This is a genomic window from Chitinophaga sancti (assembly GCF_034087045.1).
GTDB lineage: Bacteria > Bacteroidota > Bacteroidia > Chitinophagales > Chitinophagaceae > Chitinophaga > Chitinophaga sancti_B.
Genome location: NZ_CP139247.1, coordinates 6103199 through 6333884, shown reverse-complemented (window position 1 = coordinate 6333884; position 230686 = coordinate 6103199). Strand labels below are relative to the sequence as shown.

At 43.4% G+C, this 230686-nt stretch carries 174 protein-coding genes, 2 tRNA genes and 2 pseudogenes (2 of these 178 cut by a window edge); 98 read left to right on the top strand and 80 right to left on the bottom strand.

Features of this window, described 5'->3' with window-relative positions; translation table 11 throughout:
- Positions 1–457 carry the 3' portion of a hypothetical protein gene (locus tag SIO70_RS25580; RefSeq protein WP_320575570.1) on the top strand. It extends 11 nt beyond the left edge of the window, so only the last 457 of its 468 coding nucleotides appear in the window; its start codon lies off the left edge, out of view; it ends in the stop codon at positions 455–457.
- On the opposite strand, the gene SIO70_RS25575 is transcribed toward SIO70_RS25580, so the two are convergent.
- The 10 genes from SIO70_RS25575 to SIO70_RS25530 form a co-directional block, all read right to left on the bottom strand.
- Positions 454–2814, bottom strand: coding sequence for an ABC transporter permease (locus SIO70_RS25575; RefSeq protein WP_320575568.1), 2361 nt, complete (start codon positions 2812–2814; stop codon positions 454–456). The two genes, SIO70_RS25580 and SIO70_RS25575, sit on opposite strands and share 4 nt — an antisense overlap.
- 10 nt (positions 2815–2824) lie before the next feature.
- Positions 2825–2956, bottom strand: coding sequence for a hypothetical protein (locus tag SIO70_RS25570; protein ID WP_320575566.1), 132 nt, complete (start codon positions 2954–2956; stop codon positions 2825–2827).
- Between the two features lie 293 nt (positions 2957–3249).
- A complete protein-coding gene (locus SIO70_RS25565) occupies positions 3250–5316 on the bottom strand; it encodes a cellulase family glycosylhydrolase (RefSeq protein ID WP_320575564.1) in 2067 nt (688 codons plus the stop codon).
- A 306-nt stretch (positions 5317–5622) separates the two neighbouring features.
- A complete protein-coding gene (locus SIO70_RS25560; protein ID WP_320575563.1) occupies positions 5623–6210 on the bottom strand; it encodes an RNA polymerase sigma-70 factor in 588 nt (195 codons plus the stop codon).
- Between the two features lie 119 nt (positions 6211–6329).
- Complete coding sequence (locus SIO70_RS25555) at positions 6330–7439, bottom strand: TlpA disulfide reductase family protein (RefSeq protein ID WP_320575561.1); 1110 nt, start codon at positions 7437–7439, stop codon at positions 6330–6332.
- 18 nt (positions 7440–7457) lie between these two features.
- Entirely contained in the window at positions 7458–8876 is a 1419-nt protein-coding gene (locus SIO70_RS25550; protein ID WP_320575559.1) for a PKD-like family lipoprotein, read from the bottom strand.
- 1 nt (position 8877) lies between these two features.
- Entirely contained in the window at positions 8878–9690 is an 813-nt protein-coding gene (locus SIO70_RS25545; RefSeq protein ID WP_320575558.1) for a DUF4843 domain-containing protein, read from the bottom strand.
- A 13-nt stretch (positions 9691–9703) separates the two neighbouring features.
- Positions 9704–11152 carry a RagB/SusD family nutrient uptake outer membrane protein gene (locus SIO70_RS25540; RefSeq protein WP_320575556.1) on the bottom strand — a complete coding sequence of 483 codons (1449 nt, stop codon included), beginning with the start codon at positions 11150–11152 and terminating at the stop codon, positions 9704–9706.
- A 5-nt stretch (positions 11153–11157) separates the two neighbouring features.
- Entirely contained in the window at positions 11158–14505 is a 3348-nt protein-coding gene (locus tag SIO70_RS25535) for a SusC/RagA family TonB-linked outer membrane protein (RefSeq protein ID WP_320575554.1), read from the bottom strand.
- A 194-nt stretch (positions 14506–14699) separates the two neighbouring features.
- Complete coding sequence (locus SIO70_RS25530) at positions 14700–15755, bottom strand: FecR family protein (protein ID WP_320575553.1); 1056 nt, start codon at positions 15753–15755, stop codon at positions 14700–14702.
- Positions 15756–15903: 148 nt separating this feature from the next.
- On the opposite strand from SIO70_RS25530, the gene SIO70_RS25525 reads away from it, so the two are divergent.
- The gene (locus tag SIO70_RS25525; RefSeq protein ID WP_320575551.1) at positions 15904–16608 is read left to right on the top strand and encodes a DUF4198 domain-containing protein; all 705 of its coding nucleotides are present in this window, start codon (positions 15904–15906) and stop codon (positions 16606–16608) included.
- A gap of 68 nt (positions 16609–16676) precedes the next feature.
- Here SIO70_RS25525 and SIO70_RS25520 read toward each other — a convergent pair whose 3' ends face one another.
- Both SIO70_RS25520 and SIO70_RS25515 read right to left on the bottom strand, forming a co-directional pair.
- On the bottom strand, positions 16677–18179 hold the full coding sequence (locus SIO70_RS25520; protein ID WP_320575549.1) for a CotH kinase family protein: 1503 nt from the start codon (positions 18177–18179) through the stop codon (positions 16677–16679).
- Positions 18180–18482: 303 nt separating this feature from the next.
- Positions 18483–19355, bottom strand: coding sequence for a hypothetical protein (locus tag SIO70_RS25515; RefSeq protein ID WP_320575547.1), 873 nt, complete (start codon positions 19353–19355; stop codon positions 18483–18485).
- Positions 19356–19524: 169 nt separating this feature from the next.
- On the opposite strand from SIO70_RS25515, the gene SIO70_RS25510 reads away from it, so the two are divergent.
- The gene (locus SIO70_RS25510; protein ID WP_320575546.1) at positions 19525–20607 is read left to right on the top strand and encodes a DUF695 domain-containing protein; all 1083 of its coding nucleotides are present in this window, start codon (positions 19525–19527) and stop codon (positions 20605–20607) included.
- A 238-nt stretch (positions 20608–20845) separates the two neighbouring features.
- Here SIO70_RS25510 and SIO70_RS25505 read toward each other — a convergent pair whose 3' ends face one another.
- Positions 20846–23341, bottom strand: a complete 2496-nt coding sequence (locus SIO70_RS25505; RefSeq protein ID WP_320575544.1) for a glycoside hydrolase family 2 protein — start codon at positions 23339–23341, stop codon at positions 20846–20848.
- A gap of 198 nt (positions 23342–23539) precedes the next feature.
- On the opposite strand from SIO70_RS25505, the gene SIO70_RS25500 reads away from it, so the two are divergent.
- The 17 genes from SIO70_RS25500 to SIO70_RS25420 all read left to right on the top strand — a co-directional run bounded on the left by SIO70_RS25500 (position 23540) and on the right by SIO70_RS25420 (position 50430).
- The gene (locus tag SIO70_RS25500) at positions 23540–25735 is read left to right on the top strand and encodes a glycoside hydrolase family 38 C-terminal domain-containing protein (protein ID WP_320575542.1); all 2196 of its coding nucleotides are present in this window, start codon (positions 23540–23542) and stop codon (positions 25733–25735) included.
- Positions 25732–27975, top strand: coding sequence for a GH92 family glycosyl hydrolase (locus SIO70_RS25495; RefSeq protein WP_320575541.1), 2244 nt, complete (start codon positions 25732–25734; stop codon positions 27973–27975). Before SIO70_RS25500 ends, SIO70_RS25495 begins: the two co-directional genes overlap by 4 nt.
- Before the next feature lie 11 nt (positions 27976–27986).
- Positions 27987–29375, top strand: coding sequence for an SGNH/GDSL hydrolase family protein (locus tag SIO70_RS25490; protein ID WP_320575539.1), 1389 nt, complete (start codon positions 27987–27989; stop codon positions 29373–29375).
- An 8-nt stretch (positions 29376–29383) separates the two neighbouring features.
- Positions 29384–30196, top strand: coding sequence for an alpha/beta hydrolase family protein (locus tag SIO70_RS25485; protein ID WP_320575537.1), 813 nt, complete (start codon positions 29384–29386; stop codon positions 30194–30196).
- A gap of 198 nt (positions 30197–30394) precedes the next feature.
- Positions 30395–32176 carry a RagB/SusD family nutrient uptake outer membrane protein gene (locus SIO70_RS25480; RefSeq protein WP_320575535.1) on the top strand — a complete coding sequence of 594 codons (1782 nt, stop codon included), beginning with the start codon at positions 30395–30397 and terminating at the stop codon, positions 32174–32176.
- A 19-nt stretch (positions 32177–32195) separates the two neighbouring features.
- Positions 32196–32618 (top strand): DUF5004 domain-containing protein, encoded by a 423-nt coding sequence (locus tag SIO70_RS25475; RefSeq protein ID WP_320575533.1) that lies wholly within the window; start codon positions 32196–32198, stop codon positions 32616–32618.
- Between the two features lie 7 nt (positions 32619–32625).
- Entirely contained in the window at positions 32626–33642 is a 1017-nt protein-coding gene (locus SIO70_RS25470) for a DUF4961 domain-containing protein (protein ID WP_320575531.1), read from the top strand.
- Positions 33633–36722: a SusC/RagA family TonB-linked outer membrane protein gene (locus SIO70_RS25465; protein ID WP_414017879.1), complete on the top strand. Its 3090-nt coding sequence runs from the start codon at positions 33633–33635 to the stop codon at positions 36720–36722. Before SIO70_RS25470 ends, SIO70_RS25465 begins: the two co-directional genes overlap by 10 nt.
- Positions 36723–36735: 13 nt before the next feature.
- A complete protein-coding gene (locus tag SIO70_RS25460; protein WP_320575527.1) occupies positions 36736–38490 on the top strand; it encodes a RagB/SusD family nutrient uptake outer membrane protein in 1755 nt (584 codons plus the stop codon).
- A gap of 35 nt (positions 38491–38525) precedes the next feature.
- On the top strand, positions 38526–41663 hold the full coding sequence (locus tag SIO70_RS25455) for a TonB-dependent receptor (protein ID WP_320575525.1): 3138 nt from the start codon (positions 38526–38528) through the stop codon (positions 41661–41663).
- A 4-nt stretch (positions 41664–41667) separates the two neighbouring features.
- The gene (locus SIO70_RS25450) at positions 41668–42771 is read left to right on the top strand and encodes a prolipoprotein diacylglyceryl transferase (protein ID WP_320575524.1); all 1104 of its coding nucleotides are present in this window, start codon (positions 41668–41670) and stop codon (positions 42769–42771) included.
- Between the two features lie 2 nt (positions 42772–42773).
- Positions 42774–43901 (top strand): DUF4185 domain-containing protein, encoded by a 1128-nt coding sequence (locus SIO70_RS25445; protein ID WP_320575523.1) that lies wholly within the window; start codon positions 42774–42776, stop codon positions 43899–43901.
- The gene (locus tag SIO70_RS25440) at positions 43901–47173 is read left to right on the top strand and encodes a GH92 family glycosyl hydrolase (protein ID WP_320575522.1); all 3273 of its coding nucleotides are present in this window, start codon (positions 43901–43903) and stop codon (positions 47171–47173) included. The genes SIO70_RS25445 and SIO70_RS25440 overlap by 1 nt, the downstream gene beginning before the upstream one ends.
- A gap of 2 nt (positions 47174–47175) precedes the next feature.
- Entirely contained in the window at positions 47176–48366 is a 1191-nt protein-coding gene (locus SIO70_RS25435; protein ID WP_320575520.1) for a sugar MFS transporter, read from the top strand.
- A gap of 27 nt (positions 48367–48393) precedes the next feature.
- A complete protein-coding gene (locus tag SIO70_RS25430; protein ID WP_320575518.1) occupies positions 48394–49437 on the top strand; it encodes a LacI family DNA-binding transcriptional regulator in 1044 nt (347 codons plus the stop codon).
- A gap of 42 nt (positions 49438–49479) precedes the next feature.
- Positions 49480–49552 (top strand) — tRNA-Lys (locus SIO70_RS25425).
- 329 nt (positions 49553–49881) lie between these two features.
- Positions 49882–50430, top strand: coding sequence for a hypothetical protein (locus tag SIO70_RS25420; RefSeq protein ID WP_320575516.1), 549 nt, complete (start codon positions 49882–49884; stop codon positions 50428–50430).
- A gap of 127 nt (positions 50431–50557) precedes the next feature.
- On the opposite strand, the gene SIO70_RS25415 is transcribed toward SIO70_RS25420, so the two are convergent.
- Positions 50558–50833 (bottom strand): hypothetical protein, encoded by a 276-nt coding sequence (locus tag SIO70_RS25415; RefSeq protein ID WP_320575514.1) that lies wholly within the window; start codon positions 50831–50833, stop codon positions 50558–50560.
- On the opposite strand from SIO70_RS25415, the pseudogene SIO70_RS33505 reads away from it, so the two are divergent.
- The 18 genes and pseudogenes from SIO70_RS33505 (at position 50781) to SIO70_RS25330 (ending at position 71618) form a co-directional block, all read left to right on the top strand.
- A pseudogene (locus tag SIO70_RS33505) lies at positions 50781–51031 on the top strand (winged helix-turn-helix transcriptional regulator). The gene SIO70_RS25415 and the pseudogene SIO70_RS33505 overlap by 53 nt on opposite strands.
- 298 nt (positions 51032–51329) lie before the next feature.
- Positions 51330–54584, top strand: a complete 3255-nt coding sequence (locus tag SIO70_RS25405; protein WP_320575510.1) for a hypothetical protein — start codon at positions 51330–51332, stop codon at positions 54582–54584.
- 11 nt (positions 54585–54595) lie between these two features.
- Positions 54596–58909: a DUF6443 domain-containing protein gene (locus SIO70_RS25400; protein WP_320575508.1), complete on the top strand. Its 4314-nt coding sequence runs from the start codon at positions 54596–54598 to the stop codon at positions 58907–58909.
- Between the two features lie 16 nt (positions 58910–58925).
- Positions 58926–59324, top strand: coding sequence for a hypothetical protein (locus tag SIO70_RS25395; protein WP_320575507.1), 399 nt, complete (start codon positions 58926–58928; stop codon positions 59322–59324).
- A 561-nt stretch (positions 59325–59885) separates the two neighbouring features.
- Positions 59886–60221 carry a hypothetical protein gene (locus tag SIO70_RS25390; protein ID WP_320575505.1) on the top strand — a complete coding sequence of 112 codons (336 nt, stop codon included), beginning with the start codon at positions 59886–59888 and terminating at the stop codon, positions 60219–60221.
- A 906-nt stretch (positions 60222–61127) separates the two neighbouring features.
- Positions 61128–61430: a CHC2 zinc finger domain-containing protein gene (locus SIO70_RS33500; protein ID WP_414017878.1), complete on the top strand. Its 303-nt coding sequence runs from the start codon at positions 61128–61130 to the stop codon at positions 61428–61430.
- Positions 61431–61544: 114 nt separating this feature from the next.
- Entirely contained in the window at positions 61545–62165 is a 621-nt protein-coding gene (locus SIO70_RS25385; protein WP_320575503.1) for a hypothetical protein, read from the top strand.
- Between the two features lie 24 nt (positions 62166–62189).
- On the top strand, positions 62190–62669 hold the full coding sequence (locus SIO70_RS25380; RefSeq protein WP_320575502.1) for a hypothetical protein: 480 nt from the start codon (positions 62190–62192) through the stop codon (positions 62667–62669).
- Positions 62659–63066 carry a hypothetical protein gene (locus tag SIO70_RS25375; RefSeq protein WP_320575501.1) on the top strand — a complete coding sequence of 136 codons (408 nt, stop codon included), beginning with the start codon at positions 62659–62661 and terminating at the stop codon, positions 63064–63066. The genes SIO70_RS25380 and SIO70_RS25375 overlap by 11 nt, the downstream gene beginning before the upstream one ends.
- 4 nt (positions 63067–63070) lie before the next feature.
- Complete coding sequence (locus tag SIO70_RS25370; protein WP_320575500.1) at positions 63071–63691, top strand: hypothetical protein; 621 nt, start codon at positions 63071–63073, stop codon at positions 63689–63691.
- Positions 63692–64085: 394 nt separating this feature from the next.
- Positions 64086–65918, top strand: a complete 1833-nt coding sequence (locus tag SIO70_RS25365) for a DUF4329 domain-containing protein (protein ID WP_320575499.1) — start codon at positions 64086–64088, stop codon at positions 65916–65918.
- A gap of 15 nt (positions 65919–65933) precedes the next feature.
- Complete coding sequence (locus SIO70_RS25360; RefSeq protein WP_320575498.1) at positions 65934–66254, top strand: YbbC/YhhH family protein; 321 nt, start codon at positions 65934–65936, stop codon at positions 66252–66254.
- Positions 66255–66992: 738 nt separating this feature from the next.
- A complete protein-coding gene (locus SIO70_RS25355) occupies positions 66993–67136 on the top strand; it encodes a hypothetical protein (RefSeq protein WP_320575496.1) in 144 nt (47 codons plus the stop codon).
- A 51-nt stretch (positions 67137–67187) separates the two neighbouring features.
- Entirely contained in the window at positions 67188–67418 is a 231-nt protein-coding gene (locus SIO70_RS25350) for a hypothetical protein (protein ID WP_320575495.1), read from the top strand.
- 5 nt (positions 67419–67423) lie between these two features.
- The gene (locus SIO70_RS25345) at positions 67424–68329 is read left to right on the top strand and encodes an RHS repeat-associated core domain-containing protein (RefSeq protein ID WP_320582072.1); all 906 of its coding nucleotides are present in this window, start codon (positions 67424–67426) and stop codon (positions 68327–68329) included.
- Entirely contained in the window at positions 68326–68652 is a 327-nt protein-coding gene (locus SIO70_RS25340) for a DUF3592 domain-containing protein (RefSeq protein WP_320575493.1), read from the top strand. Before SIO70_RS25345 ends, SIO70_RS25340 begins: the two co-directional genes overlap by 4 nt.
- A 347-nt stretch (positions 68653–68999) precedes the next feature.
- Positions 69000–70556, top strand: a complete 1557-nt coding sequence (locus SIO70_RS25335) for an IS5 family transposase (protein WP_320574022.1) — start codon at positions 69000–69002, stop codon at positions 70554–70556.
- Between the two features lie 156 nt (positions 70557–70712).
- On the top strand, positions 70713–71618 hold the full coding sequence (locus SIO70_RS25330) for an ankyrin repeat domain-containing protein (protein WP_320575491.1): 906 nt from the start codon (positions 70713–70715) through the stop codon (positions 71616–71618).
- A gap of 32 nt (positions 71619–71650) precedes the next feature.
- On the opposite strand, the gene SIO70_RS25325 is transcribed toward SIO70_RS25330, so the two are convergent.
- The gene (locus SIO70_RS25325) at positions 71651–71875 is read right to left on the bottom strand and encodes a hypothetical protein (RefSeq protein ID WP_320575490.1); all 225 of its coding nucleotides are present in this window, start codon (positions 71873–71875) and stop codon (positions 71651–71653) included.
- A gap of 49 nt (positions 71876–71924) precedes the next feature.
- On the opposite strand from SIO70_RS25325, the gene SIO70_RS25320 reads away from it, so the two are divergent.
- Together SIO70_RS25320 and SIO70_RS25315 are read left to right on the top strand one after the other, a co-directional pair.
- A complete protein-coding gene (locus SIO70_RS25320) occupies positions 71925–72161 on the top strand; it encodes a hypothetical protein (RefSeq protein ID WP_320575489.1) in 237 nt (78 codons plus the stop codon).
- Positions 72162–72395: 234 nt separating this feature from the next.
- A complete protein-coding gene (locus SIO70_RS25315; RefSeq protein WP_320575487.1) occupies positions 72396–72782 on the top strand; it encodes a hypothetical protein in 387 nt (128 codons plus the stop codon).
- Between the two features lie 1076 nt (positions 72783–73858).
- Here the strand turns inward: SIO70_RS25315 and SIO70_RS25310 are convergent.
- From SIO70_RS25310 to SIO70_RS25295, 4 genes and pseudogenes are all read right to left on the bottom strand, one after another.
- Positions 73859–75265, bottom strand: coding sequence for a hypothetical protein (locus SIO70_RS25310; RefSeq protein WP_320575486.1), 1407 nt, complete (start codon positions 75263–75265; stop codon positions 73859–73861).
- Between the two features lie 166 nt (positions 75266–75431).
- Positions 75432–75626 (bottom strand): annotated as a pseudogene (locus SIO70_RS25305) (GMC oxidoreductase); the annotation flags it as partial.
- Between the two features lie 172 nt (positions 75627–75798).
- Entirely contained in the window at positions 75799–76356 is a 558-nt protein-coding gene (locus tag SIO70_RS25300) for a hypothetical protein (protein ID WP_320575485.1), read from the bottom strand.
- A gap of 109 nt (positions 76357–76465) precedes the next feature.
- Positions 76466–78775 carry a glycoside hydrolase family 3 protein gene (locus SIO70_RS25295; protein ID WP_320575484.1) on the bottom strand — a complete coding sequence of 770 codons (2310 nt, stop codon included), beginning with the start codon at positions 78773–78775 and terminating at the stop codon, positions 76466–76468.
- A 369-nt stretch (positions 78776–79144) separates the two neighbouring features.
- On the opposite strand from SIO70_RS25295, the gene SIO70_RS25290 reads away from it, so the two are divergent.
- Positions 79145–80341 carry a M20 family metallopeptidase gene (locus SIO70_RS25290; RefSeq protein ID WP_320575482.1) on the top strand — a complete coding sequence of 399 codons (1197 nt, stop codon included), beginning with the start codon at positions 79145–79147 and terminating at the stop codon, positions 80339–80341.
- Positions 80342–80357: 16 nt separating this feature from the next.
- Here the strand turns inward: SIO70_RS25290 and SIO70_RS25285 are convergent, their stop codons facing one another.
- On the bottom strand, positions 80358–81131 hold the full coding sequence (locus SIO70_RS25285; RefSeq protein WP_320575480.1) for an alpha/beta hydrolase: 774 nt from the start codon (positions 81129–81131) through the stop codon (positions 80358–80360).
- A gap of 95 nt (positions 81132–81226) precedes the next feature.
- On the opposite strand from SIO70_RS25285, the gene SIO70_RS25280 reads away from it, so the two are divergent.
- From SIO70_RS25280 to SIO70_RS25265, 4 genes are all read left to right on the top strand, one after another.
- A tRNA-Lys gene (locus tag SIO70_RS25280) sits at positions 81227–81299 on the top strand.
- 173 nt (positions 81300–81472) lie between these two features.
- Complete coding sequence (locus SIO70_RS25275) at positions 81473–81850, top strand: BlaI/MecI/CopY family transcriptional regulator (RefSeq protein WP_320575478.1); 378 nt, start codon at positions 81473–81475, stop codon at positions 81848–81850.
- A gap of 21 nt (positions 81851–81871) precedes the next feature.
- On the top strand, positions 81872–83137 hold the full coding sequence (locus SIO70_RS25270) for a M56 family metallopeptidase (protein WP_320575476.1): 1266 nt from the start codon (positions 81872–81874) through the stop codon (positions 83135–83137).
- Between the two features lie 114 nt (positions 83138–83251).
- Positions 83252–85708, top strand: coding sequence for a TonB-dependent receptor (locus tag SIO70_RS25265; RefSeq protein ID WP_320575474.1), 2457 nt, complete (start codon positions 83252–83254; stop codon positions 85706–85708).
- A gap of 78 nt (positions 85709–85786) precedes the next feature.
- Here the strand turns inward: SIO70_RS25265 and SIO70_RS25260 are convergent, their stop codons facing one another.
- Both SIO70_RS25260 and SIO70_RS25255 read right to left on the bottom strand, forming a co-directional pair.
- Positions 85787–86515 carry a YoaK family protein gene (locus tag SIO70_RS25260; protein ID WP_320575473.1) on the bottom strand — a complete coding sequence of 243 codons (729 nt, stop codon included), beginning with the start codon at positions 86513–86515 and terminating at the stop codon, positions 85787–85789.
- Between the two features lies 1 nt (position 86516).
- Complete coding sequence (locus SIO70_RS25255; protein WP_320575471.1) at positions 86517–87119, bottom strand: class I SAM-dependent methyltransferase; 603 nt, start codon at positions 87117–87119, stop codon at positions 86517–86519.
- A gap of 115 nt (positions 87120–87234) precedes the next feature.
- On the opposite strand from SIO70_RS25255, the gene SIO70_RS25250 reads away from it, so the two are divergent.
- Positions 87235–87942: a Crp/Fnr family transcriptional regulator gene (locus SIO70_RS25250; RefSeq protein WP_320575469.1), complete on the top strand. Its 708-nt coding sequence runs from the start codon at positions 87235–87237 to the stop codon at positions 87940–87942.
- Between the two features lie 119 nt (positions 87943–88061).
- On the opposite strand, the gene SIO70_RS25245 is transcribed toward SIO70_RS25250, so the two are convergent.
- Positions 88062–88442, bottom strand: coding sequence for a helix-turn-helix domain-containing protein (locus SIO70_RS25245; protein ID WP_320575467.1), 381 nt, complete (start codon positions 88440–88442; stop codon positions 88062–88064).
- 79 nt (positions 88443–88521) lie between these two features.
- Between SIO70_RS25245 and SIO70_RS25240 the strand changes: the two genes are divergently transcribed.
- Together SIO70_RS25240 and SIO70_RS25235 are read left to right on the top strand one after the other, a co-directional pair.
- Positions 88522–88872: an EthD domain-containing protein gene (locus SIO70_RS25240; protein WP_320575465.1), complete on the top strand. Its 351-nt coding sequence runs from the start codon at positions 88522–88524 to the stop codon at positions 88870–88872.
- Between the two features lie 300 nt (positions 88873–89172).
- Positions 89173–89646 carry a TlpA disulfide reductase family protein gene (locus SIO70_RS25235; protein ID WP_320575463.1) on the top strand — a complete coding sequence of 158 codons (474 nt, stop codon included), beginning with the start codon at positions 89173–89175 and terminating at the stop codon, positions 89644–89646.
- A 12-nt stretch (positions 89647–89658) separates the two neighbouring features.
- Here SIO70_RS25235 and SIO70_RS25230 read toward each other — a convergent pair whose 3' ends face one another.
- Together SIO70_RS25230 and SIO70_RS25225 are read right to left on the bottom strand one after the other, a co-directional pair.
- Positions 89659–90807: an NAD(P)/FAD-dependent oxidoreductase gene (locus SIO70_RS25230; RefSeq protein WP_320575461.1), complete on the bottom strand. Its 1149-nt coding sequence runs from the start codon at positions 90805–90807 to the stop codon at positions 89659–89661.
- A gap of 59 nt (positions 90808–90866) precedes the next feature.
- The gene (locus SIO70_RS25225) at positions 90867–91718 is read right to left on the bottom strand and encodes a helix-turn-helix domain-containing protein (protein WP_320575459.1); all 852 of its coding nucleotides are present in this window, start codon (positions 91716–91718) and stop codon (positions 90867–90869) included.
- Between the two features lie 106 nt (positions 91719–91824).
- On the opposite strand from SIO70_RS25225, the gene SIO70_RS25220 reads away from it, so the two are divergent.
- Positions 91825–92235, top strand: coding sequence for a cupin domain-containing protein (locus SIO70_RS25220; protein ID WP_320575458.1), 411 nt, complete (start codon positions 91825–91827; stop codon positions 92233–92235).
- Positions 92236–92296: 61 nt separating this feature from the next.
- Here the strand turns inward: SIO70_RS25220 and SIO70_RS25215 are convergent, their stop codons facing one another.
- Together SIO70_RS25215 and SIO70_RS25210 are read right to left on the bottom strand one after the other, a co-directional pair.
- Positions 92297–92893: a hypothetical protein gene (locus SIO70_RS25215; protein ID WP_320575455.1), complete on the bottom strand. Its 597-nt coding sequence runs from the start codon at positions 92891–92893 to the stop codon at positions 92297–92299.
- Between the two features lie 55 nt (positions 92894–92948).
- Positions 92949–93980: a hypothetical protein gene (locus SIO70_RS25210; RefSeq protein ID WP_320575454.1), complete on the bottom strand. Its 1032-nt coding sequence runs from the start codon at positions 93978–93980 to the stop codon at positions 92949–92951.
- Positions 93981–94051: 71 nt separating this feature from the next.
- Here SIO70_RS25210 and SIO70_RS25205 point away from each other — a divergent pair, with 71 nt between their 5' ends.
- Positions 94052–96556 carry a family 43 glycosylhydrolase gene (locus tag SIO70_RS25205; protein ID WP_320575452.1) on the top strand — a complete coding sequence of 835 codons (2505 nt, stop codon included), beginning with the start codon at positions 94052–94054 and terminating at the stop codon, positions 96554–96556.
- Between the two features lie 232 nt (positions 96557–96788).
- Here SIO70_RS25205 and katG read toward each other — a convergent pair whose 3' ends face one another.
- From katG to SIO70_RS25175, 6 genes are all read right to left on the bottom strand, one after another.
- Positions 96789–99047 (bottom strand): catalase/peroxidase HPI, encoded by a 2259-nt coding sequence (gene katG / locus SIO70_RS25200; RefSeq protein WP_320575450.1) that lies wholly within the window; start codon positions 99045–99047, stop codon positions 96789–96791.
- A gap of 374 nt (positions 99048–99421) precedes the next feature.
- Complete coding sequence (locus tag SIO70_RS25195) at positions 99422–100618, bottom strand: vWA domain-containing protein (RefSeq protein ID WP_320575448.1); 1197 nt, start codon at positions 100616–100618, stop codon at positions 99422–99424.
- A gap of 57 nt (positions 100619–100675) precedes the next feature.
- Positions 100676–101707 (bottom strand): fatty acid desaturase family protein, encoded by a 1032-nt coding sequence (locus SIO70_RS25190; protein WP_320575446.1) that lies wholly within the window; start codon positions 101705–101707, stop codon positions 100676–100678.
- Positions 101708–101744: 37 nt separating this feature from the next.
- Entirely contained in the window at positions 101745–102641 is an 897-nt protein-coding gene (locus SIO70_RS25185; protein ID WP_320575444.1) for a lysophospholipid acyltransferase family protein, read from the bottom strand.
- A gap of 94 nt (positions 102642–102735) precedes the next feature.
- A complete protein-coding gene (locus tag SIO70_RS25180) occupies positions 102736–103275 on the bottom strand; it encodes a YdeI/OmpD-associated family protein (protein ID WP_320575442.1) in 540 nt (179 codons plus the stop codon).
- On the bottom strand, positions 103275–103688 hold the full coding sequence (locus SIO70_RS25175; RefSeq protein ID WP_320575439.1) for a DUF1761 domain-containing protein: 414 nt from the start codon (positions 103686–103688) through the stop codon (positions 103275–103277). Before SIO70_RS25175 ends, SIO70_RS25180 begins: the two co-directional genes overlap by 1 nt.
- A 184-nt stretch (positions 103689–103872) precedes the next feature.
- Between SIO70_RS25175 and SIO70_RS25170 the strand changes: the two genes are divergently transcribed.
- Both SIO70_RS25170 and SIO70_RS25165 read left to right on the top strand, forming a co-directional pair.
- The gene (locus SIO70_RS25170) at positions 103873–104136 is read left to right on the top strand and encodes an alcohol dehydrogenase catalytic domain-containing protein (RefSeq protein ID WP_320575438.1); all 264 of its coding nucleotides are present in this window, start codon (positions 103873–103875) and stop codon (positions 104134–104136) included.
- A gap of 296 nt (positions 104137–104432) precedes the next feature.
- On the top strand, positions 104433–105335 hold the full coding sequence (locus tag SIO70_RS25165) for an exopolyphosphatase (protein ID WP_320575436.1): 903 nt from the start codon (positions 104433–104435) through the stop codon (positions 105333–105335).
- Here the strand turns inward: SIO70_RS25165 and SIO70_RS25160 are convergent.
- From SIO70_RS25160 to SIO70_RS25100, 13 genes are all read right to left on the bottom strand, one after another.
- Positions 105292–105603, bottom strand: a complete 312-nt coding sequence (locus SIO70_RS25160; RefSeq protein WP_320575434.1) for a hypothetical protein — start codon at positions 105601–105603, stop codon at positions 105292–105294. The genes SIO70_RS25165 and SIO70_RS25160 overlap by 44 nt on opposite strands.
- Positions 105604–105871: 268 nt before the next feature.
- On the bottom strand, positions 105872–106882 hold the full coding sequence (locus tag SIO70_RS25155) for an RNA ligase (ATP) (protein WP_320575431.1): 1011 nt from the start codon (positions 106880–106882) through the stop codon (positions 105872–105874).
- A gap of 212 nt (positions 106883–107094) precedes the next feature.
- Complete coding sequence (locus tag SIO70_RS25150; RefSeq protein WP_320575430.1) at positions 107095–108372, bottom strand: hypothetical protein; 1278 nt, start codon at positions 108370–108372, stop codon at positions 107095–107097.
- 164 nt (positions 108373–108536) lie between these two features.
- On the bottom strand, positions 108537–108914 hold the full coding sequence (locus tag SIO70_RS25145) for a MauE/DoxX family redox-associated membrane protein (RefSeq protein WP_320575428.1): 378 nt from the start codon (positions 108912–108914) through the stop codon (positions 108537–108539).
- Positions 108911–109864 (bottom strand): SRPBCC domain-containing protein, encoded by a 954-nt coding sequence (locus tag SIO70_RS25140; RefSeq protein WP_320575426.1) that lies wholly within the window; start codon positions 109862–109864, stop codon positions 108911–108913. Before SIO70_RS25140 ends, SIO70_RS25145 begins: the two co-directional genes overlap by 4 nt.
- Positions 109861–110181, bottom strand: coding sequence for a metalloregulator ArsR/SmtB family transcription factor (locus SIO70_RS25135; RefSeq protein ID WP_320575424.1), 321 nt, complete (start codon positions 110179–110181; stop codon positions 109861–109863). The genes SIO70_RS25140 and SIO70_RS25135 overlap by 4 nt, the downstream gene beginning before the upstream one ends.
- A 122-nt stretch (positions 110182–110303) precedes the next feature.
- Complete coding sequence (locus SIO70_RS25130) at positions 110304–112067, bottom strand: RagB/SusD family nutrient uptake outer membrane protein (protein WP_320575423.1); 1764 nt, start codon at positions 112065–112067, stop codon at positions 110304–110306.
- Between the two features lie 5 nt (positions 112068–112072).
- On the bottom strand, positions 112073–115087 hold the full coding sequence (locus SIO70_RS25125; RefSeq protein ID WP_320575421.1) for a TonB-dependent receptor: 3015 nt from the start codon (positions 115085–115087) through the stop codon (positions 112073–112075).
- A gap of 285 nt (positions 115088–115372) precedes the next feature.
- Positions 115373–115633, bottom strand: coding sequence for a helix-turn-helix domain-containing protein (locus tag SIO70_RS25120; protein ID WP_320575419.1), 261 nt, complete (start codon positions 115631–115633; stop codon positions 115373–115375).
- A gap of 203 nt (positions 115634–115836) precedes the next feature.
- On the bottom strand, positions 115837–117327 hold the full coding sequence (locus SIO70_RS25115; RefSeq protein WP_320575417.1) for an RICIN domain-containing protein: 1491 nt from the start codon (positions 117325–117327) through the stop codon (positions 115837–115839).
- Positions 117328–117513: 186 nt separating this feature from the next.
- Entirely contained in the window at positions 117514–119208 is a 1695-nt protein-coding gene (locus SIO70_RS25110) for an RICIN domain-containing protein (RefSeq protein ID WP_320575416.1), read from the bottom strand.
- Between the two features lie 162 nt (positions 119209–119370).
- Entirely contained in the window at positions 119371–119949 is a 579-nt protein-coding gene (locus SIO70_RS25105) for a Crp/Fnr family transcriptional regulator (RefSeq protein ID WP_320575415.1), read from the bottom strand.
- Between the two features lie 8 nt (positions 119950–119957).
- Positions 119958–120968, bottom strand: coding sequence for an NAD-dependent epimerase/dehydratase family protein (locus tag SIO70_RS25100; RefSeq protein ID WP_320575414.1), 1011 nt, complete (start codon positions 120966–120968; stop codon positions 119958–119960).
- Positions 120969–121170: 202 nt separating this feature from the next.
- On the opposite strand from SIO70_RS25100, the gene SIO70_RS25095 reads away from it, so the two are divergent.
- The 3 genes from SIO70_RS25095 to SIO70_RS25085 all read left to right on the top strand — a co-directional run bounded on the left by SIO70_RS25095 (position 121171) and on the right by SIO70_RS25085 (position 129141).
- Positions 121171–125430 carry a hypothetical protein gene (locus tag SIO70_RS25095; protein WP_320575412.1) on the top strand — a complete coding sequence of 1420 codons (4260 nt, stop codon included), beginning with the start codon at positions 121171–121173 and terminating at the stop codon, positions 125428–125430.
- A gap of 6 nt (positions 125431–125436) precedes the next feature.
- Positions 125437–127404 (top strand): hypothetical protein, encoded by a 1968-nt coding sequence (locus tag SIO70_RS25090; RefSeq protein ID WP_320575409.1) that lies wholly within the window; start codon positions 125437–125439, stop codon positions 127402–127404.
- A gap of 207 nt (positions 127405–127611) precedes the next feature.
- Positions 127612–129141, top strand: coding sequence for a hypothetical protein (locus tag SIO70_RS25085; protein ID WP_320575407.1), 1530 nt, complete (start codon positions 127612–127614; stop codon positions 129139–129141).
- Positions 129142–129200: 59 nt separating this feature from the next.
- On the opposite strand, the gene SIO70_RS25080 is transcribed toward SIO70_RS25085, so the two are convergent.
- The gene (locus tag SIO70_RS25080) at positions 129201–130268 is read right to left on the bottom strand and encodes an acyltransferase (RefSeq protein WP_320575405.1); all 1068 of its coding nucleotides are present in this window, start codon (positions 130266–130268) and stop codon (positions 129201–129203) included.
- 95 nt (positions 130269–130363) lie between these two features.
- Between SIO70_RS25080 and SIO70_RS25075 the strand changes: the two genes are divergently transcribed.
- The 9 genes from SIO70_RS25075 to SIO70_RS25035 all read left to right on the top strand — a co-directional run bounded on the left by SIO70_RS25075 (position 130364) and on the right by SIO70_RS25035 (position 140031).
- The gene (locus tag SIO70_RS25075; RefSeq protein ID WP_320575404.1) at positions 130364–131482 is read left to right on the top strand and encodes an acyltransferase; all 1119 of its coding nucleotides are present in this window, start codon (positions 130364–130366) and stop codon (positions 131480–131482) included.
- The gene (locus tag SIO70_RS25070) at positions 131482–132321 is read left to right on the top strand and encodes a TIGR02452 family protein (protein ID WP_320575402.1); all 840 of its coding nucleotides are present in this window, start codon (positions 131482–131484) and stop codon (positions 132319–132321) included. The genes SIO70_RS25075 and SIO70_RS25070 overlap by 1 nt, the downstream gene beginning before the upstream one ends.
- 96 nt (positions 132322–132417) lie before the next feature.
- Positions 132418–135492, top strand: a complete 3075-nt coding sequence (locus SIO70_RS25065) for an AsmA-like C-terminal region-containing protein (protein ID WP_320575400.1) — start codon at positions 132418–132420, stop codon at positions 135490–135492.
- Between the two features lie 54 nt (positions 135493–135546).
- Entirely contained in the window at positions 135547–136119 is a 573-nt protein-coding gene (locus tag SIO70_RS25060; RefSeq protein ID WP_320575398.1) for a helix-turn-helix domain-containing protein, read from the top strand.
- 64 nt (positions 136120–136183) lie between these two features.
- Positions 136184–137401, top strand: coding sequence for an MFS transporter (locus SIO70_RS25055; protein WP_320575396.1), 1218 nt, complete (start codon positions 136184–136186; stop codon positions 137399–137401).
- Entirely contained in the window at positions 137398–137943 is a 546-nt protein-coding gene (locus SIO70_RS25050; RefSeq protein ID WP_320575395.1) for an isochorismatase family cysteine hydrolase, read from the top strand. Before SIO70_RS25055 ends, SIO70_RS25050 begins: the two co-directional genes overlap by 4 nt.
- 52 nt (positions 137944–137995) lie before the next feature.
- Complete coding sequence (locus SIO70_RS25045) at positions 137996–138718, top strand: AraC family transcriptional regulator (protein ID WP_320575393.1); 723 nt, start codon at positions 137996–137998, stop codon at positions 138716–138718.
- A 28-nt stretch (positions 138719–138746) separates the two neighbouring features.
- On the top strand, positions 138747–139679 hold the full coding sequence (locus SIO70_RS25040) for a nitrilase family protein (protein ID WP_320575389.1): 933 nt from the start codon (positions 138747–138749) through the stop codon (positions 139677–139679).
- A gap of 13 nt (positions 139680–139692) precedes the next feature.
- Positions 139693–140031, top strand: coding sequence for a TfoX/Sxy family protein (locus SIO70_RS25035; protein WP_320575388.1), 339 nt, complete (start codon positions 139693–139695; stop codon positions 140029–140031).
- Positions 140032–140141: 110 nt separating this feature from the next.
- Here SIO70_RS25035 and SIO70_RS25030 read toward each other — a convergent pair whose 3' ends face one another.
- Positions 140142–141158 (bottom strand): endo alpha-1,4 polygalactosaminidase, encoded by a 1017-nt coding sequence (locus SIO70_RS25030; protein ID WP_320575386.1) that lies wholly within the window; start codon positions 141156–141158, stop codon positions 140142–140144.
- Between the two features lie 308 nt (positions 141159–141466).
- Between SIO70_RS25030 and SIO70_RS25025 the strand changes: the two genes are divergently transcribed.
- The 3 genes from SIO70_RS25025 to SIO70_RS25015 all read left to right on the top strand — a co-directional run bounded on the left by SIO70_RS25025 (position 141467) and on the right by SIO70_RS25015 (position 151000).
- Positions 141467–141835: an STAS/SEC14 domain-containing protein gene (locus SIO70_RS25025; RefSeq protein WP_320575383.1), complete on the top strand. Its 369-nt coding sequence runs from the start codon at positions 141467–141469 to the stop codon at positions 141833–141835.
- A gap of 337 nt (positions 141836–142172) precedes the next feature.
- Complete coding sequence (locus SIO70_RS25020; RefSeq protein ID WP_320575382.1) at positions 142173–150011, top strand: tandem-95 repeat protein; 7839 nt, start codon at positions 142173–142175, stop codon at positions 150009–150011.
- A gap of 20 nt (positions 150012–150031) precedes the next feature.
- Positions 150032–151000, top strand: coding sequence for a type IX secretion system membrane protein PorP/SprF (locus SIO70_RS25015; RefSeq protein ID WP_320575380.1), 969 nt, complete (start codon positions 150032–150034; stop codon positions 150998–151000).
- A 123-nt stretch (positions 151001–151123) separates the two neighbouring features.
- On the opposite strand, the gene SIO70_RS25010 is transcribed toward SIO70_RS25015, so the two are convergent.
- Positions 151124–151972: a universal stress protein gene (locus tag SIO70_RS25010; protein ID WP_320575379.1), complete on the bottom strand. Its 849-nt coding sequence runs from the start codon at positions 151970–151972 to the stop codon at positions 151124–151126.
- Between the two features lie 225 nt (positions 151973–152197).
- On the opposite strand from SIO70_RS25010, the gene SIO70_RS25005 reads away from it, so the two are divergent.
- Entirely contained in the window at positions 152198–153604 is a 1407-nt protein-coding gene (locus SIO70_RS25005) for a glycoside hydrolase family 32 protein (protein WP_320575377.1), read from the top strand.
- Between the two features lie 67 nt (positions 153605–153671).
- On the opposite strand, the gene SIO70_RS25000 is transcribed toward SIO70_RS25005, so the two are convergent.
- Both SIO70_RS25000 and SIO70_RS24995 read right to left on the bottom strand, forming a co-directional pair.
- Positions 153672–154292, bottom strand: a complete 621-nt coding sequence (locus SIO70_RS25000; protein WP_320575375.1) for a MarR family transcriptional regulator — start codon at positions 154290–154292, stop codon at positions 153672–153674.
- A gap of 77 nt (positions 154293–154369) precedes the next feature.
- Positions 154370–156778, bottom strand: coding sequence for an ABC transporter permease (locus SIO70_RS24995; protein WP_320575374.1), 2409 nt, complete (start codon positions 156776–156778; stop codon positions 154370–154372).
- A 214-nt stretch (positions 156779–156992) separates the two neighbouring features.
- On the opposite strand from SIO70_RS24995, the gene SIO70_RS24990 reads away from it, so the two are divergent.
- Entirely contained in the window at positions 156993–158297 is a 1305-nt protein-coding gene (locus tag SIO70_RS24990) for a HAMP domain-containing sensor histidine kinase (protein WP_320575372.1), read from the top strand.
- A 137-nt stretch (positions 158298–158434) separates the two neighbouring features.
- On the opposite strand, the gene SIO70_RS24985 is transcribed toward SIO70_RS24990, so the two are convergent.
- Positions 158435–158761 carry a DUF6496 domain-containing protein gene (locus SIO70_RS24985; protein ID WP_320575371.1) on the bottom strand — a complete coding sequence of 109 codons (327 nt, stop codon included), beginning with the start codon at positions 158759–158761 and terminating at the stop codon, positions 158435–158437.
- Between the two features lie 219 nt (positions 158762–158980).
- Here SIO70_RS24985 and SIO70_RS24980 point away from each other — a divergent pair, with 219 nt between their 5' ends.
- Both SIO70_RS24980 and SIO70_RS24975 read left to right on the top strand, forming a co-directional pair.
- On the top strand, positions 158981–162202 hold the full coding sequence (locus SIO70_RS24980) for a GH92 family glycosyl hydrolase (protein ID WP_320575370.1): 3222 nt from the start codon (positions 158981–158983) through the stop codon (positions 162200–162202).
- A 217-nt stretch (positions 162203–162419) separates the two neighbouring features.
- Complete coding sequence (locus tag SIO70_RS24975) at positions 162420–162995, top strand: hypothetical protein (protein ID WP_320575368.1); 576 nt, start codon at positions 162420–162422, stop codon at positions 162993–162995.
- A gap of 147 nt (positions 162996–163142) precedes the next feature.
- Here the strand turns inward: SIO70_RS24975 and SIO70_RS24970 are convergent, their stop codons facing one another.
- The 5 genes from SIO70_RS24970 to SIO70_RS24950 form a co-directional block, all read right to left on the bottom strand.
- Entirely contained in the window at positions 163143–165350 is a 2208-nt protein-coding gene (locus SIO70_RS24970; protein WP_320575366.1) for an alpha-N-acetylglucosaminidase, read from the bottom strand.
- Between the two features lie 67 nt (positions 165351–165417).
- Entirely contained in the window at positions 165418–165873 is a 456-nt protein-coding gene (locus tag SIO70_RS24965; RefSeq protein WP_320575364.1) for a hypothetical protein, read from the bottom strand.
- A gap of 193 nt (positions 165874–166066) precedes the next feature.
- On the bottom strand, positions 166067–166966 hold the full coding sequence (locus SIO70_RS24960) for a PfkB family carbohydrate kinase (RefSeq protein ID WP_320575362.1): 900 nt from the start codon (positions 166964–166966) through the stop codon (positions 166067–166069).
- Between the two features lie 96 nt (positions 166967–167062).
- Positions 167063–168103, bottom strand: coding sequence for an LLM class flavin-dependent oxidoreductase (locus tag SIO70_RS24955; protein WP_320575360.1), 1041 nt, complete (start codon positions 168101–168103; stop codon positions 167063–167065).
- A 131-nt stretch (positions 168104–168234) separates the two neighbouring features.
- Entirely contained in the window at positions 168235–168654 is a 420-nt protein-coding gene (locus tag SIO70_RS24950) for a response regulator (protein WP_320575358.1), read from the bottom strand.
- A gap of 152 nt (positions 168655–168806) precedes the next feature.
- Here SIO70_RS24950 and SIO70_RS24945 point away from each other — a divergent pair, with 152 nt between their 5' ends.
- The 5 genes from SIO70_RS24945 to SIO70_RS24925 all read left to right on the top strand — a co-directional run bounded on the left by SIO70_RS24945 (position 168807) and on the right by SIO70_RS24925 (position 174521).
- Positions 168807–169355: a hypothetical protein gene (locus SIO70_RS24945; RefSeq protein WP_320575356.1), complete on the top strand. Its 549-nt coding sequence runs from the start codon at positions 168807–168809 to the stop codon at positions 169353–169355.
- A gap of 11 nt (positions 169356–169366) precedes the next feature.
- Entirely contained in the window at positions 169367–170482 is a 1116-nt protein-coding gene (locus SIO70_RS24940; protein ID WP_320575354.1) for an acetate/propionate family kinase, read from the top strand.
- A gap of 1 nt (position 170483) precedes the next feature.
- The gene (locus SIO70_RS24935; protein WP_320575352.1) at positions 170484–172787 is read left to right on the top strand and encodes a phosphoketolase family protein; all 2304 of its coding nucleotides are present in this window, start codon (positions 170484–170486) and stop codon (positions 172785–172787) included.
- 228 nt (positions 172788–173015) lie between these two features.
- Positions 173016–173555 carry a hypothetical protein gene (locus SIO70_RS24930; RefSeq protein WP_320575350.1) on the top strand — a complete coding sequence of 180 codons (540 nt, stop codon included), beginning with the start codon at positions 173016–173018 and terminating at the stop codon, positions 173553–173555.
- A gap of 105 nt (positions 173556–173660) precedes the next feature.
- Entirely contained in the window at positions 173661–174521 is an 861-nt protein-coding gene (locus SIO70_RS24925; protein ID WP_320575348.1) for a glycosyl hydrolase, read from the top strand.
- Between the two features lie 77 nt (positions 174522–174598).
- On the opposite strand, the gene SIO70_RS24920 is transcribed toward SIO70_RS24925, so the two are convergent.
- Positions 174599–175384 (bottom strand): AraC family transcriptional regulator, encoded by a 786-nt coding sequence (locus SIO70_RS24920; RefSeq protein WP_320575347.1) that lies wholly within the window; start codon positions 175382–175384, stop codon positions 174599–174601.
- Positions 175385–175452: 68 nt separating this feature from the next.
- The gene (locus SIO70_RS24915; protein WP_320575345.1) at positions 175453–177102 is read right to left on the bottom strand and encodes a lectin; all 1650 of its coding nucleotides are present in this window, start codon (positions 177100–177102) and stop codon (positions 175453–175455) included.
- Positions 177103–177471: 369 nt separating this feature from the next.
- Between SIO70_RS24915 and SIO70_RS24910 the strand changes: the two genes are divergently transcribed.
- From SIO70_RS24910 to SIO70_RS24890, 5 genes are all read left to right on the top strand, one after another.
- Positions 177472–181158: a T9SS type A sorting domain-containing protein gene (locus SIO70_RS24910; RefSeq protein ID WP_320575343.1), complete on the top strand. Its 3687-nt coding sequence runs from the start codon at positions 177472–177474 to the stop codon at positions 181156–181158.
- Between the two features lie 61 nt (positions 181159–181219).
- Positions 181220–186715, top strand: a complete 5496-nt coding sequence (locus SIO70_RS24905; RefSeq protein ID WP_320575341.1) for a hypothetical protein — start codon at positions 181220–181222, stop codon at positions 186713–186715.
- Positions 186716–187180: a hypothetical protein gene (locus SIO70_RS24900; protein WP_320575339.1), complete on the top strand. Its 465-nt coding sequence runs from the start codon at positions 186716–186718 to the stop codon at positions 187178–187180.
- Between the two features lie 76 nt (positions 187181–187256).
- Positions 187257–187757, top strand: a complete 501-nt coding sequence (locus SIO70_RS24895; RefSeq protein WP_320575337.1) for a sigma-70 family RNA polymerase sigma factor — start codon at positions 187257–187259, stop codon at positions 187755–187757.
- Entirely contained in the window at positions 187747–188346 is a 600-nt protein-coding gene (locus SIO70_RS24890) for a hypothetical protein (RefSeq protein WP_320575335.1), read from the top strand. Before SIO70_RS24895 ends, SIO70_RS24890 begins: the two co-directional genes overlap by 11 nt.
- A gap of 446 nt (positions 188347–188792) precedes the next feature.
- On the opposite strand, the gene SIO70_RS24885 is transcribed toward SIO70_RS24890, so the two are convergent.
- Both SIO70_RS24885 and SIO70_RS24880 read right to left on the bottom strand, forming a co-directional pair.
- The gene (locus SIO70_RS24885) at positions 188793–189602 is read right to left on the bottom strand and encodes an SOS response-associated peptidase (RefSeq protein WP_320575333.1); all 810 of its coding nucleotides are present in this window, start codon (positions 189600–189602) and stop codon (positions 188793–188795) included.
- 6 nt (positions 189603–189608) lie between these two features.
- Entirely contained in the window at positions 189609–190106 is a 498-nt protein-coding gene (locus SIO70_RS24880; RefSeq protein ID WP_320575331.1) for a hypothetical protein, read from the bottom strand.
- A gap of 189 nt (positions 190107–190295) precedes the next feature.
- On the opposite strand from SIO70_RS24880, the gene SIO70_RS24875 reads away from it, so the two are divergent.
- The 3 genes from SIO70_RS24875 (at position 190296) to SIO70_RS24865 (ending at position 194074) form a co-directional block, all read left to right on the top strand.
- Positions 190296–190898 (top strand): hypothetical protein, encoded by a 603-nt coding sequence (locus SIO70_RS24875; RefSeq protein WP_320575329.1) that lies wholly within the window; start codon positions 190296–190298, stop codon positions 190896–190898.
- 451 nt (positions 190899–191349) lie between these two features.
- Positions 191350–192906, top strand: a complete 1557-nt coding sequence (gene treF / locus SIO70_RS24870; RefSeq protein ID WP_320575327.1) for an alpha,alpha-trehalase TreF — start codon at positions 191350–191352, stop codon at positions 192904–192906.
- A gap of 289 nt (positions 192907–193195) precedes the next feature.
- Entirely contained in the window at positions 193196–194074 is an 879-nt protein-coding gene (locus tag SIO70_RS24865; RefSeq protein WP_320575325.1) for a right-handed parallel beta-helix repeat-containing protein, read from the top strand.
- A 397-nt stretch (positions 194075–194471) separates the two neighbouring features.
- On the opposite strand, the gene SIO70_RS24860 is transcribed toward SIO70_RS24865, so the two are convergent.
- A complete protein-coding gene (locus SIO70_RS24860; protein WP_320575323.1) occupies positions 194472–195287 on the bottom strand; it encodes an ankyrin repeat domain-containing protein in 816 nt (271 codons plus the stop codon).
- Positions 195284–196732 (bottom strand): glycoside hydrolase family 28 protein, encoded by a 1449-nt coding sequence (locus SIO70_RS24855; RefSeq protein WP_320575322.1) that lies wholly within the window; start codon positions 196730–196732, stop codon positions 195284–195286. The genes SIO70_RS24860 and SIO70_RS24855 overlap by 4 nt, the downstream gene beginning before the upstream one ends.
- A 51-nt stretch (positions 196733–196783) precedes the next feature.
- Here SIO70_RS24855 and SIO70_RS24850 point away from each other — a divergent pair, with 51 nt between their 5' ends.
- From SIO70_RS24850 to SIO70_RS24835, 4 genes are all read left to right on the top strand, one after another.
- On the top strand, positions 196784–197302 hold the full coding sequence (locus tag SIO70_RS24850; RefSeq protein ID WP_320575321.1) for a 2'-5' RNA ligase family protein: 519 nt from the start codon (positions 196784–196786) through the stop codon (positions 197300–197302).
- 325 nt (positions 197303–197627) lie between these two features.
- Positions 197628–197924, top strand: a complete 297-nt coding sequence (gene trxA, locus SIO70_RS24845; RefSeq protein ID WP_083730543.1) for a thioredoxin — start codon at positions 197628–197630, stop codon at positions 197922–197924.
- Between the two features lie 118 nt (positions 197925–198042).
- Positions 198043–199917: a M1 family metallopeptidase gene (locus SIO70_RS24840; protein WP_320575320.1), complete on the top strand. Its 1875-nt coding sequence runs from the start codon at positions 198043–198045 to the stop codon at positions 199915–199917.
- Positions 199918–200189: 272 nt separating this feature from the next.
- On the top strand, positions 200190–200918 hold the full coding sequence (locus tag SIO70_RS24835) for a hypothetical protein (RefSeq protein WP_320575318.1): 729 nt from the start codon (positions 200190–200192) through the stop codon (positions 200916–200918).
- A gap of 75 nt (positions 200919–200993) precedes the next feature.
- Here the strand turns inward: SIO70_RS24835 and SIO70_RS24830 are convergent, their stop codons facing one another.
- The 11 genes from SIO70_RS24830 to poxB all read right to left on the bottom strand — a co-directional run bounded on the left by SIO70_RS24830 (position 200994) and on the right by poxB (position 213829).
- Positions 200994–201278, bottom strand: a complete 285-nt coding sequence (locus SIO70_RS24830; protein WP_320575316.1) for a chaperone modulator CbpM — start codon at positions 201276–201278, stop codon at positions 200994–200996.
- A 4-nt stretch (positions 201279–201282) separates the two neighbouring features.
- Entirely contained in the window at positions 201283–202203 is a 921-nt protein-coding gene (locus tag SIO70_RS24825; protein ID WP_320575314.1) for a J domain-containing protein, read from the bottom strand.
- Between the two features lie 368 nt (positions 202204–202571).
- The gene (locus SIO70_RS24820; RefSeq protein WP_320575312.1) at positions 202572–203237 is read right to left on the bottom strand and encodes a response regulator transcription factor; all 666 of its coding nucleotides are present in this window, start codon (positions 203235–203237) and stop codon (positions 202572–202574) included.
- Between the two features lie 58 nt (positions 203238–203295).
- Complete coding sequence (locus SIO70_RS24815) at positions 203296–205077, bottom strand: ATP-binding protein (RefSeq protein ID WP_320575310.1); 1782 nt, start codon at positions 205075–205077, stop codon at positions 203296–203298.
- A 46-nt stretch (positions 205078–205123) separates the two neighbouring features.
- A complete protein-coding gene (gene urtE, locus SIO70_RS24810) occupies positions 205124–205831 on the bottom strand; it encodes an urea ABC transporter ATP-binding subunit UrtE (protein ID WP_320575308.1) in 708 nt (235 codons plus the stop codon).
- Positions 205828–206583 carry an urea ABC transporter ATP-binding protein UrtD gene (gene urtD, locus SIO70_RS24805; protein ID WP_320575306.1) on the bottom strand — a complete coding sequence of 252 codons (756 nt, stop codon included), beginning with the start codon at positions 206581–206583 and terminating at the stop codon, positions 205828–205830. Before urtD ends, urtE begins: the two co-directional genes overlap by 4 nt.
- Positions 206574–207611, bottom strand: a complete 1038-nt coding sequence (urtC, locus tag SIO70_RS24800) for an urea ABC transporter permease subunit UrtC (protein ID WP_320575304.1) — start codon at positions 207609–207611, stop codon at positions 206574–206576. The genes urtD and urtC overlap by 10 nt, the downstream gene beginning before the upstream one ends.
- Positions 207612–207637: 26 nt before the next feature.
- Positions 207638–209254: an urea ABC transporter permease subunit UrtB gene (gene urtB / locus SIO70_RS24795; protein WP_320575302.1), complete on the bottom strand. Its 1617-nt coding sequence runs from the start codon at positions 209252–209254 to the stop codon at positions 207638–207640.
- 25 nt (positions 209255–209279) lie between these two features.
- Positions 209280–210569, bottom strand: a complete 1290-nt coding sequence (gene urtA, locus SIO70_RS24790; protein ID WP_320575300.1) for an urea ABC transporter substrate-binding protein — start codon at positions 210567–210569, stop codon at positions 209280–209282.
- 33 nt (positions 210570–210602) lie between these two features.
- Positions 210603–211877: a hypothetical protein gene (locus SIO70_RS24785; protein ID WP_320575298.1), complete on the bottom strand. Its 1275-nt coding sequence runs from the start codon at positions 211875–211877 to the stop codon at positions 210603–210605.
- Positions 211878–212104: 227 nt separating this feature from the next.
- Positions 212105–213829 carry a ubiquinone-dependent pyruvate dehydrogenase gene (gene poxB / locus SIO70_RS24780; protein WP_320575296.1) on the bottom strand — a complete coding sequence of 575 codons (1725 nt, stop codon included), beginning with the start codon at positions 213827–213829 and terminating at the stop codon, positions 212105–212107.
- 232 nt (positions 213830–214061) lie between these two features.
- Here poxB and SIO70_RS24775 point away from each other — a divergent pair, with 232 nt between their 5' ends.
- Entirely contained in the window at positions 214062–215213 is a 1152-nt protein-coding gene (locus tag SIO70_RS24775) for a putative sensor domain DACNV-containing protein (RefSeq protein ID WP_320575294.1), read from the top strand.
- 69 nt (positions 215214–215282) lie between these two features.
- A complete protein-coding gene (locus SIO70_RS24770) occupies positions 215283–215795 on the top strand; it encodes an alpha-ketoglutarate-dependent dioxygenase AlkB (protein ID WP_320575292.1) in 513 nt (170 codons plus the stop codon).
- 253 nt (positions 215796–216048) lie between these two features.
- Here SIO70_RS24770 and SIO70_RS24765 read toward each other — a convergent pair whose 3' ends face one another.
- Complete coding sequence (locus SIO70_RS24765; protein WP_320575291.1) at positions 216049–216909, bottom strand: hypothetical protein; 861 nt, start codon at positions 216907–216909, stop codon at positions 216049–216051.
- A 224-nt stretch (positions 216910–217133) separates the two neighbouring features.
- On the opposite strand from SIO70_RS24765, the gene SIO70_RS24760 reads away from it, so the two are divergent.
- From SIO70_RS24760 to SIO70_RS24725, 8 genes are read left to right on the top strand one after another with little or no spacing between them, the layout of a single operon-like run.
- The gene (locus SIO70_RS24760; RefSeq protein WP_320575289.1) at positions 217134–218246 is read left to right on the top strand and encodes an NAD(P)/FAD-dependent oxidoreductase; all 1113 of its coding nucleotides are present in this window, start codon (positions 217134–217136) and stop codon (positions 218244–218246) included.
- A 12-nt stretch (positions 218247–218258) separates the two neighbouring features.
- Entirely contained in the window at positions 218259–218969 is a 711-nt protein-coding gene (locus SIO70_RS24755) for a methyltransferase domain-containing protein (RefSeq protein WP_320575287.1), read from the top strand.
- Complete coding sequence (locus tag SIO70_RS24750; protein WP_320575285.1) at positions 218966–220018, top strand: type III polyketide synthase; 1053 nt, start codon at positions 218966–218968, stop codon at positions 220016–220018. The genes SIO70_RS24755 and SIO70_RS24750 overlap by 4 nt, the downstream gene beginning before the upstream one ends.
- Positions 220019–220075: 57 nt before the next feature.
- A complete protein-coding gene (locus SIO70_RS24745) occupies positions 220076–220969 on the top strand; it encodes an SDR family oxidoreductase (RefSeq protein WP_320575284.1) in 894 nt (297 codons plus the stop codon).
- A gap of 3 nt (positions 220970–220972) precedes the next feature.
- Positions 220973–221419 (top strand): FabA/FabZ family ACP-dehydratase, encoded by a 447-nt coding sequence (locus SIO70_RS24740; protein WP_320575282.1) that lies wholly within the window; start codon positions 220973–220975, stop codon positions 221417–221419.
- Positions 221420–221461: 42 nt separating this feature from the next.
- Positions 221462–222739, top strand: a complete 1278-nt coding sequence (locus SIO70_RS24735; protein ID WP_320575280.1) for a beta-ketoacyl-[acyl-carrier-protein] synthase family protein — start codon at positions 221462–221464, stop codon at positions 222737–222739.
- Complete coding sequence (locus SIO70_RS24730) at positions 222732–222980, top strand: phosphopantetheine-binding protein (RefSeq protein WP_320575278.1); 249 nt, start codon at positions 222732–222734, stop codon at positions 222978–222980. Before SIO70_RS24735 ends, SIO70_RS24730 begins: the two co-directional genes overlap by 8 nt.
- Entirely contained in the window at positions 222977–223435 is a 459-nt protein-coding gene (locus tag SIO70_RS24725) for a 4'-phosphopantetheinyl transferase superfamily protein (RefSeq protein WP_320575276.1), read from the top strand. The genes SIO70_RS24730 and SIO70_RS24725 overlap by 4 nt, the downstream gene beginning before the upstream one ends.
- 1 nt (position 223436) lies before the next feature.
- Here SIO70_RS24725 and SIO70_RS24720 read toward each other — a convergent pair whose 3' ends face one another.
- The 5 genes from SIO70_RS24720 to SIO70_RS24700 all read right to left on the bottom strand — a co-directional run.
- Positions 223437–223799: a four-helix bundle copper-binding protein gene (locus SIO70_RS24720; RefSeq protein ID WP_320575274.1), complete on the bottom strand. Its 363-nt coding sequence runs from the start codon at positions 223797–223799 to the stop codon at positions 223437–223439.
- A 154-nt stretch (positions 223800–223953) separates the two neighbouring features.
- A complete protein-coding gene (locus SIO70_RS24715; RefSeq protein WP_320575272.1) occupies positions 223954–224220 on the bottom strand; it encodes an aldo/keto reductase in 267 nt (88 codons plus the stop codon).
- Positions 224221–224378: 158 nt separating this feature from the next.
- Complete coding sequence (locus SIO70_RS24710) at positions 224379–226841, bottom strand: hypothetical protein (RefSeq protein WP_320575270.1); 2463 nt, start codon at positions 226839–226841, stop codon at positions 224379–224381.
- A 326-nt stretch (positions 226842–227167) separates the two neighbouring features.
- Positions 227168–227977, bottom strand: coding sequence for a tyrosine-protein phosphatase (locus SIO70_RS24705; RefSeq protein WP_320575268.1), 810 nt, complete (start codon positions 227975–227977; stop codon positions 227168–227170).
- Positions 227978–227990: 13 nt separating this feature from the next.
- Positions 227991–230686 carry the 3' portion of a TonB-dependent receptor gene (locus tag SIO70_RS24700; protein WP_320575266.1) on the bottom strand. It continues 160 nt past the right edge of the window, so only the last 2696 of its 2856 coding nucleotides appear in the window; the start codon falls outside the window, past its right edge; it ends in the stop codon at positions 227991–227993.

Here is a 230686-nt window from a genome sequence, read left to right as displayed (position 1 = left end):
GGAGATGATTGCCTTTAAAACCAATCTAAAAAACACAGGGCTGGCATTAATCAATAAGCGTATCGAATTGGCCAAACAAATGATTGCCAATGCGCAGGAAGCTGCCAACAATGAAGAAAAAAGCTCTGCAGGAGATAAATATGAAACCGGCCGTGCCATGGGGCACCTTGAAAAAGACATGCACACCCGCCGGCAGGAAGAAAACAAGCTGGAACTGGACAGACTGCAAAAAATAAGCACAGAAAAAATCTACACCACTGCTCAACCGGGCTCCTTTATCAAATGTAAAGGTCAATCCTTCTTCATTGCCGCAGGCTTAGGTAAACAAACTATCAATGAAGAGACCGTATTTTTCCTTTCTCCTTTATCACCTTTGGCAAAACTGCTACACGGTAAAAAAGAAGGAGATACTTTCCTGTTCAACAAAGAAGAAAGGATCATTCTTACATTATATTAATCCGACTTCAGGCTTTTAACAGGATTCATCAGCGCTGCTTTGCAGGCATGGTAGCCTGTGGTGAGCAGGGAAATCAATATCACCATTACCCCTGTTGCTACAAACACCCACCAATCGATCATCGTTCTGTAAGCATATCGTTGCAACCACTGGTGCATGGCATACCATGCTATAGGGGCCGCTATTATGAGCGCAACGCCTACCAGTACCAGGAAATCCTTCGTCAGCAAACTAATAATCCTCACGACCGAAGCGCCCAGTACCTTGCGAATACCAATTTCCTTAATCCGCTCTTCTGCCATATAGCTTGCCAGTCCAAACAAGCCAAGACAGGATATCAGTACTGTCAGCACAGCAAATAAGGTAGTTAAACGCGCCACAATAGCCATATCCACGAATTTCAATTCATAATCCTTGTTCACAAAATGGTATTCAAACGGATAATCCGGATTATATTTATTAAAGAGTTTTTCTATTGCCTGCACCTGTTTCACAACATCTCCTCCCGCTGCCAGCTTCATATGAATAACATTGAAAAACATATTCTTTGCACCCACAATGATCATCGGATGCGTATGCTCATAAGGAGAGCCAAATATATAATCACCAAATACACCTACTACATGATAATCCGTTTCGAATTCATGCACCACTTTGCCAATAGGATGGGTAAACCCCATGGCCTTCATCGCCGATTCATTGATGATCACAGCCGTTGAATCAGCCGGATACTTTGCCAGGTCTAGGTCCCGCCCCTGTAGCAGTTGTAAACCTGCTGTGGTGATCAATCCTTCATCCTGTGCGCCGCGTTCAAAATCAGTATTGTCATTAGGATCTTTTCCTCTCCACTTTACGGAGGTCGATGAACTGAACGGCTCTGTCAGTAATGAGGCTGTACGGGTCACGGAGGTCACAATACCCGCAGATAACAGCTCATTTTTCAGGGCACCAAAATTATTATTGAGTGTTGGGTTATTCCAGTGATACATCAACAGATCTCCTGAAAACCCTGCATTCCTGTTACGTGCGTGTTGTAACTGACGCACTACAATCACTGTAGATATAATGAGCGTGATGGCAGTACAGAACTGCAATACCACCAGTACCTTACGGTGATTGATCGTGCCATGACCTTTTTTGAAACTTCGTCTGAAGATGCCGGCAGGATGAAATGAAGAAAGAAAAAATGCCGGGTAACTGCCCGCCAGTAAGCCGGTCAGTAGGATGAAACCTACAAGTGTCGCCCAGAATATCCAATTGCTATACGGTAATACAAGTTCCTGATTGATGAGCAAATTGAAGACCGGCAACAAGAGGACTACTGCTATGAGCGCTAATATGCCAGCAATGGTCACTACCAAAAGTGATTCCAGCAGGAACTGCAGGATGAGTGATTTTTTCTGTGCACCGACTGCTTTACGAATACCTACTTCTTTCGCCCGCTTTTCACTACGTGCCGTACTCAGGTTCATAAAATTGATACATGCAATCAGCAATATAAAACTGCCAATGATACCAAACAATCTGACTATCTCAATACGGCCACCTGATATCACCCCGTTTTCAAAGTTGGAATACAAATGCCACTTACTCATGGGATGCAGGAAAACTTCTGTCTCTTCTTTGTTACCAGTATGTTTATTTGTGACATTCCTGATTTGTTGATTGATAGCAGCCGCTGTGGTATTGGGTGTAAGTTGAACGAATACATTCACGGAGTTATTTGTCCAGGAAGCATCTTCATTGCCTGATAAATAGGCATAGTACTTCCATGGGAGCAGGTATTCAAAATTGAATGTACTGTTTAAAGGAAGATCTTTTAAAACACCCGTCACTTTGAACTGATCCTTATTGATTGTGATTATCTGGTCCATCGGATCTGCTGTACCAAACATTTTCTTAGCCATCTTCTCTGTAATCACAATCGATAAAACATCATTCAGCACTGTCTCCGGATTTCCTTTTACCAGTGGGAAACTGAACATAGATAAAAAGGACGGATCTACCACAAGAGCCTTTGTAGAAAGTTTCTTCTCGCCTACAGCTGTGACAAACCAGCGGATATCTGTACGGCAGGTATTTTTTATACCTGCATATTCATCCTTCAGCGCTGCAGCTAACGGTTTAGGTACCACATTCCAGCATTGCAGTTTATTATCAAAGGTACCTCTGTTCCATGCCTGGTATAGATAGTCTTTGTTCTTATGAAATTTGTCATAGCTGACTTCATTATAGATCCATAAACAAATCAGCATACAGCATCCAATGCCCAATACTAACCCTATAATATTGATCAGGGAAAAGGATTTGCTCCGTAGCAGGTTCCTGTAGGCTATAATGAAGTAACTTTTAAACATAGTAAATGATTTATTCTGCTTTGAGACTCTTTACGGGATTTGTTAATGTCGCTTTATAGGCATGATAGCCGGTGGTGATCATAGAAATAATTATGACCAGTACACCTGCGCCTGCAAAGATCCACCAATCTATCCTGATCATGCGAAATTATTCAGTCTGTACGGTTCGATTCAAAGGCAATGCCGGATTATAAATGGTTTAAAATTAATTCATTATGTCCGAAGTTGGCAGGGGATTTGTCCGGTTGCGGACAAATAGTGTACAATAATGATACATATTTTTATATTTTAGGGTCATGTTGTACCCCGCGTTTGAGAACGCTATCGAAATGCCTATTGGTGAAGGTTTCGGGCTGGAAGATATTGATTATGCAAAATTGAAAATTGCAGAATTGAAGTAACAAAAGGGCCACGCAATTTGCGTGGCCCTTTTGTTTATTGCTTTACTATCTTTTTGATAGTTCTTTGATCACCCTGTTGGATCATGATGAAATATACGCCGGCAGGTAGTTTGGCAATATTCATATTATAGATCCTGTCAGTAGTGGTGACGGTGCGATACTTTGTACCACTCATATCACCCATACTGATATAAGTTTTTTGTTCACTGGCAGGCAATGTGATCGTTAACTGATCGTGAGCAGGAACAGGGTATAAAATAATATCCTGCAACTTACTGTTGGTCGCCACTGTTTTTAGCGTGCTGCTGCTGCCACTATACACTTCCAGTTCATATAATGAATATCCATAGGCAGAACCGCGGGCAGTACCATAGATGCGTACATATCTGCCGGTGACGGATAAGCCGGTGTGATTGTTGGTTAAACTGGTATTTCCTGCAACTGATTTTACCGTGGTCCAGTTGGTATTATCAGCAGAAACCTGTACAAGGTAGTCTTTTGCATAAGCGGCTTCCCAGGTCAGTTTAACTTCACCAATGGTATAGCTGCTGCCAAGGTCTACCGTGATCCATTGAGGATCGGCATAGAGGGTAGAAGACCAGCGGGTAGCTGTACTGCCATCTACTGCATAATTGCCTTCCAGGCCAGTGGTTTCTACAGAAGAGGTAGCGGTTGTTTTGTTCAATGCCAGGTTAGGATTGGTAGCATTCGTGCCATACACTTCCAGTTCATATAATGAATATCCATAAGCAGAACCGCGGGCAGTACCATAGATGCGTACATATCTGCCAGTGGCGGATAAGCCAGTGTGATCGTTGGTTAAACTGGTATTTCCTGCAATTGATTTTACCGTGGTCCAGTTGGCATTATCAGCAGATACTTGTACAAGGTAGTCTTTTGCATAAGCGGCTTCCCAGGTCAGTTTCACCTCAGAAACAATGTAGGAGCTACCCAGGTCTACCGTGATCCACTGCGGATCGGCATAGAGGGTAGAAGACCAGCGGGTGGTGTAACTACCATCTACAGCGTTGGCACCAACGAGGGAGGTAGTAGAGCTTTCTGTAGAGGATACGGTCACAGTTTTGCCGAGGGCGATATTCGTACCATTGTTGGTGGATCCGAAATCATCCGGAGTACGCATGTTATTACGGATAAAAACACCGGCTTCTTTGAGTTGGCTGGTGGTCCAGGTATTACCTGAGCAGGTACCACTGTTCCATACGGCGCCACTGTAAGGGTTGTCACTGAAGTTCCAGTTCGTCCAGCTGATTTTTTTGCTTTTGCACAGGTCTATATAACGTTGACTCATGGTGAGGTCATTGGCGCCATCGCCGGAGGCTTCCTGTGTACCGAATTCGGTCACGAAAACCGGCAGGCGGTCAGATGCCCAGTCCAGGTGATTGATGTAATAATCCTGGTGGCTTTTTGCATAGAAGTGAAAGCTATACATCACATTGGCATAGCTGAGTGGGTTGTCGAGGATCTCCTGGGCCGTGCTACCTTCGGAGAGGCCTAATGAAGACCATCCTCTGGTTCCTACGCAAATGACAGCGTCATTGTCGATACCTCTGATGAGAGGAATGATCTGATCAGCGTAGTTCTTGATGGTAGCCCAGGTCACACCGTTTGGTTCATTGCATATTTCATACAAAACGTTGTTGTAGTTTTTGTAGGTATTGGCAATGTCGGTGAAGAAGGTTTTGGCTCTGTCGGTGTTATAATTTGGATCACCGGGAGTCAGGATGTGGAAGTCGATGAGGGCGTAAAGGCCACGGGCGGTGACTTTGTCTACATAGCTTTTAACGAGGGAGGTGTAGTAGGAGGGATTGGTTTCGTAACCACCTTCCTGTACGTACATGGCGATACGTACGATGTCTGCACCCCAGTCGCTTTTGAGGGTATCCAGGGAGGCGTCGGTGATACAGCCGGCGTACCATTGGATGCCGTGGGTACTCATGCCTCTGAGTTGAATTGGGTAACCGTTCTGATTACAGAGTTTGGTGCCGGTTACTTTCAACTGGCCATTGAGGGATACGGGTGTTTGTGCGTAGGCGAAAGCTGCGAGGAGCAGGTTAACCAAAAAGATGATTGTTCTTTTCATTTAGGTTATTTTGATGGATAAGGGCTATCTGTTATGGTTTTTAATGATATGGGAAGAAAAACCTATATAGGATATGCCCTGGTACAGTGTTTATGCGGCTTTTAAGTGATAGGGAAAGAAAAAGCCGCATAGGTTTATCAGGTCAAATATAGAAAAATTTTGATAGGGGAGAAGGGTTGGTGGGATAAAGTATGTAAGTGATTGATTATATTAAGGATAGAAGGAAATGAGAGGGGCAATGGAAAAGATTTAAACCCAATATTGTAAACGTATATTCCTTAAGAATAGAGCTACTAAAAAATGATTTTAAAAAAATATAGGAATCACCTTCAAAAAATTTTCTACTCTCCCCTTTAATTGTTTCACCGCCTTATACACCTGCTGCTTCACCGTTTTATCAGAAATATTCAACAACTCTCCGATAGACTTATGTGATAACTCCTGCTCACGACTCATCAAAAATATCTCTCTCATCTTAGGCGGCATCGCCTCTATTTCTCTCTCTATCACTGCCGCCAGCTCTTTCTCGCGCAGCAATTCATCGGCGGTATAACTGCCTGCTTCCATATAAGTTCGAATACTATCCAGGTATTTGTCTACGACCTTCTGGTGTGTAAGATGATTTAATATCCGATTACGAACGCTGGTATATAAATAGCCAGAAAGTGATTTTGCCCCTGCAGCCCCGGCTCTTTTTGTCCAAAGCATGAGAAACACTTCCTGTATCACATCCTCTGCCTCAGCCCGGTCTTCCAACATATTATATGCATGCCTGAACAGTATTTCACTATATCTCTCATAAATAACGGTATAGCTCGCCTGGCTCCCCGCCGCAAGCAGCTGTAGCAATTGTTGGTCTGGTAATAATGCTAGTTCAATATCAGGTTTTGCCAAGCTGGTAGTGTTAAATGAAGTAAGGTCGAAAGAAAAGTATAAAAAATTACTAAATAAAAAAAGGTGTATCATAGATTAATATGATACACCTGTGAAATAGGGATAAATACGAGGATAAACTAATGTATATATTCTGCCAGTTTGGTGGTCAGTTCCGGACCTCTCAGGTTCTGGGCAATGATTTTGCCTTCAGGATCAATGAGGTAGTTTTGCGGTACAGCCCGAATGCCATACAATACTGCCACCTCATTCTGCCAGCCTTTCAGATCTGAAACATGCACCCATGGCAGGCCATCCGTTTCAATCGCTTTGATCCAGGCATTCCGGGTTTGCTTGTCATCCAGTGAAACTGCCAGCACTTCCATGCCTTTTTCTTTAAATACCCCATACGCCTTTTTAAGATTTGGATTTTCCTCCCTGCATGGGTGGCACCAGCTGGCCCAGAAGTCTACCAGTACATACTTTCCCCTGTAGTCGGAGAGTTTGATGAGCTTCCCATTTACATCAGGCTGCTCAAATTCAGGGGCAGCAAGGCCAACCTTAATAGTGTGAGTGGCTACTATGCGGGATTTCATCTCCTTGCCGGGAGTAGTGGTACGTACTTTTTCACTCAGGCCGTTGTATAAAGTCTCTACTTCACTCATGGGGGCTCTGTTCGCTACATCTGTCAACGCAACGATGGAAAAGTAAGAATCAGGATGAGCACTTATGAATTTTCTCTCTTTCTCACGCATGGCAGCAAATTTGCTGTCGTATTTTTTGCGAATGGCGGGAATCGCTCCTGTATCCGCTGTGCTCATTTCCTGATTGGCAGAATCGATAATATTCATAAACCCTCCACCTATTTGTGACAGAAATGCAGCATATGCCTTTTGGGTGGGTGACCCGGTTACTGTTGCTTTTTTAAGAGAATCCTTTACCGCCACTTTATATGTTTCATTCGTCAGGTAAAAATAGAGCCGGTCTCCTATATTTAATACCCAATAGCTGCCCTTGTTTTCATGGTCAAATACCATGCGGGCATAAGACAATTCGTTCACACTACCCTTAAATGCAAACTGCCCATTTTTTACTACAGTAGAATCTATCAATAACTTGCCTTCGGATTGATAATTCAGATACACCTTACAGCCATTTTTAGCGACAGGCGCTGTTCCCTGAATATTGAAGGTCTTTTGTTGTGCTACGCCTATTACTGGTAGCAACAAGAATAATATGAATTTATGCATAGTGAATGATTTTAAAAGTTATGGACGCCATGCGATATCGACTGGCTTTCCGGGAATGCCTGTAATTGTTTTTGTCAGTACACCATATTTACCTGTGCTGATATCCATATAATAGAGTGAGTTGCCAGCTCCTGCGATGAGCGTATCCTGATCGTCAGAAAGCTTGATCATACTCACAGTGTTTTCACCGAAGGCAGTTTCCAGTGTGCGTACTTCCTGATTTAAAGGATTATATCGATATACATTTTGTCCTGATGCGATATAAAGTACCCCATTGATTGCGGCCTGCCATTTGGTATCTTCATTGATCAGGCTTTGCTGGATGAAAGCACGCTTTTGGACCGGCGTAAAGGTGTAAGGACTATTCGTGAAACTTACGGTGAACTTTAATTCGTAGACTATGCCGTCAGTACCTTTAAGATAGGCATAGCAATCCCCGCTATTTATCTGTTCCATATGTATCAGTGACATGCCTACATTCGTAGGATCAAAAGCCGTCGTACTGGTAGTTGTATACTGCGTGCCATAATAATAAGGCGTACCGCTGATGCGTACAAACTGTTGCTTATCCCTGTCAAAGCCTATATAAGAATAAGCCCCATTGATCAGGGTAGAAATAAAGGAAGGTGCCAGGTTATAATTACCGGCAGCATAATCACCGAACATCCCGAAGGAGGTCGCCTGATTCCAGGTTGTAGTATAACCTGAATAGAACTTATCGTTCACAACGCCCACCAGACTACCCCTGTTACCCTGCTGGAAAGATCCCACTACAATACTATCCGGTGCAGAAAAGAAATTGCCCGCCAATGTATTCGGATAAGTCGGATCATCCTGCAGACTACTTACATTCAGTCTGACACCACCGTTTTTACATATGATCCAGTAGCCCAGCGCCATATCTCCCTGTACCTGATCTTTCATATAATACAACTGCAATGGATCCGGTGGCAGACTATGCCCATTCACGGTTTCATAGATATTAGGTTTTACTTCTCCACCAGGAGTAATGAATGAGAGTTTCGAAACCCCATTATCCAGACTCAGCACTGTCGTACCAGCGGTGAAATCCGTCACTCCCTGGATCTGGAATGCATAGAAATACCTGATACCATTGTTCTTGTCGTATATAGAAAGCCTGGCCGAATATAAATTGGCCTGTAAACCAAAGAGCATACGCAAGGAAGGACCTGTGAAATTCAGGAAACCAGTTTCACTTTCCGGTGCACTGATCCGCCATTCCAGCACCAGCGAATCATTATTGCCAATGGTTACCTTTGGGGTGATGATGAGACTATCGCCCACTACTGCATTGTAGACAGAATCCAACCCACTGACCGTAGGCGTAAGCGGCATATTTATATCATAATTGCCTTTGTCCTTATAACACGCCGTCAGGAGTAGAAAACATATTATTGCTGTCAGATGATTTTTCATATTAATTTACCTCCTTGCCGTTTTCGTCAATGAAATAATATTTACCCGCCGCTGCATTCCAGCGCAGCAATATCTTCCTCGCAGGATTCTCATTGTTATAGAAATAGTAGTCATCGCCACTGGCTTCCAATACATATCCTTTAGTCGGATTATTAGCTACCCACTTGAATGGATCATTCAGCATAGTCGTGAGCAGATTGACCAGGTAGAGATTGCGGGGTGCATCGAGACCGTTGGTGGTAAGAGTGGTTACACCAGATACGATCAGGAAGAGCTGGTGTTTGGTACGGGAATAGTAACTACCCAGCCACATATCCCACCAGTTTGGCTTTTCGAGCATAGCGGAGAAGACGATCTTCGCTTTCAGGAGATTACTGCCATCATCGGCAGTCGGGATCTCAATGCCGAGATCATTGGTAGCTTTAAGCTTGATCATTAAAGAGACCGATTCACTTTCCAGATCAGACACATTGTAGAGGATCACAGGAATGGATGACCGGCCTGTATCTGCACGAAGAGTGTAAGTTGATTTCAAAGGTTCATAATGTACACCTGCCTGCGCTGTAGAAGAATCTGTTTCTACATAGGCACTGTATGTTCTGTCCTGATTGACCTGAATACCTGCCAACTGAACGGGCAACCAGATCGTATCCTTCGAAAGGGTAGGTGTATAGGCAAAGGTATATACAATGCTATCCTTATCCCCGCTGCTCAGATCGAAATGGATATTGGCTGCATGATCGTAGTGTAGTTCTTCTGCTTTCTTACATGCTGCCAATAGGCACATCAGCAGGATGATATTTATTGCTTTCATGGTGTCGCCTTTTTTATCTTCCGCCATAAAGAATCTCATCGTTTGGAAGTGGTAATACAAATATTTTGTCTGATGCAGGGATACTGCTACCGTTCTGGCTCGCAATGTCGTGATTCAATCTTTTGTACATGTAAAAGATCTGTCCTTCAGCATACCATTCTTTGCGGCCATCTTTCAATAACGCAGTAATCAGATCGCCTGTGACAGGGCTGCCAATGCCTCTGTGGGTGCGTACTGTATTGAGGTAATCGGGATTAGAGGTACACTCTGCAGCGATGTAGTACATCTCACTCAGGCGAATGGCCGGTGCCATCATGTAATGCAGGTTCGCATCAGTGGCTGTATTGTCTGTATTATGGAGATACTTGGTAATGTTCAGTGTATTGGAAGTTGCACCACTGCTGGACACAAACCACTCTTTATAACGAAGATCATCCGCACCTGCGCCACCGGTTTCATAGATGATTTGACCTGCATTTTCAGAGAGATGAATACCACTGGTGCTGCTCAGGAAAAAGGAATTCTTGTAGACCGTGGCCATTGAAGGAATGTACCAGCCAAACACCAGTTCCTTATAAAGGATACGATCCTTTTTATCATCATCTACTGCCAGAAAATCAGTGTTGTTTGTCCATGGGAATTTATTAGAGTTGATAACTTCCTGTGCATTCGTAAGTGCATTGGTTTTATCATTCTTATAAAGGTATACCCTGGCCAATGTACCACATACCGCATAGTAGTTTAACCGGTGACGGCGGTCCTGCAGGAACAGTTCCGGATTGCTTTCTTCTGTATTCAGGGTAGTATCACTTTCAGTAGGATAGCCTACGATATAAGCCTTGCTGATGATCGGATCTATAGCCAGCAACTCCTTTGCACGCTTCAGGTCATTAATGGCAGAGTCCAGTACACCACCTACTGTAGACATTGGCGTGATATCTTTTGAATATTTGGTGACGTAAGGAATACCTGTAGCTGAAGGTGTGACAGGCGCAAACAAGCGCAACAGATCAAAGTGAATATAGGCTCTGAGCGCGAGTGCTTCCCCTTTGATCAATGCATAGTTATTGCCAGTAAATATCTTTTGTTTACTATCGATATTGGCCAGCAGCAGATTGCAGTTTGCAATGGCATTGTACAACCCCTGCCAGATATTGTCTTTCCTGCTGATGAAGTCAGCATCTGTGTAAATGTAGTTGCTGGTCTTCAGGTAATAATACGCATCATTGTCAGTAAGTGTATAGTTTTGGGCCAGCACTTCCGGCGTGCCTACAGTGAGTTCCTTGCCATAAAGAGATTCCTGTGAGCATTTTGTATACACCCCTACCAGTGCCTCCTGAAAACCTTCTTCTGTTGTATATAAAACCTCGTCAGAGATCTCACTTTCCGGTTGTATATCCAGCCATTTTTTACAGGAGGTAAATGTAAGTGCCAGTATCAATGTTGTTATTAGTAGTCGCATGATAATCAGAATTGGGCTTGTAATGAAAAGGTGATGCTGCGCGCAAAGGGATAGTCAATCCCTCTTTCCTGCTCTACTGATGACCAGCGCAAAATGTCATTGGCCGTCATTCCCAGTCGTACCATTTTTTTTATTACACGCAGGTCATAAGAGCAATAGATGGATTGCAGAGACAGTACGTTGTTTGGCTGAATAAAACGGGAGGATACCTGTGTCTGTCCCCAGTCTGAAATACTTTTGTAAAATGTTTTATCTCCCGGTTGCTTCCATTTCTCTGCAAATACACGACTGTCTACATTGTAACGGGGATTGGCATTTTCTACCCTGTCTACCAGTGTCTGGTTGTACATATCACCACCGAACTCTGTCTGGAAGTTGAGACTCATCATGAATTTCTTATAATGAAATGAACCACCAAATGAGCCTTGTGCAAATGGGGTGGCATCGCCAACTACCCTTACATCACGGGCATCCCATTGGTAGGTAAGCGTACCATCCTGTTTTACAAATATTTCTTTCCCATTTTCCGGGTCAATACCCAGTGAGCGTACGGCATAGATCGCATCATATGATTGTCCCTCTTTGTAACGGAGCAATGGTACTCCTTTATAATTGCTGTTATTCTCCTGTTCCTGGTTCACTTTGTTGTTATAGGCTTCCAGTGAATTGGAAATGCGGACGATCTTGTTGGTATTGTGTACAAGGTTAGCATAGACGTTTATACCCCAATTCCTGTTTTGTACCACCACAGCCCGCATACTGAGTTCAATCCCTTTGTTCTCCATGTCTCCCAGGTTTTCCTTGTAGGAGCCAAAGCCTGTTGAAGGAGCAGTACTGATATCGGCCAACAGGTCCTTTGTAAGTTTGTAGTACACACGGGGGGAAAGGAAGATCCTGTCATTGAAGAGACCGATATCAAACCCGAAATCTGTGCTGCGGGTTTTTTGCCATCCCAGGTTCTTATTGCCGTAATTATCGACGGTAGCACCTATGCCGGAGGAGTACCAGTTATCCTGATCATAGGTATAGGTGGTGCGGGACAGATAAGGACTGAATTGTACAGAACCCGTAAGACCGGTTGTAAAACGAAGCCTTAACTGGCTGATAGCAGGATTGCTGAACCAGGCTTCCTTATGCAGGTTCCAGCCTACACCCAACGACCAGAAAGGCGCAAGTCTGTTGTCCGTACCAAATTTAGAAGATCCGTCTGTACGTAAAGTGGCATCCATCAGGTACCTGTCTTTATAAGAATAGTTTGTGCTGATGAAGTCGCCAAATAATCTTGATCTTTCTATATCGCTACTGGGGTGCGCACCTTCCGCATACCCTTTGGCGAAACCTACGCTCGTAAAACGATCATTGGGAAAGCCTATGGCAGTAAAAGAAGAATAGTCGGAGAATTCTGTCCTGATATTCGCACCTGCTACAAGGTTGATGCTATGTTCGCGGATTTGTTTTACATAGTTCAGGCGAATATTTCCATCCCAATAAGTTTCTTTTGTTTTACTACTGGTATAGGAACCTTTCTGATCTGTCTCAGAGGCCGCATAGAAATAAAATTCATTGGCCAGCGGAGATAGAAAATTATCGCCATTGGTTTGTCTGTTCGTAAAACTCATCTGACCACGTACGCGAAGTCCCCTGGCAATTGTAAACTCCGCAGCAAAGTTGTCAATGATCTCGTTATAGTTGTTATTATTAAAACTGCTAAGGGTGGAGTTATACAATGGATTCAGCACATAATCATATTGGTAAGCGCCTCCTGTACCATTGCGGTCACTCCATGTTTCCAGTTCCCGGAGCATATTCCCGTTATCATCTGTAATGCGGTAGTAAGGGTTGGTTTTTACATAATCAGAAAAACTGCCATAGGGTGATTCTGTTGCCTTTACCTGTGTAATGGTCAGCTCATTCTGGAATTTAATTCTATTGCTAAGGTTATAGCTGAAATTCATGCCGCCGGAATACTGATCACGCGAAGAGCCTTTCATCACACCGGGTCTGGTTTGATAGCGAAGATCGATGCCATACCTGAAATTCTCCGCACCACCCTGCAGGTATACCCCATGCTTCTGGCCAACGGCTGTGCGCAGTGGTTGCGAGAGCCAATAGGTATTTACGCCGCCTACTACATTTTTTAATTTTTCGTAATACAGAGCATCCAGGTTATCCTGTGGTACTTTTTGCTGACCGGCATCGTACACGCCTGCCTGTTGTTCGTACTGTAGTTTTTGTGTCGCATTCAACACATGGTAGTCTGAAAGGTCCGGACCGTTTATATTGGTTTCATGATTATAGGTAACCTGCAATTTTCCATTGGCAGGTACTTTGGTCGTAATGACCAATACCCCGTTCGCAGCGCGGGAACCATAGATGGCAGTAGCTGCCGCATCTTTCAGCAAAGTAACGGAGGCGACGCGGTTCATATCAAGATCAAATACTTTTTCGAGACTCACTTCGTAACCATCCAGGATAAAAGCCGGCAGGTTCACAGAGCTGGTGATATTATCCCTTCTGAGTATGCCATCGCTACCGGTGGGTAGGGCAGAGGAACCTCTTACATTGATCACTGGCAGACTATTCGGATTAGAACCATTGAAATTGTTATTGAGTATTTTAAAGGAAGGATCTACCATCTGCATACCCTGCAACAGGTTTTGCGGGCTTAGTTCTTTCAGTTTTTCACCGCTTACCACAACAGCAGTACCTGTGTAGTTGTCTCGATGTATTTCCTGGTACCCGTTCACCACTACTTCGTTCAGACCGATTTTGGTATCCTCGAGTACAACATTAAGTTTGCCGTTTCTGGCCTGTCCCGCTTTGTATACGGCAGGTTGGTAACCAATAAAGCTAAAGGAGATGGGGGCATCTTCATCCCCAATCTTAATTTTAAATTCCCCATCATTATTGGTCTGGTATACTTCATTCTGCACCCGGATGCTTACACGGGGCAGTGGTTCATTGAGCCGGTTTCGTACCGTACCGGATATTTCCCGCACAGTATCCTGTGCACTGGATGGTGTAGTGGCCCTGATCACGACCGTTTTGTCTACAATATGCCAATTGAGCGGCATGCCTTTTAACAGTTGTCCCAAAGCTGTTTCCAGGCTTACATTTTTGAATGCTACATCTACTTTTCCGAGTTTGCGGATGTCCTTGTTATTGTAAAAAAAAGTATAGCCTGTCTGATTGCTGAGTTGATCGAATGCCTGATCGAGAGGGATGTTTTTGGCTGAGATAGTGACCTGTGCATGGGCATGAATACTTACAAAAATGAGTACCAGGATTACTGAAACGCTGGTACACAGCGATTTCCGGCTAATAAAGATTTTAGCCCCAAGATTAAAATGCATACTTTTGGTTGATTTTAATAAAAGCATAGCCAGTAGCTATCCAGCCCATCGACATGCGGGATAGCAAGGCATTGTTTTCTGCTGGTAAGTGTTGCTGCACTTACCAGCTTTTCCTTCGTTGTGGTACGCGAGAAATCAGATAAATAAATTATTTATCACGGTGGACGAAATACGATTTTCATGTAGTTAATTAATTAGTATACGATTAATTGCCGGCCATTCATTTTAAAGTTGATTCCTGACAGTTTTAAGATCTCCAAAACCTTCCCCAATGGTTTATCCCTCGGTATTTGTCCATTAAATTCATCTCCTTTCCGTTCTGATTGGTAAGTAACTTCTATATCGTACCAGCGTTGCAGCTGGTTCATGACGGTTTGTAAACTGGCATCTTTGAAGTAAAACAGGCCGTTTTTCCAGGCTGTCACTACTTTTAGATTGGATGGTGCTACCTGTATGCCTTCAGGTGAAAAATGGGCCTCAAAACCCGGTTTTAACAGCGTTTCGTTTACTTTGACTGCACCTGAAACCAGGGCAGTCTGGATAGCGGTTTCATCTGCATAGGCCATAATATTAAATTCAGTACCTAATACTTGTACTACCTGTTGCCGGCTCTTTACAATAAAAGGTTGCGTGCCTTTTTCAACAGCGAAGTAGGCTTCACCATCCAGTTCCACCTGCCTGTATTCCCCTTCAAAATGGTCGGGATACGTCAGTTTAGTGGCGGAATTAAGCCATACCTGGGTGCCATCCGGCAGGGTGATCTGGTATTGCCCCCCTTTGGGGGTGATCAGTTGCATGTATTGTATACCAATATTTGTGTTGGTGACCTCATTTCCATCCTTATAAAGCACCTTTTCCCCTTTGACCACAATGCCCTGTTGCTGGCTGTTCAGCGTTATTTGCCGGCCGCTGGCCAGTTGCAGAACAGCATGATTACCACCGGGATGGATAGTGTCAAAATGGTTGACCAAAGGCTTTCCTGCCGGGCTTATGGTATGGAAGAATAAGATCCTGACTGCAAACAATAAGGCAACAGCTGCAGCAACGAGCCGCGGCCAGATGTTAACCTTATTCGGCAAAGGAAGCCTGTTCCCAATTCGTTGCAGGCTTTCCTGCACATCATTGATGGGGGCAGATTTTTTGGCTGCTTCCATATTATACCAGGATTCCAGCATCGCTTTTTCGTCGTCAGATATAGTACCTGCCTGATATTTTTCAAGTAATTCGATCAGTTGTTTGTTTTCCTTCATTGATGGTGGTATATGTTAAAGACAAGAAAGGGTTGAAAAGGTCATATCCGTTTTTGAAAAAAAATTACGCTTTGCGTAAATAAAATTTCCGATTGGCGTAACTCATTCATATAGGTTTCCTCATTTTTGCGGCAAAATATTAACCTAGATGAAGAAAATTACCCTCAGTATTGCACTGCTATTGTGCGCATTTTTTGCATCGGCCCATGCTGTATGGATTGAAACCGCTCTTAAAGGCACAAAGAATAAGGCACAGGACGTTCGGGTGTTCCTGGGAGAATATGCCGCTAATGAACGGGATTCAGTCAGCAACTGGTTCAGTAATATGAAGGATGTTAAACTGTTTGTGACCACACCTGCTGGCGCCCGTGAGGAAATCTCCCTCAAAGCAGACGGCCGAAGTCTGGCCGGTCAGTTTACCCCTGCTACAGAAGGTACTTATACCTTAGCTATCAGTCATACAGTCGAAACAATATACGGAGAAACGAAGATTGAATACTATGCAACTGCTACCGTAGTTGTTGGTAAAGAGAGTGCTTCTCAGCTGGGGGGCATTACATTCCTGTCTGTCGTACCTGGTGCCGAAGAGCCTAAAGGCTTTGGAAATGTGCCATTGACAATATATAAAGGTAAAGCGCCACTGGCAGATGCAAAGGTAGAAGTGATTTCTCCTGATGGCTGGGTGAAGGAGTTAAAGAGCGGACAAAATGGTGTGGCTAACTTTATACCTTTACAGGCAGGACAGTACCTGGTGGAAGCTTCTTATAATGTGAAGTCTGAAGGTACGCATCATGATAAACCTTATAAATCAGTCGTGCACATTGTAACCCATAATGTGAATGTGAAGAAATAAATCATACATAGCAGTTTGATAAAAGAAATGGTCTGGAGTTTTTCCAGACCATTTTCAATTGTGGCATTTTAATTTGGTGAAGCGCCTAAGCCAGCAATAGCCTGATCCAGCCATGTTATTCTGTTATGCAGCCATGTCTTCAAGTAAATGACCTCATTATCGTACGAGCCCCAGATAGCATAGTTAGGAAAGGTGTAATTGTATAGTGTATTATACTTGTTGTTGTTCTCAATCACGGACCATTTCAGGTCAGTCGCATTCTTATTAATAAAAGCCAGAATATCATTTTCTTTTGCTTTAAAATAGGGCCACCGTGCTTTGACTTTGTCCACGAATGCGGGGTCTTCAAAGAGCCGGGCGATCCAGATGGCATTCTTTATCCAGAAGCCGGTGTAGTCCTGGTTATTATTATAATATACATTCCCAAGGGAAATGTCGAAATCCCAGATAGGTCCCATCTTTAATTTACCACCCGGTTTCAGGTTCATGTAACAGCTGGAATAAAAAATGGCATCATTGTTCTTGGTAATTTCATTCACCAGGTACCAGTCTATAAAGCTATTAACATCCAGGTATTTGTTGTACCCTTCTACAGAATCCGTGAAGTTAGGGTTGTAGAGTGCTACTTCGGCCATGTATACATACTGATGGATGTAGTTATATTTCGCATCGCCTGGAGTGACAACCGGATCTTTGATAGTGCAGGTCATGCCCATGGTCTGGAAGTAGATATCGTCTGCCGCCAGTCTGTTCAACTGGTCTATTTCCAGTACATAACCACTGTCACCTACGTTAACGCGGTTGGTACCTGCTTCGATCTTTTCCATGACCTGATAGGTGCCGATGTACACTTCATTCAGGAATACTTCTGCAAAATGTCCGTGGGGTGTCCAGTCCAGGTTACTCAATTGACCCATGTAGCAGGCAGTTGCATTGCGTAGCATGGTCTTGTCAAAATAGTTAGCGATCAGGAGCCAGTCTTTTGCTTTTGGTTCACCGAATATAGAAGTCTTGCTGTCGAATTTGATCTTGTAGGGATTTTTTGGATTGCCCCAGGTCGTGCCGCCATGGCCTTTTATCTGCATTTTTGCTTCACCAAGATCGGCGTATTGCCCGGCACCGTCGATAGTGACCGAACCTTTGACATAAGTATCTTTAGAGGTGATAGCGGCTTCGGTTTTAATTTTGATGACAGGCAATCCTGTAAAGTTAACCAGGTTGACGGTGTAGTTTGATGTAGTACCGTCAGTACTGGTGATTGTGTAAGTGAGTGGCTTTTTAAAGTTCTGTGGAGTAACGCCGCTGATTTGCACGCTGTCGTTGACAGTGACGGTGGCTCCCTCGTTCTCGAATGATGGAATTAAATTACTTTGATTGGAATAATAAGGGATTCTGCCTGTGATCGTATTCCCACTGATGGTCATATTGATCGTGTCATTCAGGTAGAGCCGGTTTTGGGCGGTGTCGAACCAGAACCGGTAGAAGTTGTTTGCTGCTGCGACCTGCGAGAATGTCTGGACAATGATTTCTTTTTTACAGGAATAACTGGCAGTCAGGATAAGAAATAGCATAACGTGCCTTCTTGGTAAAAGCTGTGGTCTTTTCATGTGGATGGAGGTTATAGAATAAATAGTTCGGAAATGGTAATTTGGGATTCTGATGGGGCAAATGTAATGTAATTATTTGAAAATTAAGTATTTATGAAAGGTTGCTAATCATGCAGGGCTAACTTTAATTTGACCATAAATTACAACTTTGGTAAAATGACAGGCAATATCAATTAGAGTAAGACTATAACTAATAATATTGACCTGTCAAATGGAAAGGGCGTGTAATATTCCCTAATGAGTGTTCGTCAGTCGAAACCTAATTATTTAGTTAATCTGTGCTAAAATAGCCTGGTAGTATTTTTCAACAGCATTTTCTCCATAGGAGAGATACAGGTAAGGCTCTATCAGTTCAAGTTCCATCAGCACAAAATGACCGTTTACCATCAGCCCATCTACACGGGCATACAGGCAGTCATTGGCATATTGCGCTACATAGGTCGCTGCATGGGCTATTTCCTCTTCGGAAGGGTAGAGGGTATCTATAGATCCGCCATAGATCTGTTGTACCCTGAAATCGCCTGCTTTGGGCTTTTTCAGAATGGTATGGCTGTACTGACCATTGAAGAAGGTATAGGACCATTCTCCATTCTGTACTTCATTCATGAATGGTTGTACAATGTAATCACCATCCGTCAGTAAAGTTACCACCTTGTCATAGCAGTCCGCCGCTTCATCTTTGTGTACTACAATGGTATTTTTAGAACCACCGCTCACGCAGGGTTTGATGATAATGGAATCAGTTTTTAACGCTTCGAATAAAGGGTATAGATCTCCCTGCCAGCCCTGCGCTAAAAATGCAGAGGGGATCACATCAAAACCATCCGCAATGATCTCCTTCAGGTAATGTTTATCCAGGTTCCAGCGAACGATCTTATAATCATTCAGGAGACGGATATTCAATGATTCGATCTTATCCAGCCATGTGTTGAATGCATCTATTTTCTGGTGGTAATCCCAGGGTGTTTTTAATAATGCTACATCGTATTTTGTCCAGTCCACCGTCGGGTCATCCCATATTGCGGCTTCAATATCAAGGCCTTTATTTTGTAAGTAGGGTAATAAGTCGCTGTTCTCATTAAACCCATTGGCACCGGAATATTTTATGTCCCCGGCATAGGTAATGTATGCAATTTTCATCTTCGTATCATTTATAATTAAAACGATGCAGTATGTTCTCCTTTCAGCACGATGTTTTAATGCGTGGCAAAGCTAAGAATTTTATCCGTTTCCACGCTGGCTCCCTGTCGCTGTAGTTATTTTGAAGACAAAGCAGTAACTTTCCCCTGAATTAAAGATTCGTGACCCCATGCGACTATTAGATTTTCTAAAGCAACCCAGTCCGAATAGCGATTTCTGGATTTGGTTCAAAAAGCACGAACGGAACTTTTTTAAAGTACTACAGGAAAAAGGAGATATTCAAGGACAGTTTATTAACCCGCTGGCCAACAGGCTGGCGAAAGTCAGGGACGGTTATTTCTTCCTGGCGGGCATGAATAAAGGGACTGCCGAATTGATTTTTACGGCAGATGGTAAGATTAAAAACATTCCATTTGTAGAAGACCTGGTAGCATCGGCACCCGCTATCCCTGGGTGGACATTTATCGCCTCCAAGCCGGCATCCCTTACTGAAACCCAGTCTATTGGTATGGGCGGTTTCTGCTTTGACTGTAATTCCCTGTTTTTTTATGCCAATGAAGATCCTGCTTATCCTGATAAGATCAGTATTACGGTCGTGCATGATCAATATACTCCTGAGCATAGAGAGCAGATTTTCATGGGCATATACACCTTTTTGGACAATTATCTGGGAGAACTGAAGTCCGTCACTGTCATTGACTCGGTGGAAGTGGCCGGAAAAGATGACGCGGAGAAGGTACTCATCCCCATTCATAAATTGAAAGCTTACATCGACTGGCGGGAAAAGGAGTTTGTAGACAAATACGATGGGGTCATTTATGATAAAGCCAAAGACAATTATTCCCTGTTATCAGGAGAGGACAATAAGGGTGTTCCCATGTTGCTGGTGATCAATACAGGTGCTATGCATTATGCCCATCCTTCCTCTTATCCGTGGATACTGGAATTTATTATGAAATATAATGAGCGTGATGGGTTGCCGGAAAATAAGACCCTGGCTTTCATGGAAGAAATAGAAGAGGAAGTGAGAGCCCTGATACCTGACAATGATTTCCTGGACATAGGTCGCGAAACGTCCGGGAACAACCGGAGTATTTACTTTGCCAGCCGTGAATTTCGTGCAATGGCGAGGGCTGCTGATACCATCAGCAATAAATATGCGAATAAAATGGAGATAGAATGGGACGTGTATAAGGATAAATATTGGCAATCCCTGGATGCCTTCCGATTGGAAAACTGGAATTTAGAATAAATAGAATACACCATATGCGTTTAACTGTAGTAATGCTGCTGGCCTGATCTTTATTACCGGGAGTAATAACCAAGTGGGGATTGATATATTTAGGAAGTATGCAACAGGGAGTTATGATACCGGCAATTATACTGTATCAAATCACCTGTATAAATGGAATGGGAGTAAGTTTAAAGTTTTTTAAATACTAATACTAAAAAAGCGAGCCTGGATCTTACGTGATCCAGGCTCCCCTTTTTTAGTTATAAGACGTAGCGACTAATTGTCCATCTACATCTGTCTTTATCTCTTTTTCTTCACCCTGCATCAGTGAGAAATACGAATCACTGATAATAGCTGGCAGTATCTGGTTGCCTTTACTATCTTTTAGTTGGAGACGGATACCTACAGCTGGTGTATGGGTTGAGTTATTCTTAACAATATAAGTGTGATTAACTTTTTTAGTTATTACAACACTTGCGGGAGGAAGTTTATTCAGTAAGGTATAATCACCTATCATATATTCATTCGCTGACAATAACTTTCCATGGTCATATAATTTCAGCCGCAGGAAAGATAAGCCGGTAGTATCTTCCATAGTGGTGAATACATCGCTGATATTCGTTGGTGCTACTTTTAGAGTCGCTTTTTTAGTAGCGATTTGTTTGCCATCTGTATTATAAATACTGGCTTCTACTGTTACCTCCTGCAAAGGATAGTTCTTGTTATTGATGACCTTTACCATTTTACTTGCCGGGTTCCATTGCACATGTATTGGCTCACAGGCAGACTTAGCACCAAAGTATGCACCTGTCAGATCATAGTAATAATCGTAAGTCTGCCAGATCATAGTTGGGTACGCTGACTGACTCATCCAGATGAGCATACCAGAGGCATCTTTCCACATATGGTCATTCCAGCCTTCGAACATTGCCTTCATGGTTTCAAGGTTCAGCAACTGTGCTTTCTTGCAAAATTCTTCCAATGATTGAGAAGGTCCATACCGGCGATTGATATCGTTGATATATTTCACCGGATCTGCCCCACCACCAAGGCCAAAGTCTGTGCAGAAGAAATGCCTGGCCCACATATTATCCTTACTATTTACTGCTTCCGGTGTGGGTACTACCCAGCAATCTTTCGGCATAAACTTTTTAAAGCTCTCCACATTGACAAAAGTGGCTGTGCCCAATTCACTCCGCATCCCCCAGCTATTGTTGGAAAAAAGATAACCGTTATGTGGATCGGTGAAATAAACCTTAGGGTCTACATTCGCCCATATGCCGCTACCAGACAGTACCTTGCTGCTACCGTGAATGGAGAAGTTTGGATTGTCTACACTTGCATTAGAACGTGGCAGGTAGAGTTTATCATCTGCATCATATTGTTTAATGGCAGTAGTGATGGCATTGCTGATATCGCCATGCGCATCGCTACCGGGTGTACCCTCGTTCGCACCACACCAAATGACGATGGAAGGATGGTTCCGGAGTTTTTTGAGTTTTTCAACTACGTTGTCTGAAAACATCTGCAGGCTATCAATCCCTCCGATATTATTCAGCCAGAAGTCATCCCATACCATGATACCGTATTTGTCGCAGTATTCATAGAAGGCATTGTCGGTCACTTCACCTGTCCAGTTACGGATCATGTTGAAGTGCATATCCTGGTGCATACGGATCCGTGGTTCGTAGTCTTTGTCTCTTACTTTCAGCATGTAGTCGGACATGCCCCAGTTACCACCTTTTACAAGAATAGGTACATCATTGATGTATAGACGCATAGGGCCGTTCAAAGCCGTAGTATCGCTGGTTACTTTTCGCACCCCAAAGTTTTGTGTAACGGTGGTAGCTGTTTCAAAAGAGAGTTTGCAGGAATAGAGGAACTGATCACCATAACCATTGGGCCACCAGAGATGAGGATGTTGTAGCAGCTGTTGTGGCAACGAAATTTCCTGATGGGTGCCGGGTGCTAAAGTAACAGGCGTAGAACTGATGGTGATATTACCCGGGGTGATCACAGCCTTCAGTTTACCGCTGATAGCAACAGGGGAGGAGTTTGTCAGCTGAGCTGCAATGTGCAGGGTCGCCGAATTAGTATCCGGCATTACTGTGCGTACCCATGGATCAGAAATAGTAACTGGTCCGCTGACGGTGAGTGCCACCGTATCAGTGATACCGCTGTTCAGACCGGGAACAGCCGGCATCCAGTCCCAGCTGCCACTACATATGTAGGTAGGGCTTTCCCAGTTGGCCAACGGATGATCGTGATCAGGATCCCATTTGGGAGGGGCGATCAGTACCCCGATAGCGTTCCTGCTTTTTAATAGATCTGTGACATCATAAATACCTCTTTGCATGTGCCCATGTAAAGAGCCGAGCAATTTGCCATTCAGGTAAATGGTCGCGTACTTATTAATGCCATTGAATTTCAGCCATAAGCGCTGATTGTTTTTCAGGCGGGGCGCGGCAAACTCTGTCCTGTACCAGAAAGGACGGTTATATTTTGCCTTGTCCACCTTGTAAATGTTTTCTGCATAATCGGGATCCGATTCTTTTCCCGCTTTCACATAGGCATAGAATACGGTGCCGGGAACGATGCCAGGCACCCAGTCGTTGTCGTTGAATCCTGCTGTGGCAATGTCCGCTGGATGCGCCTTTGTGTCGGCTTGCGGACTAATTTTCCAGGTAAGTTGCTGACCATAGAGTATTGTACCAGTAACATGGAATAATAGCAACAATGCAATTGATTTCATAAGTGGTAAAATGTTTCCGCAAAGATTATGGAATGTGATTGAGAATAAAAAATATTTGCTAAACCGGTTTAGGTGATTTTTTCAAGTATGTAAGAGATAGTTCAATAAGTAGTATAATAAAAATAATATGTTAATGTTATTGCAGGGTAATTTCTTTTATTCTTTATTTGCTAAATCAGTTTAGCGAATTTCACGTTTATGAAAAGGACCTTATTCCTATTACTAGCATGGATTATATGTGGATCTGCTTCTGCACAGGAGGCCTGGTATATCGATGGGTACCATGGTGGCGTATGGGGGCATTATCCCGACTGGAATACCCGGTTTATGGCCGATCAGCTGGCAGCTCACCCTGATTGGAATATTAATATTGAAATTGAACCGGAAACGTGGGCACGCGCTATTCAGGTTGATTCTCTGGCATTTAATGACTTCAGAAAGTTCTTCGACGCAGGGCGGATTGAATATGTTAATCCAACTTACGCACAGGGATATTTATACAATATTTCCGGAGAAAGCATTGTCAGGCAGTTTCAATATGGGATGCAATCCCTCAAAAAGTATTTCCCCAATGCTGAATTTACGACCTACTCATCCGAAGAACCTTGCTTTACCAGTGCATTACCACAGATCCTTACCTCCTTTGGGTTTAAATATGCATCTTTAAAGAATCCGAATACCTGTTTCGGTGGCTATACCCGTGCACATGGCGGAGAAAAAGTATACTGGATTGGCCCTGATGGAAGTGCGATTCTCACGTCTCCCCGGTATGCCATAGAAGCGCTTTCCAATCAATCTACCTGGCAGACCATTGCCTGGAACAATGGCGCGGGTTATTTACAAAGTGCACATAATGATGGTATCGTACATCCTATTGGTATGACCCTGCAGGATGCCGGGTGGAAAGGGGGCCCTTTTATTGGGAATAATGCAAACTATACCACCTGGCGGAATTACTTTGAGCATGTAGTCAATACAGACAGCGCTACCAGATGGAATGTATCACAGGAAGACATTCTCGTCAATCTGGTATGGGGATCACAGGTAACACAAAGGATTGCACAACAGGTGCGTGCGGCAGAAAATAAGATCCTGCAAACGGAGAAACTGTTAGCGATGGCTGTGTGGGAAGGAAAAATGCAATGGCCACAGGCCGCATTTGATACGGCATGGCGTACCTTATTACTGGCAGAACATCATGACTGCTGGATTGTTCCTTATAATGGACAACCCGGCGATACCTGGGCGGATAAGGTATGTAACTGGACAACACGGACACACCATATATGTGATAGCCTGATAGATGTTGCCTTTGCCAGACAAGACTATGCACAGATCACCCTTATCAAAAATGGTTACCAGCTGGAGAATGACATGTACCGTATCAACATTGATACTGTACATGGTGGAGTGATCACCGAATTGTTTGCTAAAAAAATAAATAGATCATTTGCTGTGAATGGCTTCAATGAATTACGTGGCAACTTCTATGAAAAAGGAGGCCGTCATTCTTCAATGGAGTCTCCTGTTAGGGTCTCCTTATTACCAGACGGTTTGCAAATGAAAGGCCTGATTGCTGGGACCCCATTTACTCAAACCATCACACTAACATCCGGTGATCCAAAGATTGATTTCACCTTAAGATTAGACTGGAAAGAAAACACCAAAATCGGCCAACCTGTAAAAGGAGAATACAAATGGGAGAAGCGGGAAAAGCCTTTCTACAATGACAGCAATAAACTACTGGTCGTTTTCCCATCTACTTTAAAAAACGTGCATGTAGCCAAAGATGCACCATACGATGTAACAGAAAGCCAGCTGGACAATACCTTCTTCAATAGCTGGGATAGCATTAAGAATAATATCATCCTGAACTGGGTAGACATTACTGATGGTAAATGTGGTATGGCATTATTCACAGACCATACTACCAGCTATACGCATGGCCGTAATTTCCCTTTAGGTCTGGATATTCAATATTCAGGAATGGGATTATGGGGCAGGAACTATACCATAGATGGTCCTACCACAGTGCATTACGCCATTGTGCTACACAAAGGCAACTGGGAACAGGGCAATATTCCTGCTGAAAATATGCAATGGAATGAGCCAATGATCAGTAACAACTCAATATTTACGCTGGACGGCGGTCCTGTACAGGTCACCTCTATGTCCTGGAAAGATGGGCGCCTGATCGTAAGGCTATATAATCCTTCTATTAAAACGAGCCAGGCCCGGCTGAGTTTCAGCAGGGAAATAGCAGGAGCCACATTGGTAGAACTAAATGGGAGAACAAAAGCAAACGGGAAAACGAAAGCAATTATGAACAATAAGCAGGTAATAGTAGATTTACCTCGTTTTGCTATTCGTACACTTTCAATAAATCCACAATGATGCAACTCAGGCACGTACTTATATTTTCTTTAATTGCCGGCAGGACCATGGCCCAATCGCCTGCTGATTATGTCAATCCATTTATCGGGGCCAGTACCAGCGTGGGTGCGGCAGGTATTTATCATGGCCTGGGAAAGACCTTCCCCGGTGCTACCACTCCTTATGGCATGGTACAGGTTAGCCCCAATACCATAACAGGTGGAGATAACGGTTCCGGTTATAGTTATGAGCATACCAGCATCGAAGGTTTTGCTTTTACCCAGATGAGCGGGATCGGTTGGAACGGAGACCTGGGTAATTTCCTCGTAATGCCCACTTTGGGCCCTTTAAAGACCAGTAAAGACGGTTACCGTAATGATTATATCAAATCAACTGAAAAGGCAGCTGCGGGGTTTTATTCAGTACAACTCAGTAATCAGATTCAGGCAGAGATGACCGCAGCCCCACATAGTGGTATGCTTCGCTTTACTTTCCCTGCTGGTAACCAATCCCGTATTCAGATCGATCTGGCCCGTAGGGTAGGAGGTACTTCCACAAAACAATATATAAAGATCTTAAACGACAGCACCATCACCGGCTGGATGCAATGCACTCCTGATGGTGGTGGCTGGGGCGATGGCGAAGGCCATGCGGATTATACCGTGTATTTCTATGCTGTCTTCAGCAAGCCACTCCGCAATTATGGTGTTTGGAGCGCCGATATCCCCGATAGCTGGACCCGGAAACTGGAAGATGTAACGAGCGATCGTTATCTGCAACAGGTATCCAAATCCCAGGTCCTTCCGAAAATAAAAGAAAAAGAAGGTAAACACCTTGGTTTCTATACGGAATTTGATACCAAAGCAGGTGAACAGGTCCTCATGAAAGCAGGTATTTCTTTCGTAAGTATGGCTGGCGCTGAAAATAACCTCCGTCATGAAATCACTAACTGGAATTTTGATGGCGTAAAAAATCGTGTACATGCCAGCTGGGATAAAGCCCTTTCTAAAATTAAAGTATCCGGTGGCACTACCGAAGAAAAGAAAGTATTCTACACATCCCTCTATCATACCATGATCGATCCCCGTATCGTAGAAGATGTAGATGGTAAATATACAGGTGGTGATGGCAAGGTGCACACCGGCAACAACTTTCACAAGCGTTCTATTTTCAGCGGTTGGGATGTATTCCGTAGCCAGATGCCTTTGCAAACGATCATCCATCCGTCTCTCATCAATGACCTGATCAATTCACTCGTGACCCTGGCAAAAGAGAAAAACAAAGACTATCTCGAACGCTGGGAACTACTGAATGCTTATTCCGGTTGTATGCTGGGTAATCCTGCCATATCTGTGATCACGGATGCCTATGCAAAAGGTATTCGCAAATATAATGTCAGAGAGGCCTACCAGTTATCTGTAAACTCTCAGCAACGTTTTGGTAATAGTCAACTGGGCTACACCCCCGGTGATCTCAGCATTTCGTATACACTTGAATACGCCTATACTGATTGGTGTGTAGGTCAGCTGGCGAATTGGTTAGGTGAAAAATACCCAGCTGATGGTGGTGCTTACAAAAACATCTTTGACAAAGAAATAGGATGGTTCAGACCAAAAGATAAGGATGGTAAATGGTTACCCTGGCCAGAAGAAGGCAGATTAAAACAATGGTATGGTGCCATAGAAGCCAACCCTTATCAACAGGGCTGGTTTGTACCCCAGGATGTAGATGGCATGGTTGCTCTGATGGGGGGCAGAGACAAAGTTGTAAAGGACCTCGGGGCCTTCTTTGAGAAAACTCCTGAGAATATGATGTGGAATGACTATTACAACCATGCCAACGAACCGGTGCACCATGTTCCTTTCCTCTTCAACAGGTTGAATAAACCATGGCTTACCCAGAAATGGACCCGCGCTATCTGCCGCCGTGCTTACCACGATGGGGTAGAAGGCCTGGTAGGTAATGAAGATGTAGGGCAAATGTCTGCATGGTATGTACTGGCCGCTATCGGTATTCATCCGGTGTGTCCCGGCGATACCCGTCAGGAGATCACCAGCCCGGTATTTGACAAGGCTGTCATCGGCAACTTCACCATCAAAGCCACTCACAATTCACCAGAGAATATTTATATACAGAGCGCCCGTCTGAATGGTAAGCCTTTCAATCAATGTCATATCGACTACAAGGAAATTATAAAAGGCGGCGTACTGGAACTTGTAATGGGCCCAGCTCCCAATGAGCAATGGGGTATCACTAAATAACTAAATTTCACATGCGAAAGAAATTACTGATTCTGTTCATGGCAGCCGGCGCAATAACGGCAAAAGCACAACAACAAGCTGCACCTTTCCAGAAAGGAGATCGTGTTGTCTTCGTTGGCAATAGTATCACAGATGGAGGGCATTACCATTCCTACATCTGGTTGTATTACATGACGCATTTCCCGGAGCGACGCATTACCTGTGTCAATGCCGGAATTGGTGGCGATGTGGCACAGCAGATCTACGAACGTTTTGACGATGACGTATTATCGAAGAAACCCACCGTGCTCACCCTGACCTGGGGCATGAACGATTCTGGCTATTTCGAATGGTACCGTGCCGATGGCAAGGATACTATGCAAAAACGCATGGCTAACTCTTACAAATACTATGGCAGGATTGAAGATAAACTGAAAAAAAGATCTGATATCAAAAAGATCTTCATCGGTGGTTCTCCATATGACTACACCTCCAAGTTCAATGATAAAAATCGATTTCCTAATAAAACCGAAGCCCTTACTGAAATAGTTGCTTTCCAGCAACAGGCAGCCAAAAAGAACAACTGGCCGTTCGTTGACTTTTACCATCCCATGATGGCGATCAATCAACGTGAGCAACAAAAGGATTCTACCTTTAGCCTGACTCCCAGTGACCGCATTCACCCTGACAATGACGGGCATATGGTCATGGCTTACCTGTTCCTGAAAGCGCAGGGCCTGGACAACAAACCTGTCGCTGTAATTCATGTAGATGCAGTCACAAAACAGGTAAAGCAACAAACCAATTGCCAGATCAGTGGTGTAGCTACAACTGCTGATGGTGTGAGCTTTGGTTACCTGGCGCAGTCACTTCCTTATCCATTGGACACTATTCCGCGAGGCTGGGGGCAACTGCACAAACAATCTGATGCATTGAAAGTCGTGCCTTTCAATAAAGAATTCAACCAGGAAATACTACAGGTGAGCGGTTTGAAAGCCGGTAAATACAACCTGCTCATGGATGGTGAAAATGTGGGTACCTACGATGCCGGTGAACTCAATGCCGGTATCAATCTCGCAGAAAATACCCGTACGCCTGAATACCAGCAGGCCATTCAGATCCGTGAAATGAATGAAGAACGCTGGGACATCGAAAGAAGAACAAGAATGTATGCCTGGATGAACTACGACTTCCTGAAAGGGAAAGGCCTGCTCTTCAATGATAGCAATGCAGCGATGGATTCAGTGAATGTCTTTGCTGCAGGCAACATCTTTGTAGCCGGCAACCGTGACAACTATACCCGCTCCCGTTACAAGGCATTACGTGATGTGTGGAAGCAGGAGCAGGATGTGCTGATCAATAAAATTTATGAAATCAATAAACCTCAGTTGCACAAAGTTGCCATTGTTGCAGCCAGATAACCCGAATTATGAGATACATCTTATCATTACTTTTTGTACTGAGCCCGGTTCGCCTGCTGGCGGCCAGAGTAGATACTATTACAACCTATAGTTCGTCTATGCAAAAGGAAATAAAGGCGGTGGTGATCACACCTGCTGATTATAACAGCAGCCGCCATTTTCCTGTATTGTATCTATTGCATGGGTATAGCGGCAACTATGGCGACTGGATTAAAAAGGATCCGGACCTGGCCGTGCTCACAGACCTGTATCATATGATCATTGTGTGTCCGGATGGTGACTTTGGCAGCTGGTACTTTGACAGTGAAGTAAAGAAGGATTCCAAATACGAAACCTATGTAGGAACAGAGCTGGTCAACTGGATGGACCAGCACTATTCCACTATTCCCACTCGTTCCGGCCGGGCTATAACCGGTCTGAGTATGGGAGGACATGGCGCACTGTTTCTCGCTTTTCGCCACCCCAATACTTTCGGTGCGGCAGGAAGTATGAGTGGGGGAGTGGACCTCCGTCCATTTCCACTCAACTGGGACCTGGAAAAATTGTTAGGTAAATATAGCGAGTACCCGGAGCGGTGGGAGAATAACAGTGTGATTAATATGGTGCACCTGCTTATTCCCAACTTACTGGACCTGACCATCGATTGTGGTGCAGAAGATTTTTTTCATAATTGTAATGAAAAGCTCCATGAGAAACTGTTGGAAAGAAATATTCCACATGATTATACGGTGAGACCTGGTGGGCATACATGGGAATATTGGTCAAATTCCATCCAGTACCAGGCATTGTTCTTTCATAATTATTTTCAAAGGGAAAAATAGCATTTTTAATTTGCTAAACCGGTTTAACAATCGTATTTTAGTGTTCTGACAAACAATCAACCAGAACAGGATTAAGAACAGGGGGGACAGAAAGATTTCACGTTTTTTATAATGCTAAATCGGTTTAACCACTTAAGATGTTGAACCATATAAACTATACCACGTTAATATTCTGATACAAATAAATCACGTCCATTTATGATAAAACGCTGTATTCCCGTTTTTATACTAATGGCAGCAGCTCTCATCTACTCTTCCTGCCGAAAGGAAGGATTCCTGACAGCAACCACTACCACGAACCTGGATGAACAAAGTGTATTTGGCGATAGTTCCAGAACCGTAGGATTTCTTGCCAACATTTATTCCAACGTAGGACTGAGTGCGAGCCTTAGCCGCTTTTCCTACAACTACATCGTATGTGGGGGGTTAGAAGCTGCCTGTGATGAAGCTGAGCCTTCACACGCATTTTCCACGCCTGCTACCCAGTTTGCCACCGGCACTGTCAACGCAGGTATTATTGGTGAAGAGCCTTACAAAACCTGCTATTCTCAAATCCGCGCTGTCAATGTGCTGTTAAAGAATATAGACAATGCCCCCTTAAGGCATGCTTATAAAACACAGATGATTGCAGAAGCCCACTTCCTGCGAGCCTGGTTTTACGCCATTCTCGTACAGCACTATGCGGGTGTACCTTTGGTAGGCGATACTTTACTGTCCTACGATAAGCCTATTGTGGCAAAAAGAAGCACCTACGAAGAATGTGTTAACTACATCCTCTCTGAATTGGATGCAGCCGGCAATATTTTACCTGTTACACAAACAGGCCTTAACTATGGTCGTGCCTCCAAAGGTGCTTGTCTGGCTCTCAAGGCAAGGGTACTGTTGTACGCTGCCAGCCCTTTATTTAATGGCACCACCTTACCTGCCGATGCCGGTCCCGGTGGTGGTGTAAGTGTTGATCCTTCACTGGTAGGTTATCCAACTACTGATAACAACCGTTGGAAACTGGCAGAAGAAGCTGCTCAGGCAGTGATTACTTTAGGCACCTATACCCTGAATACAAAGAACGATTACCAGACCAGCTCTCCCGGATATGGTTTCCAGGGCCTGTTCCCCCAACGTGTGAACACAGAATACATTTTCCAGCTCATGCGCCCTACCGGCAATAGTGACTTCGAGAATATGTTCCTGCCACCATCCAGGGGTAGCAATGGTACCGGTTCTTTCCCTTATCAGGGGTTGGTAGATGCTTTCCCTATGAAGAATGGCAAACTCATTACCGATCCATCTTCCGGCTATGATCCAAATGATCCTTACAAGAACCGTGATCCGAGACTGGATTACAGCATCATCCACGATCAGACAGTGTTGCTCGTACGCACCAGCAATGGTCAGACAAACGGTTCCGCACCTGTGAATATTTATGTAGGTAACTATAATGGTGTTTCTACTGGCCAGGATGCCGTTCATCAAGGTACACTCACCGGTTATTATAATAATAAGATGTTGGATCCCGAAGCCATTGCAGCAACCATCAACCATGGTTCCGACAGGGTACAACCATTGATGCGCTATGCAGAAATGCTGCTCAACTATGCAGAAGCTGCCAATGAATACGAAGGCCCTACCGGCAATGTATACGCTGCTGTAGAAGCGATTCGCGAGCGTGCAGGCTTAGATCCTTACCAGCTTCCAACCGGTCTTTCCCAGTCTGAAATGAGAACCTATATTCAAAATGAAAGACGTATAGAACTGGCATATGAAGGACATCGCTTCTGGGATGTAAGAAGATGGAAGATTGCCCCGCAAACGGAAAATATTCAATCTGCAGGGATGGAAGTAGACAGGAATAACGGAACTGTGAGTTACAAACCGTTCAATGTGACCAAACATAACTTCCGCGCAGCCATGTACCTGTGGCCATTCCCTTTATCTGAAACTGGTAAATCTTCTGAATTGGTCCAAAATCCCGGGTACTAATCTTTAATCATTGCATGTTATGAATCGCTATATAATTCCATCACTCCTTTGCCTGCTGCTCTTTTCCTGCAAGATAGAAGAGATCTCCCCGGTAGGCGAAGCACCTAAAAATATTTCCGGTAGCTGGAAGATCCTGAAGGCTACAAGGAATGGAACTGACATCACCAACGCTTTTGACTTCACACAGTTCAGGGTGAAATTTGATTCCGCTGGCAATTATACCATCGTAAACAGGGTGCCTTTCCTCGTGAATGCAAATGGCACCTATGCACTGGATGATCCTGCATATCCTTTCAGGATCACGTTCACTCCACAAGGAGGATCTGCTGTTGCTACTCCCTTCAATTACATCACCACGGCGGGTGTGCGGCAACTGAACCTCACCTTCGTGCCGGGCTGTGAACTGAACGCATATATCTATACACTGGAAAAAGATAACTGATAATTTTATGCTTCCACGTTTAAATATTAGAGGACGTAAGATCTGGATGCTGTCCGCATTACTCCTTATCGGCATCGTGTTCAGCTTCTGTCATATAAAGATCTCTAAAGTTACCATCCCTGCGTCCGCCAAGGTAGGTGATGTTGTTCCCATCCAACTGGACATTGATGAATCCTGCAACTCCGGTGGTAGTGATCGCCTCATTCTCGGCGTACTGATGCCCAAAGGCTGGAAAGGTACGCAGAACATGACGGCGACCTACAAGAGCAGCAAGGGCGATGGCTCCTTTACCATGGTTCCACTCACCACCCTTGCTGCTCACGGAGATGGCAAGAACTGGCCTGATTATATGAGAGCTACCTTCGGCATTGCCGGGAACCTCATTGATGATATGGAATGGGTCGTTATGCAAAGTGATAATCCATTTACCTATGCAAATGGCGATAAGATCACCGGCTCTATTTATATCAACCTGAAAGTAGGCGCAGATGATAATCCTACGGTTGTAAAACTGGCCTATGTAGTAGCAAATACGACCAACGGTTTTACCTCCGATACCTACTTCGATGAAGGCTATGGTCCCACCGCAGAATATTACAACCAGTACATAGGCGATTGCTTTACGGTGACTGGTGGCAGCGGCGACCTGGTTGACTTCTGTAATCCACAACTCACCACTGTCTCTCCACCAAAGTCGCTGGACAACGATCTCGTTACCATTACATTCGACTCCAATGTAATTGAGACGGAACTTTCTGGTAGTGACGAAGTATACCTCTGTGCAACAGGTACGACCAGTGATGGGCAAACCATCACAATCTGTGAACAGACTTCCAGAACACTGATGAAAGGGGTAGGTAGCGGCCGCTATGAAATTACCCTCTGGCCCCGGTCATTCTTCGGTGTGAGCGATAGCCAGACCGTTACTAACATGACTTACTACATCACAGATAAGACCGGCACCAAACAGGTGGGATATGGTAACACCACTGCTCCTTTCACTTACAAATTTAAATGTGGATGATTATGCGCTACATATTTTGCCTGATCTGCCTGTTTGCATTCACGCAACAAAAGATCTTTGCCCAGGACGCAAAGAAGTCCGGCATCAATGGCACTGTTGTCAATGAATTCAGCGAACCAATGGCCGGCGTAAAGGTCATGGTAAAAGATGCAAAGAAGGAAATATTCACAGATGCTAACGGAGAGTTTCACCTGGATACACCTCCCGGTACTGTGTTAGTGTTTTTGTGGAAGGACTATTATACCCGTGAATTGAATGCCTCCGCTGAAATGACGGTACAGCTCACTGATGCATTCCTGAAATCTCCAAACCAGGTTGATATGCTGTATGAAAGAGTAGACCGCTCCAAAGTATTGGGTGCCGTGTCTACCATCTATACAAAACAATTGATCACTACACCTGCTTCTTTATATGTATACGCATTTCCCGGCCAATTGTCTGGTGTGTATACCAAACAAAACAGTGGCTTCACTTCTTTCAATGTGAGTGAAATTTCTTCTTCCGCCATCATCGGACAAACACTGGTAAATGCATCTTCTAATAACAATCGCTCTACAGATAACTCTGAGATTAGCCTGAGTGTGAGAGGACAAACACCCGTGACCGTGATTGATGGGGTACAAAGAGAAATTTCTTCTATCGATCCGGAATCTATTGAATCGATCTCTATGCTGAAAGATGGGTTGTCTACCTTATTATTAGGTAATAACAGTTCCCGCCCGGTTATGTTGGTGACGACGAGGAGAGGGGAAATGGGCCGCCCGCATATCACATTCACGGTACAAACAGGCATGCAGCAGTCATTAGGTTTACCCAAACCATTACCTGCCTACCAATATGCTTACCTGCTGAATGAAACTCTGATGAATGATGGAAAACCTGCCCTGTACAGTGCTGAAGATTTTGCTGCGTATAAAAATCATACAGACCCTTATGGTCATCCTGATATCAACTGGTTCAAGACCCTCCTGAAAGATTATACACCTATCTCCAACTACAAACTGAATGTGAATGGTGGTACAAATGTGGCCCGCTATTCTGTATCCCTCAGTTATTTTGACCAGGAAGGGATCTTCAAAACCAGTCCGGATGTATCGTATAGTACGAACAATAGCCTGAAGCGTTATGTCATCAACTCCGACATCGGTGTGCAGGTGAACCAGAACCTGAATGTGGACCTTCAGTTATTCGGTCGTGTGCAGAACACCCGCGAACCAGGTAATGATTACAATGGCTTGTTGAATGCACTGTTTTCAACGCCTAATAATGCGTATCCTATTTACAACCGCAATGGCTCCTTTGGTGGTAACAACATCGGTGGTAATGGTGGTCCTTACAGCAATAACCTGTTGTCAAGAGCACAATATTCAGGCTATACACAAAACAATACCAATGACATTCTCGCAAATTTAGACCTGAACTACAACCTGAACAGTGTGCTGAAAGGGTTGACATTCAAAATTAAAGGTAACCTGGCATACCAGTCAATCACCGCACTGGACAGAAGTTTACAGAATCCATCTTATGGTTATATAGATAGTGCCTATGTGATTTATGGTACCACTACTTCACAAAGCAATGCATTCCGAACTGTATTTACTTCCCGTCAGTCATATGCACAGGGAAGCCTGAACTATAACAGGAGCTTCGAAAAGAGCAATGTTGATGCACAGCTGATGTACGACCGCAAGTCCGTCGTAGCGAACTATGACCTGGCATCAACTACCACCAATGCAGGAGGTAGGGTAGGGTATGACTACAATAAGAAATACTTTGTAAATGCAACCCTGATAGGTAGTGGCAATAACCGGTACCCTGAAGGCAAACGATGGGGCCTCTTCTACGGTGCCGGTTTGGGATGGGAGATAGGCAATGAGGATTTCATCAAAGAAAACCTTCCCTGGATCAGTGGTTGGAAATGGAGAGCTACTTATGCCAGAACAGGCAATGCAAATATTGATCTGAACGCTTCTTTATATTACGCATATTCTCAAACCTACAATTCCAATAACAATGGTAAGAACTACCAGGTAGGTACCGGCTACACCACTGTTTATTATCAGTACGAAGGTTCGCTGGCCAATCCTTATATCACCTGGGAAAAAGCGAACAAGTTCGATGTAGGTACAGACATCTCTTTCTTCCGGAATCATTTACAACTCACGGCCGATTACTACCATGATGTATATTCAGATATACTGGGATATCGTGGTAATTCTATTGCCTTGCTGGGTACCGGTTATCCTTTGGAGAACATTGGTAAGAACCAGTACCATGGTATTGAGTTGTCACTGACTTACAACAACCATCTGGGCAACTTCAACTACTTCGTGACTACAAACGGAAATCTTGCTTATTCCAAAATCATCTACAACGATGAACTGGCTACTCCTCATGCCTGGAACAGAAGAACAGGATTACCGGTATCAGGCACTTTCTATGGTTATACATCCCTTGGACTTTACCAGAATGCAGAAGATGCCGCCAGTAGTGCTCACATAGCTGGCTACACTCCGCAACCCGGCGATATTAAATACAAAGACCTGAATGGAGATGGTGTGATCGATGCCTTTGACCAGTCTACCATCGGAGGTACCAAACCACTGGCATTCTTCGGGGTTACACTGGGTGGTAACTACAAAGGATTCAACTTTAGTTTCGTCATCCAGGGTGTAGGCAACAGGCAGATCAGTGCATTGAATAATGCCGTAGACCACTTTGGTATGGACTATAACACGACCAACGGTCAGGTATATGAAAATGCGACGGGTCGCTGGACACCGGAAACTGCAGGCGAAGCGACCTTGTCAAGACTGGCTGTATCCGCTACGAACAACAATACCCTTTTCTCTACTTTCTACCTGAAGAATGGCAACTATGTAAGACTGAAAAACGCGGAGATCGGATATTCACTGCCATACAGCCTGTTAAAGAGGATCCACATATCCGGTCTGAAAATATTCGTGGATGGCGAAAACCTATTTACCATCGCTGGCTTTAAGGGCATGGACCCGGAGGTACAACCATATAGCTATCCCATTCAAAGGGTCGTAAGCACAGGTGTTAGTATTAAGTTATAAAAGAGACTGAGCCATGAAAAATTATATTCATAAAATACTACTGCTCGCTGCCCTCATCAGTGGTTGCAAAAAGTACGAGCAGTTTCCGGTAGATAAAGTGACAGGCAATTATGTCTTTGATCCGCTGGATTCTGCGGGTGTGAATGCACAATCTTACCTATATGGTATATATGCCATCGTGAAGAGTGGACATAACCGCGTAGGCGGTGATTACCTGGATGCAGCGAGTGATGATGCGGTGTCTTCACAGACAGGCAGCAATATTCCTGTAACGCTGCTTACTACAAATGCAGTCACATCGTTCAACTTCCCGGGGTCTGAAAATTACTGGGAAGGTACCAACCTCTCACAGGCTCCTTCCAGCTCTGGTGTGCCGGATGCTTTCTGGGCAGGGGTGCGCAATGCAAATATCTTTATCAATGGTATCGGTGTGGTACCTGTAAAAGGTGGTTTGTCCAACGGCACCACTACTGCCCAGATATGGAGAAGTGAAGCGCGTTTTCTCCGTGCCTATTTCTACTTCGAACTGGTAAGACGTTATGGCGGTGTACCATTGCTGGGTGATAAAGTCTACAACATCGAAGATAATCTTGAGATACCACGTAACACATTTGCAGATTGTATCACTTATATCGTCAATGAATGTGATGCGATCAAAGATAGCCTGATCTCTGCACCTGTATCAGATGGTGATAACTACAGAGCTACAAAAGGTGCAGCACTGGCACTGAAGGCAAAAACCTTGTTGCTGGCTGCGAGCCCGCTGTTTAATGGTGGTAATATAGAGAGTGGGAATGCCCTGACAGGTTATACAGATTATGATGTAAACCGATGGACACTGGCAGCACAGGCGGCAAAAGATGTGATGAACCTGGGTGTGTATTCCCTCTTACCTTCATTCACACATATCTTCCTCGATCAGAATAATAGTGAAAGGATTTTTATACGTCCGGGGAATAACTCTACCGGTATCGAAACCCGGAATGGCCCTGTAGGTTTTCAGGCTGGTGGTACGGGCAATACCAGTCCTACCCAGGAGTTGGTCAATGCTTTTCCTATGCAGAATGGTTTACCTATTACAAACCCTGCTTCCGGTTATCTCGCTGCTGATCCTTATAGTTTACTAAATGATGTAAAACGTGATCCACGATTTAATGCAACCATTTTTTACAATGGCGCTACCTGGTTGAGCAGCACAGTAGATACTTATGAAGGTGGTAAGAGTAAACCGAATTCTTCTCAGCAACAGACAGAGAGTGGTTACTATATGCGCAAATTTATGGGTGACTTTGAAGCAGCCACCACTTATAGCAATCATTCGTCCGACTGGATTGTGATGCGCTATGCAGAAATTCTACTGGGGTATGCAGAAGCACGTAACGAAGCAGAGTACGCACCACAGTCAGATGTATATGAGCAATTGTACGCCATCAGGTCAAGAGCTGGTATTGCAGCAGGTGATGATGGTAACTATGGTCTTACACCAAATATGACACAGGCAGAGATGAGGGCCGTGATACAGAATGAATGGAGAATTGAGTTCGCTTTTGAGGAGCACCGTTATTTCGATATCCGTCGCTGGAAGATAGCAGGTACTGTGATGGGCCAGCCACGTACAGGTATATTCATTGTAAAGAACGGCGCTTCCAATACCTATAGTACAGTGAATATACTGACCACGGTATTCAAAGACAACCAATACCTGTATCCCATCCCTTACAATGAAGTGGCGAAGAACCCGGCTATGAAACAAAACCCGGGATGGTAAGCTACTCAATTCCTAAAAATTACAAACAATCAGATATGCGGAAAATAATACTGCTGATTTGTATAATATCTTTACTCCCCGGCGTGCTACTGGCGCAGCACCGGGTGATTACCGGCGCTGTGCGTGATATTCAGGGGCCGCTGCCTGGTGTAACGGTGGCTGAGAAAGGGGTACCTACGAATGGGATGATCACTGATGCAGCGGGTAAATTCAAACTGACTTTAAAAGGATCTTCCAATATTCTCGTGTTCCGTTATCTCGGTTTTGTGACAAGAGAACTGAATGTGGCAGGCAAGAATGATGGAATAGATGTCACACTGGCTTCGGATAACCAGGCATTGGATGAGGTAGTGGTAGTAGGTTATGGTAAGACAACCCGTATCACCAGTACAGGCTCTGTCAACACCATCAATGCGGCTGAAATCAGGAACGTACCTACTGCTAATGTGCAGAATGCACTGTCTGGCAGATTACCGGGTTTCTTCTCTCAACAGTCATCTGGTCAGCCGGGTAAAGATGCGTCTGACTTTTATATCCGTGGTGTGAGTTCACTGAACCCTGCTGGTAATAAACCTTTGATCATCGTGGATGATGTGGAATATACCTATGATCAGTTGCAACAGATCAACGTAAATGAAATTGCCTCTATCTCCGTATTGAAAGATGCCAGCACTACTGCCATCTATGGTATTAAAGGCGCAAATGGGGTACTGGTAGTGACTACCCGTCGGGGTAAACTGGGTAAACCGCAGATCAACGTACGTGTGGAAGGTGGTACACAAACACCGACAAAGATTCCCAAGTTCCTGGATGCATATGAGTCTGCACGCCTTATCAACCAGGCAGATGCGAATGATGGACTGACGGCAGAGTTCACACAGGCAGACCTGGATGCATATAAAAATCATACCGATCCTTATGGACATCCGGATGTAAACTGGTACGATGCGATCTTCAAACAATTCAGTTTTCAGCAGAATACCAACCTGGATATCTCAGGAGGTAATGAAACAGTAAAGTACTTCATCTCAGGTGGTGCCATGAACCAGAATGGACTGGTACGTACTTTCCCTGATCCACGTGGTACAGTGAATACCAACTACAATTTCAAGAGATACAATTTCAGGTCTAACCTGGATCTGAGAGCAAATAAGACACTGACGATGCGACTGGATGTGACCACGCGTTTTTCAACAACGAATTCACCGAACCTGTCAGCAAACAGTGCATTGTCTGAAGTATTTGACTTTAGTAAATTAACGCCGTTCACAGCACCCTTCCTGAATCCTGATGGCTCCTATGCATATGCTTATTCCCGTTTCAATACAGGACATTTACCAACCTTAAATGCACGACTGGCCACAGGTGGTTATCAGAATGCAAAGAGAACGGATTACAATATCGTATTCAATGCTACCCAGCAACTGAATAAAATTACCGATGGTTTGTCCATCAGTGCCCGTATCGCCTATTCCAGCCAGGAGCAGTATACAAGAGGAACGGGTAACTTTGGTTCCATTCCTTCTTATCATTACGATCCTACTGATAAGTCTTATACCCTGAATCCTGCAGGTACGTATGTATTCTCCAATATTTACTATTCAGGGAATACCAATATCTATACAAATAATGTGAACCTGCAATTCTTTTCCAATTATGACCGCACCTTCAATCAAAAGCATCACGTAACTGGTTTGTTATTATTAAACCAGCAGTCACAAACCTATGATGCCTATGATAACCTGGATGCAGCTTCAGTAGGTGTGCCTGCAAAGTTTCAGGGTGTTTCCGGTTCAGCCAACTATGAATATGATGGCAAATACCTCGTGGATCTGAAAGCAGCATACAATGGTACAGATAGGTTTGCAGCAAGTCATCGCTTCGGTTTATTCCCGGCGATTGGTCTGGGTTATAACCTGTCTGGCGAAAAGTTCTTCAAAGAAGCATTCCCTGTATTCGGTCTCTTCAAGATCCGTGGTTCCTATGGGATCGTAGGCTCTGATGTGGCGCCCAATAACAGGTATATCTATGCCCAGAACTATATCCAGAATGGCAGTACGTATCCGTTCGGTGAATCTCCTTCCAACTATACCATGTTCTACGAAGGGAACCTCGCCAACAGCAATGTAGTTTGGGAGAAGCAAAAGGAAACTAACCTGGCGATTGATATCAATATGCTGAAGAATAACAAGCTTTCTGCTACCATCGAGGTGTTCAGGAATATTCGTTATGATCAGCTGATCGTGCCGAACAATGTACCTGATATCATTGGTGTGGGATTGCCTGCAGTGAACATTGGTCGTACACAGAACCAGGGTTTTGACGGTCAGATCGGGTATCATAGCAGTATTGGCAATGTACAGTGGGGCGCGAATTTCGTCTTCTCTTATGCAAAGAATAAGATCCTGTATCAGAGTGAAGCATCACCTGCTTATCCATGGTTATCACATACAGGGAAACCTTTGAATCAGCCATTCGGTTATCACTCATTGGGGTATTATACACAGGAGGATATTGATCATGTAAATGTCTACATGGCATCCAATGGTGGCAGTAATGCGGGAAACAAGACTGTAGCGGTACCAGACAATGGTTTGCCATTGCATGCGGGTGATTTGAAATACCAGGATCTGAACGGAGATGGTTTTATCAATGTGTTTGACCAGCGTGCCATCGGGCATCCAAACCTGCCTAATACGAATCTGGGTATGAACCTGCAGGCCAGTTACAAAGGTTTTAGTCTGAGTGTATTGTTACAGGGTTCTTTCAACTACAGTTTTATCATTACTGGCACAGGTATAGAACCTTTCATTGGTCAGTTCCAGCCGGTACATATGGAAGCCTGGACACCTGAGACTGCTGGCAGTGCAAAGTATCCAAGACTGACTACGAACAAATCATCTGTAAATAGTCCTACCTATTATCCATCTGATTACTGGTTAGTGAATGCACATTATATCCGTTTGAAGACAGTGGATCTGGGGTATCAGTTTCCTACGAAGATGCTGCCTTTTCACCTGAACAGTGCAAGGGTGTACATGAGTGCTTACAACCTGTTTACCTGGGATAACTATCGTAAATACCAGCAGGATCCTGAGATCAGTACGAATACTGCGGGTGATGCTTATATTAACCAGCGGGTGGTGAACTTAGGAGTACAATTAAGTCTGTAAGCATATGTTTCCTACTATCGGAGATTTGATCAGCTATCTATTCCAGATTACGGTGAAGGTCAACCTTCAGACATTTGGTACATGTATGGCCCTGGCATTTGCCGGGGCCTACGTGGCGTTTGTAGCAGAGTTTAAGCGGAAAGAAAATGACGGCACAATAAGAGGTATGCTGGTCAGTTCCGCCAGTAAGCCGGTGGAGGTGATAGTCAATGCGGGTATAGGGTTTCTGATAGGGTATAAGGTGGTGGCGATTGTATTGGCTTTACTTGAGCACCAGGATCCTGTATCATTACTTTTCTCTTTGAGGGGCAACTGGATAGCAGGCTGTTTGCTGGCACTCGTATGGGGCATATGGGCCTATTATAGTTATAAAATAACAGTCTCCCAATTCATACACCCTTACCAGCTCATGTCATACATCGTATTCATGGTGGCGGTATTTGGGTTTATTGGCGCCAAGCTCTTTGATGCTGTAGAACATTTTCAGGAGCTCCTGTATAACCCCATACAGGTATTATTTTCACGAAGTGGCTTTACCTATTATGGAGGCCTCATATTTGGCGCATTGACTTATCTGTACATTGGCTACCGGCATAAGATCAAACTGATCCATATGGCAGATATCGGCTCTCCGGGAATGATGCTGGCATATGGGATCGGGCGAATAGGTTGTCAGTTGTCAGGTGATGGAGATTGGGGAATTGTGAACAGGCATGTAAAACCCGACTGGATACCGCAATGGGCATGGGCCTATACCTACCCACACAATGCAATTGATGCAGGGGTATTTAAAAATGGCTATTATGAATTGCCACTTGGTGTATACCCAACTCCTTTGTATGAAGCGGTATCGTGTATCCTGCTATTCATGGGTATGTGGATGGTGAGGAAAAGATTGCGGGTGCCGGGGGCAATGTTTTTTTTATATTTATTATTGAACGGAATCGAGCGCTATTACATAGAAATAGTACGTATTACGCCGAAATATACCTTATTTCAGTTGAGTCAGGCGCAGATAATTGCACTACTTTTTATGGCTGGAGGGGTCGCCGGATTTGTTTGGTTAACGGGTAGATATTATTTTTCACCTACAAAACAAATTCCATAGTTATGAAGAGACTGCTTTTTACACTTTCAGGTCTGGTACTGCTAGCAAACTTACAGGCCCAATATAAGGTAGAAGAGGCGCCGGAGTGGTCTGCACTTTTCATCAGGAATAACGGCTGGTTTGGCGGAGATGGTATTTATTCCATTCCCTTCAATGGGGTGGAAAACCGTCAGTCAGACAGTTTACTTTTTATCTTTAGTGATTCCATGATTGGTAAGATAGAAAATGATTCATTACAACCCGGATCCCGCATGATTCACAATAGTGTGGCTACCTGGAATGGGCATGAGATGATATTCTCCTGGCCTGAGAATGAGCAACACGAAGCCATCTCCGTATTTGAACCCGGCACCCCGCTCACTGAGAAGAATGATTATTATTGGCTGGGCGATGGTTTTGTAAACCAGGAACAGGATAATACCCTTTATATATTTGGTTATCGTATCCGCAACGTATCACAGGAAGCATTTGGTTTCAGGGAAGTAGGTAATACACTGATTAAGATCTCCAAGGGCACAACACCTCCATTTACAAAGTACGAGCAGATGGATACACCATTCTTTTTTACAGATAAATCGGGGCAGATCGGCTCTTATGGAGCAGGTATCTATGTCAATACAAAGAAAGCGGGTGCGCCAGCACCGGATGGCTATGTATACATCTATGGTGTACATGGTATGGAAAAGGGAATGGTCGTAGCGAGGGTAAAGCCTGCAGAATTTGATCACTTTGATCAATGGCGTTTTTATAATGGCAAGACATGGGTGAAGGAAATGAATAAGGCCGTTGATGTAACAAATAAAGTATCCAATGAACTCAGTGTATCGCCGTTGCCAGATGGTAAATACGCGCTTATTTTCCAGGAAGGCGGTTTAAGTACAACCATTGGTATGCGGGTAGGTACTACGCCTATTGGTCCTTTTGGCCCTGTGATCAAATTATGGGATTGCAGTAAGGATGCGGAAGAAAAAACCTATGTGATGTACAATGCCAAGGCGCATCCGGGCATCTCTGCACCGGGTGAACTATTGATCAGTTATAATGTGAATTCAATAGAATTCTTTAACGACCTGCAAAAACATCCACATTTATATCGTCCACGGTTTCTCAGACTTAAACTAACTCATTGATGAAGCAATTATTATTAGCCTTGTTACAGTGCATTGTAGTTATGCATGGCATGAGCCAGGTGAACTATGTAAATACAAGGCAGGGAACCAATAGCAAGTATGAATTTTCTTATGGTAATACCTATCCGGCTACAGCGTTACCTTTTGGCATGAATACGTGGACCCCGCAAACAGGTAAGAATGGAGATGGCTGGAAGTACCAGTATTTTGTACATACGATCAGGGGTTTTCAGCAATCACACCAGTGTAGCTCATGGGTAAATGACTATGCGGTGTTTTCGCTGTTCCCTGAGTCAGAACTGGTAGTGAATGAGGATGAACGTGCCGCCTCTTTTAAACATGAAAATGAAATCGCACAACCCGGTTATTATAAAGTCACTTTTGACAATGGTATAAAAACGGAATTCTCTCCGACAGAAAGAGGGGCGCATTTTCGTTTTTCATTTCCTTCTAAGAAATCTATAATTCTATTGGATGGGTATACCAAAATGAGCCAGGTGAAGATAGATCCTTCGGCTCGTAAGATTACTGGTTATGTCAATAATGCCAGATGGGCGCCACAGAACTTCCGTAATTATTTTGAGATCACATTTGACAAGCCTTTTAAGGCGTATGGTACATGGCAGCATAATAAAATAAATGCAAATAATTCTGAAGGAGAAGGCGAAGGTATGGGTGCATACATCGACTTTGGCAATGCAAAACAAGTAGAAGCAAAGGTAGCTTCTTCTTATATCAGTCCAGAGCAGGCAACACTGACATTACAGCGTGAGTTGGGGACTTTCAAAAAATTAGAAGATACCCATACTGCTGCCGATAAAGTTTGGAATGCTCTCTTATCCAGGATGAAAGTAGAAGGAGGTACAGCAGAACAAAAGGCAACTTTCTATTCCTGTCTCTACCACGCCAATCTCTTCTCACATCAGTTCTTCGAATATGACAAAGAGGGCAATCCATACTACTTCAGTCCTTACGATGGAAAGATCCATGCCGGGTATATGTATACAGATAATGGTTTTTGGGATACCTTCAGGGGCCAATTTCCTTTGAATACAATTATGCATCCAACCATGGAAGGCCGTTATATGCAGGCATTGCTGGATGCACAGGAGCAATGTGGCTGGTTCCCTGCCTGGTCATTTCCGGGCGAAACAGGAGGAATGCTGGGCAATCATGCCATATCTCTATTGACAGATGCCTGGGCAAAAGGTATCCGCACCTTTGATCCACAAAAAGCCCTGAAAGCATACTTCCACGAGGCAACCAACAAAGGTCCATGGGGTAGTGCGAATGGCAGACCCGGTTCCAAGGAGTATTATGAAATGGGGTATTGCCCTTATTCAGAAAAGACATTAGGGGCCACTTCCTGGACGTTGGAATTCGCCTATGATGACTTCTGTGGTTACCAGCTGGCAAAGATGACGAACCAGCCATTCTATGAGCAAGTGTTTAGTCGCCAGATGTATAATTACAAAAACCTGTATGATCCTGCTACTGGTTTCATGCGTGCAAAAGATGCAGAAGGAAATTGGGTAATGCCGTTCGATCCTTTGGACTGGGGTGGTCCATATACAGAAGGGAATGCTTGGCACTGGACATGGTCAGTATTCCATGATGTGCAGGGATTGATCAACCTGATGCACGGGGAGCAACAGTTTACGAATAAGATCGATTCCGTATTCAGCATACCGGGTACTATCAAAGTTGGAGGGTATGGTCAGGTGATCCATGAAATGACGGAGATGGCCGAATTCAACATGGGGCAGTATGCGCAGGGGAATGAACCAATCCACCACCTGGTTTATTTATATAACTACGCCGGGCAGCCCTGGAAAACCCAGTGGCATGTAAGACAGATCATGCAGAATATGTACAATGCTACTGAGAATGGCTACCCCGGAGATGAAGATCAGGGGCAGATGTCAAGCTGGTATGTGCTGAGTGCTGCAGGGTTTTATAGTGTATGTCCCGGAACAGATCAGTATGTGATTGGGAGTCCTTTGTTTCCAAAGATGACGATCACCCTTGAGAATAACAAACAGTTCATAGTAGAAGCGGAAAATAATAGTCCCCGGAATGTATATATCCAGTCAGCGACTTTGAATGGAGTGCCTTATGAACATAATTATATCACGCATAATGCAATTATGAATGGAGGGGTGTTGCACCTTGTAATGGGACCAGAGCCAAATAAACAAAGAGGAGTAAAGCCAGCAGACAGGCCATTTTCGCTTACTGCTGCCGGTGGTTGGGCACTAGGTCCATTCGTGCGTCCTGCGGGTGTAAATCCTTTAATAAGCCCTGATTCTACAACGAGTTTCCGCGACCCTATGACGGGGGAACTGGTAGGTTGGGAATCCAATGATACATTCAATCCTGCCGCCGTATTAAAGGATGGCAAGGTTTGTATTTTGTACAGAGCAGAAGACCGCTCTGGCAAGGGCATTGGTATGCGCACCTCACGTGTTGGTCTGGCCACCAGTGAAGACGGGCTTTTGATTAAAACCCGCTCTAAAGAACCTGTTTTGTTCCCTGACAATGACAACGCAAAAGAATTTGAATGGAAAGGTGGTTGTGAAGATCCCCGCGTAGCAGTGACAAAAGAGGGTACCTACCTTGTATTGTATACAGAATGGAACAATAAAGTGCCGCGTTTAGGAGCTGCACTATCCAAAGACCTGGTTCACTGGGAGAAAAAAGGTCCGGTATTCAAAGGGGCCTTCCGGGATATTGCATCCAAATCTGCTTCCATCCTTACTGAGGTAAATAATGGGCAACTGGTCATTTCCAAAGTAAATGGCAAATACTGGATGTATTGGGGAGAGCATCATGTATATGCCGCTACGTCTGATAACGGCTATGAATGGACGCCGCTCACAACACCAGATGGTAAGCTAAAAGAGTTAATGTCACCAAGAAAAGGGTATTTCGATAGTGACCTCACCGAATGTGGTCCTCCGGCAGTTAAAACCGAACAGGGGATCGTCTTGTTATATAACGGAAAGAACAATGCAGCTAACGGTGATAAGCGCTATACCGCCAATACCTATGCTGCAGGACAGGCATTATTTGATAGCGAACATCCTGACCAGCTTTTAGACAGGTTGGATCAGCCTTTCCTTATCCCGCAGGAAGCTTTTGAAAAAAGCGGCCAGTATCCTGCGGGTACTGTTTTTATAGAAGGACTTGTGTTATTCAATAATAAATGGTTCCTTTATTACGGCTGTGCAGATTCTAGAGTCGCTGTCGCGGTCGCCGGTAAAAAGGAATAATAATGAGCGTTCGACCAAATTTCACGGAAAGAAAATACCTGACTATCTTTTTATTTGTGACCTCCCTGTTTTTATGCTGGGGAGTAGCACTCACACTGGGAGATGTATTGAACCGGCATTTTCAGCATGTCTTACATATTTCAAAGTCAAGATCCGGGTTGGTACAGTTATCCCTTTTTGGAGCGTATGCAGTGATGGGAATACCGGCAGGTATATTCATGAAGCGGTTTGGTTATAAACGTGGTATCTTATTAGGTCTGTTATTATATGCCTCGGGTGCGTTTTTGTTTATCCCCGCGGCAGAAGCAGTTTCTTTTAATTTTTTCCGGTTGGCGTTGTTTGTGCTGGCCTGTGGACTGGCTACTTTGGAAACAGTCGCGCATCCGTTGATCGCATCTTTGGGAGATCAGCGTACCAGTGATCAGCGTATCAATTTTGCCCAATCTTTCAATGGGCTGGGAGGGGTGATTGGTCCTGCGCTGGGTAGTTATATCATCCTGAAAGAATCAAATGATTTACTGGCTGTGCGGGATTTATACATGGTGATAGGAGGGGTGATCGCTACGCTGGCAGTGGTTTTTTTATTTATTCGCATTCCAAAATTGCAATATGCAACGCATGAAGACCTGGGTGAAGCAAAGCCCCTGATCCGACAGCAACACTTCGTATTTGCGGCTATCGCGCAGTTTTTCAATACAGCAGCACAGGGAGGTACCTGGGCATATTTTATCAATTATGGGCATGATGTGATGGGGTTGAGTGATGAAAAGGCAGGGTATTTTTTCTCATTGAGTATGATCCTGCTGATGATAGGTCGCTTTGTGGGTACGGGTTTGATGCGTATCATTACCCCTTATAAGCTGTTGGCGCTATTTGCAGGTATGAATATCGTGATGTGTGTGATAGTCGCGCAGCAGTGGGGATGGGTTTCGTTTGTAGCGTTGTTAATGATCAATTTCTTTTTCAGCATTATGTTCCCGACTATCTTTAGCCTGGGGTTGAAAAATCTGGGAAAGCACACGCAGCAGGCCTCTTCTTTCATCGTGATGGGCGTGGTCGGAGGTGGGATTTTTCCACCTTTGATGGGGTTGATCGCCAACCACAACGTGGCTGCGGCGTATTATCTGCCTATCATTTGTTATATCGTGATTTTATTATTCGGTTATAATTATCCAAGGCTGGCTAAAAAATAATCTATTTTTGATCTTAAATAACCACTTGTGAAGAAATTAAGAATCAAGGATATTGCTGATGGCCTGAATATTTCCAAAACAGCAGTTTCTTTTATCCTGAATGGAAAGGCGGAGGAGAAGCGGATCAGTGAGGAACTGGTGGAGCGGGTAGAGAAATATATACAGGAGGTAGGGTATCGGCCAAGTCCTATTGCCCGTGGGTTGAGAACGGGAAAATCTCATATTATTGGTTTGATGGTGGAGAGCATCTCTGACCCATTCTTTGCGACTATTGCCCGTTTGATAGAGAATGAGGCGTATAAGGAAGGGTATAGGATTATCTACTGCAGTACAGATAATGATACGGAGAAGACGAAAGAGCTGATCAATGTATTGAAGGATAGAAGCGTAGATGGGTATATTATTTCTCCGCCTCCGGGAGTGGAGAAGGAAGTAAATGAACTGATCAAAGCAGGAATGCCGGTGGTGATGTTCGATCGTTACTTACCAAAAGTAAAGACGGATTATGTAGTCATCGACAATGAGCCGAGTGCGGAGAATGCTACAAACTACCTGATTAAACAGGGGTATAGCAATATTGGCTTTATTACCTTTTCCTCTTCGCTTACGCAGATGAAGGGGCGATTGAAGGGCTATAGGAATGCATTGAAAAATGAAGGCTTAAAACCCTATGTACTGGAAATCGATTTTACGCCTGAAGAGAAAGTCATGGTGCAAACCATACGCGATTTCCTGGTGGCCAATCCTAAGCTGGATGCGATTTTATTCGGCGCGATACAGGCGGGTTCCTGTGGCTTGAAAGCTATGACACAGTTGAAATTGAAGGTACCCGAAGATCTGGCGGTGATCTCTTTTGATGATCATGACATTTTTGAATTGTTTGCTACACCGGTAACGGCTATAGCACAACCGATAGAAAAGATAGCGCATAAAGTGATTGGGTTATTGCTTGACAGGCTTGATCCGGAGAAGGTTTCAGCGGAACCACGAGAGGTGGTTTTGAAAACGAAGATGAAGGTGAGAGGATCTTCGGTAGTAAAAAATTCAAAAAAATATTTGGGGAGTAAATAGAAACTATTATCTTCGCGTCCCGTTTGAGAGAAAATGGGAACAGATTCCGTAGCTCAGTTGGTAGAGCAATACACTTTTAATGTATGGGTCTTGGGTTCGAGTCCCAACGGGATCACAAAGAAAAGCCGGTTCGATAGAACCGGCTTTTCTTTTTTATTATATAGACTATTTTTGTACCGGTTTTTCTCCATATAGCATTTTATCCTTGCAAAGGGGTGGCAACAATGCCGCCTGGCAGTGACTTCACCTATCTACGTCCTGGGTAAGTAAATTAACACAATGCTTTTAAATTTAAACGGAAGACGGCCGAAATGGTAGTCTGCATAATAAATATTTTTAATTTTAATGGCCGCAAACTGGCATGCAATAGCCTGGGGACTGACCGTGGACAGGAATTCTGGTTTGGGAATGCTTTACATTTGGATCGGAACAATTAATAACAAAATGCTGAAGTTTTTCTTTCTGGGACTATCACTTTGTCTTTGCCTGAATTCGCAGGCGCAAGAAAATAAACCTGGTCAAATAAAGTTTGGGCTGGAATTGGATTTCCTTCCCTATGCTACGGGGGGCTATTTTGGAGGAGCATGGATTGGAAAAGATGTCTGGAGACTAAGAGCGTTGACCGCTTTTGTAAAAAAGCCTGACTGGTCAACAGAAAAGGATTTTTCCAATCACCAGGTGCATGCTTATGCACTGCTGGTAGACCGTTTTCTGAATAAGGACTGGAAGGGTTGGTGGATCGGAGCCGGCCCCGTTTTCTGGAATAGTACTATTCAAACAGATGCAAAGGTGCAAACGGCGAAATTTAATAACTTTCTGTTGAACGGGAGCTTAGGGTATAATTTTACATTGTATAAGCATTTGTACCTGTCTCCATGGGGAAGTTTAAGTCTTCGGATAGCAGGGGATAAAAACGTAGCGGTGGATAATAAGCGTTTTACATTGCCAATAATAAATCCGGAAGCTTCTTTAAAGGTGGGGTATTATTTTTAAGGTGACTTCTTTCATCTCCTGGTAAAATACGCGCTGAAACTTGTAACCATTCAACAAAGCTTGCTCCTGTTATAGATTACATGATTGAATGGGTAGCTGCACATCGCGGGCAGCTGTTGCATCAGGGTTAGCGACCATTTTGAATCAGTTCTATCAGATTGCCTTCTAAATTTTTGACATAAGCATATATATCGCCCTTCTTAACTGCGGGTGATATCGGAATGATCTGTAATGCCCCATTGTTTATCAGCTCATTGAAAACGGTATGCAGGTCTTTTACAATGAGCGCCATGTGACCATAACCCTGAACGGAGGCCGCATTTAATGGGTCAGTAAAGCGATGCTCCCGCGTGGAGTTTTTCAGTTCAATCAGCTCAACTTTAAAGCCGTTAGGCGCTTGCAACAGAACAGTTTTGAAAACCAGGTTTCGGGATATACAGCGTGCCATTCCTGCGATCACTACACGTGTATTGTCTAAGGAACTCAAAGACCTGAAGCAAATCAGCTCATTATAAGAACTGTCTATGATGATTCGCCGGTTCTTGTTGAATATACACTGGCGGCATATAGTGAAAGTTTGAAACCTGTTGTTAATGGTTAGATATACCCTTTAATAGATTTTTGCTGATCTCTATCATTTACCAATTGAAAAATGATTGGAATTTTTATTTGAAATACAGTTCTATTTTTTTATTTTGCCTCAAATTATACACCGGGGGGTGTGATTAGGTACTTGTTTATTATTTTTAACCCAATAACTATGGAGTTATATCTTCTTTATTTAGCATTTTGTTTGTAACAATACATAAAAATCGGGAATCGCAATAGTCTCTAAGAGCAAATCTATTTTTGGGTAGCAAAACCTAATGAGAACTTTCTCTATACTTATAATATCAACGATGAAATACATTCCTTTTAAGCAAGGTCGGTATCTATGTACTGTTCTGCTGCTATTGCTTGCAGGTAAGCTTTGGGCGCAGGAACAGAGCGACCTTAACCCAACCGTTTTTAATGTTGCCCCTCCGGCGCCGAATGCCGCCTCTCTGGGAAAATACGGAGATGTCCCTGTGAATTTGTTCAATGGATTGCCTTCGATATCAATTCCTTTGGGGAAGATTAGTATTGGAAATGAATTTAATACTGAATTGAGCCTTTCTTACCATGCAGGTGGAAATAGGGTAAATGATATTGCATCGAATGTAGGGTTGGGATGGGCATTGAATGCGGGTGGTGTTATTTCGCGTACGGTGAGGGGACTGCCTGATGAGACAGGAGTGGGATATGTGAATGGTAGTGGAGGAAGGAGAATTATAATCACAGCCTCCGGAGATATGGAGAGTGCTGATAATTATCAGACGTTCAATTTATCCGCGACTAATCAGCTTGATACGCAGCCCGATGAGTTTAATTATAATGTAGGAGGCATCAGCGGTAAATTTGTAGTTGATACTAATCAACAGATTGTGTTATTACCTTACAGGGATATAAAGATTACCTGGATGCCGCTCATTGATGGCAATATGTACTTTACAATGGTGACCCCTGATGGTACGCAGTATATTTTTGGCAGCACTGATTGGACAATATCAGTTTCCTCCTGCGGAGGTTCTGATGAAACCTATCCATCTTCCTGGTACCTCACACAGATCATTCTGCCTAAAAGTAAGCGGACGATTGACTTTACCTATGAATTAGATAAGGGATTATCGGCACCATCAGTTACACAAACCGAAACCAGTTCTCCTTCCGTGCTAGTCTCTGGTGTTTCTATTCAGGGTTGTCCCGGTGCTACGCCTACGCTTTCTACCTGCTACAACAACCGTGTCTGCCAACAGCAGACTTTGAAAACTATTACTTTTCCTGGAGGCAAAGTCACTTTCAATTATAATACAGTAAGGACGGATGTTACTAATTCCAGTAGTGATCCTTTTTATGCATTGAGTGATATCACCTATTCTTCAGGATTTAATAATGTATATACAGATCTGAATAAGTACCTGTTTACTTATACCACACCTGTAAGGTTAATGTTGACAAAGGTGAGTCAGGCAGATGTTAATAATAATGTGATTGGGTCTTATACACTTAGTTATAATAGTACGCATTTACCGGCTATCAATTCCTTTTCACAGGACCACTGGGGGTATTATAATGGAGCAAAAAATTACTCCCTGTTACCTTCTGATAGTGTTACCTCTGGCGGCGATAGGGAACCTAATTTTACCTACACAAAGGCAGATATATTAGAGAGTATAACTTATCCGACAGGCGGCAATACTACCTTTACTTATGAGAGTAATACTTATAGTCATTACAGCAATTCGATAGAGGTGAATGATGCTGTTTATCAGATACTGACAGCATCAAAGTCAGTGACGACGGGTGTGAATGGGAATACGACTTATCCTGATTATAAGATAGACAGTATTATAGTGAATATACCTTACTTCCAGTATATAAAAGCTATTGTAACCCGTACCTCATCCTTAGGTAATATTAATTCTCTTATCCTCCGGAACATGCAGACTGGTGCAACTTCGAATATAGGAAGTGGTACCCAGTATATACCTGTTGATTCAGGGGAGTATCATATTGTGATGATGACAGAGCATTCCGAGCCAACGGCTTCTTACGAAAAAGTAACTGTTGATCTGACATACAAGGCAATTACAGCTACGACCGCGATTGCAACGGGAGGTGGGCTTCGATTGAAGGCTATGACAACTTATGATGGTATCAATCATGCTAATGATATCATTAAGAGCTATACTTACAACCTATCTGGAAACACATCTATGTCATCAGGTTATCTGACCAATAAACCGGTGTATAAATATAGAATGACTGTATGGAAACCAGCCCCTGGTGCTAACACTAATAACGGTGCGTATGAGGAGTTGGCTTGTGATATGACTTACAGGACTTCTGCTGCTAATAATGAAATAGAAACCAGCGGTGGTGGTGTGGTTTACAAAGAGGTATTGGAAACAGATAATCAGAATGGGAGTATCAGATATGTGTATGCCTTAGGTAATAATTCTTCAGGTTTGAATAGCTATCCCTTTGGTCCATCTACGAATGTAGACCCTGAAAAGGGCATGCTAAAGGCACAGTATACTTATGATAACACAGGGAAATTGTTGACAAAGCAGGAGAATATATATACTACTTTCCTGAAGGGAAATGTTCAGGCGTGGAAGGCCGCCTATAGGGAGAAATGGACTTATTATGTAGGATATCCCTGGGAGCATTTTAGTTCTAATTATTATAGTTATCGTAGTGATGGAGCTCTGCTTAGCAAAACGACAACGACGGAATATGCCGGAACGGATTCCCTGGTGAGCGTAGTAGATACTTACTATGATAACATGGATCATATACAACCTACGCGTGTACATACGACGAATTCAAAGGGGGATGATGTGTGGACGTATACGAAGTATCCGACTGATTATACTATTCCTGCTGGTACATTGAGTGCTGGGTTGGCGGCCATTAAGACAATGCAGGATAGTAGTATACATAATTTAGTGATTGAGCAGTATATGCAGCAGATAAAAAGTGGCGTGACGACTACTTTAGGTGGGAAGTTTATAAAGTATAAGACAGTGCCGGCGATGGCAGGGATACAGGTGCAGATAGACACGGCATTTACATTGAAGCGAACAACAGCACAGGCGTCTTTTACTCCGGCTTATATCAGCAGCGGAAATATTATTAAGGATGTGAATTACGATGCGAAAATTAGTTTTAGCAGGTATGATAGTGTTGGAAATATAATTGAGCAAAATAAGGTGAATGATGTTACAGAGGCATATATATGGGGATATAATAATTGTTATCCTGTAGCGAAGATTACGGGTACTACATATGCAAGTGCGATTGCACAGGTAAGTACCAGTGTCATCAGAAATCCTTCGGGTGATGATGTGCTGAGGACAGAATTGAAGAAGTTGAGGACCGGCCTGACCAATGTGCTTGTGAGCAGTTACACATTTAAACCCCTGATAGGTGTTACCAGTGAAACCGACCCTGCTGGCAGAACGTCATATTATGAATATGATCTGTTTGGAAGGTTGATCGTAATTAAAGATCAGAATGGTAAAATCCTCAAGCAGATGAATTATCAATTTGCACAACCTATCACCCAATAACCCGATTACTTATGAAAAAAATATTCATTGGGGTGGCTTTGCTGATAGGTCATGCATTGTATGCCCAAAATATACCAGTGGCCACTTCCACAAGACCAACTGCAACCCCGGTCGCTGTACCGGCTGCGTATTCATCAGGTATAATTAATTATGTACGTACCTGGACTCCTTCCATGCCGACTTCAGATACGGCGGTTGTTAGTGCTTCTTCGCGTACAGTGATGGAAGTAAAGATGAGTACGGAATATCTTGATGGATTGGGCCGGACTATACAGACGGTATCAAAGGGAACCAGTCCTGCAGGAAAGGATATCGTACAGCCACAACTATATGACCCATATGGCAGAGAACAATATCAGTATCTTCCTTACGCACAGCAAAGTGGTAATACAAGTGATGGTAGCTTTAAAACAGATCCATTCAATAGTCAAAAGACTTTTTATCAAAGCAGCACACTGAACTCCGGAATCGTTGGAGAAAGTATTTATTACAGTCAAAATACTTATGAAGCGTCTCCATTAAGCAGGATATTGAAGGTGGCAGCTCCAGGAAATAGCTGGGCCGCTAACCCGGTTCAGAAACAATATCTGCTCAACAGTGCCAGTGATGAGGTTAGAATCTGGAATTTTACTACAGGTTTGCCTGTCAGTGGCGGAATTTATACGCATGGAACATTGCATAAAAATGTTGACATTGATGAAAATGGTCAGCAGACAGTTGTATTTACTGATAAAAGCAATCGTGTAATACTTGTCAAAAAATTGATCTCATCGGTATATGGCTCTCATGAAGGGTGGCTTTGTACCTATTACATTTATGATGACCTGGGCCGCCTTGTATTTGTAATGCCTCCGCTTGCTACCAATGCGGTTATAGCCAATAGCTGGGCTGTTACTGCTAGTATAGCGAATGAGTTATGTTTTCAATATCAGTTTGACGACCGTGACCGGATAGTGGTTAAAAGAATACCGGGAGCAGGTGCTGTCTATATAGTATATGATGTGCGTGACAGAGTAGTCTTTACCCAGGATTCAGTGCAACGGGCTACATCGCCCCAGGAGTGGCTTGGTAATTTTTATGATAATCTGAACCGTGTTTCCATGACTGCCATCTATAAGGCAACTACCACAAGGGAAGCATTGCAGGCCAGTTTGAATACTTCGGTAACTGGTAGTCAGAGCATATCTTATAGTTTCCCTATTCAGTCAGATCTGGTATTAAATAGTTATGACGGAATAACAACATCTTATACAGCAAGCAATAGCATAACAATCATTCCTGGTTTTGAATCCACGGGTGGAGTTGAAATTACGGCAGAAATCACCACTGGTAGTGCTGGTACGACCACCGTTGCAGCGACCAATGCGTTGCCATCAGTTAGTGCCAGTAGTCTGACTCCATTAACATATAATTATTATGATAATTATAGTTATACCGGTGCATTGGGCTATGTATCAGCAGATGTTTCCAAGCCTCAGGGAGGTTCAAATCCGTATTCAGAAGCGTTACCTTCCAGTCCCAGTTCATTGACGCAAGGATTGACAACAGGAGCTAAAGTGAGGGTACTGGGTACTGATCAATGGCTGACAGCAACGATATATTATGATGATAAAGGGAGAACAATACAAACAATAGGAGAAAATCAAACCGGGGGAAAAGATATTAGTACAAGCCTGTTTGATTTTAATGGGAAAGTTCTCAGCACGTATCTTCGTCATTCGAATTCGAGGAGTTCACTGACCCCACAAACTACACTGTTAACGATGAATTCATATGATGCAGGAGGAAGGTTGCTAAGCGTGATCAAGCGTATAAACGACGTTACGACCCTGGATCAGACTATTGCAGCTAATACGTATGATGAACTTGGACTATTACAGCGTAAAAGGCTCAATGTGACAGGTACTTCTACCCAGTTGGACACAATTACTTATACCTATAATATTCGCGGTTGGTTGCAGGGCATCAATAAAGCATATGTAAATACGACCAGTACTACTAATTATTTTGGAGAGGAATTGAGTTATGATTATGGGTTTACCCGTAATCAGTACAATGGTAATATAGCTGGTGTAAAGTGGAAGGGAGCGAATGATGGTGTGGCCAGGGCATTCGGGTATTCTTATGATCTAAATAACCGTTTAACAGCTGCTGATTTCCAGCAGAATACTTCAGGTGCGTGGGCTAATACGACAATAGATTTTTCTGTTAGCAATCTTACATATGATGCGAACGGGAATATTGGATCAATGAAGCAGCAGGGTTTGATAGGGGCCACAATTAGTGCTATAGACAGATTGAAATATACTTACCAGTCAGGAAGTAATAAGCTGCTGTCAGTTACAGATACCAGTAATACGATTTCAGCTAAATTAGGAGATTTCAATGATGGTTCAAATTCAGCTACAGTTAATGATTATGCTTATGATGGCAATGGTAACCAGATCAGTGACTTGAATAAGGGAATCACCGCGATTAGTTATAACTATTTATCACATCCTGAAAAGATCTCAATTCCAGGAAAAGGAATGATTACATATCTATATGATGCGGTTGGGACTAAGTTAAAGAAAACAGTCGTTGATAGTACTGTTTCACCAGTTAAAATAACTGTAAGTGATTACATTGGAGGATTTTTATACCAACAGGATACTTTGCAGCATATAGCTCATGAGGAAGGACGGATCCGTCCGGTATATGATTCAGGTAAGGCGATTCAATACACTTATGATTATTTTGAGAAAGATCACCTGGGAAATATACGGGTAGTACTGGGCACTCAGCGTGATACGGCTATTTACGCTGCAACGATGGAGACAGCGGCCAGTGGTAAAGAAAATGCTTTATTCAGCAATATCGATAACACCCGTACAGCAATTACAAGTATTTCAAATGGTTATCCAACTGATAATACTACCAGTCCGAATGATTATGTAGCGAAATTAAGTGCCACTGGTCAAAAGATAGGTCCGTCACTTGTATTGCGGGTAATGGCAGGTGATACAATCCGGATTGGTACTACGGTTGCATATAATAGTACCGCAGCTAATACAAGTAATTCAACTGCAGAACAATTAGCTGCCGCGATATTACAGGCATTTACCGGTACAGGTGTGAGTGATGGTGTACATGCTGGTATAGGTGCGAATTCCCCTATTCAGTCGCAATTTACAAATGATACTTACAATGCATTGAAGAATAGTGATGCGAATAATAATGCTTCAGATAAGCCGAAGGCATATTTGAATTATGTGATGTTTGATGACCAGTTTAATATGGTGAGTGTGAATAGTGGTATCCGGCAACCTCAGGGCGGTCCGAACGTAATTAATGTCCTGGAGGTGCAATCAATGCGGATAGAAAAGACAGGATTTATTTATATTTATACATTGAATGAGAGTAATGAGCCCGTATATTTTGATAATTTGATTGTAGTGCATAATAAAGGAGCGCTTTTGGAGGAGACGCATTATTATCCATATGGTTTGACAATGGCTGGAATTAGTTCAGCGGCAATTAAGGGAGCAAAATATCCAGAGAACAGGATGAAATATAATGGGAAGGAATTGCAAAGTGATGAGTTTAGTGATGGGAGTGGGTTAGAGTGGTATGATTACGGAGCAAGAATGCATGATCCGCAAATTGGAAGATGGCATACAATAGACCCTAAAGCTGAAAAATTTTATCCCTGGAGTCCTTATGTATATGCACTGGATAATCCTGTTAAGTTTATTGATAAGGATGGAAGAGCACCTGGTGATCCTATTATGGATGCAATTATATTGGGGAAAAAATCTGAGACCTTTAGGAGGTTACTTGATGCCACCAGAATAACAGATAATAATTTTTCAGAAAAAATTTCCCTTACGAAGAATGGGACAGGTACAGATCCGGATCTTCAAAAAATAACCCTACAGGATGGTCAGACTATAGAGAGAAATGTCATAGACCTGGCACACGAATTAACGAATTTAAAGAATGCACCTGAGCAAGGTTCATTGAAATTCGACGCAACAGAAGGGGTAATTACTGCTGAACAATTTGCAGATGGTATGTTGAAAACCGAAAGTGAAGCTATTTATAATCAAATTGTTGTAGCATCTGAACTTAAAATAAAATTGAATAATGAGATGGATACATTTTTGGATGATCTAAATGCCGGGAAAATGACAAAAGATCAGTTAAAAACTAATATCGATAGACTTTTACCAAATGCAATAATTGACGACGGATCTGGAGATAAAAGAAGTACACGTCAAGCTTATATGAAAGATTATGAAGCTATTAGAAAGAAGGATTCAGGAAATAAATCTATGAATAATTAATCTGTAAATTAATAATATGCTCCGACTATCTTTATTCTTCTTATCAATTATTTATTATTTAGAAGCTAAATGTCAGCATCTGGAAATTTTTGATCATATAAATAATAGTAACATTTCTTATGGAGTATGGATTGTAGGTCCTCAATATAAGAATGGTAAAATGATGGGGGCTTTATACCAGGTTAGAGTAGATAAACAAACTGGAGATTCAGCCCTCATTGCTAATATGAAATCAAATGAATGGATCTCAGCATTAAAAAACCCTGAAACAGACTGGGCCGCTAACTTGCTATTATATGAATTATATAGAAAAAGAGGATTTATTTTAAGTGGTATGAAACCAGATATTTGGAGGGAAAAATTTAAAAATGAGGATCTGGAGTTTTGGACTAATTTCTTTAAAAACAATAAATAGTATTTTTTCTTCACCAATGGATAAAAGTAAAACTGCAGGCAAGTACCTGCAGTTTTACTATGAGAATGAAAAAGAAAATTTATATCTAAAAGGGAATTTATAAAAAGGGAGTGGCAAAAAGTGGGAACTAACAGAGCTGTTTGAGGAATCAGTTCATCAGCAATTAAGGTTCCAATTATCCTGAGAACAAAGTAAGATATAATTGCAAAGAACTACAGGGAAAAGATTTTACAGAAGACTGCAGATTGGATTGGTATGATTATGGGTCCCGGATGTACGATGTGCAGATTGGGAAATGGCTTGTGGGGGATACTTTAGGGGAAAACAAGTACGATGGTATCATCGCAGGTACTATGTGTAAATCCCGTTCGATCGTTGTTCGCGTGCATATGGATATACTTACGACTCAATCAATTGACTTACAAAAGCTACATTTAATGAACAAAAGACAATAGGCGCTGAGTGGACTGTTAATAATTATCGGAAGGAACAAGGATAATTCCTCTTAGAAATGTTATTCCGATTCCTTAATTTGTAAGTCGATTTTTTAATAATTTAGTCATGAGTAAGCACTATTATCAAATTCTTCTGGAAATTTTTTTGAAGAGGGAAGACAAAGTCCTGGGATTTGTAAATATTTCCCATATTCCCTATAAGAAGTTTGAAGAAATATTTGCAGATGATATTACAGAGGACCAGCGCTTTTTATTTGACGATGTTGGTAGTTATATTATTACTGAAGAGTTATATTTGAAGCATGAAGAATATCTGAGGAAACAGATTGATTTTAATTTTAGATTCGATTTATTCTTATATTCGGTTGGATTAGTATCCATTGAAGCTGACAAATATCAAAAAAATTATTATGAGAGATTACCTCCAATGTTTCAGAGATAATCTTTCGATTAGATATTGATAAAAAAGGGTCCGTGCTTTTACAGCCGGCCCCTTTTTTTAGGTAGTAGTGAAAATTGATCTATAATCTTTTCCTTTGGTACTATATCCCAGCAATATACTAAGGATGGGACAAGGTATATAGTGGACTTTAATGTTATTAAAAGAAATATTACAAATGTTACGGTTACGCCTAAAAAGTAAATGTAAAACTAAGTTGTCTGTAGGTCAGCGTTTTAGAATACTAATATTGTGTTTTTTTGTGCCTAATATTATGTATGGCCAAGTTGATAGCTATTACATAAATACTTCCAAAAAGAATATTGAGCGTGCTTATTATTTTAGGATAATGGACTCACTGGTTGCTGCATCGCCCAATGATTCCCTATATGGATGCATTAATTGTGTACGGTTTATGAAGGATGAAACGGAAGTCCCTTCATCCGGGAAAATTACATATTTGGGGCAGTTTGATTTTACAAAGGGAGATTTACGGAAATGGCATGCCTGGTTTGATAAGAAATACAAAAAGCGAAAGAGATAAACAGCAAAGCCACAGATTTTTCCTGCGGCTTTGCTGTTTTATAGGTACGTTCAAGAACCAATAAAAAATGTATCGTCTTTACGAGTTAAAGGCTTTTTTAGCTTTAGATTGAATTAAAATCCGCAAGTGGTTGATGCTTGCGGTTTTTGCTTATTTATCGTGAATATGCTTTTTAGTTTTATTGTACGTAATAGCCATATCGATGAAGTAATAAATTTTTTCTTTCTCCTCATCTGGCAGGGCTTCAATATCTTCCTGGCTTAATGTGAATGGTCTGTGATTGGAGAGAGCAGGTTTTAAAGTAGGTGATCAGGTAGAAATCACGGTAGGAGAAGAAACGCTGACGATAAAAAGAAAGCCCGGTCATGGAGATAAAGGATATTAAACAGCAGTTATCTATCGGCGAAGTGCTTAGTCTTTATGGTTTACAGCCTGATAAGTATCACAGGGTCTTGTGTTCGTTCCATCCTGATAAAACGCCCTCCTTACAGCTTTACCCTAAAACAAATACCTATCTTTGCTTCAGCAGTAGCTGTAATGCTGGTATTGGTGACGTGATAAAGTTTATACAGCTGATAGAAAAGTGTAGTACACATGAGTATTTCACAACAAACCCAGCCACCTACCACATCTCAACCAGCCAAATATTCCGCGTGAAACCAAAATAAACCAACAGTTCAATAGAAAAGTATGAAAATTATAAAGACAAATTGGATTAATATTATAGGTGTTTTTATCGCAGTTTTTTTATATGCTATTCATTAAGTGAGAAACATTACGATGTGTCTCCTTATGTTTATGTTGTAAACGACCCCGTTAAAAGAATAGATGTCGGAGGATATACAGATTGGCTAGCAGTTTTAAAAGGTGGGTTGACTACCCTTGGCGGAGCGTCAGCAACAGTAACAGGTGGACTTGCAATAATTTCACCAGCATTTGGTTTGGGACAGTCAGCTGGGGCTTTCCTGGTAAGTACAGGAGTGCCTACTACAGGGTTGGGAATTTCAATGATGGTTGAGGGGTTTAAAAAGGATAAAGTTTCCGGAAACATTCCAGGTGGTGTTTTTGAGGTATCTGGAATGGTAGTAGATAAAGCAGTAAATAAAGGAGATGCCAGTAAACCAGCCTGGGGGAGACTAGTTGGAGAGTGGACTGATTTTGGTGTAGGTATGAAAGCAGGGGCGCTACCAAGTAAATTGCTTGATATTTACACAGCGACGGGCATAGCTGGTTACAGTACAGGTGATATTAGCAATACAGTCAATGCCGCGGTGAAGTCAGATGAAGATAAAAAGAACAGGGGACAAAGTAATGTGAAAGTTGGTAATGATGTGAAAGCACCTGATCCAGCAAAGAGTAATATGGTGACGAATGGCAGTCAATTTATACACTTTGGATTATAATAAAACAATTTATAAAAAAGTAGGATGAAATTTTTTGAAATTAAGGAAGAAACTAATCTTGTGTCGCTGAGTTCAATACTAAAGGCGGCGATGGCATTTGGATTCGTACATATAGTGTTGGTCATGAACCCTAACTGGTTTAAGGATCATATTTTGTTAGGAGAAGTTGTTGCCATTATAGTGATGTTGCTTAGTATGTTAAGTAAAAAAGAGCGGAATGTGTCCCGGATTTCATTTGATGAGGAGAAGAAATTATGTGAAATAGGTTATTATATTTATTTTTTTATCCGAATAAGTAAAGTGTATTCCTTTGAAGAAATCAATTATCGATATGGAAAAACAACAGTTGGCCGTCACGTTTCTACTCAGGCAATCCAAATTAGAAAAAACGGCTCACTGGTTGTTGAATTAAGAGAGCAGTACAATATTGGTTGGGAGAAAGAAGAAATTGACGCTATTGTTCATTATTTGCAAGAAAGTAAAGCATTAAAATATGTTGATTAAATTAAAGCCTGTTTATTTGAATATGCTTTTTAAATTTATTGTAAGCATAGGATTATTATTTGCAATTGGACTTTTTGTATTCCTTCCAGTTGATTTAGTTACAACCTATTCAATCACCGCCATATTGGTGTTAGGTGGTATTATTTATAGTTTTTATCTAAATAGGAATGAAGTTCTGATTATTAAATCAGATGCAGAAAAGATAGAATTCTCTTTTGTGAATAATTCTATTTTTAAGCGAAAAGAAGTTAAGCTTACCATAAGTGAAATAGCAGCGGTCAGAAAAGGAGAATTTTTAGCTCTATCTAACCATGAGCATTTATTTGCAGTGGTTCGAAAAAAAGCGATCACTACGGCAGAATGGGATGAGTTGTTAGTGCTTTTAAAGGTTTACTAATTGTGTGGATCCTTATGCAATTGATTTCAGGTTTGTAGTTGTTACACATTTTCTGGGGTTAATTGGTACTACCAACAGCAATGTGGATAACCTGACATATACCTACCAGGCCAACAGTAATAAGCTATTGACAGTGACGGATGCCAATAATACAAGCACCGCCAAACTAGGTGATATTAATGATGGTACAAACACAGGCAATGACTATACATACAACGGTAATGGGAATTTAATATCCGATCAGAATAAGCATATCACTTTTATCAGTTATAACCTGCTGAATCTTCCCGAGAAAATTCTGGTCAGCGGCAAGGGTACCGTTAATTATTTATATACAGCAGATGTTAGTAAACTGATAAAAACAGTGGTGGACATTACCTCATCGCCTGTCAAAACTACTGTGACTGATTACATAGAAGGATTAGTGTATGAACGGGACACCTTACGATATATTATTGACGAAGAAGGTCGTATTCGTCCAGAATACGATTCCGGCAAAGCCCTCGTTTATCATTGGGATTATTTTGAAAAAAATCACCTGGGTAATGTCCGGGTGGTGTTGGGAGATAATGCAGACACCAGCGTATACGCCGCTATCATGGAGACAGCCAACAGTGCGACCTAAAACGCTTCATTTAGTAACATAGACAATACCCGCACGGCGCTTCCTGCTGGCTATCCAACGGATGAAACGACTAACCCAAATGCATATGTAGCCAGGCTGAATGCGGAAAGTGGTGGAAAAATAGGACCATAAACCCTCATCCAGCGCGTAGAACGCCTGCAAACTATTGCTGAAGCGTTGTGCAAAGCCAAGATTGCGTCCTTCGACACCCTCGCCAGTCTGTAACTATCCCAGTGCGCTTTTAATCTTCCTTGCGGTAATAAAGGAATCCAGGAACTCATACAGGAGCAGCTTGTCTTTAGCCGGGAGCTTCAGTGACTTGAATAAGGGAATCACCGCGATTAGTTATAACTATTTATCACATCCTGAAAAGATCTCAATTCCAGGAAAAGGAATGATTACATATCTATATGATGCGGTTGGGACTAAGTTAAAGAAAACAGTCGTTGATAGTACTGTTTCACCAGTTAAAACAACTGTAAGTGATTACATTGGAGGATTTTTATACCAACAGGATACTTTGCAGCATATAGCTCATGAGGAAGGACGGATCCGTCCGGTATATGATTCAGGTAAGGCGATTCAATACACTTATGATTATTTTGAGAAAGATCACCTGGGAAATATACGGGTAGTACTGGGCACTCAGCGTGATACGGCTATTTACGCTGCAACGATGGAGACAGCGGCCAGTGGTAAAGAAAATGCTTTATTCAGCAATATCGATAACACCCGTACAGCAATTACAAGTATTTCAAATGGTTATCCAACTGATAATACTACCAGTCCGAATGATTATGTAGCGAAATTAAGTGCCACTGGTCAAAAGATAGGTCGGTCACTTGTATTGCGGGTAATGGCAGGTGATACAATCCGGATTGGTACTACGGTTGCATATAATAGTACCGCAGCTAATACAAGTAATTCAACTGCAGAACAATTAGCTGCTGCGATATTACAGGCTTTTACCGGTACAGGTGTGAGTGATGGTGTACATGCTGGTATAGGTGCGAATTCTCCTATTCAGTCGCAATTTACAAATGATACTTACAATGCATTGAAGAATAGTGATGCGAATAATAATGCTTCAGATAAGCCGAAGGCATATTTGAATTATGTGATGTTTGATGACCAGTTTAATATGGTGAGTGTGAATAGTGGTATCCGGCAACCTCAGGGCGGTCCGAACGTAATTAATGTCCTGGAGGTGCAATCAATGCGGATAGAAAAGACAGGATTTATTTATATTTATACATTGAATGAGAGTAATGAGCCCGTATATTTTGATAATTTGATTGTAGTGCATAATAAAGGAGCGCTTTTGGAGGAGACGCATTATTATCCGTTTGGGTTGACGATGGCGGGGATAAGTTCAGCGACAATTAAGGGAGCAAAATATCCAGAGAACAGGATGAAATATAATGGGAAGGAATTGCAGAGTGGAGAGTTTAGTGATAAGTTTGGCCTTGAATGGCATGATTATGGCGCGAGGATGCAAGACCCACAAATTGGTAGATGGATGGTTTTAGATCCTTTGTCAGAAAAAATGAGAAGATGGTCGCCTTATAATTATGCATTTGATAATCCGATTAGGTTTATTGATCCGGATGGTATGATGGCTGCAGGGCCTGGCGATCCGTTTAAAACACTAGATGAAGCTGCTAGAGATTTTGGAGTGATATACAACAAAATATCAATAAGTAAAAATCGTGAGTATGGAACAAGATTTTACTCTATTAAAAATCCAGATGGGACAATAGTATATTCTTATGGGAAACCCGAGAAAGGTGATAAGAATGGCGCGCACCCTGAATGGACTCAAATACCTCGCAATTCCACTCTTGAAGCAGATGGCCATACCCATGCAGCTTATATACCATCATATGGTGAAGGAAATGATGTCTTTTCCTCCGACGATATGAGAATAAATAGAATGCTTAAGATTATAGGCTATCTTGCCACCCCTAGTGGTTCGTTACAGAAATTTGATCCAAGTATTCCTACTAATCAGGATGCTGTTACAACCCTTAGCATAGACATGCCGAATGATCCTAAGGATCCAAAATCGCCTAAACCAGGTGATAATTCAAGTAAAACAAATAATGAACCCAATACTACTGAGCCAGGTGGATCCAAGGGACCAGATGATAATTCCGGTGCAAATGCACCTAAGGAAAATCCAGTTAACACTACTCTTAAGGATGTAAAGTTCAGTCCAAACAACTAATATAAAATTAATTAAATGAAGAAGATTTTTTTTGCAATTATTTTAATTACTTCAGTTATCATTACTTATAATGTCTACTCAAATAAAAGACAAAATGACTATGAACATTTCGATGTAGTACCAGATGAAAAAACTGCAAGAAAAATAGCTGAAGATATCTGGTTTGCTCATTACGGGAAACTGATTTATAAGGAAAAACCATTCTTAGTCACTTTGCGGGATTCTAGCGTATGGGTTGTCAAGGGTACTTTAAACGGTTACACTAAAGGAGGAACAGCTTATATTGAAATTCAAAAAAGTGACTGTAAAGTATTAAAACTTTTACATTACAAATGAACCATGAACGTTTTAGTAAAATTCCTGGTCATTATAAAATAAAAATCCTCACAATAAAAAGCAGCTGATGAAAATACATTAGCTGCTTTTTATCATTATATATGATCTACCAGTCACTCTCTTCAATCACACATCTTTGTTATAACATTTCTCTCCAACTATAGTTACCAGGAGTAAAAAAGTCATACCTGAGTAATATGAAAATATCGGAAGGAACAAGGATAATTCCTCTTAGAAATGTTATTCCGATTCCTTAATTTGTAAGTCGATTTTTTAATAATTTAGTCATGATTAAGCACTATTATCAAATTCTTCTGGAAATTTTTTTGAAGACGGAAGACAAAGTCCTGGGATTTGGAAATATTTCCCATATTCCCCTATAAGAAGTTTGAAGAAATATTTGCAGATGATATTACAGAGGACCAGCGCTTTTTATTTGACGATGTTGGTAGTTATATTATTACTGAAGAGTTATATTTGAAGCATGAAGAATATTTAAGGAAACAGATTGATTTTAATTTTAGATTCGATTTATTCTTATATTCGGTTGGATTAGTATCCATTGAAGCTGACAAATATCAAAAAAATTATTATGAGAAATTACCTCCAATGTTTCAGAGATAATCTTTCGATTAGATATTGATATTTAAAGGGTCCGTGCTTTTACAGCCGGACCCTTTTATTAGGTAGTAGTGAAAATTGAACTATCATCTTTTCCTTTGTAAAAAATTATCTTACATGCGTTTCCTCATTATCCTCCTGTTTTTTCCGCTCTCTATTTTCGCCCAGTCATTCGAAGTGAAGATCCTCTACAAAACTACCTACACAAGTGATAATCCTAATTTTCCCATAGCGATGATGGCAAAGATGATAGGGGAGTAGAATGAATATTTCATCAAAGGAGGTAAATATAAATCTATTGTAAACGGACAGATGTTGACTTATCAGTCATATAATAATGCGACTAACTGGGGTGGGGTTGGAAGGATTAAATACAAGTTTATTATCAATGGAAAAGAATTTGATGGGGATACGCGTTTAGTACGTCCAGATTTTATACTGTCAGAAGGATTATTTACTATGATTGTCCTTTTTCAGCCAGGAGTTACTGGAAATAATAAGATTTTATATAGAGAAGCAGATTATAGAAAATATGAAATTTGATTGTAGTGCATAATAAAGGAGCGCTTTTGGAGGAGACGCATTATTATCCGTTTGGGTTGACGATGGCGGGGATAAGCTCGAAAGCGTTGAAGGGGAGTAACTATCCAGAGAACCGTAAGAAGTATAATGGAAATGAGCTACAGTCAAAGGAGTTCAGTGATGGATCGGGGTTGGAGTTGTATGATTTTAATGCTCGGACTTATGATCAGCAGATAGGGAGATTTTTACAGATAGACCCGTTACCCGATGAAGGAGAACAAGAAAGCTGGACTCCATATCATTATGCGATTAATAACCCAATTAAGAATAATGATCCGGACGGGAAGATATGGGGTAATATTATAGGAGCTATAGTGGGAGCAGCTGTTGATTATGGAGAGCAAGTTGCTTCAAACTACATTCAAGGAAATGATAACCCGTGGACCAATAATATTAATTTGGTATCAATTGGCACGGCTGCAGTAACAGGTGCCGTTACAAGTGGTGGAAGTGTGGTATCAAGGATTGCGGCAAAAACGGCTCTAAAGGTGGGTGCAGCGGCAATTAACAATGCAGTAGTAGTAACGACATCTGAAGATGGATTGCAGGTTAAGGTGGAAAAAGATGCAGTTAATCTTGTTAAGAATACAGTAGTGGATTTAGCTGTTGATGCGGCAGCTGCGGGTTTGGCCAATAAAGGAGGCAAGATTTTGTCTAAAGTTGGTGTTAATAAAGGTGAGATTGCTAAAACTGCTAAAAGTGTAGTTAGGGCTGCTGGAGGAAGGGTTACAAGAAGTACTAATCAAGCCATTAAGAAAGGAGCGGAGGGAGTAGTAGAAGGTACTAAGAGTACACTTGAAAGTACCGTTAAAATTATCACTAATACGACCAAGGATAAAGTAAAAGAGAAAACGGAGGTAAAAACGCCATGAATAAATTAAAGAGTATAGTCACAATTATTGTTTTTTTAGTAGTGTTTGGTTATATCTTCTATAAGGTTGGTAAAAGGCAGCTAACTGGATATTTATTAAAACATGATGCACAGCGGGCGAGGGCTGTAATTATTGATGAGAAAAATTATATGGGTAATAGCCCTGTAAGTTATAAAGGCTCTTATTCATACCTTTTTTATGTTAATGGGGAAGCATATAAAAATGATTCAAAAGATCCTAAATTACAAGTAGGAGATTCCATAGATATTGAGTATGTGAAATATTGGCCTAGTTTGAGCAGGCGAATTTCTGCATCCAATTAATTTTTACTAAACAGAGATGCCGCAGGTATTGCCTGCGGCTTCTATCCGGAGATTACCTAATACTCTGTTAAGTCAGGATGAAATGATCCATCTGTATGAATGTTATAATCTACAATTACTGGTAGATGCCTCAAAGAAAATTATGTTAGGTCTGTTAATCCATCAGGGGGTAACGGTGGAGGAACTGAAACGGTTATCTGTAAAAGATATTTACTTAAAAGAGGGGAAGGTATTTATTAGGGTGTGCTGAATAAGTATTAATCTATTGTTAATCAATGTTGTATGGCCTATTTTTTGCTTGAATAGTGTATAAATATTGAATGAATCATCTCCAAAAGCATGCAGCCATGATACGTTATACACCTGCAAAACAATTGACATTAGAAGGTTTTTCCACACCCTTCTCGCAGCAGTTATCCACTTCCAACAGGTGGGTTATACTCGCTGCAAAGATTCCGTGGGACAAACTGGCGGATGTGTATTATAAAAAGATGCGGGCTGATTTCGGAGCGCCAACCTTGAGTGCGCGGATGGTAATTGGTGCGGTGATCATCAAACATATACTGAATATAGACGATCGTGAGGTAGTAGAGCAGATCACAGAAAACATATATCTGCAATATTTTGTAGGTCTAAGCAGTTTTCAACAGGAAGCTCCCTTTGATGCATCGCTGATGGTCAGTATTAGAAAACGGTTAGGCGTAGAGGTGATGTCCAGGTTGAATGAGATTATCTTGCAGGAAGCGGGATTAACCAAAGCGAAAGAAGAGAAAACATCGGATGCCGGCAGTAAGGATGAAAGTGATGGGGATGGAGGAGAGAGCAATAAAGTTGGCTGCCAGGCGGATGCAGAGATAGTAAAAGAAACGCCATCTGAAGGACTATCAGGAACATTGATGTTAGACGCGACGGTGTCAGAGCAACAGATCGATTATCCAACGGATATTAAGTTATTAAATGAGGGGCGCCGTCAATTGGAAGGGATAATAGAGCGGGGATGTCTGGCTGCTGAACTGATTATGCCGCGGATGTATCGCAATATAGCCAGGAAGCAATATTTGAACATTGCCAAAAAGAAAAACAAAAGCAAAAGAGACATACGCAGGGGTATCCGTCAGCAATTGCAATATGTTAAGCGGGATTTAAAGTATATCAACTGGCTGATTGAAACAGGACCTACTTTTAAGGAGACATTGAAACCGAAAGAGTGGACGTTAATACAAGTGATCCAGGAAATGTATCGTCAGCAGGTAGAGATGTATAAGAAAAGAGAACAGAAAATATCTGATCGGATTGTAAGTATCTATCAACCGCATGTGCGTCCGATGCCGAGAGGCAAAGACCGCGTATCAACGGAGTTTGGCAGCAAGCAACTGGTGTTGTTGAAAGATGGTTACACACATATTGAGAAGCTGAGTTGGGATAATTACAATGAAGGAGGATTACTAATCGAATGCCTGGAAACCCATAAACGCTTGTTTGGGTGTTATCCGGAGCGGGTATTAGGAGATCAGTTGTTCGGCACACGTGAAAACCGACGATACATGAAGGAAAAAGGGATCCGTTATGTTGGCAAGCCATTGGGTCGGCCCTCATCAGATAGTAAGCAGCAAAAGCGATTATTGCAAAAGCAGATGCCGGAACGAAATGCGATTGAAGGGAAATTTGGACAGGGGAAAAATGCATACGGTCTGGGTAAGATCAAGGCCCGTCTTAAGGATACAGCTGAGAGTTGGGTGATGTCTATTTACTTTGTTATGAATCTGCTTAAACTGGCAGCAGGTTCTTTTTTGTCATTACTCCAAATCTATTACTGGCTGGTAACAGAGGGTTATTTAACGATAATGGTGAGTTGCCCGGATGCACAACTTAGACCTCGATATATGAGACGTATGGAATGGTAAATAGCAAGGTGTCAAAATGAAATATAATTCATCGGAAAACTTATTCAGCAGACCCTATTTAATGCCAACAGACGCATCATCTATATATAATGGGCATAGTATAGATAACGTATTAAAGAATTTTGGGGTTAATAATCCTGATGAATATAAGAAATAATGAAAACAATGATTATACAATTAGTATTCTCTTGTTTGTTGCTTTCTTGCTCAAACATTAACAGAGATACACCAGTGGATAAAACGGATTTAACAGGTGATGATTATCGACTTTTTCAAAATACTCCAGCTTGGGAATTAGCCAAAGCTGTACAGGATGAAAATGAAAAAAAGATAAATGAAATAGTCTCAAAAGATTCCAAGCTAATAAACTATCAAGAGCCAAAATATGGCAATACGCTTTTGATGCTTACAGTTAGTAATCAACAAATGAAGTCCTTTAAAATTTTATTAGAACAAAAGGCAGATGTGAATATACATAATTCCTATGAAGGTACTTCTGCGCTTATAGAGGCTTGCTCTTTTAAACTGTATGAAATCGAGTATGCTGAAATGCTTTTACAAAATGGAGCTAATGCAAATGATGTTCAAACCGACAAAAGCGAGCCAAATAAAGTAAAGAGTGCTTTGATGAAATCGGCTAAAACGGGTAAGTTAGATTTGGTTAAATTACTTATAAAGAATGGTGCCAATGTAAACTATCAAAATGAATATGGTCAGTCAGCATTAAGTGAGTCTATAATGGGAAGTAGATATGAAGTATCTTATTACTTGCTACAAAATGGCGCGGATTACAAACGTCCAATTTTTTACAGACCTGATTATTCTATACCAGTAGAAAATCAAGACCCTAACGACAAAGGAAAGCCGATGTATTTGGTTGATGTATTAAGAGAAGCGTTTTTAGATTTTGATACAGACGAGTATAAATACAAAATGCAGATAGTAGATTTTCTAAAGAGCAAGGGTATTGATTACAGAGCAACACCAATCCCCGAATACATTAAAAAGAAAGCCCAAGAAAATTATCCCAAAAGTTGGCAAGAATATTTAGAAAAGTATTAAACGGAAAGCCCGAGCAATCGGGCTTTTGCTTTTTACAGGGCAGCGATATTTTTAAGTTTAACGGATTTAATAAAGCCATCCAGTACGTGCAGGATATGGCTTTTTTCTGTATTCTCCATTTTGTCCAGTTCAGATAATCGTTGCAACATTACAGGGTCTTTAAACAAATCCGCTTTATCTGTTTCCCCTAAAAGATAGCCGACAGTAGTATTTAAGTGGTTAGAAATATTTTTTAGCCACATCAATACTTGGGGCATCTCATCTCTTTCATATTTGCCAATTACCGAAATAGAAATACTTACCTATATGACATCCTCGCGAAACTTATCAGATAAACTTGAACGAGTTGATCGTACTATTAATATTTACAATAAGGCATCACAAGATTTATGCGAAGAAATTGACATTGTTGTAACAGTTGAAGAATTAATTAAAATCTTTACTGTTCAGGAAGGTGATCCGTTTTTTTATGATGGTTATGTTTTGAGTGAAAGCCAGCTTGAAAGTTTGAAAGTATTTGTTTTAGAGGTAAATAAAACCTGATTTTATCAATTATTATTATATTTTGGAGGCGCACGGAATTTATAACTGGTAGACAGGAACAATATATTATTTCCCCAAAAGCCCGCGCAAGTCTGCGTGAGCTTTGCTATTAAATTTTATTTACGGATTATTTAAATGATAATTAGCGTGAGAAAGATTAGAATTAAATTTTGGTATCCATTGCTTATAATAGTTTCAGTTATTTTTCTACTGACTAAGAATAAGTTATATTATTTGATGTTCCCACCTGGGGATAAATATGGCGTTGCCTTTAATGTAGAACGAGAGAGGATTGGTATAGCAGTGCTACCAGATCATTGGTTGACAAATGATAAGTTGAGCGAAACAAAGATGTGGTATCCAGCTAATAGGCCCGATAGCGGAAGTTTTAGGAGTTCCAAGATTGTGGTGGTGAAAGATGGCAGTATAGTGTATGATGGTGATACTTACCTTAGAATAGTAGGAGATAAATATGAGAAATTGACTATTGGGTATAGATATAATGATACAGTCGGTTGGGAGTATAAATATTATAACCCGCTGATTGGCACTGAAGAGAATAATGTTACAAAGCATAGCACAGACAGTATATTAAATAATTGGGGATTGAAATATAAGTAGTTGTTTTGTGACATGTATTGTTATCATTAAATTAGTGGAAGTAGGTTTCGTGATTGGAACAGGCGGCGCTGCAACTCCTAAATTAGCATTATAATACACAGCACTTAAAAATGAATAAAGAATCTCAAATCGGAAGGCATTATTACCAAACAAGGCTTAAAGCAATATCAGGCACAATTGACTAAGGCAATCAATGCATTTAAAGCTAGAGAGAAAGATTATTCTGTACAACAAGCACGGTTGGAAACAATTAATAGAGTTTTAAAATTATGGTAAATACAGACGACTTAATATTGAAATTTGATAATACGACGGAGAACCCTTTGTTTATTGTAATAGACCCACCTTGCATAGATTATAAGTTGGAACCCGGACAAAGTTTAAAGTTAAAAATAGTTGACTATAAAAGTTGTGAAGATGATGTTAGTAATATAATCGATGTTAGATATTCTACTCAGAATATAATTAATATTGATATTAAATATAGTTTTAGGGTAGTTGTTGTTATTGATAATGAAGAAGAAGTAATATGGGGGTTTTAATATAGGTGATAATAAAAGACAGTATAACATCATAAAAACAGAGAGCCGCATGTATATCACTTGCGGCTTTTTTCTGTTTATGATTATAAGCTGTTTTATTTTTAAAGTCACGAATCATCATATTGATATGGTTAAGCATATATCTCCTGGCTTTTTCAGGGAGTATTAATATCTTCCAGTTGTTTTAATGTAGCCTTATCTAGCACCAAGTTAGTTTTACCTATGAGGTAATCTAACGAAACGGATCTTTTCAATTTCTTTGATAGCGACATATTGTCCATTCACACGAATGGAATGGTATCCGAAAATAATTTCACCAGTGACCTTATAATTTTGAAATGAGAATTCACAATGAGCAGGATAAAGCAGACCACAATCATAACCATACTAATAGGGCCGAGGCAAAAACGTTAATATAACCCCACCTATCTATCAGTAAGGTGTATCGCAAGGCTATGAGGATAATTGCCAAAGGAGTATATGCTATATTTCTATTAGCGGGAGTTTCAGTTCTATTTCTATAGGTATTTTCCATTACATGGTATACCCAAATCTCACCTTTATTGAACTGGTAGCGGGGAAATTTCTGCTGGCCAGAAAATCATACAACAACATCAGGTTCCCTTTCAACTTTGCATTAATCTTATATTTCTTAGATATCCCCAACAGCGCACTCCGCTGCCAGCTATTTACATTCATCAACTCGGACACATTCGTAAAAGTGGACACATAATTCTCCTCAAACCCACCATTCAAATAAAAAGTCCCCTTTAACTTCCAATCCATATAAGACCTCAACCCCACCCCCTGGTGCGTAAAAGCAATATGATTCCAACCTGTACCCATTCCTAACTTATAGGACAACCCTACACCAGCAGACCCATTTTTATGAAACTTATATCCCACCTGTCCGGCAATGTCCGTAGTAGTAGGATAATAAGACGTATTCTTCTGGAATTGAAGGTTCCCCCCAAACTCCAACCGCTGCAGAAAACTCTTTGTCTTCATCGGGTTTGGTTTGAAATCAGGCATATCTCCCGCATTATCTAAATTGGAATATTTATCCTTCAACTCATTCAACTGTGACTTTGCCTGCGCCATCTGCTGACTCACCGCCTGCTGCGCACTGGGATCATTCCCCAACCGCTGGGAAATAATTGACTCTACCTGGCTACGGGTCTGCAACCCCGCCAGACTGGCTGTACTATTACTGCTGGCTCCAATCAGGTTGAACAAACTCGCATACTGTGAATGCTGGGTTATAAAATTATTATACGCTGGTAAAGTTTTGAGCAATTTGACCGCCTTCTCTTCTGCTTTTTTCCTATCCGATAATGTAGCCTTGTATTCATTCAATTGCTGGCCGTAATAATATGCCTCCTTATTCAGGTTTGTCAAATCCTTGCCAAAACCCGTATAATTTGCCAGTTGCTGCTTTAACAATTGCCTTTGCTCTCTCAGGTATGCCTTTACCTGCTCCGCCTGTTGCAGGCTATTTTGCAGATTATCTACGCTCTGCGTAGCACTCGCCAGTTTACTGGTATTTGACCCTAATATATTATTCGACCCTTGTAGGAATTTCAATGAATTCTGCAAAGTATCCAAATAAGCGCCCCCGGCATTAGATGTGATGCCACTCACCTTCCTGCCCAAACCAGCCTTCATGTGATTGAGACTATCTATCGACTGGGAAAATATTCTTTTTGCGGCTGTCGAATCCATCTTCATCAGCTTTGCCTGCATTCTTTTTTCCTGGCGTGCAAAGCGATCCAGGGCCTGCGCCGTACGCTTGTCTACCTGGGATTCGACATGTTCTGATTTGCGTTTTACCTGACTCAGATACCTGTCAGGCAGGGTGATAATACTATCTTTTCTAACTGTAGAATCGCTAGCCGGATTATTGAAGCATATTGTGAATGTAGCGAGTAAAAATAGATTCATAATTGTATAGAGAACGGTTTACAAACTTGTGCAGTAAAATTATTGCTATAAATGCAAGGCGTAAATAACACCTTAGTACTATATTCCAATGATTGTACAAAAAAAACTCCTTACCACCAAAGATAGTAAAGCGGGCATTTACAAATAAAATTAATTATACATTTCCCTACTTCAGCTCCTTCATTGCATAATCGCAGGCTCTCGCTGTCAGCGCCATATATGTAATAGAAGGATTCTGGCAAGCCGACGAAGCCATGCAGGGCCCATCTGTGATAAACACATTTTTTGCCGCATGCACCTGGTTATTCCCATTTAAAACAGAAGTCTTGGGATCATGCCTCATACGGGCAGTTCCCATTTTCCTTTACAGTGGATATGATTAAATGGATACGCTTTAAACCCAATATCCCATTGGCCGTGATCAAGCATAAACATAAGCTAACTGTTAGTGAAGTAGCAGAACGCTTTTCCATACAATAGTAAGCCCTTGTTATCAACCTTTTTAATCTCCTCAATCCCTCTTTATTCCCTCTTTATTTTTTCTTCCCGGATCGTTTCGGATTAATTCGACTCTGTGGATATGCCGACCCTCCGAAGGCCGCTTTCTTCGCAGCAGCATTTTTAGGCATAGCATTCTTTGCGGCCGCTTTTTTAGGCGTCGCATTTCGTGCCTGGTACACAGGATAATTTCTACTGGCCGACTTTGTTAAATTTATCAATTGCTCCGCTGTTCCTTTGGAAATGCGCGTACGTTCCTTATCATAATCCCATACTACAAAATATACTTCTACATTAGAAGTATCACCCGGCACTTTTGATTCTCTATTCCCTTCAGTATGTTTAATAGCATACCCCTGTCCTGGGGTAAAAACTCTGTTCCCTAGTCTATATTGGCCATTACTTAAGAGGACCAATTTTTTTGTCGCTGTCAAAATTACGTTATCGACCTTTGCTGATATACTGGATATTCCGGAAGCTGTCTTTGGTCGTTGTGTAGCGACCCCTGCCCCGGCCTTTATTGGCTTAGACCTGGATGTTGCCGCTGGCGACTGTTGAAACTTCTTTTTTGCCGCGATCTTCCTGCTTTTCATTAAGATTGATTTTGGCAGTAAAATTATCTCTATATTTTGTAATTATTGTTAAAAATAAAGCCGCCTCAACCTTACGATTGAAGCGGCTTTTCAGTAGGTATATAATAATTTATTCCTTGTGATACTTCGCATTCCTGCTATCATGAATCACTCCTTTCCAATCCAACCCATACCCAAAATCATAACCATGCCCATCACTATCCTGATAACAATCCATATCATAAGGCACATCTTCACTTTGTTTCTCCACCGTCGCCATATCTTTCGGCATCTGCAAAGGCAATAAGCCGGAGGGCTCCATCTTTCCTGAAATGATCTCCATCAATGCAGATGTAGAAACGCCAAAATGTATCAACACCCCATCTACACTTTTTTCAAACTCACTAAATACCATAGGCTTTCCGGCGTTTACCACCACCACAACAGGTTTGCCATTCATCACAGACCTTGTATCCAGTATGGTCTGCAAATCCATGAAGTTATTCGCTGTAATAGTTTTGTCTTTGTAAGATCTGTTCTTTACTGTAGGAGCAACTACCGGATCTCCCGCCGCAAGACTTTGTTCCCGCGCATCCACTGCTTTGTATTGACCATATTGCAGACTGATAGGCACATATCCGTTTCCACCTGCTTTCCTGTCTTCTGCATCATAACCATTGTCAGCACTCACCGGACTGCTCACAAATACCAGCGCAAAATCTGCTTGTGCCGGAATAGCTGTAATGTTATAATATTTTTTGACTGTATTCGTATCTACAGGATAATCAAAATGCGGCATCGTCGGAATGCCCCACCAATTCTTCAGCATGGGGTAATAGATCTTTGGAATATATACCGTTTTCCTGCCAGTAACAGGAAGCGTATTCGCATGATTTTTCAGTAGCACGACTGATTTTAATTGTGCCTCAAAACCTGCTTTCATAAATGCAGGATTGCCTACAATCGCTTTACTTTTTTCTATATCCAGGTAAGGATTTTCAAACAATCCAACACGAAATATATTTTTCAGCAACCGTACTGCAGACCGCTGAAACCGCTCTTTCATAAATGTTTCGCCATGCTCTTTTACGCCCATCTGATAAGCGGCAATTACAGGTTTCGCATCATTGTTGCCACCAAACTGATCGACGCCTGCTATCAGTGCCTGATAATGCCTTTCGTCTACAGTGCTGGCTTCCAATCCCCATGGTTTTCCTTCAAATACATCCGGAGCTGCACCTTCATTGGCAGTAATGAGCCAATCTGTACAAATCACACCGTCATAATGATATTGCTGTCTCAGCAGATCTGTTAGCAGGTATTTACTATATCCATTACCGACATTTTTACCACTGGGGTCTATGCCATAAGAGATGGTATAATAAGGCATCACAGCAGCCACCTCTTTTGTTTTCCCACTAAGTTTTAAGGCCCCGTTTACAAATGGAGCAGTGTGCGCAGAGAAGTTTTTACCGGGGTATACTGCAAACTTCCCATAAGCAAAGTGTGCATCTCTGCCACCTTCTTCCGGACCACCGCCAGGCCAGTGTTTTACCATGGCATTGACACTCGTCCATCCCCATCCGTCTTTTATCTCATCCGAACCTTTGGAAGTCTGGAAACCATCTATATATGCCCTGGCCATGTCAGTTGACAAAGCAGGACTTTCTCCAAAAGTAGAAATGAGTCGGTACCATCTGGGCTCTGTGGCCAGGTCTACTTGCGGTGACAGGGCAGTAGTGATCCCCAAAGCTCTATATTCTTTGGCAGCAATGCTACCAAATTGTTGTACGATATTCGGATCAAATGTAGCTGCGAGCCCCAATCCATCCGGCCATTGAGAAATGGCGCCACCCGCACCGGCATTGAACTCTGCATTTGACTGCGTCACATGCCGGGGATCTGAACTGGTATTTACCGGGATTCCTAAACTTAATCCTTCTGCAAAAGCCTGCACATTGTTATTCCATGCTGCTGCCACGCCAGGATTGGCTACGGTGGTGATGAGTATATGGCGGAGGTTATCGGCTTTCAGAAACTGTTTTTGCTGATCGCTGATGTCTGACGGTGCGGCACCGCTCTTACTAAATGGCTGGCCATTATACGTACCGCTGGCAAAGCCATTTTCATGGGAGGGGAGTGCCTGGTGAAGACTATACAACATCAAACCTGCCATCTGTTCAACTGTCATTTTTGATACCAGGTCTTTGGCCCTTTCTTCTATTGGCAATCTCCAATCCTCGTATTTATCCAGTTTCCCATTCTTATTTAAGTCTTTAAAATGGAGTTTACCAATGGTCAGGATTTTCACACCTGAATTAGTTGCATAACCCAGAGTAGGGCCTTTGGTATTGCCAATCGTCTGGTAGTTGCTGTGGTCTTGTCCCTGTACGGGTAGTACTCCTATCAATAGTGATAATGTGATGATTCCCTTTATCATAAGTAGAATTTATGTTTGTGGAATAGGTATATTATTTCATGAAACGTTGAATCAGAGCGCATTGGGTATTAATGCCTCAAGCTGAAGCAATGATAAGGTTATTTTCGGAATATTCCCTGCTATTGTCAATATTTATGGAGAATATCCAAAAGGTTAAGTCCGGGGAAAAACTCTCCCCTGTATTGTTAGTACGATCTCCCAAACTGGTTGTCGCAGATGGGTACCATCGGGTATGCTCCATTTACTATCTCTCCGAAGATCTTGAAATACCATGTAGAATTACTGATAGCAGGTAAGATTCTATCCCGGCATAAATACATTTTATCACATTTATAGCTACCCCGTTTTTATAATTTCTACTTTACTTTAATGAAAGTATGGATATTATTAATGGCCCTTGTTAGCTGGCGCCCAACGGAAATACACGACCAGGTCAGATCAGAAACTGACAACATCTATGATAAGCTGGTCAGGATCAGAAGAGAGCTCCATGCAAATCCCGAATTAGCAGGAAATGAAATTCATACAGCGGTATTCATCAAAAAATATTTAATCAACCTGGGCCTGGAAGTAAATACGAATGTTTACGGCCATAGTCTTGTCGGTATTTTAAAAGGCAGCAAACCCGGTAAGCAAATCGCCTGGCGGGCAGAGATGGATGCTTTACCAAATGATTTTCGGGATGATGTGCCGTTCAAATCCATTATAAAAGGCGTGCAGCATGGCTGTGGGCATGATGTACATATGGCCATTGCACTGGGCATTGCAGAAATCCTTTCAAAACATAGGGCATCATTCGCTGGAACCGTCTATTTTATTTTTCAATCAGAAGAAGAGTCCTTTCTGGGTGCAAAGGGCATGATTGACCATGGATTATTTTCGAAAATACATCCGGATGAAATGTATGCTTTGCATGTAACAGCACTGCCTGTAGGAAAGATCATGGTAAAACCCAATGAGATGTTTGCCTACCAGGAACGGGTAAGGATTCAATTACTGAAAGGTGATGCAAAAGAAGCAGAAACGAAAATATACAATTCATTATCACGTTCACAAGCGAATAGCCAACCGTGGGAGATACAACAGGTCAGTGATTCCTCCAAAGGATTAATGAACCCCAACACTATATTTAAAGACTACCTGATCATGGATCCTCATTTTAATACTTATACCCTGCATGACTCACTTGTGTTGGAAACGTATTTATATGAAACTAACAAAGCAAACCTCCCCAAAATCATCCCCCGCATTAAGCAATTAGTGGGCGGAGACGTTTCTTTCATACAGGAAAACCCCACTGTCATGAATGATAGCAAACTGACTAAAGCCGCATTAAAAACATTACAGCACCTCTATGGAAAAGATGTAACCGCACCTGACTATGGGCAGGTTCCTTTCTTTAACGATGACTTTGCTTATTTTCAACAAAATGTACCGGGCGTTTATTTTTTTCTCGGTGGTACGAATGTCGTAAACCACGCACCTGGTTTTAAGGTAGATGAAGAAAGTATAAGGGTAGGTGTGAGGAGCTTTTCTTCCTTAATAATTGAAAGGCTGGCTTTATAAAAGGAGACATACTGTTTTATAATAGAAAGGTTTGAATAATATCAGCAAAACGTTCCGGCTGGTCCATATGAAGGCTATGTCCTGCGTCGGCAATTTGTTTCACCTGTAGTCCCTGTAGCTCCTTCGCTACATCCATCGTCACCACGCCTCTATCTCCAAATACAAGCAGCGCAGGGATATCGATCTTACTCACCAATATCTTATAATCAGGATAGGGTGGCCTCAGCACCTCAAATGCTGCGATACTGGTTTGCAATCTGGCCTTTGCAAATAGTGCTATCGTCTCTGCTGAACGATGAGGATGCCTGGCCCGTACATCAGCTATAACCGCTTCCAATGGAAGCTGTAATACTTTTCTATGCTGGCCGGCTACATCACTATCCCACACATCCTGCTGTACCTTCAAATTGATAAAAGGAGGATCTGCCAGCACCACCCTCTTTATTAAATCCGGTTTACGGCTGGCCACCACTGCAGCCATCATGCCACCCATCGAATGCCCGATCAAAAAAGGAAGACGTAGTTCCAGCGCATGTATCAAACCCGCTACATCATTTGCCAGATCCTCATACTGGTAACCCTCATCCGGTACATCGGATTGTCCATGGCCCCTGGCATCCGGCATGATCACATCATAGTCCTTTTCTAATTTACGTGCAAGATCCGTCCAACACAATCCATTCGTCATTAACCCATGCAGGAGAATGACAGGAGACTTATTTCCCCCGGTTCTTGTGTAGTGAATATTGATATTGTTGGCATTGCAGGTAGCGGATTTCCAGTTATTCATTCCCTAACTTAAAAAGTTAATAAATGAATAAAAAATATTTGGCATAAATAAATATTTCCCTATCTTCGCGCTCCGTTTGAGAGAAAATGGGTTCAGATTCCGTAGCTCAGTTGGTAGAGCAATACACTTTTAATGTATGGGTCTTGGGTTCGAGTCCCAACGGGATCACAAAATAAAAGCCGCTTAAATCGCAAGATTCAAGCGGCTTTTCTGTTTTTACCAAATGATGGGAAGTCTGGGAGACTAAGGGTAGCAAAATAATGAGTTTTTTTATAAAAATAATACCTAGGGTTTTGTTCGTACGAAATTTTTCCTACCTTTAGTTAGAGAAAATGAAAGCTATGAATATTCATCCTACGAATGCCGAAATCGAAATTTTGCAGGTTTTGTGGAAGTACGGTCCATCCACTGTTCGCTTTGTAAACGATAAGCTGAATGAAGAGAAGAGAACGGTGCAGTATTCTACTACCCTAAAGCTGATGCAGATTATGGCAGAGAAAAAGATGGTAGACAGAGATGAGACCAATATGAAGCATATTTACTCCGCTGCTATAGCAGAAGACACCACTAAAAAGGATCTGTTAGGCCGGTTTGTGGAGAATATTTTCAATGGCTCTGCCAGCACATTAATGATGCAATTGCTGGCTAACAAAAAAACATCCAGGAAGGAACTGGAAGAAATCCGGAATCTGATTGACAAGCTGGAGGAAGAAGAATAATTGCCTCATAACTATTATCGTATGCACTACCTCTTTATACAACGTTTATTTGCAGATGATGTAATACAAGCGCTTTGCTGGACGTTCATCCATTCTTTGTGGCAGGGGTTGATTTTTGCAATCATCGCTGGTGTATTGCTCGCTATTGCAAGAAAGGCGGATGCCAGGCTACGCTATTATTTAATGGTGGGTATCTTGTTTTTATTCCTGCTGGTCACCCTTTTTACCTTAGGGAAACAGTTAAATAATACGATAGTAGGTACTTTACAGGAGCCGTTGTCAGAGCAGACTTTTATCTGGCAGTTTGTAACATATTGCAACCTGCACGCACCTGTAATTGTAGGTATATGGTTTATAATTTTTAGTGCAAAATGTGTAAATATATTGGGAGGCTTAGTGCGTATGCAGCGTATCAGAAATTATAATACCCAATCTCCGGCAAAGGAGTGGCAGGAGCAGGTAGCAGTGCTGGCAAGGAAATTACAGATCCATAAAACGATATTTCTATTGGAGTCAGCATTGGTGAAAGTGCCCATGGTAATAGGTGCCTTAAAGCCGGTAATTATTATGCCGGTGGGACTGCTGGCCAATTTACCCGCCGACCAGGTATGTGCTATTTTATTGCACGAACTGGCCCATATCAGGCGAAAGGATTACCTGGTAAACCTCATGCAAAGGTTCGTGGAAATCCTGTTCTTTTTTAATCCGGCTGTGTTATGGTTATCATCGCTGATAAAAGTGGAAAGAGAACACTGTTGTGATGACCTGGCAGTAGCGGGTATAAAAAGTAAAAAGAAATATGTGCAGGCATTGGTGGCTTTTCAGGAATACAACCTTGACCTTACCAATGGGAGTCCTGTAGTGGCATTCACCGGCGAAAAGAATCATTTAATGAACAGGGTCAAACGAATAGTTCATAAAGATAATACGGGCATGCGGCCAATGGATAGAATAGTGCTGGTATTATCCCTTTTTATACTGGTATTAATTGGTTTTACCCCTATCCGGAAAATTCACGCACAATCGACAACAAATACAAATCTTTCCCAAACCATGGATAATGATCAATTAAATCCTGAAAAAAGGAGCCATGAGCTGTTGTTAAGAGATGAAGCCCTCAAAATTCGTGATAAGGATTTAGCAGCAAGAGATGAAAAACTGTTGAGCCAACCGATATCGGAAGAGGATCGGAACAGAATTCTGCAGGACCAGAAAATGAGAGAGGCTGATTTGCAGCGACGTATGCAGGAACCCCATCATACGCCAGGAGAGAACGCAAAACAGTAACCCAGGCTACCTTCCAACAAACCATCATTTTAAAAACAGACTACGTAAACTGACTTTTGAGCTAAGCTCAAATGAGGGATTGTTTTGTGTCTGCCAAACTATAAATAGATATACATGAAAGCACTGTATCTGCTCATAACGATAAGCTTGTTTTGTAACAAAGTCCTGGCACAGAATCCCATTGACAACAAGATCAGTGGCATTGTCCATGATGATAAAAACAGTCCCATACCCGGGGCTTCGCTGATGTTGATAGGTGCAAAAGATTCGGCCTTACAGAAAACAGGTATTAGTGAAGCGGATGGTAAGTTTGCGTTAAAAAATCTGAAATCCGGGCAATATCTTTTAATTATAACAGCCGTAGGTTACAACAAATTTACTAGTGATCCTATCTTTATTGATTCTTTGCATAGCAGTATTTCTTTGCAGACCATTCAGTTGCTGCAAGCCGATGCGAAGGTATTAAAAGGCGTGTCTGTTACCGCCAGAAAACCATATATGGAGCAGCAGATAGACCGGCTGGTTCTCAATGTAGATGCATTGATAACCAATGCCGGTACTACTGCGCTGGATGTGTTATCAAAATCGCCCGGCGTGAGTGTAAGTAGTGATGGAAGTATTTCATTGAACGGGAAATCAGGTATACTGGTATTACTGGATGGCAGACCTACTTATTTATCCAGCCAGGACCTGGCGAATTACCTGAAAGCGATGCCCAGTGCATCGCTGGATAAAATTGAACTCATGACAAATCCGCCAGCTAAGTACGATGCTGCCGGTACGGGCGTGATCAATATCAGGACTAAAAAGAACAGGATAAAAGGTTTTTTTGGAAGTATTTCAGCTAATTATAGCCAGGCAAACTATTGGCGAAGCAATGATGCACTGGATTTGAATTATCGCAATAATAAGGTGAACCTGTTTGCAAACATTGGATATGCAGGTGACAGGAATTTTGTAAATACAGATGTTACCCGCAACTATGTAAATTCGGATGGTAGTCCCAATTCAGAGATACAGATGGCTGTGCGTAATAAAAACGTTGCTGATGCGGTCAATCTCAAATTGGGTATGGACTATTTCGTTTCTCCCAAAACTACTATGGGAGTTATATTTACAGGCTTGTACCGGCCTAAATCAGAAGAAGTAAACACGACAAGCAGGGTGTACGATAGCATTCATACCTTAGATTCTATTGCACAGGGTACATTGAATGGAAAATATAAATGGAAGAGTGGTGGTGTAAACCTCAACCTGCAGCACAGGATTGACAGCACCGGAAAAGAGATCACTGCTGACCTGGACTATATCCGGTATAATTCTGATGGTAACCAGGTGACCAATAATTTTGTGTATTCAGCCGACAATACGTTGGCAAGAAATTATGATCGTATCGGCGTGCTCCCGGTTGATATTACTGTATACTCGGGGAAGGTAGACTATTCAAGTCCGGTAGGAATTGGAGGGCGGTTCGATGCTGGTGTAAAGTCCAGTTATGTGAAAACTGATAACGCAGCTGAATATTATAACCGGGTCAATAATGTGACTACACCAGATTATGATTATACCAACCGATTTTTGTACAATGAAAATATTAATGCAGGATACCTCAACTTTAATAAAGAATTTAAAAGATGGTCTTTTCAGGCAGGACTTCGGCTGGAGAATACTATTGCCAATGGGCATCAGCTTGGAAATGTTGAAAAGAGTGATTCTTCGTTCAGAAGGGATTATACCAGTTTGTTCCCAACTGCTTACCTGTCATACAAGCTGGATAGCGCGGGCAACCACACGCTGGGATTAAGTTATGGCCGCAGAATTAATAGACCGGCCTACCAGGATCTGAATCCCTTTCTCTATTTTATGGACCAGTATTCTTATTCAGCCGGCAATCCTTATCTAAAGCCTCAATACCTCAATCATTATGAACTTTCATATCATTTCCGGCAGTATATAAATGCAATGCTTGTGTATGATAAGTCAAAGGATATGATTACACAGACCATAGAACAATCAGGTAATTTGTTTATAGCCCGTAATGCAAATATTGGGGAGAATACTGTATATGGTCTGCTGCTCAACTCTTCCGTGAATCCTACCAAATGGTACATGTGTAATGCGCATCTTGAATTCCTGAATTTCGGATATAAAGGACCTATTAATTCCGAATATATAGATGAGAACAGGTTTTCGTGGGGTGTTGGGTTAATGAACCAGTTTAAGTTCAATAAAGGATGGGCGGCAGAAGTGTATGCGATGTACCGGTCTTCCACCAGGGTCGGCCAGTTCATCAGGGACCCGGTGAACCGGGTGGATGCCGGTGTAATGAAAAGCATCCTGAAGGACAAGGGTTCACTTAAACTGAGTGTGCAGGATATTTTCTACTCCATGATCATTAAAGGAGAAATTACGAATCTGAAACAGGCAACGGCAACTGACCGCAATCTTTCTGACAGCCGTGTTATTGGCCTGACTTTTAATTATAGATTTGGCAAAGAAATGAATGGTTCCAAACGAAACCATAATAGTAGTGCTGAATCAGAACAACAAAGAATAAAAACAAACAATTAGTCTTTCTTTTTTTAATGTATGGATCCAGGGTGCAAGTTCCAACGGGATCAAAAAATAAAGGCCGCTTAAATCGAAAGATCAAGCGGCTTTTCGGCTTTTGCGTATCCTCGAAACAAACAACCTGACATTCACTCTGAAAAAATCATAAAACATCGCGATTATCAAAACAATCGCCGCGATATAAAAACTATGATACCGGAATTTCACATATGCAAATCCTCCAATCACACCTCCCAGTAAAAAGAATATAATAATTGTACACCTCAGCACAATCCTTTTCTGCAGCGCTGCAGGACGTTTTAAAAATGCTGACGCCAGGTCTATGCCCAGGTCTGTAAACATCCCGGTCAGATGCGTAGTCCTTACCACCGAACCAGATACCACGGATACCAATGCATTCTGCATACCCATGGCAAACAGCAGACTCCCTGCAAAATATTCTGTCTTCACCACACTCTTGTCGTAGGTATGGCCAAAGTACCCCACCCCGCAAAGTATAATTATCTCCACCATCATCGGCACTGTATACGAATGTGGTTTATCTCTTCCTGCCTTTGATATATAGAGGCTGGAACAAAATGCCCCTGCCAGGAATAAAATGAGCCATAGCGTAACCATTCGTACAGCCCGCAGATCCCCTTCCGTCAGTTTTACAGCCAGCAATGCCGCATGTCCTGTAATATTGGTCGTCAGTATAAAGAATCCTAAAAAACCTGAAGCATTGACAAAACCTGCCGTTAAGCAGAGTAGGATCGCCAGCCTGATATTATGCCTGAAGCTCCTTTTTTGTCCCAGGTGTCTGAACATCTCATGTATTTTTTATCCAGCAACTAAATAGCGTGTCAATGTCACTTGAAACCAGCTGATAGGATGCAGGAATGCGCGTATGCGAACTCTGGTAAGTAGCCAGCCGTGTGCCAGGTGGTCGGGTATCAAGTAGTGTATACAGGTAACCAGCATAATACTCATATAGACTTTCAGAGTGGGCGATACTATCGTCTATATGCAAACTTTCATCCACCAGGTTTTCATAAAAAGGATTATAAAAATAGAAATGGTCAAAAGCTGAGAAGTCCAGCTGAGTGAAATTTCCATGTATGAAAGAGGCGTTCCTGATGCCGAGTTGACGTTGTACCTGGTTCGCTATTGCCACGAGATTACTTCGCTGTTCCACGCCAAAGAAATTACAATCCTTCGCATAATACCCTGCATTCAGGCAAAATTTTCCCACACCTGCACCGATATCCAGGATATTTGCACCTGGAGTAACTGATAGAAAATCGGCCGCCTTTCGGGCAATTTCTATAGGTGTCCAGTGCAAATTGGATAACCGACTTATGGGGAGAGGATATAACTGGTCAAAATTCTTGTTGGTCGAAAAGAAGTCTTCTTTTGTCGTATTACTTGTCATTCGCTGTCCTATAATAAATTGTACCTTTATTGATCTAACAAAATTATCAACTTAAGGTGGGTAGAACTTTGCAAGTTGTCAATTAATGAGTTGATAAAAATCAACTTTAAGCACTATGAGTTTAAAAGGCATATTCCCGATAGATAAGTGGATTTTCCGGTCCAAATCAATTATGGAGAGCCTTTCTGCGGAAGAGCTGGAAAGGTTATTTGCGGATATGGTGGAGCAAACCTACAAAAAGGGGCAGATTATTTTCAGGGAAAATAACCCTGCTTTTGGAATTTATTATATCCAGCAGGGGAAGGTGAAGAAATATAAGCAGGATAGAAATGAGAATGAGCATATCATATATGTGGCCAATGAGGGGGAGTTGATCGGGTATCATCCTTTATTATCGGGGAATAATTACCCGGACTCTGCTGCTGCGCTGGAAGATAGCAGGATTGCTTTTATACCCAGGGATGCTTTCCTGTCGGCAATGGAATGGGCACCTGCTTTATCTAAGCATCTACTGAGTGCGCTCAGTTATGAATATAGTGTGTTGGCAAATAGTTTGTCGATCGTGGCAAAGCATTCTGTGCGGGAGCGATTGGCGATTTCACTGATTGTGTTGAGAGAAAAGTATAAGTTATCAGAAAATGACACAAGCAGTGTGGCGATAAATATTTCCAGGAAAGATCTGGCGAGTATGACGGCGACTACGGAGGAGAATGTGGTGCGGTTGTTAAAAGAGTTGAAAAAAGAGGGGATAGTAGGGTCGCTGGGAAGGACGATTATTATTTATAATGTGAAGGCGTTGGTGCAGATGACAAATTATCAATAAGTTATTTTCTGTCGTAAATAAGGCGATTGCGACAAAAAAACATCAAAAAGTGTCGTAATAGGGCGGGGTTATACTTCGGCCAATAGAACTAAAGACGTATTTCTTTGTAACCCGGACCATTAATCATAGTCCAGTGTATCCCTGAATTTTGGATCCGCTTTTAATACATTTTCCAAATCTGTTCTGTGATCTTCTCCCCAACCCTCAATCGTAAAAATCACAGGGATTAAACTCTCTCCCAGTTCAGTCAATTCATATTCCACCTTAGGGACTTTTGTATCAAATACGTGTTTTTTCATAAAACCATGTAACACCAATTCATGGAGTTGCTTATCCAATACCCGGCGATCGCCTGCAGGTATCACCTTCTGCAACTGAACCGGACGTTTATACCCCTTATACACATAAAAAAGCAACATCAGCTTCCATTTACCATTCAGCAGCTCTTTAAATAAATGCAATCCACAATATGTCTGAGTGGTTGTTTTCTTTTTATACATATTTCAAATATCCGCATAAAATTGTCCGCTGTTGTAATTATTTCCCCGTGGGAATAGTTTTGCAATCAAAATAATATCTATGTTAAAATTTACATTTTTAATCAGGCGGGTAGAAGGAATGACGAAAGAAGAATTCGTTAATTATCATAGAAATCACCATGCGCCTTTATTTATGTCGCACCCTGAGGTGGGTAAATATGTCAAAAAGTACGTTGTTTCTCATCCGGTTGAGATAGCTGGTTTTCCCGCGCCGGAGTTCGATGGAATTACAGATATATATTTTTCTTCGCTGGATGACTATAATACATTTTTTGCTAATGAGTATTACAAACAGCACATTCAACCAGACGAGCCGAAGTTTTTCAAATCGGTTGAGATATTGATGCTGGTCACGGATGAGAAAGTAGTGGTCGATCATATTGGGTCCTGACGATAAGGATGGGAGTCTAAAAAGACACATACATATACCTGACCAGTAAGTATCCCGCCCATAAGCCGTACATATCCCGCATCTATATAGATGCGGGATATGTACGGCTTATGTACGGCTTATGTACGGCTTATGGGCGGCTTATGGGCGGGTTATCCCCGGAAATGCGCTATGGGAGAGGCGAAGCCAACCTTCCTATACCTGGCTTAGGGGTATCTTAAATCTTAAATGGTTGATTTACAGTTATTTGGTTATTTGGTGGGTCGAAGTAAATCAAATAATACATAACTTCGTGACCCTATGCTGAAAATCATTCAAACCTTTATTATAATCACCAGCTTTGCTTTTACTACCTATGCGCAAAGCAGTGCACCTGAACTGGCGCTCGTAGACGCCAATGGAAAATCCATTACAATCAGTTCTCTGAAAGGAAAGGTGGTATTTATCAACTTCTGGGCTACCTGGTGCCAGCCCTGCGTAAAGGAAATGCCTACCATCCAGGCATTAAAAGATGCCTTTAAAGACGTGGTATTTCTTACAGTAGATATTGATGGCGATTTCCCAAAGTCAAATGCCTATATGGAGAAGAAATATTACACATTACCAGTGTATGCAGCACCCACCGCAGTACCACGGGAGTATTACTACCATACCATTCCCGCTACTGATATCCTTAATAAAAATGGAGAGATTGTCTGGCGCACTGACGGTGGTTTTGATTATTCCTCTCCTGAAGTAAAGAAAATATTAGCTGACCTGATTGAAGGCAAATAAGAGGTTCACTTTTTAAAGAGACTCCCTTTGATCTAACATGCCTACCAATGCTTCTAATGCATTTTCACCATACATCACCTCATTGCCTTCCAATGCCTCTTGCGCCAACACTGCACTACGTGCACGCATTTTATTTTCAAATGCCCCAATAGCAGTTTGTATGTCGCCGTAATTCCCGTTTGTAAGATGCTCGCTTAAATCCAACGCATCCAGCATAGCTGTATTCACACCCTCTCCTGATGGTGGCATCAGGTGTGCGGCATCACCAATGATAGTGATATTGGAATGCGGTTCCCAGGTTTGATCCAGTGGAAAATAATTTAACTGCCGGACGGTAAATTTATCACAAGCTTTGAACAGGGTAAAAAAGATCTCATTCCAACCCTCATAGAATACTGTCAGGAAGGAATATACTTCCTCTTTGTCGGAAGCATCTATTGTCCAGTCTTCCGGATACTTTGCAGCAGCGTAGAAGGTCAATCCCCCATCTCCACGCGGTTGTACGGTAATAGATTTTCCATCAGCCAATACAACCAGGTTTCCATTGGCCACCAGTTCATATATTTCCGGACAGGCTTCCGCAGGATTGTCAATATCTCCTTGTATAATTGTAACCCCACAATACAGGGTTTTGGTGTCTGAAATATAAGGACGGATCTTTGAGCGGGCACCATCTGAACCAATTACAATATCTGCTTGGGCTGTTGTACCATTTTTGAAAGTCAGTATCCAACCTTCACCATCCTGCGTCATGGACACAAACTGGCTATCCCATACAACTGTATTGGGGTGTAGGGTATCTAACAGCATATTCCTTAATGAACCTCTATCAATTTCCGGTCTGAAATATGGATCCCCAAAATCACCATTATCTGCTTTGTTATGTTCATCCAGATGGATGGTGCCGTACTTATCAAATATGCGGTAGCGATCAGCTCCCTTGATATAGTTTGCTTTAAATGACTCCATCAGACCTGCTTTTTCAATTACTTTCAGACCTGAATCAAAGTGAAGATCTACGATTGCCCCCTGTACACGGGATGCTTTACTTGCGTCTCTTTCATATACTTTTACATGGGCACCTGCCAGCTGCAGAAGTCTGGCCAGTGTTAGTCCTCCCGGACCTCCACCAACGATTGCGATTTGCTTATTTTCTATCATGCCACAAAGTAAAGCCGAATAAGGAGGGTAAAAAAGGGCAATGCGAAGTAGGTATAGGACTATTCGAGGTTTTTGCTACGGAATTCCAGCGGCGTCATGCCAGTTACTTTTGTAAATAGTCTGGTGAAATAGGAGTGGTCATCAAACCCGAGTGCGTAAGCAATTTCTTTTACAGACTTATTGGAATGATAGAGCAGGCGCGCTGCTTCTAAGATGATGCGTTGTTGTATCTGGTAAGAGACCGACCGGCCTGTAGTGTGTCTCACACATTCGTTTAAATACGGCGCGGAAATGTTTAGCTTTTGCGCGTATTCTTTAGGACTTTTTATGGTGGTGAAATGCTCTTCAAGGGCCGATTTGAATGATTTGGAAATGATATCAAACCGCGAGGGAGCATCCGTTGGATTGGCCTGTGCCAGGTACTGGGATAAGATGGCTGCTATATACGTATGGCAGCTGTCTTTTAATAATGATGCGTATAACTTTGCATCTTTTCTTTCATACAATTTGATGCAGACAGCGGCTATTTCAGAAAGGATCGTAAAGGTCTCTTTGTTTAATTTAAGTGGTTGCACCGGTGTAAGATCTTCCAGTAATTTTAAGTATTCAGGTTTTAGGCTTTTGTGGTCGATGATCAGGCTATAAAAAACAGCTTCTTTAAATGAGATAACACGATGTACCTGGTTTGGATGCATGTAGAATACGGAGGATGGCTTTATAACGATCTTTTGAAAATCCACTTCCATGGTAGTGGTCCCCTTCATTTGTAGCGTTAATAAATGCCAGCTGTCCCGGTGAGACTGTTGTACATCTTCGAGACCGCGTAGGGAGGAGGCCGTGATCTTAAAAAGCATGATGCCTATATCGGGAGGTAAGCCAATGACAGGAATTGGTTGATGATGCTTCGGCATGAACTTTTTATTTTAGTGCTATAATTTGAATTGTTGAGGGGTAGTACTCATTATTCCCCTACCTCCCTGGTAAATTTATTACATTGCATCAAATTTCAAAAAAACAATGAGAACCATTCTGACATTATTAATTTTCATTAGTACTACCGTACATGCACAACAGTACGCCGGAAAACTGAAAATTGAAAAGTTAGTAGACACCACCGTCAACTCTATCGGCCAGAAGATCGTGTACCCACAATTTAAAGATGCAAAGGTGACAATGGCCAAAATTACCTTTCCGCCGGGTGAAACCACGGGTTGGCATAAGCACCTGATTCCTGTATTCTCTTATGTGCTGCAGGGTACTTTGACTGTCGAAATAGAAGGGCATCAGCCTGCTGAATATAAGGAAGGTACCAGCTTTGTTGAATCTTACGATACCTACCACAAAGGAACAAACAAAGGGACGACTGATGTAGTGCTGTTTGTTGTATACCTGGGTGGGGATGGACAACCGCTGGCGGTTAAGAAATAAAGTTTTGCCGGATGAGGTGGAACCTTTATCAGCTGTGGAGAGCCGGGGAAGTTTGAAGTTCTTATTGTTCGATAAACTGCATAGATTGCATGAGTTCCAGGTGCCTGTATAGATGTCTGTGCTGGATAGTATACTGATTCGGCTGACTTAAATCCTGCAATAGTTTTGCCTGTGCGGCTAATTCATCCTGTACAATTGGAAGGGATCGGAATTCATTTTCTAATCCATTAGAGGCTACTATTCCATAGAGCACTTCTATCGGCAATTCCCCTGCGCGTGCGCCATATCTTCTGCCTGAAGTCACGCCGTCATAAATAGTACTAAATGCGCCAACGAGTAGCGTGATGCAAAACTCACTCAATACGGTATCTCTTAGATCATCATACGTCTGATGGAGAATATCTCTTGGATTGAGAAATGCGCCTTCATCATCAAACTCAGCCGGGTAGGTCTTTCCAAATACCTGCTCAAACTCATCGGGGTTGATTTGCTTTGCTGCTACCGCTTTCCAGCAGAAATCCCACATTTCACGGAGCTGCTCAAAATGGGCTTCGTACCCTTCGTGGTTTTGCTCCAGCAGGTCATATGCATACGCGATATTCCACATGTTCCAGAATAGCAGGTTCTCCTGCAATACTTCCGAAAATTCTGTTTTCATTCTTCTATTTCAATAATTTGCAGGGGTAAAGGTAACTGAAAAATAATCAAAATAATTATCTCGCAAATCCTACGCCGATCAGCTGATAGCCCTCATCCGTTCTTATAAAATCCATTTGTCCTTTTTCGTTACTGCCCTCAAAGAAGATACTGATGGAGGGGTATTGCCAGTCCTTAGCCGTAAAGCAATGATTGATATATTTCTCATAAAGCGGACCTTCAAAAATGTAAGGATTGAAGTTGCCACTTACTATATTAAAAGCTGCTACATCCTTAAATCTGGCCTGTAAGAAATCCCAATACTTATCTATAAACATGGCCTTGTCATCACTCACCCATTCTTCCCCATTATAATAGGTGATTTTGGAGAAGGAATGCTTTGCCAGTTTTTCCTTTGTCAACCCCGGTAGCAGGTCGCGATATAGCCATTCACTAAACTCTTTTTTATATACCTGGAAAGTATAGTATTTCCCGTTCACGCCTTTGAAACTCATCCTCGTCGTATCTGTACCGGGTTGGTTCTCCAATTGTAAAGAATACATATTCAGGTCCTCCGCAGCTTTAAAATCTGCTACCAGCACCTTATTGGCAGTATCTATCAGTAAATCCTTTCCGCCCTTCCAGAAAAAATGTTCTCCATCATTCACTTTTTCAGCACCCTGCAGGGCAATCACCATTCCATTCATCACTCTCGAAACAGCATTGTACACTGCTGGTACCACGATCTTACCATAACGGTTAAACACCCCTGTTTTTTCCGTTTTCCAGTCAGTAAACCGGATGAAACCTTCATTTTCACAATCAAAAGTATTGTCAAACATATACATGCTATCCGATCCCACTTTCCTGTATGCACTGGTCAGGTAGTAACTGTGCCATTTACCTTGTTTATCTTCTTTTGTAACAGCGACTATGTGATCAAATTTATTCCCTGCTACCTGTACGAACTGTGGGGCTACACTTACTTTGGACCTGGAATTTTCAAAACCGGTTAAGGAGGAGTCGGCATTATAGATGGCCGTGAACTGTTGGGCAACAAGCGAATGGCTACCATAGAGCATTCCCAGAATAAGCAAGGTTTTTCTCATGAGTATACGTTTAAGTAATAAGACGCAGAATTGTTGAAATTCCATATCTTATAGTACAAATCCTATATTTTATGATGAATTCCCTCAAAATCCCGTTATTGATTTTTTTTCTGTGCTGTTCCCTTCAAACATTTTGCCAGATTACAAATCCACGTACCCTTTCTGACGAATGGGGAGAATATGGTATTGGTGATCCTTACATTTTTAAATTCAGAGGTAAATTTTACCTGTACTGTAGTACCCGCGATGATCAGAATGGTGTAAAGTGCTGGAGCAGCTGGGACCTGGTTACCTGGACCTACGAAGGGCTGGCTGTGCCTGCATCTGTAACGACTTCCAAAGGTGCTTATGCGCCCGAAGTCATTTACTGGAACGGCACTTTTTACATGTATACCTCACCGGCAGGGAACGGACATTATGTATTGTCCGCCAGTAGTCCAACAGGGCCTTTTTCTCTGCAGACGGGCAACCTGGGGCATTCTATCGATGGCTCCGTCTTTATCGACGACAATGCGTCTATGTACTTCACGAATGCCAGTGGCAGTGGTATACAGGGATCAGCAATGAGTAGCCCATTAGTCATCGGATCTGCCACTACGCTGAGCGGTGCTAACCTCAATGGCTGGACGGAAGGCTCCACGCTCTTTAAACGGAATGGGGTATATTACCTGACCTATACAGGTAATCACGTATTCAGTAAAGGTTACCGGGTGAACTATGCTACATCCACGGCTCCTTTGGGTAGTTACACCGCTGGCGCCAACAATCCTATTCTCCTCAATACGGAAGGGACTTTCTTTGGCCTTGGGCATAGCAGTTCCTTTATTGGCCCTGACCTCGATACCTGGTTCATCACTTATCATAATTTGCTTGGTCAGAGTAGTATCGTAGGCCCTAACCGAAAACTGAACATTGACCCGATGGGTTTTAATGGTGACCGGGTACAGGTATATGGCCCTACAAACTGGTCAAAACCGTCTCCTGCTTTGCCTGTTTTCTACGATCGTTTTGATCGCACGGATATTGGTAGTAACTGGACGGATGTGAATGGTGGTACCTGGGGTATTTACAACCAGGAACTGATGTGGCAGGATACAAAAACGACCAGTACCTGGTACAGACAAATTACCACAGCTACCAGTGCCGAAAATTACACGGCCGAATTTAATATGAAAGAAATGGAGAGGGGTACGAATGCCGCCCGCTTTGGCGCTGTGTTTTCTTACATCGATGAAAATACGTATGGTACGGCGTTGCTAAGTAGTTATGATAACACATTAGAAACTGATATCAAAGTAAACGGTACTTCTATTGGTGTCAATGCCATAGCCCTGCCTCCCGGATATGACTACCAGAAATGGCATGTGATCAGGGTAGAAAAAGAAGGGACTACCTTTAGGATCTATGTAGATGGCATGCTGAAATCTACCCGTACAGCCAATATTACTACTGGTGGCAAGATAGGTGTTACTACCTATAGCGATCACGCTGATTTTGGTTACACTGCTTTTAGCAATAAGGTAAATGGCAGTGGTGTGTTTAGTTTTTATAAACCTATACCAGGTACGATTCCTGCCGTGCATTACAATGAGGGTGGGGAAGGAGTTGGTTATCATGATTTGTCCGGTGGAAACACAGGAGGTAAGTATCGTACTGACAATGTTGATATCCGTGATAGTGAGGAAGGTGGTCAGAATATTGGCTGGAACCAGACAGGTGAATGGTATCAGTACAATGTGAATGTGCCGGCAACGGGGCCTTATCATATGGGGTTGCGATATGCAACGACTTACACTGCCTGCAAACTACGGGTGTATTGTGATGGTGCGGATGTATCCGGGATCATTGCCATTCCTGCTACGGGTGCCTGGACAACCTGGCGTACGGCTGTGCTCCGGAACCTGACTCTACCTGCCGGCAATCATACGATTCGTTTGGAAACGGTGGAGGGGGAGTTTGATTTTGCATTTTTAAAATTTGAATCAGGTTCTACCATTACCCCCAGTGGCGCTGACAATTTTGATGCGGGTAGTTTTAATGCATCATGGAACTATGACAATGGTTCATGGGCAGTATCTGCCGGGAAGGCGGGGATCAATGGCTATGGGAAAAGGACGATGGGCAATGTAGGTTGGACGGATTATACGGTGGAGGCGGACGTCACCTGTTCTTCAGCTGGTAATGGGGGTTTGATATTCCGTTCCCGTAACCCGGCGGCAGAGCAGTTTGGGAATTCTACGGATATCAGTTCTGATTACCAGCAGGGGTATTATGCAGGTATAGAGGCCGGGGGTATCGTGTTTGGGAAGGAAAACTATAACTGGACAACGTTGGCTTACAAGAGTCAGGCATTGACGGCGGGGCAGTCTTATAAGCTGAGGGCTGTGATAAGTGGGGATGTGATAAAGATCTACCTGAATGATATGTTGACACCGGTGATAGAATATACGGATACAAACCCTTTCATCAGTGGCAAGGCAGGGATGCGGGTACATGCGGCGAATATGACGTTTGATAATTTCCTGATTTCTACTGATACGGGAACGGGGTTGTTGAATTGCAGGGTAGAGGAGTAGGGATGGGGGGATAAGCCATTGGAGGGCAGGGGATCGGTACTGAAAATGAGATACTGGATGTACTGAATGTGGTGGCAATTGAGTTAGGAGCGACACCGGGTCAGGTGATATGATGCCTTATAGCACAGATAAACTTTTTTATAAAAAAGCCTCCGGGATCTTATTTCTCCGGAGGCTTTTAATTTTATTTTAAATCGAACCTATTTTAGACCGAATCTATTTCACATCAAACCTACTTCACATCAAACCTATCGAGGTTCATCACCTTCGTCCATGCTTTCACAAAGTCCTGAATGAACCGTTCTTTCCCATCTGAACTACCATACACTTCCGCAATCGCTCTCAATTCAGCATTAGATCCAAATACCAGGTCCGCACGTGTTGCTGTCCATTTAACATTGCCAGTGGCGCGATCTGTTCCTTCAAATAATTCCTGCTCAGTAGTCACTGCTTTCCATGCGGTATTCATATCCAGCAAATTCACAAAGAAATCATTTGTCAGTTTGCCCGGCGTAGTTGTCAACACCCCATCAGCTGATCCATCGTAGTTAATATTCAATACACGCAGACCACCGATCAATGCTGTTAGTTCCGGCGCTGTGAGTGTAAGCAGCTGTGCCTTATCAATCAACAATGACTCAGTAGACACGGATGATTTGAATTTACGATAGTTACGGAAACCATCCGCCTGTGGTTCCAGGTAACCTACAGATTCCACATCTGTTTGTTCCTGTGTAGCATCCATACGGCCGGGTGTAAATGGAACAGTAATATCCTGTCCTGCATCTTTCGCGGCTTTTTCAATTGCTACGCCACCTGCCAGTACAATCAGGTCAGCGATGGATACTTTTTTGGCAAACTCTGACTGTATTGCTGTCAGTTTATCCAACACCTTTTGTAACTGCGCGGGGTTATTGACTTTCCAGTATTTCTGTGGCGCCAGGCGGATACGTGCACCATTTGCACCACCGCGTTTATCAGAGCCACGGAAGGTAGAAGCAGAAGCCCATGCTGTAGACGCCAGTTCGGAGATGCTCAGGCCGGAAGCCAGTATTTTCTCTTTCAGTGCAGCTATATCCTCATCATTCACCAGTTCATGATCAACAGCAGGAATCGGATCCTGCCAGAGCAGGTCTTCCTGTGGAGCGTCGGCGCCAAGGTATAATACCTTTGGCCCCATATCACGGTGTGTGAGTTTGAACCATGCTCTTGCAAACGCGTCTGCAAATGCATCCGGGTTTTCTAAGAAGTTTCTTGAAATCTTTTCATATGCCGGATCAAACCTTAAAGCGAGGTCTGTAGTCAGCATAGTAGGACGGTGTTTTTTGCCACTGTCATATGCATCCGGTATAATATTATCAGCATCTTTTGCTACCCATTGGTGAGCGCCGGCAGGGCTCTTGGTGAGTTCCCATTCAAAACCGAAGAGATTCTCAAAGAAGTTATTGCTCCATTGGGTAGGTGTTTTTGTCCATATTACTTCCAGGCCACTGGTAATAGTATCGGCGCCTTTGCCGGAGCCATAGCTATTACTCCATCCAAAACCCTGTGCTTCGATCCCTGCGGCTTCCGGTTCTTTGCCTACGTGATCAGCAGTAGCTGCGCCGTGGGTTTTACCGAAGCTGTGACCGCCTGCGATGAGGGCAACAGTTTCTTCATCATTCATCGCCATACGACCAAAAGTATCACGGATATCTTTGGCAGCTGCAATAGGGTCAGGATTACCATCCGGGCCTTCAGGGTTTACATAGATCAAACCCATCTGTACAGCAGCGAGTGGTTTGTCGAGGTAGCGGGAGTGAATATCACCATCTGCATTATCATCTGATACCAGTACACCGTGGTTTTCAACTACCCCTTCAGAGCCGTGTCCGTAGCGCACATCGCCACCCAGCCAGGTAGTTTCAGAACCCCAATATACATCTTCCTCCGGTTCCCATTTATCAACGCGTCCGCCAGCGAAGCCAAAGGTTTTGAAGCCCATAGATTCCAGGGCAATGTTGCCGGTTAAGATCATAAGATCAGCCCAGGAGATCTTGTTGCCATACTTTTGTTTGATAGGCCAGAGAAGTCTGCGGGCTTTGTCCAGGCTAACGTTGTCAGGCCAGCTGTTGAGGGGAGCAAAACGTTGTTGGCCGGAACCGGCGCCGCCACGACCATCGGTAACGCGGTAGGTACCTGCGCTGTGCCATGCCATGCGGATAAAGAGGGGGCCATAATGGCCGAAATCAGCAGGCCACCAGTCCTGAGAGTCGGTCATGAGTGCATGGAGGTCTTGCTTAACGGCTTCGAGATCGAGGCTTTTGAAGGCTTCGGCATAGTTGAATTCGTCGCCGAGAGGGTTGGATAAAGGTGATTGTTGACGAAGGATGTTGAGTCTAAGTTGGTCAGGCCACCAGTCACGATTTCTGGTGCCACCACCAGCGACTGGGTTTTTCATACTGCCATTGTGGAATGGGCATTTACTGATGTCGTTTGATTCTTTTCCCATTGTTTTTATTTTATGGTATTAAATGAAAGCTTACGGTGTTGTTTATACAAGCAGGATGGTAAAAGTAGGACTTTAAGGATATAAACAAGATTAATATATTCTATATTTTAATAGTTTAAATCTATATAATGCCATTTATAAATAACTAATGAGGGGAGGGGTTTGTTCGGATTTAATATAAAATTCATATAAAGAATTGCACTAAAAAAATAGCCCCGAAGTATAAACTTCAGGGCGCTTCAAAACCTAAAATTAAAATATAAATCTTACTAATATTGATAGTGTGTCAGTTGCAGTTTTCTTTAAAAAATCACCCGAATCTCCCGTGCAGTTGCCTGCGGCCGGCTTGACTACATTCAAAATGATACACTACTCTAATACTTTGCATCCTTCTTCAGATATATTTTCTTCTTCTCCGTCTGTTGCTGTATACTCTTATATATCTTATTCGTAAATGAACTATCTACATCTTCTGCCTTCCTGCTCTTCAGGTCCTTTTCTATATAGGCCTGCCGCATCTTCACATACTTGTCTAACTCCTTGTTCAAACTATCCCTTACCGCCACTTTTTTCTTTAAATATTCCTCCCGCTGCACTACTGTCATCTTCTTCATTTCCTCCGGTAATTCCTCCGTTTTTATAGATTCAACACTCACTGATTTATCTTTATAGTTCTCCAGCAATTCCTTCTTTCCATAATACCCACTCTTCCCCGCTTTTGTAGCATTATACTCCGCCCGCTGCGCTTTCACATTTGCCGCCACATTCGTACTGATATATTTGCTCTTTGATACTTTGGCTGAATAAGCCACCTTCTCATCTTCACTACCATAATATAGCCTGCTATCATCCAACTGATCTGATAACCGTGCGATCTGATTATCATAAGGTGTATTCACCTGTATATCATTGGCGTCCATATTCACCTGCGTATAGCTCCCCTGATTACACTCTGCTATATCTTTCCACACCTGCATCGCTTTATAATTATCCCCCATCAGGATCGTATTTAACACGATATCTTTCTGCGTGGCCAGCTTACAACTTACCGGGTACTTCACATCATCCCTGTAATCCATATGCGGGGGGCAATCTCCCACCAAAAACACCGTCTTGTAGGTACTTTGCGCCGTATCCCATTTAAACTTCGTTACCGCCTCATTCAAGGCCTGGTTCACACTCTCCGGGCTATCCCCTCCTCCATCTGCACTCATCTGCATCAACTGCTCATACACATCATCCATGTCACCTGACAATGCCACTCTTCTTGTAATAAACTGGTCGCCCCTGTCCCTGTAAAATATCAAACCTATCTCAATGACAGGTGCAGGCTCCGCCTGAGCGAGACTTCCCGCAATAGACCATATTTTTTCTTTGGCAGCGCCGATCAAACCGGTCATACTACCTGTTGCATCCAATGCAAATACTACCTGGATTTTAGATTGAGCGTGGGGAGAATCAATTATAACGGGGGAAGGAGAGGATTCCATAACAGGGTGCTTACGCACAGCGCCCATCAGGAATAATGCACAGAAAAAGGTGCCAATGGGGATAATGTACTTTGGACTCATGGAAAATGGATTTTCTTTCATGATTCCCGGAAAATCCATTTTCCATAAATATAAATGTTAAGAAAAACCTAAAGGTTGGGGAGTCGTCACTTTATAAGCCGGTGTTTTCAGCGCCGCAGCTTCCCGCAGGGTGATCATCCGCTTCAGTTCCGGATCCCATACCTTAAGCTTTAAACATGCAATAACCTCCCTGATCCGCAGACTGGTAGTCTTTGCCTGTTGCAACTCCGGGATCTCCGCCATGGCCTGTGGCAAACGGTAAAATGGAATACGCGCATTCAGATGGTGAATATGATGATACCCGATATTTGCAGTTACCCAGTTCATAAACGGCGACATCACCATAAAGCTGGATGACAATAACGCGGCCTCATGATAACACCAGTCCTCACTATCATTGAATGTAACACCCGGAAAATTATGCTGGGCATAAAACAGGTATGCCCCCATACAACAGGCGATGGAAAAAGGTATCAGGATGAAAAGCGCCCATGCCTCCCAACCCAGGAAATAGATCACCGCCGCGCTGCCGCAGAAATGCAATACCAGCGCTAACAGACTATCCAGGTGCTTTCTTGGACTACTTGTAAATGACTGCAGGCACATACCAATCATGAACATAAAGAGGTAGCCACACAGGATCGTGAGCGGATGCCTGGTGAAGAGGTAACCCCTTCTTTCTCTACGACTCATTTGCTCAAACTTCTGCCGGGTAGCAATAGGATATGAGCCAATGCTGGCACTGAACAGTTTTGAATTATGTTTATGATGATAATCGTGAGATCTTTTCCAGATGCTGGTAGGCGCCAGTACATAGATCCCGAAAAGGACCATGATGGCTTCTGCCAGTTTTGAATTATGTAATATTGTATGGTGCTGATGATCGTGGTAAATGACGAATGTCCGCACAATCAGTAAACCCGCAAAAATGCTGGCCGCCAGCCTAAAAATAAAATATGGCAATACCAGCGTGCCCGTCAATGCCAGTATCAGCAACCCCAAAGTTGTAGTGAGGTGGAACCAGCTCCTGGACCTGATTTCATTGGCATATGGTTTTGTTGCCAGGATAAGGTCTTTCCCTTCGCGCATAGGATGAATAATTTTAACGTTGTGGTATAATTGGAAATTATATGGTCGGTACCGCTATCGGTTGTGGTTGGCGTTTGTGTTTCCATCTTCTGTGAGACCAGAGCCAGGTGCCCGGTTGGGCAATGATATCCTGCTCCAGTTTGTGGGTATGGATCTCTGTGATAGCGCCTTCTGGCTCGTTCGTTGGTTCCTCTACCAACATGGAAGCTTCTACGGAGTAGTAGCCCCTTTTCACTTTGTTCACTGTTACATACACTACCGGGTAGTTCATTTTCTGCGCGATCTTTTCTGTTCCCTTAAAAACCGGGGTATCCTGGTTTAAAAAAGTCATCCAGTGAGCCGTAGCGGGTTGTGGTGACTGATCAGCAATGAATGCGGTGGCGTTTATTTCCTTCCTGTTCTTTACCATTTCACGGAATGTATCCTGCATGGCAATCAGCTTTGTGCCAAAACGGGTACGCATTTTATACATCAGGGCATCCAGGTTTTTGTTGGACAGCGGATGATAAATCACATACAATTGCTGTTTGAGCAGAATGCTGAATGAATTGCCTGCCCATTCCCAGTTACCTTTGTGCCCCATTACCAGTATCACACTTTTTTCCTCTTCGGCCAGTTTGTTAAAGAGGGCGATGGTCTCTGGTGTAAAAGCACAGCGTTTTACCATGGTCTCTTTGCTGATGGCAAGCGTCTTGAACGTTTCGAGAAACATGTCGCAGAGATAATGATAAAATTCCTTGCAGATTTTTGTCAGCTCTTTTTCCGACTTATCAGGGAACGAAGCACGAAGATTACTCATGACAACTTTTTTCCTGTAAGAAAGAACATGATATAACAGCACGTACACAACGTCTGAAAGCAGGTACAATACCCTAAACGGTAAAAGCGCTAGACCGTAAGTAGCAAATTGTAAGAGGTAATAGGTAAAGGACAATTTCTTCTAAAGTTTATGGAGTAAATGTATGGCAATTTAATAGTATTTAATAATTTCTGAGAATAAATATAAAAAGGTGGGTGAACGATTATGTTCACCCACCTAAGTTGACAATTTCCTGGATCCTTTTTAACCGGGTTTCCGGTCGTTTTGCCAGTACCAGTTTTTGTAGATAGTTTTTTTGCACTGACCTGCTTAAACCTATGAAATGAGCCTTTGAACCCCGTTTGGATTTAAAAGCTTTCTCCAGGTCTTTGGGTATCTTTAGCTCTTCTACATCATCGAGTATAGACCATGACCCATTTTGCCTGGCCAGGTGAATGCATTGATGGCCGGCAGGCATCATGAGCCCGGTGGCTATCAGGCGTTTAACTTTTTCTTTGTTGATTTTGGACCAGACACTGGTGGGCTTTCTTTTTGTGAAGAACTGCATGAATTTTTCTTCATCGATAGTTTTTGCCGTACTGTCGATCCAGCCAAAACAAAGGGCTTCGTACACGGCTTCGCTCCACGTAAGGGTAGATCGGTTTGCCTGCTTTTTGTAATATACGAGCCAGATGAATGGCGCACTGCTATGGTTTTCCTGTAGCCATTGGCGCCATTCCTGCCTGTTGGCCGGGCAAAATGTTTCCATTATTTCATCGCAATTAAGACCACAGTTACAATCAAAATACATACTAAATGATAGCTGCCGCTAATGATGCTGTACAGAATGGGCTTAGGAAAATTGGGATTGATGGCGATGGTCACGGTATTCGCTACCAGGAAACCTATGCCGATCAGCAAGCTAAATTCGATGCCTGCTTGTATAGATGAAATCTGTAGCGCGTACAGCAACAAGGCGGTGGCAATGGTAATGACCAGTGAACATAGGGCGGGGCCCACAATGAAGATTGGCTTGTTGGGAAGGGTTTCATTTTCCTTGCCCAGTGAGCGCCGGTAAGCCTTTGGGAATAATAAGGTGAACCATAGGGGGCCGACGATACAGTAGGCTAAAAAAGCGATGGCAACGCCCATCCAGTTTAATTGTGCGAATTGACTGATCATTGATTTTAACATTTATTCAACAAAACTATTAACGGGGTGTGACAGCCCTATGTCAGGAGGGGGGAAATTATTTTTAGGAAGTGTGAAAGAGGTATTGCCCCTTTGATACTTATAATTTTCACTTTGAAACCTTCAATTCTCTCCCCACTCCCCAACCTAACTTTGGTCTATCAAAACAAACAATATGATTACTGCCAAAGGATACGCTGCTTTACAAGCAGGCACCACACTCACACCTTGGACCTTTGAAAGAAGGCCCCTGACCACCCACGATGTGCTCATCGAGATTCTATATTGTGGCGTTTGCCACACCGATCTCCACCAGATCAGGAACGACTGGTTTCCCGGCATCTTCCCCATGGTGCCCGGTCATGAGATCGTAGGAAGGATCATCGAAGCCGGTGAGCATGTCACTAAACTGAAAGTGGGCGATATCGACAGCTTTTGAACGGTTGGAGAAAGGGGATGTACTGTACAGGTTTGTGATTGATATGAGTAGTTTATAAGAAAAGAGGAGGCTTGCCTGGGCTTCTTTGAAGTTTTGGAAAGATAAACGAGAATGCTGCCGGTAAATGGTGTGGAAAGCAGGCTGTCTGGAAAACTGACGCTGATCTGCTGGGCGAAAGAATGAATGTAAAAGAGGATTGAGCAAACAAAAACGGAAGCTGATCTCATATAGAATATGTGTCTACAGCCTAATTAAAGAGAATTTTTATATCTTTTGCAATATTTAAAGGGTAGGATATGAGATTCGCAGTAATAGACCTGGGTACAAATACGTTTCATTTGCTGATAGCAGAAGGTGTAGATCAGATTTTATATAAGACGACTGTACCGGTATTTTTAGGGGAGGGAAGGATCAATCAAAATATGATCATACCTGAGGCAATGGAAAGAGGGATTCGTACGCTCGGGCAATTCAAAGCTACCATTGACAATTATAAAGTAGATACGATCAAAGCAGTGGCTACATCTGCCGTACGTAGTGCAGAAAACGGGCAGGAATTTGTAGCTAAAGCAGCAGAGATAGGGATTCATATTGAAGTGATTACCGGCGAAGCGGAAGCAGGATATATATTCAGCGGGGTGATGGCAACTGGCCTGATTAAACAAACGACCCTTGTGATGGATATTGGAGGGGGAAGTACGGAGTTTATTATCTGTAATCCGGAAAAAGCGCTCTGGAAGAAAAGCTATAACGTTGGCGCAGCCAGGTTGATGCAGGCTTATTTCCATTCAGATCCGTTGAGTGATACGGAGCATCAGTCTGTTATAGATCATTTACACAATACCTTACCTGATTTAAAAGAGGCCTGTGCACAATACAAACCTTCTTTGTTAGTAGGTTCTGCGGGTGCTTTTGAATCATTTGCTGCGTTATTGAATGATGGAAATGAAATAGGAGAGGTGGCTTCAGCGGGTTTGGATATAGATAGATACAAAGCAATTTCTAAAAGGTTAATTCATTCTACACACAGTGAACGTGCAAATATGAAAGGCTTAATTTCCCTGCGTGTAGATATGATCGTCATTGCTGCTATCATTACGGATTATATATTGGAGCAGTTGAATATCCAGCAATTAAGCCTTTCTACTTATGACCTTAAGATGGGCGTTTTAGCCGGTCTCCTGGATGATTGCTTGTAGTCTGCGCGTCCAGTATGTATACAAACTGTGGGTATTTCCGCCCGATCCACTCTCTCAGTTCCAGTAGGTGGGATGTTTCAAAGACAATGTTCTTATCTTTATCTGTGATGGCAATACTATTACCACCGGCTTTCATGGTCTGGTAGATGTTCCATAATGATTGAGCGTGCATTCTGTTGGGCTCAGGTCGGTCATTGTAAAATGATTCTCCATACAGATGGGTAAAAAAACAATCATTAAAGTAAACGATAAATTCTATGTCATTCATAGATGTATATTATTTGTGGGTTATTGATATTCTTTTCGATAGCCGTTTCAAAGCCGTAGATATTGATACTATTAAGACGGTTTTTTTCATTTTGAATGTTTTGAGTTTAAACGTAAAATATGCGCGCTCGTAATAATAGGATCGTATAAAGATAAAGAAAGGATGGATTAAAAATAAACAAAGGTCCTGAGATTGGTTAAAAGGACTGGTTGGCTCAATCTGGGAACCAAAAAAAGGGAGTATCATACTTAGATACCCCCTAAAAAAACTATTCACCATATTTTAAAAGGAATTCAGGATTGATAGCTTTGAAGGTCACCCTGCTATGTACAAAGTGATTGTTGTACAACTCTATCCGTTCTTTTACAGGACGGATCACAATGCCCTCCGCCCATGCCTCTGTACAGATACTACTCCTGATAGTGGCCTTCTTTACCAGCTCCCCGATGTCATTTTCCAACACGTAATCCGTATTCAAAACAGGTACAGTGCTCAGTTCCAGTGAAGACATCATCGAAGTGAATCTATCAAAGTCCAGGTATGCAGCATTGTCAATGTCAAATACATTGAAGAACCGGATGTGCTGTCCACGTAACTTCAGTTTATTACCCTGTATACCTTCGCCAACCATCTCTCCCTGGAAGGCAAAATTGCCATTCAGCGATCGAAGTTTGTTTTCAATATCCTGCTCTCTGGCTACTTTCCACAGACTGTTCTCACTATCTTCCAGGAGTTCCAGGTTACGGCTACATACGCCAAATTCACCATTGTTGATGAAGTAAGTGGTAGAGCTGCCATCCAGCTTTTCAGTGATGTAGCAGGTCTCGCCAACGTACTTGTCAAGGATATCCTGCAATACCTGTACCCGGGTCTCATCCGTTTTGGGTATAAAACCGGGAAAGGTGCCTTTCGCCACGCCATTCAGACATGCAGGCATAGGAGGTTCGTATTTGGTAATGCCCAGTGCATCAGTGCAATCAGCACCCTCCTCCACCTCAAATCCTGCAGGCAGGTAGGAGAGAGGAAAAGCAATGCCCTGGGAGATCTGGCCTCTTAGCCTGGCAGTCTTGATGCGCATGCCTCTGGCCCGTAAGAATTCAAATTCGGGTTTAGGGGGCATCAAACTATCGATCTCGCAATAGATGCAGAGATCACCGGGTTTAAACTCATCTTTCTTTACGACTAACTGCCAGCCAAGCACAAAGGCTTTCTCTACGGCATCAGCACCTTCGATAGGTTCCAGTTTTTTGATCCTTTGGATGCTTGCTAGTTTTCTCATGTTAAATGTAGGTTGGGATTAAAAAGAAAAAGCCCCGCAATTGCTTGCGGGGCATGTATTATACGGAATAAGGTAATCCTTTATTTATCAGTACAATAAGCCCCACACAGCGGATAAAGGCGATATTCGCCTCCGCTGATCATTGGTGCTATTTGTTGTACTTGTTTCATTTTAATGTTTTGCGGGAGCAAAGGTATAGGATTTTTTTAATTTCATTTCACTATACCCGATAAATTTTTCATTGTCGCAAATTCTGGTTGTTGTTCAAACCGTGCTTTATCCTTAAAACCATTCTTCACCGCATTTTTTAATGCTGTTGCTGCATGATCCGCTTCCCCTGCACGTGCATACAATATCGCAGAGAAATAATACGCTTCGCTGTTGGTAGGATCCGCCAGTTCATACAGGTCTACAAAATGCCTCGCTACTCCATCGGTATGACTCGCCATATAATGGTTACTTACAGAATAGAACATCAAAGACAGGTAAGCCAATAGCCGTTGGTTCATAGCGCCTTCAAAAGAGGAGAGTTGTGCCCCCGCAATCAGGCTGCTGATTGTTTTGGGCCAGTAAGCGGTATCCTGGGTACCGAGTTTCGCATTAAAAGCCTCCTTGGTGTTTTGCTCTTTTACCAATATCGCCATCTGCTCCTGCGACTGTGTTTTATATGCAGGATTACTCAGGATGATATCTAATTGATTTTTAAAGAAATTATCATTTGGCATATAACTAAGCAATAACCTGCACTCTGTTTCCGCTTTCAGGAACTGATTTGACTGTACAGCCATTTCCATCCTTGTGCGGGTCTTCGCCATAAAATCCGGCGGCGCTGCACCTTCATCCGCTTTGATACCTGCAAATGCTACATCCATGGACGTAGCCGGCGCCCATTCATGTTTGCCATTGTAAGTGATCAGGTGATGCTTCGTGTTGGTTTTGTTCAGCGCCATATGATACCCCAGCAGGTCTGTCAGGTTCAGGTCTCCTTCGCCTGCAACTGTGGTATAGGTAAAAGGAAAATCTCCCGGCGGCGTACCATCCGGTAATCCTGCACCATTGACAATCACCGATTTAATACCCGGATGATTCAATGCTACATATCCCGCCACTTTTGCTCCACCTGAAAATCCAAGGGTGTACACATGGTTGGTATCAATCTGCAATCGCGCTCTTGTATCCTTTTCCAGTGCCTGCCAGATGTTTTCCGTCGTGCTCCAGTCGTTCCCGTTCTTCGAATTATTGCTCCCCACCAGTATATACCCATACTTGTCTGCCAGCGCTTTATAATTATTCAAAGGCAATACACCTGCACCATGGGCATCAAAGCAATAAATAACTGCTCCTTTGTTATCCAGCGGTATATAAAGGGCATAGGTCTGCGATGGATCGGCCTTACAGGTCACGGTATCAATAACTTTCCCGGTAGGAAAGCTTTCAGTATGACTACAGGCTGTTGCCTGCAACAAAAAAAGGAGCAAAAAACATCTCATGGCCTAAATGTAAATCATTTATTAAAGTCAATATCTTCACAGTCTATAAAAACCATCCTTTTGAGCTTCAAAACCCTGGCTCCAAAGAGCATGAATCAAAAAAGGAGTGCTCCAAAAGTCTAACTTTTGGAGCACTCCAAACACATGATACATCCTTTTTAAACTTACCTGATCATTGGCAGGTACTTCTTCCAATTCTCGAAAATAATCCACAACAATATCGCCCATATTACAGCAACCATCGGCAATCCACCTGGTGCCACCGTAATATTTGTCAACGCAACGCCCACCATTACAGGAAAAATGACTACAGCACCTAACGCCCTTGTTTTAGGAATAATAATTAATATACCTCCGAGTATTTCCGCGATTCCCACAAGCGGCATCAGCCAGGAGATCTCCTTGAAGGCAGCATTGTCTGCTATCAAAGCCGGTGGCAAATCTTTTGGTTCGGGCATGTAGTGAAAGAACTTGGCCAAACCAGCATTCAGGAGCAATAGCCCGAACAATACAGACAGAATGTTAAAGATTATTTTCTTCATATATTTTGGTGATTTATCATCCAGTTGATCCCGAATTGATCTGTAAAGCTTCCAAAGTAAGCGCCCCAGAACATATCCTGCAAGGGCATGGTTACATTTCCACCTACAGACAATTCATTGAATAATCTCTCCGCTTCTTCTCTTGTAGATGGCTCTACATTGATATGCATATTATTGCCCTGTGTCACGGTGAATCCCATTTCCTTTGGCGCATCTGTACCCATCAGAATATGCCCGCCTATCAGTGGCAATTCCACATGGATAACCATGTTCTTCAATGATTCATTTACTTCCTGACCAGGTACATCGCCGAACCGCTGTATGCCATTTACGAAATCAGTCTTAAAAACAGATTTATAAAAGTTAAATGCTTCTTCAGTATTACCAGGGAAATTTACATAATAAGATACCCTGTTCCGATTGTCTGGTTTCTTCTGTTTACGCAGGTAAAACTGTGTGCTGATGTACTGATCCAGGTTTTCCAGTCCTGCTGTAAATCCTTCCTTGAAGCCCATCTTCACGAGGGTCTCTAAATCTTCCAACGCTTTAAATTGAAGTTCACAGGTTACAGTAGTGGAATCAGCGTCTGTTTCAGCGAAATTGTTTGTCCAGTTAGTACTGGGGAAAGACGTATTTATCACCCCGTTCTCATCACAAAAAGCATCCTTACCTGCATACATTTTTTCTGGTTGAATGGTCTCATAATCGAAGATACACCAATGCTTTTCATTTTCAGGACTCACCATGGCATAAAACCATCTGCCGCCTTCCCTGAAATCCATAGACTTTGTCTCTACCTTATAAGGCTTGGGGGCCCACCACTGGTCAAGAATGTCAGCCTCTGTCCATGCGGCCCACACGAGGTCCAGGGGCGCATTAAAAGACCGCTCTACCTTAATCTTTTTGTTTGCCTTGTCTACATCGAAGTTAAAGAGGATCGCTTTGTTCATCGCTTATTTTTTTTGAGGTTTGCTAATACGTTATCTAACTGGTCGAAACGCGTCTCCCACAATTGACGGAACTGTTCGAGCCATTTGTCAATTTCTTTCATACGCTGGATTTCAAGGTGATAAAAAATTTCCCTGCCCTGATACTCCTGTTTCACTACCTCGCATTCCGTCAATACCCGCAGGTGCTTTGACACAGCCTGGCGCGTGGTCTGAAAGTGCTCCGCAATGCCGTTCGGCGTCATTGCCTGCATGGCCAATAATCCTATAATCGCTCTTCTGGTCGGGTCCGCAATGGCCTGGAATATGTCTCTTCTCATGGGTAAAGGTTATTTATGAAACCATATGGTTGCAAATATATATGAAACCATTCGGTTTCGCAAAATTTAATTCAAAAAAAAAGCCCTCCAGCACTGGAGGGCTTTTTTAAATAAAGTAAATATTAGTATCCCTGGTTCTGTGTAAATGCATCGCTTGCATCCATAGCAGACTGTGGAATAGGATAAATTCTTCTGAAAGTTTCAGACGCTGGTTTTGCAGAACCTGCATCTGCAGCTTCAAACTTACCAAAGCGAATCATTTCTTTTCTTCTCCACTGCTCCCAGTACATTTCATATGCAATCTCGTTGTACAGGGTATTTGCATCCAGGGAAGTGATTGCTACACCCGGTGCATTGTTATAATATGCTTCGCGGGTTCTGGTAGTACGCAGCTTATTGATATCAGCCATTGCCAGGGCAGTCTGATTGCTCCGGAAATAAGCTTCTGCACGCATACAATACATACCACCCAGGCGATATAACGGGATATCTACATTGCTTGATCCGTTATCTTTCTCAGGATCGAACTCAAACTTGAAGATACGTACACCACGGTTGATCTGTGCCTGTGTAAATACAGACTGTGCAGCATTGTCGAAATTCAGTGCAGGGGTAAAGTCCATTGCCAGTGCCGTGTTCTTTTCGCAATACAGTTTTTCAACTGCAATCCTGCCATCGCTGGTCATCTTCAGACTACCGGTGGACAACAGGATCGGACCATACTGCTGACCCTCCAGGAAACCACGGTTAAAGTGGAACCATGGCAGTGAAGCACTGTTTGGCACAAGGCTGGTAGCAGGTACGCTCACATCAGTACCATCGTTTTTAAACCAGGTACCATCAGCATACTGGTACTTGCGGGAGAAACGCGGGTCATCATGATTACCATCCCAGGTAGCATAGAACTGAGGCGTAGTACATACCGCATTGGTACCTCTGTTTGCCGAAGAAGGCTTCTGGTTTCTTTCCATCGGCATATAAGCGAAGTCGTTATCACTGCTGCGCAGGGTATTGATGTCCTGCGAAACCACGAAGATCAGCTCCGGTCTGCCGGCGTTGTCGATATCAAAGTTTCTGAAATAGTTTGTTTCCAGATAAAACTGAGGATCGTCTATCAACTTCGTCGTATACAGGATCACTTTGTCCATATCTGTGCCGTTTCCATCTACAGCGGCTTCGGTAAAGTCAAAGCTGGCACCGTAACGGTTTTTGAATACCGCACGGTTCATGTACATATCTGCCAGCAAGCCATAAGCAGCCTGTTTGGTAAAACGACCATTGTGTGTACTCTGTTCTTTCAGGTTAGCGAGGGTAGGAATGATCGCTTCTACTTCCCTGATCAGGCCATCGATCGCAGTATCTGCTCTCTTGATCTCCAATGGTGCATTCGTTACATATGGATTTCTGTAAGGCGCCTGACCATACAGGTCCAGGGTGTGGAATGTATAGAAAGCGAGCAGCCCTCTTGCTTCGGCAAGGAACAATGCCTGGTTGGCATTACCATTTGCCTGATAAGCACTGGTTACAGCAGTCAGTGATTTGGTAATCCCACTGTTCAGGTTGTTCCAGCCATTTGCTACGAGTGTGTTATCAGGCCCCCAGGTAAATTCATGGATAGCGCGGTATATGCCCCCATCACCCCAGTCACTACCACGGGTAGGCAGCAGGGCTTCGTCAGTGGAATACTCCTGCAAACCAAATACGTTCGCATGGTCTACAAAGGTACCGCTACCCAGCTGGCCATAAGCAGCAGCAATGGCATTCTCAGGGTTAGAGTTGTTAGAACCCAATACCTCATCAATCACTTTTTCTTTCAGGTCAGTACAGCTTACCATTGCTACAGTAAGCGCAATACCCATATATGTATATAACGATTTCTTTCTCATGTTTCTTAGAATTTAACAGTTGCACCTAACAGGAATGTCTTAGCAGCAGGGTAAGTCGTGTAATCAATACCCAGTGACTGGTTACCACCTACGGTCTTGGTTGTATTTACCAACGGATCGTAACCGGAGTAACCACTGATGGTCCACAGGTTCTGTGCACTCACATACAGGTTGATTGATTTCAGCCAGTCCTGGTGAGGGATGATCAGCGTGTAACCCAGGCGCAGGTTAGCCAGACGGATAAAGTCTGATTTTTCCAGGTACAGAGAAGACAGCTGTACCGCGTTGGTTGTGCTGGCTCCTGCTGCGTAGAATTTTCTCAGTACGTTACGGTCAGATGCAAGGCTGTTGATGTTCAGATCCAGTGCGGTATTGTTTACCAGCAAACCACCAGTCTGACCAATGAAGTTGAAGCCCAGGTCAAATGCTTTGTAACGCAGGTTACTGTTGATACCGAAGTTGAAGTTGGGCAGTGCACCCTGGAAGATCTCCCTGTCGTCAGAGTTGATCACACCATCTTTGGTTTTATCTTCAAAGATGTCTTTACCATCCTTGTCATAACCCAGGTGTTTCAGCATATAGAAGGAACCTGCCTCATAACCATTCTTGTAGATGTTTGCATTTACGCCAGACAGACCCGGACCGGAGATGCTACCAGAGTAGAGCTCAGATACAGGCAGGTCTTTGATCGTGTTGCTCAGGGTCGAACCGTTTACATCCAGTGTCCAGCTGAAATCTTTTGTACGAAGCAGCTGTGTACCCAGTGTGAATTCAAAACCTTTGTTCACGATACTTGCATCTACGTTTTTCCATACAGTCGTGGTTGGACTGAGTGGCCCTGAAGGGATGTTCAGGATAGGATCTTTCGTCGACTTGTTGTAATATTCTAATGAACCATACAGTTTACCTTTGAGGAGGGTGAAGTCCAGACCGATGTTCAGCTGTTCTACCATTTCCCACTTCAGGTCAGGGTTTGCAGTACGGTTTACAGTAACACCATTTATCAAAGTCTGGTCGTTGTACAGGTAGTAACCAGATGCACTTGACAGGGAGTAACTCGCCTGGGTGATCTTGTTCGTTACTTCCTGGTTACCAGTCTGACCCCAGCTGGCGCGGAGTTTCAGGTCCTGTACCATTTTCAGGTCTTTCATGAAATCTTCCTGCGAAATGGTCCAGCCCAATGCGAAGGAAGGGAAATAACCGTATTTGTTGTTGTTACCAAAACGGGTAGAACCATCCGCACGTAAAGAGGCGGTGAACATATAACGGCTGTCGTAGTTGTAGTTGATACGACCAAAACCTGATTGCAGTTCATTCTCCTGCGCATAACCGCTAGGGCTTGTAGTGGTACCGGAATAACCAGGATTGTATTCAGGTGCCACACCTACACCCTGTGCTGCGATGCCCTGCAGACCATAAGTCGTACCGGAGAAAGAGAATTTCTGGTAAGAGAAACCACCCAGTAATTCCAGGTTGTGTTTGTTGAATGATTTGTTGTACGTCAGGTAGTGCTCAATCAGTGTAGTCAGTGACTTCAGGTTGTTCTGCTGGTAAGCACCAGTCGGCTGTCTATCGGTATAGTTAGGGTAAATAGTCGTATTACGTTCAGAAGTAGACTTGTCTACACCGTAGTTGAAGCGGTAGTTCAAACCTGGCAGGATCCTGAAAGCAGCTTCGATATTACCCAGTACACGGAAGGTATTGGTATGATCATCCCATATGCTCAGCAGGTACGCAGGGTTGTAATGCGCGTTCATGTTGAAGTTGGTGTAAGCGCCGGTGGAGTCGCGCAGGGAGCGGGTTGGGTTCGCCATCAGTGCATGAATGATGAGCTGACCATCGGAACCTGCGGTGTTACCGTTTGGAATACCGGTTTCGTTGATATCACTTGCAGTCAGGTTCATCTTTACAGTCAGACGTTTGTCATCAAGGAAAGATTCTTCAGCATTCAGTCTTGCAGTGGTTCTTTTGAAGCTGCTTTTTTCAACGATACCATCCTGTGACATGCGTGACAGGGAAGCGAGGTAGCTACCGGTGTTGGTCGTCTTACCAAAAGATACGTTGTGGTTCTGAAGGAAACCGTTCCGGTAAATTACATCCTGCCAGTCAGTGTTGCCACCGTGATCGTAAGCCGGATCTACCAGTGCTTTGCGGTATTCCCCAGCATTGAGAACGTCCAGTTTTTTGATCACTTTAGAGTTACCTACATACATGTCGTAGGTGAGGGTAGGGGCGCCTTTGCTACCGTGTTTGGTAGTGATCAGGACAACGCCGTTAGAACCTCTTGCACCGTAGATAGCTGCGGCAGAAGCGTCTTTCAGGATCGTCATGGTTTCGATATCGCTGGTGTTGAGGAAGTTCAGCGGGTTCTTGGGTTCAGAAGAACCAAGACCGAAGTCTGGACCACCTGCACTCACGTTATCATTACTCAAAGGAACACCGTCAACAACGAAGAGCGGTGTACTACCGCTACGGATAGAACCCACACCGCGGATGAATACATCCACACCTGCACCGGGTTCACCGCTGGATTGTGCGATACGCACACCGGATACTTTACCTTGCAGCATATTGTCTACAGAGATAGGAGCACCCTGTCTGATATTATCAGCTTTCAACTGGGTCAGTGCACCAGTTACATCGGCTTTGGTCTGGCTACCATAACCTACCACAACTACCTCACCCAGCTGACTGTTGCTGGTGGAGAGGGTTACTTTCATAGGTGTGCTGGTAGCGGCAATAGTTTGTTGTGTGTAGCCGATAAAGGTGAACACGAGTTGGTCACCAGGAGCGGCGTCGATAGAGAATTCTCCGCGATCATTGGTTGTAGTTCCTTTGTTGGATGCAACAGATTTGATAGATACACCGGGAAGTGGTGTGCCATCAGCTCCGACTACGATCCCCTTTACAGGCGTTTGGCGAATTGCCTGTTCATAGATACTGTGGGTACCCGTAGCTGCCATGGCAGGGCTTGCGGCCGAGAGCCATACGGCTAGCATTAAAAGTAATTGATTGTTCATTGCAATCTGCTATTATGCTTGATGTTAAAAGACATAGTAAGTCCTCGCCCGGTGGGCAGTGAATAATTTTTACCAGGTTGAAATGATGCGTAAAGTGGGTATGCTACTTGACGATACACGCTAAATAAACCCCATTGGAAATACCACAATCAGAACGCATGGTGCGATTTCGCAAAATTCAATTGATCATATAGGCGACTACCTTTATAAAACTAGCTGTAATGATAGTGCGCTTTCGGGAATTTGTTGTTAATTCAAAGTTAAGCTTACTTTAATTTAAATTATTCAGGATAGATGGCCAACTTTATTTGGTGAGTACCCATAGTGTTTCTTGAAGGCAAAGGAGAAATGGGAGAGATCTTCAAACCCGGATTCAAGGTATACTTCAGCGGGTTTCATTTGTTTCTCACTGAGCTGGTAGTGCGCTAATTCCAATCTTTTCCTGGTCAGCCATTTCTGGGGGGAGGTATTAAATTTCTTTTTAAAATCCCGGTGAAAGGTAGAAAGACTTCTGCCCTTAAGGTGTCTGAATTTCTCAAGTGGCATGTTAAACATGTAATGTTTTTCCATGAAATCGATGAGGTCCAGTTTATAAGGGTTTTCGAAATTAGCGAGGGTATGATCGATGGAGGGGGCGACGGTTCTGAGGATGGAGATGGCGTGTCAGATTTACTTTGTTTTCCATGTCAGCAGTAGCTGATGAAATATAAATGGAAGGCTGCATCTGTTACAGATGCAGCCTGTTAAACTTATTGAAACGACCATAACTGGTTACTTCCGCCATTGTTCTCATATTGTTCCACCACAGTACCGGGTGTAACAGAGAGCGCCGGGATCTCTAATACCTTACCGCTTTGTACGCCTGTAATAGTATAATAGCCATCCGCATTTTTCGTGATCATCCATTGCTGGTTGTCACCACCACTGTAATCATACAATTGCAGTGCAGCGCCATTGGCCAGGGATTGGCCTTTTATATCCAGCGACTTTCCACTCTGCACACCGATGATCTTATACCGGTTATTCCCTAACGAAGTTACCTGCCAGCGTTGATTTGTACCAGCATTATCCGTCCATTGCTGTATAGCCGTGCCGGCAGCAGTACCCTGACCGGCAGCATCCATCACCAGACCACTGTTTTTATTTACGATCGCATAGGTGCCGTCAGGAATAACAGAAGTACCTTTTACATAAGGAGCCAGTACTGCCTGCAACAACCCTGCGATTTTAATATGTCCTGACTCACTCGGGTGCAGGTTATCTGCCAGGTAATCTGCAGTAGATTGAGTGATCCAGCCATCCGTATTTACATAATGTACCTTCTTATCACCCGCTGCAATACGTGCCGCTACAGCAGCAGCCGTAGGCTGTGACCGGATTCCCAGGAATGTTCTCAATACAAATATCTCTGCCTGCGGAAATTTAGTTCTGATCCCACTTAACAGGTATTCATATACCGCCTGAAAGGTACTGTCCGAATCTTCATAATCACCATCATTCGTACCCAGGTTTAATACAACCGCTTTTGGGGTATACTTTGTAAAATCCCATGCTACACGTGGTGTATAATTCGGAGGTTGTAATTTGAAATACTGGCTATCCATTGCCACACCATGTCTTGAACTGCTCACCAGTGCAATACCGGGATAGGCGATTTGTGTATGTTCGGTACCTAATGCTTCGGAACAGATCCATGCATAATCCGATACATTTGCCTGGTCATCGAGATAACCGGCTGTAATAGAATCGCCAATGTATTCAATCAGATAATCAGACGCCGCAGGCTTGCTGGTGGTTGCACCCGCATCCAATAGCAGGCCCTGAAAACTAAACAGGTAGTCATAATCTCTGCCCTGTGCAATACTCAGGCTGTGGTTGCCTGCAGACAAAGGTGTTGCAGTAAGGTCTATGATACCACCTACGTTTTTGTAGGATACCCAGGGACCACCATCTATACTCGCATAGAAATTGCTGGTATTAGCGGTCTTTAGTTTTACCGTAGTTCCTGTAAAGTTCACCTTGATATAAGCACCTCCCCAGTAAGCATTGAATTTCGTGCTATCACTGAAATCCCATCTGCCAAAGTAAAGGATATTGGAATCTTTCAGACTGCCATAGCCTGTAGTGGGTGCGACGTAAGCTAATTGATCTGCTCTGAGCATATTGTTGTCATTTGCGCCTTTCGGGGTGCAGGCACCGATGAGAAGGGTGAGCAATATTAGGATATAATTCCGTAGCATGAGTTAGGTTAATTTGAAATGACCTTTATAAATCGTAATCGCCCTTACAGGGTGTTGCAGAAAAAGAAGAGGTATATCAGAAATAAATGGAACTCCTGAGAATTGCATAAAATGGAACCTGTCTCTATCAGGTACCCGGATTTTAAGAGGGTGTATGCTAACTTTTGATACCCCCCATCTTTCTCTTTATAATTTGGTAATGATCCACTGCTGATTCGCGCCATTATTCGCCTGGTATTGTTCTATCTTAGTACCGGCTGTAGTAGAGAACGCCGGTACTTCCAGTAACTTACCGCTCTGTACACCCTGGATCGTAAAATATCCGCCGGTAGCAGGGGATAAAATAAACTGCTGGTTCGCACCACCATTGTAATCATACAATTGCAGACCGGCACCATCCAACAGGGATTGTCCTTTAATGTCGAGTGCTTTACCACTTTGTACCCCGGTTATTTTATAATGATCACCACCTACACTTGTGATCGTCCATTGCTGATTGGTACCACCGCTATAAGTATACTGCTGTATCGCAGTTTCATTGGCCGTACCCTGGCCTGCTGCATCGAGGGCAAGGTTACTATTCCTGTTAATGATCTTATAGGTACCATCTGCCAGCGGACCACTGCCTCCAATAATATGTTGTGTAGGATGTGTGGCCTGGTAAGGAGTTTCACCTTTGATCATTTTACCCGCATCATTCACCAATCTCAGGTAGAAGTCAGAAGACACCGCTACGCCATCCTGATCCAGGTTTACAAAGCTGGTATTCACAGGTGTCTGAGAAGCATTCTCTGCTACTTTGAAGATCGCGGTACCTTCATTCACCTCATCGAACATGGCAATGTACAGGCTATGTACGCCTACCTGTTTCATCACGGCGACCTGTGCCCACATGAAGTCGCCATGATTTCTTGGCACTTCGTTCAGCGGACTGCCTGCATTCGAATTATGGAAAGAAAATCCAGGATAAGCGATAGGCTGATAATCCATACCATGCGCTTCGCAGTAATCAAAATCTCCCTGGATCCAGGGTTGATAAGTAGATCCCACTTGTGCAGCCACCGCCCATGGAGCCAGCATATTGAATGAATTGTATACGCTGGTAAAGTTGCTTCTTGAAAACACGTTTGGTGTACGCCAGTCCATCGGCACACTACCAATCACATAGTATCCCTGATCTTTAAACCATTTGATCACATCCAGACATTGTGCAGAATCGCCGGGACCGGGCGCAGGAGCTCCCTGGTAGCCCATACCAAAAATGCAGATCACAGGTTTACCATTTTGTTTGGCATAAGCAGGAGAGGAGAGCAGATTTAATGTGCCGAGAATGGTATTGGTAAAGTCAGATTTTAAACGCTCCTGCATGTTGACATCGCCCGAAACATCGTACATGATATAAAACTTACGGCCGGTAAGTTCCGCTGCCGTTCTTACTTTTTGCGCCATGTTATCACGCATGGATTTAAAAGCCGGATCAGCCAGTTCGCCGGAGAAACGCTGAAGTGCCGCGGCATCAATACCGTTTTCCTGCATCCATCTGAAGTGTGTGTTTACAGTGGATTGATCATAAGATGAAAACATCTTTGCAGTATCTCCATTTGCAAGGTTAGGAAAAGTGCTGGCATAGGTGATTTCATATTCACGCATATCCGGCCACATATCCAGGTTTTGGTGTGTCCATCTGTTTACGGCAGAGCCATCGCCGGGAGCATTGAACCATCCCTGGTAGCCAACGGTCACTTTGCCGACGACATCGCCTACAGGAGAGCTGGCAGCATCAGCTGCTGCAACAGTGGGGGCTTTTTCACTCAATTCTTTTTTTGTACAGCCAGATAAAAGGGCAAGCAGTAGCCCAGTGGTGAGAAAGGTTTTCATCATAAGAATATTGGTTATTTCTGGCAACGGGGTTGGCGAATATTATGCCATATTAACAATGGTTTGCCAATGAGTAAGTTGTGGAAAATGGGTAGGGATAAACGTTACGGTATTTCGTGAATTTGATATACGGTTTTATGAAATACCATAAATTGTTATGGAGAGTTATGATTGACTCAGTTTTCTCCTGATGCGACTCAGGCTTTCGGCCTTCATACCAAGAAAGGATGCAATGTATTGAACAGGAACATTATGCAGGATATCAGGGTAGTTGTTGATCAGTTTTACATAACGTTGTTCTGCGGTGAGGCTAGCCAGTTCTCTGGACCGGTTCTCATTATAGGTGATAGACTGTTGGAATACCCGGATACTGAAGTCCTTCATTATTTCGCTTTCGGCCGTCAATAGATCCAGGTCTTCTTTGGTAATTCTCAGTAGTTCGCAATCAGTTATGCACTCCACATTTTCGTCCGATCTTGTCTGATTGATAAAATTGAAATAAGAGGTGAAAAATCCTGGTGGACAATTAATATGTGTGGTCACCTCATCCCCGTTTTCATTGTAATGAAAGAGCCGGAGATGGCCGGATACGATGTAGTAAAGATACAGGGGAACCTTTCCTTCTTCTTCCAATATCCGGTTTTTAGGATATAGCACTGGTTCGAAATATTTTTCTATCAGTGCTATATCCTTTTTTTGAAAGGTTATATTAGAAGCGATGTATTCCAGCAATTTTTTATGCATCTCCAAAGTTACAATAATTCCCTGTGTTCCATGAGATAAGCGAATGCTTCTGTTACAGCCTGTTTTGGTGATTTGGGATTAAAGCCCAGTTCCTTTCTGGCTTTGGAGATGTCGAAGTTTTGTTGTAAACCAGAGAACATGGCGATATCTTTCCTGGTCAGTACGGGTGCTTTATTGCTCATGCGGGCGGAGAATTCCATGATCCCTGCGATGGCGAAGAGCATGAATTTAGGAACCGAGCCGGGGATTTTTAGTTTTAGTGCAGGATATAATTCCTGTGCCAGTCTGGTCGTATCGGTGATGGTCATGCATTGTTCATTTGCCAGTATGTAACGTTCACCTGGCCTGCCTTTTAGAGCAGCCAGGATGCAGCCTTCGGCAACGTCTTTCACATCAATCCAGTTCAGTGTGATGCGGGTATCCATGGGGATCTGTTTATTCAGAATGAGTTTCAATACACCATATGATACGTTCAGTGGCAGGAAGGCATCGCTGCCGATCATAGCAGATGGCATGACAGAAACCAGTTCTATGCCCAGTTCTTTTGCCAATTGAAAGGCCAGTATTTCACCGTCGTTTTTAGAGTTGTAATACATATCGCGGCGGTCGGGATTGTAGCCGTTGCTTTCTTTGGTGGGGAGGTTGTTATAATTGAGTGCGGCGATGGAGCTGACGTATACGATTCGTTTTACACCTGCGGCAGCAGCAGCTTCGATAGTATTGCGGGTGCCATTCATATTCACATCGTAGATCTCCTTTTTCGGATCTTTTGCCCATAGTTTAAAGGAGGCGCCAACAGCGTAGAAGGTTTCAACGCCTTGTAAGGCTTTAACAAAGGAGGCTTTGTCGGTAATGTCGGCCTGAACGACTTCACAGTCGAGGCCGTGGAAAGGGGGTTTGTTATTGATATTTCTGACGGTGGCCCTGACAGGGATACCTTTTTTAATAAGGAGTCTTACAAGGTTGTTGCCTAAGTGTCCGTTTGCGCCGGATACAAGTGCTAAGTTCTTTTGTGCCATTGTTGTTTTGATTTGATAGCACAAATGTCAGCACTGTGAGAGGGAATCTACTTGACTTTTGTTAGTTAATAAATTCTATTGTGGTTCATATTAAATACCTGCAACAATGCAATTTGATCATAAGACTTTTTTAGAGATAATTAAATATTTTGTTATGCGAAAATAATCATATATTCAGAATGTTGTTTGAAACCTGATAATAATGAAATTTAATAGTAACCCTATACCTGTACTACAGCAATTGTGGTTGGTGATCTTATGTCTGTTTTCCCCCGCCATATCCCTGGCAGGCGCTATATCAGATACAAACTACGTAGCAGGTATATTCAAAGAAATTCAGGATAGCGGGCGTTATGTCAGCGCACTTGGCACGCAGGAAATGGGTCGCTTGCCGGTGGGTCTTGTCCGTGAGATCAATGGCAGGATCTATGTCATTGCTATTGACAGTGCGCGGTTCACGCCTACAGGTGCTTACCTGAATGCATATTTCCGATTTCCTTTTCCCGGTACGGAGCATGAACTGATTTTCGGTGGGAGGGATATTGCTTTTACACCTGGCGGGATAGGTGTATCCGGTGCTACCAGGTTGGTATTACTGAAAGATCAGCAGGTTGCTGTCAATGAGCATGTAGATCTTGTTTTTCCTGGTGATGGGCGTAATTATATCGAATGGGATTGCAATGGCTTTAATGGGGCTAACTTAAGCGCTGTATTTGAATTTGATAAAGGTTGGCTGACGCCGGAGGACCCATTGGAAGAAAAATTGAAAGCAGTTTTACAGGTACATGTTACTGATTTGAATGACATTGTCGCTGGGATAGATTTGCCCCCTTTTCATATAACAGGTTTGAAGGATTTCTCTTTCAAAGTGCGGAATGCGGTGGTAGATCTCAGTGACCTAATGAACCCTGATGGTCTCAGAGAAACAGATGTATTATGGAGAGGATTTTATTTACAGGAACTGGAGGTCGGGTTGCCTTCCCAATTAGGCCGGCCATCAATAAAGGTGACCGATTTTATCATAGATGATCAGGGAGTGAGTGGTGCTTTAACTGCTACAGATATAGTAAAATCAGGAGATGCTAATTTGAGCGGATGGCCTATTTCTATAGATAAGCTGGGAATCAGTTTTAGTAAGAACAAACTGAATGGAGGTACGCTGGGCGGCCAGTTGCAAATAGGTTTCCTGGGTAAAACACCTATTGATTATGAGGCTTCGGTAAATATGCGGGGGAGTGATCCGTACTATATATTTGGTTTGTCAATAGCAGAAGATAGGAAATACGAATGCTTTGCAGGTGAAATTATATTAAATAAGAATTCCCGGATTGAGGTCAGGGATTTTGTACCTGTGGCCACCCTGCATGGAAAGGTCAATATTAATAAAGGGGTATTGAATATACAGGGTGTCGCATTTGAAGACCTGGTGCTTTCTACGCAACAACCTTATGTACACAGCGGTACATTTTCCTTGAATAGCAATAGTAGTAAGATGGCTGCCTTTCCAGTTTCATTTGATAGTATCAGACTGGGGATTAATGAAGGTAGGATCGCCATTGGTGCAGGGGTGAGATTGAACTTCATGAATGCTTCTGATAAAGGGTTTAGCGGATCTACGTCCTTCGTAGTGACAGATGGGAAAGTGAGTATCAGCGATATTCATCTCATGGTAGCGGTGATGGCTTTTAAAATGGATGGGATATTGACGCTTTTTGACAAGCATCCTTTATATGGCAATGGTTTCAGGGGGTATCTGAAATTCGGATTGCCGGGACCTATTCCTGAAGCAAAAGCTACTGCTTATTTTGGTTCAAAAGATGATTACCGGTATTATCATGTTGATGCGTATGTAGGTACGAATATTCCGATACCACCGATGCTTAATCTCACAGGCTTAATGGGTGGTTTATCTTATCATATGGAAAGACCGGGAAATTTTGATCCTTATGCCTCGCGGAATGTGGTAGACCAGAAAGGAGGATTGAAAGAGGGGGATGAGATCTTTCAATATATTCCCTCTAAGGAGGCCGGGCTGGGTTTTATGGGAGGGGTATCGCTGGCACTTGTAAAAGAAATGATCGTAAATGTCAATGCTTCGCTGGAAGTGCAGTTCGGTATAGATGGCGGTTTCCGTTATGCACAGTTTGATGGTGCAGGGTATGTGTTGCATTTACCAGTAAAGGCGCAGAATAGTAAAGATGCCAATGGCGATGAAAGTGCGCCTCTTCGTATCACCTTAAAAATGCGTTATGATAATGTGGACAGTACATTCGATGCCATTGCAAAGACATATATCAATTGCTTTATAAAAGGGAATGGCGAAAGCGCATTGCATATAGGGCCGGATGACTGGTACTTTTATATAGGCCGGCCTTCACAGATGTTTAACCTGGATATTGCCGGACTGGCAACTGTTAAAACTTATTTCATGACCGGGTCTCAGCTGGAAGAAATGCCACCTTTGCCCAAAGAAGTCAGTGATGTATTGGGAGCATATTCCAATACAATGGAATATCCGTTGAAATCCGGCGGCGGACTAGCTTTTGGTGCGCATTTTTCTACGAATTTTAGTTTTGATTATGGCGTGTATGGAGACTTTGTGATTGGTGCAGGTGCAGATATCTGTCTCCGCGATTATGGAGAGGCGCGTTGTAAAGGGAGTAATGAGGTGATTGGTATCAATGGATGGTATGCCTCCGGACAGGCATATGCTTACCTGAATGGGGAAGTGGGGATGCGGGTAAAAGTATTTGGTAAGAAAAGAGGTTTTCCTATCGCAAAACTGGCAGCAGCGGTATTGTTACAGGCAAAAATGCCGAATCCCAGTTGGATGAAAGGAATGGTGGGTGTGAAATATTCAGTATTGGGAGGGATGGTACATGGTACTGCAAGTATCAAAGTAGAACTGGGTTCGCAATGCGAAATAGAAGGAGGCAAGGAGCTTGATCTTCCTATTATCAATGATATCAAACCAGCTCACCAATCGGATGAAGTCAGTGTATTTGCTACACCACAGGTGGCTTTCAATATTCCCATTACTAAGCCATTTTCGATGTTGAATAATTATGATGAAGTAGCAACTTATCGGGTGCAGTTGGATGGGATTACATTATTGAATGATAAAACTGCTATTACGGGTACAACTGAAATTTCATCAGACGGTACGACAGCATTGTTACACCTAAAAGACATATTACCACCGACCAGTACCCTGAATGCAACAGCAAAGGTGCATATAGAAAGACAGAATGGTGCTGGCTGGATGGTGCTGGATGATAGCGAAACGAAATCTACCAGCTTTACAACAGGGGTCGCACCTGATTACATACCATGGGAGAATGTTGCCTATGAATACCCTATAAAAGACCAGTATCATTTTCTGCCAAAAGAATCACCTGCTGGTTATATCAAACTAAAACGCGGGCAGCCGTATTTGTTTTCAGATGAAATAGTAGTGAATATGGTGTCGGAAAGTGGGCAGTCAATAAAAACGGCTTTTGCTTATGATTCTGGTATGGCCCAATTGGACTTTGCGATACCATTGGGTATGATCAAAGAAACTTCGTATTCTTTGAGTGTAGTACGGGAGAGCAGGGCTGACACTAATAATGTAATTGCCGGCAATCATTCAATTACTTCTTCAGATGGAGACACGACGACTATTACACAAAATAGTTTAAAAGGTAATGCTACCGCAGCTATCAGTAAAGAGCTGATTGGTTTTGGGTTCCGTACCAGTATGTACAACACATTCATTGAAAAAATGAGTGGGGTTACAAATTCACGGGATTTCTTTGATGTAGGGACTGGTTATATCAGTGTAATTGGCCAGCGATGGGATATGGAGGAGACTTTCGATCAGTATGAATTAAATGGGCTTGTGTTTCTGGAAGCGAATGCAAACAATAGCTGGTTGCAAAATCAGATTATACCATTGATTTATAACAATGCGACAGATCAGGGTATAACTCGGGGAACGTCTCAGGGTATAGCTCAGGGAACATCTCAGGGTATAACTCGGGGAACGTCTCAGGGTATAACTCGGGGAACGTCTCAGGGTATAACTCAGGGAACATCTCAGGGTATAACTCGGGGAACGTCTCAGGGTATAACTCAGGGAACATCTCAGGGTATAACTTTAGAAACATCTCAGGTTACCGCTCAAAGAACGTCTAAGGATATATCTCGTTCTACACCGCCATTGGATGCCGTCTATCTTGCAAATGATACTTACACTGCCGGACGTGCCAGAATGATCTATTATGTATCCTGCGAAGCAAATCTTGACTACCATGAATTACTAAACAAAACCGCAAAAATAAATCCATCATCTCCATTGCTTACCAGCCTGTATCCTGATTTACAGCAGAATATTTATTATCCTGTAGATATCAGCTACCGGCTACCAGGCACAAACCATATCACATCATTTATCACCAAATCTATTTATTACAAACTATAATATTCCATGTACCGTATCTTATTTTTTTTGCTGTTCTATAGCCAGTGGGCAATAGGGCAGGACCACCATATCGCCGCCATGGCAGATGTAAAACCCGGTCTGATCAGGTTGCGTTGGGCACCATCCAGTATTATTGGTTGGGAAATGGGGATCAAATATGGTTATAATATAGACCGCTTTATCATTGGTGAAAACAATGCTGATCATAACAAGCCCACCCTAGTGACTCCACAACCTATCAAACCCTATCCACTTTCCCAAATGGATACCATTGATGAGCGTGTCGCCATTGTAGCTGAAGTCATTTACGGAGACCACCCAACACCTGAACAAGACGGCTTTGGCGCATTTTATGAAGCCCAAAATAGAAATGAATGGCGGATGTCCATGGCTTTGTTATCCTGTGACTTATCTCCACTGGCAGCCAAAAGTGCCGGATTGTATTTTGAAGATTCTGACATCAAAGCAGGCAACCGCTATATATACCGAATATCATTAGCACAGCAACCCAAAAACATGCTCATTGACACTGCTGTGGTAGTGGCTGTGCCTACCTTACTGGCCAGACCCCGTGAACTTACTATCATTTGTACTGATTCAATTGCCGCCTTAGCATGGCGGAAAGACGCGTATTCTGCCTACATCGTAGAGCGTGCCACTGATGGGAAAAACTTCCAAAAGATTTCGGACCTCCCCGTGGTCTCACCTCATTTTAAAGATACCCTGCCAGAAAATGATCATAAATATTCCTACAAGGTAAAAGGCATCACGGCATTCGGCGAGTACGGCCCTTACTCAGAAACAGTATATGGCATGGGCATGCCAACAGTTGATGACAGACCTCAACTCGATACGATCATCATTCAGAATAATCAACGAATACAAATACGCTGGCTCCTGCCTGGTAATCTTCCAGATCAGTTATCAAAGATCATAATTATAAGAGCTAACAATAGTAAAGGACCGTTTATTGCTATTGCTACCCTGAAAGGTATAGCCTATTCTTATACGGATTTAAAACCTGGTGCTACAAACTATTATCGAATTAAAGGAATTACCAAACAAGGCAAGGCTATTTATTCTTTCCCTTACTTCGCACAATTAATCGACACTATTCCACCAGCCACACCTACAGGTGTAAAAGGAGTAGTAGATTCTGCAGGCATTGTGTTCCTCCAATGGAATGGGAATACAGAAGCTGATTTACTGGGTTACAGGGTATTTCGTGCCAATAGCCTAAAAGAAGAATTTGTGGAAGTTGCGGGTAAAGTGATTAATACACCCTCATTCACCGATACCATTACCCTACATACCCTCAGCAGCAGCATCTACTATACAGTCATTGCCGTAGATAAAAATTATAATACTTCTCCTTATTCCTTATCAATACAATTAAAACGACCAGATACAATCGCTCCATCACCTGCTTTATTTACAAAAGTCTTCAGTACCGATACTGCTATTATATTAGAATGGAATAACAGCTCCAGCGAAGACGCAGTGCGATATACCCTTTACCGGATCAATACAAAAGATAGCCTTCGCCAGCAACTCGCTATCTGGGATACCTCCCATCTAAAAATATCTTTAAAAGATGCTGCCTTACAACAAGGCAATACCTACTTCTACCAAATAGCAGTGTATGATGATTCAGGAAATAACGCTATTGAAACCAGCGGCGACGTCTGGTTTGAAACAGGTATCCGTCCAGCTGTCAAAACATGGAGCGCCAGTAAACAAAACAAGGCAATTAAACTACACTGGCAATATAATGCCGAAAATGTAAAGCAATACCGCATTTACCGCGCTAAGAATAATGATTTGTTTACCCTGTATACTACACAAGATGGTACTAAAACTGAATTTATAGACAATATGCTCTTCCTTGGAAATGTATACAAATATAAAATTACCGCTGTGCTTCGTGGGGATATAAAATCTGCGATGAGCAAAGTGGTCGAAGTGATTTATTAAATCGCCATGGGGAAAATGATCGAAGGGATTAATTATCCGAGATCAGCAAAGTGATCCAAGTGATTTATTAATCCGCCATGGGAAAAATGATCGAAGTGATTAATTTATCGCGATGAACAAAATAATCCAAGTGATTTATTAATCCGCTATTCCCAAGTATTCGAAGTAATCCATTAATCCATCATGCGCAAAATAATCCATTATCCTATGAAGTACCTAATCTACATCCTGTTTATTCAACAAGCATCCGCCCAGGCCATCGACCAGCTAGGCGTAAAAAAAGGCATTACCATGAATGGCAGTATCAATACCAGTACAACCAAATATAAAGCCTTTGGCATGAATCAACGCCGTGACCCACTCGCCTGGTACATGAATGGTAATATCAATATACACCTCTTCGGCTATGCCATGCCTTTTTCATTCAGCTATAGCAACCAGGGCACTCAATATTCCCAACCTTTTAATCAATATCGTTTTGCCCCCTCCTACAAATGGGCAAAATTGTACCTCGGCACTACCAGTATGCAATTCTCCAATTACACATTGGCCGGCCACGTATTCAATGGGGCAGGAGTGGAGCTCACTCCCGGCAAATGGCGCATAGCAGCCATGTATGGTACACTGGAAAAATCCCTGAACAGAAAAGGATATGGAACGAAACTAGGCTATGAAAACAATGGAAATAGTTATAGTATAGCGTTATTTACAGCAAAGGATGGTATCCCCCAACATGCTACAGCCCATGATGATTCAGCTCATGATGCTACTGCTGCAAATGCCACTACAAAAAATCAAACCGCCGCATTCGCCATAAAACAACATATTACCAAACGCATTTTTGCTGATGCAGAATATTCCATCTCCCTCCTTAATAACCTGTATTATGATGCCATTCAGGCAGGCTTAGGATATACTGCCAATACCTATTCTATTCAACTTCGCTATGAACGGGTGGCACCTGATTACACCACCTTAGGCGCTTATACAGTAGTAAACGATATGCGTAATATTACTATCGCCCCCACCTTACAGTTTTGGAAAGGGAAAATAACCCTGTCCGGCAACGCCGGTCTGCAAGTCAATAACCTCAACCATCAAAAAATGAGTGATACCCGCCGCTGGGTAGCCAATATCAACACCGCCATCACCCCCAATGATCATTGGACCATGTCAGCAAACTACTCCAACTTCAATACGTTTACCCGCGTGCGCCCGCTAGCCGATCCTTACTTTACCAATCCACTAGATACACTTGACTATTACCAGTTAAATACTACCTACAACGGTATGCTCATGTACAGGATAAACAACAGCGCCATTACCCTCAATACTTCATTCCAGCATGCCAGCGACAAAAGCGATGCCAATGATAACCTGAGCAGTTTTTTCACAAGTAATCTGAGTTATACCTACCTCCTCAAAAAACAGGACATGTCTCTTACTACTGCCTTCAACTATTACTACAATACCTCCGCAGGATTCAATACCGAATTCTTCGGCCCCAATCTAAATATCAGTAAGCAATTCTTTAATAAAACATGTAAAGTCGCATTAGTAACAACCTATAATAGAACAAAAGTGGCAAGTACACAAACCGATCTGTTTAATACCGGATTGACACTAGGTTACACGCCAAAAGGGAAGAAACATAATATAAGTAGTTCGTTACTCTATTTGCAAAAAGACGCTGTAAGAGAATATACCGGCACTATGAATTACTCTTATTCATTTTAGCTGTGCCGCCGCTTCTTTATTATCAGGATGGAATAAATCAAATAGTTATAAAAACTAAGCTACGAATCATTTCGTATTTTAGTTAAGTATTTTCTCACAGGCATATCATACAATACCATCGCTAACCACGCAAACCCTACCAACACCACCAATCCAATCACAATGATCCACGTCAGCTGCGTTGTACCCGGCTTATACTGGTTCAAATAATTCGCAAATGCAAACATTACCATATAATGCGTCATATACAAAGGATAGGAGATCTTCCCTGAAAAATTACAAATCGCCTTCGTTGCGACATGCATACCCGCACTTGCCCCCAATGCTATTAAAAGCGGGAAATACACTATCACTACCAACGCCTCTGCCAGCCAGTTAAAACTTGTATACGGCATCATCAATGCCGCCAGTAACATCACTGACAACCCTAAAAATCCTAATTTATTCCGAAATATCAGTTGATACCTGAATACCAGCATCCCCGCCAGAAAACTATATGCAATCCTCGCACCTCCCTGCCAGAAAGTACCGCCACTCCATCCCTCCATCAGGTTACCGGCACTATGACTCACATACAATATTCCCACGGCAGCTATGACCAGCAAGCCTGACAACACCCGCCTGTTCAATTTCCACAACACCACCCCATACACTATATTCGCTACATACTCCCAAAACAATGACCATGATGGGGCATTCAGATTGAACAGGTTAAACCACCGCTCTGCCACCACCGGATAAGGAATCATTAGTATAGAAGTGACAAAAAGCAGCGCCACCTTCCCAAATCCATACCCAGCGGGCGGAGCTACAAACGGATCCCAGAGAAAACCAAACAGTCCCAATATGGAACCCAATACCACCAAAGGGTGTAAACGTATGATCCTCGCCGTAAAAAACTCCTTCAACCCAATCCGACCTATACGACTATCATACGCATATGCAATCACAAACCCACTCAGGCAAAAGAAAAAATCTACTGCCAGGAACCCATGCCCGATAAAGTTTTTGCTATAATCCGAAAAGACGATCTCCATAAAATGAAACGTCACCACGGCAATAGCCGCAACACCCCTCAGGCCATCCAGGATTTCGTAATGCTGCTTTGATTGTAAGTCCCCTTTCATATTTACCCAAAATAGTCATCCGTATTTAGAATTACAAATAGTAAATTTTCAAACTGTTTTTACTACCTTTCCCCCTACTTTTATCTAATACCGTTATGAATGCAAATCCACTCCCATCCAAACCTCATTACCAGATTCTGGATGGATTAAGAGGTGTCGCTGCTTTGATTGTAGTCGCCTTTCACATTTTTGAAGCCCATGCTACTAGTCATCTTACACAGATCATTAATCATGGATACCTGGCCGTTGACTTCTTCTTCCTGCTTTCGGGCTACGTGATCGCCTATGCTTACGATGACCGCTGGCACAAAATGTCTGTCGGCAACTTCTTCCGCCGTCGTCTCGAACGATTGCAGCCTATGGTGATCATGGGGATGATCATCGGTGCTATCTGCTTTTATTTTAGTGATTCCCCTGTATTATTTCCCCAGATCCATACGGTACCTGTATGGCAGGTATTGTTGACCATGCTCGTAGGTTTCACCCTGCTGCCTATACCCGTGTCTATGGACATCCGTGGCTGGCAGGAATTACATCCGCTGAATGGTCCGGGCTGGTCTTTATTCTACGAGTACATCGCAAATATTTTATACGGATTAGGTATCCGACGTTTTTCAAAAGGACTATTAGCTGCATTGGTTGTTCTTTCTGGTGCTGTATTAATGTACTATACCGTTACCAGTCAGGGAGGCGATATTGTCGGTGGCTGGTCCCTCACGCCTGAGCAGATCAAGATAGGATTTATCAGGATGATGTTCCCCTTCTTTGGCGGTTTATTACTGGCCAGGGTAACGAAACCGAAACGTATTAAAAATGCATTCCTGTGGTCAAGTCTCCTGCTGGCAGTAGTGCTGTTCATGCCAAGAATAGGTGGCGCCGAACGCCTGTGGGCCAATGGTCTGTACGAAGCATTGGCCATTATATTTGTATTTCCGCTGATTGTTTACCTCGGCGCAGGTGGGCAGACCCACAGCACCAAAGAATATAAAGTATGCAAATTCCTGGGTGACATCTCATACCCAATTTACATCACCCATTACCCATTTATTTACATTTACACCGCATGGGCCTACGACAACAGGCAGGCAGCTCCGTCACTAGCCATCGGCTATGGACTGCTCACTTTTGCTGTAGCCGTTCTTGTGGGTTATGCCAGCCTCAAACTGTATGATGAACCCGTACGGGCATGGCTGAAAAAGAAATCCATTACATAATGAAAAAAACAACACGGGCCGAGAAGGCCCAGGAGACCCTGCAGATCATTGACCAGGGCTATTATCGTGTGAAAGAAGAGGTTGTCAACATCAAAGCATCCATTGCTACTATGCTCGAAGAATGCAAATTGTACACCCCTGACGACTTCAACACCCTCATGCCGGAGGTAGCCCAAAAAGCCGCCGCAGCAAACGAAGTAACTACGTTCGAAGTGATTAACACCACAGTACTCGATGCTGCAGCGGCTATGATCCGCCAGAACAAGAAGATCGGTTGCCTCAATTTCGCCTCCGCCAAGAACCCCGGAGGCGGCTTTCTGGGGGGCGCCGTTGCCCAGGAAGAAAGTCTAGCTATGTCATCAGCATTGTACGCAACGCTCTCAAAACATTTTGAGATGTACGAGTATAACAGGGCCAGGCCTACGCTGCTGTACTCGGATCATATGATCTGGAGCCCGGATGTAGCCGTTTTCCGCAACGATAATGGCGAACTGCTGCCGGATCCCTATCCTGTCTCGTTCATCACCAGTCCTGCTGTAAACGTTGGTGCGATCCTCAATAATCGCCCCCACGAAAAAGCACAGACTGAGGATGTCATGCTCCGCAGAATGGACAGGTTACTGGGCGTATTTGCACATCATAATATCGAACATTTATTATTAGGCGCCTGGGGATGTGGCGTGTTTAGAAATGATCCCAAAGATATCGCGCGTTATTTCGGTAGCTATTTATTAAACGAAGGAAAGTACAGTAAATGCTTTAAATCAGTCGTTTTTGCAGTTCTGGATAAGAGCGCTGCGACGCCGAATATGAAAGCATTCCAGGAAATTTTTACCTGAAAACAGGGAGTGTTAAAATTATTTGAAAAACAGGTTGGAGAATCTCTATCTTTGCGCCCGCAAGCGGAATCCTAATTAACGCTCCTATACCTTTTTATGCTAAGTGCCAGATTCAAGAAGTCCTCCAGGAAAGCATTGAAAGTAATTTCTTTGTCTTTCGGAGGAGTATTACTATTGCTATTTATCCTGCCTTTGCTTTTCCCAAAGGCTGTTTCAAACAAAATTAAGACCTGGGCCAATAATAGCATAACCAGTGAGCTGAATTTCTCGAAGGCCAGATTATCCTTCTTTAACCACTTTCCATCTTTAACACTCACCCTCTATGATTTCAGTCTGAAAGGGTCTGCACCTTTTGAATCGGATACGCTTATCGTGGCTTCCGAAGTTTCATTAGGTGTAGACTTATCTACCGTATTTTCTAAAACCGTAAAGATCAATGAGATCTACCTCACAAAAGGAAACGTACACGTGCAGGTAGATACTGATGGACGGCCTAATTACAATATTTATCAATCCACTGCGCCTGCCAGGGCGACGAAGGAAGATACCAGCGGTGCGTCGCTACACATAGATAGGATACAGCTGGAACATTGTCGTATTGTTTACAATGATCGTTCTCTCGCATTGAATATCAAAGCGAACGATGTAAATTATGTAGGCAAGGGCAACCTGAAATCCAATAAGTTCGATCTCTTTTCGCACATCGGTATCAATTCATTCGACCTGTCTTATGGAGGTGTGCCTTATATACAATCCAAAAAACTAAAAGGCGATCTGATCACAAAGATCAATACGAAGTCACTCGACCTGGTATTTGAAAAGAACGACCTGAAGATTAACCAGTTACCCGTTCAGTTCAAAGGCGAATTCAGTTTTCTCCGGAATGGTTATGAAATGGACTTCCGGCTTGGCTCCGGTGCCTCTACGCTGGCAGCGCTGTTCAGTGCCCTGCCTGCCAAGTACCTCTCCTGGATGGAGCATACAGATATTGAAGGGGATGCAGAACTTTCTGCCTCTCTGAAAGGGAAGTACCTCGCCAATGCGAACAGGATGCCTGATTTTACTTTTAAAATAAAAGTAAGAGAGGGAGAAATTTCCAGTTCAGGCGCTTCCAGCAAGATTGAGAAATTAAGACTGGATTTCATCACCAGCCTGCCACAAATGAATCCGGACCGTCTGAATATCAGCTTAGATTCCTTATCATTCCAGCTGGATAAAGGTCACCTGAATGCGGATATCGAAGTCACCGGCCTGAACAAACCGCTTGTAAAAGCAAAGATGGATGCCGACATCGATATGGAGCAATGGACCAAAGCTATTGGGTATGATAAATTTAAACTGCAGGGACACCTGATGGCAAAGCTTACAGCTGATGGCCGATATGTGCCGAATATAAGTGTTCCTGCCTTTGATTTCCATGCAACCTTCAGCGATGGTTCGCTGCACTTTGAAGATGTGAAGGAACCCATCAAAAATATTGGTTTTGCTATTGAAGCCTATAGTAAGGATAACAATTATTCTAATGTCCATTTAAATGTAAACAAGATCAACGCAGAAGCATTGAGCAACTACATTAAAGGATATGTGCAAATAAACAATGCCCTTGCACCACAGATCGATGCAAACCTGACCGGCTTACTACACATGGAGGAAATAAAGAAATTCTATCCCATCGATGGTATTGACCTGCAGGGTGATGTGAATGTAAACATCCTCAGTAAAGGGGCATGGGTACCAGCACAGCATTTGTTCCCCGTTACCACTGCTTCCCTTAAAATGAGCAATGGTGCGGTAAAGACAAAGTATTACCCGCATCCGGTCGAAAAGATCAATGTAGATGCAATGCTGGTGGATACAACGGGCAACTTCCAGGCATTGAAGTTTGATATCAAACCGGTGGCTTTTGAATTTGAAGGCCAAACCTTTCATTTAAAAGCATCTGTAGACAACTTCAATGATCCGCATTATGATATCGTAGCGAATGGTGCGATTGACCTGGGTAAGATTTACAAGGTACTGGGCAAGGAAGGATATGATGTAGATGGTATGATCAAAGCAGACCTGTCTCTGCATGGTACACAAAGCGATGCAATGTCCGGCCGGTATGCAAAACTAAATAATAAAGGATCGCTGACCATAAAAGGTGTGACTGTCAAAGCAAATATCTTCCCATTACCTTTCTATATCAACGACGGTGTGTTCCGCTTTGCAGATGATAAAATGTGGTTCGATAAATTCGATGTGCACTATGGGAAATCAGACCTGCACCTGGATGGTTACCTCAATAACCTGATCGGATATATGACACAGAAGGATCAGCATTTACAAGGTGCCCTGGACCTGAAGAGCCATTATATACAGGTGGATGAACTGGCTGCTTATACCAGCAACAGTGACCCTGCGGATGCCGCTGCCGGTGTACCGGGTGTAGTGATCATTCCTGCAAATGTATCGCTCACCATAAATGCAGCTGCTGATAGAGTGAATTATAACAGTATCGACCTGCATCGGTTCCATGGACAGCTGGCTATAGACAATGGTACACTGAATATGAGTAATACAGGTTTCAATATCATTGATGCACCTGTGGTGATGGATGCACAGTATACAAGCCTGAGTGCACAAAAAGCACAATTCGATTTTCATATCAGTGCAAAGGAGTTTGATATCAAACGTGCCTATAAAGAGATCAGGTTATTCCATGACATGGCTACCTCTGCATCTGCAGCAAGCGGTATCGTGGGATTGGAATATCATATCAATGGCCGTCTGGATGAGGATATGAAGGTGTCATATCCATCCCTGAAAGGAGAGGGGGTATTGACATTGAAGCGGATCAAACTGAAAGGGTTTAAGTTATTAAATACGGTAAGTAGCAAAACGGGTAAGGAGGATATTAAAGATCCGAGCCTCTCAGAAGTAAATATCCGTAGTTCTATAGCAAATAATATCATTACCATCGAAAGGACCAAACTCCGTATAGCAGGTATGCGTCCCCGCTTTGAAGGCCAGGTGAGCTTTGATGGCCGGCTTAACCTGAAAGGCCGGGTAGGATTACCACCATTAGGTATCTGGGGAATTCCGTTTAGCGTGACGGGTACCCAACATAATCCTAATGTAAAACTGGGGAGGAACAAGGATATGGACTTGCAGGAGGGAAAGGAAGAATAATTATTTTCGACACTTTTTGTTAAAGTGTCGAAAATAGTTTTACCTTTGTATGGTATGGCAGAGGATATAATACAACAGCAGATTCTGCAGGCCGCTCAGCAGCTATTTCAAAAACATGGTTATCAGAAGGTAACCATGGATGATGTTGCGAAGGCGATCGGCAAGGGGAGAAGCTCCTTGTATTACTATTATAAGAACAAAGACGAAGTCTTTGATGCGGTAGTGGGTGCTGAGATCGATGACATCGTAGCCGAAATCACCCGCATGGTGGATAAAGCGGATACAGTAGCCGACAAACTACGAGCCTTTGCTATTACCAAAACAAAGATCGGCCGCAAAAGAAGAATATTCTTCGATATGCTGGAAACCGGGATGAATGCCGATGAACTCTCACAATATACACAACGGAAAAAGGTCATTCAGAAGAAGATCAGAATCGACGAACTGACGCTACTGAACCGGGTGTTGGATGGGTATAATGCAGCAGATAAAGCGGTCGTTATATTTGTATTTACAAGTAGTCTGCGCGGGTTAAAACGCGAGATGGATTTAGAAAATAGTTATGCGCGTATGGAACCAGCGATCGATGTACTGGTACGTATGACAATGCTGGCCATTCAGGGCTAGCTTTTTTTTTGTCTTTATTTCGACACTTTATCAAATAATGTCGAAAGGTCAATAGGAGATATATATGATACAAACAGGAAAAAGCAACGCCTTCAGGGCATTTCGCAACAGGAACTATGCCCTGTTCTTTTGTGGACAGTCCATCTCGCAGATCGGCACATGGATGCAAAGAACGGCGGTGAGCTGGGTGGTATATTCCATTAGTCATTCTGCTTACATGCTGGGACTGGCCGTGTTTATGCAGCAGTTTCCTTCGTTTTTATTTTCATTATTAGGGGGTATTGCTTCTGACAGGTATAGTCGTAGAAAGATCCTGCTAATTACGCAAACGGCTTCACTGGCTCAATCTTTAATGATGGTGATCCTTACGCTGACCAACCATTTTCAGATCTGGCAGATCTTATCCCTGAGTGTGGTGTTGGGTATTATCAATGCATTTGACACGCCAGCCCGGCAACCCATGGTACATGAATTGGTCAATGACAAGGAAGATATCACGAACGCACTGGCCCTGAATTCTGCCATGGTAAATATAGCACGGTTAATAGGTCCGGCACTGTCGGGTATTGTATTACAGGCATATGGCGCACATACCTGCTTTGCATTGAATGCAGTGAGTTTTCTGGCGGTAATCGGGTCTTTACTATTAATTAAACTACCGCCATTTGTAACGCCTTTACATAAAAAGAAGGCATTGACCGAATTATCAGAAGGCTTAGTGTACCTGCGGGAAACGCCACGTATAGGGATCATCATTATCTTAATTATGTGCATGGGATTTTTAGTATTGCCGTATGATACATTGATGCCTGTCTTTGCAAAAACTATCTTCCAGGGCAATGCCCGCACCTTTGGATATATCGCCAGTGCAATAGGATTAGGTTCCATTACAGGGAGTTTATTCTTAGCATCTTTGAAAAAGAGTGGCCATCTGATGCGCATTCTCCTTGTGAGTATTGTAATACTGGGGATTGGATTAATTGGATTTTCCCGCTGTACCTCTTTTTACGCCGCCATTCCTTTTGCTGTAATTATTGGTGTGGCATCGCTGGTACCCATGACGGCCAGTATCACCATTATACAGGTAGAAGCAGCGGCACATATGCGTGGAAGAGTGATGAGTTATATCGCTATGGCATACTTTGGCATGCTGCCATTGGGTAGCCTATTAGCAGGTATAGCATCGCAAAAGATATCAGCACCGACGACCATGTTGATACAGGGTGGTATTGCCCTGGTCACAGCATTTATATTTTCAAACTATCTCAAAACAAAACAATGAGTAACACCGCATTATTAGTAATGGACATGCAGACAGCGATGTTGGGCATGATCCCCAATGGCGCTGCTGTAACAAGCAGGGTGGCCAGCGCCATAGCCAGTGCTCGGAACAAAGGTATCCCGGTGATTTATGTAGTCGTAGGTTTCAGACCCGGCGCTCCCGAGATCAGTGAAAACAACATGGGTTTTATGGCCGCAAAGCAAATGGTGGGCCATGTAAAGCCGGAAGATTTTATGCAGATACATCCGGATCTGGCACCACAGGAGAATGAAGTGGTGACAGTAAAACGTCGTGTAAGTGCCTTCGCCGGCAGTGACCTGGAAGTGGTTCTGAGGGCATTCCGGATCGACCATATAGTATTGACAGGCATTGCTACCAGTGGTGTCGTGCTGTCTACTTTGAGAGAAGCGGCAGATAAGGATTTCCGTATTACTGTATTGTCTGACGGATGCGCTGACAGGGACGAGGATGTGCATGAGTTCCTGCTGACGAAGATCTTCCCGAAACAGGGAGAAGTGATCACAGTGGCGGAGTGGAAGTAACGATTTTGGAGAGGCTACTTTTGAAGTGGCCTCTTTTTTTTACATTTACAGTATGCAGGTGCTGCCTTCCATATCGCTTCGCCCATTTATCCGGCATTATCTATTCATAGAGAATCCTGCCCGCACACCTATCCGTTTTTTCTCTGATGGCAACCCGGGTATCGTATTCTGCGATGGCGAGATCATACTGGAAGGCAATTATTTACCTCCAGCTTTTGCTTACGGACAGATCACGCATTACAAAGATCTATATTACGCAGGATCGTTATTGATAGTGGTATTCCGGCCCTATGGGTTGCATGCCCTGACGGGTATTCCGGCTACAGCACTGAAAGACCAGTTCATTGACCTCTCAATGATTTTCAAAAAGCCGCCCGCCAGAGACAATGTCAATGAATTCTTTAGCTCATTACAGCAGCATACCTGCTCACTTACACAGGCTACTATAGATTATATTGATCAGCAAAAGGGGCAGCTTTCTATTCCACAATTGCAGGTCTTTACCGGGTATCAGGAAAGACAACTGGAAAGACGGTTTAAAGAGAGTGTGGGAATCAGTCCTGCCAGGTATTGTAATATCGTAAGGACACATGCTTTTTTGAAGTCCCTTCATAAGAATAAAAGAATAACGCCGCTGGTCTTTGAAAATGGTTACTGTGATCAGTCTCATGCCATCAAGGATTTTAAAAAGCTCACCGGTTTAACGCCCCGCCATTATCTGCACAATAATTACCCTTTGGCGAGTAACTTCCTAAGTCGGAATTGTACAATTTAAGGTTTTGGTGAGATGGTACCTTAGTGGCATGAAAGTTACTACCGTACAATTCGAACATCGCAGTGGGGATAAGGGGTACAACCTTTCCGTCATAGAAAAATATGCAGCTACGGGGGGATCTGATCTCATCGTATTCCATGAGTGCTCCATTACCGGGTATACCTTTGCCCGTCATTTATCGCGGGAACAATTATGGGAACTGGCAGAGCCAATACCGAACGGGCCTTCTATCAATGTCTTAATTGAAATAGCCCGCAAATACAACATCGCCATCGCCGCAGGTTTATTTGAAAAAGAAGGAGATCATATTTACAAAGCCTACGTGTGTGTAGACAAAACCGGCCTGTTGGCTAAGTTTAGAAAATTACATCCTTTCATTAACCCTCACCTCACACCAGGGAATGAATACTGTGTATTCGACCTCCATGGTTGGAAGATCGGTATGCTGATTTGCTATGATAATAATATAATTGAAAATGTGCGGGCCACGAGGTTGCTGGGAGCAGAAATTATCCTGATGCCACATGTTACCATGTGCACGCCTTCCACTCGTCCGGGAGCGGGCTTTGCAGACCCGAAATTGTGGGAAAACAGGTTGATTGACCCCACTAGCCTTCGCATAGAATTCGACGGCTTAAAAGGCCGAAAATGGCTCATGAAATGGTTGCCTGCCCGGGCGTATGACAATGGGGTATATTGCATCTTTGCCAATGCCATCGGCATGGACGATGACCAGCTCAAAAATGGATGTTCCATGATCCTCGATCCTTTTGGCGATATCATTGCAGCATGTTGTGCACTAGATAATGATATGGCGACTGCACTGCTTACAAAAGAAAAACTGGCACAGGCAGGAGGACATCGTTATTTGCAGGCAAGAAGACCGGAATTGTACAGGGATATAATTGGTGGGGAACATGTTTCTTCCCAGCAGGTCGTATGGCTGACCCCGGAAAAATAATTATCTTTCCTCCATGGATAATGATATACTCGCAAACCGCATCCGTGAACGGCTCGAAGATCTCTCCAATTTAAAAGAAATCCGTATGATGGGAGGATTAGCCTTCATGTATAATGATAAAATACTGGTAGGGGTTTACAAAGGAGATATGATGGTGCGGATCGATCCTGCAAAGGAGCATGAAGCGCTGGAGCGAAATGGTTGCAGGCAAATGGAGTTCAATCGCCCTATGAAAGGATATGTGCTGGTAGATGAAACGGGGATGAGAACAAAGGCGGAGTTCGATTACTGGATTGAACTGGCGCTGGAACATAATCCTAATGCAAAATCGGCTAAGAAGAAGAAAAAATGAGAGGGTGTAAAAGTTAATTACACCCTCTTATAATTTGAATGTGGCGCCCGGTTTCCATTTATGCAGTTCTCAGGAGGTTCATTTATTTTTGATGCATCCTATTATGCAGGTTATTTTTCGTAATACTCAAATGCGTCTATTATATCCAGGTATACCCCGTCAAACCCTGCATTCAGTATCTTTTTTGTATAAGAACTATCATTTCCATAAATGATTTTCTGCCAGTCGCTATACCAATACTTCACTTTGTAATTCCCCGGCCAGTCAGGATTTTCTGCATCTAACCAGCCTGGTTTTGTGTTTGTCCAGCTGGTCTGCCAGTAATACCTGTAATCTTCTGCTTCGCCAATTGACATATAAGAAATCACCAGTCTTGTGCCACCGTTTGCTTTCTTTTTCAGCTCTGCGAGTTCAGCAGCCGTAAATGCGCTGTTATCAAAATACAGATCAGTAATCAATAAGTCATAATTCGTAGCTTTTACTGCATTGATAAAGGCGGTTTTAGAATTATACCCACTTGCCGGATCAATCAGGTAAAGGAAGTTCTTTACCTGGCCAATGCTCGTCACAGCTGTGGTGTTCTCTGCATAGATCGGGGATGGGAAAGCAGGAATATCATCCAGTCCCCGGGAGTCTGCTGCAAAGGAAATATAACCTTGTGCATTGTTCTTGGTATAAGAATCCGTCATTTTGGAATGCGTAGAGCAATAATCAGTAACGAGGATGGTATTCCCTGCATTTTTCGAAATTTTCAGCAGGGGGGTCAGGTAATTGATAGTAGAAGCAGGGGTGGCTACATCATCGTCATTATATCCATAATACAGATCTTCCTGACCGTTAGCATCAATGGCATTCAGATAGGCGGTATCCGGTGTTCCGGTGCTTTCCCCGTTCTTAGTTACCAGTTCAATACTATTCTGTGGTACTACAATAAACCCGGCATGTGCTGCCTTGGCATACTTGCTGATGCCAATCACAAAGTCACGCATAGATTGTTTGTAATCGCTGGTAGTGGTGTCGACATCGGCGCTGTCATTGCTGGACCCTGAAGTGGTATCAGAATCATTGTTCTTGCTACAGGCGCTTAGGGCAAATAGCGCAAATGGAATCAAAAGTATAGGTCTCATAAAAATATGGTTATAGGGCAAAATTATATTAATTTTTTTTACTCTTTAGCCACCTACAACGAGTTGGGTAGGTGTTTTAACAAATAATTAGTCGCCAGTCTGTGCATGATTTTTCATAGCAGTGGTTACTCCTGTATATTTCTTTGTTATTAAATGTGGTAAAACTGTTAAATGATACAGGTGGGTCCTGTTAAATTGATGTTGATTTCACGGTCCAGGTCCTGCATATCTATTCCTGAATGGCGTGTGTCTTTGTCATACAACAAATGTAGGCAAGACTTTTGTACCACAGGTAGTAAAAGAAAGCAATGATAGAGATCCTTCCAGCCATGCCCAATAATATGGTCGGCTTTAAAGCCACCGGCGAAGTTACGCAGGACAATTTTCTCAACATCGTAGATCCGGTAGTGAGGGAGTTGGTCAGTCGTACCGGCGAACTCAATTACCTGATGATCATAGAAACCCCGTTAAAAAACTGGACGATGGGAGCCTGGTTACAAGATGCATTACTCGGCATCATGGAGATTTCAAAATGGAACAGGGTTGCGATCGTATCAGGTTCTGATTTGCTGAATAAATTTACCGACGTGTTTGGCATGTTCGTACCAGGCACATTCAAAGGATTTGGGGCGGAACAGTTTTCCGAAGCAGTGCATTGGGTATCAACAGGTAAGTAATTCTAAGAGCTTTTACAGGCAGATCTTTTTCCTGTGGCGGTAAATCCCCTTACTCGCTATAAATCAAACATTATCTGAAATTATTTTTTAAATATATACGACAAATATTTATATATTTGCCCCTTAGATAAATGTAAGCCCGTAATCCGTACGAAAATTATGGGTTGCATTTATCCCAAACGCATTGTTCAGTAAAAATTCGCATTGTTCGTGAGGTCTGATTCGTCACCTGTATTTTCTTTGGGCCAAGGTATGTCTTGACCACTTCCATGGTACAACACTCACCTGAAATCTATGAAATCACTGGCTTCACGTCCGCGCACTTTTTCGCATACCTATGAAAGAAAATTTCATTAAAGTAGCGTTAAGCATTTGCATCTGCTTAATAGCGTTCCCGTTTCTGGCAAAGGCCCAGTTACCTTACAGTCCATGTAGTCCAAGCGGCGGTAAAAGAGCCGACGTATTAGGCATAGAAGCCAAATACAGAGCTCCCGGAGGCGCAGCCCCCACCTTTACCATTCCGACCGGGACTAAATCCATCGCGGTGTATGTTTCTTCCGAAACAGGTATAACCACCGGGGCCTCCGATTATGACCAGGGAGATGAGGACTTCATCACCATTAATGCAATCATTGATGTGGGAAATGCTACATCTTCCGGTTATGTAAACTATGCGAAGAATACCAATACCGATGGTTCTGGTACCAACGTATATGGATGGAAGAATGTGGCCCTGGGCGATACCATTAAGCAGACCAGTAAAATCGGGGATGCGACGCCTTACCTGAACAATGTGAAGTTTTCTATCTCAGGATCTACCCTGACTATTACAGAAAATGCAACAGCTACTCACTCCTCTTATTATGTAGAATACCTGTCGCCTTACAACAACTCGCTTAGTCCGCTGGAACCACAGATCAGGGCATTGCTGCACGGAACATCGACAACGAATACCGATCTGAGTATTCCCATTCCTTCCGGGGCTGAAATTGTTATGATTTCGGCCAAGGGTACAAACTCCAGTTATAGCGACCTGAATTCAGCATCCGGTACAGAAGAAGGGTATGCTAATATGCGTTTTGGTATTGACCTTACAGCCGGTACATTGGATGGTTTTGTGACATTGGCAAATGGAGGTTCGGTAGACAGAAGATCTACTTATGTAATCAATAATAAGTCGGCTACCGCTACCGCCAGCATGCTATCATCCGGCGTCATTGCAGGTGATTATTCGAGTAAGAGAGTATTGGCAGGTGGTGTGGGCGTATATGATCCTACGATTTATGTATCCGGGGGGAACCTGATTATAAAAAGAGATGCGAACTATGCAAGAGACTTTGATGATGCGTATGTAATAGAATTTTACTCCCGTGTGGGATTGGGGATGAGTACAGAGTTTATCGATTCTGACATTTCCGCCATTCTGGATGGTAGTTATGCCTGGGGCGCGAAGCGTACATTCACCATTCCTTCAGGTACTAACTTTATATATTTTAATGAATCGGGTAATGCAGTAAACACCGACAGGGAGAGCAATGAAAACTCACTGGCGGCCTACGGCTATATAGACCTGACAGCAGGAACCGTGACCGGTTACTTCTACCAGCAGGTAGGTCTGAGTGGTACAATCAGAAGGGATGACAACTATGCTTTTAAAAATGTACCGCTGGATAGTACCAGTACACGTAGTGCTTCGGGAACAGTTGGGTTCGAGAACTCCTCCGGTGGAGTATATGATATTAGTTTCTTCCTGTCTTCTGACAAGAGTAAACTGACAGTCATCAATAAAACAGGTCTGGCTAACCCTAGTTACCAGTTCCTCCTTTCGTGTGATTATTATGGTTCACGTCCGGATGTGGCGTTTAGTACTACGGGCATTACATTCTCGAAAGGTAGTTCCTGTAATATTGTTAAGGCATCTGTGAACGTATGTAACCCCGGTGCTGGTAATAGCAATGGTGGCATGCCGGTATCCTTTTACTCTGGTGATCCGACTACAGATCCATCAGCGATATTAATATATACAGGTACATTCAGCCAGGATATACCACAGGGTGTGTGCCGTACCTTTGATTTTGACCTGGACCTCAGCAGTTTCAGCAATGTGAATATTCCGCTGACGATGATACTGAATGATAATGGTTCATTTGTAAGTGGTGGAGTAGGGCATGCAGTAGGTACACCTTTCACATTATCGAGCCTGGCGAATCAGAACAGTACTTATAAAGAATGTTATTACGACAATAACCTGATCACTGCTCAGATTGCGGTGAATAACTGTCCGGTGGTAAACCTGGATGCAGATAGCAGTTCTGGCGCCACCACAAAGAATTATATCAATTACTTTGCCGCGGGTAGTACGACTGGTGCCAATGTGACTGACAATGATGTAACGGTGACAGATCCGGATGGTGATAATATTTCCAGCGCGACGATCACATTGACGAATAACCTGGATGGTACATCAGAATACCTGATACTGAATGGAACACTGCCTTCAGGCATTACCATTTCCGGTGCAAATACAACAACGATAACCTTATCTGGTGTGGCATCTGCTGCTGATTATGCAGAGGCGTTGAAGCTGATTCAGTACATGAATACAAAGGCTTCGCCAACGACTACGACCCGTACCATCACGATCGCATTGAATGATGGTAAAGAAACGGGGCCTTCGTCAACCACTAGTATCTATATCTTAACATCTCCAAGAGTCAATGTAACAGGTAATGGTTCTTCCATTGCAGACAACAAGACGACGACTTCCGCAACCGATGGTACTTACTACGGCGTGTTGACGCCAACAGATGGGTCTGTGAGTAATACCTTTATTGTACAGAACATAGGTACAGGTACGATCACACTGACGGGTTCTCCGATTGTGGCAATCAGTGGAGATGCTGGTTTTAGTGTGACTTCACAGCCTACTGGTACATCGATCACAAGTGGTTCGGGTCTTGGTTTTACCGTGACCTTCAATCCTGCATCACATGCGATTGGTACTTACACAGCCGTAATTACGATCACGAATAATGATAGTAATACGGATCGTGCTACATATACATTCACGGTATCGGCGGTGGTGAACAACCTGCCGGCTGTATCGGATAATAGTGTATCAGCGGCAGAAGATAATCCATTAACTTTTACAGCAGCGAACTTTACCAGTGTATATACAGATCCTGACGGAACGGCATTGTCAAAGATCAAGATAGTAAGCTTGCCACAGAATGGCAGCTTCAAACTGAACGGTGTCATTATTACTGCAGGACAGGAAATAGCAGCGGCTGATCTGTCTAAGATTGTATTTACGCCGACAGCAAATTGGAATGGTACGACATCATTCCAGTGGAATGGTTCTGATGGTACATCTTATGCAACCACAGCAGCGACTATGACGATTAATATTACACCTGTCAATGATGCACCGACTATTTCCCTGCCTACGGGCCTGGCGGTGACAGAAGATACGCCTGCTTCATTGAAAGATGTATCTTTTGCAGATGTGGATGCGGGTACGGGTACAGTAACAGCGACCTTTACTGTGCCGACTGGTTGGTTCAATACTGCTACAGTAGCGGGTGTGACGGTGACGGGAACTGGTGGAAGTATTACATTGTCAGGTACATTGTCTGCCATCACTAGTTATATCTCGGGTGGTAACCTGACCTATTCTGCTTCACATACGCCTCCGGCTTCAGAGGTAATTACGGTGACTATTTCTGATAATGGGAATACCGGAAGTGGTGGTACGATGACGGCTACGGGTACGATTTCCCTGGGTATTACAGCTGTGAATGATGCGCCGACGGGACCTGATACGAATGAAGAAACAAATCAGGATACTGAGCTGGATAGTAACGTAACGGCTACAGATCTGGATGGGGATGCGGTTACATTTACTTTATTGACTAATCCTTCTCATGGTACGGTGACGGTGAATAGTGATGGTACATATCAATATATACCGACTACAGGTTATATCGGTACAGATGCGTTTACAGTGACGGTGAGTGATGGTCATGGAGGTAGTTCAACCATTACAGTAAATATTACTGTGAAGAAGGTGAATCATAATCCTGTAGATGCAACTGTAAATAATACGATTAATGAAGATGTTACGTTGGACAGCAGTGTAAGTACGACAGATGCAGATGGTGATGGCCTGACATATACCAAAGGCACTGATCCTGCGCATGGTACGGTGACGGTGAATACAGACGGTACTTATACATATGTTCCGACTGCTAATTATAATGGAACAGATGGTTTCACGGTCCTGGTAAGTGATGGTAATGGTGGCACTGCGACGATTACGGTAAATATCACTATTAATCCGGTGAATGATAATCCATCTGGTCCGGATACGAATGAAGAGACGAATGAGGATGTGGCATTGAATGGTCAGGTAACTGCTACGGATGTGGATGGTGATGCGGTGATATATTCAAAAGGAACTGATCCTGCACATGGCACGGTTGTAGTGAATAGCGATGGTACTTATACTTATACACCGGCTACTAATTATAATGGCCCGGATAGTTTCACAATTGCTTTAAGTGATGGTAATGGTGGGACAGGTACAATTACAGTCAACATTACAGTACATCCTGTAAATGATGCGCCTGTTGGAGGTACGTTTACTGAAGAGACGGATGAAGATGTTGCTTTGACCAGTCAGGTAACCGGTACTGATGTAGATGGCGATGTACTGACTTATACTAAGGCTACCGATCCAGGACATGGTTCAGTAGTGGTAAATAGTGATGGTACATATACTTACACACCAGCTACAAATTATAATGGTCCTGATAGCTTCACAGTAACAGTAAGTGATGGAACAGCGACTGCAACAATCACAGTTAATATCACAGTACATCCGGTAAATGACGCACCAGTAGGTGGTACGTTTACTGAAGAGACGGATGAAGATGTAGCTTTGACCAGTCAGGTAACCGGTACTGATGTAGATGGCGATGTACTGACTTATACTAAGGCTACCGATCCATCACATGGTTCAGTAGTAGTTAATAGTGACGGTACATATACTTACACTCCTGCTACTAATTATAATGGTACGGATAGCTTCACAGTAACAGTAAGTGATGGAACAGAAACTGCTACAATTACAGTCAACATCACAGTACATCCTGTAAATGATGCGCCTGTTGGAGGTCCGTTTACAGAGGAGACGGATGAAGATGTTGCTTTGACCAGTCAGGTAACCGGCACCGATGTAGATGGCGATGTGCTGACTTATACCAAGGCTACCGATCCAGGACATGGTTCAGTAGTGGTAAATAGTGATGGTACATATACTTACACACCAGCTACAAATTATAATGGTCCTGATAGCTTCACAGTAACGGTAAGTGATGGTAATGGTGGGACAGGTACAATTACGGTAAATATCACAGTACACGCTGTAAATGATGCGCCTGTAGGAGGTACGTTTACAGAGGAGACGGATGAAGATGTTGCTTTGACCAGTCAGGTAACCGGCACCGATGTAGATGGCGATGTGCTGACTTATACCAAGGCTACCGATCCAGGACATGGTTCAGTAGTGGTGAATAGCGATGGCACATATACTTACACACCAGCTACAAATTATAATGGTCCTGATAGCTTCACAGTAACAGTAAGTGATGGAACAGCGACTGCAACAATCACAGTTAATATCACAGTACATCCGGTAAATGACGCACCAGTAGGAGGCACCTTTACTGAGGAAACGGATGAAGATGTTGCTTTGACCAGTCAGGTAACCGGTACTGATGTAGATGGCGATGTGCTGACTTATACCAAGGCTACCGATCCATCACATGGTTCAGTAGTAGTAAATAGTGATGGTACATATACTTATACTCCTGCTACTAATTATAATGGTCCTGATAGCTTCACAGTAACAGTAAGCGATGGTAATGGTGGGACAAGTACAATTACAGTAAATATCACAGTACACGCTGTAAATGACTCACCAGTAGGAGGCACCTTTACTGAAGAAACGGATGAAGATGTTGCTTTGACCAGTCAGGTAACCGGCACCGATGTAGATGGCGATATGCTGACTTATACCAAGGCTACCGATCCATCACATGGTTCAGTAGTAGTAAATAGTGATGGTACATATACTTATATTCCTGCTACTAATTATAATGGTGCAGATAGCTTCACAGTAACAGTAAGTGATGGAACAGAAACTGCTACAATTACAGTCAACATCACAGTACATCCTGTAAATGATGCGCCTGTTGGAGGTACGTTTACAGAGGAGACGGATGAAGATGTTGCTTTGACCAGTCAGGTAACCGGCACCGATGTAGATGGCGATGTGCTGACTTATACCAAGGCAACCGATCCATCACATGGTTCAGTAGTAGTAAATAGTGATGGCACATATACTTACACTCCTGCCACTAATTATAATGGTCCTGATAGCTTCACAGTAACAGTAAGCGATGGAACAGAAACTGCTACAATTACAGTCAATATCACAGTACACGCTGTAAATAATGCACCAGTAGGAGGTACCTTTACAGAAGAAACGGATGAAGATGTTGCTTTGACCAGTCAGGTAACCGGTACTGATGTAGATGGCGATGTGCTGACTTATACCAAGGCTACTGATCCAGGACATGGTTCAGTAGTGGTAAATAATGATGGTACATATACTTATACTCCTACCACTAATTATAATGGTCCTGATAGCTTTACAGTAACAGTAAGCGATGGCAATGGTGGCACTAGCACTATCAGTATTGACATCACTGTCAATCCTGTAAACGATGATCCATCTGGCTCAAACACCACTGAACAAACAAATGAAGACACTCCACTGACCAGCAGTGTAACCACTACTGATGTAGATGGCGATCCGCTGACTTACAGCAAAGGTGTTGATCCATCAAATGGCTCCGTAGTTGTAAATCCTGACGGTACCTACACTTACACACCATCTACCGGGTTCACCGGCAACGATACCTTCACTGTTATCGTTAGCGATGGCAATAGTGGCTCTACCGAAATCACTGTTACCGTTACTGTAAATCCAGTCAATCACGATCCAATAGTAACCGGTGGCCAAACCATCACCACTGAGCAAGACAAACCAGCTACTGGCACCATCACCGCTACCGATCCAGACGGCGATCCACTCACCTTCACCAAAGGTGACGATCCAACCCACGGCTCCGTAGTAGTAAATACTGACGGTACATATACTTATACACCAACACCAGGCTACACCGGCGATGACACCTTCACCGTTATCGTAGACGATGGCAAAGGTGGTACTACCGAAATCACCGTGACAGTTACTGTAAATCCAGTCAATCACGATCCAGTAATAACCGGTGACCAAACCATCACCACTGAGCAGGACAACCCAGCCACTGGCACCATCACCGCTACCGATCCAGACGGCGATCCACTCACCTTCACCAAAGGCGACGATCCAACCCACGGCTCTGTAGTAGTAAATCCTGACGGTACATACACTTACACACCAACACCAGGCTACACCGGCGATGACACCTTCACCGTTATCGTAGACGATGGCAAAGGCGGTACTACCGAGGTGACAGTCACCGTTACCGTAACACCTGACACCTCCAACAACCCGATTGCCGTTAACGACAGCGTAACAGTAGTCGCCAACACACCACTCGACATCGACGTCCTCGCCAACGACAGCGCAGGTACTTCGACCTTCGATCCGGGTACTGTAACTATCATAGATCAACCTACCCACGGTTCAGTAGTCGTAAACAGCAACGGTATCATCACCTACACACCTGCTACAGGTTACACCGGTGAAGACTCCTTCACTTATACAGTGACAACCGCTGATGGTAAAACTACCAACACCGCTACTGTCAGGATCTCTACCTCATTCGCAGAGATCACCGTACCAACCCTGTTCACACCGAACGGCGATGGGCAGAACGATGTATTCGAAATCAGGGGCCTCAGCCAGTACGCTGAAACTGAACTGATCATCGTAAACCGTTGGGGTAATGAAGTCTTCAGACAAAAGAACTACCAGAATACATGGAAAGGAGATGGCTTGAACGAAGGGACTTATTTCTACCTGCTGCGAATCAAACGCACAGCTAGTTCAGGATGGGAAGTGATCAAAGGATACACTACACTGGTAAGGAACTTTAACAATTAATGTGATTAGCGCTGAAAACCATGAAAAAGATATTTTTAATTGCAGGCTTATTATTCGCAGGGTCATTGACACTGAAAGCCCAGCAGGATGCACAGTACAGCCAGTATATGTTTAACGGGATCTATATCAATCCCGCATATGCCGGCTACAAGGAGCAACTGAACGCGCATAGCTTTTATCGCAGTCAGTGGACCGGTATCCGCGGTGCTCCCCGTACATTCTCAATAGCTGTAGATGCTGCTGTAGCAAGTGATAACGTTGGTCTGGCCTTCCAGGTCACCAGCGACAAACTGGGTGCACAGAGCACCCTGGGAGGATACGGTAGCTATGCCTACCGTATCCGTCTGAATCCCGACGGAAGCTCAAGGCTGGCTTTCGGTGTAAGTTTCGGAATTTTGCAAAAGAGCATCAATACTTCGGAACTCGTCACCAATGATCCTGAAACCAATATGCCGGCAGGTGTTCAGCGCACGGTGTCGCCAGATGCAAGGGCAGGGGTCTACTTCTCCAACGACCGCTTCTTTGCTGGTTTCTCGGTTGATAATATGATCATTAACTACCTGAAAAGCGGTAAGTATAAACTGGTACCACAATCAAAAATGCACTACTACCTCACCGCAGGTGGTTTGTTGCCACTGAATGAAGACTTCCAGTTAAAGCCGTCTTTTCTTCTGAAAGATGATTTAGGTGGTCCGACCAGTCTGGACTTAAATACATTTATCCTCTACAAGGACATTCTCTGGCTGGGAGGCTCTTATCGTACCAGGGTGAACCTGTATGATAAAGGTTATTTACAAAGCGCGCTGACCTACAGCAACTCTGTAGTAGCCGCCATCGAGCTTTTCCCGGTGCCGAATATGAGGGTAGGGTATGCCTATGATATTACTACCGGCCCATTGAATGGGTATAGCAGTGGTACACATGAAGTATCAGTAGGGTATACTTTCCCCGGTTTCAAAGCGAGAATGGCTAATCCAAGGGTGTTTTAGAATTAGAAATAGCTACAAAAAAAAGGTGTATCGATTTATTCGGTACACCTTTTTATTTTTGGCTTATTTCAGTAATGGTTTACTGCAAAATTTGTATTTTTAATATCAGCAAATTCAATACGCTCATTTCAATATCAGCACCGGCACCTTCGCATTCCTGCATATCGCCTCACTAATACTCTTATTCGTCAAATAATATAAGAAACTATGTTTCCCCGGCAATGAAATGATCAACTGAAAATCATTCACATTCGTATACTTTATAATCCCATCAATAATATTCTTCTCATTACTATAATTAATATCATGCTTAAAATTCTGCAGATAACTATGCAAATGCGCCTCCAGGTCCTTAAAATTCTCATCCGGGTTTATATAACGCTCTTTTGCATCTACATTCAGCACATGTAAGTATATTTCCTTCGCCATCGCAGAATCCTTCGGGTCATTCAGCTTCGCCAGGTTTCCCATCATCCTGTAATCACAAGGCAGCAATACATCATTGATAGGACGGAAACTATAATGAGAAGGCACCACCAATACCCGAACAGGAGAAATCTTTGCTATACTGATTATATTCCCCGCTATAAAACTATTACTAGTTGACTGGCAACTATCACTACCCAACAGCACCATATCCACACTTTCCGCTCTGATCGTTTCATTAATAGCCCGTAACAAAGGCACCTCACTCACCGCCGTCAATACCGCCATATCGTCTTCCATCCTGGCACTGAGCTCATCCGCCATATGATCCAGTTTCTCCGTACTCTCTTTCCGTTCCTGCCACCTGAAATCCTGGCTTACTGGCGCATACTCCGCAGATACTGCAATATTGTCAAAAACTGTATCATAAAAGGTCTTTAACAAAATAATCCGATCGTACCCAAACCGGTGTGCCCACTCACTTGCAAAACGAATCGTATTTTCAGTTGTAGCCGTGAAATCAACGGGAATAAGCATCGTTTTCATAATACAAAATTTTGATCATTCAATGAAGGCTTCAGCCTTATACGTTGTAATAAATTTAAGCAAAAAGCTTGCGGAGGAATATGATTTCAATCGTTAAAACAGCTGTAAACAATCAGTGGAATCTTCTATATAAATTTACATTATTTTTAGCCTGTCTCAACAATTTTTTCATGTAAAAAAGTTAAACAATGTTTAACTTAACAATCGTTTAAACTGTAGCCCGTTATGAAATTATACCATTTATTATGCTGGCTGTTGCCCATTGCCACCCAGGCTCAGGTAGATACTACCCAGCGTCCTGTCTATCACTTTACGGCTGCCAAAAACTGGATCAATGATCCTAACGGCCTGATATATATTAACGGTCAATATCATCTTTATTACCAGTACAATCCATATGACACCAAATGGGGACATATGAGCTGGGGGCATGCCGTAAGCAAAGACCTCCTGCACTGGAACCACCTGCCGGTAGCCATTCCGGAGATGGTAAAACCTGATACCACCACCTTGATCTTCTCAGGTTCGGCTGTGCTGGACAAAGCCAATACCAGCGGTTTTGGCAAAAACGCCATCGTGGCTATTTACACCGCCGACCAGCCTACCCAGCAAAAGGAATCCCAGTTCATCGCCTATAGCAATGACGGAGGATTGACCTACCAGCAGTATGCGGGCAACCCGGTAATCGACCTGCATAAAAAGGATTTCCGTGACCCGAATGTCATCTGGCTGGAAAAGGAAAAACACTGGTTGATGACAGTGGCACTACCCAATGAGAAAATGGTGCAGTTTTATACATCTACTGACCTGAAACATTGGACATTGCTCAGTGAATTTGGGAATCAGGGCGATACCCGCAAGATATGGGAGTGCCCGTCTCTGACTCCGATGTATGTAGATGGAGATCCTAAAAAAACTAAATGGTTACTGATGGTTTCCTCCGGCAATCAGGACGGGGAAACCGGCTTACAGTATTTCACCGGTGACTTTGACGGAAAGGAATTCAAAAATGATCATGATGCCGCGCATCAACAATTTGTCGACTATGGTCCTACATTTTATGCCGCCATTCCATATAATAACCTGCCTGATGGCAGAAAGACGATGATAGGATGGCTCATGCCTTCCAACCAGCCGGCGTATCCATGGACAGGGCAGATGTCTATTCCAAGAGATCTTGCATTGAAAACAACTCCCCAGGGCGTGCGGTTATTCCAGCAACCTGCGAAGGTGATTAAACTACCTGCAGGTAACCTGGAAAAACAGAACCTTGTGGTCAGTGACCAGCCTTTTAAATTAGAGCAGTTTAAAAATAATACGAACTGGATAGATGTCACCTTCGGAGAAGGTACCGCTACTGCTTATGGCGTAAAATTGCCCCAGGCAGAAATTACTTGCCAGCAGGGGCAATTAGTAATAGCCTGGAAAGACGGAAAGAAAACACTGCCTGTACCAAAAGGAAATGTGAGATTACAGGTTTTGCAGGATAAATCTTCGGTAGAAGTATTTGTAAATGGAGGTGCACAGGTGATTACGTTTCTGGTATACCCTCCTAAAGAGGAGCATGAAGTATCCATATTTGCAAAAGGGGGAAATATAAAAGTAAAAACCCTTAAAGTGTGGCAATTATGATCATAAAACAAAAACGCTTATGTCGAAAAAGACATAAGCGTTTTATGTTGCTGATCTCAGAATTTCCTTATTTACGATTCAGGTTCGTATGCATCTTCTGCACCATTGCCAGCGCCATATCTATCGTTCCGGCATCAATCCCCTCCATTGATTTATCATACAACCCCGCTACCCAACCCTGCATAGTCTGCTGCAAATCCTTTCCTTTCTCCGTGAGAAATATCAGTTTATTCCGCCGGTCATTTTCATCCTCCATTCTCTTTACCAGATCCCGCTTCACCAACCCATCAATCTGATAGGTCATACTCGATTTATCCTTCAACATAATATCCGCAATCTCCTGCTGATTGATCCCATCCTTCTTATTTAAATAAGCAAGGATCTCCAGCAGTTCAAAGGTAATATCCATCTCCTCTTCCCTGATACGCACGGAAATATACTGACGCAAGGTATTCCTTACCTCACCCATCGATCGCAATAGTTCCTTTGCTTTTTCTGCGGTTGTTTGTGACGACATATGTTCTGCAAAGATATTGCTTTTTGTTAATGCGCTGCATCCGCCAGGTTCATTCTCGCTTTTTGACGTTTTGATGAACACCAATACAAACGGTACATACATTAAGAACAGGACCCCTACCCACCCTTTCAATGTAGAGACACACATGGGACTCACCAGTACAAATGGCACATGTTTATTTAATGGTATAACAAAAAAAGCCGCTGCAGATGCAGAGGCTTTCCCAAAAAACAATATGTAAATCTATATCACTCTACTTTCAAACTCTTCACCGGATTGGCTACTGCCACTTTCAATGTCTGCAACACAATCATCACACTAGTAAGTATACCTAATGAAAGGATGATCATCATGATTGGCAAAGCAGTGATTTCTACATGGTATTCGTAACTATTCAACCAATATTGCATCAGGTAATATGCTACCGGACAAGCCACTACACTCGCCACTATCATTACAGCCATAAAATCTTTTATAAACAAACTAATGATACTATTTACTGAAGCTCCCAGTACTTTGCGGATCCCCATTTCCCTCGTACGCTTCTGCACCGTCAGCGACACCAACCCGATCACGCCTAACAACACAATTACCAGAGCCAGCACGGTTGCTGTATATGCCGTCTTCTTCAACTGTAATTCCGTCTGGTACATCTTGGCTAAACTATCATCCATGAATTTATATTCAAACGGTGCTCCCGGCATCAGTGCGGCCCATTGCCGGTGCAGCGTTTCAATAGCCTTTGGCACATTTCCGCCTTTCAGTTTGATCGAAAAATATCTGAAAATATTAAACACCTCTACCGGGATAATTACCATTGGTTGTATAGATTGCTGCATGGACCCAAAATGAAAATCTTTTGTCACTCCGGCAATGGTATACGTATCTGTCAGCTCTGCAAATTTCACCTGTTTTCCTACCGCATCAGCGGGGTCCCTGTATCCCAATGCCACTGCCAGCCTGGTGTTGATCACCATTTTATGTACATCTATTGGCATTCCTTCTCTGGCTAAAAACACACCTGCTGCCATGGGTACCTGGAACGTATTTGCAAAGTGCCTATCCGTACTCAACTGAAAAGCGGTGATCGCCGAAGTGGCATCGGCACCCAGCGGGAATACACTCAAACTCCCACCATTGTTGCCATCCATGATCTCGTAAGATAGCGTTACATCCTTTACTACTGGACTTTCTGCCAGTTGTTTCCGGATGCCTTCCATCTTTGCCACACCCGCCGGTGACCAGTCTCTCGGTACCTGTGCACTGACCACAAATTCTTTGTCATACCCAATCCCTTTACTAAAAAAGAACTGTACCTGCTTTGTCACAATAAACGCTCCGATCAGGACCACCACCGCCGTAAAGAACTGAAACGCTACCAGCGACTTTCTTAATAGTATATTTTCCTTTACTGACTTTAAACTCCCTTTCAAGCTGCTTAATGATGGCAGGGCAGATAATACAAACGCCGGATATAGGCCAGCAGCCAATCCTATCAGCGCGACAAATAATAACAGGTATTCCGCAAAATAGACAGGGAACTCACTCAGCGCAGGCAATGGCTTACCGACCAGCTGTGCAAACAAGGGGCCTGACAACAAATAACAGCCAAATGCCAGCAGGGTTGAGATACAAACAATGATCATTGACTCAATTAAAAACTGCCATACCAGCTGATGTTTTCTTCCGCCCATTACCTTTCTCATACCAATCTCCTTCATCCTTGATCCGGCGCGGCTTACAGATATATTGATAAAATTGATCACTGCCATCAATAATATGAACAGCCCGATACCTGACAGGGTAAACAACATCCTTTTCACTAATCCATTATTCTGTTCCAGGTAATTGTCCCGTAAATTAATGACTTGTGGCGTTAGGTTTGCATATAAATTCGGAGAGATATTCTCTTTTAATAGTTTTGAAATAGGGCCATTTAACTGACTGGGATTTACCCCTGGCTGCAATTCAACATACCCTACGATAAACATATTATTCCAGTTATCGATCGTCCGTCCAAAGTAGCTGATGGAACTTTCGGGCAAAATAATTCCATTCCTGTAGTTGGAAATCAGGTCCGTCACCCCGTTATCGCGCGCTACCCTGATCACGGCTGTCAGCATAAAAGGCTGTTTTTGTCCTGCCATATTTTCTATTTCAACCGTTTGGCCAATGGCATTCACGGTACCGAAATATTTCTTTGCCACCGGCTCTGTCATGATCATGGAGGTTGGCGTAGACAACGCATTGGTGGGATTACCGGCCAACACTTTGAATCCAAACATATCCAGCAGGGTAGTATCGCCGATCTGCACGGCTTCCTTAAAGTCTTTTTCCTTTCCATGAACGGTGAGCGTCACCCCGTCCCACCTGTAAAAGTTCTTTACCAGGGTGGGATATTGTTCCTTCAGTGCTTTGGGCAAGGCCCCGGAAGTCGACAGGTCAAAACCCATATTCTTGTCCTTCCACTTACTTTTAATCACATACTGCCGGTCTGCATTTTTGAGTTCCTTATTTACCTGCAGCTCGTTCCAAACATGTGCCATGATCATACCGGTAAAAGCAATGCCTATAGCAAGCCCGGCAATGTTCAGGATAGCATGAAAGCGGTTCTTTTTCATATTCCGCCAGGCAATCAGGATGTAGTTCAATAGCATAAAAGTGGGTTTGGGTACCCTGGTTCAGACAAAGAAAATGCCGTATCCGGCCTTATTGAAAACTAAGCAATTATACTAAGATAAGGGTCGGATATGTTCGCTTATGGTACATTATATGTCCGGAAATGGGCAATTCATAGATTGATTATTAATACTTTTTGACATAAATTGCGAAGCGTTTCCGAGAGCACCAATTAACTTAATGTGGTTATGAATGAATAATGTACAAACAGACCTTAAACGTGTTGTTTTCCCAAACATCATCCATTTCATAAATCGAATTTTAAATACCGGGGTACACGAAGCAAATGGCATTGCACGCAACCGTCAGATCAGAACTGTGAATATAGCCGGGGTTGTAGGCGGTACGGTTTCCCTGATGTTTAGTTTGATCAATACCTGCCTGGGCAATTACCTGCTGGCATTGATCAATATATGCACGATGGCCTGCCTGTACAGCATGGTGTACTTCAATGAAAAGAAAAAGTACGACCTGGGACCGATGATCACCATGCCTGTCTGTGCATTGCAGTTGTCTGCCAGTGCATTGATATATAACAACAACATGGAGTTGTACCTGTTGCTGGTGGTATGCCTTTCCCTGATACTACTGAACAATAAATGGGTGATGCTGGCCCTGGGCATTTTCAGCGCCATCCTGCTGGGTGTTACGCACCGTTTGGCCCCAATTACTGTTATTCACCAGGCTACTGAGGCCAGGAGGATTATGAATGCGGTCATCTGGCTTATCATGTTATTGTTCTGTTTATATTATTTTAGGTTGCAGATCATGGCATATACAAAGGAGCTGGAAGAATCTAACCGGCAACTGAATGTAGCTAACAAGACCCGCGAGAAACTGATTTCAATTCTGGCTCATGATATGAGTTCGCCCATCAATACGCTATTTTTTATGCTGGATCTGTTGCAGGAAGATATGTTGTCGGGCAAGGACTTTGCCGACTCCTCGCGACTGCTCATACTACAGGCCAAGAACCTGCAGGAGAATATGGATGGTCTGTTGCAATGGTGTTATACCCAGATGAAAGGCATTGCGCCCCAGCCAGTACATTTTAATCTCGTCGTTTTGATAGAAGAGGTAATTACATTTTTACAACCCCAGTTGCAAAAGAAGCATATCCAATTACAAAATGATATTGCACAGTATAGCTGTATCATTCAGGCAGATCAGGAGCATGTACGCCTGATTATCCGGAATCTACTGAGCAATGCGATCAAGTTTAGCTATAGGGAAGCTACGATTGTTATCAATATGGAAGAGAAGAGTGATGAGGTGATCATTTCAGTGGCGGATTTTGGAGTTGGGATTGCGGCCAATATTCAGGAGAAGATCTTTGCAGCGGATAATATCTATTCCACGCCAGGTACGGGCAATGAGAAGGGGATAGGATTGGGGTTGAGCCTTAGTCAGGAGTTTGCGCAGAAGAATAATGGTTTTTTGTCAGTATTGAGTGAAGAGGGGAAAGGGAGTACGTTTAGTTTGCATCTGAATAAATAAATCTGACAGCATTCTTTTGGGGTGTAGCCTTCGCCCGTGCACAAGCGAAAATGGCAGCTGCCATTTAATAGGTATAGGGACCAGCTAAGACAGACCTTGATTGCTCACGCAATATCCTATAGCTGATCCCTTTATTTTTATGCATGTGCTGCTGCTTTCTTCCTGCTGGTAGCACGTTTTGCAGTAGTTCTTCTGGCGGCGGTTTTTTTAGCCGTAGTTTTTTTAGCGGAAGTCGCCTTTTTAGCAGTTGATTTTTTTGTCGTTGTAGCCTTTTTAGTAGAAGTTGAACCCGCCTTGGTCGGCACTTTCGCACCTTCCTCTCTCGCTTCTGACAATCCTATTGCTATTGCTTGTTTTGGATTCGTTACTTTTTTGCCACTCCTTCCGCTTTTCAACTTTCCTTCATGCATTTCCTTCATTGCTTTCTCCACTTTTTCGCCGCTTTTTCCTGAATACTTTGCCATTGTGAAAAAATTTAAGGATTAATAAATAATATATATCGGAATAGGGACGAATACTATGCCAACAATCATTTATGCATTATAATAAAATACCTATACCCAATTCTATCCGGCATTTCCACCGATGAGCCTACCAGTACTCAATTTCTTTGAGAGATGTGTCCTTTTTTGCACACACTGTTGTATAATTTTTATATTTTACGCCCAAACCACAACGTCATAGTGAATCTTTCAGCCAACATCCGCCACATCCTGCTACTGATCTTATTTTCCAACGCCGCTGGCGCCCAGGTAAAATCTCCGGTAGCATATGTCAACCCATTCATCGGTACGACCAAAAGTGCAGTGCTGACTAAATGGGGGAATGAAGGCGGCTGCTATCCCGGTGCTGTGGCTCCTCACAGTTATTACCAACTGACCCCTGAGACGAGAAGGACGGGGGCTAAAGGCTATGACTTTCAGGATAGCTCCATTTGTTATTTCACCTGTATGGATCACCATAGTGGTTTTCCCGGTGGATCGGCGGGGAGCGTATTTGTAATGCCTGTAGGTGATAACCAGCCATTTGATGCTGATCACTATAGCCGTCGGTTTACTCACAAGGACGAATATGCGGAACCGGGTTATTACAGGGTACTTTTCAGAGATAACCATACTTTAATTGAAATGACGGCCTCTCCTGATGGCGGGGTTTTTAGGTTTACCTTTTCTGATAAGGGCACACCTGGGATCTTTCCTGATAAAAGCAATTCCAAGAACCTTTCAGCTAAGCACAAGCCTGCGAACCCTTCAAAGGACAAGCCTGCGAACTTTTCAGCTAAGGGCACACCTCACATCTTTACAAGCAGCCCTCTTCAGTTTAGCATAAAGCCCATTGACCAGCAAGTCTTAACCAATGGCACTGTCTATACATTTCCCAAAGGTACAACCATTATTGAAGCACGGATCGGTAAGGAACAGCGTTCCTTTGATGCTGTCAGAGCAGCTACCTATAAGCAATGGAACGACCTATTATCAGTGGTTGAGATTAATGATGACAATGAAAAAGGTAAAGCTATTTTCTACACCGCCCTTTATCACTCCCTCTTACTACCATGGCTGCATGAAGGTAAATACAGCGGTTTTTCCCCATGGGATACTTTCCGCACTTTACATCCATTACTCAGTCTACTATATCCTGACCTGCAGGCTGCCATGATCCGCTCTATGCTGGACGTTTATCACAGCACCGGTCATTTGCCTACAGAGAGCATGACAGGCAATCATTCCATCCCTATCATTACCGATGCCTATTTCAAAGGCATCCCGATGGATAAGGAAGAAGTATACAAGGCGATGCAAAAAAGCATCAATGACACACCTTACCTGCAACCTGATATGCCGGCTTATCACGAACTGGGATATGTACCATCTATATATCCTGAATCCGTGACCCGTACCGTAGAGTATGCCTACGATGACTGGGCGCTGAACCTGTTTGCAAAAGAAGCAATGCATGCAAAAGTGAGTGACGACAGGAGCTTAGCCTTCCAACAATTATTGCACATCCCTTCGTTATTCCTGTTGCCACGCAATAAAGAGAAGTTCAAACTCAATCCTGGTAATACCGGTTATAAAGAAGGTGATCAATGGGTGTATTCTTTCTTCGTACCACAGCATCCCCGTGAATTGATTAATAGGATGGGGGGAGATGAGTTGTTTTCTCTCCGGTTGGATACGGCGCTTGAAAAGCAACATATCATCTTTGACAATGAAACCGTTTTTCATGTTCCTTACCTTTTCAACGATGCCAACAGGCCAGATCTCACGCAGTTGTGGGTAAGAAAGATTATGCAGGATCGTTTTTCAAATACACCCGGTGGGTTGCCAGGGAATGATGATCTGGGTTCAACTTCCAGCTGGTACATTTTCAGTGCGATAGGATTGTACCCCGTGGCACCAGGTAAACCCCTGTATGCACTGGGTATCCCTGCTTTCCGTGAAATGAAGATCCACCTGAAAGATGGGAAGGTACTGACTATTAAAAACAATGATACGCATACACCTTATGTACAACAGGTGCGACTGAATGGTGTGGAGTACCGGGGACTGAATATGGCCCATGAGTTTATCAAACGGGGTGGTACTTTGGAATTTGAAACAGGTACTGTGCCGGTAGTGACCCGCGACAATATCAACCGTACTGTCATCAGACTGACGGAGATAAGTATGGATTCGGTCGCTATGCCTGATCAACCTTTTCCAATTGGGTTTACAATGATAAACAATGGGGATGCCGGGGTATACAGGATCAATGTGACCCTAAATGGTAAACTATATGGATCAAAGAATTGCCTGATCGGCAAAGGGGCGAGGCTCCGCGATTCGATTCAGGTATACCTGTACAAAGCAGGGGAGAATAAATTGCAGTTGAATGAGGAGGCGGAGCGAAGCGTGCAGATCAAAGTGCCTTTGGTGAATGTAGCGCCGGTTATTTCTGACCTGGTATTAAAACCATTGATTAAAAAGGATAGTGTGCAACGTATTGCCTTTGCTGTGATGAATAAGCAAGGGACTAAAAAGGCTTTTACCATTCCCGTGAATCTGAATGGCAAAGCGTTTTATACAGCTAAACTTACATTGGAGCCGGGAGAGCAAAAGGTAGTGACCTGTCAGTTAAAGGCGACCATGATTGGTTGGCAGACGGTGAGTATTGGAGGGATCAGGGAGAGATGTAAGGTGTATAAGGATCCAATGGAATCTTTGTTATTGGCTTTGGAAGGGACGAAGGATGTGTCAGGGTTTGGGAATGATGGTCAGGTAATTATATCTGAAAATTCGCAGGAAGGAACTGCCAGTGGTCAGAATATTATTACTGAAAAATCACAGCATGTTACTGCCTCTGGCAATACGGTAGCCGCTGAAAATTCTCAAAGCACTTCTGCCTCCGGCAGTTCTTCCAAAGCTGCAAACCCTCTCTTTGGCCCTGACTACTACATCGAGGTCCCAAACGCCCGTTCTCTCGATGAATTAGGTACCACGCTCACGATGATGGCCTGGATTTACCCAACAGAACAAACCCCCGGTCTTGTCGATGTATTCTCCAAAGGAGACACCCACGTTCTTCAGATTACTGACGGCAGAATGTTAAGTTTTTTTGCTGGGGGTTGGGGCAGGGGAGATATTACCGTACCTTTGCCGGAACATTGGTTGAACCACTGGCATCATATTGCCGGAGTATGTGATAAACAGGGGCTTAAGTTATATATCGACGGCGTTTTGAAAGGGGAGACAAAACTGGACACGCCAGTTAACCTGTCCGTAGGGAATAAATGGACGTTAGGACGTAATGAAGAATTTCCCGGAACCCGTATTTTCAAAGGCTATATTCAGCAAGCGAAAATTTTTTCTGATCCTATTGAAATAACTGATTGTAAATGTATTGGAGAGATTCCTGTACTATAAACCAAAATTTTACCGAATCCAAATGAAAAACTAATTTTACATGCATTGGAGATACTCCTTTGCCATAAACCAAAATTTTATCTGATCCTGTTGAAAAACTAAGTATTCATGCATTGGATAATCCTATGCCATAAGCCAAAATTTCTTACCTGATGAAATAACTACTTAATAATATATTGGGAATATTCCCGTGCTATAAAACCAAAAATGACACCCTATGCCAAAGGCAAAATTCCTGTTATTGGCAGCTATTATCACCTGTCTGATAGGGACGGGATGTGGTAGTAGCTGTACGAAAACTACCGCCATTTCCACCGGCGTTCTTTCCAGTCACTTCGATGGTAACTGGAAGTATGAAAACAAAGAACTGGGTTTCTCCTTAAACCTGCCCAACGAATGGTACTTACAAACTTCCTTAGGAAGAATCCAGTACTACGTTCCCCTGAGTAAAAATGCACCAGAAGATATGGTCCGTCAAAAGACCCTGACCCTTGCAGATGCTCAGGCCAACAAAGGTGCTCTCTTCACCATCCGCGACGTGAATCCCGAAGAAGGTGCCGGTGCTACCATCGGCTTCGCACTGACTGATGTACAACCTAAAGGAGAAGAAAACGGAGAACTCACTATCGGCTCCGAACACCTGAAAGGCGCTTCTGCCAAAACAGCCAGAGGTACAACTACTATAACTGTCTTTAAAAACTACGGTTGTTTTGACCTGAAGATTTTTGTAGAGTATACTACTCCAGAGCAGTTAGAAAAAATAAAATCATTACTGGCTACTGGTAAAATATAGGGCTAAAAGAAACGCTTTAGTCAAAGACATAAGTGCTTTCCTTGAAGCCAGAATCGCTTCATTCAAAGCCGGCCGCAGGCCTTGCACAAATAAAAAAGCTTTTGCCTTTGGCAAAAGCTTTTTTATTTGCTAGAACATTTTTATTTGCTAATATACTTTTTTAAGCACTTCCCGATATTTATGATGCATCTCCTTTGCCACTCCAACCGCATCACCACTCGTCACCACCGGGTACACCTCCTTCGCATTCACCCAATTCCATTCCCAATCCTGCATCTTCTCCTCGAACCCTTTCAAATCCATTTCCTGACCTGTCTTCAAACTCTCTCCTGCATACTCAAAAAATTGCTTCCACCTTGCCGCATAAAAATTCTTCACCAACCCTGACCACTGTCTTGAGCTATACTCATGCAATGGACTCTTCTTATCTCCCCACAACGTAATCAAATCCCTCGCATTCATTTCATACAGTGCTTTTTCCTGCTGATTCGTTCCCCAGCTCTTCGCATCCGCCAGCCATCTGCCCAACAGGAAATCTTTCCTTGTCGCCAGCAAACGATCCATATCATCCAGCAACACCAAAAACTCCGCACTATATTTCTTAAAGCGTTCGCCATCCTTTGCCTTATAAGCCTTTGCCACCTGCTGTTGCAAAGAATCCGCATAGTTCGCCAACACCTGTCTTGTCACATCTACAATATCATATCTAAATCCATCACTCCCTTTCAACACATCTGCCGCTGTAATCAAATGATCCCATGCCGGCAACAAATTGCCCGGAGCATAATTCAAATGTGTCAAGGTGCGATGTGCCACGGTATCAAATGTAGGTCTGCCAGTCAGAATACTCTCTGGCGTACCTTCCGTCAACCCACCATCATACACTGTTTTGCGTAAGATCGCCCATGCCGCTTCTGCATCTGCATTCTGCCTGCCATAACGGCGCCACGCATACGCTTTTAACCAGCTATCCAGCTCTATCGGCTGATCATTCCACACATTATCCATCATCAATGCGTACATCGCAGGATTCTGTTCTATCGCTTCCGGTGTACAACCAATTCCTACCAGGTTTCCCGCTGTAGAGTCATGCAGGGCATTTGCCGGATCGCGCGCTACATGATCCATCCTGCCATACATCCCAATATTACCACCAAAGTTCTGCAGCATACACCAGATCCATTGCTTACCATAATAAGCATTCGTTCTGTTCCACACAGGGAAGTTATCACTAAACAGATCGAGCACAATCATCCTGTCATCCGGCGCTGCCGTGAGCAAAGCCCTGATCTGTGCCGGATGCCAGAAGTCTTTCTGATAGTGGAACATCCATCCCTGCATCACCCAGATCGCCTTAGGATCTGCTTCTGTCATGGCCTGGAAGATCTTCTTACTAATTGTATGCAGGTAAGTAGAATCGTTGGTAGGGGGTAAGTTCTCATTAAAAGTATCAGAAGAGTAAAAATGGTCAGTACCAAAAGTCCTTGTCTCTTCTTCAATAAATTCCTGCCCGATCTTTGAGAACATCGGATCTTCCGGTTCTAAAATATATACATCATCAAAACCCGCATCCCAGTTGGTTTTCTTCACCTTTGCATTCGGGAATTTTTTCTTGAACGCAGGTGGTACATGCCCTGTAAATGCAGGCAATACAGGCTTCATACCCAATGATCTTTCGCGTGCAAGAATTTTTTTCTGCAGGTCTTCCTGGTCTTTCATAAACTGCTGTGGCAGCGGACCGCCCCATCCATCCAGGTTTCCCATCCAGAACCAGTTAAAGAAACAAGGTCCGCTAAAGAAACTATTCAGGTCATTCTCTGTGAATCCCATTTTCTTGTACACGCGGCTCCACACTGAGTTCTGGCCTGTCAGTGCCAGTGGCATATTCACCCCATTCAGCGCCATCCAGTCAATCTCCCATTGCCAGCGCTCCCAGTTCCACCAGCTGATGGTATAGTTGAACGTACAATAGTTCAGGTAATAACGATATTGATAAGGGGTTCGTTTATGCACTTTCGTGGGCACCTTTGGCAATGGATTTGGCAGGTCCATATTGGTACCGTTCCAACTGATATCGCAATGCGCATAATTTTTCAGATAGTAATTGAGCGCACTAGCTATACTCAGACCATTGCTACCTCTTAGGAGGATGGTATTGCCCTGCGATTCCAGTTCAAACACATCGTGCCCCTTTTCCTGTGGAATAAAGCGGGTTTGAAAATGCATGGCCTGTGATCGCATGATTCTTTTCACCAGGTCGTCAATGGCTTGTTTGTCCTGGCCTACCGTCGGGAGGGCCTTGAAGCCAAGAAAAATGAATGTAAAAAGCAGGGATGTACGAAAAGATAGTTGCATAGGAGATAAAGATAAAAAAAATCCCGGCCACATTGCTGTAGCCGGGATCAAAATGTCTTATTCTCTATTATTGATTAGCCGCTTTTTTCTTCTTGGAGTGGTCCACGATCGCACCTGTACCTGCACCTACACCAGCGCCGATGATTGTACCGATGGCAGCACCTTTCACGTGATCCGGGTTAACGATCGCACCGGTGATGGCACCCGCACCTGCACCTACTACGGCACCTTTCGCGGTATGACTCCAACCTTTTTTCTTAGTGGTAGTCGTTGTAGTAGCGGTGTTTGTACTTGCAGAAGCAGACGAGCTGCTATTGTTCTGAGCTGCTACGGCGGCATGATGCTCACGTGCGGCAGCCTTTGCATCGTTCACAGAGTCAATGACCTGTTGCCTGATGGCGTTTGCTGTCGTTACTGAATCCACAGCCTCTTGTTTGGCTGCTTCGATAGCCGCTTGATCTGCTGAGTTGTGACATGCGAATAATACGGCTGATGTTGCTAAAGCTAGAAATATCTGTTTCATGGTCGTAATTTTTAAATTCATCTGGATATAGACCTGCAAAATTGTGCCAGATTAATAGATGAATCCGGTTATTAAGGCGAATTTAAATAATATCACAATGTATAACCTCACTGTAAACAGGGATTTTATTACGAAAAAAAGACCCGTTTGCCAATATAGCAAACGGGTCTGTCTATCAATTATTTACAGGCTATTAAGCCGTGAGTGAAAATGTAAAACTGTGATTAGCAGCAAGGAACTTTGTCACATCTTCCGCATTACCCCTAAATGGTCCGGATCCTTCGATTTTTAAAGTCGCCATGGCTGCAGCAAATTCTCCTGCATCCTGCGGATTTGCGTTTTTCGAGCGCTGGTACAGGTAACCTGCCATGTAAGTATCGCCACACCCAGTGGCATCTACTACGGAAGTAGTTGGGATATAAGCGGGAATATCGTAGAAAGTCTGGTCCTTGTACACCACAGAACCACGGCTACCGAGGGTAATAATCACCTCTTTCACGCCCCAGGAAGCTAAAGTGATCGCGCCTTTGCGTACATCGTTTGTACCGGTCAGCACTTCCATTTCAGATTCATTGGCTTTCAGGATGGATATATATTGAAGGGCTTCTTTTTTTGCTGGCCAGTCAATATGGATCACCTGCTCATTTTCAACCTTCCGCAGGTATCCTTGCACATCCAGGGAAACTTTCCCCTTCTTTGCCAGTTCCCTGATCACGGATACCGGAATATCATCCGCTACCAGTGGGCCGAGGTGAAAGAAATGCGCATCCATACCAGACAGTTGTTCCGGGGTGAACGGATCTGCCAGCTGACTTACACGTTGTGTTCTATGATCCTGATTTTCAGAGTAAATGTTCTCGAAGTAGAGGGTGTTGGTACTGGGCAGTACCACGATTTCAGTGCCTTTTGCTCTCAGCTCGTCCGCGATGTAGATCTCTTTGGCAGCGAGTGCGGTTACCATCGCATATTTCACATCCATATTCCGGATGGCACTGGAAAAATAAAAGGAAGTTCCACCTGGCATATGTACCACCGAGCGGGTTGTTACTACTTTATCTAATGTGATATGTCCTATACAACAAATGTCATACATGCTTAGTCCGGTTTATAGCGTTGATCCTAACAGGGTGCAAATGTAAATATAACCCTGTCTATTGCCAAGAATTTTCAGGATGACTGGTATTGAAATTTACTGTTCGGTCTGCAATAGGGAACGAGCAGCTGGCAACACTTTTCTGCCAAATAACTCAATGGAATTCAATATCTTATCATGTGATATATCTCCTTTGAGAATTTGGGCCAGGAACCGGGTATGATTAAACAGTTTGCTTTGGTATACAATCTTGTCTACTATTTCCTGTACGCTGCCCACAAAAAGAGGTCCTTCGGGAGAGCGTAAGTACTCAAACTGAGCACGGGTGATAGGGGGCCAGCCTCTTTCTTCCCCAACACGGTTCATGATTTTTTCGTACACTGGCCAGAACTCATTGGCAGCGGTTTCTCCGTCTTCCCCGATATACATGTGGCAATTGATAGCCAGTGGCAAAGTGGTCAGGTCATGACCGGCATCGGCGGCGGACTGGCGGAACAATTTTACGATATTAACGAACTGTTTGGGTAGGCCTCCCAGGATGGCTACGGTCATTCCAAGTCCCATTTTACCAGCTCTGGCAGCAGAAGCAGGGGTACCCCCGATAGCGAGCCAGATAGGCAGTTTTGACTGAAAAGGACGGGGATAGACCCCTCTGTCCCGGATAGGTGCCCTGAACTTGCCTTGCCAGCTGATTATTTCGTTATTGTTTATTTTGGTGAGCATATCCAGTTTTTCAATGAAAAGCTCATCATAGTCATTCAAGTGGTAGCCAAACAGGGGAAATGATTCAATAAAAGAACCCCTGCCAGCCATAATTTCGGCCCTGCCATTGGAAATAAGGTCCAGCGTGGCAAAGTTCTGGAAAGTACGCACCGGATCGGCAGAACTCAATACCGTTACCGAACTCGATAGACGGATATTTTTAGTAATCGCGGCAATAGCTCCCAGTGCGACCTCTGGTGCAGAAATAATGTAGTCAGGCCGGTGGTGTTCGCCAACGGCAAATACATCCAGTCCGATTTCGTCGGATAGTCTGGCTTCTGCCAGTAATTCCTGCATCCGGGTATGAGCGTTAACCGCCTTGCCAGGTACATGATCTGGTGTAACTTCTCCAAAAGTGCTGATACCGAATTCCATTGTTTACTCCTTTTTTTCGTGCCGCAAAGATCGGACAATAAAAGATAATGGAAAACGGACACCTGGTTTCCCAGGGGAAACTATGGAGTTGCTACAAGGTGACTGTAGTTTCAAATTCAATGAAAAATTACCTATTTCAGTTCAAAACTAAGTGGAGCCGATTTACAGTAAAAGATCTTCTTGACATGGTTACACAGTTCCGTGTAAGTGCCGGGTTTTGTAAAGAATACATGAGCACCTAGTTTGAGCGCATCGTCGATATCCCGTTTCATATCCGATGTACTCATAATAATAATCTTGGTGAATGTCTGGCGCAAGAGCCCTTTTAATTCCACGAGGCATTCTTTTCCATTCATCTTAGGCATGTTCAGGTCAAGGAAAATAAAATCAGGTAAGGCGATCTTCTTTTTACTCAACAGGTCCAGGGCTTCTATACCGCTGTTACAGCTATGCATGCGTGATCCGGGTACAACATCTGTGATTGCTTCTGTCAAAAAAAGCCTGTCATCTGCGTCATCATCAATGATTAAAACTGTCTGCTGCTGTTTCATATGGTTAAAATTTAAAGGTGAGCAGAAGAGTGGTGTATGAAAGTAAGAACTATCTAAAATACTCAATAAATAACTAATAAGATGTTAATTATTATTAAAGGTGAACATATTCCTTAGGCATGATTAGTGAGTAGGTATTGTAAAAGATACGCATGGACCCAAAAGAATTATTTGTGAATGGTGGGGAGACCGGACAATTGATGCACATCTATCAATGGGAAAACAATATTGTCGGTACTCCTGATACATGGCCACCTCATTTACGCACTGCTGTACGTATTATGCTCACTTCGGTGCAACCTATGTTTATCTGGTGGGGAGAGCAATTCATACATCTTTACAACGATGCATTCATTCCATTTGCAGGCAAGGGACATCCTTCCGTACTAGGGCGTCCTGCATCTGAAATATGGGCGGATGAATGGATGCGGTTAGCCCCTGTGGCCACAGCTGCGGTGGCAGAAAATGCAGGTTCCTTCATAAAAGGTAGTTTTTTCATCATGAAAAAAGAAGAGGATGACGAAGACATTTCCTACGCATTTTCCTATAGCCCGATTTTAGGACCTGACAATGTGGTGGATGGATTGCTCGGCGTATACAACAATTACCTGAACCCCATTATGGGGCACTCTGTAGACCGTGAAGTGCCGGTTGTGGAGAATCCTGATGATGTGGATTTGGATACCCGTTTGGGAAAATAACATGTTCTGCCATGGAAACGATATTGACGGTGAACTGTGGATCTTCCAGTTTGAAGTTTGCTTTGTATTCTTTAGAACTGGAACAGCTTTTATTGGGTAATGTAACAGATGGTTATACAGAGATTGGTGACGAAAGGCATGAGCATGGTGCGGTGACGATGAAGGAGGCAGCAGCGGAGGTGGTGAGGGTGTTGCAAGCCCGGTCATACGATGTACGTATTATCGGCCATCGCATTGTACAGGGTGGTGAAAAGCATTTTGACCCGGTTATACTGGATGACGGTGTTTTACAATCGTTGAAAGAACTGGTTCCTTTGGCGCCTTTGCATATACCGCCCTCGCTGGATGTGATACATGCATTGCAGGAGGCGTTTCCAGCTGTGAAGCAGGTAGGATGTTTTGATACGGCTTTTCATCAGCATATGCCATTTGAAGCACGGCACTATCCTTTGCCAAGAGCATTGTGGAAGGAGGGGGTGATCCACTATGGATTTCATGGCTTGTCTTATGAATCCATTATGCAGCAGTTACAACCATTGTCACCGGGGAATAGGGTCATCATTGCGCATCTGGGCAATGGGGCTAGTCTTGCCGCCATACAGGAGGGCAGGAGTGTGGATACCACCATGGGTATGACACCCATAGGAGGGTTGATGATGAGCACAAGGGCGGGCGATCTGGATCCCGGGGTACTGCTGTACCTGTTAGAAGAGAAAGGTATGACGGGGAGTGAGCTGTCGCGTATGCTGAATAAATCATCGGGATTAAAAGCGGTGTCAGAAGAAAGTGGGGATGTGCAGCAGTTACTGGAGCAGGAAGATAAGCATCCGCAGGCAGCAGAGGCGATTCTCATGTTCTGCTATCATGTACGAAAAAACATCGGAGCGCTGGCGGCGGTATTAGGAGGAGTAGATACCTTGGTATTTACAGGAGGGATCGGCGAACATGCTGCAACGATCAGAAGTCGCATTTGTAAAGGACTTGAATTTTTAGGTATAGTTATCAATGTAATGGCCAACGAAGAGAAAGCAAAAATTATATCAGCCAATGAAAGCACGGTTACCGTCCGTGTAATGAAAACCAATGAAGAGCTAATGATTGCACAACACACGCAAACCTTCATATAATATGTTAGAACTACTACATCGTTATTGGGAAGCGACAAATTACCTGGCAGCCTGCCAGATATATTTACAGGCAAACCCGTTATTAAAAGAACCATTAAAAGCGGAACATATTAAGCCCAGATTATTGGGGCATTGGGGCACTTCGCCCGGCCTGAATTTTATTTATGTACACCTGAATAGACTGATCCGGCAAACAGAGGCGAGTATCATTTATATCTGTGGCCCGGGACATGGTGCGCCGGCATTGCTCGCGAATACATACCTGGAAGGTACGTATTCAGAGATCTATCCGCATATTACACAGGATGAGGCAGGGTTGAATTTATTCTTCAGACAGTTCTCCACACCGGGAGGTATACCCAGTCACGTGAGCGCACATACGCCCGGGTCCATACATGAGGGTGGAGAGCTGGGGTATTCGCTGGCACATGCTTTTGGGGCCGTGTTTGATCATCCTGATCTGATAGCGGTATGCGTGGTGGGAGATGGAGAAGCAGAGACAGGCCCATTGGCAGGTAGCTGGAAGTCGATAGAATTTCTGAATCCCAAAAGAGATGGAGCGGTGTTGCCTATTCTGCACCTGAATGGATATAAGATATCAGGACCTACAGTGATGGCAAGGATGTCTGATGGGGCATTGGCCGATTTATTTGCAGGGCATGGATATGAGGCTTTGTTTGTGGAGGGAGATGATCCGATGGAGATGCATAATTTGATGGCAGGGGCCTTAGATCTGGCATATGCACAGATCAGGGCGATACAAAATTCTTCGCAGGAGAAGCATTGGCCAATGATCATTCTGCGTACACCAAAGGGGTGGACCGGGCCAAAGGAGTGGAAAGGAAAAGCAATCGAAGGCACCTTCAGAGCACACCAGGTGCCATTGACAGATGTGAAAAAAGATCCTGCGCAACTGGCATTATTAGAAGAATGGTTACGGAGCTATGATCCATCAACTTTATTTGATGCGAATGGCAAATTGATTGATTCATTGGCAGAACTGCCTCCATCAGGAGAGAAGCGCATGAGTGCGATACCATATGCAAATGGAGGCAAGTTATTAGAGGATTTACATCTGCCTGATTTTCGCAGGTATGCATTGCCGGTAGTAAAACCGGGAATGACTACGGGAGAGGCGACAGTAGAGGCAGGAAAGTTACTGAGAGATATTTTTTTAGCAAATAACAACTTCCGGTTATTTTGTCCGGACGAAACGAATTCAAACAGGCTGGGAGCGGTGTTTGAAGTAACCAACCGGATGACGGCAGAGACGATCCTGCCGGATGATGATCATCTTTCTCATGATGGAAAAGTGATGGAAGTATTGAGTGAACACCTGTGTCAGGGATGGCTGGAGGGGTACCTGCTCTCAGGCAGACATGGGATATTCCCCTGTTATGAAGCGTTCATAACGATCATTGATTCTATGTTCAACCAGCATGCAAAGTGGCTGAAGACCTGCCGGGAATTGCCGTGGCGGCAACCGGTGGCATCATTGAATTATTTACTGACATCACATAGCTGGCGACAGGATCATAATGGGTATAGTCATCAGGGGCCAGGGTTTATAGATACAGTGGTGAATAAGAAGAGCCATGTGATCAGGATCTATTTACCACCGGATGCAAATTGTTTATTGTCAGTATTGGATCATTGTCTTCGCAGTCGTGATTATGTAAACCTGATTGTAGCGGGTAAGCAACCAGAATTGCAGTGGCTGGATATGGATTCGGCCATACAGCATTGTACACATGGTGCTTCGGTGTGGGAATGGGCGGGGAATGGTGATGATGGAGCGCCGGATGTGGTATTGGGTTGTGCGGGAGATGTACCTACATTGGAAACGGTGGCGGCAGCGTGGTTGTTGAGAAAGCATTTGCCATCGTTGAAAGTGAGGGTGGTGAATGTGGTTGACCTGATGGCATTGTCTCCAAAGGCAAGTCATCCGCATGGTATGGAGTCGGAGCGGTTCACTGATTTATTTACAGATACACAGCCAGTGATATTTGCATTCCATGGGTATGTGAGGATCATACATGACCTGGTGCATGGAAGGCCGGATCCGGTAAGATTTCATGTGAGAGGGTTTATGGAAGAGGGAACAACGACAACACCGTTTGATATGGTGGTGTTGAATAATATGAGCAGGTATCATCTGGCGATGGAGGCGATCAGGCGGGTGCCCGGTTTGGACGGGGATGCGGTGATTGATTTGTTTAAAAATAAATTAACGGAGCATGATGCATATATAAGGGAGCATTTAGAAGACATGCCCGAGATAACAAACTGGAAATGGAGTGATTAAAATGAGATATCCTTAATGTATAGCAAAGGTATAGTGAACCTATAGCGTAGCTTCATTTCCATAAGTACACCATAAGTACACCATAAGTACATTAAAAGCTCACTTGTATATCAAATCGATATTGAGGTGCACTTATAGTGAAGTATTAATACTCATTTGGTAACGAAGTTGCACTATAGTTCGGTAGAAGGTTATAATATTGTCTATGTAACCTCAAAATTGTTTGTTATGGCGCTAGTAAAGGACAACATACTCCTCCAACTCGTCCGTGGTACACTCGGCGATCAACTCACTATTTACGAACGAAATGGCCAGATTATCATGGCCAAGAAACGTGGCCCGTCAAAGAAAAAGCCGACAAAGAAGCAGCTGGAAGCCAGGTATAAGATGACCATTGCAGCAGCTTATGCGCAGGCGATTATAAAAGATCCTGCACTGAAAGCGTATTATAAATCACTGGCAGGACCGGGCCAGAATGCTTATAATATGGCGGTAAAGGATGCTTATAAATCTCCGGAGATACAGCAGATCAGGTTCGAAGAGACAGATGTGGTGGTAACTGCAAAGGATGAATTCAGGGTAGCAGAGGTGGAAGTACGGGTACATGATGCGGCGGGTACTATGCTGGAACGTGGAAAGGCGGTTTTAGGCAGGAATGGCGTGGATTGGTATTATAAGGCAGGGAGTTTGCCATCAGGCGGCAAAGTAGTTGCTGTGGCGGTAGATTTGGCCGGGAATGAAACGTTGAAAGAGGCGAGGTTGGAATAAACAAGGGTTTTGGTTGGAATTATCATTGGCTACTTAACTTTTATAAATATAGATTTTCTTTTATTAATTTTGTTCCTTTAATCACTCACTGTAGTAGCCTAATCTATGAAAACCAATGCTCTTCTCATTCTTTCCCTCACCCTGCTTTTTGCCTGCAGCAAGAAAGATGACACAACAACAACCAGCACGAACAACGGTAAAAAAGGTGCCTGCTTTAGCACCTATACCACAGACGGTACCTGGAACGGAAACATTGTAAAACTGAAAGCCAACTGGTTCTATACCTGGGGTACAGATGCGCCCCTGGATGTTGCACCACAAAATGCTGAATTTGTAACTATGTTCTGGGGCTCAGGCAATGTTACAGACGCAAACATTGCTTATGTCAACAACCTGAAAGCGCAGGGGAAAGTTAAGTACATCCTTGGTTTCAATGAACCAGATCTTTCTGACCAATCCAACATGACGGTGGCAAAAGCCCTGGAACTCTGGCCTAAACTGGAAAGCATCGGTTTACCACTGGGTAGTCCTGCTGCTGCATGGCCTACACAGAAATGGATATACGATTTTCTCGATTCCTGTATCGTGAAGAATTATCGTGTAGATTTCATTTGTGTACATATGTATGTAGGATTGGATGATACACATTTTGTATCTGTATTGTCTGATTTGTACAACAAGTACCATAAGCCTATCTGGATCACCGAGTTCGCTACAGTAGATGACAATGCAAATACTGTAGAAGGAAATATGTATACCCCTGACCAGGTGCTGGGCTTTATGCAGCGTTTATTACCAAAGCTGGATTCATTGCCTTATGTACAGCGTTATTCATGGTTTTCCAGTTCACCAACGAGTGCACGGTTATGGCCGTCTTCTTTGATAGATGCAGGTGGAAATTTGACGACGTTGGGGAAATGGTATGCGGATCATGAGCCGAATAATAATATTAAAGCAGCGCAATAGTATATTTTTCAGTTTCAGGATGGGCGTCATCGCAAAGGTGGCGCCTTTTTTTTGTATTGAGTTAAAATGATGGATTTTTAGCTACCCGCCCTACACATCACATCCTGCAATTGCCAATACACCTGCGGCGATATGCCTACATAATGCGTAAAATCTTTAATCAGATGGCTCTGATCATAATACCCGCATTCCTCTATCACCTCAAACCAATCCGGCGTCTTTCCGGGTACCAGCATCCCGATGGCCTTTTGAAACCGCTGATACCTGTTTACCTCTTTCGAACTGAACCCTAAATACTTTTTATAATTCAGCTGTATCGTTCTTTCACTTTGCGCGGTCTTCACCGCAATTTGTTTCGGGTTATCATTAAAACCATTCTCAATAATATTTGCTGCTGCCGGATCCCGCTCACAAAGATACAACCCCGAAAAATCCAATAATTTCTCCACCTGCAAAGCAGGATCTTCAATTACATTCAACTCCTGCCAAAGATCAGCAAAACAATGTGTCTGAATTAACTTATCCGGATCAGTCAAATAATGTTGTAAAGGTTTTCCAAAAAAACGATAAAATGCATCATCTTTAAAATTCGCCACCAATATCTTACTCCCGGCAGGCATGGTATATTTCATAGACAGTTTAACCGGGCCAAGCACGAGTGTTTTCTCAATGGCCTGGAACTGCTCATTCCCATATTTCAAGGGTACCGGCGGTCCAAAATTGAATACCATGATAGACTGAAAAGCAGGTAACAAATGCTTCTCCACCGGAACCCTGCTAAGATTCGCAGCATAGTAAAAGTGAGAGAAAACCTGTTCCCATGTGGGCGGAACAGCAATCCGCATGCTGATATATTCCTGCATAATTTTTTAAAGGTCCGCTTATGTTTTTAAAGACCCGCTTATGTATTAGAATAAGCGGGTCTTTAAATTTACATATTTATTTTGAAGGACTCCCATCCTCCAGCGGTTGCCCTGTTACAAGTCATGGGTTGTAACCCATCCTCACTGGAAATATACATTCCATTATTCCCTTTCAATGAAATACTCCCATCTGCATTCGTCACCCAGTCAAACTGTTCCCACACGCCAATCGCAGTGCGATTACAGGTGATAGGCTGTAATCCATTTTCAGAAGAGACATACAGATTACCATACTTCAAAGCAATCTTTCCATTTCCTGCATCAACTACCAAAAACTGTTCCCAGCCTCCGGCAGCCGTGCGATTACAATTCATTGCCTGTGTGCCGTTTTCGCTACTTACATACAGGTTGTTAGATCCTTTCAAAGTGATCGTCATTCCCACCGGGTTATTCGCCGTACCACCAGGTACCGTTGGCGTTTGCCTGATAGCAGTCAGGGTGATCAGGCCTTTCAGCATCCTGCCACCATCACCTGTCAATCTTAAATAATAATCAGCGGAGCAGGCTACACCATCTTCATCCAGCGTAACAAAACCGGATCCTGCAGGAACAAAGGCCGCACTTTCTGCTGTCTTTGCAATCTGGTTACCTTCATTGTATTCGTCAAACATAGAGATATAAATTCCCTGGCAACCTACACGGATCATATTATAAAACTGTCTCCACATAAAGTCGCCATGCGCGCGTTGTTTTTCCTGCAGATCACCGGGCAATACACAGGGTTGATAATCTATACCATTCGCATTGCAATATGCCTGATCCGGCGTATTTACATTGGTGAAGAAATTGTCGGACTCTCCTGCGTTTCCAATTCTTCCTACCATCCATGGAGAAAGCATATTGAATGCTTTGTAAGTGTTCAGGAACGCAGGTCTTGAGTCACTATTCTCTTCCCGCCAGTGGGTGGGCACGCCGCCAATTACATAACAACCCTGGGCCTTAAACCAGTTAATCACTTCCAGGCAAATAGCTGCAGACCATGGATGATTGTCATCATTAAATCCAAATCCCCAGATACAAACAACTGGTTTATCATTCTGTCTGGCATAAGCGGAAGACGTAGTGTAGGCAGACATCTTAGCCAGCCAGTCAGCTTTGATTTCAGTCTGCATATTAGTCCAGCCGCTTACATCGTACATAATGTAAAACTTTCGTCCATAAGCTTCAGCAGCGCGTTTTACCTTTGCGGTGACAGAATCGCGGATAGGACCTTCCTGTCCGTTCGGGTTGAAACGTTGCAGGGCGGCAGCATCGATGTCATTTTCCTGCATCCAGCGAAAATGTGTGTTCACAGTCTGGTCGGTGTAGGAAGAAAACAGGGTTGCCGGCGAACCATTGCCCAATGCGGGCCATCTGGTTTGAAAGGTGCTGGAATAATCCCTGACATCCGGCCAGGACTTAATACCGTTGTTGGCAGAGGAGGGTGTTTGGGCCCAGTCCTGCGTCCAGTGCCACCATGCATTGATAGGAGAGCCATCTCCGGTACAGGCGAACCAACCCTGGTACCCCACGACAATTTTACCTACTACATCTCCGGCAGGAGAGGCATTGGTGACGGATAATCCACTGGTTTTTAAAGTAATGGAGGATTCTCGTTTGTTACAACCGAAGCATAGCAGTAACAGTGCTGCCCATAGCAGCATAGGCATGGATTTCATGGTTTTTCAGATTTTATGGTGAGGGAAATTCTGCTACATGGTTATTTATACGGAGAATCGTGGATATTATTTTGCTTTCAATAACCAGGTGTCACGAAACATGAGTGCTTCCAGAGATGTTGAAATTGTTGGAATGCGAGTTGGAGCTGGTGGTTCCTGATGGAAAGGTAAGGCGATTTTCGTAATTGTCAATATGAATTGGAGCGGGTGTTGTTTGAATTTTTATGTGATTTTATTTTTTATTTCCAATACATTCGTATATTCGTAATAACCACTGCAGCATTAATGTTAACCACTATCCGTGCTGCATTACAGACCATATTCTTTATAAAGAATATCAACCAAAACAGTAACAATTAAGCCTATATCATGAAGTTTGTTACCACGGTAATAATATTATTATTACATCTGTCGGGCTTAGCACAAATAAATGTAAATGTTTATGCTCACCTGACGCAATTTAGCTCAATTGGCACATTGTCACTCGACAAAACCATGTCATTGGGTTCATCCTTATTTTCTGTAACAGGAGGCGTTGTATACAAGGCAACAGTCAATCATATACCACCATTTTCGCTATATCGGGATGATGTAAGAATAGGAAATATAAGCAGCAGTAGTATATATCCCATAAGTCCTGTCAGAGGGGAATTACAATTCTATGGAGATGTAAGTAGTACGGGGTATTTCTCCGTAAGATATGTATATGAGATGGCAGCGCCACAGCAGGTAAGCGCAAGTGTATCGTCCACTACACAAACTTGTGCTAATACTGCCATCACACTGCGTTCAATTGATAACTGGCCTTTATTTAGTGATAATATTCTGAGTACAAGCGTGATATGGGAATATAATCTGAATGGCTCGTCTGCGTGGGTGGGATTGGATTCAGCATCAGCAGGGTTTAGTTTTTCTTTTATACCGTCGATGCATATGCCGGTTACAGGGATTATAAATGCACGTTTTCGTTGTCGCATCAGGGCAGAATACACGGATAAGGTATATTATTCCCCTTATAGTACACCTTCAGATTTTTATACGATCATACCGGCTCCTCCTGTATTAAATAAGGCGAGTGCAATAGTGATTTCGCCTGCATGTGCAGGTATGGCAAATGGTAAGATTTACCTTCCCGGAAGTGCGCTTACCAGTACAGATCCTTTCATGTATTGGTTATTGCGCCCTGGCAATGTCACCACTCCCTGTACTACAAATTGTGGTGATCTGGTAGACTGGAGTAATGGCGCAGACAGTTTAGCAAAAGGCGTATTTATAAAAGGTATACCGGCTGGTACATATACATTATGGTTAATTAATTCCGGGGGAAATTCAGGTAATTGTTTAACCCCGATCAATATAGCAGTTCCTGAAATGCCGGCACTTTCATTAGCCGTTAGATCAGTAACGCATATTGCCTGCCATGGTGCAAAAGATGGTATCATCAGTGTACAGGCCACAAGGGGCGGAGGTTATATTTATTCCTTAAAAACGCCTGCAGGAGAAGTGATCAATAATACAACGGGTTACTGGGCAGATTTGTCCGCTGGTACCTATCAGGCAATGGTCAGTGATACATTTTGTAATGATGTAAAGGTTGTGAGTATTACGCTCATGGAGCCACCTGCTATTGTTAGTACCATCAATTTGTCTGGCGCTACCTGTAATCTTCCTCCTGATGGCAGGGTTGACATCACTGCACCCGGGGGGATCATTGGTCTGTACAATGAAGCAGGCGTAATACAACCTTCCTTTTCCGGATTGGCGGCAGGAAACTATACAATCAGGATATCTGATAGTAGCCAGTCTTCCTGTCCTTCGTGGGATACCAGCATAACATTGACAGCTCCTCCACCGCTTTCATTACAATTAACAAAAAATGACGCTGTCAGTTGCCATGGGGCCAATGACGGCCATTTACAGGTAACAGGCAATGGGCATCTTTTCCAACTTACAGGCCCGGTACAAATGACGAATACAACAGGAGACTTTGATCACCTGCCTGCGGGAGAATACACTGTGCAGGTAAGGAGAAATAATACCTCCTGCAATGATGTCCTGTCCCGTCAATATACAATTGATGAGCGTCCGCCATTACAGGTCAGCATACAAACGACACCTATTACCTGCTACAATGCTGCCAATGGGTACATGGAAGCCCACGTAACAGGTGGAACAGGGGCTTATTATTACACGTGGGAAAAGTTAGGGCAACCGAACTGGTTTGCCATCGGGTCGTTGGTAGAAGAGGTCACACCCGGTGCTTACAATGTAACGATTACAGATAATGGATGTAGCATGACTTCGGATACAGTCGTATTGACGAATCCTTTGCCACTCGCTATATCTGAAGTACATATCCGGGAAGCAATATGTCTTGAAGATGGGGCCGCATTTGAAATCACGGCTTCCGGCGGAGATGGCCAATATACTTATGAATACTCCTGGGATCATGGGGAAATTTATTCCCCGTTGGAACAAATCCATACCCCGGGAGAATATGATATAAGAGTAAGTGATGGAAATGGATGTATGGCCTGGGCAACGGATACCTATACGATCAGTTTACCTGATAGCCTGTATTTAATGGCCGTATTAACAAATATTACCTGTAGGGGGAATGATGAAGGGCGAATCGATATTACAGCTTCCGGCAATGCGTATTCGCTTTCCTATAGCCTTGATAGTATTGATTGGCAGGAATCACCCGTCTTTGATAGGTTGTTAGCAGGTGAATACACCGTGTATGTAATGGACGATCGGGGGTGTAACAAATCCTTACCAGTCGAATTGCTGGAAGACAACCTTCGCCCGCCGCTTGATATTACAATAACAGGTATCCAAAATGTTTATTGCGGAGCAGATACAACTGGCAGCATCCGTTTTATCACTTCCGGCGGCGAGGCGCCTTATCAATATTCTTTGGATGATAGCCACTGGGAGACTGCCCCTTATTTCTCCGGATTATCAGCTGGTACGTACACAATTTATGCAAAGGATAAGTATGGCTGTCCGGCAAAATATCCTGCTGTAATAACAGCCGAAGATCCTGCAATACAAATAGCAGCGGTCATTAAACCCGTTCAGTGTTATGGTTTACCAACAGGTGAATTGAATATAGCAGTCACAGGAGGTGATGGCGTTTATCAATATGCGTGGTTAGAGTCTTCTTTATCTACTAATAACCTGACCCATTTAAGAGCAGGGGAGTATCACTTGTCTGTATTGGATGGGAGAGGTTGTCATCAATCAGGATCGTATATAGTGCCACAGCCTTTTCCGTTAACAATGCAGGTAAGCGCTGTACCCGTTTGTGACGGCCTCCGGGATGGCATAATAAACATTTTTGCTGATGGCGGTGTTCGCAACTATGCCTATTCCCCTGGAGATGCGAACTGGACAGACGATTCAGTATTCACACAACTCGGACCTGGAGATTATACGGTTGTAGTAAAAGATGCCAATGACTGCCTGGTGGAAGAAAAAATAACATTGTCTAAGAAGAACACACAGCCAACGGTCAATTTTCTCGTCGTCTCCCAGGATAATGTATCAGATACGCTTGCCGTCCGGGAAATCTGTCTTCCTGCCCCTGACGCTGTCAACTGGGAATTCTCCCCGGCAGCAGAATGGCTGGGCAATGATCCCTTTGACGCACCATTGATCCGATTTAACCACCAGGGAGACTACTGGATAAAAATGTATGCCACCTTCGGTAGTTGTACTTACACCTTACAAAAAGAGGTCAACATCCTGCCGTTCGATCCGCTGGCCATTCCAGTATATCAACTACCATCCAGCATAATAGATACAGTCATCATTTCTCCCAATCCCAATAACGGCTACTTTAAATTTAAAGTGCTTTTAAATAGAAAGCAATCAGCCACCATCACCGTCTACGACCTGAATGGCCGGTTAATAGACAGGAAACAATATTCACCTGTACTTATCATAGAGGACAACTTTGACCTGAAAAATGTTCTTGCCGGTATGTACCTGCTAAGGGTGCTAACCGAAAATGACAGCAAAGATGTGCCATTCATAATCAGCCAATTCTAGTAAGGGAATTTGGAACAACGGCCGGTAACTGCCGGCCACCATCTCCCCAAAATACCAGCAGATGAAAAGCCTACAGTATTTAATCATCTTATTGTTTTCCTATACATGCACCTTGCAGGCGCAGGACTACCCTGTTACTGCAAGTACACAAATTATACCTCCCTACAGTTTATTTCTTCCGGATTATTATTCCGGAGGAAGCGAAAAATTGCGGGTTATACTTTTACAACGGGATCTCACCCAACCGGGTTATGAAATCAGTCTGCAAATGACGGTAGAGCGGAATGGTACAGTGATCATGCGTTCTTCACCTTCTTTTCATCCATCATCCATCACTATAAATGCCGGTGTTCCCATTATTATCAGCGGTGCTGCGCTGGCAGATTATTTTTTAGCGGACAATATTCTCTTCAGTGGGGGCTACAGCCGTGAAGAATATGAACGTACGCGGTCATTGCCAGAAGGTTCTTACCGCCTTACCTTTCAGGCGTATGACTCCCATCGTCCTGGCATACAAATAAGTAATGCGATTGCCAGTGTATTTTTCTTACAAAAGAGCGACCCGCCAATATTGAATCTGCCCATTTGTGGTAGCCGTGTAGAAAGACGGGATCCTCAATTTCTTACATTCAACTGGTCAATCCGAAATACCAGCCAGGCAAATACGGCCTATATTTTCTCTCTTTATGAAATAAAACCTGCAGGCAGTATCCCGGATTATATCATTCGCAGTACCCGGCCGCTTTACACCATTACGACGGACAATACGACAATTCTGTATGGCCCTTCAGAACCCGCACTGATTGACAGCATGCAATATGTGTGGATCGTGCAGGCAATAGACAAAGATGGGAAAGACCTGTATAGCAACCAGGGATATAGCCAAAGTTGTACATTCACCTATCTTGGTACCAATCCATTCGAACATTTTGAAAAGCCGGTTTTATATGGCACTGTTCAGGGTGAACGGCAGCTCCGCTACCATTGGCCACTCAATGCAGTAGATGCGTACCGGCTCCAATACAGGGCAGTCGCAAAAGATAACATCACCTACGATTGGCAAACAGTAGAATTTACGGCTGATAGTACTGTTCTCATCAATAGTCTTGAGCCGGAGAGGGAATATGAAGCTCATCTTCAATGGAAACTATCTGGTGTCTATAGCAGCTTCAGTGACCTCTTAACACTCAAAACAGCCGCATTACAGCATATCGCCTGCGGAGACGCCGGTTTATTGTCCCTGCCAACCAATAAACAGGTGCAAGCTACCCTTATGGTAGGTAATATCATTCGCATTGGCCATTACGAAGTCATCCTGACCTCATTGACTAATGGGCGTATCATTACCCCTGGTTTGGGCTTTGGCCTGGAAGTCTATTTAAACGATGTAGTTGTCAATACTGATTTTGTAGCTATCAGTGGAGAAATGCATGCCGTTACCAAAGGGATCGATCAATTTATCAAAGCAGCTGTGGATGCGCAGCATGGTGGTGATGATATGGGCAAAGTAAAAACAGGTGACCTGGTCGCCGATATCAACACCCGCTTACACCTTTTTACCAAAGAAGCCATCGTATTAGATACCACTTCCCACACAATCACCTTCACCGATAGTGAAGATGGCACCACTCAAACCATTCACTATACAGCTCTTCCTTTGCTAATCGAAGATGCGAATGGAAATATTTACCAGATCACCCAGCAGGGTGCGGTCAACTATGTGGGCAAGCGGGATAACGCCTTAGCGGCCAATCTTGATAACCTCCAGCTCAGTACCGGCAGGATTGAATTCGCTGCGGGCAAAGATAACAAATACGCTTTCGATGCCTTTCACGCGGATTATCCATCCAGCTATGAATCATTAGCAAATGGGCAATACCATGTCAGTGCCAAAGCCATCATACCTGGTGCGCAGGAAACAATCATTGCTAATCGCCCAGATACCGCGTCGATTGTATTCATAACCAGAAAAGGAATTATCTACCCGTCTACGTGTACAGACGGCACGTGCAAGGTCACAATCACTGGTGGACCTGCAGGAGATGCACAGGAATTATTTGCTATCCGTCCCGATGGCACCAGTATTGGGAAGTTACTAATAGCCAGCTATCCTTCCCTACAAAAAAGGGTGGTTTTAATCCCCATCGGGGAACACGTTATCATCCCCGAAAAGGCCATTTCTCAAACCCTTGCAACAGTCTATGGAAATATAGGGATATCGTACACGCTTGAAACAGACAACAGTTTTAAAGATAACATGGCGTGGGACCTGAACAAAGATGGTGTATTGCAGGATAGCAAAAGTGCACTGCTCAGCAATAGTTTCACGGGCGAAGAAAAGGCTATGAAAAAGGCATATACCCAATCTCACAGGATATCTGATGATGCGGTGTACTTATTCATGGTCAATGAAGCCGCGCGCGAAGATGCTGGTCTGCTTGGAAAAATGCCCCGCCAGAGTCAGTTCAGTTTTGTATTCATAAAGAATGGCACCGACGCCGAAATAGCCCGCACAGTGGCCCATGAAATAGGGCATGGAGATTATACATTAGAGCATGCTGTCAGTCCATCCAATAATGTGATGACATCAGGTACGGGGCTGGCATTATATAAATTCCAATGGGACATTGTGCATGACCCGGGCAGTGTATGGGGCATCTTTGAAGAGGATGCCGGTAGTGAACTAACAAAAGGGCTTTCCTTATACAAATGCTTACAAAAAGAAGCCCGGGCTGGCTGTACATCTTCGGTCTATTATGCGCCGGATAGTACTGTCGTGCAGTTACCTGCTGGCGCAGTGCCACTTTCTGTTTTTTATCAGGACTTCAGTAAAAGTAGTCCAGCGATGGCTGGTTCACTCAATAGTTTTGAATATGGGGGAAAGGAATACAACGCAATCTATTTTGTCAGCACGGGGAGGTTTAAGGGGTATAGTTATGATAAGTACGATACATCGGCTTATATCTATAGCCGTTCTAAACAGGTGGGTGACAATGTGAACATGATCGAGGCTGGCAAAGAGATTTACACCTGTGCTGTAAAGGTTAACAACGTTCTTTATGCTAACGATGGTTGTTTGTGCCAGGATAATAAATATACACAGCAGTACAACCGCCTGATGCTGCAGGTAATTGGTTCAGATGAACCTGAAGTACAGGCAGAAATAGCTGCAATCTGTAAAACGATCATCTCTCTTCCGGAGGATGTACTGGCAACAAATGATGAATTATTTAATTGCTATTATGACAATCCTGAACTCTATTATATAGATTGGAAAGAATCTCCCGATGTGCTCTCATTTGAGCAACTGAAGCAGATGCATCAGCAATTGAAGGAGCTGGACAGTAGTATTCAATTATTGAAGCGGTGTGAATTTACGAATGGGAGTGATATAGTGAAGTTCATTAACGCCCATTTTGTAATTGTGGGTACTAAGACGTCTTACTTAACCCGTGCGCAATTTGCAGATCTTACACCCGAAGTTCGGGCATGTCTAATCACTAAGTTACTGAAAGATGATTACGGACAGCGTTGGTCGGTAAGCAGTGGCGGCTTCGGTGGTCAGAATATCATGCTTGAGATAATAAGGAACTGTGGTGGTACGGCAGCGTTACATGAGGTGATAAAACGATTAGAGCAGGAGCATGTATTGTATACGCTTTTATCAGATACTTATGATTATCTCTATTTCTCCAAAGGCAATTTTACGCAGCTATGCAATGCGATAACAGTCGCCTGGTTAAATGAAGAGAAGCCTGGTAATGATATGGGATTGATACAGGGATTAGCCACTGAAAAAAGGTGGTTGGTATTTGACAATGGCTACCTTACTGCCAGTAATCAGGAAGATTTCAAGGATAGAGAGCAAAAGATTAGTTTGGAAACCAGGGAAGGGGTGGGGGCGTATTTGAAAGTCATATTATCGGGATTGGATGCGGGGGCTTTATTTTCGGATTATGCAGAAGGGAATCCATTTACAGGGAAGTTTAATCCATTGGATTACCTGATAGTAATTCCAAAACGGGATGTCAGTGCATTTGGTACAACGTTGGAGCAGGGGGTGCCGTATATATTACCGGCGATTTCGGTATATGGGTTATTTAAGCAGGATACAAAGGCAGCGGCGGAAACATTTGGGGCTTTGGTATTGAATACGGGGTTGTGTGCAATTGGGATGGAGGGGTTGATGGAGGCGGGGGTGGTGAAGACGGGGGTGGAGATGTTGAATGTGAGTCTGACGAGTTTTGTTACTTATGCGAATGTTGCTCCGGAGATGAATCAGGATCATCCGGAATTGGTGAAGTATACGAATTATTTGGCGATGGTTTATATGGTGGGGAGTTTGACGGTAGGGAGTGTGAAGGCGATACGGAATGCGAGGGTGAATGTTCCGGCGGAGATGATGGCGGGGAGGTATGTGGGGGATGCGGGGGAGATTGAGAAGCTGGCAGTTATTGTGGCAGAAGAGCAGGAGAAGAAGTTAGAAGCGTATTTGGGAAATCTGAATGATGATAAAATCTATATAGTGGTAAAAAGTGAAGGTAATTCTTATAGTATAATTAATAATGGTGTAAAAATCACTTTAAATAATAATTCATTAATAAAGTATTTGGATGAAATGGTTATTTCTTCTGATAAGGAGATCGTGATACTTTCGAGCAGTGAATTAAATACAGCGCAAAAATTTTGTACTGTTTTCGATATGTCAATCATCGTGAATGATGGTTGGGTTAAAATTTATGATAATGGAGTGATTGAAGCTGAGGAGGGATTTAGAAGGTTGTTTCCAGATGGTAGAGCATCGCAACCGGTGAGAATAGGGAAAGAAGGAACTCCGGGGAATTTGGTATTATTACTAGGTAAGGATGTGGATTTGGAGGTGTTGGTAAAGAATATTATTTCAATAATAAAGAAAAGAATAGCTGGTTCGTTCATCAAAGACCATGAATTTAATATCCCGATGAAAGATGTCGAAGCAATGGTAAAAAGAGGGGTAAGAATAGGACTTAATGACGAGGAGATAGCGGATATTATTTATAATGGTTGTAGAATGGATAAAAGGTATACAGCAGATGAGCTTATTGAACAAATGATGGTATGGAACCAAATTAAAATGAAAGGGTATCCTGATTTGTTTCATAGTAAAAAGGATATGGAGGAATTTGGTGATTTATTAAAGGAACTAGCGAAAGAGTGGGGACTTCCGGCAGAGGATGTTTATTTGCAGGGGAGTGTATTAATGATGAAAAAAGCAAAAGACATAGATGTTGCAATAAAAGTTGGAAAGGCAGAATATGATGCCATTTGCGATAGATACAGAGCAAATTTAATTAACCCCGATTTGGTTGAGGAATTAGGAAATAGTGGACGCATTTCTGGTAGCCTATTGCGGAATACCTCAGAAAAAACTGCAAGGTCCTTTTCTGCTCAATTTCAGGATAGATTTAAAATAAAGTATGGGCAGGATGAACTTAAGAAATTGATAGTTAACGTACACGTATCAATAATTCAAATTGATGGAAGGTTAGATGTATCACCCTATATAAAAATTAAATAAATGAATTATCAGTATTTTACGACGTTTTGTTTTTTGAACAAAAAAACGGAGATTACGAAAGAGTCAATTTCTTCCCGAAAAGTATATTATAGATTTTATTTTGATCCTGAAATTTTAACGGAAGTGGGAGAACGTTACTTAAACGGTAAGTTCGATCAGGTCTTCTATAAGGAAGGAAACATAGAATTAATTAAAAAGCACCACCGGGCAATTTTTCCAGAGAACCCTGATTTTAATATTATTCAGTGTCTAACTGAATTTACTATACTATTAAAAATTTATAAGCATGAAATTTTTAGTGGCGCGGAAATCTTCAATTACAATAATAATTATGAACAAATTGAGAATCTAATATTTGATAATACTTTTCAGTTGCAAGAATTTAACTCCACTTTAAAGGAGAATGGCATTCTTAAAAAGAAAATATTTCTTGCATATGATTGGCGGATTTTGGAGGACTACTAAAAAATCCCCTCCCGCCTGTAACATTCCCCCTTCCCCCCACACTAACTAAAAAAAACAATCACCTAAAAACCAAACTTTGCCCACCGAAAATGACTTCCTCTCCCTCCTGGATACCCACAAAGGCATCCTCCACAAGATCTCCAAAATGTACATGGAATCTCCTGAAGACCAGCAGGACCTCTTTCAGGAAATCATTTACCAACTTTGGAAAAGCTACTCCTCCTTTTCCCACCAAAGCAAATTTTCCACCTGGATGTACCGTGTCGCCGTAAACACCGCCATCACCTTCTTTAAAAAAGAAAAGAGAAAACCGCTCACCACCTCTTCAATCCCGGACAACCTCCCAATTGAAGAAAACGAAGCGATCTCCCAGGAACTAAAGCTATCTCACTTCTACAAAGCGGTACAGCAATTGGAAAAGATAGAAAAGGCCTTAATCTTTTATCATCTTGAAAACTACACCCACAAGGAAATAAGCCTCCAGCTAGGTATCAGTGAAGTAAACGCCAGGGTAAAGTTAAACAGAGCAAAAAATAAACTAAAAGAACTCATAAAAAATCAAGGATATGAATTTTGACGACATCCAGGCTGCCTGGAATCAGGAAGGCAATGAAAACATTCAATTACCAAACGCCCTCAGCGATCTTAAGGGCAAGAATTCTCCTGTAAAGAAAATAAGAAGTACCATGCGTACAGAGTTGATCTTTCAATTATTTGGAATGATCGTAGTAGGCTTTTCCCCTCAAATGTTGGGTCTTCATAGCAACTTTCAGCTGGCTTTTTATATGACTTATGGTTTTCTGGTCATCATTTCAATCTATTATATGATCCGGTTTTACTTCTTTTACAACCGTCTTTATAATTACACACTCAACTCAAAAGACAGTCTTTACAGCTTGTATTACGATATAAAAGTAAATATAGAGATGTATAGGTCTTTCAATTATGCCCTGATACCAATTTTAGTGATAATGACTTTCCTGTATTTGGTAGCGAAAATTCCTTTAGCCTCCCTGATGGATCAAAGCCACCTGCTTACTTTAGGAGTTATCATTCTGGCGATATCTACAATAATAGTATATGGATTTTTGGAATTTGGAATAAGACTTAGCTATGGGAGGTATCTTAAAGAGATTGGTTCTGTCCTGGATCAGTTAAAGGAATAATGGAAGCTGTCTCTACGGGGGTATCCGCTAACAGGAAGGGAGGTGTGCAAATGGAGGTTTTTATTGGTTTGAGCGCGTTTTTAGCATGAGCAGATTTGGTAACTGGTTGAATATCAGTTTTGTTATGACTTGTTTGTCCTTGCCGACAATCTTTGGCAATGGCTTATACTTCAACAGGAAACTAATTAATAGATTGCATCTGTGAAGGCATTAATTGGGTAACAGTTATTGTTTAATTAATTGCTTATTAATAAGTTATGGTTTGTGTCCAGGCCTTTGGAATTAACCGGCCGTACCTGTTACTTTACCTGATTATTCATTAATTGATTAAACTCATGGAACCGGACCGGCATTCATTGCCGAAGGTTATTCCTTCAATTGGTTATTTTCTAATGTATGATGTCTGAAAGTATCTTATTAATGCTTTTCCCTCAGCCAACGCAATTCTAAAACAAACTTTGCTGCGTCCCCGCATTCAGCGGCGTATCATTCCCCAACGGTGGCAACGCCTGCCATTCCCAAGGCGTATCCTTCTCCTTATGATCAGGCCGCAGCTTCGCTCCACGAATCGTATATACCGTACTATAACTCAATTCATCCACGGGTATCTCATAATTCAACACCTCCCGCACCCCAGCCTCAGACAACTCCGGATCAATCCACTGTTTCGCCATCTCATGATGAACAAAAAGCGGCATCCGATGCTTATTCTCCCCACTATTATGTATCTGGGCCATCAACTCATTCGCCGGACGCGTAATCAAAGTGTACGTACCTGCCTGGAATAACTCACCTGTAGCAGTATCAACCTCCGTACTCTCCTGATATAATCCCGGCAAAAAGAACAAAGGCATCCCCTTCATTTGCACCAGATAAGGCACCTTATTCTTCCACCCATTTATCTGCCGGTGCTCAAAAATCCCGCTCACCGGAATCAGGCAACGGTTATTCCGGATCCTATACCAATAAGACTTATGGTCATCCAGTATCCGCTCACTTCTGGCATTTATCATCCCGGACCGCCTTGCCTTCCTTTCCTTCGGATCTTTTACATACAAAGGCGTCACACCCCATTCCATATTTGTCAGCTGTGGAGCCCCATCCTTGGTATTAATTACATAATACAAAGGAAGCGCATGGCCTTCCACATGAATAAGCGCATCACTGTTCAATTCCATTTGCCTGTTATCCTGAAGATTAGGAAAGATATCAAGCGTTAGTTGAATATTCGTATGAAAAGAGACATCGTAACACATAAAGGATCATTTGATAATATCATAAAAAGGCACTTCCAGCCGTTGTGTGCCCGTATTGATAATAGCCATCACACGGCCATAATGGAGGTAAAAGTTTATATCCACACCCTTATCTCTGTCAGGTTTTAGCTGTGTCTGGCTACGGATATATTTCCGAACATCTTCAGCATAAACCTTTTGCATCTGCTTTGCCCAGTTTTTGTTTTTCAGAGAGTCGATATAAACCTGATAAGTTGAACCAGGTGCCAACAACGCCAACAGCTTATCCCGTTGTGCGGGTATGGACAAATCTACCGATTTACCTTCATTAGGCAATAGATTCGCTAAATGATCAGCGGCATCTTCGGGATAACTATATCTTGTCGCCATAAAACCAGCTCCATTGGTGATCCCTGTCCATTGAAACCGCTGTACGACTAAAATTGGTTGCCCCATCAGCAGCAATTGCTGAATTCTTTCTACAGTGAGTGGCTCAAAAGGATTGTATTGCTGTATGAGTGCCATTGTACAAAATTGCGCATTTTCAGGATAAAATCAATTTGAAGTGTTTTCGGCAGAAAAAGATTGAACGTATCATTTCCTAAAAAATAACTGGAAGATTAAAACTGACAGGCGATATTTAAAGTAAATCACGCGGATTAAATAAAACACTCACTTGTAAGAACACACAATTTCAATGTTAAATATTCATCTGTGAAATGTATTGGAATAGAAATTGACTATGTTTACGAAATCAACGTAAAAACCTTTTATATGCCCGGTCATAGCGGATTCTATCAGTTTTATATTGTGTTTCTTCAGATGAAGAATGACAATATACCTTTCAAAGAAATAGTGGCAAGGTTGAAACTCGTGCCAGCGGATATTCTTGACGATTGGAATAATAAATATGATATTGAACACCCTTGTATTGATCTGGAACATTACATGAGTGTTGAGATTTCACCGGAGGATAACCATGTTGGTCAATATCAAAAGTTCAATTTTGATAATACACTGGATGCACTTAGATATGAACTTGATGAGTTGCTAAATGAAACGGCCCAAGGAATGCATGATACGACTGCCGGTACTGATGATGAAGTTTTTTTGATTATGTTAGAGGAGACTACTTTGTTCTTTCACCGCTATTTGACAAGTATCACCATTACGCCTATATCAGCGAATAACTACTGGATAGGTTTTTCGCTCAATGAATCGTCAGGGGATCTAATCAGGCAAGCAAAGAAAGTTATTCATTTTTATATGAAATGGATTTTTACTAAAAGGATGCAGGTTGCGTTTAGCTGGAATTAATTGGTTGAAACTCATAATGACTATATAATTGAATCGTGTGCATTTTCAAAATACCTGCCTTATTGATCTGAGGAAGATTAGTAAGGCGATTTTCTTTTTACCAGAATAATTCTTAAATTCAATAACAATCCATTGTTATGAAGTCAGGTCTTAGTCGTTATTTCCACGAACCTTTGCTGCATAGTCTAAAGATAGCATCGCCACCGTGATGGAAGCAGAAGTGAGAAGGATTGCAGCAGGGTAAATAATTAGATCTGGCAGTCTGGTGCAAAAAACGACATGATAAAAAACTATCGAAGAACAAAAGATAGCATCGCCACCGTTATAGAAGTAGAAGAGTGAGAAGTTTGCACACAAATATTCCTGCACAGTCACAAGCCACCATCGCCACTATTATTATTGAAGAAGTGGCAGGAGAATTGCAGCAGGGTCACTAATTGAACAGAACAGTATGAGAACAATACCTATCATTTGCCTGATCGTACTCTTTGCAGCCTGTAGACCTACTGCCAAAGAGGAGTCTCCTGTCCAACTATTTCCAGGGCTTTTTGAAGACGTACAATCAGCACATATTTTCCCGGATAGCAAAACTTTTGCAGATGCTATCCCAAAGAAGACACCCGGCGAGATAATGACTGATTACAGAAGACAAAAACAACATTCCTCTTTCCGGCTGACTGATTTTGTAAATGACCATTTTACAATTCCGGCACCTGCTGCGGCTAATTATATGACTGATACCACACAGGATGTGTCTGCGCATATCCGTTCATTATGGAAGGTGTTGCAACGTACGCCTGATAAGCAGGAGACGGGTGGCTCGCTCATCCCTTTGCCACATCCGTACATCGTACCCGGTGGAAGATTCAGGGAAGTATATTACTGGGATAGTTACTTCACCATGCTCGGTCTGAAAGAAGACGGTGATACAGCTCAAATTGATAATATCATCAAGAACTTTGTATGGCTAATTGAGAACCATGGTAGTATTCCCAATGGCAATCGTACCTATTACCTGACACGTTCACAGCCGCCTTTCTTTTCATTGATGCTGGAACTGGATAATCGTCCCGTTTCATTTTACCTGGATGCTTTGCAGAAAGAATATGATTTCTGGATGCATTCCGCACAAAAGGAAACGGATGAACATGTGGTATACCTGCCAGACGGACATATATTGAACAGGTATTTTGATAAAGGAACATGGCCACGGGAAGAAGCATGGACGGAGGACATTCAGACTGCTCAACGGCCTTTCAATAATAAATCCAAAGAAACAGTTTACAGGGAGTTGCGCTCCGGTGCTGAAACCGGCTGGGATTTTAGTAGCCGATGGTTTGAAGATGGACATTCGTTGAAAACGATTCATGTGACGGATATTGTGCCTGTGGATCTGAATTGTTTAATGTATCACCTGGAAATGACATTGGCAGCAGCTTATCGTGAAAAAGGGAATACTTCAAAAGCTGCAGAATTTGAAAAAGCGGCGAAGCAAAGAGCGGAAGATATCATTAAATATTGCTGGGATGATAGCAAGGGATGGTTCATGGATTATGATTTCAGGAAGAATGCCCAGACGGGAATACCAAGTCTTGCTGGCATATACCCATTGTTTTTTGGCATTGCTTCGCCGGCACAGGCGGATAAGATGGTGAGGGAATTGCAGGAGGAATTTTTGCAACCTGGTGGATTGGTGGCAACGCCGATAGAGACAGGGCAGCAATGGGATGCGCCGAATGGATGGGCACCTCTGCATTGGATGGCGATTGCAGGTTTGATGAAATATCATAAGGATACGTTGGCGGGAGAGATTGCTTCAAGATGGTCGCATTTGAATATTAAGACCTTTAGGGCGACAGGAAAATTGTTGGAGAAGTATAATGTGGTGGATACGACGCTTGCTGGTGGGGGAGGAGAGTATCCAAACCAGGATGGGTTTGGTTGGACGAATGGCGTGTTGTTGAAGATATTGCATTTGCAGGAGAGAGGGGAGTTAAAATATCCGTGAGATGTTATATAGGTAAAATTTGAAGTATTCGTGAGATGGTATTTAGTAAAAAGTAGATATGGAATTTATAACCATCCCCCCAAAAATATAAATTCAGATAGAGGGCAATACCAGCATTTGCCTGTTATTGCCCTCAAATAATACCAACCCCAACATCCGCCATCGTTGCCGGGAACGATTGCGTAAATAAATCCCCGCTCTCTTATTCACTTATCCTGTATTTAATTGTAAAATTGACATAGTTGCGCAGCTAAGATACCCTCATTTCTTAACCTCTTATTTCCTAGTTATGAAGATCAATCTGATGATTGCCCTATTGGTATTAGCATGTACCAGCTGTAGCAAAAACGAAGATCAGGTGAAGCTGCCTTCTCCTGTTTCCACTGCCGCTATCGGCGAAGTAACCGCCGCGGCTACCACTACAGTCACTACCGAAGCTGCTTTGAAAACAGCCGTAGCCAATGCTAAAGCAGGTGATGTCATCGCCATCAGCGGCACTATTAACCTGACCAGTACCCTACAATTACTCAATAGCGGTACTTCCAGTTCCAAGATCAATATTTATGGTGGAACACTTAATGCTGCCGGCGCTGGTAGTTGGGCAGTGAAAGTAAATGGTAGCTATTGGAATATCCAGAACATGCGTATTACCGGTGGACCCTCTTCCGGCATCGTATTCCAGTCAGGAGGCAATAATTACGTGAACAACATCACTTCTGATTACAATGGGAATACGGGTATACAGGTGTACAATGGCGCCTATAATGTAAGTATTAATAATTGTAATTCTAATCAGAACTATGATGTATCTGCCGGTGGTGAAGATGCAGATGGTTTTGCATGTAAGCTGTCAAGTGGTACTGGTAATTCATTTACCGGTTGCTATGCTTCTTACAATTCAGATGATGGATGGGATCTGTATGGTAATCCATCTCCTGTAAAGATCAGTGGTTGTACTGCGGAACATAATGGTAAAGGTTCTAATGGCGATGGTAATGGGTTTAAGTTGGGTAGCTCTGGTCAGAGCATTGCACATACTATTACAAACTGCGTGGCGAATTATAACTCTCCGGGTTGGGGTTTTACAAGGAATGGGAATGCGAAGGGAGTGATTATTTACAGTGGTTTGAGTGGGACAGGTAATGCTGCAGGGTTAAGTGATTTGTAATGTCTCAGTGATTTGTTGATTGAAAATAAGGTAGAAACTCGTTTTTGCTGTAATGTAAAAGCGAGTTTCTTATTTTAATGGATTGTATGAGTGATTTATTGAGTAAAAATAAATAAGAAACTCGCTTTTGCTGTAATGTAAAAGCGAGTTTCTTATTTTAATGGATTGTATGAGTGATTTATTGAGTAAAAATAAATAAGAAACTCGTATTTGCTGTAATGTAAAAGCGAGTTTCTTATTTAATGAATTGTCAGGTGATTTATTGAGTAAAAATAAATAAGAAACTCGCATTTGCTGTAATGTGAAAGTGAGTTTCTTATTTTAATGGATTGTATGAGTGATTTATTGAGTGAAAATAAAGTAGAAACTCCCATTTGCTGAACGTGAAAGCGAGTTTTTATTTAAGTGCTACCAACCTAATCACTCCCTCATCTCCCGCACGCTTTGCATGCTCCAACGGCGAATCTCCATTACTATCCCTCACATCCACCCTCGCATGATAACCCAACAACAACTTCACCATTCCAGTATCCCTATTCCTGCAAGCATTCATCAACGCTGTGTTCCCATAATCATCCGCCGCATTAACATCCGCTCCACGATCCAATAACAACTTTGTCAGTGACACATTATGCCTGTTCGCCAACAATATCAATATTGTCTCATGATCATGCATTTTAAAATCTACTTTCGCCCCATGATCTAAAAACAACTTCGCAATATCTTCATGCTCATTAGATACTGCATATGCCAGCGGCGTCAACCCTTCCCTGGATACAAGGTCTAACTGCGCACCCTGTCTCAATAGCATTTCTGTAATATCAGTATGCCCTCTGCTGGCAGCATACATCAAAGGCGTAACACTATCCCTGTTCAATGCATTGACATTTGCGTTGTGAGACAATAACACATTTACAGTAGTTTTGAATCCTTTGAAAGCAGCCAGAGACAAAGCCGTTTCTCCAAACGTATTCTTTGCCTCAATATTCGCATTGGCACCCAAAAGCATTGCGACAATATTCGGTTCATCATCTGCCGCGGCCCTGATGAGTGGTGTGAAGCCCTCCGCATCTTTGACCTCTGTGTTGGCATGGTGCTTCAGGTCGTAGCGTATGCTGGCTTCGTCTTTATTGATCACCGCATGCATCAGGTCTTTGTCATAAAAATTACATGCAGTGAAAGTTACAAACAACAATAAGTAGTAAGGTTTCATAAGGAAATTTTAATAAAAGGTGCAGCACCTGGTGGAATTGCAGGCTGCTGAGTTGTTTTAAATTGTACGTTTTGAAACTGAATATCTTTAATGGCTTCTGCTTCTACGCCTTTGCTGGCTTGAATGTATACGTTTTTAAAGTGTAGGTCATGTATAGGCATTTCCGGTAATCCACGAAACATCATCGCGGTTTTTGCACCGTTACAAATAATGTTACTGATATAGAAGTCTTTAAATTCAGGGAGTTTTTCATTCCCTCCTGAAAGTGAAGACGCTTCATAGTATGTATCAAAAGAGATGGCTTCGTTTATAATATTTACCATCCGGATGCTGTCAATATAGATGTCCTTCACCAGTCCTCCTCTGCCCCGGTTGCTTTTCACCCGTATGCCTACATCACTTCCTTCAAAGGAACAATGGGTAACATAGATATTGCACATGCCGCCATCTGTATTACTTCCGATTACAAAGCCACCATGGGCGCGGTACACGATACATTCTGCAATCAGGATTTCGGAAAGGGCCGCCTGTGAGCCATCGCCACTGGATTTCATACAAATGCCGTCATCCCCTGCATTCACAGTGGTATGATAAATAATTACACCTTTGCAGGCACTGATATCTATGCCATCTCCATTTTGTGCCCAGGCTTCATTGAACACATTTGTATTCCGGATAATGAGGTCATTCACCTTCTGCGGGTTGATGACGAAATTCGGGGAGTTCCGAAAGGTAGGCCCATCTATCAGGACATGGTTGCTATTACGGATCACTACCATTTTAGGGCGCAGGAAATCTCTTGCCGGTAGGTAATCGGTAATTGTTGCATCAGGTTTTAATGTCTTTAGATAGCTTTCTCCATTCATGGCTTCTTTACTCGGCCACCATATTTTACCATCGGCACTCACTACACCGCCTGAAGCAACGAACTGGTCCCATTGGGTGGTGGTGACTTTCATTTTCTTTAGCGGTCGCCAGCTTTGGCCATTTCCATCAAAAGTGCCATCACCGGTAATGGATACATTTTCCAGGTTTTTCCCACTAATAGGTGGGGCTACTTCGAATTTACGGCCATTGGGTAATAATGGGTATTGTGTACGGTCTGGCGTAAACAATACGAATGCACCTTTTTCTACATGTAGGTCTACATTGCTTTTGAGTACGATGGGGCCTGTAAGCCAGGTGCCTGGAGGTACGATAACATGTCCACCACCTGCAGCAGCACAGGCATTGATGACACGTTCAAAAGCGGTTGTATTCAAAACGGATCCGCCTTCGACAGCGCCATAGTCGCTCAGGAGAAATCTGGCCGAAGGGATGACCGGGTCTTTTATGGCCTGCATGGGGAATGGAGCCTTGTTCAGGTAATATTCGACCGGGTGCTTTTGGCAAAAGGCAGGGAGGGATAGAAAACTGATCACTGCCAATAGAAAAAGTTGTTTCATGAAACGTGGGAATTATATCGTTTTCTAATTTACGTATTTTTGTTGCCTTACATGGCACAAATTTTACAAACGGGCACGCTGATTATTACACTGGATATGGCTCCTGGCGATCAGGCGTTTTTTAATGCACTGAGGAAGAAGCATTTTCCTGCGCATGCCAACTACCTGGACGCACATATAACCTTGTTTTATAAGTTACCTGCTAATGAAGGGAGTATTCGGGATATACTCACGAAATTTGCAGATAGAAAGGCTATTACTTTGGAAGTAAATAAGGTACATTTGATGGGTACCTGTGTCGCCTATACATTAGTAGCTGATGAGTTGAAAAAATTACATGAAGAGATGCAGGTGGCTTTTGCGCCCTGGTTGATTAAGCAGGATCAACAGGGGTTAAGGGCGCATATTACGGTGCAGAATAAGGTGACGGCTTTTAAGGCACAACAGTTACATCAGGAATTGAGTGAAGGGTTTACGCCTTTTAGGATAGAGGCTACGGGCTTCAGTACGTGGAAGTATTTGAAAGGGCCGTGGAAGTTGTTGGATAGATACCCGTTCCATTCGAAGTAGTGTTACCGGGTTTGGTACGTGGAAGTATTTGAAAGGGCCGTGGAAGTTGTTGGATAGATACCCGTTCCATTCGAAGTAGTGTTACCGGGTTTGGTACGTGGAAGTATTTGAAAGGGCCGTGGAAGTTGTTGGATAGATACCCGTTCCATTCGAAGTAGTGTTACCGGGTTTGGTACATGGAAGTATTTGAAAGGGCAGTGTATGTTATTGGATAATCCCCGTTCCTGTTGTAAAATCCCCCTAAAACATTATCCCTTCCTGCCACTCTGACACCATTCCTACCCACTGGAATAATTGTTGCAATATCTCCATTAAAACAACTACCATGGCAACCTTTTCAGAAATGATCAATAGCGATAAACCGGTATTGGTCGACTTCTTCGCTACCTGGTGCGGACCTTGTAAAACCATGGCTCCCATCCTGGAAGACGTAAAGAAAAAAGTGGGCGAGTCCGCCAGCATTATCAAAGTAGACGTAGATAAGAACCCGCAGGCAGCAGCTGCCTACCAGATACAAGGTGTACCCACACTCATCCTTTTCAAGAATGGGAAAGTACTGTGGCGTCAGTCCGGCGTAGTGCCCGGTCATAATATCGAACAGATCATCAAACAAAACGCCTAAGTTAATCGCCAGCCACTAGGCGAAGTGCTAAAATAATGAGCCTACCGCTGCTGGAATATTTGGTCGTGGCCTTAAAATTATATATATTTTTATTGAAAATATTGAAAGCAGCTCACACATGATCAAATCTTTTAGCAGCCTGGTAGCTTTACTGGGAATTGTCACCATCGTTCATGGGCAGGACCTTTACCAGCCCCGCAATATCAAAAAAGCCTACACTAATCAAACCAGGGACATCAACGGTAAACCAGGCGTTAAGTACTGGCAAAACACCGGCAGATACGATATCCAGGTCACAGCTAATCCTCCATCACGTACTATTTACGGCACCGAATCCATCCGTTATATTAACAATAGTCCTGATACGCTTAGAAAGATCGTGATCAGGCTGATCTGTAATATTCACAAGAATCAGGCGCCCCGCTCCGGTTACGTGAGCAAAGATTTCCTGACAGATGGCGTCTTCATTGATACACTCATCATTAATGGTGTGCACGTTGATTTCGACAACAACGTAGGTACGGTTGCAGATGTGGATCTGCCTCAACCGTTGAAGGCGAAAGACAGCATTCAACTGCACATCAGCTGGCACTACGATGTGTCTGTACAAAGTGGCCGGGAAGGCTGTATTGACAGCACCACCTTTTTCCTCGCTTACTTCTATCCCCGTGTGTCTGTTTATGATGATTACAATGGTTGGGACAGGATCGAGCATATGGACAGGGTAGAATTCTATAGTGACTTCAACGAATATAAAGTAGCCGTAAAGGTGCCTGCCAACTATGTAGTATGGGGTACCGGTACTTTGCAGAACGCGGATGAAGTGCTGCAACCTGCTTTTGCTAAGAAACTAAAAAGCAGTTATACTGCTGACAATGTGATCCATATTGCCGCAAAAGCAGATATAGAGGGCCACCAGGTGACCCGTCAGAATAAATGGAATACATGGATCTTTACTTCCAAAAATATTGCTGACGCCACCATTGGCCTCAGTAACCATTACGTATGGGATGCAGCCAGTGTAGTAGTAGACAGCGCTACTAAACGCAGAACCAGTGTACAGGCGGCGTTTAGCGACAATGCGGCTGACTTCCACCACTCTGTGGAGTTCTCACATTATGCACTGAATTATTTCTCTACCCAGTGGCCGGGGGTAGCATATCCTTTCCCTACTATGACGGCGTTTCAGGGCTTCGCAGATATGGAATATCCAATGATGGTGAATGATGAAACTACCGGCGATGATCTTGAATTTAGCCAACTCGTACAGGACCATGAGATTGCTCATACCTATTTTCCTTTTTATATGGGGATCAACGAAAGCCGTTATGCCTACATGGATGAGGGGTGGGCAACTACTTTTGAATACCTGATTGCGATGGCAGAAAGAGGGAAGGAGAAAGCGGATCATTTTTATAAGAACTTTCGGGTGAGGGGGTATATTGGGGATCCTTCTTCTGAGGAAGATCAGCCGATCATTACGCAGTCTCACCAGGTAAGTGGTCATGGTTATGGCAATAATTCATATGGCAAGGCATCTTTGTCTTACCTCGCTTTAAAAGATCTGTTGGGTGATGTGCTTTTCAAAAAAGCGTTGCATACTTACATGAATAATTGGAACGGAAAGCATCCTATTCCATGGGATTATTTCAATGCTATCAATGCAGGTAGCGGGCAGAATTTGAATTGGTTTTTTAATAACTGGTTCTTTACCAATAACTATATTGACCTGAAATTATCCCGGTTCGATCTAGCGGGAAATAAAGTAAATTTGGGAATCAGTAATGTGGGTGGTTTTGCCATTCCTTTTGATATTGTGCTGGGGTATGAAGATGGTACGAGTGAGATTGTACATAAAACTCCTGCTGTGTGGGCGAGTGGAGCGAAGCAGCTGGCGCTTAGTGTGCCGATAGCTAAAAAGGTGATTGGGGTTAAGTTGGATGGCGGGATATTTATGGATGCGACGCCGGCAGATAATGAATGGAAGAAGTAGTGATGCGTGCAGGTGAATGATTATAGAAATGGCAGGACATCGTGATGGATGCAATAACCGGCAGATTGTGAATGGAAGAAGTAGTGATGCGTGCGGGTAAGTGGTGAATGATTATAGAAATGGCAGGACATCGTGATGGATGCAATAACCGGCAGATTGTGATTAGAAGAAATAATGATACCCACAGCTGAATGCTGATTGGGTAATAAACTGGCCAGTGGCACCCATATGGATGCATTACTGATCTACAATGATTGGAAAAAATAGCGACCATGCGTTTATTGTTATTACTATCCCTATGCGTGGCTTCTTTTCAGGATGGAGGTTTACTCCTTCGAAACTGGAAGTCACAACCTATCCCGAAGGACTCTACTACTTTGTCAAAGTATGAAAAGAGTGCAGTCGACTATGCCGTTTACATGAAATACGGTGAGGTGTATGCAACAAAAGATTTGATTGGTACTAATCAATTATTGCCTTTTTTGATCACGCCTACGCCAGAAGATTCAGGTAAACTAACAGGTAATCGTTCCGTTTTGAAAGCCAATGATGGCTACTTAGTGGCTTTTTACAGGGCAGCAGGAGGAGGAAGTCTGTATTGGTTTGGGCCGAATGGCAAAAACAAAAACAAAATAGCCGAACTGCCGGTTATTAAACTACTGGAAGGGGAAAATAACACCTATGCCATTGTTGCTGATACCACGCATGGTATTGTGAAAATATCAAAAGGGAAAGTAAAGCCATTTAAAAAACTTTCGGCTACACCACTGGCGGCAGACTTAGATGAAGCAGGCAATATTATTGTAATAACGGAAAAGTCTTTGTTGTCAATTGATAAGAATGGCGTATTGCATTCGTTGATAGAGAAAGGGTTTTGGAAAGGGTATTTGTTCCCGCGGTCATTAGTGGTGTATCAGGGCAAGGTGTATGTGGGGATGAGAAATGGGGTGCTTACTTATGAGTTGGGTACGAAGAAAACAGCATGGCTGATGGAAAATTAAATATCATCCGTCAATTACAAACGCTTCCCAAATAAATTTATAAGAGCTACCGGGTCACCCGGTAGCTCTTATAATTCAATCCCCATCCTCATACAACCGTAACCGCATCCTGAGATTATGCATCTCCTGCTGCATGTCACGCACTCTCTCCAACAAATGCCTGATCACATCAATCCCCTCTGTATTCACGCCCATCTCATAATGCCAGCGTGTATAACTTTCCAGATCAGGTAGCTGCTCTTCTTCTATAAAAGGTCCATCATTTGAAATGGTGAGTACGATTAGCCCTTCATCTGCTAATGAATGTATAAAAGATGTATCGATATTATGAATCGTGCAATAATGCGTAATGGAAATCATGATACTAGTTTTTGGATGAAATATTAGCCAACTCACGGATCAGTTCTTTCTCTTTCTCATTTAGTCCAGTAGGCAATTTCACATTGTACGTGATGATAAGATCACCTGATTCCCCTTCCTTCTTGTAAACAGGGAACCCTTTACCTTTCAGTCTCACCTTCGTGCCGCTCTGCGTTTCAGGTTTTACCTTCAGTTTTACTTTTCCATTCAATGTATCAAAGGTGATATCACCACCCAGCAATGCTGTATAAAGGTCTACATCTACTGTAGCATACAGGTCATCACCCGAGCGTTTAAAGTTTTCATCATCCTCCACTATAAAGGTGATATATAGATCCCCTGCGGGACCACCATTACCACCCGGTGCACCATGTCCTTTCAGCTTGATGACCTGGCCATTCGCTATACCCGCAGGAATAGTAATGCGCACGTTCTGGTCATTTACTTTCAGGGTGTGCTGATGCGTCGTCGCTGCTTCTCTTAAACCAAGATGTAACTCAGCCTGGTAATCCTGTCCACGATATTTACCACGTGTGCGACCACCAGCACCAGCGCCGCCACCGCGACCAAAAAGTGATTCAAAGAAATCGGAGAAATGCTCTTCTGAGAAATTTCCGCCAAAGCCTTCAAAACCTGTTTGACCACCATAGGTATAGCCCTGTTGCTGTTGTTGCTGCTTAGCATGTTCAAACTGCTCCGCATGACGCCAGTTTTCGCCGTACTCGTCGTATTTCTTACGCTTTTCTGGATCGCTTAACACCTCGTTCGCTTCGTTGAGCTGTTGAAATTTCAGGTTTGCATCCTTATCATTCGGATTCATGTCGGGGTGGAGCTTCCTCGCCAGCTTACGGTACGCTTTCTTGATATCATCTGCTGAAGCTGTTTTTTCCAGTCCCAGTACTTTATAATAATCTATAAAAGCCATATGTAATATTTGTTCTCTTGTGATAGTTATAACAAAAGTCAGTCCGGAATGGCTGCAGGTGACGGAAAGTCCGGTTCGCTATAAAAAACCTGACCAAATGACAAAAGCCGGAATATGAGTATTCCGGCCATTTCTTAAACCTACAACTGTTACACTGTTTTGTAACTGTTTATTTTAATATGATGATGATCAAATTAGTAAAGCAAAAATAGGAAGGATAGGCAAGGGGGACAATGCACAAAACACGGAAAAAATTGTACAAATTGATCCTGACTATCCTAAAAAGCTCAAAACCGGAAGAAAATTCAATATTGCAGGATGCAAAACTGAATTCTCTTCCGGTTTTATTAAACGGAAAGTAAAGATATCTATTCCTCCTTCAACAAATTCGCACTCCTGCAATACTCAATCACCTCCTCAATACTATTCACCTGAAACTTCCTCAATATATTCATTCTATGGGCCTCTATCGTTCTAATACTCAATCCCAGGCTCTCCGCTATATCTTTGTTGTTCAGTCCATTATTCACCATTCTGATGATCTGCTCCTCTCTCCTGGACAATGATATATCCGCCGCCTGTGGCACGGGGTGTGCTGCACTCTGCCTTGCCGCCTGGTATTTCTTGACCAATACATCACTTACCTCTCCAATAAAGTAGTATTTCCCATTATAGATCGTCCGGATCGCATTCAAAAAGATCTTATTACTCGTATCCTTCAATATATACCCACTTGCCCCCATCTCCAGCGCCGCCGCTACATAATCCGGTTCATCAAATAAACTAAAGAACAGGATATGGGTGCGCGGACTCGCCTTTAACAATGCCGTACTCGTTTCCAGACCATTGATACCCGGCATCCGGATATCCATAATCACGACATCAGGCTGCGTACTGCTCAGGGTATGCAAAGCATCTTCGCCAGTACTGGCTTCTCCTGATACCTCCATATCCGGCTCACTGTTTATCAATTGTTTCAAGCCATTCCTGAAGATTTCATGATCGTCTACTAAAAATACCGAGATTTTATCCATGGGTGTAAAATGAGATTTCTAATTGTTTAATCGCGCTTAGGCGAAAAGTCCTTCAACTTTAAAATGAGATTTCCAACTGTATATTTGTGCCCTTTCCGGGTTGTGAATGGATTGTCAGGGTTCCACCCAGCAACTCTGCCCGCTCCTTCATATTCCGCAACCCATTTATCTTTTTCACCTGCTCTCTCGAAAAGAAATGCTGACTGTCATAATAAAACCCTTTTCCATTATCATGGATCATCAGGTTCAGGAAATTTTCTTCCCGGTCTATATGCACATCCACCTGCGTAGCATGCGCATGTTTGATGGCATTGTTCAGTGCCTCCTGTAAGATACGATATACGCCAATCTCCACTTCTCTTGGCAAAGGTTGTGACAGGTTACATTCTTCCAGACTAAACACCACATTGCGCGCGGTTTCTCTACAGGTTTTTATCAGCTCTTCTATTGCTGCACGTAGTCCGAAATCCTCCAGCACACTTGGCAGGAGGTCAGAACAGATCCTTTTTGTCTCTGTAATAATACTAAAAAGCAACCCATTTACCCTGGTAATCTCCGCATTAGGTGCAGGCAGTTTATCTTCCACCTGTTCCATCTTCATGCGCAGGCTGGTCAGCATCTGACCTATCCCATCATGGATTTCTGCCGCCACCCGTTTCCGTTCTTTCTCCTGTCCGCTGATCATGGCATAACTACGGATCTTTTGTTCCATATCATGTCTGCGTAGTTTCTCTTCTGTAAGCTGATGGATTTCCCGCTCTGTATTTTTACGTTTGGTAATGTCACTGCAAATTACCATATACTGATACAACCTTCCCGTGTTGTTAAAGACTGGTATCATCGTTACATCCAGCCAGAACCCCGTTCCATCAGCGGCATGGTCAAAGATCTCTCCCTGCCATACTTCCATCCTGCGGGCCGGGTCGTTCAGGTGATCGAAGTAATGGTGAAAAAGCGGTTTGCCACGCAACTCCGACATACTATATCGTGTTACATGGCAGTATTTGTCATTGGCATAAATAATATGCCCTTCATGGTCTGTCTTTACAAGATAGGTCGCCCTGTCCAATGCATACGTCACTTCCCGCAACTCATTGTGGGATTGCTCCATCAGCTTATTGGCTTCCTGTAGCTGATCCGCAAGTTGTTTGGAGGTCTCTTCAGATGCGATCAACCCCTTAATTACTTTCCGTATCCGCATGGATAGCGGGTAAAAGATCACCGCTGCCTCTATCATCAGGGTGCACAATACCAATGTCAGCATCAGGAATTCTACCTGTTTTAGCTTCCGTACCCGCTCTTTGGAAAACCGGTCATAATCAAATACGATCAGCTCCATCCCTAGCAGGTAGGACTTTTCATATGCCAGAATGGTCTGTACATAGGGATGGATCTCCGCTGTATCCACCGGTTTATCGCTGTTCAATACCGAGCTCATTGCCGAAGCCGCCTTCCAGATCTCCTGGTGCGGTGTCCGGATAATGTCGAACATCTGTTTCAGCTCATCCTGGTCATTAGCAGGCAAATTCAGGAAATTACTGCCACTTTGCAGCCCTTCGTGCGACTTCTGCCATTGCATGAGGGTATTGGTAAACTCCTTGCGGTTCGTTTCAATATCCTGCCCCGATTCGATCAGGAGTGCCAGTTTGCTCAGGGTCTGACTATAGGTACGTAGCCGTGCGGCAAAGTTGATGACGTGTGAATCGTGCATCTGGTGACTCAATGCCTGCTGAATACCTATCTGGCTCACGATGGAGAGCACGGCCAGCGTGGTCAGCGCTACCGCATACATAGCAGTGAAAAATTTAAATACCCGGCGATCTTCTGAGATACGATGCATATAGCTATGAAGATAGCAAAATTCTGTCCTGCCTGGTAGTCTTTTATTAAACTGCGATATGCCTTTCCAGTGAAGCAAAGTCCATTTCCTCCGCACTGCCATGATTGATCATTTTGCCTCTGTCCATAAAATAATAATAGTCGCTCACCTGTCTGGCGAAGTCAATCTTTTGCTCCACCAATAGTACGGAGATCCCTTTTTCCTGCACCAGTCTTTGCAGGATATGCCCGATTTCCTGTGCTATACTGGGTTGTATGCCCTCAGTCGGTTCATCCAGCAGCAATAGGGAAGGCCGGCTTACCAGCGCCCTGGCAATGGCCAGCTGTTGCTGTTGCCCACCACTCAGGTTACCGCCTGCTCTCTTCCTGAAATCTTTCAGGATAGGGAAGAGGTGATAAATTTCTTCCTCCGGGATCCCTGCTTTGCGATAGTGGGCAGCTTCAAGACCTAGTAAAAGATTTTCGTATACCGTGAGTTTTGGGATGATCTCCCTTCCTTGTGGTACGTAGGCGATCCCTGCTTTGGCTTTGCCGGCAGGTCCCAGTGGCGTGAGGTCCCTGTCTTTAAAGATAACGCGACCTTCACGGGCAGTGATTACGCCCATAATTGTTTTTAAAAGAGTGGTTTTACCCACCCCATTTCTGCCCATTACCGTCGTTACCGCACCAGCCTTTACATCCAGACTGGTACCCCACAAGATGGTACTCTGGCCATAAGCGGCCACTACGCTTTGTACCTGTAAGATCTGACTCATAGATTTTCAAGTTGAGTATTGTTACGTCCCAGGTAGCAATCTATTACACGCTGATCATTTCTGATGTCGTTAAAACTCCCTTCTACCAGCAACTTCCCTCTTTCCAATACTGTTACCCTTTCCCGGGCAATCTGTTGAACGAATTTCATATCATGTTCTATCACGATGATGCCGTGATTGTTGGATAGCTCAAGCAGTAATTCGCCTGTCTTGTAAGTTTCTTCATCACTCATGCCTGCAGCAGGTTCGTCAATCAGTAATAACTTCGGATCCTGCAGGACCACGATGCCGATTTCCAGCCATTGTTTTTGTCCGTGAGACAATGCACCGGCGATGGAAGAAAGTACTTTTGTAAGCCCGATCTTTTCCGCTACTTCATGGATACGTGCTTTCAGTAGCTGCGATGGTCTGAAAAACAATGAAGAGAGAATATCCTTCTTCATTTTTGCCGCCAGCAATAAATTATCGTAGACCGTGAGCCCCGGAAATACGGATGGCTGCTGGAATTTACGGCCTATGCCCAGTCTGGCGATGCTTACTTCTGTCATGCCTACAATGGGTTTGTGATTGAACAAAACTTCGCCTGTATCGGGTTTTGTTCTGCCACAAAGAATATCCAGAAAGGTACTCTTGCCAGCGCCGTTAGGGCCGATGATCACACGTAATTCTTTGTCCCGCAGACTAAACTGACTGAGTGATAAAGCATGCACACCTCCAAAGGATACTGCCAGGTTATTTACATTTAATAGCATGGTTCTTTTCTTTTAGTCAGGGTATCGATCAATCCTACAAATCCTTTGTCAAAGAATAATACCGTGATCACAAACAGGAAGCCCAGTATATATAACCATGAATCAGGGAATAAACTGGTACAAATGCTATACAGGAAATTTACAAGCAAAGCACCGGCTATAGCGCCTTTCAGTTTGCCACGGCCACCGAGGGCTACCCACATTACCATCTCTACAGATGCTTTTACATCCATACGACCGGGGGTAATAATACCCGTTTGAGGTGCATAGAGCATACCACCTACAGCCGCCAGCAGTGCAGCGATGACGAAGACCGCCAGTTTATAATCCATGACTTTGTATGCTGTAAAACTTACCCTGGATTCACTGTCGCGGATAGCTTGTAATACCTTTCCGAATTTGGATTGGGTCATTTTATTACAGGCAAAATAGGCGACGCACAACAGCAGTAAGGAGACTAAGTATAATCCCAGTTTTACATAAGGGCTGGATAGTGGTAATCCTATCAGGGTTCTGAAATCAGTCAACCCATTCGTACCTCCCAAACCTGTTTCATTGCGCAGGAATAACAACCACACAGCCAGTGCCAATGCCTGTGTAATGATGGCCATGTATACGCCTTTGATCCTGCTACGGAACAATACATACCCTGTGATGAAAGCAAAGAGAGAGGGGATGAACAGGCATAAGATCAACGTCAGTTCCAAAGACTGAAACGGTACCCAAAAGAAAGGAAGTGATTCTACCTTGTTCCATGCCATAAATTCCGGTAGAGAAGCACCGGCTGTTTTCAATAGCATATGCATCGCAATGCCATAACTACCTAAACAAAAAAACAATGCCTGACACATAGATAGAATTCCGGTATAGCCCCAGATCAGGTCAATGCCCAATGCTGCAATGGCAAAACAAAAATACCGGCCCCACAATGATATTGTATTGATAGAAACCAGTCCCATCAGGTGTCCTGCCGGTAACAGCAGGGCGAAGAAAGCGATGAAGAGCAGGTGATAAATTTTCTTTTCCATAAAATTATTCTTCTGATAAAGCCATTTCAATCCTCTGCCAATCTCCCTTTATAAGGGAACAGGCCTTTCGGTTTGTACTGCATAAACAACATGATGAACAAGAGGATGCATACCTTTCCATACACTGCCTGGAAAAAGGCTTCTAATATTTTCGTAAAGAATCCAATTCCTAATCCTGATACAATCGTACCTACAATTTTTCCAACGCCACCCGTTACTACCACGAGGAATGAATCTACGATATACGTTTGCCCCATATCAGGTACTACATTCCCAATCAGCGTCATCGCACAACCGGCTATACCGGCGAGTCCTGAGCCAAAAAAGAAGGTCAGTGCGGCTACTCTTTTTGTGTCAATACCGAGGCATGCACTCATCCCCCTGTTTTGTGTGACAGCTCTTATCTGTAGTCCCAGTCTGGTTTTGTACAGCATGAAATAAGTCAGCGCCACAATCAAAGCAGTTAAACCGATAATGAAAATGCGGTTATACGGTAATACAAGATGAGGTGATACGGCCAATCCTCCTGATAAAAAAGCAGGTGTTTTCACCGCTGTCAAATCACCAAACAGGGATCTTGCTGTTTGAATTAAAATCAAACTTACCCCCCATGTAGCCAGCAGACTTTCCAGGGGTCGCGCGTAGAGATGCCTCACCACCAGTCTTTCCAGTAAAAGTCCCAAAAGACCTGCTACCAGAAAAGACAGGGGGAGGGAGATAATAAAGAGCAGGTCAGTGTAAGGAATCTTCAGTACGTCTGTAAATAATGTTTGAATACAATAAGTGGTATAGGCGCCAATCATGAGGAACTCTCCATGGGCCATATTGATAATGCCGGCAAGGCCATAGACAATCGATAAGCCAAGGGCGATGAGGATCAGGATACTTCCCAGACTTAATCCACTAAAGAGGTTTTGTACTTTTTGCAGGTAGTCATACCGGTGTTCTAATTCTAATGCTTTTGTGGCGGCATAAGCAGCCTGTGGTTTGTTGGTTTTTGCATATTCGGAAAGGAAAACCGGGGCATTATCGCCCCAGTTTTCTGCCAGACTGTCAATATATAATTGGGCAGTACTGGCATCAGTAGTCGTATTCAATTCAAGGTAGTACAGGATGTCTTTGCCTGCGCGTAAGGCATCTTTATTGCTTTCCCGCGCAAGTGCCATCCGTAACATATCTAAACGGTTGGGGGCATGACTGTCTTTCAGCTGGCCATACGCGAGCATTCTTTTCGCAGGCTCAGGATTGAAAATTTCCAGCATGGGTAGTATACCGTTGAGCAACAGCCTGTCTGAGCGGTTGATCTCTACTACCGTTAACGCATCAATGGAGGTGTGAAGCGGTTGACCATTCGTGTTGACCAACAATTCGTTTTTCGGATATAAAGAATATATTTCGTAGGTCGCAGACGCCGTTTTTTCTCCGGTGGTTACGGCCTGATTATTTAACAGGTACAATTTTTTATTGTTAATCGCACTTAGCAGGGGAAACGTTGCCGGGTCCTGCTTTGCAATAAGCTGATTGATTGCGTAGGTCTTTTGTGTATCGTGTAATATCTGAGATACAAATATGGTCGTGCTATCGGTAGCAGCCATCGCCCACTGCGTCCAAAACACAAGGGCTGCTATGAGCAATTTTTTCATGATTCCGGTTGTTAAATGCGATCCATTATTTGGTATAAGTTCCCTTATGGTTCACCCAGTCACAATCTTTATCAGGAGATGTCAATGGTGACCATGGTTGCGGATTGACCAGATTGTCCGTCTTTGAAATAATATCAAACTGTCCATCCGGTTTGATCTCTCCAATCATAACCGGCTTTGCCAGATGGTGATTGCCTACATCCATTTTCACTTTTCCATCAGGAGAATCAAACTCCAATCCTGACAAGGCGGCTCTTACTTTACTTACATCAAAAGATCCTGCTTTCTCTGCCGCTCTTGCCCACAGATACACACCTGTATATGCCCAGCAAATAGGATCATCCGTTACTCTTTTATTTCCACCCGGCAAGCCTTTCTTTTCACAAAAAGCCTTGAATGCGTCTACGAATTTTTTATTCTCAGGTGAATCGTTTGACTGGAAGTAATTCCATGCGGCCAGATGGCCTACCAGGAACTCTGTATCCATGGAACGCAATTCATCTTCCGCTACTGAAAATGCCATTATCGGACAAGTGGCTGAAGACAATCCCTGGTTGGCAAACTCCTTATAAAAAGGCACGTTGCTATCACCATTGATTGTAGACAACACACAAGCCTTTCCATCTGCCGCAAAGCGTTTGATCTTAGACACGATGGTCTGATAATCCTGGTGATGGAAGGGTGTGTATTCTTCAATGATATTTTCTTTAGGTACGCCTTTAGATAATAAATAAGCTTTCAATATTTTATTGGCTGTACGGGGAAATACATAGTCCGTTCCCAGGAGATAAAACTTTTTATACCCGCCACCTTTCTCACTCATCAGGTATTCTGCCGCAGGGATCAATTGCTGATTGGGCGTAGCTCCTGTATAGATCACATTATTAGAACACTCTTCTCCCTCATATTGAACAGGGTAAAAAAGCAATCCATTATTTTCTTCAAACACCGGTAGTACTGACTTACGGGACACAGAGGTCCAGCAACCAAATACAGCCGATACTTTTTTATCGATCAATAGTTCCTTTGCTTTTTCAGCAAAGAGGTCCCAGTCAGAAGCCGGATCTACGATCACTGGTTCGATCTTTTTTCCCAGCACACCACCAGTAGCATTGATTTCGTCCACCGCCATCTGCACGGCATCGCGCAGCGATACTTCAGAAATAGCCATGGTGCCACTTAGCGAATGCAATACCCCGATCTTCACCGTTTCACCATTGTCACTTGTATTTTCACTGGTTTTGGACGCATTGTTATGACAGGAAGCAAATGCGGCCAATAAGAAACAAAAGAATAAGAAGCGCGTTGTTTTCATATGAGTAATTACATGTAGGGTAAATAATGTGGATCAGAATATAAAAAACTGCACCTGCAGCCATACCTGTCCGAATGTCTTATTAGCATAGCCGGTGGATTCCAATACACTGTAGGAGCGGGTGGTATACGATAAACGTAGATTGGTACCCGTACCATTGTAAAAGTAATTCAGACCCCCGCCTAAAACATAGCTGGAATTAGTTTGGTCGAAATCATACGTTGTGGCGCCGCTTGTTTGCGCTTGCTGAGAAATGATATGTTGATTTTCAAATCTCACCCAGGGTTGTAGTTTCGGCTCCTTAAAATAATACCCTAATTCGAGAAATTGTACGGTTTGTCTCGGAATCATTCTTGCAAATGAATATTTCGAAATCGTGTCCGTACCTCCCGTCATGTATTGAAAAGCGGCATTGAGTGTCAGGGAGCCTGTCTGTCCCAATGGCTTGTCTAAAAATACATCAGTGCTCAGGTTGTAATAAGATCCTTGTGCATCAAACCCCGCACCCCAGGTAAATGTTTTGCCGTTGCCTAATTTTGTGCCGGCATAGTAATAATCCTTGTCCGGTTCCAGGAAACTATAAGCTACTCTGCCTACTGTTCGCAAAGGTGCTTTGCCATCTGTATTCCTGCCGGTGAATACTCCAAGGCGGTATTCCAGTTTGTCTTTAGCGAGGAACCCGCGGGCATTGACACCCAGGTCACGACCAAAGTTCCCGCTCAGCGGACTGGTGGCAAAGAGGTTGTAAGGGTACTGGAAGAAGGTGAAATCGTTCGCCATCAAACCGGCAGCACCCTGTAAACCATTCCTGTTGTTGGATACGAGTTGCATACCCGCCACCAGCTGAAAGGCATTTGAGAAATCGTATTCATACTGGCAATCCAGCAGGATAGGGGATACTTTCACATTTTTGTTACCGGTCGTCAGCTGTACCCCAATGGCCGATGGCAGGTCTGTTTCCATAAAAAAGCTTCCTTTTTTAGAAAGTTGTCCGCCTACAAGTACACGGGCGCGATACAGGGTGAAGCTTTTGCTCCAGTCTTTGGCAGCCGGGTCGGCGGTTGGGCTACCAAATCCATCCTGCTCCGCGCCGGCAAACATGTGAACAATAGCGCCCACCTGGATACTGGGCTTGAAAGGGGCAGTTTCACTGCTGGTTACTTCGTTAGCTGTGTCCTTGTTGATGGATGCTGGTAGTTCCTTTAGCAGCTGGCTCTTCCTCTTCTTCCTGGGTGGGTTTTCTTCCGCTCGGGCAACGTGAGCACATACAATGAAGATAATTAGCAAAGTGGTAGGGAAGAATTTCATAAACACATTTTTATAAAATTAATATTACACTTAAGTAGATATTTGGTTGAATTTTCTACAGTACTTAAGTATAAAATTAATATTTAGTTTGGTTTATGCAAGTTTTTTTGAAGTTTTTGGCTTGAAAAATATATATAATACTGATTGATACATTGTATATAATTTATTTTAATGCAACAAAGGCACTACTTAAGTAGTGCCTTTGTTGTTTAATTGTAAGAAGTTCGTTATTCTTTTTGTAAGAAGTTCGTTTTCAATGTATCCCAGACTTCACCTCCTTTTCCGTTCCAAACCTGTTTCATCATATAGATGCCAAAGCCTTTCGCCTGTTTTACATCTATTTTCGGTGGCATGACGAGTGCGGAAGAATTAACGACCACATCCACCAGCACGGGCCCTTCATGCATAAGTGCCTCGTCAATAGCTCCCGGCAGTGCAGCAGGATCTTCTACCCTGATTCCTTTCATGCCAATGGCTGCTGCCATTTTTGCAAAGTTGGGGTTCTTCAGGTCGGTGGCGTACGGGGGCATGCCTGCTACCTTCATTTCCATGGCTACAAATCCCAGGGAGCTGTTATTATAAATAACAATCTTCACAGGCAGGTTATATTGAAGGATGGTGAGAATATCGCCCATGAGCATCGCAAATCCTCCATCGCCGGACATAGAGATGACCTGTCTGCCCGGGTATTCTAATTGGGCGCCAATAGCCTGTGGCATTGCACTCGCCATGGATCCATGGTTAAAAGAGCCAAGGAGTCTGCGATCCTTTGTCATGTCTACATATCTCGCTGCCCACACGGTCGGTTCGCCTACGTCACAGGTAAAGATGGCATCCGGATCTGCTGCGGCGCTCAATACAGTGGTCAGGTATTCCGGATGAATGGGGGTATTGGTACTGCTGGCATGTGCCGACAGCTCCTTTTTACTATTTATATAATTATTGAGCGATTTATCCAGGTGGCTGCGGTCATCTTTTTGATCAATCAGTGGCAGCAGGGCGACAAGGGTTTCTTTTATTGTACCAACGAGTCCAAGGTCCAGTTTGCAGCGCCGGCCCAATCTCTCAGGGCGCAGGTCGATCTGTACTATTTTAGATTTTGTAGGGTACCAGTTGGTATAGGGGAAGTCGGTACCCAGCAATAATAAGAGGTCGCTATCTTCCATGGCATGATAGCCCGAGGCAAATCCAATCAACCCTGTCATCCCTACATCATAAGGGTTATCGTAAGCCACGTGTTCTTTGCCCCTGAGTGCATGTACCATGGGTGATAAGGTCTTCGCCCCAAAGTTGATCAGTTCATCATGGGCGCCGGCGCAACCGCTCCCACATAATAACGTGATTTTCTTCGCGGTATTGATCATGCCCGCCAGCAGATCCAGGTCTGTGTCTTGAGGGCGGACACCCGGTAAACGTTGCATGAGCGTATGTTCCAGGGTATCGTCTTCTATTTCTTCCAGCGCTACGTCACCTGAGATAGTAATGACGGCTACGCCCCTTTGGCCAACGGCATTTTGCATCGCGATCTGTAATACCCTTGGCATTTGTCGTGCAGAGGAAATCGTTTCGCAGTAATGGCTACATTCTCTGAATAGCAGGTCGGGGTGAGTTTCCTGGAAGTACCCTGTACCTATTTCCATACTTGGAATATGTGCAGCGATGGCCAACACCGGGGCCATACTTCTGTGACAATCGTACAACCCATTGATAAGGTGCAGATTACCGGGGCCACAACTCCCTGCACAAACGGCGAGGGTACCCGTCAATTGTGCTTCGGCACCTGCTGCAAATGCTGCCGCTTCTTCGTGTCGGTAATGGATCCATTCCATATTTCCCTGTTTCCTGATTTCATCAACGAAGCCGTTCAGACTATCGCCTACTACGCCATGTACACGCTTTACACCGGCCTTTGCAAGCTGTGCAACGAGTTGGGCTGCTATTGTCTTTGCCATGTACTTTGAGTTTTTATTATGGTCGCAAATTTGTTGCCAGCAGGGGGAAGTGTGTGGATTTTGTCAACAATAAGAGGGAATTGTACGAGTTATGCAATTTCAGGTTTGATGTGTGTCGGGGGTGGGAGGCGGATTTTGTTGGCATTGCAATTTAAGGTTTGTTGTGAGTCGGGGGATGTTGTTGGTAATAGGGGGGGATTATACGAGTTATGCAATTTATTATCTTTGGTGTATGGAATTAACTTCGTTTGAATCTACATATCAGGCGGCGTCGAAAGTTGCCGGCACTATAGCTACCCATTTTTTACACCATTTAAATCTGGCCAGCGAAAACGGGGAGGAGGATTTGGCGCATGCGCCTGAGGCGGGCGTGATTGAAAAAATGATTGACGTGGCTTTCTGGGCCAGTCTCCGCAGGGAAGAAGGGGCACCGATCCGTATCTCTCTTGCTTTTTTGCCACCCTCGCAGGCGGGCAGGCCTTTGTTGTTTGACCAACCGATGCCATTGGATCCGAGAGTGCTGACAAAGTTGGCTCCCGGTGTGGAAAGAGCTGGCATTCATATTGGGGTGTGGTACGAAGGTGAAGAGTTGTATATATGGGGAACTACTATGAAACTCCCCAATTATTGTTTTGTACTGGATGTCTCGGAACCGGGGTTGCTGGTGGTGAAACACCGCCGGATAATCGGGATGGGCAAGTTTGCCAATGTGGCGATGCTAAAAGGTGACCAGGTAAAAATTGTAGATGAAAACTGCGCACGGAGAGTTGATACGCCTGCTATACTCACTTCACTTTTGGGCCAGGATTCTTCTGGTGTATGGAATGACCCTATTAATGTATTAATCCAGATTGCGGTGTCTATGCGTGCACATCACCGGGGAGGGATATTATTGATGGTGCCAGCTGAGCATGATAACTGGAAGAATTCGATCATCCATCCATTACAATACCCGGTGGCGCCTCCTTTTTCTGGTGTAGCGGATCTGTTAAGACAAAATTGTGGAAAGGTAACAGAGTTATACTGGCAAAATGCGTTGCGGAGAGAGGTTGAGAATATCTCCGGACTCACCGCTGTAGATGGTGCGACGGTGATCAATGACAAGCTTGAGCTGCTGACTTTTGGGTCTAAGATAGCGCGTGCCATTGATGGCACTACAGTGGACCAGGTGTTGTATATAGAGCCGGTGACGGATGGGACGCCTAAGTTAATGCACCCTTCGAATATTGGAGGAACGAGGCATTTTTCAGCGGCACAGTTTATTCATGATCAAAGGGATGCGCTGGCACTGGTGGCTTCGCAGGATGGGTACTTTACGGTATTTTCATGGTCACCGGTGGATCAGATTGTGCAGGCGCATAGAATAGATATATTATTGTTGTAATTGTGGATGCAGAACAGATGCATAGTATAGATCTCCGGTTGATCCTATAGAAATCTTATTTGTGAAATAATGAATGGAATAACGTTTATACCCGAATTTATTAATCATTCAGGGGAGCTGTATCAGTTCCTGCATGATCACGCTGACTGGGATACAAGTATGGTGGCCCGCAAAACCGTTAGTTATGGAAAGGCTTATAATTATTCTCAGATGAGTTATCCTGAACGGGATTTTATGCCGGAATTGTCTGTATTGAATGAAAGTATTACGCAGGCACTGGGTTTTACCCCGAATAATTGTTTAATTAATTACTACCTGGATGGAAAATCTAAAATGGGATACCATTCGGATCAGACAGATATTCTTTGTGACAATACCGGCATTGCGATATTATCAGTAGGAGAGACGCGTACATTGCGCTTTCGGAATATTAATGATAAAACCCTGATAGAAGATTACGACCTGCCTGCAGGGTCTTTAATTTATATGACACAAGCTGTACAGGAAGAATGGCAGCATGCAATACCATCTACGGATACACTGAATGGGAGAATGAGTCTGACATTCAGGCAAATCAGGTAGGGGTAGGTCTGTAGGAGTACGTACTACTCTTGTCATTTCTTATAAGTCACGTAAGGTTATCGCTGTTTAACCTGATCTTTTCTATCATATCACGTCAGATAATCCCCTGCCGGTACTTCGGTATTTATCACTTCCCCATTCATCTCTCTCAATGAATACCTCTTGAAAAAGAGAAAGCTGGCCTGAAAAGACCAGCCAGCTCATCCCTCTTATAATCCGGGAATAATAGATTCAGACGACAGAGGGCCCGGAATTATGGTTGCGATGCAACCACACTATTGCTATTAGTTATTGGCCATACACCCGGACTTGGTACGCTCACACCCTTGTTCTTTCCTCTTGTCATAGCATCTGCACCAAAGTAGTACAGCGGCCATCCTTTGTAAGTTAACTGTACATGTCCGTAAATATGTATGGTGTCAAAATCAGTCTTCGTCAGCAGTGAAGGCGCGAATTTAAAAGCATCCGACTCATACACCGGCCAGGTAGAATTATTAGACCAATCGGCCTTTGTAAATGTGTTTGTGTTAAACTTATCCGGCGAGAATGCATACAGTGTTCTGCCATAAGCATCAGTAATATATTGGGTGATTGCATCACCTGCTACATACGCGCTGGTATAGTTTACACCATCATTACCTACCAGCTGGGCATTTACCAGCATCACGGTGTAATCAGGTTTTGCCACATACCAGATGTTACCAACTTTCTCACCCAGCGTTAGCTTTGGCAAAGTATCTTTTACGTAATAATACAATGGCCATCCTTTGTAAGTAGTTTGTTTTAAGCCATCACGTCTTACGATTGTAGCGAAATCCGACGCATGCAGACTTGTATCAGTCAGGCCCAGATTGGCATTGTAAAAAACCGGCCATGCAGCCAGGCAGCCACCTGTGCAGGTAGAGGTATCGCCCGCGTCTTTTGTATAAAAATACAGGGTTCTGCCAGCACTGTCTGTCAGCACTTTTCCTAAAGTCGCATCTGCAGACACCTGTACTTTTGCAACAGGTGTTTCAGGAGGAGTAGTTGTGTTCTTGTCATCCTTACTACAAGATGTGAGGAATGCACACGATATTGCTGTTACAGCAATCAGGATAGATGTTTTAGATTTCATCTTTTTACGGTTAAATGATTAAATATGGATGTGCACTCCGAAAATGTAATACGGTAATTGAATTCAAAAGGTTGCCTTGGTTGAAGAAAATATTTTATTTCTCATAGAAATAATACCTTCAATGCCGCTCGCAGGTGATTCCTACCTCGCAAAACCGCATTTACCGAAAGCGATTTTTTCGCTTGTAAAAAAAAATGTGTACACTTGCTTCAGAATTCTAAACTATGCAACCAGTTCGCGAAGTCATTATCATAGGTGGTGGACTGGCAGGCCTTACCTCCGCTATTCATCTGTCAAAAGCAGGGTTGCATGTAACTGTCATCGAGAAGCATTCCTACCCCAGGCACAAAGTATGTGGCGAGTACATCTCAAACGAAGTATTACCCTATTTACAATGGCTGGATGCCGACCCTGCTGAACTGTCGCCTGCCCTGATTGAAAGGGTATGTATTTCCACAGTTTCCGGCAAAAAAGTGGAGACGCGTCTTCCGCTTGGAGGCTTTGGTATCAGCCGCTACGCATTGGATGCTTTTCTTATGGAAAAGGCCGTGAACAATGGTGTCAACCTTCTACAGGATACCGTCACTAATATTTCTTTTGCAAATGAACAGTTTGCAATCGAAACGGTAGCAAACGGTACATTGTTTGCCGCACATGTAATCGGTGCTTATGGCAAACGGGCCGCCCTCGACCAGCAGCTGAACAGGGCTTTCATTTCCCGGAAATCTCCCTGGTTGGCAGTCAAAGCGCATTATCAGGGTTCTTTTCCCGATGGACTGGTGGCATTGCATAATTTCAGAGGGGGGTATTGTGGGGTATCAAAAGTTGAAGATAACATTATCAATATCTGCTACCTGGCAAGTTATGAGACCTTCAAAAATTATAAGAATATCGATGACCACCGCCGGGAAGTACTATACGAAAATCCTTATTTAAAAGAGATCTTTTCCAACAGTGAACCGCTCTTTGACCGGCCATTGACGATCAGTCAGATCTCTTTTTCAGAAAAGGAAAAAGTTGATCAGCATATATTGATGACGGGTGATACCGCTGGTTTAATTCATCCGCTTTGTGGTAATGGTATGGCGATGGCGATTAGTAGTGCCCAGCTGGCGGCCCAGCAAATTTTACAGGGGCAGCCAAGGGCGATATTGGAAAAAGAATATACGCGGCAATGGAACCTGCAGTTCGCAAAACGTATGAAAGCCGGCAGCTTGCTTTCATCTATATTCACTCACCCATGGCTTTCCGGGATGAGTATGGGAACAGTGGTCGCAATGCCTGCATTATTGCCATTCATCATCAGGCAAACGCATGGCAGGCCGTTAACAGTGTAGTATAAAAAATTAATGATCAATACCAGTCAAAGAACATCCGCACCTGAGATTATGGACGACTTCCAGATGGAAGGAGACAGCCTGCGACAAACACTTGATGAGATAGCAGGGATCAACCAGTTACTGGGAGGTAACCGTATTACAGTTCAGGGAGTAAATCAATTACTGCAATCCATTCCTATAAGCAATACCGTTAGTATAGCAGATGTAGGTTGTGGAAATGGAGATATGCTGCGTAAACTGGCAGATTGGGCGCGCAAAAAAGGCCGCACCGTACAGCTGAGGGGCATCGATGCAAACCGTTTTACCATCGAACATGCCATTACATTGTCCGCAGATTATCCTGAAATTAGTTATCATTGTACTGATATCTTTTCTGAAGAATTTACTTACAGTGAATATGATATTGTATTGTGCACATTGACCTTGCATCATTTTAGCGAGGCAGCAATAAAAAACTTAATGCAACTGTTTCAGCGCAATGCAAGGATTGGGATAGTGATCAATGACCTGCATCGTAGTAAAGTAGCTTATTACCTGTTTTGCCTGTTTAGTTTTGTGTGGGGACTGGGACCGATGGCAAAGGAAGATGGGCGCATTTCTATACTGCGTGGTTTTAAAAGAAAGGAGCTGATCGCGCTGGCAACATCGTTAAATATCGTTCAATATACCCTCAGGTGGAAATGGGCTTACCGCTACCAGTGGATAATATCAAAATTATGAGTGTAAAAATTCAGTCGGTAGCAAAGGCTTTGCCACCATATACCCGTACTACAGAAGAAATTATGCCTTTCCTGGATATTTGGTTGTCCGGACAGGAGGAGCGTTTTGCCAGAAAGGTGAAGAAGATCTTTGAGAATGCGGCGGTGGAGAGACGGTATTCTATTATGGGACCGGAAGATGTGTTTACCAAAACCAGTTTTGAGGAGAAGAATGATCTGTATGTCAGGGAAGTGATCAAACTGGGAAAGGAATGTCTGGAAGGGGCGCTGGCTAAGGCGGGTTTATCGCCTCAGTCATTGGATTACATAATTACAGTGAGTTGTACGGGTATCATGATTCCTTCGCTGGATGCTTACCTGATCAATGCGTTGCAATTAAAACAGGATATTGTACGACTTCCTGTTACGGAAATGGGGTGTGCAGCAGGGATCTCCGGAATGATTTACGCCAAGAAATTTTTGCAGGCAAATCCGGGTAAGCGGGCGGCTGTTATTGCGGTAGAGTCGCCTACGGCTACTTTTCAGCTGGACGATTTTTCAATGCCGAATATTGTGAGTGCGGCGATCTTTGGAGATGGGGCGGCTTGTGTAATATTGTCTTCTCATCCTGATGATGAAGGGCCGGAGATATTGGGGGAGGAGATGTATCATTTTTATGAGGCGGAGCACCTGATGGGATTTAGGCTGACGAATACGGGGTTGCAGATGGTGTTGGATGTGGAGGTGCCAAACCAGATAGCAGCGCATTTTCCAGCAATCATACATCCTTTTTTGGCGAGGAATGGATTTACGATAGATGAGATCCAGCATTTTATATTTCATCCAGGGGGTAAGAAGATTATCCAGACGGTGGAAGAGTTGTTTAAGGATCTGGGGAAGAATATAGATGATACGAAGGAGGTGTTAAGGGCGTATGGGAATATGTCGAGTGCGACGGTGTTATATGTGTTGGAAAAGTTTATGGACAGGAAGGTGCCGGAAGGGGAAAGAGGGTTGATGTTGAGTTTTGGACCTGGGTTTTCAGCGCAGCGGATTTTGTTGCAATGGTAAGGCTATTGGTAAAAATCATTATTTTAGCAATAAAGGAAGTATTTCAGTACTAGCATAATGGCAAACGAATTCAGCGATCATCATTATTGGACGATCATCCTTGGTGGTAGTTCAGGCCTTGGACTTGCAGCTGCTCAAAAACTCGCTGCTCATGGTATGAATCTTTGTATTATTCATCGTGATCCCGGGGTAGAGATGGAAAAGGTGAATGCAGGGTTTGAGGGGATAAGAGAGATGGGGGTGCAGGTGATTACTTTCAATGCAGATGTAACCCGCGCGGATAAGCGTATGCAGATATTGGAGCGATTGGAGACTAGTATGGGAGGAGAGGGGAAAGTAAGATGTTTGGTGCATAGTATTGCGAGAGGGACGCTGAAGGCGATGGTGACAGAGAGTATGAGTGGCAGTGATCATCTCAACGATATGGTCCTTGATAATAGCACTGCATCCAGCATTGACAGTGATAAGATCAAAGCCATGCCTCCAGCCAGCGGAGCAACTCTTACGACAGATGATTTTCGCATAACCCTCGATAGTATGGCTTACAGCCTCTATGATTGGGTAAAAGATGTGTCTCTCAGGAACCTGTTTGCCACTGACGCCCGTGTACTATCCTTCACCAGTGAAGGCGGCCACCGCGCATGGAAGCATTACGCTGCCGTATCTGCCGCCAAAGCGGCCCTGGAAGCCATCAGCCGGAATATTGCCCTGGAATTCGCGCCCCTTGGCATTCGTGCTAATTGTATCCAGGCAGGTACTACCAATACCCGTTCACTCCAACTTATACCCGGTAGTGATCAATTGATCGCCTGGAGCGAAGCCCGTAGTCCTTTCCAGCGGCTCACGACCCCCGAAGATGTAGCAAATGTTGTTTATCTTTTATGCAAAGATGAAGCTGCCTGGATCAATGGCGCTATCATTCCAGTGGACGGAGGCGCACATATCTGTTAGATCATGACTACACACGACATACTTCATTTCCTGCCTTATTCTCCGCCTTTCCTGTTTGTGGATGGGTTGGATTATATTGATTGTGATAAGGTGGTTGGGCACTTTACGTACCATGCAGACATGGATTTTTATAAAGGACACTTTAAAGGATTTCCGGTTACCCCAGGGGTGGTACTTACGGAAACGATGGCGCAGATTGGCCTGGTATGCCTTGGTATTTATATCAAGGGTGGTGTTCCTGAAGGCTCCGGCATGGCGTTTGGGTTGACGGCTACCGAAATTGAGTTTATGCATCCTGTGTTTCCGGGTGAGAAGGTAACGGTGACTTCTGAGAAACAGTATTTTCGGTTTGGGAAATTGAAGTGTAAGGTGAGTATGCGGAATGAGGCAGGGAGGGAAGTGTGTGCAGGGGTGATTTCAGGAATGGTGATTGCAAAGCCGCTGGCATAGATGGTGATTGCAAATCGCTGAATAACAACAATCAAACAAACCATGAGCAATAAAGTTGTCATCACGGGTTTAGGCGTAGCCGCTCCAAACGGAGTCGGCATACCTGCTTTTACAGAAGCCCTTAAAACCGGCACCTCTGGCATCCGCCATGATCCTCAACTGGCTGAATTACAATTTTCCTGTCAGATAGCCGGTAAGCCGCAAGTATCTGAAGAATTGCAATTACAATACCTCGACCCGCTTGAGCTTCGGAATTTTAATAGCAACGGTATTTTATATGGCCTGATCGCCGGCATCGACGCATGGAAAGATGCAGGCCTCCAACCAACCGTAGGTACCGACCCTGATTGGGACAGCGGCATCATCTTTGGCGCCGGCTCCTCCGGGCTGGATAAACTAAGAGAAGCCATCTATAAGGTAGATGCCCTACAGGTAAGAAGACTCGGCAGCACCGTTGTACCACAAACCATGGCCAGCGGCATCAGCGCCTGGCTGGGGGGTAAACTGGGACTCGGTAACCAGGTCACGACAAATTCCTCTGCCTGTACCACCGGTGCTGAATCTGTGATTATGGCATTTGAACGTATCAAAAACGGGCAGGCAAAAAGAATGATCGCAGGTAGTACCAGCGGTGCCGGCCCTTATATATGGGGCGGATTTGATGCACTGAAAGTATGTACCTATAAACATAATGATACACCTACCCAGGGTTCCCGCCCTATGAGCGCTTCTGCTAACGGGTTTGTACCAGGCAGTGGGGCAGGGGCGTTATTGTTAGAATCTCTGGATAGCGCACTGGAAAGAGGTGCGACCATCTATGCTGAAATATTAGGAGGTCATGTTAATTCCGGCGGACAAAGAGGCGATGGTACCATGACAGCTCCTAACAGCGTAGCCGTGCAGCGTTGCATTACCCAGGCCATGGTCCAGGCAGGGATTACAGGTAGGGATATAGACGCTATTAATGGTCACCTGACCGCCACCAGCAAGGACTCGCTGGAGATCGAAAATTGGAGTAAGGCACTGGGGCGAGCTGGAAAAGAGTTTCCTTATATCAATGCCCTGAAAGGTATGATAGGACATTGTCTGAGTGGGTCCGGGAGTATAGAACTGGTCGCTGCTGTGTTGCAACTGAAAGAAGGCTTCCTGTTCCCGAATATCAATTGTGAAGACCTGCATCCTGAAATCAGTGCTATTATTGATGAAGCATGCGTTCCCCGTGAGTTAATAAATGTAAATTTAAATATCATCGCCAAAGCAAGTTTTGGATTTGGTGATGTTAATGCATGTGTAATCTTGAAAAAATATATAAATGGATAAAGAAACCTTAATTGCCGAGCTGAAAGCTATTGTAAAGCCTTATGCAAAAGATGAAGAAGCACTGGCGAATATTAATGAGAATACAGATTTTATTAATGATCTGAAGATTAATTCTGCCAACCTGGTGGATGTGATATTGGATGTGGAGGAGAAGTATAATATTGTGATTGACAATGAATCTATGGAGAAAATGGTGAATGTAAAATCCGCCATAGAAATCATAGAAGCAAAGGTGGCATGATCGGTAACGATATCATAGACCTGCGCACTGCCGCTGTGGAGAGTAATTGGCGAAGACCCAATTACCTCTCCAAAATTTTTACCCCCGAAGAGCAATCTTTAATCAGGGATGACAAAACAGTCTGGTGGTTATGGAGTGCCAAAGAAGCGGTGTACAAAATTATAAACAGGGTTACTTTACAACGCCGCTACGCGCCATTGTCTATTACCTTTTTCTCCGAAAATATATTTAAGTATGAAGGGGAAAAGTTTTTTATAAAAAGTGAAATTACTGACGAATTCATCCACACCATTGCTGTCACAAATCCTGAATTATTTCCACAATTAGAGGTGTGTAAAGATCGGACAATTAAATACTATAAAGATGAGAATGGTATGCCCATGATAGATCATCAACCTGTGTCAATCAGCCATCATGGGCGATATTGGGCGATGGTAAAACAAAAAAACATGTAAGCTATCTTACCTGTCTAACTGCATGATGGGCCATCTCTTCACACGCTGCAGCACACTTCCTACATGCTTCCGCACACTCCCTGCAATGCTGCATGCCCATATCCGCATGTCGCTGGCACTCTTCCGCACAAGCATGACATACCTCTGCACATAAATTGCAAACCTGCTCGCTAAACTGTCCATTCAAACTCATCACCTCTGCCGCCATACGGCATATAGCTGCGCACTCTAAATCTAAGCGGATACAGCGGCGCAAATCTGTTACATTCGCCTCATTCAAACAGGATGAAGCGCAATAATCACATGTGTTGGCACATTCCATACATGCATTGATGCATTCCTGGTATTGTTGTTCATTCATCATGGTGGTAATATTTTTAATAAAGGAGCACAATAACAATGCCCGGAACAAATGTCGGCTTCGTTGACATTTGTTCCGGGCTGGAAAAGAATGATCGTATTGCGGATTCATCCGATCATTCCCTATTATCTACTCGCTCACTTTTCTATTCGGTCCTTTATCTATTAGCTCCCTGCCGCTCCAACATCCACCCCGGATACTCCGCCGCCAACTTACTCACCTCATCCAATTGCGTCAACTCCTCCTCACTTAGCACCACATCCACCGCCGCTATATTATCGGCCAACTGATCCGGACGCTTCGCCCCGATAATCACCGTCGTCACTACCTTCTGATGCAGCAACCACGCCAATGCCAACCTCGCCACCGAAACCTGCTTATTATCCGCTATTTCATGCACTCCAATTGCCCGATAGCAGTCCATATGCCTTTGTCCTTGCCGCCAAAGGTCATCGTACCTAAACAAAGCTCTGATACCTTAAGGCCGGTATTGCCAAGTAAATTGTATTTCATATCCTAATTTAAAAGAAAAACCCTCTGCGAAATGCAAAGGGTTTTTACTATTTAAAAAGATATCAAACCTTAGTAAGTCTGCTCCACTCTTCCTACTCTTCCATCTTCTCCAATCCCTTCTACCACCACTCTAAAATGCGAAGAAGGAATATCGTTATTGTAGAACGTCAATGTCGCTGTATGCGTAATAGAGTCTACTATTACATTCGGATTCCAGTACAGCGTGAGTCGCTTATCAGGCAGACTGTAAATCTCTTTACGCTGGCTGTAATCAGGAGCATAGAACTCTTTCACAATGCTATAACCTGCTTTCCTGTACAGTTCAAATCCTTTCACACCATCTGCACCCTGATTATCACCACCTTTTTTGGTGTAAATCGCAATCGCACCATTGGAGCCGCCACCGACACCGCCCATAAACGGAGGTCTGAATACTTTTACCAGTGCAATATCATTGATATTGATCGTCGCCAGCATACTCTTATCTGTCGGCATTTCATTCAGGTAAAGGGTAGGCGTACCACCTCTCCACGTCATACTCGGATTGTTATAATCCCCTGTGATCTGTAATCCCGCTACTCTTGACTGTAAATATTGGAATACGTTCAGTGCAGTCGGTGTTTCTTTTGTCAGGTCAAAGCTATATCCATTGTCAGACGTGAACATACCTGATACATAGCGACTCTCTGTGGTCTGTGCCTGTGTTACCTTACGCTCTGTTACATTAAATTCTTTCAGCAATATAGAACGGCTGGCGATTGACTTGGCGATACGACCATTCTCATACGCCGAATTCAGGTAAGCGCTCAGCATACTGGCATCCATTACCACCGGGTTCTTCGCAGCATACGGGGTCTTCACCGGCACACTGTTGTCAAAGAAGTGGTTATTGAATTTCACAATCACATTGCTATATCGTTTCATTTTATCATTACCCTGGTAGAAGATGTTCACTGTATCCATGAACTGTAAACCATCCAGCACAAAGTCTCCTTTATTATCTGTTGGTGCAGATGCAAAAGAGGTGGTGCTATCCAGCGGGTTCTTGATAATGAAATCTACCTTTCCATTCGCCATTACAATGCTACCATTATTGGCATACGCACTACCTTTCAGACGGATACCCTGCTCATAAGGATAGCGGATATTCGGCATGGTATCGTTCAGGATCTTGTTCCATACGAACCTTCTCCATCCATTGGTCAGCATCACCAGGTCCAGTGCATGCAGGGTAGTGGCGGAAGTATCTTTGAAATACCAGGAAGGATTATAAATATGTCCTTTCAGGTCAGATGTAAGCAAAATGTTGGAGACGATGTTGTTCTCGTCAATTGCCGGGTGAACCTTATCGGCATCTGTGATAGAAACGGAGAGGCTGGTGGCCATTCTCTCAGGTACCAGCAGTTCGATGGTGCTCTTTTCTCTTTCTTCCTTACCGATGTTAGCATTTTGCAGGCTCAGGTCCAGCTGATCGTTCCTGCGAACAAATACCAGTCTTTCAGACAATGGTACTCCCTGACTGTTGAAGAGAGTGATCTGCAGGATGCCACTAGGCAGCTGATTGGTAGGGATAAAACCGCTGATACGGCCTTCAGATACTTTCAGCATGGCGCGGTATACCATCTGGTGCTGCATTTGTGCAAAGACCATGAGGTCATCGTAGGCAGTATCCAGTGTATTGGCAAGGGTAGTCTGGTAAAAAATGCGCGCCCCCCTGTTGAACACTTTCAGCATGGCGCCTTTGCCACTGGCTGCAGGCAGGGTAAATTCCTTGCTGCTGCCGTCTGCACTCTGCATCTGTGCTTTGTAGGTTAGGCCCTTGGCGGGTTCCAGTTCAAAACTACCCATTCCATCGTGTTCGGATTTGATCTGGGCCACTACTTTACCTTTACTATCCACGATCTTACCATCTACCTCTGCAGGATAACCATCCGCCTTGAGGGCTTTGAAAGCTACGGTGCTGCTTACACCGTTCATGAGGCTACCACCTTCGGGGAAGAACTGAACGGAGAAGTCGTTGCTTACGATAGTAGTACTATCCAGTTTTTGCAAAGCATTACGCTTGCGGCTATCGTAGATGGCAATATTTTTATAAAACAGGTAATCTGTGTCATAGTTGAGCATCCAGGCGGTGTAGGCACGGAGCTGGTAGTTACCTGCAGGAAGAGTGTCCGGAAGCACAAAATTGCCGGATGCACCAGCGCCACCCACAGGCAGCAGTTTTTTCATTGCGATACTTCCTTTCTTATCCAGTAATTCCACGTACAGGTTGGTAGCGGTCAGGGAAGGCTGGTTCTGCAACATCACATATGCTTTGAACCAAATGGTTTCTCCTGTAGCATAATAATCTCTATCTACATGCAGATAGACTTTCTCCTGTGGATTACGTTTGGCAAATTCTTCCAGCGCTTTCATTACCTTTTCAGGCAGCCCATCTATCGGCAGACTGGCGAAAATCGAGCAAATTCCAATCACACAGGCTGGGATGATCCATTTTAACCGGGTGTACTTTCTATTCGTTAAAGAGGCCATGCGGAACTTATTTATTACACTGCAATATCAATAATATGCGATAAATATACTAAGATGATGTTTTTAAATGGGCGAATAATTACAGGATTGGTTTTTATTAGTAAAATAAATAATTTATATAATGAATAAAATTAATCTCTTTTAGCCTGCTTCAGGCCATCTCCTCACGAGAAAAAAAAGCATTCACCCGAAGGCAAATGCTTTTTTTAAGGGTATTTAAATTTTCCTTAGCGGGTGCTTAAATTTTTGCGGGTTTCTGATTTCCCCGGGTGTTTAATATACCCGGGAGTTTAAATTTCCCCGCGGGGTTAATTTTCCGCCTGTTTTTAAATTGTATATTTCTTTCTCAGCTGTTTCAACTCCTTCTCGCCAATTCCCATTTCCTGTTTAAAAAATCCCTCTACACTACCATATTTCTCGTTAATAGCCCCAAACATCGCCCTGATATATTCAGGTTTCAGTTCCATCGCATTTCGTACCTGCGCCTCATTCAATCCCGTTCCCATGGTGAGTCCTTGGAACATTTTCCCCATCATGGGTTCCAGGTATACATTGCTCGCAGTATAATCTGCTTCTATGGTAGCCTGATCTACGCCCAGTATATATAAAAAGAGAGCGGTGGCCATCCCGGTTCTATCCCTGCCGCCGGTACAATGGTACAGCATGGCTTCGCCATCGGGCAGGGTGAGCAACTGCTGGAACAATGGTTTGTAACGTTCCCCCAGTGGGGTGACATTACTATAGAACTTCAGCATGAAATCACCTTTTTTGATCGCTTCGATCATGCCTTTGGCATCGGGCAAACTGTCGCTGCCGGCGGGGCTGAGGGTATATTTTGTATCAGGAAGTAAATGATCCGGTGCTGCAGCAGATTCCTTTACACCACGAAAATCTACGACTGTATGGATGTGTCTTCCGGATAAAACTTTTAAATCCTGTTCTGTTAACCTGCTTACATCTGCAGAGCGGTATACTTTGCCCCAGGCAACGGTTTTGCCATATTTTGTTTTGTACCCGCCGGCATCCCGGAAGTTCACAGTTCCCTGCATGCGCACCACACGTTTAGAACTATCAGCCAATTGGGCAAAAGCGAGGTAAGGCACCAGCATAGCGCCTGCCAAAAATAATTTCTTCATGATGTCAGTTTGATTATTTGATTATATCCCAGCGAATACCAGCCTGGCCTTTTATTCCATACCACTCGTCAGAGTAGATGCGGCGCTTATCGCCCATATATTGCCGGATAGGAGAGTCAGTCAAATTATTTAATTCCACAAATACACGCAGCCCTTTTCTCAAAGTCACAGTAGCAGAAGCATCCACCGTAAAGTTCTGATCTGTCCAGATGTAAAAATTCTTACCATTGGTCTGATCCAGTGTCTCTACCGATGCACCGCGGTAATTGCCTGCCAGTCTTACCATCACGCCTTTCCGCTCGTAAAAGAGGATCGCATTGAACAGGTTTTTCGCCTGGTTAGGCAGGGGAGAATTGTCCACGACTTTGCCTGTGGTGGTTAGTCGTGGAATGTCTACTTTAGAATCGATGTAAGTATAATTTATTTCCACACCCAGTCCGCTAAAGAACCCTGGCAGGAAATCAAAACGCTTGTTGATACCCGCTTCAAAACCCAGCAGGCGTGCATTGTCCGCATTTTTAGATTGTGTGATCACATAATCCTCCGTACTGGTTTTATCAGAAAAGATCACATCAGAGATCTGCTTGTAAAATACCCCTCCTGATATCAGACCGATGTTATTGAAATAGTATTCACCCATCAGGTCATAGTTGTTGGAGAAAGTTGGTTTCAATGCAGGATTACCTGCGGTAATAGTTACCGGAGAGGCAGAGTTATCGATAGACTGACCTGGTGTAAGCGCCGTAAAATCCGCACGGATAAAAGTTCTTGTAAATGCCGCTCTTACATTTGCATGGTCATTCAGTGCATATTTTAAATGCACCATGGGCAATAAAGCGTTGTAATGGTTGCTTACATTCGTAGCAGAAATTGTCGTAGCGCCGGTGGTCGCATCTTTCTCAGCCTTTGAGCCATGCAGGTCCAGGGCAGTATATTCATTACGTACACCTGCTACAATCTTCAGTTTGTCAGTTGCAGAGATCTCTGCCATTACATAACCCGCGGTTACATCTTCCGTACCATTAAAGATATTGGTGGCATTGCTGGCAGAAGTATAATTGATAAACCCGTTCTTACGCAGACTGGATGTATCCAGCAACTGGTACAACTGCTCTTTCGTAATCGGATCCACCATATACTGGTCATAGTTGCCATTCATTTTGTTAAAGAAGCCGCCAGCTTTCGGGAAAGATATTCTATCCAGCCCACTCAATGTGAGCAGGGCCGGAGATCCTGAAATGCCCAGTGCCGCACCCGGAAGGTACACGGCTGTCGAACCAAAATTAGTATCATGCGTCTTGTGACGGAATTTACCGCCAAACTTTAAATTTACTTTGGATGATACATTGTATTTGAAGTTCGCCTGCGCCGTCTTGTCTACTTCCTTCGTATCCAGCTGTGAAATCACCAGTTGTTGCAGGGTGAGTTTGCTGGCATTCATTACTTCTGTGCCATCAGTTACGCCTGATTGAAAATGCATGGGGTCACCACCAATACCATCCGGAGAATCAAAGCCCCAATATCTTTTACCATCCGAAGAAAGGTTATTAAATCCACTTGTGATCTTCTGGCGGAAAGTAGCAATCGGCAGGCCTTTGGTCGCATTGGTAGGAGGGGTTTCCAAAAAGAATTTGCAGGTATAGTCGCTCACGCTCCAATCCAGTTTCAACTTTGGAGATAACTGGTGTTCACCGCCAAACTCGCCCCCATTCAGCGCTGTCTGATAATAAGAATAACGGTAGTTATATTGATAACGGCTATTGTTATAATCTACATAAGACTCATATACAGGACGGATATCATTGAATTTGTCTAATAACCCGCGGAAGAAGATTCGGTTGTTCGAATTAAATTTATATTCCAGTCCTACATTTCCACCGTAGGTCTGGCGGCGACCCATGTATCGCTTAAATAAAACAGTGCTGATAGCGTTTTTCTGTGAAGCAGTTGCAAGGCTGGTATTGTAAGTTACATTGTAGGAATCAGTTCCCCATTGTCTATCCCATATAGCGCCGGCTACAATTACACCGAGTTTACCATGGAAGAAACGATCACCATACACGGCAGAGCCATTGTAGGTACCATTCTGAGAGAAAGTATTGTAACCACCGGCGGCGCTCATGTTGAAGATCCGTTTATCAGGAGCGGTACGGGTAATGAAGTTGATGCTGCCCCCGATGGCATCGCCTTCCATATCCGGGGTGATGGCTTTGGCCACCTGCACATACTGGATCATTTCAGAAGGTACCACATCCAGTACGGTATTGCGGGTACCGGTAGCGCTGGAACTTGGTAAACGGGTCCCGTTTAATAAGGTGCTGGTCCAGGAGAAAGGCGTACCTCGTACGGTGGCCTGATCTGCTTCGCCATGATAACGGGATACGGCCACGCCCTGTATGCGTTGTACAGCTTCGGCAGCGTTACGATCAGGGAGTTTGCCGATGGCATCAGCGGCAATCACGTCCATGATAGCGAGGGCGTTCTTTTTGATGCTGAGGGCCTTCATTTGGGAAGGTGCCATGGTTCCCTTTACCAGTACCTCCCCAAGATTACCGCCTGCAGGGTTCAGGGCGATACTACCAAGGTCAGTGATCCCGGATTTGACATCCAATTCAATTTCACGGGTAGTATGCCCTATATAGGATATTAAAATTTTCACCTTACCGGTGGTATGTGTATTTAGTGTAAAGTTGCCATTCAGGTCGGAGG

Bases quoted from the DNA above. Each gene is read 5' to 3' on its own strand.
- SIO70_RS24880 (WP_320575331.1), bottom strand. From the start codon at position 190,106: ATGGCACTCATACAGCAATACAATCCTTTTGAGCCACTCACTGTAGAA.
- SIO70_RS24960 (WP_320575362.1), bottom strand. From the start codon at position 166,966: ATGTATGACATTTGTTGTATAGGACATATCACATTAGATAAAGTAGTA.
- SIO70_RS25285 (WP_320575480.1), bottom strand. From the start codon at position 81,131: ATGAATAACTGGAAATCCGCTACCTGCAATGCCAACAATATCAATATT.
- SIO70_RS25020 (WP_320575382.1), top strand. From the start codon at position 142,173: ATGAAAGAAAATTTCATTAAAGTAGCGTTAAGCATTTGCATCTGCTTA.
- SIO70_RS25300 (WP_320575485.1), bottom strand. From the start codon at position 76,356: ATGAAAAGCAGGAAGATCGCGGCAAAAAAGAAGTTTCAACAGTCGCCA.
- SIO70_RS24925 (WP_320575348.1), top strand. From the start codon at position 173,661: ATGAAAACCAATGCTCTTCTCATTCTTTCCCTCACCCTGCTTTTTGCC.
- SIO70_RS25265 (WP_320575474.1), top strand. From the start codon at position 83,252: ATGAAAGCACTGTATCTGCTCATAACGATAAGCTTGTTTTGTAACAAA.
- poxB (WP_320575296.1), bottom strand. From the start codon at position 213,829: ATGGCAAAGACAATAGCAGCCCAACTCGTTGCACAGCTTGCAAAGGCC.
- SIO70_RS25075 (WP_320575404.1), top strand. From the start codon at position 130,364: ATGAATGCAAATCCACTCCCATCCAAACCTCATTACCAGATTCTGGAT.
- SIO70_RS25110 (WP_320575416.1), bottom strand. From the start codon at position 119,208: ATGATGAAAACCTTTCTCACCACTGGGCTACTGCTTGCCCTTTTATCT.
- SIO70_RS25455 (WP_320575525.1), top strand. From the start codon at position 38,526: ATGCGGAAAATAATACTGCTGATTTGTATAATATCTTTACTCCCCGGC.
- SIO70_RS24995 (WP_320575374.1), bottom strand. From the start codon at position 156,778: ATGCTATTGAACTACATCCTGATTGCCTGGCGGAATATGAAAAAGAAC.
- katG (WP_320575450.1), bottom strand. From the start codon at position 99,047: ATGGGAAAAGAATCAAACGACATCAGTAAATGCCCATTCCACAATGGC.
- SIO70_RS25180 (WP_320575442.1), bottom strand. From the start codon at position 103,275: ATGGAAACATTTTGCCCGGCCAACAGGCAGGAATGGCGCCAATGGCTA.
- SIO70_RS25330 (WP_320575491.1), top strand. From the start codon at position 70,713: ATGAAAACAATGATTATACAATTAGTATTCTCTTGTTTGTTGCTTTCT.
- SIO70_RS25210 (WP_320575454.1), bottom strand. From the start codon at position 93,980: ATGAGAAAAACCTTGCTTATTCTGGGAATGCTCTATGGTAGCCATTCG.
- SIO70_RS24840 (WP_320575320.1), top strand. From the start codon at position 198,043: ATGATCAAATCTTTTAGCAGCCTGGTAGCTTTACTGGGAATTGTCACC.
- SIO70_RS25175 (WP_320575439.1), bottom strand. From the start codon at position 103,688: ATGATCAGTCAATTCGCACAATTAAACTGGATGGGCGTTGCCATCGCT.
- SIO70_RS25245 (WP_320575467.1), bottom strand. From the start codon at position 88,442: ATGTATAAAAAGAAAACAACCACTCAGACATATTGTGGATTGCATTTA.
- SIO70_RS25310 (WP_320575486.1), bottom strand. From the start codon at position 75,265: ATGAATCTATTTTTACTCGCTACATTCACAATATGCTTCAATAATCCG.
- SIO70_RS24900 (WP_320575339.1), top strand. From the start codon at position 186,716: ATGAATTATCAGTATTTTACGACGTTTTGTTTTTTGAACAAAAAAACG.
- SIO70_RS25420 (WP_320575516.1), top strand. From the start codon at position 49,882: ATGCTGAAGTTTTTCTTTCTGGGACTATCACTTTGTCTTTGCCTGAAT.
- SIO70_RS24965 (WP_320575364.1), bottom strand. From the start codon at position 165,873: ATGAAACAGATATTTCTAGCTTTAGCAACATCAGCCGTATTATTCGCA.
- SIO70_RS25065 (WP_320575400.1), top strand. From the start codon at position 132,418: ATGCTAAGTGCCAGATTCAAGAAGTCCTCCAGGAAAGCATTGAAAGTA.
- SIO70_RS25225 (WP_320575459.1), bottom strand. From the start codon at position 91,718: ATGCCGAAGCATCATCAACCAATTCCTGTCATTGGCTTACCTCCCGAT.
- SIO70_RS25150 (WP_320575430.1), bottom strand. From the start codon at position 108,372: ATGAGATGTTTTTTGCTCCTTTTTTTGTTGCAGGCAACAGCCTGTAGT.
- SIO70_RS25340 (WP_320575493.1), top strand. From the start codon at position 68,326: ATGAATAAATTAAAGAGTATAGTCACAATTATTGTTTTTTTAGTAGTG.
- SIO70_RS25350 (WP_320575495.1), top strand. From the start codon at position 67,188: ATGTTGACTTATCAGTCATATAATAATGCGACTAACTGGGGTGGGGTT.
- SIO70_RS25435 (WP_320575520.1), top strand. From the start codon at position 47,176: ATGAGCGTTCGACCAAATTTCACGGAAAGAAAATACCTGACTATCTTT.
- SIO70_RS24865 (WP_320575325.1), top strand. From the start codon at position 193,196: ATGAAGATCAATCTGATGATTGCCCTATTGGTATTAGCATGTACCAGC.
- SIO70_RS24705 (WP_320575268.1), bottom strand. From the start codon at position 227,977: ATGAAGAAATTATTTTTGGCAGGCGCTATGCTGGTGCCTTACCTCGCT.
- SIO70_RS25120 (WP_320575419.1), bottom strand. From the start codon at position 115,633: ATGCCACTTGAGAAATTCAGACACCTTAAGGGCAGAAGTCTTTCTACC.
- SIO70_RS25125 (WP_320575421.1), bottom strand. From the start codon at position 115,087: ATGAACAATCAATTACTTTTAATGCTAGCCGTATGGCTCTCGGCCGCA.
- SIO70_RS25270 (WP_320575476.1), top strand. From the start codon at position 81,872: ATGCACTACCTCTTTATACAACGTTTATTTGCAGATGATGTAATACAA.
- SIO70_RS25440 (WP_320575522.1), top strand. From the start codon at position 43,901: ATGAAGCAATTATTATTAGCCTTGTTACAGTGCATTGTAGTTATGCAT.
- SIO70_RS24860 (WP_320575323.1), bottom strand. From the start codon at position 195,287: ATGAAACCTTACTACTTATTGTTGTTTGTAACTTTCACTGCATGTAAT.
- SIO70_RS25460 (WP_320575527.1), top strand. From the start codon at position 36,736: ATGAAAAATTATATTCATAAAATACTACTGCTCGCTGCCCTCATCAGT.
- SIO70_RS24825 (WP_320575314.1), bottom strand. From the start codon at position 202,203: ATGGCTTTTATAGATTATTATAAAGTACTGGGACTGGAAAAAACAGCT.
- SIO70_RS25165 (WP_320575436.1), top strand. From the start codon at position 104,433: ATGAGATTCGCAGTAATAGACCTGGGTACAAATACGTTTCATTTGCTG.
- SIO70_RS24885 (WP_320575333.1), bottom strand. From the start codon at position 189,602: ATGTGTTACGATGTCTCTTTTCATACGAATATTCAACTAACGCTTGAT.
- SIO70_RS25050 (WP_320575395.1), top strand. From the start codon at position 137,398: ATGAGTAACACCGCATTATTAGTAATGGACATGCAGACAGCGATGTTG.
- SIO70_RS25480 (WP_320575535.1), top strand. From the start codon at position 30,395: ATGATAAAACGCTGTATTCCCGTTTTTATACTAATGGCAGCAGCTCTC.
- SIO70_RS24750 (WP_320575285.1), top strand. From the start codon at position 218,966: ATGAGTGTAAAAATTCAGTCGGTAGCAAAGGCTTTGCCACCATATACC.
- SIO70_RS25220 (WP_320575458.1), top strand. From the start codon at position 91,825: ATGAGAACCATTCTGACATTATTAATTTTCATTAGTACTACCGTACAT.
- SIO70_RS25320 (WP_320575489.1), top strand. From the start codon at position 71,925: ATGACATCCTCGCGAAACTTATCAGATAAACTTGAACGAGTTGATCGT.
- trxA (WP_083730543.1), top strand. From the start codon at position 197,628: ATGGCAACCTTTTCAGAAATGATCAATAGCGATAAACCGGTATTGGTC.
- SIO70_RS25060 (WP_320575398.1), top strand. From the start codon at position 135,547: ATGGCAGAGGATATAATACAACAGCAGATTCTGCAGGCCGCTCAGCAG.
- SIO70_RS25565 (WP_320575564.1), bottom strand. From the start codon at position 5,316: ATGAAAAGAACAATCATCTTTTTGGTTAACCTGCTCCTCGCAGCTTTC.
- SIO70_RS25105 (WP_320575415.1), bottom strand. From the start codon at position 119,949: ATGCATAAAAAATTGCTGGAATACATCGCTTCTAATATAACCTTTCAA.
- SIO70_RS25510 (WP_320575546.1), top strand. From the start codon at position 19,525: ATGCGACTATTAGATTTTCTAAAGCAACCCAGTCCGAATAGCGATTTC.
- SIO70_RS25130 (WP_320575423.1), bottom strand. From the start codon at position 112,067: ATGAGAAAGAAATCGTTATATACATATATGGGTATTGCGCTTACTGTA.
- SIO70_RS25010 (WP_320575379.1), bottom strand. From the start codon at position 151,972: ATGAAAACGATGCTTATTCCCGTTGATTTCACGGCTACAACTGAAAAT.
- SIO70_RS24735 (WP_320575280.1), top strand. From the start codon at position 221,462: ATGAGCAATAAAGTTGTCATCACGGGTTTAGGCGTAGCCGCTCCAAAC.
- SIO70_RS25170 (WP_320575438.1), top strand. From the start codon at position 103,873: ATGATTACTGCCAAAGGATACGCTGCTTTACAAGCAGGCACCACACTC.
- urtB (WP_320575302.1), bottom strand. From the start codon at position 209,254: ATGAAAAAATTGCTCATAGCAGCCCTTGTGTTTTGGACGCAGTGGGCG.
- SIO70_RS25400 (WP_320575508.1), top strand. From the start codon at position 54,596: ATGAAAAAAATATTCATTGGGGTGGCTTTGCTGATAGGTCATGCATTG.
- SIO70_RS25505 (WP_320575544.1), bottom strand. From the start codon at position 23,341: ATGAAATCAATTGCATTGTTGCTATTATTCCATGTTACTGGTACAATA.
- SIO70_RS25030 (WP_320575386.1), bottom strand. From the start codon at position 141,158: ATGAGACCTATACTTTTGATTCCATTTGCGCTATTTGCCCTAAGCGCC.
- SIO70_RS25045 (WP_320575393.1), top strand. From the start codon at position 137,996: ATGCAGGTGCTGCCTTCCATATCGCTTCGCCCATTTATCCGGCATTAT.
- SIO70_RS25235 (WP_320575463.1), top strand. From the start codon at position 89,173: ATGCTGAAAATCATTCAAACCTTTATTATAATCACCAGCTTTGCTTTT.
- SIO70_RS25095 (WP_320575412.1), top strand. From the start codon at position 121,171: ATGAAATTTAATAGTAACCCTATACCTGTACTACAGCAATTGTGGTTG.
- SIO70_RS25205 (WP_320575452.1), top strand. From the start codon at position 94,052: ATGATGAATTCCCTCAAAATCCCGTTATTGATTTTTTTTCTGTGCTGT.
- SIO70_RS24835 (WP_320575318.1), top strand. From the start codon at position 200,190: ATGCGTTTATTGTTATTACTATCCCTATGCGTGGCTTCTTTTCAGGAT.
- SIO70_RS25360 (WP_320575498.1), top strand. From the start codon at position 65,934: ATGAAGAAGATTTTTTTTGCAATTATTTTAATTACTTCAGTTATCATT.
- SIO70_RS25375 (WP_320575501.1), top strand. From the start codon at position 62,659: ATGTTGATTAAATTAAAGCCTGTTTATTTGAATATGCTTTTTAAATTT.
- SIO70_RS24765 (WP_320575291.1), bottom strand. From the start codon at position 216,909: ATGAAATCTAAAACATCTATCCTGATTGCTGTAACAGCAATATCGTGT.
- SIO70_RS24920 (WP_320575347.1), bottom strand. From the start codon at position 175,384: ATGCAGGAATATATCAGCATGCGGATTGCTGTTCCGCCCACATGGGAA.
- SIO70_RS25545 (WP_320575558.1), bottom strand. From the start codon at position 9,690: ATGAAAGCAATAAATATCATCCTGCTGATGTGCCTATTGGCAGCATGT.
- SIO70_RS25230 (WP_320575461.1), bottom strand. From the start codon at position 90,807: ATGATAGAAAATAAGCAAATCGCAATCGTTGGTGGAGGTCCGGGAGGA.
- SIO70_RS25390 (WP_320575505.1), top strand. From the start codon at position 59,886: ATGAGTAAGCACTATTATCAAATTCTTCTGGAAATTTTTTTGAAGAGG.
- SIO70_RS25355 (WP_320575496.1), top strand. From the start codon at position 66,993: ATGCGTTTCCTCATTATCCTCCTGTTTTTTCCGCTCTCTATTTTCGCC.
- SIO70_RS25555 (WP_320575561.1), bottom strand. From the start codon at position 7,439: ATGCATAAATTCATATTATTCTTGTTGCTACCAGTAATAGGCGTAGCA.
- SIO70_RS25475 (WP_320575533.1), top strand. From the start codon at position 32,196: ATGAATCGCTATATAATTCCATCACTCCTTTGCCTGCTGCTCTTTTCC.
- SIO70_RS24850 (WP_320575321.1), top strand. From the start codon at position 196,784: ATGGCACAAATTTTACAAACGGGCACGCTGATTATTACACTGGATATG.
- SIO70_RS25090 (WP_320575409.1), top strand. From the start codon at position 125,437: ATGTACCGTATCTTATTTTTTTTGCTGTTCTATAGCCAGTGGGCAATA.
- SIO70_RS24950 (WP_320575358.1), bottom strand. From the start codon at position 168,654: ATGAAACAGCAGCAGACAGTTTTAATCATTGATGATGACGCAGATGAC.
- SIO70_RS24775 (WP_320575294.1), top strand. From the start codon at position 214,062: ATGGAATTAACTTCGTTTGAATCTACATATCAGGCGGCGTCGAAAGTT.
- SIO70_RS25445 (WP_320575523.1), top strand. From the start codon at position 42,774: ATGAAGAGACTGCTTTTTACACTTTCAGGTCTGGTACTGCTAGCAAAC.
- SIO70_RS24730 (WP_320575278.1), top strand. From the start codon at position 222,732: ATGGATAAAGAAACCTTAATTGCCGAGCTGAAAGCTATTGTAAAGCCT.
- SIO70_RS33500 (WP_414017878.1), top strand. From the start codon at position 61,128: ATGGAGATAAAGGATATTAAACAGCAGTTATCTATCGGCGAAGTGCTT.
- SIO70_RS25135 (WP_320575424.1), bottom strand. From the start codon at position 110,181: ATGAGAAGAGACATATTCCAGGCCATTGCGGACCCGACCAGAAGAGCG.
- urtE (WP_320575308.1), bottom strand. From the start codon at position 205,831: ATGAGTCAGATCTTACAGGTACAAAGCGTAGTGGCCGCTTATGGCCAG.
- urtD (WP_320575306.1), bottom strand. From the start codon at position 206,583: ATGCTATTAAATGTAAATAACCTGGCAGTATCCTTTGGAGGTGTGCAT.
- SIO70_RS25495 (WP_320575541.1), top strand. From the start codon at position 25,732: ATGATGCAACTCAGGCACGTACTTATATTTTCTTTAATTGCCGGCAGG.
- SIO70_RS25015 (WP_320575380.1), top strand. From the start codon at position 150,032: ATGAAAAAGATATTTTTAATTGCAGGCTTATTATTCGCAGGGTCATTG.
- SIO70_RS24910 (WP_320575343.1), top strand. From the start codon at position 177,472: ATGAAGTTTGTTACCACGGTAATAATATTATTATTACATCTGTCGGGC.
- SIO70_RS25240 (WP_320575465.1), top strand. From the start codon at position 88,522: ATGTTAAAATTTACATTTTTAATCAGGCGGGTAGAAGGAATGACGAAA.
- SIO70_RS24760 (WP_320575289.1), top strand. From the start codon at position 217,134: ATGCAACCAGTTCGCGAAGTCATTATCATAGGTGGTGGACTGGCAGGC.
- SIO70_RS24820 (WP_320575312.1), bottom strand. From the start codon at position 203,237: ATGGATAAAATCTCGGTATTTTTAGTAGACGATCATGAAATCTTCAGG.
- SIO70_RS24985 (WP_320575371.1), bottom strand. From the start codon at position 158,761: ATGGCAAAGTATTCAGGAAAAAGCGGCGAAAAAGTGGAGAAAGCAATG.
- SIO70_RS25140 (WP_320575426.1), bottom strand. From the start codon at position 109,864: ATGAACAAAGCGATCCTCTTTAACTTCGATGTAGACAAGGCAAACAAA.
- SIO70_RS25190 (WP_320575446.1), bottom strand. From the start codon at position 101,707: ATGCGCGAAGGGAAAGACCTTATCCTGGCAACAAAACCATATGCCAAT.
- treF (WP_320575327.1), top strand. From the start codon at position 191,350: ATGAGAACAATACCTATCATTTGCCTGATCGTACTCTTTGCAGCCTGT.
- SIO70_RS25155 (WP_320575431.1), bottom strand. From the start codon at position 106,882: ATGAGAAAACTAGCAAGCATCCAAAGGATCAAAAAACTGGAACCTATC.
- SIO70_RS25365 (WP_320575499.1), top strand. From the start codon at position 64,086: ATGATTACATATCTATATGATGCGGTTGGGACTAAGTTAAAGAAAACA.
- SIO70_RS24955 (WP_320575360.1), bottom strand. From the start codon at position 168,103: ATGGAATTCGGTATCAGCACTTTTGGAGAAGTTACACCAGATCATGTA.
- SIO70_RS25325 (WP_320575490.1), bottom strand. From the start codon at position 71,875: ATGCCCCAAGTATTGATGTGGCTAAAAAATATTTCTAACCACTTAAAT.
- SIO70_RS25160 (WP_320575434.1), bottom strand. From the start codon at position 105,603: ATGAATGACATAGAATTTATCGTTTACTTTAATGATTGTTTTTTTACC.
- SIO70_RS24935 (WP_320575352.1), top strand. From the start codon at position 170,484: ATGTTAGAACTACTACATCGTTATTGGGAAGCGACAAATTACCTGGCA.
- SIO70_RS25115 (WP_320575417.1), bottom strand. From the start codon at position 117,327: ATGCTACGGAATTATATCCTAATATTGCTCACCCTTCTCATCGGTGCC.
- SIO70_RS24815 (WP_320575310.1), bottom strand. From the start codon at position 205,077: ATGCATCGTATCTCAGAAGATCGCCGGGTATTTAAATTTTTCACTGCT.
- SIO70_RS24745 (WP_320575284.1), top strand. From the start codon at position 220,076: ATGGCAAACGAATTCAGCGATCATCATTATTGGACGATCATCCTTGGT.
- SIO70_RS25100 (WP_320575414.1), bottom strand. From the start codon at position 120,968: ATGGCACAAAAGAACTTAGCACTTGTATCCGGCGCAAACGGACACTTA.
- SIO70_RS24905 (WP_320575341.1), top strand. From the start codon at position 181,220: ATGAAAAGCCTACAGTATTTAATCATCTTATTGTTTTCCTATACATGC.
- SIO70_RS24915 (WP_320575345.1), bottom strand. From the start codon at position 177,102: ATGAAATCCATGCCTATGCTGCTATGGGCAGCACTGTTACTGCTATGC.
- SIO70_RS24855 (WP_320575322.1), bottom strand. From the start codon at position 196,732: ATGAAACAACTTTTTCTATTGGCAGTGATCAGTTTTCTATCCCTCCCT.
- SIO70_RS24785 (WP_320575298.1), bottom strand. From the start codon at position 211,877: ATGAAATTCTTCCCTACCACTTTGCTAATTATCTTCATTGTATGTGCT.
- SIO70_RS25255 (WP_320575471.1), bottom strand. From the start codon at position 87,119: ATGACAAGTAATACGACAAAAGAAGACTTCTTTTCGACCAACAAGAAT.
- SIO70_RS25450 (WP_320575524.1), top strand. From the start codon at position 41,668: ATGTTTCCTACTATCGGAGATTTGATCAGCTATCTATTCCAGATTACG.
- SIO70_RS25275 (WP_320575478.1), top strand. From the start codon at position 81,473: ATGAATATTCATCCTACGAATGCCGAAATCGAAATTTTGCAGGTTTTG.
- SIO70_RS25005 (WP_320575377.1), top strand. From the start codon at position 152,198: ATGAAATTATACCATTTATTATGCTGGCTGTTGCCCATTGCCACCCAG.
- SIO70_RS25040 (WP_320575389.1), top strand. From the start codon at position 138,747: ATGAAAGTTACTACCGTACAATTCGAACATCGCAGTGGGGATAAGGGG.
- SIO70_RS25470 (WP_320575531.1), top strand. From the start codon at position 32,626: ATGCTTCCACGTTTAAATATTAGAGGACGTAAGATCTGGATGCTGTCC.
- SIO70_RS24755 (WP_320575287.1), top strand. From the start codon at position 218,259: ATGATCAATACCAGTCAAAGAACATCCGCACCTGAGATTATGGACGAC.
- urtC (WP_320575304.1), bottom strand. From the start codon at position 207,611: ATGGAAAAGAAAATTTATCACCTGCTCTTCATCGCTTTCTTCGCCCTG.
- SIO70_RS24975 (WP_320575368.1), top strand. From the start codon at position 162,420: ATGCCAAAGGCAAAATTCCTGTTATTGGCAGCTATTATCACCTGTCTG.
- SIO70_RS25395 (WP_320575507.1), top strand. From the start codon at position 58,926: ATGCTCCGACTATCTTTATTCTTCTTATCAATTATTTATTATTTAGAA.
- SIO70_RS24710 (WP_320575270.1), bottom strand. From the start codon at position 226,841: ATGGCCTCTTTAACGAATAGAAAGTACACCCGGTTAAAATGGATCATC.
- SIO70_RS25085 (WP_320575407.1), top strand. From the start codon at position 127,612: ATGAAGTACCTAATCTACATCCTGTTTATTCAACAAGCATCCGCCCAG.
- SIO70_RS24770 (WP_320575292.1), top strand. From the start codon at position 215,283: ATGAATGGAATAACGTTTATACCCGAATTTATTAATCATTCAGGGGAG.
- SIO70_RS25055 (WP_320575396.1), top strand. From the start codon at position 136,184: ATGATACAAACAGGAAAAAGCAACGCCTTCAGGGCATTTCGCAACAGG.
- SIO70_RS25070 (WP_320575402.1), top strand. From the start codon at position 131,482: ATGAAAAAAACAACACGGGCCGAGAAGGCCCAGGAGACCCTGCAGATC.
- SIO70_RS25465 (WP_414017879.1), top strand. From the start codon at position 33,633: ATGTGGATGATTATGCGCTACATATTTTGCCTGATCTGCCTGTTTGCA.
- SIO70_RS25405 (WP_320575510.1), top strand. From the start codon at position 51,330: ATGAAATACATTCCTTTTAAGCAAGGTCGGTATCTATGTACTGTTCTG.
- SIO70_RS25215 (WP_320575455.1), bottom strand. From the start codon at position 92,893: ATGAAAACAGAATTTTCGGAAGTATTGCAGGAGAACCTGCTATTCTGG.
- SIO70_RS25380 (WP_320575502.1), top strand. From the start codon at position 62,190: ATGAAATTTTTTGAAATTAAGGAAGAAACTAATCTTGTGTCGCTGAGT.
- SIO70_RS25035 (WP_320575388.1), top strand. From the start codon at position 139,693: ATGGATAATGATATACTCGCAAACCGCATCCGTGAACGGCTCGAAGAT.
- SIO70_RS25335 (WP_320574022.1), top strand. From the start codon at position 69,000: ATGATACGTTATACACCTGCAAAACAATTGACATTAGAAGGTTTTTCC.
- SIO70_RS25195 (WP_320575448.1), bottom strand. From the start codon at position 100,618: ATGAGTCCAAAGTACATTATCCCCATTGGCACCTTTTTCTGTGCATTA.
- SIO70_RS24725 (WP_320575276.1), top strand. From the start codon at position 222,977: ATGATCGGTAACGATATCATAGACCTGCGCACTGCCGCTGTGGAGAGT.
- SIO70_RS25250 (WP_320575469.1), top strand. From the start codon at position 87,235: ATGAGTTTAAAAGGCATATTCCCGATAGATAAGTGGATTTTCCGGTCC.
- SIO70_RS24970 (WP_320575366.1), bottom strand. From the start codon at position 165,350: ATGCAACTATCTTTTCGTACATCCCTGCTTTTTACATTCATTTTTCTT.
- urtA (WP_320575300.1), bottom strand. From the start codon at position 210,569: ATGAAAACAACGCGCTTCTTATTCTTTTGTTTCTTATTGGCCGCATTT.
- SIO70_RS25550 (WP_320575559.1), bottom strand. From the start codon at position 8,876: ATGAAAAATCATCTGACAGCAATAATATGTTTTCTACTCCTGACGGCG.
- SIO70_RS24720 (WP_320575274.1), bottom strand. From the start codon at position 223,799: ATGATGAATGAACAACAATACCAGGAATGCATCAATGCATGTATGGAA.
- SIO70_RS24890 (WP_320575335.1), top strand. From the start codon at position 187,747: ATGAATTTTGACGACATCCAGGCTGCCTGGAATCAGGAAGGCAATGAA.
- SIO70_RS24830 (WP_320575316.1), bottom strand. From the start codon at position 201,278: ATGATTTCCATTACGCATTATTGCACGATTCATAATATCGATACATCT.
- SIO70_RS25080 (WP_320575405.1), bottom strand. From the start codon at position 130,268: ATGAAAGGGGACTTACAATCAAAGCAGCATTACGAAATCCTGGATGGC.
- SIO70_RS25540 (WP_320575556.1), bottom strand. From the start codon at position 11,152: ATGCGACTACTAATAACAACATTGATACTGGCACTTACATTTACCTCC.
- SIO70_RS25575 (WP_320575568.1), bottom strand. From the start codon at position 2,814: ATGTTTAAAAGTTACTTCATTATAGCCTACAGGAACCTGCTACGGAGC.
- SIO70_RS25260 (WP_320575473.1), bottom strand. From the start codon at position 86,515: ATGTTCAGACACCTGGGACAAAAAAGGAGCTTCAGGCATAATATCAGG.
- SIO70_RS25515 (WP_320575547.1), bottom strand. From the start codon at position 19,355: ATGAAAATTGCATACATTACCTATGCCGGGGACATAAAATATTCCGGT.
- SIO70_RS25485 (WP_320575537.1), top strand. From the start codon at position 29,384: ATGAGATACATCTTATCATTACTTTTTGTACTGAGCCCGGTTCGCCTG.
- SIO70_RS25290 (WP_320575482.1), top strand. From the start codon at position 79,145: ATGAAAGTATGGATATTATTAATGGCCCTTGTTAGCTGGCGCCCAACG.
- SIO70_RS25520 (WP_320575549.1), bottom strand. From the start codon at position 18,179: ATGCTATTTCTTATCCTGACTGCCAGTTATTCCTGTAAAAAAGAAATC.
- SIO70_RS24945 (WP_320575356.1), top strand. From the start codon at position 168,807: ATGGACCCAAAAGAATTATTTGTGAATGGTGGGGAGACCGGACAATTG.
- SIO70_RS25530 (WP_320575553.1), bottom strand. From the start codon at position 15,755: ATGAAGGAAAACAAACAACTGATCGAATTACTTGAAAAATATCAGGCA.
- SIO70_RS24990 (WP_320575372.1), top strand. From the start codon at position 156,993: ATGAATAATGTACAAACAGACCTTAAACGTGTTGTTTTCCCAAACATC.
- SIO70_RS24740 (WP_320575282.1), top strand. From the start codon at position 220,973: ATGACTACACACGACATACTTCATTTCCTGCCTTATTCTCCGCCTTTC.
- SIO70_RS25535 (WP_320575554.1), bottom strand. From the start codon at position 14,505: ATGCATTTTAATCTTGGGGCTAAAATCTTTATTAGCCGGAAATCGCTG.
- SIO70_RS24930 (WP_320575350.1), top strand. From the start codon at position 173,016: ATGGCGCTAGTAAAGGACAACATACTCCTCCAACTCGTCCGTGGTACA.
- SIO70_RS25570 (WP_320575566.1), bottom strand. From the start codon at position 2,956: ATGATCAGGATAGATTGGTGGATCTTTGCAGGCGCAGGTGTACTGGTC.
- SIO70_RS24940 (WP_320575354.1), top strand. From the start codon at position 169,367: ATGGAAACGATATTGACGGTGAACTGTGGATCTTCCAGTTTGAAGTTT.
- SIO70_RS25145 (WP_320575428.1), bottom strand. From the start codon at position 108,914: ATGAAGAAAATAATCTTTAACATTCTGTCTGTATTGTTCGGGCTATTG.
- SIO70_RS25490 (WP_320575539.1), top strand. From the start codon at position 27,987: ATGCGAAAGAAATTACTGATTCTGTTCATGGCAGCCGGCGCAATAACG.
- SIO70_RS25025 (WP_320575383.1), top strand. From the start codon at position 141,467: ATGATAGAGATCCTTCCAGCCATGCCCAATAATATGGTCGGCTTTAAA.
- SIO70_RS24715 (WP_320575272.1), bottom strand. From the start codon at position 224,220: ATGGACTGCTATCGGGCAATTGGAGTGCATGAAATAGCGGATAATAAG.
- SIO70_RS25295 (WP_320575484.1), bottom strand. From the start codon at position 78,775: ATGATAAAGGGAATCATCACATTATCACTATTGATAGGAGTACTACCC.
- SIO70_RS25525 (WP_320575551.1), top strand. From the start codon at position 15,904: ATGAAGAAAATTACCCTCAGTATTGCACTGCTATTGTGCGCATTTTTT.
- SIO70_RS25500 (WP_320575542.1), top strand. From the start codon at position 23,540: ATGAAAAGGACCTTATTCCTATTACTAGCATGGATTATATGTGGATCT.